General features: G+C 67.9%; 152 protein-coding genes, 2 tRNA genes and 1 pseudogene (2 of these 155 only partly in view). 81 read left to right on the plus strand and 74 right to left on the minus strand.

What is annotated here, in order from left to right; all coding sequences use genetic code 11:
- Positions 1–352: the 3' portion of a TetR/AcrR family transcriptional regulator gene (locus CMC5_RS17920; RefSeq protein ID WP_050431569.1), read on the plus strand. The gene continues 248 nt to the left of window position 1, outside the view; 352 of the gene's 600 nt are visible here — the last part of the coding sequence; its start codon lies beyond the left edge, outside the window; its stop codon occupies positions 350–352.
- 201 nt (positions 353–553) lie between these two features.
- Complete coding sequence (gene lon / locus CMC5_RS17925) at positions 554–2,983, plus strand: endopeptidase La (RefSeq protein WP_050431570.1); 2,430 nt, start codon at positions 554–556, stop codon at positions 2,981–2,983.
- Positions 2,984–3,041: 58 nt separating this feature from the next.
- On the opposite strand, the gene pulA is transcribed toward lon (CMC5_RS17925), so the two are convergent.
- From pulA to mfd, 3 genes are all read right to left on the minus strand, one after another.
- Positions 3,042–6,419 (minus strand): pullulanase-type alpha-1,6-glucosidase, encoded by a 3,378-nt coding sequence (pulA, locus tag CMC5_RS17930; protein ID WP_050431571.1) that lies wholly within the window; start codon positions 6,417–6,419, stop codon positions 3,042–3,044.
- Positions 6,420–6,678: 259 nt separating this feature from the next.
- The gene (locus tag CMC5_RS17935; protein WP_050431572.1) at positions 6,679–7,077 is read right to left on the minus strand and encodes a hypothetical protein; all 399 of its coding nucleotides are present in this window, start codon (positions 7,075–7,077) and stop codon (positions 6,679–6,681) included.
- A gap of 266 nt (positions 7,078–7,343) precedes the next feature.
- Positions 7,344–11,102, minus strand: a complete 3,759-nt coding sequence (gene mfd / locus CMC5_RS17940; RefSeq protein WP_050431573.1) for a transcription-repair coupling factor — start codon at positions 11,100–11,102, stop codon at positions 7,344–7,346.
- Positions 11,103–11,344: 242 nt separating this feature from the next.
- Between mfd and CMC5_RS44665 the strand changes: the two genes are divergently transcribed.
- Positions 11,345–11,599, plus strand: a complete 255-nt coding sequence (locus CMC5_RS44665) for a hypothetical protein (RefSeq protein ID WP_156338686.1) — start codon at positions 11,345–11,347, stop codon at positions 11,597–11,599.
- Between the two features lie 40 nt (positions 11,600–11,639).
- Here the strand turns inward: CMC5_RS44665 and CMC5_RS17945 are convergent, their stop codons facing one another.
- The 5 genes from CMC5_RS17945 to CMC5_RS17965 form a co-directional block, all read right to left on the minus strand.
- A complete protein-coding gene (locus tag CMC5_RS17945) occupies positions 11,640–12,266 on the minus strand; it encodes a GDSL-type esterase/lipase family protein (RefSeq protein ID WP_050431574.1) in 627 nt (208 codons plus the stop codon).
- A gap of 327 nt (positions 12,267–12,593) precedes the next feature.
- A complete protein-coding gene (locus tag CMC5_RS17950) occupies positions 12,594–14,204 on the minus strand; it encodes a nuclear transport factor 2 family protein (RefSeq protein WP_169796576.1) in 1,611 nt (536 codons plus the stop codon).
- An 84-nt stretch (positions 14,205–14,288) separates the two neighbouring features.
- Complete coding sequence (locus tag CMC5_RS44670; protein WP_218920283.1) at positions 14,289–15,140, minus strand: hypothetical protein; 852 nt, start codon at positions 15,138–15,140, stop codon at positions 14,289–14,291.
- 678 nt (positions 15,141–15,818) lie between these two features.
- Positions 15,819–16,694, minus strand: coding sequence for a hypothetical protein (locus CMC5_RS17960; RefSeq protein ID WP_156338688.1), 876 nt, complete (start codon positions 16,692–16,694; stop codon positions 15,819–15,821).
- Positions 16,695–16,967: 273 nt separating this feature from the next.
- Positions 16,968–17,450, minus strand: a complete 483-nt coding sequence (locus CMC5_RS17965; RefSeq protein WP_050431578.1) for a hypothetical protein — start codon at positions 17,448–17,450, stop codon at positions 16,968–16,970.
- A 1,102-nt stretch (positions 17,451–18,552) separates the two neighbouring features.
- Here CMC5_RS17965 and CMC5_RS17970 point away from each other — a divergent pair.
- The gene (locus CMC5_RS17970; RefSeq protein ID WP_050431579.1) at positions 18,553–18,834 is read left to right on the plus strand and encodes a hypothetical protein; all 282 of its coding nucleotides are present in this window, start codon (positions 18,553–18,555) and stop codon (positions 18,832–18,834) included.
- Between the two features lie 201 nt (positions 18,835–19,035).
- Here CMC5_RS17970 and CMC5_RS17975 read toward each other — a convergent pair whose 3' ends face one another.
- The 4 genes from CMC5_RS17975 to CMC5_RS17990 all read right to left on the minus strand — a co-directional run bounded on the left by CMC5_RS17975 (position 19,036) and on the right by CMC5_RS17990 (position 22,689).
- Positions 19,036–20,109 (minus strand): alpha/beta hydrolase, encoded by a 1,074-nt coding sequence (locus CMC5_RS17975; protein WP_050431580.1) that lies wholly within the window; start codon positions 20,107–20,109, stop codon positions 19,036–19,038.
- Positions 20,110–20,335: 226 nt separating this feature from the next.
- Positions 20,336–21,421, minus strand: a complete 1,086-nt coding sequence (locus tag CMC5_RS17980; RefSeq protein WP_050435966.1) for a phosphotransferase family protein — start codon at positions 21,419–21,421, stop codon at positions 20,336–20,338.
- A 7-nt stretch (positions 21,422–21,428) separates the two neighbouring features.
- Complete coding sequence (locus CMC5_RS17985; protein ID WP_050431581.1) at positions 21,429–22,118, minus strand: hypothetical protein; 690 nt, start codon at positions 22,116–22,118, stop codon at positions 21,429–21,431.
- 142 nt (positions 22,119–22,260) lie between these two features.
- On the minus strand, positions 22,261–22,689 hold the full coding sequence (locus CMC5_RS17990; protein ID WP_050431582.1) for a hypothetical protein: 429 nt from the start codon (positions 22,687–22,689) through the stop codon (positions 22,261–22,263).
- 178 nt (positions 22,690–22,867) lie between these two features.
- Between CMC5_RS17990 and CMC5_RS17995 the strand changes: the two genes are divergently transcribed.
- The 3 genes from CMC5_RS17995 to CMC5_RS18005 all read left to right on the plus strand — a co-directional run bounded on the left by CMC5_RS17995 (position 22,868) and on the right by CMC5_RS18005 (position 27,045).
- Positions 22,868–24,016, plus strand: coding sequence for an aminotransferase-like domain-containing protein (locus CMC5_RS17995; protein ID WP_156338689.1), 1,149 nt, complete (start codon positions 22,868–22,870; stop codon positions 24,014–24,016).
- 119 nt (positions 24,017–24,135) lie between these two features.
- Positions 24,136–26,391, plus strand: coding sequence for a bifunctional salicylyl-CoA 5-hydroxylase/oxidoreductase (locus tag CMC5_RS18000; protein WP_245678498.1), 2,256 nt, complete (start codon positions 24,136–24,138; stop codon positions 26,389–26,391).
- 192 nt (positions 26,392–26,583) lie between these two features.
- Positions 26,584–27,045: a hypothetical protein gene (locus CMC5_RS18005; protein ID WP_050431584.1), complete on the plus strand. Its 462-nt coding sequence runs from the start codon at positions 26,584–26,586 to the stop codon at positions 27,043–27,045.
- Positions 27,046–27,141: 96 nt separating this feature from the next.
- Here CMC5_RS18005 and CMC5_RS18010 read toward each other — a convergent pair whose 3' ends face one another.
- The 13 genes from CMC5_RS18010 to CMC5_RS18070 all read right to left on the minus strand — a co-directional run bounded on the left by CMC5_RS18010 (position 27,142) and on the right by CMC5_RS18070 (position 44,085).
- Entirely contained in the window at positions 27,142–29,829 is a 2,688-nt protein-coding gene (locus tag CMC5_RS18010) for a serine/threonine-protein kinase (RefSeq protein ID WP_050431585.1), read from the minus strand.
- A gap of 462 nt (positions 29,830–30,291) precedes the next feature.
- The gene (locus CMC5_RS18015) at positions 30,292–31,311 is read right to left on the minus strand and encodes a LamG-like jellyroll fold domain-containing protein (protein WP_156338690.1); all 1,020 of its coding nucleotides are present in this window, start codon (positions 31,309–31,311) and stop codon (positions 30,292–30,294) included.
- Positions 31,308–33,014 (minus strand): hypothetical protein, encoded by a 1,707-nt coding sequence (locus CMC5_RS18020; protein WP_156338691.1) that lies wholly within the window; start codon positions 33,012–33,014, stop codon positions 31,308–31,310. Before CMC5_RS18020 ends, CMC5_RS18015 begins: the two co-directional genes overlap by 4 nt.
- A 263-nt stretch (positions 33,015–33,277) precedes the next feature.
- Positions 33,278–34,411 carry a cyanophycinase gene (locus tag CMC5_RS18025; protein ID WP_050431588.1) on the minus strand — a complete coding sequence of 378 codons (1,134 nt, stop codon included), beginning with the start codon at positions 34,409–34,411 and terminating at the stop codon, positions 33,278–33,280.
- Between the two features lie 87 nt (positions 34,412–34,498).
- Positions 34,499–35,599 carry a hypothetical protein gene (locus CMC5_RS18030; protein ID WP_245678499.1) on the minus strand — a complete coding sequence of 367 codons (1,101 nt, stop codon included), beginning with the start codon at positions 35,597–35,599 and terminating at the stop codon, positions 34,499–34,501.
- 242 nt (positions 35,600–35,841) lie between these two features.
- Positions 35,842–37,221, minus strand: a complete 1,380-nt coding sequence (locus CMC5_RS18035) for a hypothetical protein (protein ID WP_050431589.1) — start codon at positions 37,219–37,221, stop codon at positions 35,842–35,844.
- Between the two features lie 59 nt (positions 37,222–37,280).
- Positions 37,281–38,264 carry a hypothetical protein gene (locus CMC5_RS18040; protein WP_050431590.1) on the minus strand — a complete coding sequence of 328 codons (984 nt, stop codon included), beginning with the start codon at positions 38,262–38,264 and terminating at the stop codon, positions 37,281–37,283.
- Between the two features lie 198 nt (positions 38,265–38,462).
- Entirely contained in the window at positions 38,463–39,590 is a 1,128-nt protein-coding gene (locus CMC5_RS18045) for a hypothetical protein (RefSeq protein WP_050431591.1), read from the minus strand.
- Between the two features lie 2 nt (positions 39,591–39,592).
- Positions 39,593–41,041: a FecR family protein gene (locus tag CMC5_RS48530; RefSeq protein ID WP_281180874.1), complete on the minus strand. Its 1,449-nt coding sequence runs from the start codon at positions 41,039–41,041 to the stop codon at positions 39,593–39,595.
- Positions 41,042–41,052: 11 nt separating this feature from the next.
- Positions 41,053–41,808 (minus strand): RNA polymerase sigma factor, encoded by a 756-nt coding sequence (locus tag CMC5_RS18055; protein ID WP_245678500.1) that lies wholly within the window; start codon positions 41,806–41,808, stop codon positions 41,053–41,055.
- Positions 41,809–41,864: 56 nt separating this feature from the next.
- Positions 41,865–42,506: a DUF5675 family protein gene (locus CMC5_RS18060; protein WP_050431592.1), complete on the minus strand. Its 642-nt coding sequence runs from the start codon at positions 42,504–42,506 to the stop codon at positions 41,865–41,867.
- Between the two features lie 131 nt (positions 42,507–42,637).
- Positions 42,638–43,279, minus strand: coding sequence for a hypothetical protein (locus CMC5_RS18065; RefSeq protein ID WP_156338692.1), 642 nt, complete (start codon positions 43,277–43,279; stop codon positions 42,638–42,640).
- Positions 43,276–44,085, minus strand: coding sequence for a hypothetical protein (locus CMC5_RS18070; protein ID WP_156338693.1), 810 nt, complete (start codon positions 44,083–44,085; stop codon positions 43,276–43,278). Before CMC5_RS18070 ends, CMC5_RS18065 begins: the two co-directional genes overlap by 4 nt.
- A gap of 309 nt (positions 44,086–44,394) precedes the next feature.
- Between CMC5_RS18070 and CMC5_RS18075 the strand changes: the two genes are divergently transcribed.
- Together CMC5_RS18075 and CMC5_RS18080 are read left to right on the plus strand one after the other, a co-directional pair.
- Complete coding sequence (locus CMC5_RS18075) at positions 44,395–45,558, plus strand: AAA family ATPase (RefSeq protein ID WP_050435971.1); 1,164 nt, start codon at positions 44,395–44,397, stop codon at positions 45,556–45,558.
- Positions 45,555–46,199 (plus strand): hypothetical protein, encoded by a 645-nt coding sequence (locus CMC5_RS18080; RefSeq protein WP_156338694.1) that lies wholly within the window; start codon positions 45,555–45,557, stop codon positions 46,197–46,199. Before CMC5_RS18075 ends, CMC5_RS18080 begins: the two co-directional genes overlap by 4 nt.
- Before the next feature lie 348 nt (positions 46,200–46,547).
- Here CMC5_RS18080 and CMC5_RS18085 read toward each other — a convergent pair whose 3' ends face one another.
- Positions 46,548–47,147, minus strand: a complete 600-nt coding sequence (locus tag CMC5_RS18085; protein WP_156338695.1) for a hypothetical protein — start codon at positions 47,145–47,147, stop codon at positions 46,548–46,550.
- A 1,655-nt stretch (positions 47,148–48,802) separates the two neighbouring features.
- Here CMC5_RS18085 and CMC5_RS18095 point away from each other — a divergent pair.
- Both CMC5_RS18095 and CMC5_RS18100 read left to right on the plus strand, forming a co-directional pair.
- A complete protein-coding gene (locus CMC5_RS18095; RefSeq protein WP_050431598.1) occupies positions 48,803–54,541 on the plus strand; it encodes an NHL domain-containing protein in 5,739 nt (1,912 codons plus the stop codon).
- A gap of 8 nt (positions 54,542–54,549) precedes the next feature.
- Positions 54,550–55,365 carry a DUF6968 family protein gene (locus tag CMC5_RS18100; RefSeq protein ID WP_156338696.1) on the plus strand — a complete coding sequence of 272 codons (816 nt, stop codon included), beginning with the start codon at positions 54,550–54,552 and terminating at the stop codon, positions 55,363–55,365.
- Positions 55,366–55,425: 60 nt separating this feature from the next.
- Here CMC5_RS18100 and CMC5_RS18105 read toward each other — a convergent pair whose 3' ends face one another.
- Complete coding sequence (locus CMC5_RS18105) at positions 55,426–55,749, minus strand: hypothetical protein (RefSeq protein ID WP_050431600.1); 324 nt, start codon at positions 55,747–55,749, stop codon at positions 55,426–55,428.
- Between the two features lie 316 nt (positions 55,750–56,065).
- Between CMC5_RS18105 and CMC5_RS44675 the strand changes: the two genes are divergently transcribed.
- The 5 genes from CMC5_RS44675 (at position 56,066) to CMC5_RS18130 (ending at position 65,564) form a co-directional block, all read left to right on the plus strand.
- Positions 56,066–56,344, plus strand: coding sequence for a hypothetical protein (locus tag CMC5_RS44675; protein WP_050431601.1), 279 nt, complete (start codon positions 56,066–56,068; stop codon positions 56,342–56,344).
- A 236-nt stretch (positions 56,345–56,580) separates the two neighbouring features.
- Complete coding sequence (locus tag CMC5_RS18115; protein ID WP_050431602.1) at positions 56,581–62,295, plus strand: NHL domain-containing protein; 5,715 nt, start codon at positions 56,581–56,583, stop codon at positions 62,293–62,295.
- 36 nt (positions 62,296–62,331) lie between these two features.
- Positions 62,332–62,769 (plus strand): hypothetical protein, encoded by a 438-nt coding sequence (locus tag CMC5_RS18120; protein WP_050431603.1) that lies wholly within the window; start codon positions 62,332–62,334, stop codon positions 62,767–62,769.
- Between the two features lie 248 nt (positions 62,770–63,017).
- Positions 63,018–63,614, plus strand: coding sequence for a hypothetical protein (locus tag CMC5_RS18125; RefSeq protein WP_050431604.1), 597 nt, complete (start codon positions 63,018–63,020; stop codon positions 63,612–63,614).
- A gap of 24 nt (positions 63,615–63,638) precedes the next feature.
- A complete protein-coding gene (locus CMC5_RS18130) occupies positions 63,639–65,564 on the plus strand; it encodes an outer membrane protein assembly factor BamB family protein (protein ID WP_050431605.1) in 1,926 nt (641 codons plus the stop codon).
- A gap of 51 nt (positions 65,565–65,615) precedes the next feature.
- On the opposite strand, the gene CMC5_RS18135 is transcribed toward CMC5_RS18130, so the two are convergent.
- Positions 65,616–66,023 carry a hypothetical protein gene (locus tag CMC5_RS18135; protein WP_050431606.1) on the minus strand — a complete coding sequence of 136 codons (408 nt, stop codon included), beginning with the start codon at positions 66,021–66,023 and terminating at the stop codon, positions 65,616–65,618.
- A 186-nt stretch (positions 66,024–66,209) separates the two neighbouring features.
- Here CMC5_RS18135 and CMC5_RS18140 point away from each other — a divergent pair, with 186 nt between their 5' ends.
- From CMC5_RS18140 to CMC5_RS18155, 4 genes are all read left to right on the plus strand, one after another.
- Positions 66,210–67,976: a hypothetical protein gene (locus CMC5_RS18140; RefSeq protein ID WP_050431607.1), complete on the plus strand. Its 1,767-nt coding sequence runs from the start codon at positions 66,210–66,212 to the stop codon at positions 67,974–67,976.
- 141 nt (positions 67,977–68,117) lie between these two features.
- Positions 68,118–72,980: an alpha-2-macroglobulin family protein gene (locus tag CMC5_RS18145; RefSeq protein ID WP_050431608.1), complete on the plus strand. Its 4,863-nt coding sequence runs from the start codon at positions 68,118–68,120 to the stop codon at positions 72,978–72,980.
- Between the two features lie 158 nt (positions 72,981–73,138).
- On the plus strand, positions 73,139–73,798 hold the full coding sequence (locus tag CMC5_RS18150; RefSeq protein ID WP_050431609.1) for a hydrolase: 660 nt from the start codon (positions 73,139–73,141) through the stop codon (positions 73,796–73,798).
- Positions 73,799–73,970: 172 nt separating this feature from the next.
- A complete protein-coding gene (locus CMC5_RS18155) occupies positions 73,971–74,417 on the plus strand; it encodes a hypothetical protein (protein ID WP_050431610.1) in 447 nt (148 codons plus the stop codon).
- Between the two features lie 37 nt (positions 74,418–74,454).
- On the opposite strand, the gene CMC5_RS18160 is transcribed toward CMC5_RS18155, so the two are convergent.
- Positions 74,455–75,348: a helix-turn-helix domain-containing protein gene (locus CMC5_RS18160; protein WP_050431611.1), complete on the minus strand. Its 894-nt coding sequence runs from the start codon at positions 75,346–75,348 to the stop codon at positions 74,455–74,457.
- 259 nt (positions 75,349–75,607) lie between these two features.
- Here CMC5_RS18160 and CMC5_RS18165 point away from each other — a divergent pair, with 259 nt between their 5' ends.
- A complete protein-coding gene (locus tag CMC5_RS18165; protein WP_050431612.1) occupies positions 75,608–77,662 on the plus strand; it encodes a serine/threonine-protein kinase in 2,055 nt (684 codons plus the stop codon).
- A 183-nt stretch (positions 77,663–77,845) separates the two neighbouring features.
- Complete coding sequence (locus CMC5_RS18170) at positions 77,846–78,958, plus strand: S-(hydroxymethyl)glutathione dehydrogenase/class III alcohol dehydrogenase (RefSeq protein WP_050431613.1); 1,113 nt, start codon at positions 77,846–77,848, stop codon at positions 78,956–78,958.
- Positions 78,959–79,094: 136 nt separating this feature from the next.
- On the opposite strand, the gene CMC5_RS18175 is transcribed toward CMC5_RS18170, so the two are convergent.
- Positions 79,095–80,141 carry a YihY/virulence factor BrkB family protein gene (locus tag CMC5_RS18175; RefSeq protein WP_050431614.1) on the minus strand — a complete coding sequence of 349 codons (1,047 nt, stop codon included), beginning with the start codon at positions 80,139–80,141 and terminating at the stop codon, positions 79,095–79,097.
- A gap of 103 nt (positions 80,142–80,244) precedes the next feature.
- On the opposite strand from CMC5_RS18175, the gene CMC5_RS18180 reads away from it, so the two are divergent.
- Positions 80,245–81,783 carry a M17 family metallopeptidase gene (locus CMC5_RS18180; protein ID WP_156338698.1) on the plus strand — a complete coding sequence of 513 codons (1,539 nt, stop codon included), beginning with the start codon at positions 80,245–80,247 and terminating at the stop codon, positions 81,781–81,783.
- Between the two features lie 105 nt (positions 81,784–81,888).
- On the opposite strand, the gene CMC5_RS18185 is transcribed toward CMC5_RS18180, so the two are convergent.
- Positions 81,889–83,121, minus strand: coding sequence for an ATP-grasp domain-containing protein (locus CMC5_RS18185; protein WP_050431616.1), 1,233 nt, complete (start codon positions 83,119–83,121; stop codon positions 81,889–81,891).
- Positions 83,122–83,392: 271 nt separating this feature from the next.
- On the opposite strand from CMC5_RS18185, the gene CMC5_RS18190 reads away from it, so the two are divergent.
- Positions 83,393–83,665 (plus strand): hypothetical protein, encoded by a 273-nt coding sequence (locus tag CMC5_RS18190; RefSeq protein ID WP_050431617.1) that lies wholly within the window; start codon positions 83,393–83,395, stop codon positions 83,663–83,665.
- Between the two features lie 63 nt (positions 83,666–83,728).
- Entirely contained in the window at positions 83,729–84,751 is a 1,023-nt protein-coding gene (locus CMC5_RS18195) for a GNAT family N-acetyltransferase (RefSeq protein ID WP_050431618.1), read from the plus strand.
- On the opposite strand, the gene CMC5_RS18200 is transcribed toward CMC5_RS18195, so the two are convergent.
- Positions 84,657–85,607, minus strand: coding sequence for a polysaccharide deacetylase family protein (locus CMC5_RS18200; RefSeq protein ID WP_050431619.1), 951 nt, complete (start codon positions 85,605–85,607; stop codon positions 84,657–84,659). The genes CMC5_RS18195 and CMC5_RS18200 overlap by 95 nt on opposite strands.
- Positions 85,608–85,831: 224 nt before the next feature.
- On the opposite strand from CMC5_RS18200, the gene CMC5_RS18205 reads away from it, so the two are divergent.
- Genes CMC5_RS18205 through CMC5_RS18215 form a run of 3 tightly spaced genes read left to right on the plus strand, consistent with a single transcriptional unit; the run spans position 85,832 to position 87,089 of the window.
- Positions 85,832–86,167 carry a hypothetical protein gene (locus tag CMC5_RS18205; RefSeq protein ID WP_050431620.1) on the plus strand — a complete coding sequence of 112 codons (336 nt, stop codon included), beginning with the start codon at positions 85,832–85,834 and terminating at the stop codon, positions 86,165–86,167.
- Positions 86,164–86,508 (plus strand): hypothetical protein, encoded by a 345-nt coding sequence (locus tag CMC5_RS18210; RefSeq protein WP_050431621.1) that lies wholly within the window; start codon positions 86,164–86,166, stop codon positions 86,506–86,508. Before CMC5_RS18205 ends, CMC5_RS18210 begins: the two co-directional genes overlap by 4 nt.
- Positions 86,505–87,089 carry an RNA polymerase sigma factor gene (locus tag CMC5_RS18215; RefSeq protein WP_050431622.1) on the plus strand — a complete coding sequence of 195 codons (585 nt, stop codon included), beginning with the start codon at positions 86,505–86,507 and terminating at the stop codon, positions 87,087–87,089. Before CMC5_RS18210 ends, CMC5_RS18215 begins: the two co-directional genes overlap by 4 nt.
- Before the next feature lie 100 nt (positions 87,090–87,189).
- On the opposite strand, the gene CMC5_RS18220 is transcribed toward CMC5_RS18215, so the two are convergent.
- Positions 87,190–87,972, minus strand: a complete 783-nt coding sequence (locus CMC5_RS18220) for a hypothetical protein (protein WP_156338699.1) — start codon at positions 87,970–87,972, stop codon at positions 87,190–87,192.
- A gap of 369 nt (positions 87,973–88,341) precedes the next feature.
- Between CMC5_RS18220 and CMC5_RS18225 the strand changes: the two genes are divergently transcribed.
- Complete coding sequence (locus CMC5_RS18225) at positions 88,342–88,680, plus strand: hypothetical protein (RefSeq protein ID WP_156338700.1); 339 nt, start codon at positions 88,342–88,344, stop codon at positions 88,678–88,680.
- Here the strand turns inward: CMC5_RS18225 and CMC5_RS18230 are convergent.
- Positions 88,657–89,652 carry an IS1 family transposase gene (locus CMC5_RS18230; protein WP_342673965.1) on the minus strand — a complete coding sequence of 332 codons (996 nt, stop codon included), beginning with the start codon at positions 89,650–89,652 and terminating at the stop codon, positions 88,657–88,659. The two genes, CMC5_RS18225 and CMC5_RS18230, sit on opposite strands and share 24 nt — an antisense overlap.
- 1,306 nt (positions 89,653–90,958) lie before the next feature.
- On the opposite strand from CMC5_RS18230, the gene CMC5_RS18235 reads away from it, so the two are divergent.
- The 3 genes from CMC5_RS18235 (at position 90,959) to CMC5_RS18245 (ending at position 94,028) form a co-directional block, all read left to right on the plus strand.
- Positions 90,959–92,179: a hypothetical protein gene (locus CMC5_RS18235; RefSeq protein WP_156338701.1), complete on the plus strand. Its 1,221-nt coding sequence runs from the start codon at positions 90,959–90,961 to the stop codon at positions 92,177–92,179.
- Between the two features lie 106 nt (positions 92,180–92,285).
- Entirely contained in the window at positions 92,286–92,549 is a 264-nt protein-coding gene (locus CMC5_RS18240; protein WP_050431627.1) for a hypothetical protein, read from the plus strand.
- 612 nt (positions 92,550–93,161) lie between these two features.
- Positions 93,162–94,028, plus strand: coding sequence for a GNAT family N-acetyltransferase (locus CMC5_RS18245; protein ID WP_156338702.1), 867 nt, complete (start codon positions 93,162–93,164; stop codon positions 94,026–94,028).
- A gap of 59 nt (positions 94,029–94,087) precedes the next feature.
- Here CMC5_RS18245 and CMC5_RS18250 read toward each other — a convergent pair whose 3' ends face one another.
- From CMC5_RS18250 to CMC5_RS18265, 4 genes are all read right to left on the minus strand, one after another.
- Positions 94,088–94,402 (minus strand): hypothetical protein, encoded by a 315-nt coding sequence (locus CMC5_RS18250; protein WP_050431629.1) that lies wholly within the window; start codon positions 94,400–94,402, stop codon positions 94,088–94,090.
- Positions 94,403–94,513: 111 nt separating this feature from the next.
- On the minus strand, positions 94,514–95,356 hold the full coding sequence (locus tag CMC5_RS18255) for a hypothetical protein (RefSeq protein WP_050431630.1): 843 nt from the start codon (positions 95,354–95,356) through the stop codon (positions 94,514–94,516).
- A 201-nt stretch (positions 95,357–95,557) separates the two neighbouring features.
- Positions 95,558–95,632 (minus strand) — tRNA-Glu (locus CMC5_RS18260).
- A gap of 36 nt (positions 95,633–95,668) precedes the next feature.
- Positions 95,669–95,739, minus strand: a tRNA-Gln gene (locus tag CMC5_RS18265).
- 456 nt (positions 95,740–96,195) lie between these two features.
- Between CMC5_RS18265 and groES the strand changes: the two genes are divergently transcribed.
- The 4 genes from groES (at position 96,196) to CMC5_RS18285 (ending at position 99,933) form a co-directional block, all read left to right on the plus strand.
- Positions 96,196–96,486 (plus strand): co-chaperone GroES, encoded by a 291-nt coding sequence (gene groES, locus CMC5_RS18270; protein ID WP_050431631.1) that lies wholly within the window; start codon positions 96,196–96,198, stop codon positions 96,484–96,486.
- Positions 96,487–96,572: 86 nt separating this feature from the next.
- Positions 96,573–98,261 carry a chaperonin GroEL gene (groL, locus tag CMC5_RS18275; RefSeq protein WP_050431632.1) on the plus strand — a complete coding sequence of 563 codons (1,689 nt, stop codon included), beginning with the start codon at positions 96,573–96,575 and terminating at the stop codon, positions 98,259–98,261.
- Positions 98,262–98,509: 248 nt separating this feature from the next.
- Positions 98,510–99,157, plus strand: coding sequence for a Crp/Fnr family transcriptional regulator (locus CMC5_RS18280; protein WP_050431633.1), 648 nt, complete (start codon positions 98,510–98,512; stop codon positions 99,155–99,157).
- Between the two features lie 5 nt (positions 99,158–99,162).
- On the plus strand, positions 99,163–99,933 hold the full coding sequence (locus CMC5_RS18285) for an MBL fold metallo-hydrolase (protein WP_050431634.1): 771 nt from the start codon (positions 99,163–99,165) through the stop codon (positions 99,931–99,933).
- 104 nt (positions 99,934–100,037) lie between these two features.
- On the opposite strand, the gene CMC5_RS18290 is transcribed toward CMC5_RS18285, so the two are convergent.
- The 3 genes from CMC5_RS18290 to CMC5_RS18300 all read right to left on the minus strand — a co-directional run bounded on the left by CMC5_RS18290 (position 100,038) and on the right by CMC5_RS18300 (position 105,092).
- The gene (locus CMC5_RS18290; protein ID WP_342673955.1) at positions 100,038–100,901 is read right to left on the minus strand and encodes a PP2C family protein-serine/threonine phosphatase; all 864 of its coding nucleotides are present in this window, start codon (positions 100,899–100,901) and stop codon (positions 100,038–100,040) included.
- 941 nt (positions 100,902–101,842) lie between these two features.
- Entirely contained in the window at positions 101,843–103,480 is a 1,638-nt protein-coding gene (locus CMC5_RS18295) for a flavin monoamine oxidase family protein (RefSeq protein ID WP_050431636.1), read from the minus strand.
- A gap of 4 nt (positions 103,481–103,484) precedes the next feature.
- On the minus strand, positions 103,485–105,092 hold the full coding sequence (locus tag CMC5_RS18300) for a polyamine aminopropyltransferase (RefSeq protein ID WP_245678502.1): 1,608 nt from the start codon (positions 105,090–105,092) through the stop codon (positions 103,485–103,487).
- Positions 105,093–105,267: 175 nt separating this feature from the next.
- On the opposite strand from CMC5_RS18300, the gene CMC5_RS18305 reads away from it, so the two are divergent.
- The 6 genes from CMC5_RS18305 to CMC5_RS18330 all read left to right on the plus strand — a co-directional run bounded on the left by CMC5_RS18305 (position 105,268) and on the right by CMC5_RS18330 (position 114,320).
- Entirely contained in the window at positions 105,268–106,725 is a 1,458-nt protein-coding gene (locus tag CMC5_RS18305; protein ID WP_050431637.1) for a DUF4178 domain-containing protein, read from the plus strand.
- A gap of 328 nt (positions 106,726–107,053) precedes the next feature.
- Positions 107,054–107,362 (plus strand): hypothetical protein, encoded by a 309-nt coding sequence (locus CMC5_RS18310; RefSeq protein WP_050431638.1) that lies wholly within the window; start codon positions 107,054–107,056, stop codon positions 107,360–107,362.
- Between the two features lie 77 nt (positions 107,363–107,439).
- Positions 107,440–108,438 carry a hypothetical protein gene (locus CMC5_RS18315; protein ID WP_050431639.1) on the plus strand — a complete coding sequence of 333 codons (999 nt, stop codon included), beginning with the start codon at positions 107,440–107,442 and terminating at the stop codon, positions 108,436–108,438.
- Positions 108,435–110,291, plus strand: a complete 1,857-nt coding sequence (locus tag CMC5_RS18320) for a S8 family serine peptidase (RefSeq protein ID WP_050431640.1) — start codon at positions 108,435–108,437, stop codon at positions 110,289–110,291. The genes CMC5_RS18315 and CMC5_RS18320 overlap by 4 nt, the downstream gene beginning before the upstream one ends.
- 214 nt (positions 110,292–110,505) lie before the next feature.
- Positions 110,506–112,800 carry a sensor histidine kinase gene (locus CMC5_RS18325; protein WP_245678503.1) on the plus strand — a complete coding sequence of 765 codons (2,295 nt, stop codon included), beginning with the start codon at positions 110,506–110,508 and terminating at the stop codon, positions 112,798–112,800.
- Positions 112,797–114,320 (plus strand): sigma-54-dependent transcriptional regulator, encoded by a 1,524-nt coding sequence (locus CMC5_RS18330; RefSeq protein ID WP_050431641.1) that lies wholly within the window; start codon positions 112,797–112,799, stop codon positions 114,318–114,320. The genes CMC5_RS18325 and CMC5_RS18330 overlap by 4 nt, the downstream gene beginning before the upstream one ends.
- 22 nt (positions 114,321–114,342) lie before the next feature.
- Here CMC5_RS18330 and CMC5_RS18335 read toward each other — a convergent pair whose 3' ends face one another.
- The gene (locus CMC5_RS18335; RefSeq protein ID WP_050431642.1) at positions 114,343–115,698 is read right to left on the minus strand and encodes a UDP-glucose dehydrogenase family protein; all 1,356 of its coding nucleotides are present in this window, start codon (positions 115,696–115,698) and stop codon (positions 114,343–114,345) included.
- Positions 115,699–115,757: 59 nt separating this feature from the next.
- On the opposite strand from CMC5_RS18335, the gene CMC5_RS18340 reads away from it, so the two are divergent.
- The gene (locus tag CMC5_RS18340; RefSeq protein ID WP_156338704.1) at positions 115,758–116,450 is read left to right on the plus strand and encodes a GNAT family N-acetyltransferase; all 693 of its coding nucleotides are present in this window, start codon (positions 115,758–115,760) and stop codon (positions 116,448–116,450) included.
- Here CMC5_RS18340 and CMC5_RS18345 read toward each other — a convergent pair.
- The 4 genes from CMC5_RS18345 to CMC5_RS18360 form a co-directional block, all read right to left on the minus strand.
- Positions 116,437–118,149, minus strand: coding sequence for a L,D-transpeptidase (locus CMC5_RS18345; RefSeq protein ID WP_050435974.1), 1,713 nt, complete (start codon positions 118,147–118,149; stop codon positions 116,437–116,439). The genes CMC5_RS18340 and CMC5_RS18345 overlap by 14 nt on opposite strands.
- A 122-nt stretch (positions 118,150–118,271) precedes the next feature.
- Complete coding sequence (locus CMC5_RS18350) at positions 118,272–119,120, minus strand: alpha/beta hydrolase (protein WP_218920284.1); 849 nt, start codon at positions 119,118–119,120, stop codon at positions 118,272–118,274.
- Between the two features lie 47 nt (positions 119,121–119,167).
- The gene (locus CMC5_RS18355; protein WP_050431644.1) at positions 119,168–120,376 is read right to left on the minus strand and encodes a hypothetical protein; all 1,209 of its coding nucleotides are present in this window, start codon (positions 120,374–120,376) and stop codon (positions 119,168–119,170) included.
- Between the two features lie 77 nt (positions 120,377–120,453).
- Positions 120,454–121,233: a CDP-alcohol phosphatidyltransferase family protein gene (locus tag CMC5_RS18360; RefSeq protein WP_050431645.1), complete on the minus strand. Its 780-nt coding sequence runs from the start codon at positions 121,231–121,233 to the stop codon at positions 120,454–120,456.
- Positions 121,234–121,352: 119 nt separating this feature from the next.
- Here CMC5_RS18360 and CMC5_RS46525 point away from each other — a divergent pair, with 119 nt between their 5' ends.
- On the plus strand, positions 121,353–125,156 hold the full coding sequence (locus CMC5_RS46525) for a M36 family metallopeptidase (RefSeq protein WP_050431646.1): 3,804 nt from the start codon (positions 121,353–121,355) through the stop codon (positions 125,154–125,156).
- Positions 125,157–125,367: 211 nt separating this feature from the next.
- Positions 125,368–126,258 carry a helix-turn-helix domain-containing protein gene (locus CMC5_RS18370; RefSeq protein WP_156338705.1) on the plus strand — a complete coding sequence of 297 codons (891 nt, stop codon included), beginning with the start codon at positions 125,368–125,370 and terminating at the stop codon, positions 126,256–126,258.
- A gap of 72 nt (positions 126,259–126,330) precedes the next feature.
- Here the strand turns inward: CMC5_RS18370 and CMC5_RS18375 are convergent, their stop codons facing one another.
- Entirely contained in the window at positions 126,331–127,098 is a 768-nt protein-coding gene (locus CMC5_RS18375) for an SDR family oxidoreductase (protein ID WP_050431648.1), read from the minus strand.
- 225 nt (positions 127,099–127,323) lie between these two features.
- On the opposite strand from CMC5_RS18375, the gene CMC5_RS18380 reads away from it, so the two are divergent.
- A complete protein-coding gene (locus tag CMC5_RS18380; protein WP_050431649.1) occupies positions 127,324–129,162 on the plus strand; it encodes a DNRLRE domain-containing protein in 1,839 nt (612 codons plus the stop codon).
- A gap of 413 nt (positions 129,163–129,575) precedes the next feature.
- Positions 129,576–130,931: an RCC1 domain-containing protein gene (locus CMC5_RS18385; RefSeq protein WP_169796577.1), complete on the plus strand. Its 1,356-nt coding sequence runs from the start codon at positions 129,576–129,578 to the stop codon at positions 130,929–130,931.
- A 286-nt stretch (positions 130,932–131,217) separates the two neighbouring features.
- Here the strand turns inward: CMC5_RS18385 and CMC5_RS18390 are convergent, their stop codons facing one another.
- From CMC5_RS18390 to CMC5_RS18400, 3 genes are all read right to left on the minus strand, one after another.
- A complete protein-coding gene (locus CMC5_RS18390; protein WP_050431651.1) occupies positions 131,218–131,961 on the minus strand; it encodes an AAA family ATPase in 744 nt (247 codons plus the stop codon).
- Positions 131,962–132,129: 168 nt separating this feature from the next.
- A complete protein-coding gene (locus CMC5_RS18395) occupies positions 132,130–132,804 on the minus strand; it encodes a hypothetical protein (protein WP_156338706.1) in 675 nt (224 codons plus the stop codon).
- A gap of 113 nt (positions 132,805–132,917) precedes the next feature.
- The gene (locus tag CMC5_RS18400) at positions 132,918–138,659 is read right to left on the minus strand and encodes an NHL domain-containing protein (protein ID WP_050431653.1); all 5,742 of its coding nucleotides are present in this window, start codon (positions 138,657–138,659) and stop codon (positions 132,918–132,920) included.
- 1,082 nt (positions 138,660–139,741) lie between these two features.
- On the opposite strand from CMC5_RS18400, the gene CMC5_RS18410 reads away from it, so the two are divergent.
- The 5 genes from CMC5_RS18410 (at position 139,742) to CMC5_RS18435 (ending at position 145,499) form a co-directional block, all read left to right on the plus strand.
- Positions 139,742–140,755, plus strand: coding sequence for a hypothetical protein (locus CMC5_RS18410; RefSeq protein WP_156338707.1), 1,014 nt, complete (start codon positions 139,742–139,744; stop codon positions 140,753–140,755).
- 377 nt (positions 140,756–141,132) lie between these two features.
- A complete protein-coding gene (locus CMC5_RS18415) occupies positions 141,133–141,813 on the plus strand; it encodes a hypothetical protein (RefSeq protein ID WP_156338708.1) in 681 nt (226 codons plus the stop codon).
- A gap of 1,244 nt (positions 141,814–143,057) precedes the next feature.
- Positions 143,058–143,849, plus strand: coding sequence for a hypothetical protein (locus CMC5_RS18425; RefSeq protein ID WP_050431658.1), 792 nt, complete (start codon positions 143,058–143,060; stop codon positions 143,847–143,849).
- Between the two features lie 161 nt (positions 143,850–144,010).
- Positions 144,011–144,718: a glycoside hydrolase family 19 protein gene (locus tag CMC5_RS18430; protein ID WP_156338709.1), complete on the plus strand. Its 708-nt coding sequence runs from the start codon at positions 144,011–144,013 to the stop codon at positions 144,716–144,718.
- A gap of 73 nt (positions 144,719–144,791) precedes the next feature.
- Positions 144,792–145,499 carry a hypothetical protein gene (locus CMC5_RS18435; protein ID WP_050431660.1) on the plus strand — a complete coding sequence of 236 codons (708 nt, stop codon included), beginning with the start codon at positions 144,792–144,794 and terminating at the stop codon, positions 145,497–145,499.
- Positions 145,500–145,595: 96 nt separating this feature from the next.
- Here CMC5_RS18435 and CMC5_RS18440 read toward each other — a convergent pair whose 3' ends face one another.
- The 7 genes from CMC5_RS18440 to CMC5_RS18470 form a co-directional block, all read right to left on the minus strand.
- Entirely contained in the window at positions 145,596–147,491 is a 1,896-nt protein-coding gene (locus CMC5_RS18440; RefSeq protein ID WP_050431661.1) for a hypothetical protein, read from the minus strand.
- A gap of 26 nt (positions 147,492–147,517) precedes the next feature.
- Positions 147,518–149,833, minus strand: coding sequence for a DUF6603 domain-containing protein (locus CMC5_RS18445; RefSeq protein WP_050431662.1), 2,316 nt, complete (start codon positions 149,831–149,833; stop codon positions 147,518–147,520).
- Between the two features lie 203 nt (positions 149,834–150,036).
- On the minus strand, positions 150,037–152,148 hold the full coding sequence (locus CMC5_RS18450; RefSeq protein ID WP_050431663.1) for a hypothetical protein: 2,112 nt from the start codon (positions 152,146–152,148) through the stop codon (positions 150,037–150,039).
- Between the two features lie 9 nt (positions 152,149–152,157).
- On the minus strand, positions 152,158–156,252 hold the full coding sequence (locus CMC5_RS18455; RefSeq protein WP_050431664.1) for a hypothetical protein: 4,095 nt from the start codon (positions 156,250–156,252) through the stop codon (positions 152,158–152,160).
- A gap of 488 nt (positions 156,253–156,740) precedes the next feature.
- Complete coding sequence (locus CMC5_RS18460; protein WP_342673966.1) at positions 156,741–157,358, minus strand: outer membrane protein assembly factor BamB family protein; 618 nt, start codon at positions 157,356–157,358, stop codon at positions 156,741–156,743.
- Positions 157,359–157,374: 16 nt separating this feature from the next.
- Positions 157,375–157,743, minus strand: a complete 369-nt coding sequence (locus CMC5_RS18465; RefSeq protein ID WP_050431666.1) for a hypothetical protein — start codon at positions 157,741–157,743, stop codon at positions 157,375–157,377.
- Between the two features lie 403 nt (positions 157,744–158,146).
- Positions 158,147–159,478: an AAA family ATPase gene (locus CMC5_RS18470; protein ID WP_050431667.1), complete on the minus strand. Its 1,332-nt coding sequence runs from the start codon at positions 159,476–159,478 to the stop codon at positions 158,147–158,149.
- A 268-nt stretch (positions 159,479–159,746) separates the two neighbouring features.
- Between CMC5_RS18470 and CMC5_RS18475 the strand changes: the two genes are divergently transcribed.
- A complete protein-coding gene (locus CMC5_RS18475; protein WP_063796304.1) occupies positions 159,747–164,279 on the plus strand; it encodes a DEAD/DEAH box helicase in 4,533 nt (1,510 codons plus the stop codon).
- A gap of 259 nt (positions 164,280–164,538) precedes the next feature.
- Here CMC5_RS18475 and CMC5_RS41640 read toward each other — a convergent pair whose 3' ends face one another.
- Positions 164,539–165,909 carry a S1 family peptidase gene (locus CMC5_RS41640; RefSeq protein WP_063796305.1) on the minus strand — a complete coding sequence of 457 codons (1,371 nt, stop codon included), beginning with the start codon at positions 165,907–165,909 and terminating at the stop codon, positions 164,539–164,541.
- A gap of 331 nt (positions 165,910–166,240) precedes the next feature.
- Here CMC5_RS41640 and CMC5_RS46970 point away from each other — a divergent pair, with 331 nt between their 5' ends.
- Positions 166,241–166,411 carry a hypothetical protein gene (locus CMC5_RS46970; RefSeq protein WP_156338710.1) on the plus strand — a complete coding sequence of 57 codons (171 nt, stop codon included), beginning with the start codon at positions 166,241–166,243 and terminating at the stop codon, positions 166,409–166,411.
- A 15-nt stretch (positions 166,412–166,426) separates the two neighbouring features.
- Here the strand turns inward: CMC5_RS46970 and CMC5_RS48535 are convergent, their stop codons facing one another.
- Positions 166,427–167,443 (minus strand): hypothetical protein, encoded by a 1,017-nt coding sequence (locus CMC5_RS48535; RefSeq protein WP_050431668.1) that lies wholly within the window; start codon positions 167,441–167,443, stop codon positions 166,427–166,429.
- 275 nt (positions 167,444–167,718) lie between these two features.
- On the opposite strand from CMC5_RS48535, the gene CMC5_RS18490 reads away from it, so the two are divergent.
- The 5 genes from CMC5_RS18490 to CMC5_RS48540 all read left to right on the plus strand — a co-directional run bounded on the left by CMC5_RS18490 (position 167,719) and on the right by CMC5_RS48540 (position 176,699).
- A complete protein-coding gene (locus CMC5_RS18490) occupies positions 167,719–168,240 on the plus strand; it encodes a hypothetical protein (protein WP_156338711.1) in 522 nt (173 codons plus the stop codon).
- 1,510 nt (positions 168,241–169,750) lie between these two features.
- The gene (locus CMC5_RS18500; protein ID WP_156338712.1) at positions 169,751–170,200 is read left to right on the plus strand and encodes a phosphohydrolase; all 450 of its coding nucleotides are present in this window, start codon (positions 169,751–169,753) and stop codon (positions 170,198–170,200) included.
- Between the two features lie 105 nt (positions 170,201–170,305).
- Entirely contained in the window at positions 170,306–172,543 is a 2,238-nt protein-coding gene (locus tag CMC5_RS18505; protein ID WP_050431672.1) for an AAA family ATPase, read from the plus strand.
- Positions 172,540–174,006 (plus strand): hypothetical protein, encoded by a 1,467-nt coding sequence (locus CMC5_RS18510; protein WP_050431673.1) that lies wholly within the window; start codon positions 172,540–172,542, stop codon positions 174,004–174,006. Before CMC5_RS18505 ends, CMC5_RS18510 begins: the two co-directional genes overlap by 4 nt.
- Before the next feature lie 56 nt (positions 174,007–174,062).
- Positions 174,063–176,699 carry a Rossmann-fold NAD(P)-binding domain-containing protein gene (locus CMC5_RS48540; RefSeq protein WP_050431674.1) on the plus strand — a complete coding sequence of 879 codons (2,637 nt, stop codon included), beginning with the start codon at positions 174,063–174,065 and terminating at the stop codon, positions 176,697–176,699.
- Positions 176,700–176,796: 97 nt separating this feature from the next.
- Here CMC5_RS48540 and CMC5_RS18520 read toward each other — a convergent pair whose 3' ends face one another.
- Both CMC5_RS18520 and CMC5_RS18525 read right to left on the minus strand, forming a co-directional pair.
- A complete protein-coding gene (locus tag CMC5_RS18520) occupies positions 176,797–178,233 on the minus strand; it encodes an amidase (protein WP_050431675.1) in 1,437 nt (478 codons plus the stop codon).
- Positions 178,234–178,247: 14 nt separating this feature from the next.
- Positions 178,248–178,763 carry a hypothetical protein gene (locus tag CMC5_RS18525; RefSeq protein ID WP_050431676.1) on the minus strand — a complete coding sequence of 172 codons (516 nt, stop codon included), beginning with the start codon at positions 178,761–178,763 and terminating at the stop codon, positions 178,248–178,250.
- Between the two features lie 170 nt (positions 178,764–178,933).
- Here CMC5_RS18525 and CMC5_RS18530 point away from each other — a divergent pair, with 170 nt between their 5' ends.
- Together CMC5_RS18530 and CMC5_RS18535 are read left to right on the plus strand one after the other, a co-directional pair.
- Positions 178,934–181,219, plus strand: a complete 2,286-nt coding sequence (locus CMC5_RS18530) for a hypothetical protein (protein WP_050431677.1) — start codon at positions 178,934–178,936, stop codon at positions 181,217–181,219.
- Between the two features lie 117 nt (positions 181,220–181,336).
- On the plus strand, positions 181,337–182,563 hold the full coding sequence (locus CMC5_RS18535) for an oxygenase MpaB family protein (protein WP_050431678.1): 1,227 nt from the start codon (positions 181,337–181,339) through the stop codon (positions 182,561–182,563).
- A gap of 129 nt (positions 182,564–182,692) precedes the next feature.
- On the opposite strand, the gene CMC5_RS18540 is transcribed toward CMC5_RS18535, so the two are convergent.
- The 4 genes from CMC5_RS18540 to CMC5_RS18555 all read right to left on the minus strand — a co-directional run bounded on the left by CMC5_RS18540 (position 182,693) and on the right by CMC5_RS18555 (position 189,272).
- Entirely contained in the window at positions 182,693–185,878 is a 3,186-nt protein-coding gene (locus CMC5_RS18540) for a DUF4215 domain-containing protein (protein ID WP_050431679.1), read from the minus strand.
- Positions 185,879–186,212: 334 nt separating this feature from the next.
- Positions 186,213–186,521: a hypothetical protein gene (locus CMC5_RS18545; RefSeq protein ID WP_050431680.1), complete on the minus strand. Its 309-nt coding sequence runs from the start codon at positions 186,519–186,521 to the stop codon at positions 186,213–186,215.
- 92 nt (positions 186,522–186,613) lie between these two features.
- Positions 186,614–187,294 carry a CDP-diacylglycerol--glycerol-3-phosphate 3-phosphatidyltransferase gene (gene pgsA / locus CMC5_RS18550; RefSeq protein ID WP_063796306.1) on the minus strand — a complete coding sequence of 227 codons (681 nt, stop codon included), beginning with the start codon at positions 187,292–187,294 and terminating at the stop codon, positions 186,614–186,616.
- Positions 187,284–189,272, minus strand: coding sequence for a tetratricopeptide repeat protein (locus CMC5_RS18555; protein WP_245678504.1), 1,989 nt, complete (start codon positions 189,270–189,272; stop codon positions 187,284–187,286). Before CMC5_RS18555 ends, pgsA begins: the two co-directional genes overlap by 11 nt.
- Positions 189,273–189,412: 140 nt before the next feature.
- Here CMC5_RS18555 and CMC5_RS18560 point away from each other — a divergent pair, with 140 nt between their 5' ends.
- The 4 genes from CMC5_RS18560 to CMC5_RS18575 all read left to right on the plus strand — a co-directional run bounded on the left by CMC5_RS18560 (position 189,413) and on the right by CMC5_RS18575 (position 195,226).
- The gene (locus tag CMC5_RS18560) at positions 189,413–190,717 is read left to right on the plus strand and encodes a PAS domain S-box protein (RefSeq protein ID WP_082362585.1); all 1,305 of its coding nucleotides are present in this window, start codon (positions 189,413–189,415) and stop codon (positions 190,715–190,717) included.
- Positions 190,718–190,833: 116 nt separating this feature from the next.
- Positions 190,834–191,568 (plus strand): nuclear transport factor 2 family protein, encoded by a 735-nt coding sequence (locus tag CMC5_RS18565; RefSeq protein ID WP_050431683.1) that lies wholly within the window; start codon positions 190,834–190,836, stop codon positions 191,566–191,568.
- Positions 191,569–191,614: 46 nt separating this feature from the next.
- Positions 191,615–194,032, plus strand: coding sequence for an endopeptidase La (lon, locus tag CMC5_RS18570; RefSeq protein WP_050431684.1), 2,418 nt, complete (start codon positions 191,615–191,617; stop codon positions 194,030–194,032).
- Between the two features lie 411 nt (positions 194,033–194,443).
- Complete coding sequence (locus CMC5_RS18575) at positions 194,444–195,226, plus strand: sensor histidine kinase (RefSeq protein ID WP_050431685.1); 783 nt, start codon at positions 194,444–194,446, stop codon at positions 195,224–195,226.
- Between the two features lie 69 nt (positions 195,227–195,295).
- Here CMC5_RS18575 and CMC5_RS18580 read toward each other — a convergent pair whose 3' ends face one another.
- The gene (locus tag CMC5_RS18580) at positions 195,296–197,254 is read right to left on the minus strand and encodes a serine/threonine-protein kinase (protein ID WP_050431686.1); all 1,959 of its coding nucleotides are present in this window, start codon (positions 197,252–197,254) and stop codon (positions 195,296–195,298) included.
- 282 nt (positions 197,255–197,536) lie between these two features.
- Here CMC5_RS18580 and CMC5_RS18585 point away from each other — a divergent pair, with 282 nt between their 5' ends.
- Both CMC5_RS18585 and CMC5_RS18590 read left to right on the plus strand, forming a co-directional pair.
- Positions 197,537–198,847, plus strand: a complete 1,311-nt coding sequence (locus tag CMC5_RS18585; protein ID WP_082363469.1) for an aminotransferase class III-fold pyridoxal phosphate-dependent enzyme — start codon at positions 197,537–197,539, stop codon at positions 198,845–198,847.
- Positions 198,844–199,764, plus strand: a complete 921-nt coding sequence (locus CMC5_RS18590; RefSeq protein ID WP_050431688.1) for a hypothetical protein — start codon at positions 198,844–198,846, stop codon at positions 199,762–199,764. Before CMC5_RS18585 ends, CMC5_RS18590 begins: the two co-directional genes overlap by 4 nt.
- Before the next feature lie 87 nt (positions 199,765–199,851).
- On the opposite strand, the gene CMC5_RS18595 is transcribed toward CMC5_RS18590, so the two are convergent.
- Both CMC5_RS18595 and CMC5_RS18600 read right to left on the minus strand, forming a co-directional pair.
- Positions 199,852–200,634 carry a class I SAM-dependent methyltransferase gene (locus tag CMC5_RS18595; protein WP_050431689.1) on the minus strand — a complete coding sequence of 261 codons (783 nt, stop codon included), beginning with the start codon at positions 200,632–200,634 and terminating at the stop codon, positions 199,852–199,854.
- A 445-nt stretch (positions 200,635–201,079) separates the two neighbouring features.
- Positions 201,080–202,336, minus strand: a complete 1,257-nt coding sequence (locus CMC5_RS18600; RefSeq protein WP_082362586.1) for a Bcr/CflA family multidrug efflux MFS transporter — start codon at positions 202,334–202,336, stop codon at positions 201,080–201,082.
- A 142-nt stretch (positions 202,337–202,478) separates the two neighbouring features.
- Between CMC5_RS18600 and CMC5_RS18605 the strand changes: the two genes are divergently transcribed.
- From CMC5_RS18605 to CMC5_RS41645, 4 genes are all read left to right on the plus strand, one after another.
- On the plus strand, positions 202,479–203,417 hold the full coding sequence (locus tag CMC5_RS18605) for a LysR family transcriptional regulator (RefSeq protein WP_050431690.1): 939 nt from the start codon (positions 202,479–202,481) through the stop codon (positions 203,415–203,417).
- A 240-nt stretch (positions 203,418–203,657) separates the two neighbouring features.
- Complete coding sequence (locus tag CMC5_RS18610; protein ID WP_169796581.1) at positions 203,658–204,698, plus strand: glycoside hydrolase family 18 protein; 1,041 nt, start codon at positions 203,658–203,660, stop codon at positions 204,696–204,698.
- 149 nt (positions 204,699–204,847) lie between these two features.
- The gene (locus tag CMC5_RS18615; protein ID WP_156338713.1) at positions 204,848–207,130 is read left to right on the plus strand and encodes a tetratricopeptide repeat protein; all 2,283 of its coding nucleotides are present in this window, start codon (positions 204,848–204,850) and stop codon (positions 207,128–207,130) included.
- Between the two features lie 503 nt (positions 207,131–207,633).
- Positions 207,634–209,358, plus strand: a complete 1,725-nt coding sequence (locus tag CMC5_RS41645) for a response regulator (protein WP_218920286.1) — start codon at positions 207,634–207,636, stop codon at positions 209,356–209,358.
- Here the strand turns inward: CMC5_RS41645 and CMC5_RS18625 are convergent.
- From CMC5_RS18625 to hisS, 3 genes are all read right to left on the minus strand, one after another.
- Entirely contained in the window at positions 209,317–210,207 is an 891-nt protein-coding gene (locus CMC5_RS18625) for an exodeoxyribonuclease III (RefSeq protein ID WP_082362589.1), read from the minus strand. The genes CMC5_RS41645 and CMC5_RS18625 overlap by 42 nt on opposite strands.
- Positions 210,204–211,736, minus strand: coding sequence for a hypothetical protein (locus CMC5_RS18630; RefSeq protein WP_218920287.1), 1,533 nt, complete (start codon positions 211,734–211,736; stop codon positions 210,204–210,206). The genes CMC5_RS18625 and CMC5_RS18630 overlap by 4 nt, the downstream gene beginning before the upstream one ends.
- 266 nt (positions 211,737–212,002) lie before the next feature.
- Positions 212,003–213,295 carry a histidine--tRNA ligase gene (gene hisS, locus CMC5_RS18635; protein ID WP_050431694.1) on the minus strand — a complete coding sequence of 431 codons (1,293 nt, stop codon included), beginning with the start codon at positions 213,293–213,295 and terminating at the stop codon, positions 212,003–212,005.
- Between the two features lie 188 nt (positions 213,296–213,483).
- Here hisS and ruvX point away from each other — a divergent pair, with 188 nt between their 5' ends.
- The gene (gene ruvX, locus CMC5_RS18640; RefSeq protein WP_050431695.1) at positions 213,484–213,930 is read left to right on the plus strand and encodes a Holliday junction resolvase RuvX; all 447 of its coding nucleotides are present in this window, start codon (positions 213,484–213,486) and stop codon (positions 213,928–213,930) included.
- Positions 213,931–213,952: 22 nt separating this feature from the next.
- Here ruvX and CMC5_RS18645 read toward each other — a convergent pair whose 3' ends face one another.
- Positions 213,953–215,569 carry a serine/threonine-protein kinase gene (locus tag CMC5_RS18645; RefSeq protein WP_169796582.1) on the minus strand — a complete coding sequence of 539 codons (1,617 nt, stop codon included), beginning with the start codon at positions 215,567–215,569 and terminating at the stop codon, positions 213,953–213,955.
- 323 nt (positions 215,570–215,892) lie between these two features.
- Here CMC5_RS18645 and rpsO point away from each other — a divergent pair, with 323 nt between their 5' ends.
- Positions 215,893–216,159, plus strand: a complete 267-nt coding sequence (rpsO, locus tag CMC5_RS18650; RefSeq protein WP_050431697.1) for a 30S ribosomal protein S15 — start codon at positions 215,893–215,895, stop codon at positions 216,157–216,159.
- Positions 216,160–216,602: 443 nt separating this feature from the next.
- Positions 216,603–218,696 (plus strand): annotated as a pseudogene (gene pnp / locus CMC5_RS18655) (polyribonucleotide nucleotidyltransferase); the annotation flags it as partial.
- Between the two features lie 537 nt (positions 218,697–219,233).
- Here the strand turns inward: pnp and lysA are convergent.
- Positions 219,234–220,535 (minus strand): diaminopimelate decarboxylase, encoded by a 1,302-nt coding sequence (gene lysA, locus CMC5_RS18660; protein WP_169796584.1) that lies wholly within the window; start codon positions 220,533–220,535, stop codon positions 219,234–219,236.
- A 309-nt stretch (positions 220,536–220,844) separates the two neighbouring features.
- Between lysA and pyk the strand changes: the two genes are divergently transcribed.
- The 4 genes from pyk (at position 220,845) to CMC5_RS18680 (ending at position 226,482) form a co-directional block, all read left to right on the plus strand.
- Positions 220,845–222,272, plus strand: coding sequence for a pyruvate kinase (pyk, locus tag CMC5_RS18665; RefSeq protein ID WP_050431699.1), 1,428 nt, complete (start codon positions 220,845–220,847; stop codon positions 222,270–222,272).
- Between the two features lie 182 nt (positions 222,273–222,454).
- Positions 222,455–224,338, plus strand: a complete 1,884-nt coding sequence (locus tag CMC5_RS18670) for a serine/threonine-protein kinase (RefSeq protein WP_050431700.1) — start codon at positions 222,455–222,457, stop codon at positions 224,336–224,338.
- Positions 224,339–224,500: 162 nt separating this feature from the next.
- Positions 224,501–225,451 (plus strand): hypothetical protein, encoded by a 951-nt coding sequence (locus tag CMC5_RS18675; RefSeq protein ID WP_156338715.1) that lies wholly within the window; start codon positions 224,501–224,503, stop codon positions 225,449–225,451.
- A gap of 185 nt (positions 225,452–225,636) precedes the next feature.
- Complete coding sequence (locus CMC5_RS18680) at positions 225,637–226,482, plus strand: SIMPL domain-containing protein (RefSeq protein ID WP_169796585.1); 846 nt, start codon at positions 225,637–225,639, stop codon at positions 226,480–226,482.
- 9 nt (positions 226,483–226,491) lie between these two features.
- Here the strand turns inward: CMC5_RS18680 and CMC5_RS18685 are convergent, their stop codons facing one another.
- On the minus strand, positions 226,492–227,577 hold the full coding sequence (locus tag CMC5_RS18685; RefSeq protein ID WP_050431702.1) for a hypothetical protein: 1,086 nt from the start codon (positions 227,575–227,577) through the stop codon (positions 226,492–226,494).
- Between CMC5_RS18685 and CMC5_RS18690 the strand changes: the two genes are divergently transcribed.
- The 3 genes from CMC5_RS18690 to CMC5_RS18700 form a co-directional block, all read left to right on the plus strand.
- A complete protein-coding gene (locus CMC5_RS18690; RefSeq protein ID WP_050431703.1) occupies positions 227,576–228,472 on the plus strand; it encodes an SMP-30/gluconolactonase/LRE family protein in 897 nt (298 codons plus the stop codon). The two genes, CMC5_RS18685 and CMC5_RS18690, sit on opposite strands and share 2 nt — an antisense overlap.
- A gap of 56 nt (positions 228,473–228,528) precedes the next feature.
- On the plus strand, positions 228,529–229,734 hold the full coding sequence (locus tag CMC5_RS18695) for a porin family protein (RefSeq protein ID WP_050435980.1): 1,206 nt from the start codon (positions 228,529–228,531) through the stop codon (positions 229,732–229,734).
- A gap of 462 nt (positions 229,735–230,196) precedes the next feature.
- A protein-coding gene (locus tag CMC5_RS18700) for a two-component system sensor histidine kinase NtrB (RefSeq protein WP_218920288.1) crosses the window boundary here: on the plus strand, positions 230,197–230,686 show its start. It continues 647 nt past the right edge of the window; only the first 490 of its 1,137 coding nucleotides appear in the window; it begins with the start codon at positions 230,197–230,199; the stop codon falls past the right edge of the window.

Here is a 230,686-nt window from a genome sequence, read left to right on the forward strand (position 1 = left end):
ATCGGCCGATCGCCTGCGTGCTGCGCTCGACGCCCGTGTCGGCGCCTTTCTCAAGACTGCCGCAGACGGCGGCCATGCCACCGAGCTGCTCCACTGCCCGAGCCGCGCCGTCCAGGCGGCGCACGAGCGCTTTTGTCGAGCCGAGCGTGCCCTGCTGGGGGGACTGCTCCATGAGGGGGTGAGTGCAGGCGAGTTCGACGCAGCGGACGTGGATCTAGTCGCTCGCACTCTCCTGCGGGCCTACGCTTGTTTCTCACCTCCGGGACTCTTCGCCACGCCTCTGGAGGCGGTCCCTGCTCAGCTGGAGGCCATGCATCGGCTCGTCCTCCGCGGTCTCCTCCGTCGCCCCTGAGCTCGTCGACGGCCCACTACGGGTCGCTCGACGGCCAAGGGAAGTGAGACCTCTGCCTTGACGGAGCGGTGAGCGAATTTAGTTTCTGTTCACGGATTCACGGAAGGCGCTACTCGCATACGGCGACGATCTCCTTCCAAGAGCCTCTTCACAGGTGGTCACGGCCCATCTGCCGTCCGCCCAGAACCAGAAGGTGTGCCCATGAGCCAGCTCCGCGGAGGCGGCGTCGTGCCGCGCTCTCCTTTCCCGCTTCTCCCTCTGCGCACCGGGGCTCTCTTCCCCGGCACGTCCATCACTCTCCCCGTCGGGCGCAGCCGCTCGGTGGCGCTGCTTGCTGACATCAAGGCGGGGGCGATCATCGGGATCGTGGCCCAGCGGGATCCGCGGGTCGAGGATCCTGGCCGAGAGGACCTGCACGACCTCGGCGTCTTCGCTCGCGTCGTCGACGTCGCCCGCGTCGCAAACGGGGGATACCGGCTGACGATCGAAGGCCTGGATCGGATGGTTCTCACGGCCCTCGTGCAGCATGATCCTTACTGGCTGGCCGAAGGCAGCATCGCGCCGGAGTACGCAGGCGATGCTGAAGAGGCGCGTGTGCTGGCGGCTTCTCTCCGAGAACGGGCCCGAGAGCTGGGGCCCCAGCTCGGGTCGAACCTGGCCGACGTCGCGGCAGCCAAGGCGGAGCCCGGGGTCTACGCCGATCTGATCGCTGCAGCCCTCGGGATGAGCACGGAAAAAGAGCTGCAGGTCCTGTCGGAGCTCCGGATCGGGCCCCGTCTGGCGCTGGTGGCGGAGCTTCTCAACGAGGCCGTCCATCTCGCCGAGCTGAAGCGAAAGGCGGATGCGGATGTGCGCAAGGAGCTGGGCAAGAACCAGCGAGATGCCATCTTGCGCGAGCAGATCCGGGCCCTGCAGCGGCAGCTCGGCGATGGTGACGAAGAGGACGAACTCTCCAATTTGCGACGGCGCCTCGACGAGGCGGGCCTCCCCGAAGAGGCGCGCGCGACAGCCGATCGCGAGCTACGACGCCTGGAGAGCATCGCGCCCCAGCAGGCGGAGCATCACGTGATCCGGACGTACCTGGAATGGATCGCCGACCTCCCGTGGACGCAGAGGGCTCCTGCCCGTGGAGGCGAGCAACGAACGCAGGCGGCGTCAGGGCCTGACCTCGACGCCGTCGCCGCGAAGCTGGACGAGGACCACCGCGGCCTGGAGGACGTCAAACGCCGCATCCTCGAGCATATGGCCGTGCTCAAGCTAGCCGGTAAGACGCGAGCCACCATCCTGTGCCTGGCAGGACCGCCTGGGGTAGGGAAGACCTCTCTCGGGCAGTCCATCGCTGACGCTACTGGCCGCCCGCTGGTGCGCATCTCGCTGGGAGGCGTCCATGACGAGTCGGAGCTGCGAGGTCACCGGCGCACTTACGTCGGCGCACTTCCGGGCCGCGTGATCCATGCCATGAAGAAGGCGAAGGTGAAGAACCCCGTGGTGCTGCTCGACGAGATCGACAAGCTCGGGACGAGTTACCGGGGATCACCCGAGGCTGCCCTGCTGGAGATCCTCGATCCGGAGCAGAACAAGACCTTCCAGGACCACTACCTGGAGCTCCCCTTCGATCTCTCCGAGGTGCTGTTCGTCTGCACGGCCAATGATCTCTCCACCCTCTCGGCGCCTCTACGAGACCGCCTGGAGATCATCGAAATCAGCGGTTACACGGCCGACGAAAAGGTGGCCATCGCCCGATCACATCTGATTCCGAAGCACCTCAAGGAGCACGCCATCGACCCTGGGGCGCTCACGATCACCGACGCTGCCCTCGGGGTGATCCTCCGAGACTACACCCGGGAAGCTGGCGTCAGGCAGCTCGGCCGCGAACTCACCAAGCTCTGCAGGGCGCTGGCTCTGGAGGTCGCCCGAGCGTCCGATGGGAAGCTGCCGCGCATGCACGTGGACGTCGACGATCTCCCCAAGTACCTGGGCAAAGCGCGATTCTTCAGCGAAGTTGCAGAACGCACGCAGGTCCCCGGCGTGGCCACAGGTCTGGCGTGGACGCCGGTCGGCGGAGACATCCTGTTCATCGAGACGTCACGGATGCCAGGGAAGGGGCGACTGGAGATCACGGGGCAGCTCGGTGACGTCATGAAGGAGTCGGCCAAGGCTGCGCTCACCTATGTGCGCAGCCATGCCGAGCAGATCGGTGTCGACGTGGCGCAGCTGGAGCAGGAGGACTTGCACATTCACGTGCCCGCGGGTGGTGTCCCCAAGGATGGTCCCTCGGCAGGGGTCACCATGTTCACGGCGCTCACCTCACTGCTCTCGGGGCGGAAGGTGCGATCCGACACGGCGATGACCGGCGAATGCACCTTGCGCGGGCGCGTCCTCCCCGTGGGAGGGATCAAATCCAAGGTGCTTGCCGCCCACCGCGCTGGCATCTCCCGGGTGATCCTCCCTCAGAAGAACGCGCGTGATCTGGAGGACGTGCCGAAGGAGGTCCGCGATCAGCTCACAGTGATTCTGGTGGATGACATGAGCCAGGTGATCGCGGCGGCACTGGATGCGACCCCCATGACGCCGACCGTAGGGGGTAGCATGATCGATCGAGACGGCCTGGACCCCACCGGCGCGACCTGATCCGGTCCTCGCTCGACGAGGCGCCAGGGGCCCTCTTCCCGCCCCTGGCGTCGGGTCTTTAGGGCATCCCCGATCCCACGAAGACCGCCGCCGTCCTCTCCGGCACCGTGAAGCTCCCTGCGTTGAAGGTCGCGGACTTGACGATCTCGTCGGCGGACGACATCTGGACGGGGTGCAGTGCCAGCGTGGCCGTCTCGAAACCAGCGAGCGGAAGGGAGAGTTCCGCCGGCCGTGCGTTGAAGATGACCACCACGCCGCCGAGTGCCGGATCGAGATCCTCTGCCCCGCTGATCTCATCGGAAATGGACATCACGACCACGCCTGGGACCTGCGACGGACCCGTATTGTGGAACCGTACCCGAGCAGAGACGTCGGCCGCCGTCGCCAGGCGGAACAGCGGCGAACCACGACGGATCTGCAACACCTCTTCCAGGTGACGCACCGTGCCGACGATGTGGTGCTGCTCCACCTGAAGGGTCGGATCGGCGAGGAGCCCTTCCATCTGCGCCCAGCTATCTCCGTTCTTCTCCTGAGGAGGTAGACCCTTGCCCCAGTTGTTCGTCGCATAGGTGAAATCCAGCCGATTGAACCAGTCTCCCGAGTCGTAGCTGTCGCGATCCATCGACTTCGAGCGAAGCATCTCCGAGCCAGCGTGGAAGAACGGGACTCCGAGCCCGAGCCCATTGATGCTCAGCGCGAGGCGATGCAATCGCACCCGTGCCTCGATGCCCATGCTCTGAGGTGCCTTGAGCTGAAGGATATCCCAGAGCGTCTGGTTGTCGTGCGCCTCGACATAAGTGACGGACTCACCCGGAGCGAGCGTGTACCCGACGGGTTCACCTTTGTACGCGAGATCCGCGCCCGTCACGATGTCGCCATTGCGGTCTTCGAAAGCATAATCCCGCAGGTTCCCGGTGAGCCCCACCCGGATGTGGTCCGATGCGTCCAGGAGCCTGTCGAGCTGCTCTTCTTGGGTCCCTTGATCGTGATCATTCGGCTCCAGGTACAGCCCACTGGCGAAGCCCTGTCGTCGCAGCGCGCCTCCGCTATCGAAGGGATCCCCCCCTCGAACGGCATCCCTCAACCGATCATTGAACGTCCCGATGCCCGTCCCGGCCATGTTGCGCTGCGTCGCATTGTCTCCCCGCGCATTTCCGGCCACCTCCCCGAAGTCCCAGCCCTCCCCGTAGATCACGAGCTTCGTGCCATCGATACCGTCCGCTTGAGGGGTCAGTGCTGCGAGCCTATCGCGCACCTCGACGAGGTTTTCCTTCATGTGGTGACCCATCAGATCGAAGCGAAACCCATCGATCTTGTACGCTCTCGCCCAGGTGAGCATCGAGTCGACCATGAGCTTCTGCATCATGGCGTGCTCGGTTGCCGTGTTCTGGCAACAGGTGCTGGTGGTGACGGCGCCGTTGTCGTCCAGGCGGTGGTAGTAGCCCGGCACGATCCGATCGAGCACCGAGCGAGCATCTTGCCCTGCTGCGCTGGTGTGGTTGTACACCACGTCCATGACCACCCGGAGCCCCGCCTGGTTCAGGGCCTGGACCATCGATCGAAACTCGAGCGTCCGCGAAGGCCCGTCCGGCGTCGTGGCATAGCTGCCCTCGGGGACCGTGAAATGCCACGGATCGTAGCCCCAGTTGAAGCCATCCTGAGAGCGCAGCGCCCACACCTGCTTCTGCTGCTCGTCCGAGCTGGGCCCGTAGTTCTCCAGGCCGGTCGCAGATCGTTGCTCCGCCTGGTTCTCGTTCACCGTGGCGAAATCGAAGGCTGGGAGGAGGTGTACGTGCGTGAGTCCCGCCTGCGCCAGCCCCGACAGGTGCGTCATCCCGTTCGAGCCAGGGTGGGTGAAGCCCAGGAACGTACCGCGGTGCGCGAGGGGAACGGATGGGTCGCTGATGCTGAAATCGCGAATGTGCAGTTCGTACAGGGTGGTATCGCGAAGTGAGCCGAGCTGCGGCTTGACCAGTGTGTCCCAGCCTGCCGGCTTGAGTCCCGGCGCATCGAGATCGATGATCTGACTGCGCTGGCTGTTCATCGACAAGCTCAGTGAGTAGGGGTCGGTGACGAGGTTCGTCTCCACACGACCCGTGCCAGGGACGAAGACCTCGACCTCGTAGAGGTAATAGCGCCCCATCCAGCTGGGATTCCCCTCCGCGCGCCAGACGCCCTGGTCGACGCTCATGGGCACCACCTGGGCCTGACCACCGCCTGGCGAGTCGAACAGGTGAAGCCGGACCGAACGGGCCGTCGGCGCCCACAGCCGCAGCGTCGGCGCCCCTCCAGACACATCCACCCCCAGCGTGCTGCTCGTCGCGTAAAGGGCATCGAGCACGCCAGGGAGCTGCACGCCAGTGGCCAGCCTCTTCCCATTCGGGAGCCGGGCGACGACCACCAGCTGCCCCTTCACGAGTTCCGGTTGCCGCTCCAGGGAGGCCGCAGGGAAACGTAGCGCCGTATGGCCTGCGAGGTGAGGGAACTTCTGTCGCGTCGCCGCCCCGAGCCCATTCGCCTCGAACGACAGTGGTATCACCTGGCTGGCCCCGACGAGCTGCCCCTTCTCGTCTCGGATTCCCCCCTCCGGTGCGTAGTGCAGTTCAAAGGTCGCGTCGGGCAGCAGCTCCGCGCCGACTGGAGGCCTCCACGCGAAGGTCTCTCGGTCGACCCAGTGCGCCTGGCGGGCGTTGAGCAGCGGAGGTTCCCCGGGATAGGTGTAGAGGGTCGGGTCGCCCGAGAGCACCCAGATCCTGCGTCCGAGCTCTCCGGGACGAAGTGACTGGTCTGGCCCGGGATCCTTCATGTCCCCCTGATGAATGATGAAATTGACCTGCTCGGCACCCGAGGCGAGCGGGACCTCGTACCAGGCGCCGTAAACATCTTGCCCGCTGGCCAGAAGGGGCTCGTTCCAGTCGGTCGGTGTCGTCGTATCCCCCCACAAGTGCAAGCCCCAGTCGGCGTAGACGTCGTCCGTGCGTCGATAATAGATGATGGCCGTTCCCTCCTCGGGAATGGCTGGAGGCACGCTGAACGCCCGATCGTAATCGGAGAAGACCCAGACCTCCTTTCCGAGCTCGGGAATGCTCACCTCCAGATCGCCGGCGACCAAGGCATCTCCCTCTCTGGCGAACTTCAAGCGAACACGCTCCGGCTGACCCCGCGTGGGGATGACGAAGGTCGCACCGAAGTCATCTGCCTCGTTCTGGAGAACTCGTAGCTCTCCTGCCGCGCGCTCTGGCACGTCTCCGGTCGCGATGACCTCCCACCCCGAGTAATCCTCGAGCGGTCGGTAGTAATGGACGAGGAGCTGCTCCTCGGGGGGTTGTTCACCGACGGGGGGATCGACGGGGGTTTCCCCATCACAGTTCAGCAGAGGGGAGAGTAGCAGCGGGAGCGTGAGCGCTCGTCGCAGGCGGGGAATGAAACGATCCATCGAGGCCTCCGGTCGCGCCGTCTGGCATGGGCGTCGACCTGTCCGCAGTGTAGGCGGGAAAGCCATGACCACTGGCGCAGGAGCTGCCAGCGTAGAGAAGGAATCGCGAGCGCGCGATGATGCGAACGTGCAGGAAAGGGAAGGGGAGGAGGTCCCGTAGAGGGACCCGAGATGGGGCTGGGCAGGTGCTGTGGCTGCTCCGCGAATTTGCTGTCAGCGGAGCGATTTCGGCGGTACGGCGAGCCCGTCCGCCAGCGTGTCAGACCTCGAGATGGGCGCCGCGGCCGAGGTTCAGGACGCGGCCCGTGGGCGTGAGGAGTTGATCGACGTCCTTGATCATGTACTGGAAGCCGCCACCGCCGCCGTAGTCGCCGTTGTTGCGACAGCGCCCAGCCGGAACGCTCACGGGATAGAGCACCATGTACTCTTCGAGCTCCATCCGGTAGCCGTGCTGTGCATGCGACGGGACCTGCAGTGCCTCCCAGAGATCCTGGGGCGAGGTCGCGAAGTTGCGGATCGTCTCGGCGTTGGTGAAGTAGATCCCACGACCGGGCCGGCCGCAGTACACCTTGTCGCCCGGCCAGAGCGACACGGCGCCCCACATGTCGGAGTTCCAGTCACCCTCGGACTGCGTGTTCGAAGCAACCAATTGGATCATCGTCTTCCTCCAACTCCTGCGGACTCGTGCTCGTAGGTACGTCCACGCCTATCACGCTTCGTGCCAGGTCTGAACGCCCCTTCAACATCGCGGTATCCCCTCTCATTCCGCGGCTCTATCGACGAGGGACGGGGGCAAGTTGGGTCATTGAGAGGGGACTACCGCGCACCAGGGGTGGATCTCGTTTGTCCCACCCTGGATCAGTGCCTTCCCCTGTCCATCTCACCACAGCGCCCGAACGGTGACCCGGCCTCCCCACGACCCGCTCAGACGCCGTCCTTCAAGCACCCCGCCAGATCGCTCAACAGCTTGTCGGCCGCCTCCAGCCCGCTCGCGAACATCTCGCTCTCGCGCGTGCGCCGGCTCAGCCTCATGTCGGGCGTCACCTTGTAGGGAGAGCCTTTCTGCTGCATCAGCTGCATGATCTTGGTCGTATCGAGCGGCGTGTCCTCGCGCAGGTGCAGCGTCACGCCCTTCGATGTCGCCTCGCACCCCAGTGCCCGCAGCTTGCGCAGCTCCGTCTTGAGGCGCATCAGGTGGACGAAGCGGCGCCCCTCCACCGGCGGTGGCCCGAACCGATCCTCCATCTCGGTGGCCAGCTCCTGCACCTCGTCGATGCTCGAGGCACCGGCGAAGCGCTTGTAGAGCGTGAGGCGCACCCCAACATCAGAGATGTAGTCCTCGGGCAGCAGCGCGTCGGCGTCGAAGCTGAGCTCCGGATCCACCTCGTGGACCACCGGGTGCCCCTGGAGTTCGTGGACCGCCTCATCGAGCATCTGGCAGAACAGCTCGAACCCGACCGACGCCACCGTGCCGCTCTGCTCCGCGCCGAGCAGGTCCCCCCCCCCACGCAGTTCCAGGTCGAGCGAGGCGATCTGGAATCCGGAGCCCAGCTCCGTGTGACGCTCCAGTGCTTCGATCCTGGCCCGCGACTCGTCCGTCATGGCGTTCGGCGGGGGGACGACCAGGTAGCAATAGGCGCGCTCTCTCGAGCGACCGACCCGACCACGGAGCTGGTAGAGCTGCGACAGCCCGAACATGTCGGCGCGATCGATGATCATCGTGTTCGCCCTGGGGATGTCCAGCCCGCTCTCGATGATCGCCGTGGCACACAGCACGTCGTACCGACCCTCCACGAAATCGAGCATCGCCTGCTCGAGCGCGTGCTCGCCCATCTGCCCGTGCGCCACGACCACCCGCGCGGAGGGCATGAGTTCCGCGAGTCGCGCTGCCCGTTCGTACAGGCCCTCGACCCGGTTGTAGACGTAGAAGACCTGCCCCCCGCGCTCGATCTCGCGCGTCACGGCCTCCCGGAGCACGGCCTCGTCGAAGCGGGTCACGATCGTCCGGATGGCTCGCCGGTCCACTGGCGGCGTCGTGATGATCGACATGTCCCGGAGACCAGACACGGCCATCTGGAGTGTGCGCGGGATGGGGGTGGCCGTCAGCGTGAGCACATGGACGTTGGTCTTGAGCGCCTTGATCCGCTCCTTGTGTGTCACCCCGAAGCGCTGCTCTTCGTCCACGATCAGCAGACCGAGCCGCTTGAAGTGGATGTCCTTCGAGAGGAGGCGGTGAGTTCCGATCACGATGTCGACTGTGCCGTCGCGAAGCCGTCGCATGGTGTCGTCCTGCTCCGACTTCGTCTGGAACCGGCTCATGGCGCGCAGCTCGATGGGGTAAGAGCCCATCCGGGACTTGAAGGTGAGGTAGTGCTGCTGTGCGAGGACCGTGGTCGGGCAGAGTACCGCCACCTGTTTCCCCGCGAGCGCCGCGCGGAACGCCGCCCGGATCGCCACCTCGGTCTTGCCGAAGCCCACGTCGCCGCAGACCAGCCGATCCATCGGGCGCGGCGCCTCCAGATCGGCGCTCACCTCGGCGATGGCCCGCGCCTGATCCGCCGTCTCGTCGAACGGGAACGTAGCCTCGAACGCCTGGTACTCGTCGTCCGCCGGCGGGAGCCCCTCCGCGTGCGCCGCGCGGCGCTCGGCGTAGAGCCGCAGCAGCTCGTCGGCCATCTTCCGGAGCTGCTTCTCCACGCGCGCCTTCGTCTTGGCGAACGTCTGCCCACCGAGCCGATCGACCTTCGGCGTGCCCTCACCACCCGAGAATTTCTGGATCTGGTTCAGCCGGTAGACGGGCAGGTACAGCTTGTCACCCCCCGCATACTCGACCGCGATCAGGTCGATGGTCAGCGCCCCGACATGCTTGTGAACCAGCCCGAGATAGCGCCCGATCCCATGCTCGACGTGCACGACGAAGTCGCCCACGTCGAGCCCGCGCAGGTCCTCCAGGAACGCCCGCGCCGGCTTCGTCGACGAGCTGGCCGCACGGGCCGCGCGCCGGTGGGCTCGCGCGCCGAAGATTTCCTCCTCCGTGACCAGCGCGAGCCCCTCTGCCGGCGCGACCACCCCGCGCGCCAGCGTACCCGTCACCACCAGCGCCGTATCGCGCGCCTCGGTCGAGCCCCCGTCGAGCAGGCCCGGATCGAACGCCCCCAGCCGTGCGCGCACCGGCAGATCCCGGTGCCGGAGCAGCGTCACCAGCCGTTCCACCTGTGTCTGCGCGCGGGCCGCGATGATCACCTTGAGCCCCGCCTCCTGCCAGGCCGACACCCGTCGCACCAGCGGATCCAGTGCTCCGTGCTTGCCGCGCGACGCTCTCGCCGCCTTGATCGCACGCTCCATATCGGACTGGTCCTGCGTGGCGAGCGAGGGAGTCTCCTCGGGCGCGATTTCGAAGCGCTCCAGCGAGTCTTCCCCCGGAACTCCCCCTGCCACGCCGGTCCGATGCAGCGCCACGCCCACGCGCGATCCCAGCCACCTGGCCACACCGCGCTCCGCCTCATAGAACGCGCTGAGCGGGAAGTGAGGCGAGCGCGACTTCTCGCTGGCATCCGCGGCGGCGCGGCCCAGCTCGTCGCGCAACGCCGAGGTGAGGGCCGGCGGATCTTCCAGCACCACCGTCACATCCTCGGGCAGGTAATCCGCGAAGGGCGCCAGATCCACATAGGCCGGCAGGTACCCCTCGGAACCGAAGAAGGTCCGCCCACTCGTCACGTCTTCCACGAGGACCCGGGCCTTGGACGACGGCATGTCGACCGCATCGCACAGTGCACGCACCCGCTCCCGTGCGCGCTCCACATTGGCCGACGTCAGGATCGCCTCGCGTGCGGGGGGCAACCAGGCCTCCTTCACCTCGCCGAGCGTGCGCTGATCCTCCGGCTCGAACGTCTTGATCGACATGATCAGGTCGCCATAGAACTCCACCCGCACCGGCCGCTCCGCGCCAGGCGGCCACACATCGAGCAGCGCGCCCCTCACCGCGAACGTCCCCGGGTCTTCGACCAGCGGGCTCCTCACGTACCCGGACGCCCCCAGCCGCGCGAGCAGCGCACCTCGATCCAGCTCCTGCTCGGCGATGATCAGCTCGGCGTGATCGACCACCTCATCCCGCGGCAGCACCTTGCGAGCGAGTGCCGCGATGGGGCAGACCAGCACGGACCACGGCAGATCCATTGCCAGGTGAAACAGGGTGGAGAGGCGGGCCTCCGCGCCTCGCCGGTCGGGATTCACGTCCGCGTAAGGGCTCGCTTCGTTCGGTACGAACAGCAGCACCTTCCCGGCGTCCTCCCCACGCGCCTCGGCTTCGCTCGCGTCCCGCTCCCCCAGCAGGAAGGAGACGTCGGCGGCGAGTGCGCGTGCCGCGTCGACATCATGGGTGATCGCCACCACCCGCCGCCGGCTGGACATCGCCAGCCGTCGTACCAGCAGACCCGCCGCGGCCCCGGCCGCCCCGGCCGCGTGGAAGAGCGACGTCGAACGCGCTGCCGCGACGAGACCGGCCAGATCGCGGGTCGTCACCACCGCCCTGTCCGCTGGCAGGTCGAGCGAAGGGAGTGGTTCCCGGGTGGAAGCAGGCGTGCTGTCCGGAGGCAGCTCCAGCTCCCCTGCCAGCTCCCCCAGTGAAACGGTGAGCGTCCCCTGATCCGTGCGGTCCGTGCGGGGATCCTGGTCGACAGGCATGGGCGCGGGGTCTAGCACAGGAGCCCTGCATCTGTGCTCCCTGCGCGTGAACGTCCACGGCTGCTGCGCGGCGCGAAGGACGACGCCGTGCCCCCGGTCGCAGCAGCTCATCCACGCGGAAGCCGCTCGCGGACCCCCATCCCCTACGTGCGCGTCGTCACGATCGGGAACACCCTTCCTGGGTCGACAAACCTCCCTGCGAGGACCGAGGGAGCCTCTGTCGAGAACAAAGGAGCGCGATCATGAATGGCTCTCTGAATCTTCTCCTGGCTTCGGCCGTCGTTGCAGGCTGCGCAGCCCTTGCGGGCTGTGGCGGTGGGCAGACACCGGCGGACGCCCTCCCACCTCCACCCGAAGTCCCACCCGTCGAGTCGCCCGAAGTCCCTGGCGGTGTGAACCCGGCCGCCCCGGCAACCCCCGAGAGCCCTGGGGGCGCGCCCATGCCGGGCAGCACCATGCCCGAGGGCGGAGCCACCACCCCTCCAAGCGGCTCCTGAGCGTCCGGATCCCGCCGGCCGCAGCTCAGAAAGACTCAGCTCAGCGACACTCGGAGAAGGCGGCCTCGTACAGCGCCTGCCCCAGCACCTCGTGCCCCTTGGTCCCGAAATGCAGCCCATCCATGAACGGCGGCGTGTACTCGGGGCAGAGCCGCTCCGCCTTACCGCATGACAGCAGCGCGAACGCATCGACCACCTGATCGACCTCGCCTGCCTCCTTGCGCCCCCGGATCCACTCATTGAGCTGCCGCGTCGTCTCTCCACGCGCCTCGGTGTAGTACCGCGTGAAGCCTCCCCAGGGCGCCACCGTCATCGCCACGACCCGCGCGCCGCGTTGCCGCGCCTCCGCGTACATCGTCGAAAGATCGGCCTGGATCTTCGGCACGGTGCGGAATGCCGTCTTGTCACTGTAGAGATCGTTGACCCCTCCGAAGACGATCACGTGCGTCAGCGCTGGCTTGTCACCAACACCGTGGCTTCCCAGCACATCGCGCAAGAAGCGGCGGCGCATCTGGTTCACCATGTCGCCACCTTTCCCGTAGTTGTCGAAGCGGCTCTCGGGACAGCGTTGCCGCAGCGTCTCGAGGAATTTTCCGCCACCCGACCGGGCGTCCGTGAGGGAGTCACCGATGGCCGCCACCGCGCAGACACGTCGCTGGGGCGTCACGGCGTCTTCGCTCGACCCGGGGGCGCTTCGAGACGGTGCTCCTCCCTCCGCCGGGCCCTCTGCGCCACCATCGCCGGAGACATGAGGCGACGAAGACCCGCTGTTGCCCGTGAGGACCGAGCTCGCCCCTCGGGCCGACGGCGCATTTGGACCCGACATCGATGAGGGCGTCGCCGCGTCAGGGGCTCCTCCCGTATCGGCGCGGTTGGCTGTGCAGCCCAAGGCGAGGGCGGCGGGCGCGAGCGGCCAGAGGAAGGACCAACCCCCCCCTGGCTCCTGGCACGCCCTCTTCTGACCGGCGTGACGCCTGCTGTCGCGCATCGTTCCTCAGCAGCCGCTGTCCAGTGCCGGGACGACCAGCCTCTCCCACTGCTCGTAGTGCGCGCCGCTGCTCCGCAGCATGCCGTTCTCGAACACGATCTCGAAGCGACCATCCCCGTCGACATCTGCCGCTGAGACGGCCGGCAATGCCTCCCCGAAGGCCTCGCTCACCCGCGTCAGCTTGCCGCCCTTGCTCTCCCAGACGGCGCTCAGCGCACCGCCGAACGTCCCGCATCCAGTCCCCGCGGACAGCGTCGCCGTGATCAGCGTGACCCCTGAAGGCAGCTCCATCACGAGCACCTCCTGCTTGCTGCCCTGAGCTTCCTCCCAGCGCGCTGGATCGCCAGCAGCCTTGAGGCCCTCGTATTCCTTTTGAAGCTCCGCGTACGCGGGCAGCTTCCGGAGGTCTTGCAGGACCTTGTCGCGCGTCGTGTTGTCGGCCGGCTTCGCCTCCACCACCACCGTTTCGGCCTTCGGCGCCTCCTCGCCAGCCTTCGCCTTGTCCCCGGCGCTCTTTGCCTTGTCTCCGGCAGCCTTTGCCTTGTCTCCGGCAGCCTTTGCATCCGTGGCTGCTGCCTCCTTGCCGGCCTCTGCCTCACCGCCCTTGGGTGCCTCGGGCAAGGGCCGCCCCCAGAGCGCCTCGTCGCACTTGCCCTGACTCGCGAAGAGCAGCCCCGTGAGCACGCGCCCTCCCGCCTCGCCGCGGGTCGCCGACAGATCCCAGGCATCCTTGGCGACATCCACATCGCCCAGCGCCTCCCCGGAAGCCTCGTCCTTGCCGTCCCAGCGGGTCACGAAGCTCGCGTTGGGCTTCACCTGCCCCAGGAGACCGAAGCTCGTCACGGTCGCCTCGCACACCTTGCCCGCCTTTCCGAACAGCTCGAACCGCTTCCCCCGCACCGACGCGAGCTCCGGCGGCAGCTTGGAGGCGTCGACCGTGCGGCCCGCCTGCACCACATCGCCTCGCGTCGCGAGCCAGGGCGTCTCGTCGCCCCACTCGTCCTTCGGGTTCGTGTCGAGGACCAGCATCGGCTTCGGCGTGCGAATGGCGAGCGTGACCTGGCCAGCGGCTCCTGGCGTGCCAGCCTCTTTCCCCTTGTCGGCGCGGAGCAGCTCCTCGCGTGCGATGAGCAACTTCCCCTCGGAGCGCACCAGCACCAGCCGCTTCTGCCCCTCGTCACTGGTGGGCCCTTGCGCCCCTTGCTGGGTGAACGTCACGACCGCCCCTGCGAGCGACGGGATCACGCTCACGTCGCTGACCTTCACCTCGGCCTTCTTCTGGATCGCCTCCTCGCGCAGCTTCAGCCAGCGCGCGCGATCGAGGTGCCAGACGCGGCTTCCGGAGCGACGCACCCCCTCGAACTTCGGCGCATACAGCGCGGCGTATGCCTCGGGCTTGCCCTCGTTCTGAGCAGCAGCCCACTGATCGACCAGCGCACGTGCCTCGTCACCCGTCTTGGCAGCTGGTGCCGGATGCGGGTTCACGACCTCCGTGGGCGCCGCCTGGGCAGACGTGGTGGGCGCTGGGCTCGCCGTCGGCCGTGACGAATCCGAGCAGGCCGGGAGTGCGAGGGCGAGCGAGCAAACGAGCCAACCGGCAGTTCTGGGCGTCTTCATGGCGGGGCGCGAGCTTACAGCGAGCTGCCGAGCGGAGGGCCAAGCTTCTGACCTGCCCCCAGCCGAAGACCGCATCCCGGGGGCTCAGTAGCAGCAGGCCACGCGCCGCGGTGTCCCGCAGGTCGTGGTCGTGGAGAGCGCGCCGTTCACCAGCACCCGCGTTCCGTAGATGTTCGGGTTGGTTGCGCCGAATGTGTAGTTCTCGCAGGAATCGTAAGTGTTCCGGCCGTAGCTCGGCCCACCTTGCAGCGTGCCCCCGTTGCTCTGCGTGACGCTCGCGTCGAGCCAGGCCTCCTCGGGCGGCACCGGGGTCGACGACTGGGTCCGCAGGTACTCTGCCGCATGGCACAGGTGCGAGCCTGGGAACGCCGCGCTGCAGATCCCGTGTACCGCCGGCCTACCGCCCATGTCGCCGGGATATGCCTGCGCCGTGAAGCCCGCGAACACCGGCTTCGAGGGCCCGTTACAGCACGCCAGCGCCCGCGGCGTGCCGCATGTCGTCGTCGTCGTGAGCGACCCGTTCTGCGCCACGAGCGTCCCGTAGATGTTAGGATTGGTCGCGCCGAATGTGTAATTCTCGCAGGAATCGTAAGTGTTCCGGCCGAAGCCGATCGCGCCTTGCAGCGTGGCGCTACCGGTCACGGTGACGCTTCCGTCGAGCCAGGCGCCAGCCGCTGGCACCAGCGTGGACGAGTGGGTCCGCAGGTATTCGGCCGCGTGGCACAGGTGAGCCCCGGAGAACTCGGCGCCGCACGCCGCGTGTGCTGCGGGGCGACCACCGAGGTTGCCGGTGAACGTCGCCACCGTGAACCCGGCGAACGACGCCACGTCCTCTGCCAGCGCCCCGCTCCCCATCGGCCCCGCGGGCCCCGCAGGCCCCGCAGGCCCTTGCGCTCCTGCCGGTCCCATCGCGCCCTGCGGGCCTGCAGGTCCCATCGCGCCCTGCGGGCCTGCCGGTCCCATCGCACCCGTGACGCCAGCGGTACCAGATGCTCCTGTTGCCCCAGCCGGTCCAGCCGGCCCTTGCGTGCCCGTGGGTCCAGCCGGCCCCTGCGCGCCCGCGGGACCCGCCGGCCCTTGCGGACCCATGGGCCCTGTCGGTCCCATCGGCCCTTGGGCCCCGGCTCCTCCCGCGCCGCTGCCACCTTCACCTTGTCCACCTTGTCCCGTCGGCCCCTCGGGCCCCTGTGGACCTTCGGGCCCCTGTGGACCTTCGGGCCCCTGTGGACCTTCAGGCCCTGTCGGCCCAGGAGGACCCTGCACGTTGCCGGAGCCTTCCTCGCCGGTACATCCCGAGAGAACCGACGGGGCACCGAGCCCCAGGGCGAGGATGACAATCGACAGAGATGATGATGCAGACTTCGAGACCATGGACGCTCCACCGGCAGGGAATCAGGCTTCCTGGTCGGCGCTTTAAGCTCCTGTCCGGATGGCCGCAAGCATCGATTCCACCGTCATGGTGGCAGTGTCAGCGAGTCCACGCAGCGTTTCGGCGATCAATGCGCGACGAGCGAATGCATGCCTCGTCGCAATGCCTCTTCCTCCGACAGCCGATGGCCCCGTGTTTCTTTCGTGGGCTGGCTGCAATGGCGGCCCTGGGTCTGACGTCCTCGTCTACGGCGTGATCTCGATCGTCACACCGCTCGTCCCGGCCCGATCGCCATCGCCAGCGGTCAGCGTGATCTGGTGCATGCCTGCCGACAGCAGCGTCTCGATCCGATCGCCATCTCCGAGTGGCCCATCGATCGACGATTGCCACGAGAGCTGTGCCAGCTCGGGGCGCCCCTCTTCCAGCCATAGCCCCTGCCCGCGCAGCGCGATCGGGGTCCCTGCCGGGGCGGTGATGGGCGCGCTCGGCTCGAGGATCATCGTCCTGCAGGGCTTGACGGCGACGGCGAATGGACTGCTGCGCGCCAGCCGGGTGTTCACCCCATCTGTGGCCATCACCGCCAGCCGGCAGCGCTCGCCTCCCGGGAGTTGATCGAAGTCGATCTCCTGGTGGTCTGCCGACGTGCGCAGGCTGATCGGACTCCAGGTGACCCCATTGGTGTGGCTGTACCGCAGAAAGTAATCGAGCTTCAGTCCCAGCGGGTGCTCGCCTCGCCACGTGACGTGTGCCTTGCCCCGCACCCGCTCTGTGGGATGCCACGTGAGCTCCACCTCTGGGCCTGCGGCGGGCACGGCGACTTCCTCGATCGTCCTGCCCCCGTACTCGAACCTGATCACCCGTGTGGCTGACGGAAAGGGGATCGCTCCGCGCACCATCCGCGTACGCCCGCCGCCGCAGGTGCGCACCGACAGGGGATGGGTCAGGAGCAGCTCGCCGCTCATTCCGTAGAGTTTTGCGGCGAGCTTGCTCTCTGGCTCCTCCTGCGCTCCATCGCTCTCCTCGCTGAGGTACCCCAGCCGCAGCTCGAGCTGATCATGAGCGGACAGGATCCCGGTAACGCGCCAGAACCGCGTCGCCACAGCGATCGCCGACTCATTCATCGTGGCCCCCATGCATCCGCCTTCCCCAAACGGCCAATCGGTCGCAGGGGGTATATCCCACGGCACGACCCCAGGCCACGAATCCTCATGCTTGCGAGGGGAGCGCGAATGCCATAGCCCGTCACGTCGCAGCCATTCGCGGCAATCGTCATTTCGTGCTGGCACGTCCAGGCCGTTGGTCAGCACGACGGAATCATGCGATCCACACGCGATGATACGTAGCCTCGGAGCCAGGCGTTCGCGCAGCGACGAGCCCGTAGGCTCCTCTCGCAGTCAGCGTCCTTGCTTCAAGCGCTCCACGGCCGCCTTCAGCTCTGCGAGCTGCTGGTGCAGCGCGGCTGCGGCGTCGCCGACCCGTGAGAGCTGCTCTCCTGCAGCTTCTGCCGTCGCGCCGAGCTCTTCGATCTGCTGGCGCAGCGCGGCTGCTGCTGCTTTACGGGCTTCCTGGGCGGACGCTGCCTGCGCTCTGGCCGCAGGTTTCTCGACTTCCGGTGCGGATCTGGGCGCGGAGCGTGGTGACTCCGGCACGCTCGATGTCGCCGTTGCCGCCTGGGGCGCCATGACGATCACCGTATTGATCACGGTCTGATGAATCACGGTATTCACGGGACCCGCTGCTGCGAAAGGGTCCTCGACGATCTCGGCCACGGCCGTGGTCTCGATGGCCTCGGCGACGCTCGGTGCCCTCACGATGTCGACCGTCTCTTCTCTGGCCTCCGTGGCGGGCTCGCTGTCGGTCTTTGCGCGCGGATCCATTCCTCTTCCTTTGGCCCTGACCGGCGCGACCGCCGCGGCCTCGCGCAGCATGGCCTGCCCGCAGCGCGATGGGAAACAATCTCCGTTCCCGTCGCCCGCACGGAGCACCTGGGACCTGGCCCGCTGGCCATGTGCCTGGGTTCTCATCATTTCCTCTCGAGAACGTGCTGCACGGTAAGCACGGTAAGGCGGCTCTCGTCCCATGAGCCTCCTCCCGCGTCGTGCTTGCGACGCTTGCGGTGACGGTACCGGACCCTGTCGTACTCTGTCGGCTCCCCTCCTCCATCCAGGGCGAGATCGTCACACCGATCGCGCGGTGGTGTTCTCGACGCCCCCTCGACGGGGGCAGGTCGGAGCGCCGTGAGACTCACGACGAAACCTCATTCCATGGAGCGACGATGAATCGGTCGGAGGATTGCTTGCGTCGGGACTGAGCTGAAGACGCGCGATCCCGTGGGGCCCCTCTGCGCCGCGGAGGGTGAAGTCGAATCCGGGCCTGTCGACAGCTCTCCTCTTCCATCTCCGGAGTTCTGCAGGACGGAGGAGCTTTGGTGCTGGTGATCCTGTGTCGTTGTGGCGCGCCTTCCTCCAGCGCTGCGTCGCGTGCGACGTGTGTTGACGCCTCCGCCATCGCGACCGGCTGACGAAGGGCAACCCGGCATGACTCGAACCCATGGGTGTCCACCGGGCCAAGCGTCGAATCCATCACCGCCCCGTCTGGTGTGACGGCCTGCCGATCGTGGTTGGTCTTCTCTTCGGTACATACCGGCGCGACTTGCGCGAGCTTGGCGCAAGCCGGGCAAGAAGGGTGAGGCGCCCCTCGAGTGCAGCTCGCAAAGCTGCTCGATTCGGCGCAAGTGGAAGACGCTGCACTGGCACGCCGTGTGTAACGAGGCATTGGACGGAGAGACACTTCTCCGGCAGTGCAGATCGCGATGGCGCGAGAGGTGCTCGCAGAGCGCCTCGTTCGTCGACGCGACGTGCACACGAACGATCCGACCTTGCGCTGGGCCGACCTCGCGCGTGCGAGGGAGTCCAAGTGTGTCCTCCATCCTGCGTGAATGCTCGTTTGCCGACGAGACCTGAAGAAAGGTAGCCAGTCATGAAGAAGATGATCTCGATGCTTGCCCTCATGCTCACCGCGTCGTTCGCCGTGGGGTGCGCTGTCGAGGCGGGGGAAGAAACGGACCTGCAGGACGTCGATGCGGAAGAGACGGCGGTGGCCGAGGACGCCGTCGCCACGGAGGCGCGTGGCGGTGAGGCCGAGCGCGCTGTGTGCCCTCCCGTGGGCACGTGCCAGAGAGCGAGTCAGCTGTGCATCCAGCCCCCGTCGTCCTGGTGCACCATTCTCAACACCTGCATCGACCTGAACTGCGACATGTGATGTATCGCTGACCTGCATGCCAGTCGCCTCGTCGGGAGCAATTCCCGGCGAGGCATTGCTCGTCCACGGTCGCCAGCGTCCTGGTGTTCCCGTATCGGTCGCGGGAAGGCAGGTGCTCGTGAAGCGTGGGTTCCGCGAAGGCATCGTGGAGCACCGTCGGCTCCACGATGCGCTGCATCCTTTGCGGGGAACCCTGGTCCTTTACTTCCCGCTCTGCACGGCGAGCCCGCGCCGCAACCCGCCCACCGCGAACTCGAAGGCGTCCCGTGCGACGTCGACGACCCCCGACATGCTGAAGAACCCGTGCACCAGGGTCTCGTAGCAGCGGTGCTCTACGGCCACACCAGCCGCCTTCAGCGCCGCCGCGTACGCATCCCCCTCGTCCCGCAGCGAGTCGAAGCCGGCGGTCAGGATCATCGCCGGAGGCAGCCCCTCATGGTCGCTCGCGAGCAAGGGGGAGGCGCGCGGTTCCCGCTGGTCTTCGTCACTGCGGAGGTAGTGCGCAAGGAAGAAGTTGATGCTCTCCTCGGTGAGCAGCAGACCCTCGCGGAAATACCGATGGGAGGGATGCGACCGGGTCATGTCGGTGGCCGGGTACACGAGGAGCTGGAACACCGGCTTGTGCGCGTCACCGCGCGTCTCGCGGGAGATGACGGCGGCCAGGTTGCCCCCGGCGCTGTCACCCGCCACCGCGATGCGCGCGGGGTCCCCACCGAGCGCCGTCGCGTTCTCGGCCACCCACCGGAATGCAGCGAGCGCGTCATCCACGGCGCTGGGGAAGTGGTGCTCCGGTGCGAGACGGTACTCGATGGAGACGACGATGGCCTGGACCTTGGCCGCGAGGGCCTGGCACTCGCCGTCGTGGGAATCGAGCGAGCCGAGCACGAAGCCGCCCCCGTGGAAGAACGCGATCATCGGCGAGAGGCCCTTGCCCAGCGGCTCCGGGATATAGATGCGCGCGGCGATCGTTCCTCCGGCCACGGGGATCCGGCGCTCGTACTGCAGCGGCGCCGGAACGATCCGAGGCGCCAGGATCTTGGTCGAGTGATCCATGCGGGCGCGAGCGCGGGGCAGGTTGCTGTCCTCCAGCGTGACGCCGAGCCGTTCGTTGAGGCGCAGGAGCGCCTGCGTCTGCAGATCGAGGAGATACCCTTCCGGAGAGCGGCGCTCTGGTCCTGCGAAGGCGCGGAGCACGCGAGGCGGAGCGTGGAGAATGGCGTGCGCGGTACGCCGCATCAGCTCGAGGCGAAGATCCTTCAAGAGTCCAGGTGCCATGTGCGTCTCGCTTGGATGCGTGCCGATCCGCGGCTCGCTCGTACCGATCCGCGCGCTTGGGGGAGCTACCTCCCACACGAGCGGGTCTGCGCGCGAGGAGACGCGGAGCCGACCAAAGGGGGTGACTCTACAGCGTTCGGGGCGCGAGGGCGGATCGGAAAACGGCGCGAGGGGATCCAGGTCGCGGCGCCAGGGAGGGAGGTGCGCTGGCGCCTGGACCCACGCTTCAGGCTCGGACGCCGGCGATGCGGCAGCCGAGCTCGGACAGGATCCCGACGGCGGCGCCGTACATCCCTGCGTCCTCGGAGCTGGCGTTGCCCTGGAGGCTCCGCTTGTAGACCCCCTGGGCGATGGCCGCGAGGCGGAAGATGCCGAACGCCATGAAGTAAGGCCAGTCGTCGATGCCGTCACGGCCGGTGAGGCGACAGTACGTCTGCACGAACTCGTCCTCGGAAGGGATCCCGGCGGCGGCGAGGTCGACGCCCACCAGGCTGCCACGCCCGGGCAGGTTCAGGTGGTAACCCATACAGACGTAGGCGAGATCGCTGATCGGGTGACCGAGCGTGGACAGCTCCCAGTCGATGAGGGCCAGCGCCTGCGGCGCGTCGGGCGCGAAGATGACGTTGTCGATCCGGCAGTCCCCATGGATGATCGTGGTCTCGTCGCGGGCCGGCACGTTCGCGCCGAGCCAGGCCATCAGCGCGTCCATCGAGCGCACCTCGCCGGTCCGTGACGCCTCGTACTGCTTCGACCAGCGCTGGACTTGCCGGGCGATGAAGCCGCCGACCTTGCCGTAGTCGCCGAGGCCCACCGCGGCGGGATCCACCTGGTGGAGGGCCGCGAGCGCGCGGATGAAGTCCCCGTAGATGGCGCGCCGCTCCTCGGGACCGGAGGCCTCGGGCAGGCCCGGATCCCAGAAGATCCGGCCGGGCACATAGCGCATGACGAAGAACGGGGTGCCGACGACGGCCCCATCCTCACAGAGCGCGAGGGCAGGGGGGACGGGCACGTCGGTGTCCGCGAGGGCCCGCAGGATGCGGTACTCGCGCTCCACCGCGTGGGCCGAAGGGAGCAGGTCCCCCGGTGGCTTCTTGCGGAGGACCAGCTCCAGCGCATGCGGGGCGCTCCCCTCGCGGGACGCGACGCCGAGCCAGTACGTCGGGTTGGACTGGCCACCCTTGAACTGGCGCACGGTGACGGTGGCGTCCTCGCACCCTTCCACGTGGGTGGCGAGCCATCGCGTCAGGGCGGCCTCGTCGAGGCGGTGGGCATCGCGGGGGGGACGGGTGCTGCTCGGCGGGACGAGAGACATGGACACCTCAGCGCGGCGCGATCGGCTCGAAGATCGAGGCGTCCAGCTTGCGCTGGAGAAGCTGGCTCAGCAGCATGAGCAGCGCCCGATCGGCGTCGGGGTCGATCTGCCCGAGCTGCTCCTGCAGCGCTTGCTGCGCGATCTCGCCGATGCTCATGACGTCGAGCTTCCAGCCCCCTTCCTCCCGGTACGCCTTGAACCCCATCGCCGACGGCAGCTCCTCGCCGCCTGCCCGAGCACCGATGCGCGCCTCATTGCCCTGGATCTCGATGGTCGATGGCTGGATGGACTGCACGTTGTCGCCCACCCAGCCGTTGTCGACGGCGACGGCGAAGAGCTCCTTGCCCGTCCAGCCCTGCAGCTCCTCCTTGGGGATGCGCGCCCGCAGGAGCAGGATCATCAACCGGTCCATCACGGGCTGAGCGCGCAGCTCGGACGCCGACATGTGCAGGGCCCCCGTGCGCATCGCGTCGAAGTACCCCAGCGTCTTCGTGCTGACGACGCCCACGGCCTCCTTCCCCTTCCGCGTCACGATGGCGTCGCGGTAGCGCAGGAAGATGTCGCGCACGGCGGCCTGGTCCGCGTCCCCGATGGCCTCGGTGGTCGACGTCGTGGTGGTGGTGTCGCCTGACTTGCCGCAGGCGGTGACGAGCGAAGAGGCCACGAGGAGGGCCAGGAGCAGCGGGCTACGACGCATGCGTCCAGATACCAGCGCCCTCTTGGGAGGTCGAGAAACCTGGGCAACCCGACACCTGCGCCCCTGATTCGGGGTACGCAGGACTAGCGCGGCACCAGAGGCTCGAAGATGGACTCGTCGACCTCGCGCTCGACCAGCTGCGTCAGGAGGAACAGAATCGCGCGGGTGCGCCCGTCGAACGCAGGAGTTCCTCTTTGGGGGAACGCGCGCGGAGGGACAGGATGAACATCAGATCCATCAATGGACGGGCGCGTACCTCGGCGGCCGGCATGCGCAGCGCGGCGAGGCGCATCGCGTCGTAATGAGCGATCGTCTTCGTGGTGACGAGCGCGACGGCCTCATCACCCTTCCTGGCGATGAGCGCTTCACGGTAACGAAGAAAGGCTTCGCGTACGGCTGTCTCTTCGGCCGTGGTGCTGCCCTTCGCGACTGGACTGGCAGCACTCCCCGAAGGGGAGCTGGCGGCGCTCCCCGAAGGCGCACCGGAGGAGGGGGCATCGTTCGGTGTGTTGCAGCCGAGAACGAATAAGGCCGAGACCAGGACCGGGAGCACAAGGCCAGGAACGCTCATGGTTTCTGATACCAAGGCGGTTCTGGCCCGTCGAGCGCTCCGGACATAGCGGCCGTCGACGCCTCGGGTTGCCGTCCGTCACGCTGCCGCCTGTCGCGCTGCAAGCCCTCGCGCCGCGGGCCCTCGCGCCGCGCCGCCCTTTCAGCCAGCGGGCGCGTCTCTTGCCAGGCTCGTGGCCGTGGACGTCCGGATCGATCAGCTCATGCGCACGGGTGCCGCTGCCCCCGGCATCATCACCCTGGGCGGAGGCCTGCCTGCCCCCGAGCTGTTCCCGCGGCGCGCGCTCATGGCGTCGTTCCAGCGCGTCATGATGGACCCCAGCGGGGCCGCGCTGCAGTACGGCTGGCCGGAAGGCAGTGAAGGCCTGCGCGGCTGGATCGCCGAGCGCCTCCGACGGCGGGGCGCTGACGTGAGCGCCAGCGACGTGATCATCACCAGCGGCGCGCAACAAGCCCTCGCCGTGGCCTCTCAGGTGCTCTTCCAGCGCGGCGATCGCGTCGGCTGCGAGCCCGAGAGCTACCCTGGCGCCCTCGATCTCTTCGGCACCCGAGGCGTCCTTCCCGTGGTGGGCCATGACGACGTGCGCGCTCTCTACGTGATGCCCGCCGTCTCGAACCCTCACGGCCGCGCCATGACCACCACCGATCGCCGACGCTGGCTCGACCACGCGCACGCCGCGCAGCTCCCTCTCCTCGAGGACGACGCCTACGCGGAACTGCGCTTCGACGGCCCGCCCCACAGGCCCCTCCTGGCCGACGCCCGTCACCTCGTCTGGCACATCGGCACCCTCTCCAAGACCCTCTGCCCTGGCCTCCGCGTGGGCTGGCTCGTCGCGCCCCCGGTGATGTACCGCCGCGCCCTGGAGGCCAAGCAAGCGCTCGACCTTCAAGCCAACAGCTTGGCCCTCGCCCTCCTGGAGGATTTCCTCGGCCGCCACGACTACGACGCGCTCGTCGCGCGTGCACGCCGCTTTTACCACCGACGTGCGCTCCATCTCGCAGCCACCCTGTCGCGGCGCTTGCCCTCGTTCCGCTTCACGGCTCCCGAAGGCGGCTTCACCCTCTGGGCCGAGACGGACTGCGACGGCGACGATCGGGATCTCCTGGAGTTCGCGCTCCAGCACGGTGTCAGCTTCGACCCGGGCCGCTCCTTCCGCGTCGATCTCCGCTCCTCCCGGATCGCGCTGCGCCTCTCGTTCGCGACGGAGAGCTCCGCGCGTCAGGACGAAGGCGTGGCCCGCCTGGCCAGGGCCTGGGACATGTGGCGCGGCAGAACGCCGCGTGTCCAGAACGACGACGCCGCGGCCCGAACTCCCGTCGTTGCGTAGGCACGCCCCGTCCTCGCGATGCCGCGGGCGGAGCTTCCGCGATGCGTCCCTCACGGGCGCGGACGGGACAGCACGAGCGCGCGCTTGCTCCTCCCCGTCCGATGCGCAATACGCCGCTCATGCGCATCGTCTGCATCGGGGGCGGTCCGGCCGGCTTGTACTTCGCGCTGCTCATGAAGAAGGCCCGACCCGACAGCTCCGTCACGGTCCTGGAGCGCAACCGCGCCGACGACACCTTCGGCTTCGGCGTCGTCTTCTCCGACGCCACCCTCGAGAACCTCGCCCAGGCCGACCTCCCGACCTACCAGGCGATCACCCGCCGCTTCTCTCACTGGAACGACATCGACATCCAGTACCGCGGCCAGCTCCTCCGCTCGACGGGCCACGGCTTCTCCGGCCTCTCGCGGCAAGCGCTGCTCGACATCCTCCAGGAGCGCGCCCGGAACCTCGGCGTCGAGCTGAACTTCGAGCAAGAGATCCGGCCCGACGCCACCTTGCCCGGCGTCGACCTCCTCGTCATCGCCGACGGCGTGAACAGCGCCCTCAGGACCCGCTTCGCCGCGTGGTTCCAGCCCGAGATCGACGAGCGCCCCAACCGCTTCGTCTGGCTCGGCACCACCTTCCCCTTCGACGCCTTCACCTTCTGGTTCAAAGAGACCCGCGACGGCCTCTTCATGGTGCACGCCTACCGCTACGAAGAGGAGCGCTCCACCTTCATCGTCGAGTGCTCGGCCGACACCTTCGCCCGTGCCGGCCTCGACCCTGCCGACGAAGACGCGACCCTCGTCTACTGCGAGCGCCTCTTTGCCGAAGAGCTCAAGGGCCACCGCCTCCTCAAGAACCGCTCCGTCTGGCGCCAGTTTCCCACCGTGAAGAATGCCCGCTGGCACCACGAACGCATGGTGCTCCTCGGCGACGCCGCCCACACCGCCCACTTCTCCATCGGCTCCGGCACCAAGCTCGCCATGGAAGACGCCATCGCCCTGGTCGACGCCCTCGGCGAGAAGAAGACCGTCCCCGAGGCCCTCGAAGCGTACGAGACCGAGCGGCGCAAGGTCGTCCAGAGCACCCAGCGCGCCGCCCAGGTGAGCCTCTCCTGGTTCGAGAGCGCCGAGCGCTACCTGGGCATGGAGCCGCTCCCCTTCGCCTTCGGCCTCCTCTCCCGCAGCCTCCGCGTCACCCACGAGAACCTCCAGCTGCGCGACCCTGCCTTCGTCGCTCAGGTCGACGCCCGCTTCGCCGGCATGGCCGAGAAGCAGAGCGGCCAGCCCCTTGCCCGCGGCCTCCGCGGCGACGCCCCCCCGCCCATGTTCACCCCCTTCCGCCTGCGCGACGTCGTCTTCCCGAACCGCGTGGTCGTCTCCCCGATGTGCATGTACTCCGCCACCGAAGGCACCATCGACGACTGGCACCTCGTCCACCTCGGCAGCCGCGCCATGGGCGGTGCCGGCCTCGTCATGACCGAGATGACCGACGTCAGCGCCGAGGCCCGCATCACCCCCGGGTGTGCCGGCATGTACACCGAGGAGCACGCCCGCGCCTTCGCCCGCGTCGTCGACTTCGTCCACCACCACACCCCGGCGAAGATCGGCATCCAGCTCGGCCACGCCGGCCGCAAGGGCGCCACGCGCCTCATGTGGGAAGGCATGGACCAGCCCCTCGCGGACGGCGGATGGTCCCTGCTCTCGGCCTCACCGCTCCCGTACTTCCCGCACAGCCAGGTACCGCGCGAGATGGATCGGGGGGCGATGGACCGCGTGATCGCCGACTTCGAACGCGCTGCTTCCCTCTCCGTGCAGGCCGGATTCGACCTCCTGGAGGTCCACCTCGCGCATGGCTACCTCCTCGCCAGCTTCATCTCCCCCCTCACCAACCACCGCACCGACGACTATGGCGGCACCATCGAGCAGCGCATGCGCTTCCCTCTGGAGGTCTTCGACGCCGTGCGCGCCATCTGGCCTGCAAGCCGCCCCATGTCGGCCCGCATCTCCGCGGCCGACTGGGCCCCAGGCGGCCTCCCTCCCGAGGACGCCGTGGCCGTCGCGCGCCTGCTCAAACAGCATGGCTGCGACATCATCGACGTCTCCACCGGCCAGACCGTCGCCGAAGCCCGCCCCGAGTTCGGGCGCCTGTTCCAGGTCCCCTTCAGCGATCGCGTCCGGCACGAGGTCGGCCTGCCGACCATGGCCGTGGGCGCGATCAGCTCCTGGGCCGACGTGAACAGCGTCCTCGCCGCCGAGCGCGCGGACCTCTGTTGCCTCGGCCGCGCCCACCTCTACGACCCCTACTGGACCCGCCACGCCGCCCGCGACCAGGGCTTCGACCTCCCGTGGCCCAGCCAGTACGCCGTCGCGAGGGACTTCTCCCCGCGCTGAGGCACGGCGCCGCCTCGCTCGACCCACCCCGCTCGACCCACCCCGCGGGAGAGGTGACCCACCGCGTCCCGTCATGGGCGAGCATCACTCAGGGTGGCAACTTCGCATGTTCCAGGAATCGCAGGGATTGCAGGGGAGGGGACTTGCGACGCCCGGCCCCTGGTTCAATGTCTCTTCCAGGAGGCAACGAGCATGAAGGGAGCGAGCTCCGCGATCCTGGCCATCGTCCTGTCGTCGCCGATGGCGTTGGCGCAGCAGGCCGCGAGCCCGCCCGACACCAAGGTGACCCCGGCGATCTCCGCTCCTGACAAGACCCCCGCCCCGGTCGACCCTGCCGCCGAGCGGTCGCGGGTCGCGAACGAGCGCTGGTGGGCCGAGCTCGTGGTCACGACGGCGCGGGCAGCCTCCTCCGAGACCCGAACGAGCGCGGGGGTCAGCAAGGGCGTCGGCTCGAGCCCCTTCGCTCCATCGCGCAGCACCCCCTCGCCCATCCAGGATTCACCCATCCAGGAAGGCAACGACAGCTGGAAGAGCGTGGCCCCCCCGAGCAACCTCCAGGGCTCCGTCCCGTCTCCCGTCGCGCCGCGCAGCCCTGCCTCCGAGCCCCCTCGCTTCGGCGTCCCCAGCTTCTCGTTTCCCTTCGGCCCTCGCTGACGTTCACGGGCCAGCACGTCCCCCTCGCTCACCGCGGCCGACGATGGACCTCACCAGCGTGACGCGCGTGACCCCCGTCCCGCTCTCCTGCCGTTCTCAGTTCGGGCACCCGAGCGCCTTCACCCGCGCCGCCGTCGCCTTGCTGGTGACTGCCCCTGACGCCACCGGCCAGCGGCTCAGCACCACCCGGTACGCCGCGCAGGCGCCCGTCGTGTCCCCCTGGGCCTCGAGCGAAAGCCCCAGGTGATGGTGCGCCACCGTGTGCGTCACCGGGAACCTGAGCGCCACGCAGGCGCGCGTGAACTCGACCAGCGACGCTCGCGCCTCGGCCGAGCGCCCCGCGAGCTGGTTCACCCGGCCGAGCGCCTCTTCTTGGTCCGGCTCCCGGTAGAGCGGCAGCGGCTGGAACCGCGGCAGCGCGGCCAGCGCCTCCTCGGCCTCGGCCTGCGTGCTCGCCGGGAATGCATACCCCCTGAGCCACGCTTGCCCCCGCTGCTGCGGTGGCAGCTTCAGCTCCCAGGCGCGCAGCCACGCCTCGCGCCGCGCCACGTACTGGCTGCGCGTCAAGAGCTCCCCCTCCAGCTCCGCGTGCAGCAACGTCATCGTCGGATCCCGCGTGACCTGAGAGGACGAACCCAGCCGGGCCTCGAGCACGCCCCGGTGCTCCGCGGCATCCCGCGCCGCCTGGTGCGCGTCTCCGAGCTGCAAGGACAGCGCGATCTCCAGCAACCGCGTCCCGCTCAGGAGCGTCGCCTCCTGCGCCCCCTGGTGGTGCTTCTGGTGCAGCTCCCGGACCAGGCTCCGCGCCCCCCGCAGATCGCCACCGAGCACCATCAGGTTCGCCTCGTAGAGCGTGTGCTGAACCTCGGTGGCCTGGCCGGTCGCGTGCGCACGGAGCTGCTCCAGCACTGCATGCACCGCGGCCGGCGGCCTCCCGATCGCGTAGGTCGCCTCGGCCAGCGAGAGGTAACGCGACTCGATGCCTGCGTGCTGCGCGAGGCTCGTCCGCAGATCCTGCTCGTAGTCGCTGCAGCGCCCCGCGCGCGCGTGCATGCGGGCCCGATCGCGCAGACAGTCGGTCGCTGCCGGCGACACCCTCACGCACTCCTCGATCGCGTCGTATGCCTCGCCGGCCCGCCCCAGCGCCTCCAGCGCCTTCCCCTTCGCCTGCCAGCAGTCGGCGTACGCGGGATCCCGCTCCACGCAGCGGCTCGCCAGCGCGAGACTCGCCGCGGGATCATTGCGCCGCACGTGCAGCGCCTGGAGGCTCAGGAACTCCATGTCGTCCGGATACCGCCGTGACGCCTGTTGCAGCCGCCGCACCCCCTCGTCCACATCGGCCGGATCCCGCAAGAGGAGCGGCTCGTACACTTCCATGAGCGCCTGATCCCGCGGCCCGAGCGCAGCCCGCAGCGAGATCGCCCGCTGGAAATGAGCGCGCCCTGGATCCTGCGTCCTCAGGTTCTGGTGCGTCTGGGCCAGCCGCAGGTGCGCCGCCGCGAAGAACGGATCCAGCTCCACCGCGCGGAGGAACGCCTGCTGCGCCACGTACCACTGTGCGTCACGGAACGCCTGCAGCCCCTCCCGGTATGCCGTCAGCGCTTGCGGGCTCGTCGTCTGCGGAGCGGGCAGGGACGTGATCGGCGTGACCACGTCGCTCGACGACGACGACGTCGAGGGCGCCATCTCTGGAGGCTCCAGGTTCGTCGACACCGCCCACCCCAGCCCCAGCGCCGTCGCCACCCCCAGCGCGACCCCGGCGAACCCCGCGAGCTGCCACCGAGGCCGCCGCCGTGACTGCGTCGGCGTCGTCGTAGGCGCGTTGATCGTCGCCAGATCGCGCCGCAGGTTCAGCTCCAGGAGCGGTGGTTCCGGCCGGATCATCACCGCGCTCAGCCGCCGGCTGGACGGCGCGTTCATCTCGCCCGTGATGAACGGCTCCAGCAGCTCCACCACGTCATCCATCGACGCGAAGCGGTCCTCTCGCCGCTTCGACATCGCCCGCGCGACCACGGCTGCGATCGACTCCGGCACCCCTTCGAGTGGCGCCGGCTGATCTCCGAGCACCGCCGCGATCACTGCCAGCACATCCCGCCCGTGCCCGAACGGCAGCCGCCCCGAGAGCAGCTCGTACGCCATCACCCCCCACGAGAACTGATCCGCGCGGCCATCGGCCTCCTCTGCGCGTATCTGCTCTGGCGCCATGTACGCCGGCGTCCCGATCAGCTTCCCGGGGCTGGTGATCGTCGCCGCCGTCGCGTCCGACCCATCCCCCATCGGCGCCTCCAGGCTCGTGCGCACCCTGCGCGCGATCCCGAAGTCGAGCACCTTGATCACCCCATCGCTCCGGAGCATCACGTTCTCCGGCTTCACATCGCGGTGCACCACCCCCACCCGGTGCGCTGCGGCCAGTGCGCACGCCACGTCGAGCAGCCACCGGATCCGCGTGCTCTGCGGCACCTGCGTCCCCACGTAGCGCCGCAACGGCGGCCCATCTACCAGCTCCATCGCCAGGAACGGCGTCCCCTCGTGCTCCCCCACGTCGTACAGCGAGACCGCGTTCGGGTGATTGAGCGCCGCCGCGGCCTGCGCCTCGCGCATCATGCGGGCCGCGGCCTCGTCCCAGGTCGTCGGATCCGCGTCGGGTGCACGGCGCAGCACCTTGAGCGCCACGCGACGGTGAAGCCGCGTGTCGAGCGCGCGGTACACCTCACCCATACCTCCCTCACCGAGGCTCTCCTCGATGGAATACCGGTCGAAAGTGTCGCCCGGTTTGAGTCGCATCGAGATCCATCATTGCACAGGTCGACCACGCCATGGCAACGCCGCCGCATCGTCTGACGACACGACGACGACGCGGAGCGCCACCCCACCCGCCGTCATGCCGCTTCGCACCACCCTGGACGCGCCCGGCCTGTCGCGTGTCACTGGATCGGCGGATGCTGCTGCGCGCCAACTGCTCCTTTGCGCCGCGCGCGCCATCTTTTCCTGCATCCGGGCAAGTCACGCATCCCGTGTGCCCTCCCCACGCGCTCGGCCGACGCATTCAGCGTGCCCGCCCACGCGCTCGGCCGACGCGTCCAGACGAGTCTCGCATCCCGCGTCGTCCAGGCGACGCATCCCGTGTGCCTGCCCCACGCGCTCGGCCGACACGTCCAGACGAGTCTCGCACCCCGGGTGCCCAGGCGAGTCATGCACCCGAAGCGTCCGGCACCGGCGCTCGGCCGACGCGCCCGAAGGCGACGCTCAGGGAGCCGCGCTGGGCGTGTCGTCGCTCACGAGGAGCAGCGCCGTGTTGTGGAGCACGTCCTCCGAACTCAGCGCCTCCGTGTACATCGCCGCGTAATGCAGACGACCCTCGAACGACCGCACGCCGACCTCCCGGTTCCCCAGCACGTAGTGCGGGTCCGTCCCGAGCTGGATCGCCTGGGCCTGCGACGGCAGCACCCCACCGACCCGCGCTTGCGGGGCGCCATTGACGTAGAGCTTCACCCTCGCCTCCGGATCGGGCGGCTCCGTGTCGAGCACGAGGTGCACCACCGCCCGACCGAGCGACGACAAGGGCACCTCCCACTCGCCTCCGAGGACGTTGCTCTGCCAGCGGAACTGGAGACGCGACGTCGTGTTGGCGCCGAGCGAGAACCGACCTGACTCCTGATCGAACCCGATGTGGCTGATCCGCGAGTTCAGCGGCGCCACCGCGTGAATGTCGAGCACCACCTCGATGGTCCCCGTCGTGCTCCCCTCGAGCCGCGTGAGCTTCGTCCCGCTCACCGCGGCGGACGCGCGGCCGTCCAGCTCGATGCTGTCCCACTGCAGGCCCCGGTTCGCTCCGCTCTCCGTCACGAACTGCAGCCCGGGGGAGGGCGTGATCCTGAGCGGAAGCGGCGTCGGCGCCGAATCGTTCAGCTCCCCCACGATGCCGCTCGTCGCCTCGTCGATGAAGTAGCGGACCAGCAGTCCCCGGTCCACGAGCCCCCCTTGCCCGAGGGACCCTCCGCCTTCTCCACCACTCCCTGGCCCAGCGCCCGTCCCTCCTGCGCCCCCAGCGCCCCCGCCCCCCATGCCGCCCGTCCCTGGAGCGCCTCCCGTCCCACCGGGACTGCCTCCACCTCCACCCGATCCAGCTGCGCCATTGCCCCCGCACGCCCCGACCGCTCCAGCGAGCGTCAGCGCCAGCGTCATCCAGCCCAGCGTCGACACCCCGACCCGAGGAGAAGAGCCCCGGCGCGCCCATCGGTTCGAAGAGAGCAAGGTGGTTTTCACTGGGCAATCTTCACGAGGCAAATGTCTTCCTGCTGTCCAGTCGCGTTGCTCTGGAGCGGCCCCCGCCCGAAATCCACGACCCCCATGCAGTCCCCCGTCATCAGCACGTTCCCGCTCCCATCGATCGCCACGCTGCGCGGATCCTGATCCAGCTCATCGCCGAAGCGACGGGTGTACCGGTGCTCGCCATCCGGCGTGAGCTGCACCAGCACCATGTCCTCCATCCCCGCGCTGAGCACCGGACCGCTCCCGTAATCCACCGTCCCCCGCTGCCCCACCGCGAGCACCACGTTCCGCGCCTGGTCGGTCGTCACCGCGTTCCCGACCTGATCGTCCGGCCCCACGAACGCTTGCCCCCACAGCGGCTGCCCCCCGCTGCCGAGCTTCGCCACGAACGCATCCCACGCCCCTGCGCCCATCCTCGTCTGCCCGGCGAGCGCGATCTCCGACGTGAACCGCCCCGTGACCAGCACGGCCCCTGCTGCGTCCAGCGCGAGCCCCAGCGCCTCTTGCTGTCCGTTCCCCCCGATCGGCGTGCTCCAGACGTGGTTGCCCATCGCGTCGTACCGCGTCACGAACACATCGCTCTCCCCCTCGGTCTCCAGCACCGTCCCGGCGAAGTCGATGGTGTCCCCGAAGCTCCCGGCCAGCACCACGTCTCCATTCGCCGCGAACGCCACTCCCGTCGCCTCGTCGCGCGCGCTCCCGCCGACCGCGTGCCCCCACTGCGGCGCCCCGTGCTCGTCCACCCGCAGCAAGAACGCATCCTCTTGCCCGTTGCTCGTGCGCACCTGGCCTGCGAGCGTCACCGTTCCGGCGAACCGCCCCACCATCGCCGCCCCGTCATCGGTCGCGGCGATTGCGATCCCGGCCTGGTCCGCCGCGTTTCCGTGCCGCGTCCCCCATTCCACGTTCCCTGACGGGTCGAGCTTCAAGATGAACGCGTCCGTCCCCCCGTTGCTGATCAGCGTCGAGCTTCCCAGGTTCATCGTCCCCTCGAACCACCCGGTGACGTACACCTCGCCCGAGGGCGACAGCGCCACCGCGCTCGCCGACTGATCCTGATCGTTCCCGAACCGCCGCGCCCACTGGTAGTTCCCCGACGCATCGAACTTCGCCACGAACACGTCCCGCAGCCCCGAGCTCGTCAGCGGCCCGCCCCCGAAGTCCGTCGGGCTGATGATGTCGCCCACCACCACCACCGACCCATCCGAGTCCACTGCCACGCCCCACGAATGCTCGTGCTCGCCCCCCCCGAACCGCCGGTTCCACAGCGCGCAGTGATCGTTCGCCACCCCGTCGCAGTCATCGTCGACCGCCGTCGCGCACTCCTCCACGTGGGGTCGCACCTCCCCCAGACAGACCCCATCCGGCGCCACGTCGCAGTACAGCACCCCCGCGCGACACGCCCCGACCCCCTCGGTCCCTTCCGGCCCCCCGTAGCACGCCCCCTGCTCGTTCACCTGCCCATCGCAGTCCTCGTCGGCCGGCGCGCACGTCTCCTGCGCGGGCAGCACCTCCCCCGCGCACGGCCCGAAGCGCCCGTCGTCCTGACAGACCTGCGTCCCACCCTGGCAGATCCCCACCTCCTGCGTCCCCGGAGGCCCCCCGTAGCAAGCCCGCTCCTCCCCGGGCGCGCAGGCTTCCACCGGCCCCTCACCACCCGCTCCCCCGGCCGCGCCAGCGCCCGTCCCGCTCGTCACGCGCGGATCGTACGCCTCCCAGTCGTGGCTACACGCCCCCAGGACCCACGCAACCGCGAACCCAAGCACCCCGAAAGGCAGCAGCGCGCGACGAGCCGAACGATCACGAAAAGCCATGAAGAACCGCCCGCAGCCTACCATGGGCCGCGCACCCCCCGAGACCCTCGATCACGCGCGACCCGCGCGAGATCCTCGTCGGCCCGCCCCCCCGAGACCGCCGGCCTGCGCTCGCTTCCGTCTCGCTTCCGTGAGGATCCGCCGGGTCAGTAAGGATCCGCCGGGATCAGCGCCTCGTTCTCTGCCTCCAGCGGTTGCCCTGCCACCGACGTGGTCCCGGCCGGCAGCTCCACCGTGTCCCCGGCCACCAGCTTGTGCACCGTGAGCCCGCTCATGGCGAACGGCTGCCCCGCCTCGCACGACGTCGGCGGCGCGCTCGTCTTCACCACGTACGTCGCCCCCTCACCGAACACCGTTCCCACCCCGGAAGGATCGACCCCCAGCGCCGTGTACTCATCGATCCCCACCCCCAGCGGCGCGCTCGACCACCCATCCTGGATCAACCGCCCCAGGAACGTCACCAGCCGCCCCATCCGGTCCCGCGCCTGCAAGTGCGAGTCCGTGATCACCCCCGCGAGCGGGGCGAGCGACACGAAGTCCCGCTCCAGCGTCATGAACTCGTTGTACGGATCCCGCAGCGCCTCGTCCGAGTAGACCGTGTCGTTGTACGCCGCGAAGCTGAACTGCCCGAGCACCGCGCACCCCGCGCTCGTCCCCCCGAGCGCCGCGCCCCGCTCCCAGGCGTACATCAGCGCCTCCTGCACCCCCGTGCCCATCCAGTTCTTCAGGTACGTCGACTGATCCCCACCGGCCAGGAACACCGCCTCCGCGTGCCGGATCCGGTGCACCACATACGGATCGTCCGCGAGCTGCCGGCTGTCGACCAGCATCGTCTCCACCGAGTCACAGCCCCCGATGTCCGAGTACAGAAAGTCGTTGTAACCATCCGCGCCGGTCGTCCGCAGCACCACCACGTCACCGCGATTGGCGAAGGGCATCCACCACTGGAGCGAGTCGATCGCCTCCGCCCCTCCACCCATCAGGAGCAGCGCACGCCCTATCGGCTCGACCTTCGCGTCCTCAGGATTGCCCGTGATGTAGTTGACCAGCCCTGCCGGCTTCGGCGGCGTCTCTTCCACATCGTCACCACCCGCGCCGCCAGTGCCTCCAGCACCGCCCGTCGCGCCGCTCCCCCCCTCACCGACCGACGCACCACTCCCGCCAGTCCCTCCTCCCCCGTCGGAAGAGCACCCCACCGCAACGACGGAGAAAGCCAGCGAGAGCAGGGCGCCCAGCGAAAGCAGCGAGCGCGGCGAACGAGGCGAGACGGTGGAGCGCATCCCGCGAGACTCCGACGCAGCGCGGAGGGCGTCAAGGTGAGGACCACCGCGCGTCGGCCTGAAAGCGCTGGGAACCAGGCTCCGCGTTCAAGGCCGACCGGGCGGCGTCGCGAACTGCCCCGGGAAGGGGTTCGCCTGTTGCCGTCGCCGGATCTCTTCTGGCGTCCACGGCGTCGTCCCCCGCTCGTGGAAGAGCGCCACGCCGATCACGCCCACGTTCCGCGAGTCCCCGTGCTTCTGGCTCGCGTACGAGTTCCGCACCGACCCGAAGCGGAAGGCCGCCACCGCGTCCATGCTCTGACGGAACCCCTCGATCTCCAGCTCACCCTGCGGCGGCAGGATGTATCCCCGCTTGGTGAACGACGCCGCCTGACCATCGAGCACATCGAGCCCGTCGACCGACAGCACGCACTCGAAGCGCAGGTCCGTCTGGTTGCGCAGCACGATCGTGTACCGGATCCCGTGTTCCCCGACGACGAAGCGATCCTGCTCCGTCACGAACCCGTTCAGGAACCGACCGTTCTCCGCGCGCAGCCCCATCTCCACCGCGCCCCCGGCGATGGTGAACGGCCGCGACGTCGTCCGCTTGAACCCGGCGAGCCCCGCCATCGCCTGCGCACCTTGCTCGTCGTTGTAGTGCAGGCTGTCCATCGCGAACGGGTTCGACGCATCCGCCCGGATGAACGGCGCCGTCGTGATCTGAGACGTCCGCGTCTCGCCCCACTCCGTCCCCAGCCCGGGCCGCGACTTCTGCGCCTCCGCCTCTCTCCTGCGCTCCGCGACCTTCGCGTCCGCAGGATCCTGCGTCGGCGATCGCGGCGTCGTCGCCCCCTTCGGCGAAGCATCCAGCTTCTTCGGCGCGCGGCTGCCTCCGGTCGCCGACGCGACCCGCCCCTCGGCGCTCGCTCCGGCGGCCGCGGGCGGCGGCGGGGGCGTGGCCTGCACGGGGCTCGCCTGGCCTTGACCCCCATCGCTCGACGACCCGACCCCCCCCAGCGCCTGGGGCGCCGGTGCCTCCGGCGCGCTCTCGGGCCCGGGCGCCGGCCGCTCCGCCAGCACCGGCCCCGGTTGCGCGGCGGCCGGAGCATCCGCCGGCGTGGACGACGGCGCCCGCGACCCCGCGCACCCCAGCGCCGCCGTAGAAATCGCCGCCATCACCAGAAGACCGATCCGCCGCATCCTGCTCATCACACCCTCCACATCCCCGTCTGACGACCGAAGAACGACGGAGGTCTCCGCACCTTACAGAGGGACCTCACATGCCGGTCCACGGTGCGGGACGGAGGGAAGAGCCGACCCCTCGCTGGAGCCGGGGCTCGACCACCCTTTCCGCCCTCCCCTGGAGGTGACCACACCCGCCGCGCCTCGTCCACGAGCGCAGCGTCACGCCCCGCGTCCGGTCGGTGGCATCGCCCCCATCGGTGGTGGTGTCATCGGTAGAGGAACACCCCGCGCAGATCCTCCGTCTGCGAGAGCGGCGTCGCGTTCTGCCCCTTGGACATCGACGTCGCCCGGAACTGGTAGATCATCCCCGGTTCGAGGGGAGGCCCCCCGTAGGTCACCTTCACCTCGGCGTTTCCGCTCACCGAAGGGAGGTTCGGATCCTCCCAGACCAGGTTCCCGTACGCATCGAAGACCTGGATCTCGTAACGCCCCTCGCTGGAGTCGTCGGCCCACACGAACTCGGGCGTCCCTTGCACCTCGTCCATCCGCTCGGCGCCGGGCCGGATCACCGCGAGCGCCTCCGTCACCTTGAACGACTCGGAGAGGGAGACATCGGCGTCCGCCACGGTGATCTCCACGATCGCCGTGCCCCCGATCGACGTGTCCGGATCGCGCACCAGACCATCGTTCTCGAACGCCGCGAGCACCTTGTAGGTCCCGTCGGGCACCCCCTCGATCACGAACCCACCGCGCACCCCACCGACCCGCAGCCCTCGCGGCGCCTCACCCCGCTTCGCCGACGCGTCGAAGGTCTCCACCGGGACCAGGATCACACTCGTCTCGCTTCCGCCTGGCGCATCGACGATCGACACCTTCCCGCTCACCGCGGCCCGCGCCTCACCCAGGCTGCTCAGCACCACACCGCTGGTCACCCGCCCGGCATCGACCGCGACCCGCGCGCTCGCGAGCCGCAAGCCTTCCGCGTAACCGCGCACCTCGTGGCTCCCCGCTGGAACGTTGAACACCGTGAACGCCCCGTCGAAGTCCGCCACCCCCGTCGCGCCGCCCGCCGTCACCAGCGTCCCACCTGGCGCCCTCGCCGCGACCGTGCCCGACACCGTGCCGAGGCCAGCCACGTCCTCCAGCTCCAGCAGCAGGATCTCCGTCGCCACGCTCTCGATGGCCAGCGGTTTCCCTGTCGCCGTCGCCAGATCCAGAGGCAGCGCCACCCGAGGGGCCCTGGGGAAGCTCTGGTAGCCCGCCGCGTCCGCGCGCAGCGTCACGCTGGCTACCACCGGCCGCCCCTCCCGGTCCCGCTTCGCCGCCACTTGCAACGCATAGCCCCCATCGGGCCCGCTCACCGCCACCCGTGACACCGCGGCGCTGTTCGCATCCCGCGCGATCACGTGCGCTCCCGCAACCCCCGCCGCGGTCCCCGCGTCGAGCACCCGCCCCCGCACCACGAGGGGCGTGAAGCACGCGGGCTCCCCATCTTCGACCTCCTCGCAGGCGAGCCCTGACGCGCAGCCGGTCTGCTCGAGCACCGAGCATCCCTCGTCGCCGCGCCGCACCTCCTCGTCGCCGCACCCGGCGAGCGCCACGAGGGGACCGACGACCAGCGCAAAACCAAGACGTGAACGTGACATGCGTGAACTCCTTCTCGAACCGAACGGACCAGCGTGCGTGGAAAGCCGTGGCGCGTGGCCTACTGCGGCACGGGACGGCAGCAGCCCGTGATGCAGTAATGGAAGGGCGGGCAATGATCCTGACCGGCGAGCCCGCAAGGCTGGACGCCGCTCTCGCACTGCTGCGTCCCGTTTCCCCCGCCGCCCCCGCTGCCGCTCGACGGCGGACACCCCGGATCCGGCGCGGGCTTCCCCACGCACACCTCGCACGGCCCGCACGAATTCAGGCACGAAGGCACCGGCTTGCACGGATGACATCGCGTCGGATCATCGATCGCGTCGGCCGTACACACCGTGTTCCCGTCGACCCCCTCGGACCCCAGCCAGATGAACTTCCCGCTCCCCGCGGGCAGCTCGCAGCACCCGAAGCAGTCGCACCCGTTCGGCGTCAGCGGCCCGCACACCTCGTGGCACTGCTGCGACTGCGACTGCTCCAGCGCCGCGCAGTTCATCCCCGAGCCCGGGTAGATCGTCGTCGGGTCGTACGCGCACGTCGCCCCGTTCTCCGGCTCCGGGTAGTAGCTGGGGGCCACCTCGTTCGGATCGCAGCGGTGCGACCAGTAGCAAGCATCGTTGCCCGCCCCCGAGTTCGAGTCCCAGTAACAGTCGACGATGCATGGCGGCCCCGCCTGACCCGGGATCCCGCCGTAGTAGCTGCCCTCGGTGTTGTCGCAAGGCCCGAGGCAGTCGGGATCCTGGGAGTCGATCAGCCCGTCACCATCGTTGTCGATGAGATCACCACACTCGTAGATCTGGTTCTGACAGGGCGAGATCTCGGTCGGCGCCCCACCGACCCCGCTCGTCGAGGCCCCTGCGCCACCTGCGCCCGACGGCAGCAGCCCGCCAGCTCCCCCCGCGCCGTTCAGCCCTGCCCCCCCGTCACCGCTCGTCCCGCTGCTGGCGCCTGCGCCGGCCGTGTTCGCCCCGTCCACGGTCTTCTCGCTGCAACCCACGCCGCAGGTCACGGCGACGAAGGCGATCGATGCGATGGCTCTGACGTTCATGGCTTCTCCCGAGCGTGCCGCCCGTTCGTTGCGCTGCTTCTCTACGGCCCGCAGCCTGTTCGCTGCGCTGCTTCTCTCCGGCCCGCAGCCCGTTCGCCGCGTTGCACGCGACCGTGACCGCACGCTGCGCGGGCCCGTCGCCGTGTCGCGGGGGCTGTGGCTGCACCCTCCGACCACGGCTCAACAAAATGCACCCCGCTACAGCACCACCAGGAGACCGAGGAATCCCCCCACGCTCGGCCGCCCTGGCGCCCCGAGCCGCTCCCCGGCGAGAGCCACCACCGGCCTCGGTTGCGCGAACAGCACCTGCGCATCCACCACCACCGAGAGCCGCTCCCCGAGCGACCATCCCACCCCCGCGCCGGCGCCCACCAGCGCCGCCCACACCTCGCCCGACGTCGCCTCGTACGGCGACCGCGGATCCCCGACCGCCCGCAGATGGTACGCCCCCGCGCCGACCGACACCCGAGGCACCAGCGGACCCAGCGCACCCAGGCTGTAGACCACCTCGACCAGCGCGAGCTCCTGCCGCACCGAGACCGACCCGACCGCCCCTGCGAGGTCCGGCGCGAACGCAGGCCCTGCCAGCGTCACGCGCGCTGCCAGCACCTCCCCGGGCCGCCCCGAAAGCTCAGCCCCCAGCGACACCCGCAAGAACGGCCCCACCGCCGGACCGACCCCCCCTCCGAGCAGCAACCCCACACCCCCCTCGACCGCCGCCGTTCCCAGCCGAGGCTTCGCCGCGCCCTCTGCGCCTACCTCTCCACGCCGCGCCGCTTCCTCCTCGGGCGCGCTCCCTGCCTCGACCTCCGTCGCGCGCGCCCCACCCTCCACGCCGAGCTGACTCGCTTGCAGCTCCTCGACCGCCCGCACCGCGACCACCGACGGCGCCGATCTCCCCTGAGCCGACACCGCGCGCGTCCTCCCGCGCCCTTCTCTCTCACGGAGCCAGAGCGTCACCGACGCCCCACCCCGCGAGCGCGCCACCTTCACCGCCGCCACCCCCTCGAACACCCGCGCCGCGCGCGCCAGATCGCTCTCCTCCGCCGATCCTGCGCGCGCTCCCTCCTGCGCCGTGCGCGCTCCCTCCTGCGCCCCCTGCGCCTCGACCACCTCGAACCCTGCCGCCCGCAGCTCCGCGCGCAGCCGCGTCGTCGCCTCCCGCTGCACCGCGTCCGCCCCGTCCGCGTTCAGGATCACCACACGCGGCCGCGGCTCTGCTTGCACCGCGCGGCCTGCGCCGACCCCGGCAAACACCACCGCCCACCCGACGAGCCAGCCCCCGACCTTGCCCCTTGCTCCCTTGCGGAGACCGCCTCCACGCACGCCTAAGGGTGTACCAGAGCCCTCGCCGCGCTGGCATGGGCACCGCCCGGATAGCGCGCCAGATACCGCTCCGCGATCGCCCTCGCCGCTGCTTTCCCGCTCGTGCGCTGCGTCGCCATCATCTTCCGACCGAGCGCCTCCGAAGCGAACGCCCCGCCCGGCGACTCCGCCAGGTACGTGTCGTACCAGCCGATTGCCTCCGACGGAGCCCCTCCATCCGCCATCCGACCCAGCAAGAACGCCGCCGCCTTGCCCTGACTGCTCGCCGCGAAGCGACGCCGCATCGAGACCAGCGCCCGACGCGCCACGTCCGCGCGTCCCGCGTACCGCGCCGCATCCGCGACCGCCGAGACCTGATCCAGCGAGCCTCCTGCCAGCACCGCATCGAGCCCTCGCGCCTCCGCCTCCGCCAGCACCGCCGCGAACTCCCCATCCGCGACCCGCTTCGACCAGCTCCGCGCCTCGCTCGCCGCCCCGCCAGGCTCCCGCCCTCCCGTTTGCGCCGACCCCGCGCGTCCAGCCGCTCCCCCGTCGCTCTCCTTCCCCTGAGCGCCATCGCGCCCCGCCGTCCCATCAGCCGCCGTCTCTTCACCCTCCTCACGCTCCCCCCTCGAAGCCCCCTCCGGCCCCCCGACCTCTCCCCCCTCTCCGCGCCTGCCCAGCGCCACCGCCCCCGCCGCCCCGCGCGTCTCCTCCTGATCCCCTGCCGCTTCCAGCGCAGCCTCCTCCGCGCTCGAGATCTGCAGCGCCCCCTCGTGCGCCTGCACCACCAGCCGCTGCCCTGCTTGCAACGACACCCCCTCGGGTGACGCCGGCCCCCGCACCACCACCGACCCCTCGCGCAGGTGCACCACCAGCTCTCCCTTTGCCTGTGCCCACGCCACATCGAACGCCGTCCCCGTCACCTCGATCGCGAACGGCCCGGCCTCCACCGACCACCGCGCCCCACCGCGCGGCCGGATCTGCACCGACGCCAGCCCCCCTTCCAGCACCACCCGCGCCCCGCGTGACGTCACCTCACCGACCCGCAGCGACGCCCCTTGCGCGAGCACCACCTCGCTCCCATCGCTGAACCGCAGCCGCGCCTCGCCGTCGACCGGAGCGGCCACATACCCCTCCTGCGTCGCCACCGCGTGCTCCACCACATAGTCGAGCTTCCGATCCACCAGCACCATCGCCACGCCCGCCGCGACCACCGCAGCCGCCAGCAGCGTCACTCCACGCCGGAGCGCTCCCCGCCGCTTCACGGAACGACCGTCCCCCCGCGCCACCGCCGCCACCAGGCGCTCTTGCCCCCGCGCATCCAGCGCCGCGTCGTCCCCCTCGGGCAACCCGACCCGCGCCACCTCGGCCAGCCGCTCCATCCGCAGCCGCGACAGCGCGCCTTCCACGCCCTCGTCCATCGCCGCCTCATCGCCGCCCAGCGCGCGCTTCGACCCCGGATCACCCATGGCGCACCTCCTCACCCACGGCGCACCCCCTCGTCCCGACCATCCCCCTCGTCCCGACCCTCACCAGCGACCCGCTCCGCCAGCCCCCCGGGCGCATCGACGTACCCTGCCAGCACCGGATCCCGGCTCGCCCCTGCCAGGATCCGCTGCGTCGCCCGCGCCAGATGCCGCTTCACCGTCGCCAGCGAACACCCGAGCGCACGGCCGATCTCCGTCAGCTCCAGCCCCTCGATGTACCGCAGCACGAACAGCACCCGCGACCTGTCGTCCACCTGATCGAGCAGCGCATACAGCCGCAGCACCGCCGCCCGCGCCGCAGGATCCGCCGACACCCCGGCCGCCTCCGGCAGCACCCCCGAAGGCGTCAGCGTCAACCACCGCCTGAGCCGCCGCCGCCTGAGCGCCTCGCGCGCCACCCGCAGCGTGATGCCCACCACGTAGCTCTGGAGCAGCGCGGGATCGCGCAGTTCTCCCACCAGCCGGAAGAACCGGAGGAACGTCTCCTGCACGTGATCCTCCACCTCGTCCCCTGGCCCCAGCGTCCGCCGCAACAGCCGCCGCACCAGCGGCGCGAACCGCGTCCAGATCACCGTGGCGGCCCCTGGATGCCCTGCGGCGGCCGCCTTCGCCAGAGCCACATCATCCGTCGCCACCAGCGGCAGCGCCTGCACCGCCCCGCGCACCGGACGCGCCGCCTCACCCCCTCGCCGCTCCGCACCTGGCTCGGCGCGAGGACGGACCGGCGGAGGCGTCGGACGGCTGCTCACGGGGATGCTGTGACCCTACCTCACCCGCACGGCTCAACAATCGACCCGCGTCGCCCCTACGTGGCGATCTCCCGAACGATCACCGTCACGTTGGTGAAGTACTTCCTGGAGTGCTCGTCACGGCCGTCATAGGTCTTCACCACCTCGGTCGTCCCCTCGCCCTCGATGTGCGTCTCCAGCTCCTTGACCTGCGGCCTGCTCGTCGAGACCGACGGAAACGCGCCCTCGTTGTCCGACCAGCTCTGGCCCGGGCAAAAGCAGCCTTCCAGCTCCGTGGGGAAGTTGCCCACGTGGATGTTCACCTCGAAGCGCTCGCCGAAGGTGGCGGTCGCCAGGGACTTCGACGTCTGCACGAACCGGTACGGCCCCTTGGTGCCCGGGTTGTCGATGATCCCGTACGTGCCCGCAGGGATCCGCTGATCGGTCCCCGCCGTCTTCGTCGAAGGCCCCGCCGCTTCGAGCATGAAGCCCTCCGTGAGGGCCTTCCTCGTGCCGACGCGCTCGAGCTTGTACGTCGAGATCGTCCCCCCCTGCTTCGCGTTGGCGCTCGTCCCCTCGTCGTTCTTCGGCCACTCCCGGATGCGCTGGATGGTCAAGACGAGCTGCACCGGACAGGGCTTCACGACCCCACGCACCCGCTCGTTCCCATCCTGCTGCTGGTTCGCCTCCGCCACCGCCCCCGCCACGCACGTACTCATGATCCCCTCCCGCCCTGAGCCCCACCGCGCTCCCCCGCCGCCTCCCGAGACCCACGCACCCGGGTGGAAGCACCCCTCCAGCTCCACCGGGTCGTTCCCCGCGTGGAGGTGTACCGGCCCGTGCTCCCGCCCTACGCGATCTCGCGAACGATGACCGTCACGTTCGAATAGTAGGACGTGTTGTAGTCATCGTAGCCGTCGTACGTCGTCTGCGACTCCTTCACCGCGTCGGCCTCGATCGCGGCCTGGAGCGCGCGGAGCTTGGGCCCGCTGCTCGACACCGAGGGGTGGGTCTTGTGGTCCGTCCAGCTCTCGCCAGGGCAGAAGCACCCCTCCAGGTCCACCGGGAAGTTGCCGATGTGGATGTTCACCAGCCCGCGCGTCCCGAAGACCGCCTGCGCCAGAGAGCGGCTCGTCTGGATCAGACGGTACGGACCTTTCGCCCCCGGGTTCTTGATCATCCCGAAGGTGCCCGGTGCCACCCGCTCGTCTCCCCCCCGCTTCTTGCTGGAAGGCCCTGCTGCCTCGAGCATGAACCCCGTCACCGGCACCGTCACCTTCCCGGCGGCGATCCTCTCCAGCTTGAACTCCGCGATCGTCCCTCCTTGCTGCGCATTCGCCGTCTCGGCCTCCGCATCCTTGGCCCACTCCTTGATGCGCTGAATCGTCAGCACCAACCGCACCGGGCACGCCGCCACCGTCCCACCCACCGACGCATTGCCGTCGCACTGCTGGTTGGACTCCTGCACGGCCCCCGCCACGCCTCCACTCATGGTCTCTCCCCACGGTTCACGCCGAGGCCACTGCCCGGACCGAGATCACCACCCGACGCGCGATCGCCGCCTGGACCGAGACTGCGCGGACCGAGGCCGCTGACCGGTCCGAGGTCCTCGTCCCCTCCTTTCGCGTGCAGGAAGGCGACCGCGGGCTTGCACAGCGGATCCTCGACGAACCGGACCCCGAAGAGCCATGCGAGCAGCACGTACCGCGTGCGCTTCTCCCCCTCCAGCCCGAGCCGCTCCGCCTGCGCTCGCGCCACGTGCAGAAACGCATCGACGTCCGGCGCCCCCACGAACCGCGCCCGCGCCGGGTTCATCGTCAGCAGCGCCCGCTTCATCCCTGCACTCGACCGCGGACCCGCCTCGTCGCGCGCCGGGTACACCTCACGCTCCGCCGCGCTCACCGCCTCCTCGAAGCCCGCCAGCGCATCGTCGACGAAGAACCCCGTCACCTCACCGACGTTGCGCGCGAGCGTCTGGATCGCGAAGTTCGTCGGCGCCTCGGCGGCCCCCAGCGTCGGCTGCTCGTGGAACATCCACGCGCACCGCGGATCCTCGAACAGGAACAGCCCGCACACGCACGCGCACGCGAGGTAGATCCGCACCTCCCCCCGGAGCGTCAGGCCCTGCGCCTCCCCGAGCTCGATCCCGAGCTGCACCGCCGCGCGCACCTCGTCCGAGCTGCACGGCCGCAAGCGCGCTTCGAAATGGCGGCGAAGAAACGCCTCCACCTCTTCTGCGAACTCCTCGCACTGCGCTCGACGGAGCGACTCCACCTGCTCCCGGGGTAATGCGACCACATCGACCTCACGCGCTCAGGCGTTGCAGACGCCACCACCCCTCGTGAACCGCGTCATCCCGGTCCATCGAGGCGCAGCGCGCTCCAGGCTACCATGCCTTCGAAGCCCGTCTGCCTCGTGCGGCGAGACGAGAACGTGACAGTCCGAGCGGGCGAGATGGCGACGGCCAGAGCGTGGCGCGTGGGATGGCTGAAAGGGGACGATGACGATGGCGTGCGTCCGGGGTCTCTTGACCCGATGACGGATCACGGAGCAACGTGCCCCGACCGTGGACGCCCGAACCGAGCCAGCGCGCCCTGTGGACACGAGATGAACTGCATCCAGTTGAGCAACATCGGACCCATCCAGGAAGCGGACGTCACCCTGGGCGACCTGACGATCCTCGTGGGCCCGCAGGCCACCGGCAAGAGCGTGTTCTTGCAGATCCTGAAGCTGCTCGTCGACCACCCTGGCATCCGCGACGAGCTCCAGCGCTTCAACATCGACTGGAAGAAGAACCCGCAGAGCTTCTTCGATCTGTACTTCGGCGACGGCATGGGAACGCTCTGGTCCGAGGACGACAGCGCGCTCGTCGTCGACGGCCAGAGCAGGCCCCTCCCGGGCTTCGCGAAGCTCTCGAAGCATCGCTCCTGGGACGACCGGCTGTTCTACATCCCGGCCCAGCGCGTCATGAGCCTCCGCGACGGCACGACCCGCCCCTTCAGCGACTACCGCGCTGGCGACCCGTTCGCCCTCCGCGCCTTCAGCCAGAAGCTCCACGAGCTCGTGCAGAACGAGTTCGCCAGCACGCCGGCCCTCTTCCCGAAATCGAACCGCCTGAAAGCCTCCCTGCGCGAGCCCCTCATCGAGCACGTCTTCGGCGGCTTCGGGCTGAACATCGACGCCGAGCAGCTCCAGAAGCGCATCGTCCTCACCCCACCCGAGGGCGGAAAGAGCTTGCCCTACCTCGTCTGGTCGGCCGGCCAGCGAGAGTTCGTCCCGCTACTCCTCGGCCTCTACTGGCTGCTCCCATCGAGCAAGGTGACCCGTCGCGGCAAGCTCGAATGGGTGATCATCGAGGAGCCCGAGATGGGCCTTCACCCCCGCGCCATCTCCGCCACCCTGGCCCTCGTCCTGGAGCTGCTGTCACGCGACTACCGCGTCTGCCTCTCCACCCACTCCCCCCATGTCCTCGACGTCGTGTGGGGCCTCCAGTTCCTGCAAGCCCACGGCGGGAAGCCCGACGACGTCCTGGAAATCTTCGGCATGAAGCCGAACGCGACCACCCGCGAGTTCGCCCGCGCGGCCCTCGCGAAGACCTACAAGGTCCACTCGTTCCGCCGCGGCGCTCCCGTGGAAGACATCTCCAGCCTCGACCCTTCCTCCGATTCGCGCGAAGAGGCCGGCTGGGGCGGGTTGACCGAGTTCTCCGGCCGCGTCGGCGACGTGGTCGCCAAGGTCGCACGCCGCGCAGAGAGCGAGCGTGGCGCGTGACGAAGGGGAAGCAGCACAAGACCAGGAGGAGAGCGTCGACGCCGGGGGCTCCGCTGGACAGCGCGATGAAGGGCGGGACGTCGAAGGGTGGGTCGGCGAAGGATGAGCCGGCGAAGGGTGGGTCGGCGGCGAGCGGAGCATCGAAGGGAGGTCGACCGAAGCTGACATTCGGAGACGCCGTGACCACCGTCCCCGCGCTCGCCGGTGTGCTGGAGGCCGGGAAACAAGCCCTGAAGAAGGACCACAGAAAGCAGGTCACGTGCGATGACGAGACCCGCTGGACCGGCAGCATCGACCTCGACGCAGCATTGATGCAACACCCGCAGCATGCGAGTCAGAACCGCTGGGACTACGGCATGGGCTATCTGGATCCCGCCGGCAAGGAGAGCGCCATCTGGATCGAGGTTCACTCGGCAGAGACGGGCGAAGTCTCCACCGTGATCAGGAAGCTCGCGTGGCTCAAGGCTTACCTTCCGGAGCACTGTCCAGATCTCTGGACCCTCACGCACGCCAGCCGGGAGGAGCTGCGCTTCGTGTGGATCGCGTCGGGCCGCTACGCCATTCCCAAGCACATGCCGCAGATGCGCATGCTTCGTGCGGCGGGCCTCGATCCGCCGGTGCAACGGCTGCACCTTCCGTAGCGAAGCGCACGCCAGGTCGACCCGCGCTTCACCGTGCGCCTCCGCGTCACCCGGGTCGAGCCTGCCACCGCGCTGCTCGAACCAGGCCTCCACGACGTCGCGCTCCACAGCCTTGCGCGCACCTTCCCGGTTCCTCCGGCCTGCGGGCGGAGTGACGCCGACGGCACCGGGACGGTGGCCACGCAGCGCGAATGCGGCGCAAAAGCAAAAGGCCGACGAGGCTCTCCCTCGCCGGCCTTTGCATTGGCCCACGGGCCATTCATCCGGCATTCCACCGGTTCATGACAGCCAATGAAGCGTGAATTCAGCTACCGATGACCGGCGCGATGGCCGGATTCACCTTCGCCATCAGTTCACCTCCGCACACGCAGCGGCCTCGGACGACTCGTCCACCACCCCCGGGTCCCGCGTCGCGACGGTCGCCCCCGCACGCGCTCCCTCGACGAGCGCTCTGACATCCGACTCCGCGGCGAGCGCCACGACCTCCGCCTGCTCCTCCGCGTTCTTCTTCCGCGTCCTGGCGGCCTTCTTGGCGATGGCCGAGCGGTAGGTCCGGGTCTTCTGATACCTTGCCAGAAGCTCCGGCATCTCCTTTCCGCGCCGCTCGACGGAGGCTCCGATGTTCAGCAGGATGTGCTGACGCTGGTCCTCGAGGACGTAGCGCGTCTCGGAGAGCATCTCCGCGAACTTCAGCACAGGCGCCAGAAATTCGTCGATGCGCGCGATTCGCTCATTCAAGAGGAAGAGCTGGGTCATGTCGGCCGCGGTGACGCCCGCCTTCTCCGCCCACTCGACCTCGTTCCCGATGATCTCGGCGAGCACCCTGTCGAGGCCGCTCTGCGCCGTTTTCATTCCCTTCAACGCGCTCGGTTCGACATCGACCAGGTAATCGAACTCCGTGCCATTGAACTCACGCTCCCCCACGAGGGGGTTTAACGGTCCAGCCATGGTTTCCTCCTGGCTCTCACCTCGACAGGGATCGTGGCGAGCGAATCTCGCTCGGCCCCTGTCAGGCAGTGCCGGTTCGATTGCGCAATGCATCGCAATCGTGGCAACGATGTTAATGGCGGAAGGTCGACCGTCAAGGGCGGGTCGGACGATTTTGATTTCTTCCAGTTTCACGGAAACCAGCCCAGGCGCGCCAGTCACCATCACTCGAGGGTGAGAGCACGGCGCACAAACACATCATTCAATGATTCCCGCCGGATACACGACCACGAGGGCCTCACGGTTCTCTTTGAACGGCACGGCAGGGGCAAGCCGTGGCGGTTCACGCACCTCCTGCACGTGCTTCCCCAAGCACGTGCTCGTGCTTCCCCAACCACCAACTCGTGCTTCCTCCACCTCCAGCTCGTGCTTCCTCCACCTCTAGCTCGTGCTTCCCCAACCTCTAGCTCGTGCTTCCCCAACCTCCAGCTCGTGCTTCCCCAACCTCCAGCTCGTGCTTCCCCAACCTCCAGCTCGTGCTTCCCCAACCTCCAGCTCGTGCTTCCTCCACCTCCAGCTCGTGCTTCCTCCACCTCCAGTTCGTGCTTCCTCCACCTCCAGCTCGTGCTTCCCCCACCTCCAGCTCGTGCTTCCCCCACCTCCAGCTCGTGCTTCCTCCACCTCCAGTTCGTGCTTCCTCCACCTCCAGCTCGTGCTTCCCCCACCTCCAGCTCGTGCTTCCCCCACCTCCAGCTCGTGCTTCCTCCACCTCCAGTTCGTGCTTCCCCCACCTCCAGCTCGTGCTTCCTCCACCTCCAGCTCGTGCTTCCCCCACCTCCAGCTCGTGCTTCCTCCACCTCCAGCTCGTGCTTCCTCCACCTCCAGCTCGCGCTTCCCCAAGCACGTGCTCGCGCTTCCCCAAGCACGTGCTCGCGCTTCCCCAAGCACGTGCCCGTGCTTCCTCCACCTCCTTTCATGTGCGTCTTCAACCTTGCTCCTGGATCATTTGTACCCCTGGATCACCATCGATCCAGATTCGTGCCTCCTTCTGAAGCTCGCCCCCCTGCCCGACCCAGATGCTCGCGCGTTGGACGCAAGGACCAACTCGGTCGTGAGGCACAGCGTGTGCAAGCGAACAGGTGACACTGCTGATAGCGCGGTGTCGACAGGAGGACTTCCCTTCGATGTTATCGACGAGGCTCGGCTTCCCTTTGAGGACGGCGCTCGTGGCACTCTGCGCCTGCAACCCGGCTGCACCTCTCCCTGCGTGTGGAGGTGGATCTGCAGCCGATGACCCACACAGCAGAGAGAGCGGTGCTCCTGCGCAGAACGGCGCAGCTGGCGCTGCCGGCCACGCTGGGAGCGGCCATGACCCCGCCGGCGCTGGAGGTCTCGGTGGTGCCCACGGCGCCATCAACGCAGGTGGACCGGGCGGCGCCGGGAGCCAGGGTGCGGGCGGAAGTCAGGGGGCTGGCGGAGGCCAAGGTGGCAGCGCTTCGGCCACGATCTGCCTGCCTCATGGCGAACATGGCCAGCCCGCGCCACCTGGGACGCCCTGCCCCGATACCGACCCGTGCAACGGGAGTGAGGCTTGCGACGGGGGCGGTCATTGTGTCGCAGGTCCGCCTCCTGCGATTGATGATGGGAATCCCTGTACATTCGATGCTTGTGATTCCGTGAATGGCGTGACGCACACGGCTTGTGCGCCGCTGGATCGCACGGTGGCCACATTGCCAGCGGACGGGCTGGCATTTCTCCTCGAAGGCGCTGAGCCCATCCAGACCGGCGCGGACCCGGGGATCCTTTCCCCACGGCGCGCGGCTGGGCTTCGAGGCACGGTCCGCACCGTCGACGGCAGCCCGCTGTCTGACGTCACCATTGCGCTCCTCGATCACCCCGAGCACGGCACGACGCGCACCTTTGCGGATGGTGGTTTCACGATGGTGGCTCGAGGGGGCGGTTCGCTCGTGGTCACCTACCAGGCCGACGGGTTCTTACCGGCAGCCCGTCGGATCGACGTTCCGTGGCAAGGCTACGCGCACGCCCCGGAGGTCGTGCTCGTCCCGCTCGATTCTCATGTCACGCTGCTCGATCTCGACACCGCTCCTCCGTATGCCGAAGCCCGCGGCAGCGTCGTCACCGATGCCGACGGCACGCGCCAGGCCACGGTGCTGTTTCCGCCAGGTACGACAGCGGATCTCCTGCTCCCGGATGGCACGCTCCAGCCCATCAGCACGCTGAGCTTACGCGCGACCGAGTTCACGGTCGGGGAGCGCGGCCCGGCGGCGATGCCCGGGGAGCTGCCGCCGACGAGCGGGTACACGTACGCCGTCGAGCTGAGCGCGGACGAAGCGCTCGCAGCAGGTGCGGTGAGCATCGAGTTCAACCAGGCGATCCCGTTTTACGTCGACAATTTCCTCGGCTTTCCTGCCGGCACGGTGGTGCCGATGGGCTACTACAACCGCGCCCGGGCGGCGTGGATCCCGTCGGACAATGGGCGGGTGATCGAGATCGTCGACATTTCGGGTGGCCTGGCGAGGCTAGACACGGAGGGTGACGGTGCGCCGGACGACAGCGCCACACTCGATGCGCTCGGCATCACGCCGGAGGAGCAAGCGAAGCTCGCGCAGCTCTACGCACCCGGGCATTCGCTGTGGCGGGTGCCGATCCAGCATTTCACGCCGTGGGATTGCAACTGGCCGTATGGCTTCCCGGCGGATGCCTGCGTCCCGCTGAGCCTGACCTGCTCGATGGAGGACGGCGAGGAAGGCGAGGGCGGCGAGGGCGGCGACGAGAACCGCGATCCGGACCGGAGTGAGCCGGAGCCCGCGGCCTGTGAAGAGAAGGGCTCGATCATCGACTGCGAGAACCAGGTGCTCGGGGAGACGCTGCCGATCGTGGGGACGCCGTTCTCGCTGCACTACCGGAGTGATCGCGCGGCGGGTCATGCGGCGCGGAGCACGCTGACGATCCCGCTCGCGCGGGGAGGGGTTCCTGCCTCGGTGAAGCGCATCGAGCTGCACATCGAGATCGCGGGGCGTCACCTCGAGCAGTCGTTCGCCTGTCCATGCGAGGCGAGCAGCGAGACGACCTTCGTGTGGGACGGCAAGGATGCCTTGGGCCGCGAGACGCAGGGTGAGCAGAAGGTCACGGTGCGGATCGGGTATGTCTACGAGGGGGTGTACCTCGCTCCGGATGACTTCGGGCCTGCGTTCGGTGCGTTCGCAGGGGCGGAGCTCTCGAACAGCCGCACGCGCAGTGAGGTGACGACCTGGAAGCGATGGGAAGGGCGGCTCGGAGGGCTCATGGCGTCGGCGCTGGGGCTCGGCGGGTGGACGGTGGACGCGCACCACGTCTACAGCCCGGGGGCGGAGGTGCTCTACCTGGGTGATGGGCGGCGGCGCACGGGGGCGGCGCTGGGCACGGAGCTGCGGACGGTCGCGGGCAAGGGGGGAACCACGGGGGCGCTCGGCGATGGGGGGCCTGCCATCAGCGCGCCGCTGGATACGGTCTCCGGGGTGGCGGTCGGTCCGGATGGGAGCGTGTACCTCAGCTCGACGGGGCAGGCGCGCATCCGGCGGGTGGATCCGGAGGGGGTGATCTGGGCGGTCGCTGGGACGGGGGTGAGCGGTGGTGCGGGAGATGGGGGGCCGGCCTTGCAGGCGCAGGTACAGGCGCCGAGGGGGCTGGCGCTGGGCGCGGATGGGAGCCTGTACGTCGCGGAACAAGGTGGTCATCGGGTGCGCAAGATCGCGGTGGATGGGACGATCACCACGGTCGCTGGAGACGGGACGGCGGGGTTCTCGGGGGACGGGGGGCCGGCGACGCAGGCGCAGCTCCGGAATCCGTTCAGCGTCGCGGTGACCGACGACGGCACGCTGTTCATCGCCGACACGCAGAACCACCGGATCCGGCGGGTGGGGCTGGATGGGACGATCACGACGGTTGCGGGGACCGGAACCGCGGGGTTCTGGGGGGATGGAGGGCCAGCGACGGCGGCACGGCTGGGGAGTCCTCGAGGGGTCGTGGTCGCGCGGGATGGTGGGTTGTTCGTCGTCGACCACGACAACCACCGGATCCGGCAGGTCGATCGGCGGGGGAGGATCACCACGTTTGCGGGGACGGGTGTCGCGGGGACGACGGGGGATGGAGGGCCGGCGCGTGCGGCTCGGCTGCGGAACCCGACGGCTGCGGTGCTGGATGGGGAAGGGACGCTCCATGTAGGGGATAGCACGGGCTATCTGATCCGGAGGATCACGCCGGATGGGGTGATCCATGCGGTCGCGGGGACGGGGAGCTGCTGTGAGGTTCCGCTGCCTGAAGGAGAGCGCGCCCTGAATGCGCGCGTCGGGACCATCGGGCAGCTCGCGCTGGGACCGGATGGAGGGCTCTACACGGCAGAGATGGTGCTGCATCGGGTGCGGCGCATCGCTCGGTCGCCGCTGCCCGGAGTGGCGCTCACCGAGCTGGCCATCCCGAGCGAGGATGCGCGGAGGGCGTACGTGTTCAGTGGGACGGGGCGGCACCTGCGCACGATCGATGTGCGGACGGGGGCGACGTTGCTGGGGTTTCAGTACGATCCGGCGGGGCTGCTCATGGCGATCCTGGATGGGGATGGGGCGCTGCTGACGATCTCGCGGGGGGCCAGCGGGACGGCCACGGGGCTCACTGGAGCGTTCGGGCAGACGACTGCGTTGAGTCTCGATGGGGAGGGGTTGCTTGCCACCGTCACCAACCCGGCCAGCGAGAGCACCACCCTCGGCTACGACACCCGCGGGCTGCTCACGCGACGCACCGATGCGCTCGGTCGTGAACATGCCTTCGCGTACGACAACCTGGGGCGGCTCACCGAGGACAGCGATCCTGCGGGCGGGAGCAAGACGCTGACGCGCAGTGGGGCCGGGAGCGGGCGTGCCGTGAGCGTGACGACGGCGCTCGGTCGGAGCACCACGTATGCGGTCCAGCGTCCGGGGGCGGCCGAGGTGCAGCGGAGCGTCACCAACAGCGCCGGGCTGACGGGGACGAGTGGTCCAGGTGCTGCTGGACAGACGGCGATGCAGCTTCCGGACGGGCGCGCGGTGCGCTGGTCGCTGGCGCCGGATCCGGTGTTCGGGATGCTCGCGCCTTACCGGAAGCAGGAGAGTGTCACCACGCCAGGGGGCAGGACGCTCACGGTGACGCGCTCGCGCAGCGCCACGCTGTCGAACCCTGCCGATCCGTCGAGCTTCGTCTCGCTTCAAGACATCACAAACATCAATGGAAAGTCATTCGTCGACGTATATGCACGAGGCACACGGACGACGACACGCACGACACCGGCAGGCCGGAGCTTCGTCACGACGACGGATCTGCAAGGCCGGGTCGAGCAGATCGTGGTAGCAGGAATGCATCCCGTGCAGCTCACCTACGGGCCCCACGGACGCCTCGCCGCCATGACACAGGGGATGCGCACGATCTCGCATGCCTACGGTCCGCACGGGTTCCGGGTCAGCACGACCGATCCGCTGAGGCAGGTGGAGGGGTTCGTCGTCGATCCGGTGGGGCGCGTGCAGGAGGCGCTGCGGCCGGATGGTGACGTGGTGCTCTACGGTCATGACCTCGTCGGGAACCTCGTCTCGGTGACGCCGCCGGGACGACCTGCACACAGCTTCGGGTACACGGCGCTCGATCTGCGTGCGACGTACACGCCGCCATCTCCAGCCGCTGGACCGACAACACCGACGCAATGGGGCTATGACCTCGACGGTCAGCTCGCCACGACGACCCTGCCTGGTGGTGCGACGCAAACCCATGCGCGTGATGCGGCGGGGCGCCTTGCCGAGCTGACGTTTGCCGGGGGAGCCGTCGCGCGTACGTACCACCCGACCACAGGCAAGCTCACGTCCATCACGGGGCCTGCTGGCGTTGATTTGAGCTTCAGCCATGACGGCGAGCTGCTCACCGACGTCACGTGGACAGGTGCCATCGCTGGAGCACTCCACCGGGTCTTTGACAACAATCACCAGCTCGCAGAGGAGCAGGTGAATGGTGGGCACGCGGTGGTGTTCGGGCGGGATCCTGATGGGCTGCTCACGAGTGCTGGGCCGCTCACGCTCACGCGCGATCCCCAGAACGGCTTGCTCACGAGCGTCACTGTCGGGCAGGTGGTCGAGACGCTGAGCCATGACGCCTACGGCGAGATCATTGGGCGAAGCGTGATGGTCGATGGCGCTGCCTCGATGACGGTTGCCTACAGCCGCGATCTGCTCGGTCGCATCGTCGAGAAGACCGAGATGCTGAACGGCATCACCCTCGTCACCGGCTACGACTACGATCTCGCCGGCCGCCTGCGCGACGTCTACCTCGACAGCAGCCTGGCGCTTCACATCGATCACGACGAGAACGGGAATCACCTCGCTCGTGTCACACCCGATGCCATGATCGAGGGGCACTTCGATGCACAGGATCGTTTGCTCTCTCAAGGGGACCTCGTCTTCACCTATGACGACGCGGGGACCCTGGAAAGCCGAACCGACACCGCAACCGGTGACACAACGCACTACAGCTACGACGATCTCGGCAACTTGCGGCAGGTGTCGCTGCCCAGCGGTTCGGTGGTCGATTACGTGGTGGATGGCCTCGGACGTCGTGTCGGCAAGAAGGTCGACGGTACGCTGGTGCGGGGCTGGGTTTACCGTGACAGGCTCCAGCCGGCTGCCGAGATGGGCGCGAGCGGCGCGGTCGTTGCCCGCTTCATCTATGGCGACAGGATCAATGTCCCGGAGGTGATGCTCAAGCAAGGCGCGGTGTATCGGCTCATCACCGACCACGTCGGCAGTGTACGGCTCGTCATCGACACTGCCACAGGCGCGATTGCCCAGCGGATCGATTACGATGCCTTTGGCCGCGTCCTGCTCGACACCAATCCGGGCTTCCAGCCCTTCGGCTTTGCGGGTGGGTTGTACGATACAGACACGCGTCTCGTGCGGTTTGGTGCGCGCGACTACCAGCCAGAGACGGCTCGGTGGACGGCCAAGGATCCACTGCTGTTCGATGGCGGCGATACGAACCTCTATGCCTACGCGCTGGGGGATCCGGTGAACCGCATCGATCCCACTGGCAAATACGCTGAGGCGCTCCCGTGGTTCGGGGCTGGAGTTTTCACCCTGAGTTTCCCCATGCTGCTCCCCGTGGTGACGACGGGAGCCATCGGCGTCTGCATCATTGCCGCGATGCTCCTTCTCGACAACGACATTCCTGATTTCGAAGAAGAGGAGAGTCTTCGACGAGAGTGTGAAGCCATCAGAGATGCAGATGTGGCCCATTGTAATCGTCTGCCAAAGCATCGCAGGCGTGCATGTTTTTCTAGCTCGAACGAGCGATACGCGGCGTGCGTGACGCGCAAGCCGCTGCCTCCTCTTTTTACCGGCGGATAGGTCGCGCGATGTCAGAAAGAAAGAAGCCTTCGGAGCGATGGATAGCGCGGGCTGAACTCGTTCATGAACGTGCTGATGGGCCGCTCAAAAAGGTCGTCATCGAGATCGCCGCCCCCACCAGAGCAAGCAAGCACGATTCCCACGAGTGCAGATTTCGCATCACGGGCCTGTATGCGCAACCTGTCGACCAGGTGATGTATGGCGACGGGAGCTTCCAGGCACTCGTCCTATGCATACAAAAAATCGGCATCGAGATCGCGATTGCAAAAAAACGGCGTAATCTGGCGTGGCCAGACGAAGAGGGAGGCGAGCTGGGATTTCCGTTCGATCTCTATGAGGACAAGCGGTCGTCTGACGAGTCGTCATTTCTGTGTGAACCGGACATGTCCCTCAGAGACGCAATTCTGGCGGAGCTGGATCGAGTGAAAACGGAGCCCCAGAAGGCCGCCAAGGCCCTCAGGCGTCTCCGGTTGCATTGTATTGCGCTGGATTATGCTGATGCCGCAATCAAGTGTATACAAGGGGAACTCGCGGCGACTCGTCTGTTGCAAGATGACGACAAGGTGGACCGGCTGATACGGATCCTGGCACATGCACAGCCGACCGCCGAGAACTTGCTTGCTGCGGCATTCACGTTGGCGAAGCAAGGGCGGGCCCAGGAGGCACGGAAGCAACTTCTGAGAGCATCTGCTGTGGCCGAGAGGGGATCAGGGACGTACATGCGAATATCGAAGGCTCTTCTCTCACTGCGAGCACATCAATCTACGTCGGAGACGAATAGTTCAGACGACGACGAGGTGGCGGAGGGAATGAAACCGCGCTGACCTTTCTGATGTATTCATTGGACTGCAGCACCCCTGGCAGCCGGCGTGGAACCGCGGGACTTACGGCAACCGAAAGGACTGTGGTGGCTGTTTCAGAGAATGAAAACGTTCGGGCGTCTGGCCATTTGATCGATGCCCACTGCCTGGAGACTGCGGTTGATGCAGGATTTGCATCTTTGCGATGAGTGCCATCAGAATCCTGGTATCCAGCGAGATGTTGGTGGCCGGAGCGTGCGTCTGTGCGACCAGTGCGCCGATCTGCTTCGTGTACGCATGCCCTTCGACGAGACGGTGATGGATGTCATCCGATTGACGGATTCTTCGCCAGAGGAGGCACTTCGACTTCTGGAACGCTTGAATGCAGAGAATGAGCTTCAGGATCACGATGGATGGCTCGCTGAGCCTCTCCGTCGACCGACCGTAGTGTCCCGGCTTCGGTCCGTCGCGTTGCCTGCTCGATGGGCTCCAGCATCAGGCTCGGGGTCGGCGGGAAATTCGTGGATCGCGAGGACCCCAGAAGCCGGGGATCGGGTGGATCCGAGGCGCCTCACGGTAGGTGCTGGCACGGCAAAATTGCCCTCGACAGGTGGCAATACCAGGGCTCCTGGGGAATCGTCTTCCGACAGCATGAGGCACGGTACGTGCTGACGGAGGGGTGGCGCCGCGTACATCGCAGTGTCGACAGGAGGGCTTTCCTTCGATGCGATCGAAGATTCACCGCCTCCCTCTGGGGACGGCGCTGGTGGTGCTCTGCGCCTGCACGTCGTCTGCTCCTCGCCCGGGGGGGAGGGGGGCGCTGGTGATGGTGCGCCTCACGGAGATGGCGGTGGTCATGCCGCGAGCGGCGGGGCTGGCGCGTCAGGGGTCGGCGGCCATGGGGGGCGTGGGCCGGAGCTGGCCGGAGCGGGTGGCTCAGGGGGCGGGCATGGCGGCACCGGAGCGGGTGGGCAAGGCACGACAGCAGGGCAGGGCGGGGTAGCAGGGCAAGGTGGGGCAGCAGGGCCAGGAGCGGGCGGAGGACAGGGTGGCGGTGCGTCGGTCACGGTCTGCTTGCCCCTTGGAAACCAGGGGCCTCCCGCGCCTCTCGGTACACCCTGTCTCGATGCGGATCCTTGCAATGGGGACGAGGTATGCGACGGGGCCGGTCATTGTGTCGCGGGTCCGCCTCCCGCCATTGAGGATGGGAATCCCTGCACATTCGATGCTTGTGATTCCGTGCATGGGGTCACGCACGCGGCCTGCGCGCCCCTCGATCGCACGGTTGCGACCTTGCCCGCGGACGGGCTGGCGTTTCTCCTCGAAGGCGCTGAGCCCATCCAGGCTGGCGCGGACCCGGGGATCCTTTCTCCGCAACGCGCTGCTGGGGTTCGTGGGACGGTGCACACCGTCGACGGCGACCCGTTGCCCGAGGTGACCATCGCGCTGCTCGATCACCCCGAGCACGGCACGACGCGCACGTTTGCGGATGGCGGGTTCACGATGGTGGCTCGAGGGGGCGGCTCACTCGTGGTCACCTATGAGGCCGACGGGTTCTTACCAGCAGCGCGTCGGATCGATGTTCCGTGGCAAGGCTACGCTCAGGCCCCGGATGTGGTGCTCGTGCCGCTCGATCCGCAGGTCACGCCGATCGATCTCGATACCGCCCCTCCCTATGCCGAAGCCCGCGGCAGCGTCGTCACCGATGCGGACGGCACGCGCCAGGCGACGGTGCTCTTTCCGCCAGGTACGACAGCCGATCTCCTCTTTCCGGATGGAACGCTCCAGCCGATCAGCACGCTGAGCTTACGCGCCACGGAGTACACGGTCGGTGCGCGGGGCCCAGCGGCGATGCCCGGGGAGCTGCCGCCGACGAGCGGGTACACGTACGCCGTCGAGCTGAGCGCGGATGAGGCGCTCGCAGCAGGGGCAGTGAGCGTGGTGTTCAACCAGGCGATCCCGTTCTATGTCGACAATTTCCTCGGGTTCCCTGCCGGTACGGTGGTGCCCATGGGCTACTACGACCGCGCACGGGCGGCGTGGATCCCGTCGGAGAATGGGCGTGTCGTCGAGATCGTCGAGGTCTCGGGCAGTCTCGCCGTGCTCGACACGAACGGCGATGGCGAGCCAGACGACAGCGCGACGCTCGATGCGCTGGGGATCACGCCAGAGGAGCAAGCGAAGCTCGCAGCGCTCTACGCGCCCGGCCATTCGCTGTGGCGGGTGCCGATCCAGCATTTCACACCGTGGGATGCGAACTGGCCGTACGGATTTCCGGCGGATGCCTGTGTGCCGCTGAGCCTGACCTGCTCGATGGAGGGGGGCGAGGGCGAGGGCGATGGCGGAGGGGATGAAAGCCGTGATCCCGACCGGAGTGAGCCCGAGCCGAGCGCTTGCGAGGAGCGAGGCTCGATCATCGATTGCGAGAACCAGGTGCTCGGGGAGGCGCTGCCCATCGCTGGGACCCCGTTCTCGTTGCACTACCGGAGTGATCGCGCTGCGGGTCACGGTGCGCGGAGTACGCTGACGATTCCTCTCGCCCGGGGAGGTGTTCCGGCTTCGGTGAAGCGTATCGAGCTGCACATCGACATCGCGGGGCGGCACATGGAGCAGTCGTTCGCTTGTCCTTGCGCGCCGAGCAGCGAGACGACCTTCTCCTGGGACGGCAAGGATGCTTTCGGGCGGGAGACGCAGGGGGAGCAGCCGATCACGGTGCGGATCGGGTACGCCTACGAGGGCGTGTACCAGGCGCCGCGGGATTCAGCGCCAGCCTTCGGGGCGTTCGCGAGCGAGGACATCGCCTACAGCCGCACGCGCAGTGACGTGATCGCGTGGAAGCGATGGCAAGGTCGGCTCGGAGGGCTCACGGCGTCGGCGCTGGGGCTCGGCGGGTGGACGGTGGATGTGCACCACGTCTACAGCCCGAGCGCGGAGGTGCTCTACCTGGGGGATGGGCGGCGGCGCACGGGGGCTGCGCTGGGCACGGAGCTGCGGACGGTCGCGGGCAAGGGGGGGACCACGGGGGCGCTCGGAGATGGGGGGCCTGCGGTCAGCGCGCCGCTGGATACGGTCTCCGGGGTGGCGGTGGGACCGGATGGGAGCGTGTACCTGAGCTCCACGGGGCAGGCGCGCGTTCGGCGGGTGGATCCGGAGGGGTTGATCTGGCCGGTCGCGGGCACGGGGGTGAGCGGCGGTGGGGGAGACGGCGGGCCGGCCTTGCAGGCGCAGGTGCAGGCGCCGAGGGGGCTGGCCCTGGGCTCGGACGGGAGCCTGTACGTCGCGGAGCAAGGTGGCCATCGGGTGCGCAAGATCGCGGTGGATGGGACCATCACCACGGTCGCTGGAAACGGGACGGCGGGCTTCTCGGGGGATGGGGGGCCGGCGACGCAAGCGCAGCTCCGGAATCCGTTCAGCGTTGCGGTGACCGAGGACGGGACGCTGTTCATCGCCGACACGCAGAACCACCGGATCCGGCGGGTGGGGCTGGATGGGACGATCACGACGGTGGCGGGGACCGGAACTGCAGGGTTCTCGGGAGATGGCGGGCTGGCGACGGAGGCACGCCTCGGGAGTCCTCGCGGGGTCGTCGTCGCGCGGGATGGTGGTTTGTTCGTTGTCGACCACGACAACCACCGGATCCGGCAGGTGGATCGGCGCGGGAGGATCACGAGCTTCGCGGGGACAGGTGTCGCGGGAACGACCGGGGATGGAGGGCCGGCGCGCGCGGCGCGGTTGCGGAATCCGACGGCCGCGGTGCTGGATGGGGAAGGGACGCTCTACGTGGCGGATAGCACGGGCTACCTGATCCGGAGGATCACGCCCGCAGGGGTGATCCACCCGGTCGCCGGCACGGGGAGCTGCTGTGATGTGCCCTTGCCCGAAGGGGAGCGGGCCCTGGTCGCTCGTGTCGGCACGATCGCTCAGCTTGCGCTGGGGCCCGATGGGGGTCTGTACACGGCCGAGATGGTGCTGCACCGGGTGCGGCGCATCGCGCGCTCGCCACTGCCCGGGGTGGCGCTCACCGAGGTGGCCATCCCGACGGAGGATGCGCGGAAGGCGTACGTGTTCAGCGGGACGGGGCGGCACCTGCGCACGATCGAGGTGCGGACGGGGGCGACGCTGCTGGGGTTTCAGTACGATCCGGCGGGGCTGCTCACAGCGATTCAAGACGGGGACGGGGCGCTGCTGACGATCTCGCGCGGCGTCGGCGGGATGGCCACGGCACTCACTGGAGCGTTCGGGCAGACCACCACGCTGAGTGTCGATGGGGAGGGGTTGCTGGCCGTCGTGAGGAACCCGGCCGGCGAGAGCGACGCCCTCGGCTACGACGCCCGCGGGCTGCTGACGCGAAGGACCGATGCGCTCGGTCGTGAGCACAGCTTTGCGTACGACAACCTGGGACGGCTCACGCAAGACAGCGATCCTGCTGGCGGGAGCAAGTCGCTGACGCGGAGTGGGGCCGGGAGCGGGCGTGCCGTGAGCGTGACGACGGCGCTCGGTCGCAGCACCACGTATGCGGTGCAGCGCCCGGGGGCGGCTGATGTGCAACGTAGCGTCACCAACAGCGCCGGGCTGATGGGGACGAAAGGTCCTGGTGCCGATGGACAGACGGCGATGCTGCTTCCGGACGGGCGCACGGTGCGCTGGTCGCTGGCGCCGGATCCGGTGTTCGGGATGCTCGCGCCTTACCGGAAGCAGGAGAGTGTCACCACACCGGGAGGACGCACGCTCACCGTGACGCGGGCTCGCAGCGCCATGCTGTCGAACCCTGCCGACCCATCCAGTTTCACGTCACTCCAGGACATGACGAACATCAACGGAAAGTTGTTCGTCGACATCTACCAACGCAATACGCGCACGACGACACGCACGACACCGGCAGGCCGGAGCTTCGTCACGACGATGGATCTGCAAGGTCGGGTCGAGCAGATCGTGGTAGCAGGAATGCATCCCGTGCAGCTCACCTACGGGCCTCACGGGCGCCTCGACGCCATGACGCAGGGAATGCGCACCATCACGCATGCCTACGGTCCGCACGGGTTTCGGGTCAGCACGACCGATCCGCTGGGGCAGGTGGAGGGGTTCGTCGTCGATCCGGTGGGGCGCGTGCAGGAGGCGCTGCGGCCGGATGGTGACGTGGTGCTCTACGGTCATGACCTCGTCGGGAACCTCGTCTCGGTGACACCGCCGGGCCGACCTGCACACAGCTTCGGGTACAACGCGGTCGATCTGCGGGCATCGTACACCCCACCGCCGCCGGCCGCTGGGGGGACGACATCGACGCAATGGGGCCATGATCTCGACGGTCAGCTCGCCACGACGACCCTGCCTGGCGGCGCGACGCTGACCCATGCGCGGGATGCGGCGGGACGCCTTGCCGAGCTGACGTTTGCCGGGGGAGCCGTCGCGCGGACGTACCACCCGACCACAGGCAAGCTCGCGACGATCACGGGTCCTGCTGGCGTCGATTTGACCTTTTCCCACGACGGGGAATTGCTCACCTCGGTCACCTGGACAGGGGTCATCAGCGGCACCATCCATCAGGGTTACGACAACAATCTAAAGCTCGCGCAGGAGCAGGTGAACGGCGGGCACACCGTGGTGTTTGGGCGAGATCTCGACGGGCTGCTCACGAGTGCTGGACCGCTTACCTTCACGCGCGATCCTCAGAAAGGCTTGCTCACACGGATCACCATCGGGCACGTGGTCGAGACGCTGAGCCACGATGCGTATGGCGAGATCGTCGGGCGAAGCGTGATGGTCGATGGCTTTGCCCTGATGACGGTCGCCTACAGCCGCGATCTGCTCGGTCGCATCGTCGAGAAGACCGAGACGCTGAGTGGCATTACCCACGTCACCGGCTACGACTACGATCTCGCGGGCCGTCTTCGCGAGGTCTACCTCGACAGCAGTCTGGCACTTCACATCGACCACGACGAGAATGGGAATCACCTCGCTCGTGTCACGCCCGATGCCGTGGTCGAAGGGCACTTCGATGCGCAGGATCGTTTGCTCTCCCAGGGAGATCTCACCTTCACCTTCGACGACGCGGGCACCCTACAGAACCGCATCGATACTGCGACCGGCGACACCACGAACTACAGCTACGACGACCTCGGCAACCTGCGCCAGGTGATGTTGCCTGGCGGAACGTTGATCGACTACGTGGTCGATGGTCTCGGACGCCGTGTCGGCAAGCGGATCGGTGGGGCGTTGAGTCAGGGTTGGCTTTACCGCGACAAGCTTCAGCCGGCTGCGGAGCTCGGTCCGACCGGCGCGGTCGTAGCCCACTTCATCTACGGCGACAGGATCAATGTCCCGGAGGTGATGGTCAGAGAAGGCGCCGTGTATCGACTCATCACCGACCATGTCGGTAGCGTGCGTCTTGTCGTCCATGTCGCGTCGGGATTTATTGCTCAGCGCATCGAATACGATGAATTCGGTCGGGTCTTGCTCGACACCAACCCTGGTTTTCAGCCCTTTGGTTTCGCGGGTGGGCTTTACGATCACGACACTTCCCTCGTGCGGTTTGGCGCTCGCGATTATGATGCCGAGACGGGTCGGTGGACGTCCAAGGACCCCCTCCTCTTCGAGGGAGGCGATACGAATCTATATGCGTACGCCGCAGGGGACCCGAACAATTTCGCAGACCCGACAGGGCATGTTGCCATTGCCGTCATTGCTCCGATGCTGGCACCTGCGATGGAGTATCTGCTCTATGTGATTGGTGCGGGGATCCTGGTGTCCAGTCCTACTACACCGATCGAGGACGTGTGCGCATGGGTGAAGCCATATGTCGATCCTTCATGGAGGGACAAGTGTGCGAAGATCAAGGACATCTGCATCGATGATTGCTGTGAGGCAATGTCGCCGTATCAGTGTGACGGTAGCCCGTATCATCGATGCATGAAGGAGTGTCTCGATCAGTATGGTTGCTGGGGGATTCAATATTGAACTCATGCCCTGGCATGAAGACCACCGTGAGGAAACGTGCAACGAGATGCCGCCGAAAAAATCGCTTCCATCGCCCTGGAATGCTCTCAGAGGATAGACGAATCGGTCCATTACGTGGCGGAGCAGAATGAGGGCGTCGCGAAAGCGTACAAGCCGGTTGCGGGGCGAATATCCGGGTATCTGTTCACGGAGGTGCTCGCGCCAATCTGGAACGAACACGACGAGCTGGCGCCAGACTGGTACCGCAACCAGAAGCATGCAACCAAGCCAGGAAAGCCGAGGATCCGGATAGAGGTGAGAGACAGGCTACTGAGTGTTCTGGGTGAGGTGGACGCCGCCATCCGGACCACGATCTCGATCGCCGAGAGTGGCTGTGATGAGGAAGGGGCTGCGCGATACCGTGCGTCGATCGGGAACATCGCTGATTACGTGTCCATAGCAAGGACGTATATAGAGTCTCTCAAGCTGGAGTAGTGTGCTCCTCTGGTTGCTGCCATGGATCGAGGAGGAACTCATCCTGCTGATTCGATGAGGAACGCTGTGAACGTCGAAGGGAAATGCAGAGGGGTCTTCGTTCGCATGCGGCGGCCGGGTAATGTCTCGAAGCTGTCGGCGTACTTCGGGTTCAGGATCGCGGTGCCGGCATGAGGTGTCGAGGAATGGGCCGAGCAGCCCTGGAGAGAATCCGAGAGGAAGGAACGACACTGCCGAGAAGCCTGGCAATGCGAGTTGCTGAGACGATGGCCTGGTGGACGCTGGAAAACCCTCTTGTGTTCCAGCCCGGTGACGTCGTCCGGCGTCGCAGCAGGCTGACAGCGAAGGAGGGCGATGCTTCCGACCATCCCGAGCGCGTCGTCCGAGAAATCGTGGAGGCTCGCGCCAAGCTGCTGGAGCAATCTGGATGGCCTGGGCGCTTGCCAGCAAGGCTGTTGCCGGGGCGGCTCATGCTGCTCGTCCCGTCGTTCAATCTGAGGGATGGCGCCGCGTGGCTTGCGTCCTTCGAGTTCTACGGTGAGTTCGACCTTCCACCCTGTGACCTCTGGGTCGACCTTCTGCCGCAGGTACGAATCAGAATCGGAGACGGTGACGAGTCAGCATTCCTGTCCTGGATTCCCGATGAATTCATCCATCTGGCTCAAGAGGGGATCGACGTGAATGGCGACGGGAGCATTGACTGGGTCGAGGCGCTTTCACCGCAGATCCATGAAGAATTGAGGGGATATACCCAGAGCCGAGACATTGACTCGGTGCAGCCGAATCTCTTCTCGACTGGCTGGGCTGCTCGGGTGTCACGTCGCCTTCCCGATGACAGGCGGTAGTCGCAGCGCTACGGGGGCCCTCTCGTGAGCCATGATGCCCTTCTGAGCCCTCCGCTCGTCCTTCCCGAGGGCCTCCGGCTGGAGGGGGTGTCCGGTGCGCCGCGCGGGCGGCTTCCGGAGGCGGTCGAGGCGGTGCTGCTGGGCGGGGACGTGCAGCATGCCTGGGTGATCGCGGGGGAGTACGCGGTGCGCGTCGAGGCGCGTGAGGGGGCGGTCGTGGACCCTGTGGTCAGCGAGCGGCACAGATGGCTCCGCCACGCGAGCAGGGCGGGAGGGGTCGTGCTGCGCGCGTGGGAGGGGGAGGGCCGGGAGCGGCGGCTGCGCGTGCTGGAGGGGGATGGCAGCGTGCGGGAGGTGATGCTCCCCGAGATGTCGAAGCCGCGCGCGAGGATCCAGGAGGCGTTCGACGAGATCGTGGTGGGGCGTGACGTGGTGGTCGCGCGGCGCGGGAACCAGGTGTTCCTGGTGGAGCCTGTGGATGGCACCGTGCGCGCGCAGGTGCGCTTTCGAGGGAGGCCTCTCCGGGTCGCGCTGGCGCCGGACGAGGGGTCGTTCGCGCTGTGGTGCGAGGCGCGTGTGGAGCTGCGGGATGCGGTGGACGGGAGGCTGCGGTGGCGCGCGGACGAGGTGCGGCCGTTTCACGAGGCGTGGCTGCATCTGGTGTTCGAGCCGGCAGGGGGGCATGTGCTGGTAGAGGCACAGGCGCCGGGGAGCGTGGCGGGACAGGGGCGGGTGATGCTCGCGCTCGATGCGGCGACGGGGGTGAAGGCGTGGTCGCTTGCGCTGGAGCCGGGCTGGGAACGGGTGCGTCTGCTCTGCGTGGACGCGGGCGAGGGACGCGCGGCCTGCGTGATGGAGCGGCGGGTGGTGTTCTACGAGGTTGCGCGCGGGGCGCTCGCGGAGACCTGCGTGTTCGTCGAGGAGGGGGGGCAGATCCCGGAGGCGACGCTGGCGGGAGGGCTGCTGGTCGTGGCGGGGGACCAGACGTGGGGGCGGATCTCGCTGGAGGGGCGGTCGCTGGAGCCACCGGCGTGTCACCGGGGGGCGGTGGGCGCGGTGGTGCTGAGCCCCGAGGGGGGGAAGCTGGCGACGGTCGATGGGGAGCACGCGGTGCGGGTGTGGCGCGAGGACGGGACGTGGCTTGCGGGAATCGAGGGGCCCGTGGCGTTCGTGGTCTGGCTCGATGCCGAGACGCTGATGGCGGTGGCGGGCGATGGGAGGGCGCGCGCTTTTGCGACAGACGGGTCGCTCCTGGCGGAGGAGGTGCTCGCGGGCTGGGCGATCGAGGCGGCTTGTGTGGCGGCGGGTGGGGAGGCCGTGGTGGTGGTCGGGAGGCCGCACGGGGGTGAGGGGCGGAGCGTGGTGCGCTGTCTCCGCAAGGGCCAGACGCTGGAGGCGATGGCGCACTGGACGATCCCGGAGCGGCATGGGGCGGGGGCGGTGGTCGCGGCGAGCGGGGAGGTGGTGGTGCTGCTCGCCTCGGGGACGAAGCGGTGGATCGTGCGCCTGGATCCCGAGACGCTGGCGGAGCGGCGTCGCACGGAGCTGCCCGTGCAGGTGGAGGTGAAGCGGGACGAGAGCTGGTCGATCGCGAGCTCGCTCGGGGGCTGGTCGGTGGACCGGGCAGGGACGACACTGCTGACGCGGCTGTCCAACCGAGGGGGGCTGGTGCGATGGGACCTCGCACTGGACGCGGCGGGGCCCGAGCTGCCGGCGTCGCGCACCGACGATCCCGATGTGCGGTCGGCGCTGGGCAAGCGCTGGGCGATCTGGCGGCTCTGGACGCGGGTGCAAGTGCGGGATGCGGTGACGGGTGAGGTGCGGGCGACGGTGGCGTTCGCTCCAGGAGGGGATGTGGCGTCGAGCGTGGAGCTGTCGCACGACGAGCGCACGATGTTCATCGGGACCCGGAGTGGGGGCGTGCTGCGGGTGCGCATCGAGATGGAGTGAGTGGGGCGCGCCGTGGTGGTGGGCGCGTCGATGGCGCTGGGGCCTCGGCGATCACGAGAGGTCGAGGTCCAGCGGTTCGATTCCGATTCGCCAGCTCGCGCGGCCCTTGCCGTCGAGGTTCAACGCCATGAGGTAGTCCTCCTGGCCATCGTCGGAGACGAGGCGCACCCGGTCGCTGGGGATGCCGCGCGTGCGCAGGGCCTCGAAATCGAGGGTCTGCCAGGCTTCGTCGGCGGCGCTGGTCTTTTCGGGCTCGTCTCCTGCGTCGACCTCGTCGGCATCGTCAGATTCGTCGAACCACTCCTCGTCCAGGGGTTTCCAGTCGGTGCTGTGCGCCGCGAACTGGGGCGAGGGTTCGAAGTCGCCGTGGGCCCAGGGGAAGTCGGACATCGGGTCCCAGGTCACGTGCCCGATGCAGTCGTCGCCGAGGAAGACAGCCTGTCGTCGCGAGGATGCCATGGTGGTCGAAGGCTATCGCGTAGGTGGCGTCCGAGGGGAGCAGCTCGATGGGCGGAGGATGCGTACGGCGAGCGGCAGGATGCCATCGAGCTGCTCGATGGCGTCGTCGTCGGGGCGTCGAGAGAGGGCGGGGGGACGCCCGAGGGATGGACGCCGAGGGCGCTCCCAGGCGAAGCTCCCGCGCCGATGAGCCAGAGCTTCCAGTTGGTTTCCACGTCGCGGTCGACGCCATCGGCGATGAGGACGGGCGGGGATGTGGAGGTCGCGTATGCGTCCGTCGTTCCGCTCGCGTTCCTCGCGCTGTTCGATCCGGGGGACATCGTGGCCTTGCCGTGGAGCAAGGAGCGGCGGCAGTTGACGTTGTTCGCGCGGAAGGAGCGGGCGCTTGCGCGTCTCCAGGGGCGAGCGTCGAGGCTCTCGGAGCAGTTTGCGCGGGAGCTGTCCGCGATCGCGCAGCGGCGGGGGGTGCCCGAGCATGCGGAGGGGGTTCGACCGGGGAGCGAGGTGCTTCGGGCGCGGATCGATGCGTTTGTGGCGCTCGTGCGCGCGGTGCCGGGAGATCACGTCCAGGTGTTCCTGAATGATTCCTACTTCGGCTGGGATGACGGAAGGCGCTTCGAGCTGACCGAGTACCTCGGGGCTGGCGAGGCGCGCGGGGACGGCTGGGCGGACGCGCTCGCGCTCTGGGATTTCACCAACGCGACGGCGCCGGTGTGGACTCAGGAGCTGGTGATGACGGCGCTGACGGGGGAGCATGTCGCGCGGTCGGCGGAGCACGACACGCTCCGGAATGCGCTGGAGGACGACGACTTCGCCGCCGGGGCGGTCGTCGGGATGCTCGCGCTGGTGCTCGAAGCGTACGCGCCGTACGTGATGGCGGCGCACCGGCTTCCCTGGCTGGCCGAGGTGCTGGGTGGGGTGTCGCTGGGGATCGCTCGTGATCTGCGGCTGCGCGTGGTGACGTCGGACGGCGAGGTGGCTGCGGCGCTGCCTCCGACGGAGGCGCTGGCCGGGCTGTCGGTCGGGTGCTTCGGGCCGCTCGCAGCGCGCTCCGACGACGAGCTGTTCGCCTGGCTCGATGCGCTGTGGCGGATGGCGGAAGAGGGGGCGTTCGCGGAGGGGCCGATCACGTGCACGGGGCTGTCGCGGGATGCCGGGCCGCTCGAGGCGTTCCCGCGGGTAGCGGATGCGTATTCCGCGGAGGCCATCGCGCTGCCGCCGCTCGAACGGCGAGGGGACGTGGAGCTGTGGCGGCAGTTCGGTGCGACGCCAGAGGAGGAGCGCCCCGTGTGGCTGGGCCGGCTCTCCGCGGCGCAGCGGATCGGGCTGTACGATTCGATGCAGACGAGGGACCCCGCGGACGAGACGCTCGCGGAGCTGCCGACGAGGATCTCGGGGTACGTCGAGCACGATCCCGAGGCGCAGATCCACGGGTTTGCCGTCTGCGAGGACTGGGATGACGCGCTTGCGGAGCTGGCGTTCGAGAATCCCGATCCCCGGGCGCGCGTCGCGCTGATCCGTGAGATGTGGGACTTCTTCGACGACGGGATCTGGAGCCGTCTCCTCGACGATCCGGTGGCTGCCGTTCGCGCCGAGGCCGTGAGCAAGTCGGACTGTCCGGAGCCTTCACGCGCGAGTGAGCGTCACGCTGGCGTGCGGGCCGCGTCGTACGAGGCGAACGAGTTGGAGCTGGTCCTGCTGGCCGGGCACGCCGATCCAGCGGTTCGGGCGGTGGTGGCGGACAACCCTCGGGCCTCGACGCGCACGGTGGTCGCCCTGGCGCGCGATCCGGTGACGGCGGTGCAGCGAGCGGCGATCGGGCGGCTGGCGTTTCATGCGTATGGCTACGATGGGGGGGACACGTCGGCGCGGGATGCGTTCGAACGACTGAGGCGAGGCGCGGACGATGCGCTGCGCGGGCTGCTCGACGAGGGCTCGAAGCTCTACGCGTGACGTCGGCGCGCGCACACGAGTGAGCCCTCACACGAACGGACGGCCGCACGCCATCGACCCCGGTTGCTCCCCAGGACCCCGGCATCTCTTCGCGCATCGCTTCTTCTGGAACCTCCGGCGCTCGGGTATGTCCAGAGGCCCATGCGTCGATCCCGCTTCCTCCTGAGCGCCCTTGCGCTGTCGGCGGCCCTCGGTTCAGCTCCCTCTGGCGCGGCCCCTTCCGGTCCCGAGGCCGTGGCCCGCGGGCTCGACCTCTTCCTGCATGCGCCAGACCGGGGGGCGCCGGGGTCGCGCTTGCCGGTGCAGGTCGTGGCGCTCGGCTACCCGACGGCGCTCGCGCAGCGGCCGCTGGAAGCGGTGACGGTCGAGGCGGTGTGGGATCCGGAGCATCTCGGCGAGGTGAGCGCGGTGCCGCCGCCGGTGCAGGCGACGACGGACGCGGGAGGGCGGGCGCACCTGGAGGTGCCCATCCCCGAGGGGGTGCCGCAGGAGCTGAAGCTGCTCGTCGGGGTGCGGGTGGGGGATCGGCAGCGCACGCAGGTGCTGCAGGTGAGGCGAACGGCCACGCATGACGTGGCGCTCCGGGTGCCGGATCAGCGGGTGGTACCCGGGGGGGCGCTGTCGGCGTGGGTGACGGTGGAAGGGGCGGCGACGGGGCTGCCGGTGGCGAACGCGCCGGTGGAGGTGAGCCTCCTGGAGGGCGGGGTGGCGCGGCAGTCGGCGGTGGTGAAGACCGACGCGGCGGGGGTGGCGATGGCGCGGGTGCAGATCCCCTGGACCGAGGAGCCGGCGTGGTCGTGGACGCTGCGGGCGCGGTCGCTGGTGGCCGGGGAGTCGGCTGGGTCGGCGTCGATGTCGCTCACGCCACGCGAGGAGACGCCAGGGGAGCCGCGGCTCACGGCGACGTGGGACACGCCGGAGGTGGGGGCAGGGGAGCAGGCCGCGTACGTGCTGCGGGTGCGGGACGGGGCGGAGCTGCCCGTGGTGGGGCTGCCGGTGCGGGTCTGGGTGGGGCAGAAGGGGACGAAGCCGCCGACGGAAGAGAAGGCGTGGGAGAAGGCGTCGACGCTGGTGCACACCGACGTGGCCGGGGAGATCAAGGGGACGGCGATGGCGCCGACGACGGTGGTGCAAGGGGTGGGGTCCGAGCTGCGGGTGGTGGCGCGGGCGGTGTTCGAGGGGCGGCCGCTGTCGCGCGAGGCGACGGTGGCGGTGGAGAGCCGGACGTCGGAGGTGACGCTGCATCCGGAGGGCGGGGTGATCGTGCCCGGGGTGACGCAGCGGATGCTCGTGCGGGTGCTCGATGGGCGCTACGAGCCGGTGTCGGGTGCGTTCCACGTGGAGGCGGACGGGCTGCGGGCGTCGGTGACGACGGATGCGTTCGGAGAGGCGGAGGTGACGTGGCAGGCGCCGGTGGATCTGGGGGGCTTCCGCGCCGTGGGGCCGTGCGCGGGTGGGGTGGCAGCGGCGGTGACGGTGCGGCCGGCCGAGGCGATCGCGGCGCTGCGGGGGAGGAGCGCGCCGTTCGTGCTGTGCGCGTCGGTGAACCGGGGCGCCGGGGCGCTGATGGTGCCGGAGAAGGCGGTGGTGCGGGCAGGAGAGGCGGCCGCGGTGCAGCTCCGGATGCCAGGGCCAGGGGCGGGACTCGGTGGACGGGGCGGGGCCGGCGGTGGGCGCGGGAAGGACGAGGGGGCGTGGTGGAGCACGCTGCTCTCGTCGGAGGATCAGTCGCGGGCCGGAGGCGCGTGGTTCGAGGGGCGGGCGGGGTCGCTGACGGTGCCGCAAGGGGCGGCTGGGGTGTGGTCGCTGTGGGCGCTGTCGCCTCGGTCGGGGGCGGAGGCGCTGCGCGCTGGCGGGGCGCTGCTGGTGACACCGCGGGTGCTGCCGCGGCTGGAAGCGAAGCTCGTGGGCGGGCGCGCGGTGCCAGGGGGGATGGTGGAGGTGGAGCTCGCGCTGTCCGGCGATCCGGGTGGGGGGCTCCCCGGGACGATCGCGGCGGTGGTCGTGGATCTGTACGGGGGCGGTTCGGTGCACGGGATCGCGGGGCTCGACACGCGGACGCGGCTCTGCGGGAAGGTGTCGGTGGAGCGGGAGCGGTGTGATGCGTTCCTGAGCGGGGATACGGCGCTGGATCCGCTGCGTCGGGCGGCGCTCGGGGCCGAGGTGCGCTCGCCGCGAGAGGCGAACCATGATCCGGCCGGGACCGCGACGACGACGATGCGCGAGGCGTTCGGGCAGGTGCTGCGGTCGCTGGAGGGGGCCGTGTACGAGGCGTCGGCATCGCCGGAGCGGATGCGGGATGTGGCGCGCAAAGGGCCGGGGGGCTTCCAGTTCAACCCGGAGCTGATGACGCTGGTGACGGCGGCGATGGACGCGCCGCCGAACACGCCCGGGGGAGAGCCGGTGGGGCTCGCGGACCTGGTGGCGGTGGACGGGCAGGTGACGTTCGACAACGTGGCGCGGCGGGTGACGCGGCTGAAGCTGTTCAAGGTGCTGTCGGCGTTGCGGGAGCTGCGGCGGGATCGGCAGCTCGACATGGACGAGCCGGCGCTGAAGGATCCCGGAGCGCTGCTGCGGCGCGCGGTGCGGGACGAGAAGATCTCGGAGGATCTGCTGCTGGATCCGTGGGGCGGGACGATCCAGTTCGTGAAGACGGGGGCGGCGTCGGCGCCCTTCTTGACGGTGACGCGGGGCTTCGCGCTGCAATCGCCTGGGCCGGATGGGCGGATCGGGACGGGCGACGATGTGAAGGATCCGTTCGAGCGGGTGGTGCGGTCGGGGTCGCCCTACGCGGAGGCGCTGGGCGAGGACGAGATCGTGGACGCGCGGTTCGACATGGAGGTGGGGGACGCGACGGTGGCGTCATGGGAGCGGCTCTTGACGGCGATGACGGGGATGACGCTGGGGATGGGGACGATCACCACCGTGGGGTACGGGAGCGGGACGGGCTCGGGGCAGGGGTTCGGGTCCGGGCACGGGCGGCTCGCGGGGGCGCACGTGCGGCGGTCGGCGTCGCTGTCGACGGGGGTGTTTTACTGGTCGCCGCCGGTGCGCACGGGGTCGGACGGGAAGTTGCGGATGAAGATCCCGCTGGGCGACGTGGAGACGACGTGGCGGATCGCGTTCGTGGGGGCGCCGGATCAGGGGTCGACGGCGACGACGACGCTGGACGTGGCGGCGTCGTTGCCGCTGTCGGTGCGGGTGAACGCGGGGGCGTCGTGGGTGACGGGCGACGAGGTGGACGTGGCGCTGTCGGTGCGCAACCGGTCGGCGAAGGCGCTCCGGGCGTCGCTGGCGATCGCGGCGGAAGGGGTGGCGGGGCTGGTGCGCGAGAGCGACAAGGCGCAGGTGGTGGAGGTGCCGGCTGGAGGCGCGACGCCGGTGCGGGTGCGGGTGCGGGCGTCGAAGGCCGGGAAGGCAGCGCTGTCGGCGCGGGTGAGCGCGGCCGGGCTGGAGGGGGACACGGCGCGTCACTCGTGGGAGGTGCGCGCGCCGGGGGAGGCGACGGATCTGACGGCGGCGCAGTGGGTGGAGGCGGGTTCAGGGGAGGCCAAGGCCGAGACGATGCTGCAAGCGCCGCTGGATGCGCGGGTGCACGTACTGGCAGGGGCGCCGCGGCTGGTGCTGGAGCGAGGGATTGCGGGGGCGCTTTCGGCAGCGCTGGAGTCGGTGGAACCCGATCGGCTGGGATCGCCGCGGGCGATGGCGGATGCGCTGGAGGTGGCAGCGCGGATCAAGCGGTGGGCGACGGCGCGGGGAGAGGCCGGGGCGAAGCTGGCAGGGCGCGCTGGCGAGGTGGAGCGGCGCGCGGTGGGGCGGCTGCTGGCCTTCAAGGAGGGGAAGCGGGAGGTGCTGTTCTGGGGGCCGGAGCGGCGGGCGCGGGCGTTCGCACCCGAGGCGCTGGTGTCGATGCTGCCGAAGGACGCCGGCTGCCCCGCAGAGGAGCTGGGGAAGCGCGGGCTGGACGAGGCGCTGGAGGCGCTCGAGGTGGAGCCGATGCCCGAGGGCGGGGCGGCGCTGGCCTGCTGGGATGCGTTCGTGACCGAGACGGTGGCGGCCGCGCAGGAGGGCGGGGACGCCGTGGCGCTCGCGCGGGCGGTGCTGGCCCTGGCGGAGCGGCCGCACCGGGTGGCGCTGGCGTCTGGGCTCGCCGATGAGCTGCGGTCGAAGGTGGCGCTGCGCGTGAGCGGGGGGGTGTCGCTGTCGTCGGCGCAGGCGAGCGATCGGGGGGCGCGGGCCGTGGTGTACGCGGCGCTGCTGCGGAGCGCTGGGCTCGGAAAGAGCGCGGCGCCGGCAGGGGCGTTGTTCGGGTGGGTGGGCGTGCAAGGGGACGTTCGCGGGGGGTACGGGTCGACGCTGGGGACGCGGTCGGTGGTGCGGGCGCTGCTGGCACACGAGGGGTCGGAGAAGGCGGCCGCAGGGGTGTCGCGGGTGAAGGTGATGCCCTGGGAGCGGCGCGCGGGGTCCGGGGGGGAGGGCACGGGCGCTGTGGAAGGGCCGGTGCAGGAGGTGGAGGTCGGGCCGGCGGGGCAGGTGGTGGTGCCGCTCGGGGCATCGACGGTCGATGTGGTGCTGTCGGTGGTGGGGCCCGGGGTGATGGCGCGGCTGGAGCGGCCGGCGCTGCGGCGGTGGTCGAGCCCTCCGGACGTGCGCGAGAGCCCGGTGCAGATCGAGGTGGACTGGCCGAAGCAGGCGCGCGCGGGGGGCGTGGGGACGCTGCGGGTGGCGCTGCAGAGCCGGCTGGGGCGGGCCCACGAGGTGGATGCGCGGATCCCGCTGCCGCCGGGGGTGTCGCTGGCAGCGGCCGTGAAGGGGGTGCGGCAGGTGCAAGGCGCGCTGCTGGTGCGGGCAGCGATCGCGGCGGACGGGAAGGCGGCGCGGCTGGAGATCCCGCTGCGGTTCAGCCTGGGAGGGAAGATGACGGTGCCCGAGGCGCGGGCGAAGGTGGCGCTGGAGGAGCTGCCGCGGGCGGTGGCGCCAGCGAGGGCGCTGCGGGCGGAGTGAGGTGGCGGCGGGGGGGGCTCGATGCGCTGCTGGTGCGCGTCGCCGGGTGCTCTCGAGCCGGTTTCGTTCAAGGGATGCGAGGAACGTTCAATCTTCCGGAGCGCGAGGTCGATAGCTTGCGTCCAGAAACGCGCTCCGTCGCGATCAGGAGATTGAACATGGCTACTGCGAAGAACGACAAGATCGGGCTCGATGCATTGTTGACGCCGGACAACTGCGCGCTGGTGCTGATTGATCACCAGCCCTTCCAGGTCAGCGGTGTGCAGAACGTCGATCCCAACACGATGATCAACAACGTGGTCATGCTGGCGAAGGGCGCGAAGGCGTTCGGCGTGCCGACGTTGCTGACGACGGTGATCGAGGAACGTGGTGGCTACCTGATCAAGCCATTGCAGGATGTATTCCCCGAGCAGAAGCCGATCGATCGGACGACCATCAATACGTGGGAAGATCCGCGCTGCGTCGAGTGGGTCAAGAAGACCGGGCGCAAGAAGATCATCATGGCGGCGCTATGGACCGAGATCTGCCTGGCATTCCCGGTGATCCACGCGCTGGGGGACGGCTACGAGGTGTACTTCGTCACGGATGCGTCCGGCGGTGTCAGCAAGGAGGCCCACGAGATGGCCATCCACCGGATGATCCAGGCGGGCGCGGTGCCGCTCACGTCGACGGTGGTGCTCTCGGAGCTGCAGCGGGACTGGGCGCGGCTGGAGACGGCGGAGAAGCTCGCCGAGATCATCCTTGCCCACGGCGGCCATGTCGGCACGAACCTCGCCTGGGAGTACCAGCTCCTCGGGCTCGTGCCGCGAGGGAAGTGAGGGCGAGGTCCGCGACGCTGGCGCTCTGCTCGGCGTCGCGGACGTTCGCCATGCGGTCGCTCTCGAACGAGCATTCACTCGGTAGACGCGCGTCTTGCTTTCCCGTCTCCTCGACACTCCATGGGGGAGCGCTCGGCCCGGACGTTCATCGCCCGTTGATCGAGACGGCCGCGTGGTTGACGCCGACCATTCACGCCTCATCCTTGAGATGGGGGTCATCATGATATACGGGGCCATTGAACCAGCGACCGGGGTGATTGCTGAACGGCGATACTGCATTGGTCGCACGATCCATACGTCGGAAGTGACGTCGTGCATCGTCGTGGTATGTCCGGTCGGCACGAAGCTGATCGGCATCCATCTCTCGATCTTCGGTACGGGGGACGATGACGGGAATGACGCGGCCCCGTTCAGGGAGGAAGAAGCCGACAGGGTGGGCGAGATCCTGCGTCAGAATGATGCAGATATTTCCAGGGCCAATATCTTCGGTGTGATCGATTGCTGGGACTCGCAGATCCCCGGATACGACCGGCTGATGGCGGTCCTGCAAAATCCGCCGGAGCATCGCAAGCACTGGAGGTCCGGTACGCTGACCATTACGGCGGCAGATCTCACCTGAATCGACCTGGAAGTCGACCGGCGCTCGTCCGGCATCTTCAGCCGCGTCGTGCGCGCCGATAGGCGCCCGGCGAGGCGCCGACCATGCGGCTGAAGACGCGCGTGAAATGGCTCTGCTCGGTGAAGCCCGTGGCGAGCGCGATCTCGGCGAGGCTCGAGGAGCCCTGGACGAGGTGCTGCTGGGCCTGCAGGATCCGCTCGTTCATTTGCCAGCGATGAGGTGGTGAGCCGGTCGAGGCCTTGAAGGCGCGGCTGAACTGGGACTGGGACAGGCCGGTCATCGTAGCGAGCTCTTCGAGGCGCACATTGTCCGAGAGGTGGGCACGCAGGTAGTCGGTGACCCGCCGGAGCTGCCATGGCGCCAGGCCGCCGCGCGAGCGCTCCTCGGGTTGCGGGGTGCCCAGGCGAAGCAGATCGATGAGCAGGGCGAGCGTGAGGCTGTCGCCGTAGAGCGCGCTGTGCTCGTCCGGAGCCTCGCACGCGGCGGTGAGGAGGGCGCCCAGGTGGACGATGCGGTCGTCGTGGAAGTGGATGCGCGGCGTCTGGATCTTCAAGCGATCCAGATCCTCGCCGAGCACGGCGGGGAGGGCGGTGAAGTCGAAGTCGAGGCGGACCTCCTTCACATGGCGCAGCCCGTCGGTGTAGCCCCAGAGGGGCATCCCGCCGGGAGAGAAGTTGATGTGCCCAGGCGCTGCTCGGCGCGACACGAGGGGCTGCTCGCGCTTCAGCCGTGGCTCGACGCGGCCGCCAATCTCATCGAGGACGATGGAGAGGCTGGTCTGCTCCCCGGTCAGGAGGCTCCACGCCTCGCCGGGCGCGACATGGATCGTCAGCGCGTGGACCGTGACGCCATTCCAGGTCCGGCTGCGGTGTTCGACGGCGGTGACCCCGTGGGGAGCGCCGATGATGGGTTCACCTGGGAATGTGTTCACGCGCGTTCCTCGACCCTGGCCAGCTCATCCGGTGCTGTCCAGCTCACCTGAGCTTGCGCAGCTTACCCCCATGTCGACCGGCAGCACGGGGGCGTCGGCCGCGCCCGGGGATGCGTGACCGTCGGGAGCGCCAGGGAAGGCGACGGAGCGGGAGAAGGTGGATTCTTCGGGCTCTCTCCCCTGCCGCGGGCGAGGTGAATGCGGGATGCCTGGGTTTGGCCATCGACGGCCCGGCATCGCGATCTAGGATGCGCCATCTATGGTGCAGGTCGTGGGTGGACAGGGGAGGGGACCCCTTCCGTCGTATCTCGATGAAATCGAGGAGCTGCCGCCGCTCGGTGTGGGCTCGGAGATCCCTTCCCAGGTGGTGCCCGGGGTGGTCTACCGGGTGGAGCAGGTGGCAGGAGAGGGGGCGATGTCGGTCGCCTACTACGCTCTGCGGGCGGCGCCGGAGGGAGAGATCCCGGTCGTGCTCAAGGTGCTGCGGCCCTGGTTCGTGCGACGGGGGGGAGGGACAGCGGAGCTGATCGTTTCCAAGGAGGCGGTGGCGCTCGGGAGACTGAACGCCCACGTGCCGCCGACGCCATTCGTGGTGCGCTTGCTGGATGCGGGGAGCGCCGTGATGACGATGGCTTCGGGGGAGGGGGTCGCATTGCCCTGGTTGGTGCTGGAGTACGTCCACGGGGGGGCAGAAGGGACGACGCTGACGCAGCGGGTGGAGCACAGCCTGCGGACGACGGGGGCGGCGTTCGATCCCGGGCGAGCGGCGCACGCGGTGCAATGTCTGACGGCGGGGCTGTCGGCGGTGCACGCGGTGGGGGTCATTCACCGGGATCTGAAGCCGGACAACGTGCTGTGCTGCGGGTTCGGGGAGGACGAGATCTTCAAGATCGCCGATTTCGGGGTGGCGCGGCCAGCTGGGTTCAGCGGGACGTTCGGGGGAACGATGCTGGGGACGCTGGGGTACGCGGCGCCCGAGCTGACGGCGTACGAGCAGCAGGCGCTGGGGCCGGCGTCGGACATCTTCAGTCTGGCGGCGCTCATCTATTACCTGCTGACCGGGGAGGAGTACTTCGATGTGCTGAACCCGGGGCAGGCGCTGGCGGCGATGTGCAGCAAGGAGCGGCGTAGCGTGCGGGATGCGCTGGGGCTCTCGCCTGCGCTGCGGGCGTCGGATGCGGCATGCCGGTCCATCGATTTCGCGCTGGCGGCAGCGACGAGCCACGTGATCGGGAAGCGGCCGCAGCGGGCGGACGCGCTCTCTGCGATGGTGGTGCCGTGGCTGCGGGACGCGCGTCCGGAAGCGCTGGGCTCGGGGACCGGGGCGGCGCTGCGGCTGGATCGGCTGCGCGCGCGGGAGGAGATGGCGCAGGTGGCGCCATGGACGTGGACGATGGTGCGGGGGTTCGGGGCGTCAGGGCGAGGGGGCGCGGGGGAGGAGACGCGGGTGGTGCGCAGCGCGGCATGGGACGGCGATGGGCGCTGCATGGCGGCGACGACGGCAGGGCTGTCGTTCTGGGATGGGTCGGCCTGGGCCGATGTGGACACGAGCGGGTTGCCCGATCCTGCTGGGGTGCGGTTGACGCGGCGGGTGGGAGCCGGGCGGTGGTTGGTGGTGGCGGACGACGCGATCTTCGCGACGTACACGCCAGAGGGGCTGGGAGAGCTGCGGCACCTCGGGGGGATGCGGACGCGGTTCGAGCTGATGAGCGGTGACTTCGAGGATCTGGCGGTGCTGGTGGGGCAGGCGCCAGGAGAAGAGCCGATGCTGTGCGCGCTGAGCGGGAAGCGCTGGCTCAAGCCGTTGCCGCTGAAGGGGGTGGCGGTGGTGATGGCCATGGCGCGGGTGGACGACACGCACTGGCTGGTGGCAGGTCGCGGGGTGGACGGACGGGGGGTCGTGGTGCTGTACGCGCCGCTGGACTGGGAGGTGCGTCCGCTGGCAGCGCCCGGGGTGAGGGCGTTTCTCGCGTGCGCAGGGAGGCACGAGCTGGGGCTGGGCCTCTCGACGGGCGCGGAGGGCGCGGCGCTGTGGTTCCGGGACGGGGCGACGGTGACGGAGCTGGTGGAGGTGGGGCGGGACATCTCGGCGGTGGCGCTCGACGCGATGGGGCGCGGGTGGGCAGCGAGCGCAGGGCGGATCTGGGTGCATCGCGACCAGGGGGAGGGGGGCGGGAGTCAGCCTGGGCGCTGGGGCTGCATCTGGCGGGACGAGGCGTGGACCGCGCCGATCGTCTCGCTGTTCACTGACCTGGGGACGGTGATCGCGATGACGGCGGACGGAGGGATCATCGAGGGGCGGGCGCAGCGTTGAGCGTCGGCTGGCGGGGTGTCATGTGATCCCGTCGGTGGCGAGGTGAGGGGGCTCATGCACACCTGCCAGAGCGTCGCGCTGCACAGTTCAGCGCCCTTGCAACCGAGTTCGTGGCGCGGTTAAGGGTAGCGGGCTGGCCGCTTGGCGCGGCTGGTGAGCGGTGGAACCAAGGAGGAGCGACGCATGGATAGCCGCGCAGCCGTTGCCTACAAGGCGGGCGAGAAGTTGACCATCGAGACCGTGCAGGTCGAGGGGCCTCGCGCAGGGGAGGTGATGGTCGAGATCAAGGCCACCGGCGTGTGCCACACCGACGAGTTCACGCGGTCTGGCGCGGATCCCGAGGGGCTGTTCCCCTGCATCCTCGGGCACGAGGGTGCTGGCGTGGTCGTCGACGTGGGGCCCGGCGTGACGAGCGTCAAGAAGGGCGACCACGTGGTGCCGCTCTACACGCCGGAGTGCAGGCAGTGCAAGTCGTGCCTGAGCCGGAAGACGAACCTCTGCACGGCGATCCGCGCGACGCAGGGGCAAGGGCTGATGCCCGACAAGAGCAGCCGGTTCAAGCTCGGGAACGAGTCGGTGAAGCACTACATGGGGTGCTCGACCTTCTCGAACTTCACGGTGCTGCCGGAGATCGCGGTGGCGAAGATCCGGGAGGACGCGCCGTTCGACAAGGTCTGCTACATCGGCTGCGGGGTGACGACGGGCATCGGGGCGGTGATCAACACCGCGAAGGTGCAGCCCGGCGACAACGTGGTGGTGTTCGGGCTCGGCGGGATCGGGCTGAACGTGATCCAGGGTGCGCGGATGGCGGGCGCCGACAAGATCGTGGGCGTGGACCTGAACCCGAAGCGGAAGGCGCTCGCCGAGAAGTTCGGGCTGACGCACTTCGTGAACCCCTCGGACATGCCCGAGAACGAGCTGGTGCCCTACCTGGTGAACCTGACCGATGGAGGCGCGGACTACAGCTTCGAGTGCGTGGGCAGCGTGAAGGTGATGCGCCAGGCGCTGGAATGCTGCCACCGGGGCTGGGGGACGAGCGTGATCATCGGGGTGGCCGGCGCGGGGCAGGAGATCTCGACGCGGCCGTTCCAGCTCGTGACGGGCCGGGTATGGAAGGGGTCGGCGTTCGGTGGGGCGCGGGGCCGCACGGATGTGCCGAAGATCGTCGACTGGTACATGGAGAAGAAGATCATCATCGATGATCTGATCACCCACACGATGCCGCTCGATCAGATCAACCACGCGCTGGATCTGATGCACGCGGGGGAGTCGATCCGGAGCGTGGTGGTCTTCTAGTCTCGAGCCGGTTGCCCATGCTCCCCGCTGCGAGGCGGCGTGCTGGCAGGGGTGCTGCGAGAAGGACGAGGGAGCGAAGGCTCCCTCGTTCGGTTTTGTGCAACGGCGGCGTGCTTGCCGGGTTGGTCGAGGTGCGTCAGCGGGAGCCGGTGCGGCGGCGTCCGAGGAAGAAGCCGAGGAGCAGCGCCGAGAAGGCGCCATACGAGAGCGAGGCGGAGCGTGACGCCGGCGGAGTGGCTTTGCGGGGAGACCCGGAGAGATCCGACGTGGAACCGGTCTCGCCTTCGGCCTTCGACAGGGCGGCGTCGATGGGGCCGTCGGGGGACGTCTTCGCGGGTTTGCCGTCTTTCTTCTCGCCCTTGCGCTCGGCGAGGGCGTTGATCTCGGCGCCGAGGAGGATGGCGAGGCACGAGATCCACATCCACATGAGCATCACGATGACGCCGCCGAGCGCGCCGTAGGTGACCTCGTAGCTACCGAAGTTGGTGACGTAGGTGGAGAAGCCGACCGAGGCGATGAGCCAGAGGAGGACGGCGACCACCGAGCCCGGGGTGAACAGGTGGAAGCGGTGTTTCCGGTTCGGGAGGACCTGGTAGAGCATCGCCAGCACGAACATCATCAGCAGCGCGGCGACGGGGAGGCGGAGGAGGAGAAACAAGGGGTTGAGGCCACCCAGGCCGAAGAAGTTGACGATGGCGGGGGTGACGATGGCAATGAGCGCCGCGACGAGCGCGAGCAGGGCAGCGCCGAAAGTGACGCCGATGCCGAGGAGCCTCACCTTCCACCAGGGGCGCGTCTCGGTGACGTCGTAAGCCGCGTTGAGGGCACGCGAGAGGGCGGCGATCCCGCTGGAGGCAGCCCAGAGAGCGGCGACACCGCCGAGGGTGAGGAGGCCAGGGCTGCCACCATGTCCCAGGGCGTCGAGGCGTTCGCTGAGGATGTCGGCGACCGCGACGGGGGCGACGGAATAGAGCTGGGCGATGAGCTCCGCGGTCTCGTTGGGGTCGAGGAGGAGGCTCGTGAGCGCGACGAGGAACAGAAGGAAGGGGAAGATGGCAAGGACCCCCGAGAACGTGAGCGCGGCGGCGACGTCCTCGACGTTGTCCGCGTCCCACTCGTGGTAGAGCGCGGCCAGGTATTTCTTGGTGGAAGCCCAGGTAACGTTCCTTCCCAGCAAGCGCACGTGACGACCTCCCAGACGGGTCCATGGTGCCCGGGGGTGGGACTGTCCAGATGGCGCCATCTTTCTTTTCAAGCGTGCCGTCTTCGGGCAAAACTCCGCGGTCATGGTGCACGTAACGTCCGTGGTGGGATTGCCGGAGCGCGCGCTGCTCGATGGCGCGCCGGCGGCGATGGCATGTGATGCGGTCCTGGTGGTGGTGCCTTCGCCGGTGACCGAGCACCTGGAGGGGCTGAGTGAGGCCGTCGCGGGGGCCATCACGGCTGCGGCGAAGGTCGATGCGGCGCTGTCCGGTCGGTGCGCGCCCGTCGTGCTGGCCGCTCAGGGCGTGCCCGGTGGCCGTGTGGTGGTCGCCCCGATGACGGCGCTCCAGGAAGACACCGACGATGTGCGGTCGGTCGCCGAGGCGGCCGCGGCCGCGATGGCGCGCGCGGTGGCGGCGGGGGCGCGGCGTCCGTTGCTGTTCGTGCGGGCGCCTTCGGACAGGCGGTTCGTGCGCGCGCTGGAAGTGGCGACGCTGGCGGCGCTGGGGACGCAGTGGGCGCCGATCGAGGCGCGGGAGTGGGAGATGGCGCCCCCTTCGGCGGAGGCGCTGGTGGTGCTGGGGCTCTCGGAGCCGCGGGCGCGAGAACTCGCGGCGATCGAGGTGGGTCGGGCGCTGTGCCGCGACATCACGGCGGGAGATCCGGAGCGGATGGCGCCCGTGCGGGTGGCGGAGCTGTGCGAGGTGGCCTTCGCGCGCACGGGGGTGCTGGTGAAGGTGGAGCGCAACGTGGAAGACTATCCGCTGCTCAGCGCGGTGGCGCGTGCCTCGCGGGTGGTGGAGCGGCACCGGCCTTGCGTGGTGCGGCTCGACTACCGTCCGCGAGGGGAGATCAAGCGGACGGTGCTGCTCGCCGGCAAGGGGGTGACGTACGACACGGGCGGGGCCGATCTGAAGACCGATGGGCACATGGCCGGCATGTCGCGCGACAAGGGCGGCGCTGGCGCGGTGGCCGGGGTGGTGCGCGCGGCGGCGGCGCTCGGGCTGGAAGGTGTGCGGGTGGTGGGGCTGCTCGGGCTGGTGCGCAACAGCGTGGGCGAGGAGGCCTTCGTCAGCGACGAGGTGATCCGCAGCCGTGCGGGGGTGCGGGTCCGCATCGGCAACACGGACGCCGAGGGGCGGCTGGTGCTGGCGGATCTGCTGGCGGTGGCGCGCGAGCTGGCCTCGGGCACGGTGAACCCGGTGCTGTTCTCGGTGGCGACGCTGACAGGGCACGTCTACCGCGCGCACGGGCCGTATACGGGTGCGCTGAGCAACGCGTCGGCGAGCGCGGAGATCGCGCGGCTGAGCGCGATGGCGGAGCAGTGGGCCGAGCCGATGGAGCACCTGAGGCCGCGCCGCGAAGACTACGCTTTCATCGCGGGGAGGACGCCGGCGGAGGACGTGGTGTCCTCGAACCGGCTGGCCACGGTGAACACGGCGCGCGGGCACCAGTTCCCGTTCGCGTTCCTGGACGTGGCGTCGGGGCTCAAGGGGACGGCGCTGCCGTTCATGCACCTCGACATCGGCGGGGTGGTCTGCGAGGGCGCCGACTGGCAGTTCGGGCGGCCGACCGGCGTGCCGGTGAGCAGCTTGCTCGCGTACCTGGGCAGCGAGGCGTGACGTGTGGCTGCCGCCCCGGGGCGGCAGCGCTCGACTCGTGATGTGAGGGGGACTGAGGGGGGGCGATGCGACGTCGAGCGACGCTCGCCGGTCGGGCTGGAGCCGTCAGGCGGTCGGTGTGAGGGGGGCGGGGAGCACGGCCATGTAGTCGCGCAGGATGCGGTGCTCGTACTGGTCGAGGAGCTCCTCGACGCGCTCCGGCGTGGAGGCGCTGACCACGAAGCCGACGTGGTGCGGGTAGTCCTTGAGGCGCCAGACGATCTCGGGATCCTCGAACGAGGTCGTATCGGGGACCTCCTGGCGGGCCAGCGAGACGATGAGGCCAGCATAGTCGTGCCGGCGCTCGGGGAGCTTGTAGGGTTGCTCTCCCTGGAGCAGCTCCAGGCGTGCCCACTCGTGCCAGAGGTTCACGCCGGTCGACGCGCTCACCAGATCGCTGATGTGGGCGCCGCCGACGCGCGCCGCGGTCTCGAGGAAGTACACCTTCCCGTCATCGCGACCGAGGATGTACTCGGTGTGGATGACTCCTCGGACGAGGTTCATGTGCTCGACGATCTTCCGGTTCGCGTCGAGCAGCTTGCGCTCGACCTCACTGCCGCGCTCGACGGTGAGGGTGGAGAAGATGCCGCCGGAGTGGGTCACCTCGAGGAGGGGCTTCCTGTAGCGATGGACCTCGCAGAAGAGCGTCTCACGCTCCGAGATGATGGCGTCGACGTGGTAGACGTCGCCGGGGATCATCCGCTCGATCAGGTACGTGGACTGCTTGTCGCCGAGCTCCTCGACGATGGGCCAGATCTCCTCCTCGCTGTTCAGCTTGCGGATGCCGACCGCGGAGGCCTCCGCGCGCGGCTTGAGGAGCCAGGGACCAGGCACCTCGCGGCAGAAGCGGCGGATCCGATCGTGGTTGAGCACGTGAACGAACTCGGGGACGTCGATGCCTCGGTCCCGTGCGCGGGCGCGCATGGCGAGCTTGTCGCGGAAGTAGCGCGCGGTGGTCTCTCCCATGCCGGGGATGCGGAGGTACTCGCGCAGGTGGGCGGCCAGCTCGACGTCGAAGTCATCGAGCGGGGCGATGCGGCTGAAGTCGCGGGTGCGCGCGAGGTAGCAGACTGCGTTCTCCACCGCGCGCCAGTCGGTGAAGTTCGGCAATGCCCACACCTCGTCGATGGATTCGCGAACCCAGGGCTTGGTGAGGAGTGACTCGTGCGTGAGAAGCACGACCTTCCAGCCCTCGCGCTTGCACTGATCCAGGAAGTCATTTCCCTTGAAGTAGCTCGCCACGCAGAGGATGATCTTGCTCGAAATAGGCTCGATAGCAGGGACGTCTAGCTGTTCCATGTCCGTCGGGGTCGGCAGGGTAGGCGGGCCGACCGTCAAAAATCCAGCGGGTCACGCAGGGGTCGAGGTCTATCCCGACAGAAGGGCCTGAGGTAAGGTGCGGCCTCATGATGATTGCGGGCTTGTCCGGCTCGAAGGCCGAGGGGTGTCTGCTAGGTTCCTGTCGTCCCCGGTTGGCGGCGTTGCTCGGGGGGGGAGCGCCGCTGATCGGGGACATTTGTTTTGTGCGCTCGGAGCGGTCCGCGCAGCGCGCAGGTCGAGAGGAGGGGCGATGAGCAAGCTGCGACATCCGACCCTGTCGGCGTGGCAGCGGAACCACGAGGATGGGAGTTACGCTGCGGAGATCCGCGGGTGGAACCTCTCGGTCCGCTGGGTTCCCGAGAAGTCCGGCGAGCGGCGTGGTTTCCTGTGGGAGGCCACGGGGCCCAACGGTGAGAAGATGGCTTCTCCGAGCGTCACCGAAGAGATGGAAGTGGCGATGGCGACGGCCGAAGAATGCGTCGCGCCCGACCCGGAGAAGCACGAGACCAAGATCATCGATTGATGGGTCGCGCCGCGGTGCCCTCCCAGGGCACCGTGGGACCCCGGTAGATCCGGAGCTCGCTGCATGGACAGAACCCCCCGGCGCTGGCAGCCCAGGCGCATCGACGTGGGCGTCGATCTGGCGCTCCTCCGTCGTGCGCGTTCTCAGTTCTACGGGCGGCCCAGCGACGACTACCTGGACTGGCTCTACGTGAGGAACCCGGCGGGGATGCCCTTCTGCCATCTCGCAATGGACGGAGACGTCATTGCCGGCCAGTACGTGGTGATTCCGATCGATATGGTCGCTCGTGGCCAATCGTTCAAAGCGTGCCTCTCACTCGATACGTTCACGCACGAAGGGTATCGCCGCCAGGGTATCTTCAAGGGGCTGGCCGAAGCGGTGTTCCGGGACGTTCGTGCGGCCGGCTGTCGCTTCACGTTGGGTTTCCCGAATGCGCGCTCGCACCATGGCCTGGTGAAGAGTCTTCACTTCGAGGAGCCGTTCGGGGTCTACCTGCTCGTGAAGCCGCTCGCGCGAGCCGCGCTCGGGGCGGGCGTCGGGCGGGTCGTTCCGAGCTTGCTGGGGGCGGTTGCGCGGTACTCCCGGCTGAAGATCGAGACGCCGGAGGTGGTGGAGAGCGACTGGATCGACCGACTGTGGGGGCTGCGTCGCGCCGTGACGTCGATCGGATTCGCGAAGACGGGTACGTGGTTCCGGTGGCGTTTCGACGGGAACCCGCGCGTCTCGTACAGAATCATCACGGCGACTCGGGCAGATGGGGAGCCGGCAGGGGTTCTGGTGTGGAGCAAGGACGAGCGCGCTGGCAGGCGTCCCGCGGTGAACCTCGTGGACCTGGAGGCGACGGGGCATGGGGTCCGCGCCGCGCTGGTCGGTGCGTTGCTGGAGAAGATCGCCGGGGAGGCGGATTTCGTGAAGGCGTTCGTCGCGCCCGTGAGTGAACTCGGTCGATCCCTGTTGATGTCGGGGTTTGTGCCCGTGAGGCGTTTCCCGTTCAACTATCGGGCGCACTCGGCGGATGAGGATCTGCGGCCCGCGTTGCGTGCGACCGCTTGGTCCGTCTCCGGAGCATATGCCGATATGCTCTGAAGGTGGTCGAGCCCAGGAGGCTGTAGAAGGTAGCGAGGCGCAGGGCCAGCATGTCGACGCTGTCGTCGTCGCCAACGCCGATGGCAGGAAGCTGGAACGGGTCGGACCCCTCTCGGACTCGCCCTACACGGGTCGTGCGGGCGGAGCGATAACCAGCTCTGCGGACGAACTCGAGATCGCGGGCCGAGAGGTCTCCGTTGGGGAAACAGAAGTGGTCACAGCGCTGGGTCGTCAAAGCGCTCAGCTCGGCGCGGCTCGCCTCGATTTCGTGCCATGCGGTGGCGTCGTCGCAGTGCGGTAGGATGGGATGCGTGCGGGTATGGGAGCCGAACTGGATCCAGGGACGAAGGCGGGTGAGTTCCTCGAGGCTGAGGGCCTGGGGCGTCTCGTATTCCTGGTCGGGTTCGAAGCCGAGGGCGCGGAGCGCTGCGAGCCGCTGGTCGTGAGGCAGCTCGATGAGCGCGTGGGCGCGCCGCGCCGCATGGGTCCACCAGAAGTGGCGATGCGTCCCCACGAGCCCGCTGCAGGCATAGATGGTGGCTCGCACGTCGTGAGCGCGAAGCACCTCGGCGAGCTTCGCGTTGCCTCGGTGACCGTCGTCGAGCGTGAGCACCAGCGGGGGCAGAGGCAGGGTGGGCCAATCGCCGCTGTGGAGCGCGTCGACGACGGTATCCAGGGGGACGATGGTGTAGCGCTCCCGGAGGAACTCGAGGTGGGTGTCGAAGACCTCGGCGCTGGGGTCGTGGTAGACGAGGATGGTCGCGACCCGACCCCGCTCCTGGATCTTGCGGAGCCACGTCGAGACGCCGCTCCTGGAGAAGCCCTGGGCGATTGCGTCGCGGAGGGGGCGGATCATGCGCGCTGAACCACGTTCTTCGTTCGCGATAGCAATCCGACCGGGGACCGTCAAGCGAGGCGCTCCGTGGGTACTGGTCAACTTTGACCCTAGCTGGTCAACTTTGAGGTTCTGGCGTAGCGGACGCTGATCTCGGCACGTAGGTTCGGACCCGCAAGCAAGTGCAGCCCGCGATGGCGCCAACCATCCGGGCTGCGTGGCCGAACCTGTTGCGAGGTCCGACGATGAACGTTGTACGCCTACGCCCTCATCAGGGCAAAGGGACTGGTCTGCCTGGTCCCCGCCGATCCTCTATCCAGCTCACCGACACCGAGCAGATGCGGCTCCGCGCCGCTCTGCGTAACCTGCGCGCCCTGTACGGGTCGTGGGACTGCCTCGCCGAGGTGATGGGCGTCCGGCCCGGCACCCTCGCCACCATCGTCAGCGGCAAGCCGACGTCGCCAGGGATGGCGGTGCGTGCCGCGCGCGCCGCAGGCACCACCGTGGAAGCGATCCTGGGTGACCTGAAGGTCGCTGCCTCCTGCCCGCACTGCGGAGCGGCGTGGGAGGTGCGGTCATGATCACCCGCGGTCCCTTCCTGGAGTCCCCGATGGAGCTGTCGCTCGACGCGCAGGAGAGCAAGGGCGTGCGCGAGTGCCTCTACACCATGCGGGAGATCACCGGCTCGTGGGCAGCCGTGGACAACCTGCTGTTCCTCGGCAAAGGCGACGCCGAGAAGATCTGGAACGGCACCTACGATGCCACCTGCGAGATGGCCTACCGCATCTCGAAGCGCACCAACTACACGGTCGATGACGTGATCATCGGCGACCGCAACGGCCGGTGCACGCACTGCAGGCGCCCGCAGCCCGACCCGCACAAGACGCCTAAGCCCGGCGCTCCGCCGGAGGCGAAAGCGTGACCCGCGGGCGGCGTCGCGCTGACGTCGCCCACGCCTCTCCCACCGTCTACTTCGACGAGATGCCCATCGTCCGGATGGCGCCCTACGTGCGCGCGCTTCTGCGCGCCATGAAGGTGCCTCCGCAAGACTGGGAGGATCTCGTCCAAGAGATCACGGCTGCGGCGTGGGTTGCGATGACACAGGGCCGCTTCCGGCCCTTGCCCGGGCAGCCGCTCGGAGACGCCCTCAAGCTCTGGCTGACGGGCATCACGTGGCGGCAGGTCTCGCACTACCGCGAGAAGGCGCATCGGCGGCGCGAGGTCCCCGACGCTGCGCCCTGGGGCGTACCCGGCGCGGATGACTGGCTCCCGCACCTGCCAGCCACCGAGGGCCGGGTCGAGGCCCGGGACATCCTGCGGGCGCTTGACCGGATCACCGAGTCGCAGGCCGAGATCCTGCTCATGCGCTACGGCGAGGGTTTCGACATCGTGGAGATCGCCGAGATCCTCGACGTCCCCTACGAGACCGCCCGCGCACGCCTCCGCATCGCGAAGGAACGCTTCCTCGCTGCGGCCGAGAACTGGCAGCGCGTCAGGTCGTAGACGACTCCCCCAATCCCCACCGCCTCAATACCGCCTGCGCCGCTTCACGGCCGTCAAGCGCGGGCCGGTCGCGTACCTGTTGAAGCTAAGAGCGTATCGCTCAATCCCAGAACTCAGTTTGCAGTGGATGACCGAGATAACGAACGCCCATCTTGTGCCAAAATTGCTTCACGGAGTTACTTGTTTCGGCAAGTCCTGCAATAACAGCCAGTTCCTTCTCGAACTGTGCTTGTACGGCCTCGCGGAAGTATTGGTGATGGTTTGTGCCCTTCTGGGGCGTTGGATTGCGCTGGCGTAGGATCGCCATGACGTGCGGACCGATGACGATGTCGTAAATCCGGCCCGCAACAGGTTGCATAAACTTGGGGTTGGGGGAGACGCGCTTACGGTACAGCCGACAGAAGGCGGTGACCGAACCCTGATCCCAGCGCGGCTTCCATTCATCTCTGTACTCGCGCAGGAACTGTTCCACGCGTCGTTGTATGTAGTCACCGGGGCGCATCGACTGGTAGCCGGTCGCTTCGTCGATGAAGGCCTCAATGCCTACCTTCGCGCAGGATCCCACCAAGGACATCGCCTTACGTGCGATGCGTTCTTGGGAGTGGTGAAGCGAACCGGCCAGGAACGCGCTCTGGTAGGCCAAGCAGATGTCGATCACGCTGCGACCTTCATAACCGTAAGCAGTGGAACCTTTTCCCAGGACAAATAGGATCCTTGGCGGCACCGACATGTGGCCGTATTCATTAGGAATTCTGGCCAGCGAGCGACTCAAATCGCGCTTCTTGGCGGCACCCAAGAGGTGCTCGACTTGAGACGTCGCGAGCACCCGACGACCGTCACTCAAGACATGACATTCCACGTCGTGGTCGCCCAGCGTGAGCACCCCTGACGCCTCAGCCCTCGGCAGGCTCGTTCCAGGACGAGCACTTGCCGTACCGATGATGCCCATATCGCAAATTACCTCGCGAGGGCGGCTCCTGGCCGCCCCTGCCGACAAAAGGCGCACGATCCGATGCGACGCCACTGCACGGCGTAGAACATCTATCCGCGATCTAACCACTGGCGAGGTGCTGTCCACTCGGAGGTCGGGCGATTTCAGCCGACGTCGTGATGCAACTTGATTGGAACGTCGTTGCGCCGAGACGGAATTCCGTACCAAAGGATTTGCGGATGCTCAACGCGCCGCGTCGATTGAGACATAGACCCTCGATGTGGCTGTCCTGCGTGCCGCGTTGCGCGTACAACTCAACCCATGGGATGGGCCATTGCATACGATCACACCACGGAACTCATGGGCACCGACGGGATGACCGAGTCTGAGATCGTGCTGTTCTACAACTCGGTGCGTGATGTTCTGTACGACAAAGGGTTCGTGCGGAGCCAACTCAGTGTTTACGTCAACCCCAACACCGATGCCCGCGAGCGTGCAGATGATGTTTTCGCCGCACTGAAAACGATGCCAAAGGCCGTGAAGTACATCAACCGGTTGCACCTCTTCCGCGTAGAAGATGTCAGCGATGTGCTTCCGCTCGTCGCAGGGCGCCCCTCAGCTCCCGCACGTAACACGTCACTCGGCGTCAAAAAGCCGTAGCTGCTCCGGCTTCCTCGCCTTCCCCTTCGGTGGCGCCTTCTCCTCCCCCACCACCCGCAACCATCCGCGCCCGTTCGGTAGGGGCCTCGCCGCGGACGCCTGTGCCCCTTCCGGGGGCTCCGGCAGCTTGAGAGGCACCGGAGCCGGGGGCGGCGCTGCGGGCTCGCTGAGCGCTGCCTGGACCAGCTCCTGGATGCTCCACACGTGGCGGGTGATGCCGGCCTCCATCGCAGGCGTGACCCGGAGCGCTTCGTGCACCCGGCACAGGTTGTAGTACGCCATGTGCAGCGCGATGGCGGCGCGGTGGTTGTCGAGCTTCTTCGAGAAGCCGTTGCACAGCCGCGTCAGCCGCCGGATCTGCATCCGCATCGTGAGGTTCTGCCGCTCGATGTGCGACGTCGAGATGCGCGACATTTCGGGCGAGCCCATCCGTGTGATGCGCGTGATGAAGGGGTTCCGCGGCGGCTCGTACCGATGGTCGCTGGGCTGCCCGTCGTGGCGCCTGCCCTTGCGGTAGTCCTTGTGGACCACGCCGTAGTCCACGGCGCCCTGGAAGTGCTCGCCCACGGCCTCCTGGTAGGGCTGGAAGCCATCGGTGCAGAGCAGAGGCACCGTGACAAGCCGCGCGCGCAGGTCCGCGATGAAGGCTTGCGTGTTCGCCTCGTCACGCTTGCCGACGCGGTACGCGATGACGAGCTTGCAGGTGCGCGCCATCGCCACGAAGGCGTAGGCGTCGCCCCACTCCGCGGGGTCCTCCGGCGTCACCCGCGCCTGCTTCTTCTGCACGTAGGACCAGATCTCGTCGGCCTGCACGTCGCGCACGTCGATGTCGCGGACCATGCGGTCGTGGAGGCGTGTGCAGCCCTCGCCGACGCGCAGGAGCAGCGACAGGATGGCCGGCTTGCTGACGCCGGTCAGCCTCGATGTCGCGCGGATGCTCGCGCCCTCGACCAGATGGGCGACCACCTCCATGCGCTTCTCCAGCGGGAGCACGTGAGCCACAGGGACCCTTGCCTTCCTCCGGCGGCGGGCCCACACTGCGCGTTGCGAGGTGCGTTGTGACGGGCCACCGTCCAGCGTTCCGCAGCCCCGCTCGTAGCGACCAACTACAGGCGGGGCGCTTTGCTTTGTGGCTCAACCATAGCGCGAACGCGCGGAAGCTGCTTCAGCAGAGACGCGGCAGGTAGGACGCGGAATGTCCGGTCACCGCGGCGGAGGCGGAGAGGCAGCAGCGGGGGCCGTAGGGGCAGCAGCGGGGGCCGTAGGGGCAGCAGCGGGGGCCGTAGGGGCAGCAGCGGGGGCCGTAGGGGCAGCAGCGGGGGCCGTAGGGGCAGCAGCGGGGGCCGTAGGGGCAGCAGCGGGGGCCGTAGGGGCAGCAGCGGGGGCGGGCTTGTCGCCCGAACCCTTCTGCGCGCTCTTGATAGCCTCCACAATCACTGCATTCGCATCCGATCGAGAGCTGTTCCATGCCGCCAATGCAGCATTACAATTGGCGTTGGCCTCCTTGTCTTTAAGCTCCATCCCAGCGAGCGCAGCGGCAGCTAGGGCCGACGAGTCTTTCGCTCTGTCGAACGACCCTATTGCAATGTAACCAAGAGCCGCGCCAGATATTGGGAGAATGGCGTTCAATATCTTCCTTGGTTCGGTTGCGTCATCGGGGGCAGCCGCCGTCAGAACCGTCCCAGTTCCAACGCTGAGAAGAGACGCGACTCCAAGAATCCAACCTGCCGCGGACTGCTGTATGGCCCGCTTTCTGGATCGATTCTCAAGGTCACGGCAGAAGTCGCGCCCTTCATACTCCGGCTCCCCGGGGACCGCCGAGCCGTCATCAGGAACCGTCACCCGCTCAGGCGTGTAGCCATCGTTTTCGTAGGCGTACTTACCCGTAAAGATGTGACCTGGCGGGAGCGGGGTGCATCCCAAGTTGACGAGCAACACGCATGAGAGCAGGAGACGCATTCGGGCCTCTCAGGATTTAGATGACAAGTGGACGTCAGCTTACCAAGGTACACGAGCCGTCATCTCTGCGTCCATCCGGTTTCGCTCTCGGACTTTTTGGACGGCTCTTGGTCGGTCAGAAGCCTGAGACCTTCGTCACACAAGCGGCTCGAACCCATCCACCGAGACGATGGGAGGCGCTCTCCTCTCGTGGAACAGATGGCTCCAGTTGGTCAAAATTGACCACTACCGCTCCGTGCGCCAAACCCGCGTCATTCGTGCGCTCGTGCTCGGTGACGAGGACACCGCTCGGTCTGGGGAACGCGACGAGGAGAGAGCCATGAGGTCATGGGTCGACCGGGCCCTTCAGGCCGTGGCCGCCGTGTCGCGTGGCGGGGTCGGCGCGGCGGTCGCGTCTCTTGCACCGCGCGGTGCTTCCGTGGCGGCGCAGTGGCTGCTGGCGCTGTCTGCTGGCCCGGCAGCGGCGGCGCTCTTCGTCACCTGCACGTCTCGCGGGGCAGCGGTGGTCGCCATGATCGGCGCAGGCATGGCTCCGGTGATCGCCGGCCGGCCCCGCTTGCTGTCGACCCGGCGTGGCCGAGCCCTGCTCGCGAGCGCCATTGCCTGGCTGGCCGGCGCTGCGTTCCTGGTATCGCTGGCGGTGGAAGCGGTGACCGGCGCCTCGGGCGGGTCAGGGCTCGCAGCGGCGCTGTTTGCGGGATCGGTGGTCTTTTACAACTGCGCTCCGGCTGCCTGGCCGATCTGGCAGTCCCGTGGGCGCTTTCCGGCCGTGCTGGGGGGATCGCTGCTGGTGACGCCCGTCGCGAGCTCGCTCGTGGCGCTGGCTGGTGCACCTCGCTTGACGGCCGTTCTGGTGGGATTCGGAGGGGCCTTTCCCGTCGTCACGATGCTGTCGGGCGCTCGGGCGACGCGCTCTTTCCGGCTCGCCCTGTGGCTCGCGCGTCGCGCGTTGCCTCTCTCTCTCCTGAGCATGGCGACCGCGGTCGTCTATCCCGTTGCATTGACGCAGGGGATCGCATGGATGGGCGCGTCGGTGGTCGGGGTGCAGACGCTGTACTGGTCGCTGGCTCTGGTGGCGAACATCGCGTCGCAGAGCCTCGCCGCGCGCGCGGTGATCACGGCAGGGGGCGGTACCTCGGAGGCCCTGCGGAGGTGGCTGGCCGCGGTGGGGATGTTGCTCCTCTTGCTGGCGGTGGCGTTCGTCGTGTTTCGAGCTCGGGCGGGTGAGGGGGTGCTCCCACGGTTCGTGCTTCTGGGAGCGGCCATCTTCCTGGTGACCGACGGGCTGGCATTCTACTTTGCGCCCCCGACCGCACGGCCCGTGCTGGTTGGCGTGACCTCTGTCGGCGCGGTCCTGGTCGGGCTCGGCGTGTGGTGGCGGCCGACAGTGCTCCAGAGCATCTCCGTGGTCGGACCCAGCGCGATCATCGCTCTGTTGCGTCTCGTTCCGATGCTGGCGTTTTCCCGGGTGCGGGTGGTGGCCGCCTTGTCACTGATCGTGCTGCTGGCTGGCGCGGTCCTCGCGCTGGGTTTTCCGTGATTCCGGGCATGTGAGCCCTGCTGTGTCCGCAGTCCGGAAGCCGCGGGAGGCGGGTCGCGCTCGCAGGCACTGCTTCGGCACCACGGCTTGCGTGGTAGGGAGGGGCATGAAGTACGCCGAGGAGCGAGAGTTCGATCTGCACGTGGTCCTCCGGTGCGAGTTTGCCGAGGATTACGAGGGAGATCTCGATGGCTACGCCTGGGCCGAGGAGGTCCCCAGGATCACGGCAGAGCTGGTGAGCGCTGCCGTGGCAGCCCTGAAGCGACATCCTCAGTGGCGGGTCCGAGGGGGGAACCGCGGCCGCCCTGCCGAAGATGAGGTGATGCTGATCGTGGAGCGCGTGCTTCATGAGCGCGAGACGGCGTCGTAATCGTCCGACTTTCCCGATCGGGGGCGACTGCCCCCACCACCTTCATGACCAGCCACAGATCGCTCGCGGTGCCGTGACGTCGCGGCGCTGCATCTCTCGGCGATTCCAGGAGTGGGCCGGTCTCCCCGGCACCTCTCGGCTCGCGCTCTCACGCCTGCGTGCTGGCACGATGGCGTGACGGCTCGAGCACTGCGGGCTCGTCTCTATCCGTCGCTTTCACCCTCTGCGCACCCACGCATGCTCGGTGAAGGTCATCTCCACCTCGCTAGGACGTAGTGTGTCCATCATGCTGTGTCGGAGAATGTCCTTGGTGCGCCATTCTTTGACACGGCTCGAAGGATGTGCGGCAAGGCGATGAATGGGTGAAATATGAATGAAAATCGATAATTAGATGATTGGTTGACACGTGCGTGTGCTTCCGCGTGAGCGATCCGTGCGCGAAATGGTCCATCTTGCGTTGGCGACGTGGGCGCCTATGGTTGAGATCTCAGCTACGGAACGCGCAAAACTGCGCGAGAAACAGCATCTCCGGATCCAGGGGCCGTGACCGTCAATGGCAGGTTGCATTGATGGCACCCCGATCGGCTGGTGAATGCGATGTGGAGGAGCGCCGTGACGATGGATCCTGATGGCAGCATCGTGGGGTGTTTCGGACCGCCCTCGGCCGTCCGCGTGCAGCGGGTGCTCTTCGCTGCGAGAGGGTGGATCGCCGAGCAGGAGCGGATGGTCTCTCTCGGGCGTGCATTGCTCCTGTTGCATGCGCACCAGTGGCCCCCCGAGCGGATCGAGGTGTGGGTGCGCTGCTTCGAGCAGGTGCTGGTACATGCACCGCTGTCGGAGATGGCAGCGCTGAGAGCGAAGCTGCGGCGTGGTGGGGCCCGGGTGGAGGAGCAACTCACGCTGTGGGTGGCAGCGGCCTCGGACGTCCGCGCCGAAGCAGCGACCGTTCGGGGGGGCCATCCGCTGCCCGAGGGATGGACGCTGAGTGAGCTCCCGACGGAGGGCGCAGAGGCGATCGTGCAAGAGGTTCAAGCGATGCAGGAGGTCGCTGGACTGGCTCCGCTGCCAGGCTGGTATCTGCGGGGGGCCGATGGGCAGGCGCTGACCTTGATCCTGCGGGACCGGGCGGGGCGCCTGGCGGGGTCGGCCACGGTCGGTGCGGCGACGAGCACGGAAGAGCGTGGGGCGAGTGTCGTGCGAGAACCCCAGCTTGCGCTGATGAGCGTCGAGGTTTCTCCGGCGAGGCCGCCCGAGGGAATGGGCGTGCTGGTCAATCACTGCCTGCGCCAGGACGCGCGGGGTCGTGGTCTCGGCGTCCTGCTTTCCAGCGAAGCGCTGCGTGCGGCGTGCGAGCGCTTCTCGCTCCAGAGCTTGGTGGCCATCACCGCCGAGCACGACGACAGGGCACGACGGATCGCCCGTCGCTGCGGGTTCTCTCCGCACCCCAGCGAGGGCGTGGTCTTCGTGGAGGGGACGTAGAGCCCCTCTCGACCTCCCCTTTCCGATCGCCAGGGACAGGCCTTGGGTGCGCTGTGCTCTCAGCTGGAGGCGAGAATGCGGAGGAGGCCGGCTTCGATGTCGCGGTGCCGTCGCACGCGGGCACCCAGGGAGATCAGGTAGTACACATCCCGACCCAGACCGAGGGGGGACGCGTAGAGGTCCTCGCCGCAGGTGAAGGCCTCGAGGAGCTCATCACTGGGGGCGGGGTCCGGACCGAGGCGAGCGCGGTGGGTGCCCAGCGCCGCGAGCTGCTCGAGGTCGCAGGCGTGGCCGGCGCCACCGACCAGCAGGCCATGGTGGTCGGCGAGCGCGGTCGCCTGCGCCCCGCTCCGGGTCGCGGCTGCTTCCAGCAACAGAGAAACGGCTTCCCGGGGAAGGGAACTTCGACGGGTACGGCGCTCGAGCATGCTGACCTCCGAGCGGACTTTGCCGCGGAGGTCAGCGCTCCTCCAAAAGAATGGAGATCACGGACGGGGGAGCCGGGCGATGGGGATGCGCTGTCGACCCGCCGGGAGCAGCTCCGGCAAGCCCGTCACCCACAGGTGCTCTCCCGCCTCGATGCGCGCCTGAAGGGCCTCGAGCGCCCCGTTGTCTTCCCCGTCGACCCAGCGCTCCGGGGGAGGGGAGGGGAGCGCGTTGCCCGGCTCCCCCGCGAGGTGTCGGAGGGCTCGGTCATCGACCGTGACCTCGTACGTGAGGCTCGCGGGGTAGGTGTGCGCTGGGGTCCACGCCGTCAGCAGCCGGAGCGGACCCATGCGGGCGTGGAGACGCAGAGCCCGACTGTTCCACTGGGTGACCCCGATCTGGCGTCTGGCGTTGAAGACCTTGAGGGCGACCGCCTTGGTCAGGCGCCCGATCCCACGGAGGGCGTCGTCCGCGGACAGGTCGCGCAAGCTGCAGAGGTTGTGACCGACCCAGGTCCCTGGTGTGAGCGTCGGTATCGCGACGTACATCGACAAGGGGACGAGTCCAGCGTACCCGGTCGGGATCTGAAGGTGCTCGGCCACCTTCCTCGGCAAAGCATCGGCGCGCTTGCCCAACCCCACGATGCCTCCCGGCAGCTCGGCGGCGTCGTAGAAGACCCAGCGGGGCATGGGCATCCCCTCCGGGCCGAACGTCGCCGCATCGAGCGCGGAGAGCAGATCCAGGAAGGATGATGCTTCGCGACGAAGCGGATCGATGATGCCATCGCGCGCTGGCTGGAGCCCGAAGGGCTGCAGGTCGAAGTGAGCGCGGTTCTCTGGCGTCGCGACCAGGAACAGCTCCAGCTCCTCGAGAAGCCGCGCATTGTCTACGTGCAGCGTCATCAAGCCTCCTCGCGTGAGATGCCTGCCCGGCACCCCGCAGAAAAGCCAGCAACGACGCTGACACGGACGACGAAACCTCCGCTCGCCACCTGGACGAGGAGAGAGCCGTGTCGTTGCTTTACTGGGCCACGGCAGTGCTCAGGTGTTGAAGCCACCTGAGCAGGTCTACTGCATGCAGCCCGGAAGCGTTTCAGGAAAAAGTGGCGATCCCAGCGGGAATTGAACCCGCGTTACCGACGTGAGAGGCCGGCGTCCTAACCGCTAGACGATGGGACCACTGAGCTAGCCAGTGCAGAGCACTGGATTGCTTCGCTGGGGGACAAGGATTCGAACCTTGATAGCCAGAGCCAGAATCTGGCGTCCTGCCATTAGACGATCCCCCAAGGGGCGTCGGAACTTGTTTCAATCAGCGCCGACGGGCCGCGATATCTACTCGTTCTGGCGTCCCTGTCAACGGGAAAAATGGATCGGACGTTGAAGCCTGGGCGGTTCTGCGGGAATTCGCGGGTGATGACCGCCTGCTGCCCGACGGGGTGGAGCCCCCTTCCCGACGGCCCGGACGATGCCCCTGACGCACGGGCGAGGAGGTTTTTCTGAGCCCGGCTCGTTCTGTCTCTTGACCTAGCGCGTGATCGATTTACCTTCCGCGCGACTTTTGGCCACCAGCCAGGGAGAGTGCCAATCGCCCAGAGTTTCAGCGGCTTGGCGCTGCTGAACGGTCGGTCCCAGCTCCGAACGCAGTTGAAGAGCAAGGTTCCGGTCGCCCGATTCGGGTCTCGTTGGGTTGTCGGGTGTGGGGCACACCTGTGGTTCTGGTGGGGAAGATGTAGGAGGGCACCATGAAGATCAGGCCGCTGCAGGACAGGATCGTGGTCAAGCGTCTGGAGGGAGAGACGAAGACCAAGGGGGGGATCATCATCCCCGACTCGGCCAAGGAGAAGCCCATCGAGGGCCAGGTCGTGGCCGTGGGGAACGGGAAGGTTCTCAAGAACGGCAAGAACCGCCCGCTCGAGGTGAGCGTCGGTGATGTGGTCCTGTTCGGGAAGTACAGCGGGACCGAGGTGAAGATCGATGGCGAGGAGCATGTGCTGCTCCGTGAGGATGACATCCTCGCCGTGACGCAAAAGTAAGCCGCGGCGCTGTCTGTCGTCGCCATTGGAAGAGTTGGAACCGCAATCGCGCGGCCGGATGGGCTGCGACGAAGGGAAGTGAGATCATGTCTGCCAAGGAGATTGTCTACAGCCGCAGCGCTCGGGCCTCGATCCTGAGGGGCGTCAACACGCTCGCCGACGCCGTCAAGGTGACCCTCGGTCCCAAGGGCCGGAACGTCGTGATCGAGAAGAGCTGGGGCTCTCCCGTGGTGACCAAGGACGGGGTCACCGTGGCCAAGGAGATCGAGCTTCACGGCAAGCTCGAGAACATGGGGGCGCAGATGGTGCGCGAGGTCGCCTCCAAGACCAGCGATCGGGCTGGCGACGGCACCACGACGGCCACCGTACTGGCTCAGGCGATCTACGCTGACGGCCTTCGCCTCGTCGAGGCGGGTCACAACCCGATGGGTCTGAAGCGCGGCATCGACGCCGCCGTCGAGAAGGTGCTCCAGTCGATCCATGACAGCGCCACGCCGACGCGCGACAAGGCGCAGATCGCCCAGGTTGCCACCATCAGCGCCAACGGCGATCGCGAGATCGGCGAGATCCTCGCCGAGGCGATGGAGAAGGTGGGCAAGGAAGGCGTCATCACCGTCGAAGAGAACAAGCGGATGACGACGGAGCTCGACACCGTCGACGGGATGCAGTTCGACCGTGGGTACCTGTCGCCCTACTTCGTGACCGACGCCGACAAGATGCGGACCGTGATGAACGACCCGCTCATCCTCGTCCACGAGAAGAAGATCGCCGCGATGGCCGATCTCCTCCCCCTCCTCGAGCAGGTCGTGAAGCAGGGCCGTGAGCTCCTGATCATCGCCGAGGACATCGAGGGTGAGGCCCTCGCGACCCTCGTGGTGAACCGGCTGCGTGGCACCATCAAGGTGGCTGCCGTGAAGGCGCCCGGGTTCGGCGATCGCCGCAAGGAGATGCTCAAGGACATCGCGATCCTGACGGGCGCCACGGCGTTCATGGAGGATCTCGGCCAGAAGCTCGAGAGCGCCACCGTGCACGATCTCGGGACGGCCAAGCGCGTCGAGATCGACAAGGACAACACGGTCATCGTCGACGGCGCCGGCGACAAGACGGCCATCAAGGGCCGCATCGAGTCGATCCGGAAGCAGATCGGCGACACGTCGAGCGACTACGACCGCGAGAAGCTCCAGGAGCGCCTGGCCAAGCTCGCTGGCGGCGTCGCCGTGGTGCGCGTCGGTGCCGCGACCGAGACGGAGATGAAGGAGAAGAAGGCGCGCGTCGAGGATGCCCTCCACGCCACCCGCGCTGCCGTCGAAGAAGGCATCGTCGTCGGTGGTGGTGTGGCGCTGCTCCGTGCCGCAGCGTCGCTCGACGCGCTGTCCTTCGACGACGAGCGCAAGGTGGGTGTCGGCATCGTCCGGCGCTCGCTCGAAGCCCCCATCCGTCAGATCTCGAAGAACGCCGGGCTCGAGGGCTCCGTCGTGGTCGAGAAGGTCCGCGCGGGGCAAGGCCACTTCGGCTTCAATGCCGCGACGGACACCTACGAAGATCTGATGGCCGCTGGCGTGATCGATCCCGCCAAGGTCGTCCGCCACGCGCTCGCCAATGCGGCGAGCGTCTCGGGCCTGATGCTGACCACCGAAGCCTTGATCGCCGAGAAGCCGAAGAAGGAGAAGGCGGCCGCCGGTCCCGGCGGTGGTGGCGGCATGGGCGGCATGGGCGGCATGGGCGGCATGGGCGGCATGGGCGGCATGGGCGGCATGGGCGACTTCGATATGTGATGAGCGGTCGCCGCTCGTGAGGTTCAGGCAGGCGCCTCGGCGCTGCGCCTGATGCCAGGAAGGGCCTGCGATGCAGGCCCTTCGTCATTTTGTGAGGCATCGGGGGCACCGCCGTGGCGAGGCCGCCGAGCTTCTCGATCCTGGGCCTCTGCGAACACTGTTCGGGAGAACAGTGTGCCATGGCATGGAGTGACGATCGCGCGTCGGTGTTTTGACCCAGCACCGTCGTGGGCTGTAGACTGCCGTTTGTGTCGGATCCGCTCTTCGACCGATTCGGCCGCGAGTTTGAAGCGGGCGACGTCCTCTTCAATGAAGGCGAGTCCGGCGCCGTCATGTTCGTGATTCAGACGGGCTCCGTTCGGATCACGAAAGACGTCGCAGGGGAGCAGAAGTCGCTCGCGGTTCTGGGGCCTGGTGAGTTCGTCGGTGAGATGGCCATTTTGAACTCCAAGCCTCGCGCTGCGACAGCCACGGTCGTCGAGCCCACCCGATGTCTGGTGGTCGAAGCGAGGATGCTCGAGACGATGGTGGCGCGTAATGGTGAGGTCGCGCTTCGTCTCATCAAGAAGCTCGCGAAGCGACTCGACTCGGCCAATGCGCTCATCGAGATTCTGATGCACCGCGATCCCAAGGCGCGGGTGATGCTCGCGCTTGCCCGACATGCCGAGGCATTCGGTGAGGAAGTGGATGGCGGGATCAAGATTCGCGCTTCGCTCGAGGACATCGCCCTGGAGGTCAACGTGGACGACTGGACGGTCCGCGAAGTGATCGCGCGCCTCAAGAGGCTCCGGTTGGTGACGGAGGAGCAGAACGCGATGATCGTGTCCGACGTGGGGAGGCTGCAGGACTTTCTGGAGTTCCTCGAGATGCCTCAGAAGTTTGGTGGGGAGAGCTGACCCCAGTGGAGCTGCGCGTCATCGGCTGTCACGGAGGCGAGACCCCCAAACATCGAACCTGCGCGTTCGTCGTCGACGACGTGCTCTCCATCGACGCGGGCTCGCTGACCAGCGGCCTCGATGTCGGAGATCAGGCCCGACTGCAAGCTTGCTTGGTCAGCCACGCTCACCTGGATCACATTCGTGATCTGGCCACGATCGCGGACAACCGTTGCCAGATGGGGTGTCCTCCGCTGGTGGTGGCAGGGACCAAAGGGACGCTGCGGACGCTTCAGCAGCACTTTTTCAACAACCTTGTCTGGCCCGATTTCGCTGCCATTCCCAATCGTGAACACCCCACCATTCGCTATCTGGAGCTCGAGCCAGAACAGCCGACATTGATTGCCGGTCACAAGGTCCGTGCAGTCGGGGTGACCCACACCATCGAGGCGGCTGCATTCGTCATTGAAGGGGAGGACGGGGGAAGCATCGCCTACAGCGGCGATACGGGCCCCACCGATCGGTTGTGGGAAGTGCTCAACGCAGAGCGGGATCTGCGCGCTCTTCTCATGGAAGTCAGCTTTCCCAACCGAGAACAGGGGCTGGCAACCATCAGCGGGCATCACACCCCCCGCACGCTGGGCATGGACCTACGAAAGTACCGCGCCCCTCAGGACCTGCCGACCTTCCTGTACCACATCAAGCCGGTCTTTCAGTCCGAGGTGGAGCGTGAGTGCGCGGCGCTGCGTGGACTGAACATGCAGGTGCTGCAGCTCCTGGACCATTTCGTGCTGTGAAGCACCAACGGTGTCTCCCTCACGCAGGGGGACGCCGCGCGTCGAGCGAGCGCTTCCTGCGTGGCTCGTGCGGCGCCTGCCAGCGCGTCGCCGTGGGGGAATGCCTAGCCGGAGAGCCCAGGTGGACGCTTGAGATCCTCGATGATCTCCTCGGCGCGCGCCAGCACCACCGTGGTGTTGTCGGTCCCACCGAAGTAGTTCGCGCGGTCGATGAGGGACTTGCAGGCGTCCTCCAGAGACTCGCTCGACATGACCAGCTCCAGGATCTGGTCATCGGCGACCATCCCCGAGAGTCCATCGGAGCAGAGCAGGTACACGTCGCCATGGCGGGTCTCGTCCGTCACGAGATCGACGAGCACGTCCTCTCGGATGCCAAGAGCACGGGTGATGACGTTGGTGGGGAGCTGACGGACCTCTTCTTCCGTCATCCAGGGCGCCATGTGCACTGCGTCACTCACGAGGGAATGGTCTCGGGTGAGCTGCGTGATGGCGCCGTCACGAAGCCGGTAGCAGCGGCTGTCGCCGACATGCCCGATGGTGACGTGGGTGTTGTCCTTCGAGAACATGGCCGTGACGATCGTCGTCCCCATCCCGAAGTCCGCCAGCGTCCGCAGCGAGCGATCGAAGATGCGGCGGTTCGCCAGGCGGAGACCCGTCACGACGTAGTTCTCTTCCTCCGTCAGATTCGGGTCGGCTGGGAACGGCCACGTGGCATCGCGGCCCACCGTCACCGAGAGGAAGTCCTCCAGGGTGGACACGGCCAGCTGGCTCGCGACGTCACCCGAACGGTGGCCACCCATCCCGTCCGCCACGGCGACAATGCGATACTCGGGACTCACGAGGAGGTTGTCCTCATTGTGGTCCCGGAGGAGTCCTGTATCGGTCATCCCGGCAAACCGGGTCCGTAGCATGGGCAGAGAGTAGACAGAGACGAGGGGTGTAGTGCAAGCGCCTGGCGAGGGGGTCATGGCGATCCTGCGCGAAAGGGGTGTCCACGAGCCGTCGCGGTCGGCAGGCTGTGGTGGGGATCGGCCCGAGATGAGGCTTCGATCTCTCGTCCTGGCGGGCTTTCGCTCTCTCGGGCGACCCCGGAGGCATGTCGAGGTCCTGCCCGGGTCGCAAATTGGCCCAGGGTTGGATCTGGTCTCCCGCCAGCGGTTCGCGAGTCCGCTTGCCGCACGCTGGGGACGGTGTGCGCCATCGAGAGCCTCCATGCCCCCACCTCCCAGATGCCTCGGACGGTTCATTCCAGGCCTGATGGCTGGCTGATGGGTGGGGTCTGGGCCTTTTCGGAGGAGGGTCGAGAGGTCTCTGCCAGAGGGTGTGGAGCCTCTCGGAAGAAGGTCTGGAGGTTCCTGCAGGAGGGTCTGGAGGTTCCTGCAGGAGGGTCTGGAGGTTCCTGCAGGAGGGTGTCGAGGTTCCTGCAGGAGGGTGTGGAGCCTCTCGGAAGAAGGTCTGGAGGTTCCTGCAGGAGGGTCTGGAGGTTCCTGCAGGAGGGTGTCGAGGTTCCTGCAGGAGGGTGTCGAGGTTCCTGCAGGAGGGTGTCGAGGTTCCTGCAGGAGGGTGTGGAGCCTCTCGAAAGAAGGTCTGGAGGTTCCTGCAGGAGGGTGTCGAGGTTCCTGCAGGAGGGTGTCGAGGTTCCTGCAGGAGGGTGTGGACCCTCTCGGAGGAGGGTCTGGAGGTTCCTGCAGGAGGGTATCGAGGTTCCTGCAGGAGGGTGTGGACCCTCTCGAAAGAAGGTCTGGAGGTTCCTGCAAGAGGGTCTCGAAGTGCCTCGGCATGGCGGTTGGAACCTCCACATCGGCCCAGAAGGATGCCTGCGTCGACCGCGCCGAGAGCGACGTCCATTGAGTGGTAGCTCACCTCCGGCTTGCTGGAGGGGAAATGCTCCTGGTAGGAGCCCGTCGGGCTAGAGCCAGCTCTCTCCGAGGTGCAACCCGAGATGGCCAGCGAGACTCTCTGCTGCCCGGACCCCTCTCGCCTGGGCTTCTTCGAACAGGGCCAGACCCGTCTGGTCCACGTGAGCCCAGGCGATCCCTGGAGCGAGCACGCAGGGCGCTTCGAACGGACGTTCCCCCAGAAAGCCTGGCCGAGGGCGCGGCATGGCGTGCCCCCAGATCATGAGGTCCAACCGGCTCAGGACATCCCGGAGGTGAGGATGCGCCGGCGCGAGATCCTGCAACACGCCTTCGGCGAGCGTCTCCCAGGGAGCAGCGAGCAGGGCGGCCCGCGCCTCAATCGTGTCGCGGCTGCCGTAGGCTCGGTAGTACGTGAGGACCGTTCGTCGAGTCGGGGCGCGGAGGGCGGATGAGGGGGCTGTGTTCGCTGTGAGATCCGTGAGCTGGTGGGATGCGTCGACATAGCCGAGGCCCTCGGCGTCGTAGAGGACCGAGTCCCACGGGAGGTTGGGCTCGAAGACGTCCTCCACATGGAGGTTGGCCACCAGCCACGGCGATGCCGTGCGCACGGGCAGCATCGGGGCTGTGGCAGGGAAGATGCGGCGGGTCACGAAGGCCGGAGACGCGAGCACCACGGCGCGCGCCGTGAGTCGTCGCACCTCGTGGCGCTCCAGATCGAGGTAGTCGACGGTGGCTCCACCTTCAGGGAGGGGATGCACGGCGGTGGCGAGTGCGCCGAGCTTGAGGCGTGGCTTTGCTCGTTCGATGAGCGCCTTGACCAACCGACCATTCCCCTCCGGCCAGACGAGGAAATGGCTCCCTTCGAGCTCAGGGGTGCGCAGCTTGCGCGCGGCGAAGTAGTGGAGGCCCGCCCAGGCAGAGATGTCCTCGGAGTTTCCGCCGAAATCATCGAGCATCGCGTAGCGCACGTACCAGCGCAGAAATGGCGTGCGGAACCCGTGCTGATCGAGCCACTCGGCCATGCTGAGGCGATCCAGCGCGAGGAACTCGGAATCGCGTGAAGAGAGGTCGAGCGGGATCTGGAAGGCGAACTTCCCGTCACTGCCACGGCGCTCGGTGAGCTCTTCTTCGAGAGCCAAAAACCTCGCGAACTCGTCGCGTTCCGCACTGGAAAGAGCGTCGGCAGGGACCAGACCAGGATGCCACTCGCCATCGTAGAAGAGGCGCTCCTGGGGGGCGTGGCAGAGCCGTCGCGGATCGAAGGTGGGGCGCCCGGCGGCATCCCAGCCGGTGACCGCGCCCATCTCTTCGAGCAGCCGGAGGGCTGCGCGAGCCTCCACGTTGGGAGCGGCGAGATAATGAGCGCCCCACGGATAGTGGACCGGACCGTCTTCTCCCCAGGTGCTGGTTCCACCCGGGCGGGGCTCGACCTCCAGCACGACCACATCGAGTCCCGCGGGGGCAAACCGCCATGCCGCCGACAGGCCACTCACCCCCCCGCCAATGATCACCACATCGGCGTGGTGTCGCGCGGACGCTTCGGATGCGACGGGCGGTGCGCCCCGCAGGAGGTGCCCTGCCGCATGAGACGCGCCGACCACCCGGCCGGCAACCTTCGGCGGGAACTGCGCCGCCGTCTGTGCAACCCATCCAGCGCCGAGCGCACGGAGAAAGGCCCGTCGGTCCACGAAATCACCTCGACCACGAGGCCCACTCGCGGGTGTAGATCGCGACGAGCTTCTGGTCGTTCAAACGGTTGATCGGGGCATCCACACGGCCGAGATCGCGCGGGAACCGGAACAGCTCGGGCAAGCCAGCGCTGTCGAGGTAGCGGAGCGAACCCGCGTCGATCCCCAGCATTCCCGGCGCTGCGAGCCCCTCGCCTCCAGCGAGCACGAAGCCCCATTCGCCGAAGCTGGGGACGTAGACGTGAAGCGGGGCGGTCGTGAAACCCGCCGCCTCCATGGTGGTGACCACGGTCCAGAACGACTGACGCGCGTACTGAGGTGAGGTCGCCTGGACCACGGCGAGGCCACGGACGCCGATGCGCTCCCGGAGCAGCAGGTAGAAAGCGTCCGTGTAGAGTTTCCCGACGGCGTAGTTCCCTGGATCGGGGAAGTCGACGACGGCGAGATCGAAGACGTCGGTGCTCCCTTCGAGGTACTTGTAGGCGTCCTCGTTGCGGATGGTGATGCGACGATCGGTGAGCGCGCCGCTGTTGAGGCGGGTGGCGATGGGGAGTGTGCGGAACGCGTCGGTCACGGTCGCGTCGAGGTCGACCAGCACGATGTGTTCCACCGAGGGATAACGAAGCAGCTCCCGTGCAGCCAGGCCATCGCCACCGCCCAGGATGAGCACGCGGCGGGGGGATCGCCCGAGCGCCGCGACGGCCGGGTGGACCAGCACCTCGTGGTAGCGGTACTCGTCGTCCGACGAGAACTGCAGGTTCCCGTTCAGGAACAGCCGCGTCGTGCGCGGGCTCTGGGTGAGGACCACGCGCTGGTAGGGAGACTGCGCGGCATACACCACCGGCGCGCCGAAGTAGGTCGCCTCGGCGCGCTCGATGAAGCGGCTGACGAACACGAACGCCCCGCTGAGCGTGACGAGGGTCAGCAGACACAGCGCGCGAAGACGGATGCGGCTGGGCCGCGCGATCGGAAAGAGGAACGTGCTCCCGAACGCGATGGCGGCGTTGAGCACGCCGAAGAACAGGCTGGTCTGGTGGATGCCGAGGCGTGGCAGAAGGAGCGAGGGAAAGAGCAAGCTCGCCACCAGCGCGCCGATGTAGTCGAGCGTGAGCACCCTGGCGACGAGCTGCTTGAGATCGAGGGAAAACTTGAGGAGCCGGATGAGCAGCGGGATCTCGAGACCGACGAGGGTCCCGATCAAGAGCACGAGCCCGTAGAGCAGGACTTTGAACGCCCCGGCCGCCGTGTACACCTTGAAGAGCAGCGGCGCCGAGAGCCCGCCCGCGATGGCGATGCCCAGCTCGATCTCGACGAAGCGCTCCAGCAAATGGCTCTCGAGGTACTGGGAGAGGTAGGAGCCGATCCCCATCGCGAAGAGGTACAGGCCGATGACGAAGCTGAACTGGGCGACGGAATCCCCGAGCACGTAGCTGGCGAGGGTGCCCGTGATGAGCTCGTAGACGAGTCCGGACGTCGCGATGACGAAGACGCTCACGAGGAGCGCTGCGCGGGCGGCGCGTCGAGGCGGACCGGCTGCAGCGCCCTGAGGAGCGTCGTCCGAGGTGTCCATCGGTCCGGGGGCGGGGGTCAGGCTGGCCTCGTTGGCCGTCATCGGGGCCGTTCGTAGCACTGCTCGGGCTGCGGCACAGCCCGACGTGTCCACATGGCCGCTCTGTCGATGAACTCGGAGCGTGGTCCCGCCCCCCGGAAGGGCCTGTGGCGCCGAGGAGCGGCCTGGGCGACGGAAACCATGGCGCCTCGGCCGGCCCGGCTTCTAGTATGCCGCTGTGAGCACGCCGTTCGACCGCACCGCCGCGTGCCCTTCCTGCGGGGCGCCGATGACGTTCCGCTTCGCGGGAGCGGCCGCGCAGGTGTGCAAGCACTGCAAGTTCGTCGTCGCGCGCACCGACCGTAACTTGCAGGCCGTGGGGAGGATGTCCGACCTCGTGGACATCCCGACGCCCTTGCAGCTCGGGGTCATGGGGCGCTGGGGGAACGAACCCTTCGTCGTCGATGGCCGGGTGCAGCTCGATCGCGAGGGGGCCCCCGGGGCGCCCTGGCAAGAGCACTTCGTCACCTTCCCGAACAGCGGCCGCTGGTGCTGGGTCGCCTCGGCGCAAGGGCGCTGGTACTCGACCTCGGAGGTCGCGCTCCCACCTGGTGGCTTGCCTCCGCTCGGCTCACTCCGACCGGGCGCGCAGATCCAGCTCCAGGGGTACGGTGTCTTCACCGTCGCCGAGGTGGGTCGCCGACGCGTGATCTCGGGCGAAGGGGAGCTGCCATCGGTTGCCGCCCCCGGGATCCCCACCGGCTACGCGGACATCGCGGGCCCGAACGGCGCCTTCGGAACCCTGGACTACGGCGATGGCCAGCGGATCCCGCCGAAGCTCTACCTGGGCGGGCAGATCGATCCTGCCGTGCTGCAGCTCGCGTCGGGGGCGCCCGTGCAGCAGGCCGAAGCCCAGGTCACCGCGCTGTCCTGTCCCACGTGCGGAGGGAACCTGCCGCTCGTCGCACCGAGCACGGCGGAGCGCATCGTCTGCCGGTATTGCGGCACCGCGAGCGACCTGAGGCAAGGCGCGCTGGTGGCGCTCGGTCAAGCGCCCAGGCCGCCGATGGAGCCGTACGTTCCGATCGGCGCAGAGGGACAGCTCCGCGGGATGCGGGTCATCTGCATCGGCTTCGTGATCCGCGGGTGTACCGTGGAGGGGGAGCGCTATCGCTGGCGCGAGTACCTGCTCTATGCCGGCCCGCGCACGGGCTACCTGTGGCTGATGGAGGAAGACGGCGCGTGGCAGCTCGTCACCCCCATCCCGCCGGGCGAGGTGGCTGTCGCGGGAGGCTCGGCCATGTTCCGCGGGGCGTCCTACACCTTCAAGCAAAGGGTCGACGCCGAGGTCGAGTACGTCATCGGCGAGTTCTACTGGAAGGTGGAAATCGGCGAGCGTGTCCGTGCGACCGAGTTTCAAGGACCCGGCGGCAAGGTCAGCGTGGAAGAGGCGCCTTCCGAGGTGACCTACTCGTTCTGCGAGCCTCTCCCGGGCAAGGAGCTGGCTTCCGCCTTCAACCTGCAGCCCCCTCCCGTAGCCCTGGACGCATCCGCCCAGGGAGGTGGGCTCTGCACGATCATTTTGATCGTGGGGGTGATCTTGCTGATCATCTTTTTCATCGCAATAAGCGATTGCAGTGGTGGTGGAGGGGGCGGCGGCGTCTTCATCGGGCCGAGCTTCGGCGGCGGAAAGTAACGGCCGCCGGGCGTCTCGTCGCGTTGACGGACGAGCGTGTCGTCGTGGGGTGGACAACGAGGTCCGGCGGACATGCTCCTGGCATCGACCGAGCCCAGGAAGGCGGCATGGTCGTCTGGGGAACCGAACGCGAAACGGAGGCCGCCTGTACCGGAGAAGTGGAATGGTCGCTTTCGGGCACGCGGTGGTCGGATCCGGGTAGTCGCTGGCGGTGAGCGGCGAAGTGAATTGAGTGAATTCAACAAGTTAGATGGTGTGTCAGGCCCGGCCCGCCCTGTGCAATGCGGCGGCCTGGCGTCGGCATCTCGGCCGGCGCGGTTGGAGTCTCATGCACACCGCCGGCTCGTTCGATCCCCACGCGCAGCTCCGCGCGCTCTACCTCTCCCTGCTCCATCACCAGGAGCATTTCGACGAGTTCAGGCAGCTCCTCGCGATGTATGGCGCTTCACCGGAACACAGCGACGAGGAGCCCGAGGACGCGGCTCAGGTCCGGGCGCAACTCAACGAGCGCATCCGGGACTGGGTGGGAACGTTCAGCGGGCTGAGCGCGGTGCAGATGCTGCACTGGCGCGCGATCCTGGTGGAAGAGCGTTTCAACGTCGCGCTTTCCCCCTGGAAGGATTCGAACATGTACTGAGATGATCGCGGGGGGCACTCTGGCGGTGCAGAGCGATCCCGCAGGCATCTCACCCAGCGGGAGGGAGGTCTCCCGGCATGCATGAGCTTCAGTGGGTCGACGAGCTGTACCAGGCATTCTGTCAGACCCTCCCGGGCATGCTTCACGCCGAAGCGCAGGGTCTAGCGTGTACGCTCGGGCTTGCTCCGAGCCGGGACATCCCGTGGAGTGCCGTGTTCAGCCACGGCATCACCCTCGCGGCACCCGCCATGTTGACCGAGCTGATGCCGCATGTGCGTGGCACCACGGTTCAGGACGCCCTGCTTGCGCACATGCTGGCCATCATCGATGCGTTCGGCTCTGATCGCGTCGCCGACGGACAGGTCCGGCAGACCTGGCAGCTGGAGACCCTCCTGGCGCATGTCCGACGCAGCCGGGACGCCGCGATGCAGCGCCTCGCCGCGCTGGCCGATGGGGCCGCCGTCCCCGACTTCACGACCGTGGACGAGAGTGTGGCCCAGATCATCGCGCAGGAGCGCGAGGTGCTGGCTCACCGGCACCCTGTGAGCCAGGCGAGATACCTCGCCGTCTCCCGCGTCAAACAGCGCTCCGGGATCCCCGCCTCGGTGGCGCTCGCCGCCGCGGCTGGCTGGAACACCCGCTGGAGGGAGACGCTCTCGCACATGCTGGAGTCGATCTGGCTGGCGTTGCAGTTCTACGACGACGTCATGGACTGGGAGGACGACTGGGCCCGTGGCGGTGCGTGGGCGGTGGCGTTGACCCATGGCGCCTTGCAGGAGCAGCGCCATCCTGCTGGAGATGGGCCTCGAGCTCCGGTGGCGAGCGCGCTCTCCCTGGAGGAGACGAAGGCGCTCGTGCTCTCTACGGGGACGCTCGTCCGCATGCTGGAGCTGTCTCGCCACGAGTTCACCCGCGCCCGGCGTCGCGCCGAGGTGCTCGGAGCGCGCCGGATCGCTGCGTGGGCTCGGGCACGCGAGGGGCAGATGAGGGAGCTCGTGCGTTGCGAGGCGGAGAGCCCAGGGTATGCGCATCGTGCGCGTGCCCTCTCGGCCTGGGCGAGAACCGTGCTGGCGTGAGCGACGAGCGCGCGCGTACGGCTCGGCCGCCCTGGGACTTCGGGTATGCGCCGCTGCCTCCGTCGACGGGCGATGAGGAGCCCCTCCCGCTCGATGCGGTGCTGGCACTCTCCCGTGCGGTCGATCCCGACTTGCTCGCCGCGCGACTGCGACCCCTCGCCTCGGACCTCTCCGTGGAGCCGCTCGTGGAGCGCATGCCGCTGTTCTGGTATCGCGCGCGGGCGTCGACGACGGTGCCTCTGATCGCGGTGGAGAGAGCGCTGCTCTCCTCGGAAATCTCCCTGCGCTACGTGGCCTCCGCGGTCCGGTCTTCGTTCGCGGTGGCCCCTGCCTTCGGCCCGGGGACCGTCGCGCCCGTCCTCGGGCTCCTGGAGAGGCGTGGCCGGCGCTGGGCAGCCCGACGTCCCTCCCGTGGAGAGGATCCGGAGACGCCAGGCCGATGGTTCCTTCGCCATGAAGAGGGAGGCCTCGGCGTGGATCGAGGACGCTTCGGAGGGGGGGCTGGCACGCGGCTGGCGGTCATCGACGACGACGGCGCGGGCGTCGACCGGATCTCGCTCGACGGTGAAGTCCTCGTCCTCGTCGAGCGCGCTTCTCAGGGCACGATGCACGGTGCGCTGATGGTGGCGTGGGCCATCGGGAGCGGTCAGCGGGCCGACGATTTCAGGGGCGTCGCTCCCGACGCTTCGCCGCGCCTGTACTTCATCCCGAAGCCAGGGACCTCCGTGCTCGCGCTGCCGCTGGCCATCGCCCGCGCGGTCCTCGATGGGGCAGATGTCATTCTCTGCGCCACCTACCTGGAAGGCTGTTCCAGCCCTCTGCTGGACGACGCGCTCGATTTCGCCTGGCGCTGGGGTCGGAAGGGCAGGGGAACGCCGGTGGTCATCCCCACAGGACGAGAGGCATCGAGCCCGGCTGGATCGCTTCACGCCAGCTTCTCCCTCGGTCTCGGAGAGCCTGCGAGCGATCCGAGGGTGTTTTGCATCGGCCCGAGCGCACGCGGTGGTGGCTGGTTCCTCTGGAGAGATCGACGAGGGCGGAGCCGACCCTTCGCCAACCGGGGCCCCGCTGTTCGCTGGCTCGCGCCTGGCGACGACATGGCGTTCCCGCTCGAGCGTCGCCTCGCCGGCTCGCGCGCACGGCCAGCGGAGCGCCTCTATCACGCCGAGTCGAGCGGAGCGTCGGCCCTGGCCGCGGGCGCCCTTCTCCTCGTGCTTGCCCAGAATCCAGCGCTGAGGGTGGAAGAACTGGACGCGATCATGACCTGGACGCTCGAGCCTGTCTCGACGGACCTCCCTCCGCATGTGCTGCCACTCGCCGATCCGGACGATGTGCTCCCTGCTGGAAGAGATGGGGATGGGCACAATGCGAAGCACGGCTACGGTCAGATCCACGCAGGCAGAGCATGCTTGGTGGCGGGCGATCCGGTCGCCCTCGCCTTGCAGCGCATGGGGGAGGTCGCTGCCGCGGTGATGTGGTCCGATCTCCGTCGCACCGCGCCCGTCATCCAGTCGCTCTACTCACGTCGTCTGGCTCGCTGGTCGGTTCGCGCCCTGATCGCCGACGCAAGCCTGCTCCACGACGTCTGCGTCCTGCTCCGACACGCACGGCTCACCGCGGGCAATCCGGAGCGTCGGCGGGCTCACGGTGCCGGGGCGCTGCTCCGCGCCCTCGCCCTGTTGCTCCGGAAGCTTTCATCGTGCCGGTGTGTGCCGCGGCCGGGGCCGCGTGTCTCGGCCGAGCTGAACGCGCTGCTTTCCCGTGCGGAGCGAGCCACACGAGGCCCGGTCGAGCAGATGGACACCATCGAATCGGCGGTGGCCGATCTGGCCGGCCAGATCGGCCACCGCTGATTCGTCGGTGACGCGCGTCGCGACCTCACCTCGGTCGACCTGACGCTTGCGTGTTCTGGCTAGCCGAGCGAGCCCACCATTGGATCTGCTTTTCTCGCAAGCACCATTGGTCCGTCGCGAGTTCCAGCGTATCGTGTTCAATCAAGGTGCAGCCTGTACAGCGCCTTCGTGTCTGATGTCTGCTCCTTCGTTCCGACGTTGGATCCTGGCGCTCGTGGCGGCCTCTGCGTTCTTCGTCGCGGGGCTGAGCTTGCGAGGCGCGGTTGCCTGGTACGAGCGACCCTTCGCCGGGCTCCTCGTCGATCCAGAGGGAGTCGTGTCCAGCCTTGCGCTCCCCTCCTGGGAAGGCATGCAGAAGGGGCTGCGCTACCCGGACCGGTTGCTCGAAGTGGATGGCGTGCCCTTGCAGGCCGCGCCCGGGCATTATCCCTCCAGCGCCTGGGACGATGCGGTGGAGAAGGCCGCGCGCGATCAGCGCAGCTCGGTGCGCGCCCGCTTTGCCACCAGCAGTGGCGTGCGCGAGGTGACGCTCGAGGTGCGTCCCCTCGAGCCGCTCGCGTGGTGGCTCTACGCTGGCGGGCCGATGTTGATCGCGTCGCTCTACACGATGGCGGCGCTCATCGCCGTCAGCGCCAGCCCACGGGGCAAGCTCGCCCGTACCTTCGCGAAGGTCGCGCTCGTCGCCGCCCTCTTCCTGCTCACGCTGTTCGACTACCACACGACCCGCGCCCTCGTTCCGCTCTTCCTGATGGCCTACGCCCTCGTGCCGATGGGCTTCTTCGTCCTGCCCATGAGGCTCCCGGACGACGTCCCACAGCTCAGGCGGTGGCCATGGATCCCCCACCTCGTGGACGGCGTCGGGTGGGCGCTCGCCGGTGGCATGCTCGTGCTGCTCGCGCTCGGTGAGACCACCGTGGGCTTGCGTGACGTCTGCGCGGTGCTGTTCGGCATCTCGCTCCTCTTCTTCACGACCTCCTTCCTGGTCCGCTTCGTCAGGACCAAGGGGGCCCGCCGTCAGACCTTGCGGGCGCTCTTGATCGCCATGGTCCCTCCCCACGGCGTCCTGGGCCTGGCCTGCATGTCGGTGATGCTCGGCTTGCCCCAGGCCATCCTGTGGTTCGCCATTCCAGCGCTGGCCCTCACGCCGCTCGCGTCGCTCTTCGCGTTCGTCAAGTACGACCTCTGGGGGAGCCGTGCGCTGCTCAGCCGTCCGCTCACGCGCCTGATCATCGTCACGGCGATGCTGACGTTCACGGTGACCCTGTGTGTGGCCTGCGCACCCCTCGCGGGGGCCTCGGCCTCCGTCGCCCTCCGCGTCGCAGCGCCAGCGGCCATGCTGGGCGCCGGCCTGGTGATGTTCGCCCTCGGCGCGGGTGATCGGAAACTGTTCCCGGCGCGGGCCGAGTACAAACCGACCATCGAGCAGCTCAGCGAGGAGCTGACCCTGGTCTCGGACCCTGGCGAGGTGGCCCGAGCGGTGGAGCGGACGGTGCGGCGGTGGCTTCCCTGCGAGAACGTCTCGTTTCGCCAGGTGGAGGCCGAGCACGACGACGACAGCGCCGAGGGCGCGGAGGCGAGCGGGCCCAGGGCCATCATCGCGCGTCCTTCCCTGCACGCAGGAGGCGAGCTGGTGCTTCCTGTCTCCTTCCACGGCCGCGCGCTCGGCATGCTGGAGGTGGGGCCGAAGGCGGGAGGCGCGCTGTTCACCAGCGAGGACCTCGTCCTGCTGCGCACCATCGGGAACCTCGCGGCGCTCGCCATGGCTCATGCGCTGAGCTACGCCGAGCTCGAGCAGCGACGGAGGGAGCAGGCGGCGGCGTGGCGTGACGAGCGCGTCGCGCTGATCGAGACGCTCGCCGCCGAGATCACCCACGAGGTCCGCTACCCGATCAACTTCTTCCGATCCATCTTCCAGCGGGGCCCCCACGCCCAGACCCTGGACGCCGAGGAGGTCGAGATCGGTTGCGAGGAGGTCGAGCGCCTCGAGCGGCTGGTCATGGGCTTGCGCCGCGTCACCCTCCGACGCATCGAGCGGCGCACACGCGCGCTCCACGATCTGGTGAGCAAGGCGGAAATGCTCCTCCGCGATCAGCTCGGCAAGAGACGCGTGGACGTCCGCATCGACGGCCCCGTATATCTCCAGTGTGATGCCGATCAGATCATGCAGGTGCTGGTGAACCTCCTCTCGAACGGGCTCGACGCCGCCGGCGAGTGTGGGGACGTGGGGGTGAGCTGGTCCGCGGGCGCGGCGGGAGCAGAGCTCGTCGTGTGGGATACGGGGCCAGGTGTGAGCGGTGATCCGGCGCGGATTTTCGCGCCCTGGTACACGACGAAGCCACGCGGAACGGGGCTCGGCCTGGCCATCACGCATCGCCTGGTGCGCGCCCACGGGTGGTCGATCGGCGTGGAGCGCGGCGACGCGCGGACACGGTTCGTGATATCCATCCCCGCCACCGACATCGCCGACGCGGCGTTGCCGGCCGAGATCCCGGAGGAAGAGGTCGCGTGAGGATTCTGATCGTCGACGATCAGCGAAGCGCCCGGCGGGTTTTGCGGCAGATGCTGGCGTCCCTGGATGGGATCGAGATCCTCGAGGCCACGGGCATGGACGACGCCCTGTCCATGATCGAGCGCAGCCCGCCGGATCTCTTGCTGCTCGACGTGCGCCTTTCCGACGACCCGAGGGATCGCGGCGGCCTCGACATCCTCCGGCGGGTGCGCGCCGCTGGGCGGACCACGCCGGCCGTGATGGTCACCTCCGTGAGCGAACTCAACGAGATCCGCGAGGCGATGCGGCTCGGGGCGCAAGACTACGTGCTCAAGGACGAGCTCTGCCCCGAGATGCTGCTCCCCATCGTCGAGGGACAGCGAGAGCGCCTCACCCTGAAGGGCGAGGTCGCGCGCCTGCGCGAGCGGGTGGATCGCACCTGGGGAACACGGGCGATCCTCGGCTCCTCGGCCGCCATCGAGCGGGTCCGCCGCCTCGTCGAGCGCGTCGCCGAGTCGAACTCCACCGTGCTGATCCGCGGAGAGACGGGCAGCGGCAAGGAGATGGTCGCCCGCGCGCTCCACGAGATGAGCTCACGCCGCGGCGAACCCTTCGTGGCCGTGAACTGCTCGGCGCTGCCGGGGACCTTGATCGAGTCGCTGATCTTCGGCCACGAGCGAGGCGCCTTCACGGGCGCAGAGCGGCGCACACGCGGCCAGCTCGAGCTGGCCGGGGCTGGCACGATCCTCCTCGACGAGATCGCCGAGATGCCGGGCGAAATGCAGGCCAAGCTGCTCCGCGTGCTGGAGGACCGGCGCTTCCGGCCGCTCGGCTCCGAGACCGAGATCCCCCTCCGGGCGCGCGTGCTGGCGGCGACGCACGTGGACCTCGAGAAGCGCATCGGCGAGGGCCGCTTCCGGGAGGACCTGTTCTATCGCCTCAACGTCGTGACCATCTACCTGCCCTCGCTGGCCGAGCGCGAGAACGACCTCATGGACCTCCTGCTCGCCTTCACGGCCGAGCTCCCGCGCAAGCTGCGCTACACCGAGGAGGCCGTCCAGTGGCTGCTCAGGCGCCCGTGGCCTGGCAATGTGCGCGAGCTCCGCAACCTGGTCGAGCGCCTCGCTCTGCTCGCGGACGAAGACCTCATCGACGTCCCCACCCTGGAAGAGCTGGCGAAGGAGCGCCCGGTCCTCGATGCCACGGCGGAGGTGGATCGCATCGCCAGGGCCTTGCTCGCGCTTCCCGAGCGGCTCGGCTCCAAGCTGAGGGTGATGGAGCGCGCCGTGCTCCATCACGCCATCGAGAGCTGCGGGGGCAACAAAGCAGCCGCCGCCCGGCTCATCGGCGTCGATCGCAAGATGCTGGAGCGCCGGTGGGATCGGCACTCCTCGGGCCCTGCCACCGAAGAGGGCCCACCAAGCAGCCGACGGGTGGAGAGCCCTCCGAGCAGCCGACGGGTGGAGAGCCCCCCGAGCAGCCGGAGGTTCACGCCGCGCTCGTCCTCGGTGCCGCCGGGACCTTCTTCGGACGACGACTGACGACGCGCGCTGCGCGCCCCGGTCAGGGGCGCCCGATGCTCTGGTAGGAGAAGCCGAGCCCGCGCAGCTCGTCGGGCTCCCACATGTTCCGCCCATCGAACAGGGCCGGTGTGTTCATGATGCGGTGCAGCCGCTTGAAGTCGGGGCGTCGGTACTCGTGCCACTCCGTCACCAGCACCAGCGCATCGGCGCCCTCGACTGCCCCGTACATCCCGTCGCTCATCATCACGCGGCCGCCGTAGATCGCCCGGACACCCGGCATCGCCTGCGGATCGTGGGCCTGCACCGTGGCGCCAGCGGCGAGGAGATCATCGATCAGCGTCAGGGCCGGCGACTCTCGGATGTCATCGGTCCGCGGCTTGAACGACAGCCCCCAGATCGCGATCGTGCGACCGGCGAGAGGCCCTCGGGTGCCCCCCTCGGCCTGCGCCTCGACCGGAGGCGCTGCGGACCCAGCGCCTGCGAAGTGCGCCAGGATCTTCTCTCCGAGCAAGTGCTTCTGGCGGGCGTTGATGCGTTGCGCTGCCTCGACGATCGACAGCTCGTGGCCTCTCTCCCGTGCCGTGTACAGCAGTGCCGATAGATCCTTCGGGAAGCAGGAGCCACCGAAGCCAGGCCCCGGGAAGAGGAACTTCGGCCCGATGCGCGGATCGGCGCCGGTAGCCTTTCGCACCAGCTCGATGTCGGCCCCCAGCTTCTCCGCCAGCACCGCCAGATCGTTCATGAACGAGATGCGCGTGGCGAGCATGCAGTTGGCCGCATACTTGGACAGCTCGGCGCTCCGAGGATCCATCAGGTGGATACGATCGCTCGTGCGCACGAACGGATTGTAGAGATGCCGCAGCACCTCCTTGGCGCGCGCATCGTCCGACCCGATGATCACCCGGTCGGGCTTCATGAAGTCGTTCACCGCGTCGCCTTCCTTCAGGAACTCGGGGTTCGAAGCGACGCCGAAGGGGTGCTCGGTCTGCGACGAGATGATCGCTCGGATCCTGTCGGCCGTACCCACGGGCACCGTGCTCTTCGTCGCGACGACCTTGTACCCTTCCAGCGTCTTGCCGATGGTCTCTGCGACCGCGTACACCGCGGAGAGATCTGCGGAGCCATCCTCGGCCGAGGGCGTCCCTACGGCGATGAAGACCACCTCGGCGCCGCGGATGGCGCTTCCGACATCGGTCGAGAACTGGAGCCGACCATCGCGCACGTTCTTGGCGATCAGCTCTTCGAGGCCCGGCTCATAGATGGGCACCTGCCCTCGCTTGAGCATCTCGATCTTCGCCTCGGACACGTCCACGCACGCGATATCGTTGCCGAACTCGGCGAAGCCCGCGCCGGCGACCAGGCCGACATAACCCGTTCCAATGACCGCAAGCTGCATGGCGCGGACGCTACCACGAAGTCATTCTCCGTCCACGCGCCCCTTGACGCGGCCGCAAGGTGCGCATCGGATGGCTCTGTGTCCTGGATCTGCGAGGGATGGTGAACCTGAGCGCCGACTTTTCTCGGCAGGCGAGCCTCGCGGATGGAACGCAGGTGACGCTGCGGATGGTCCAGCCAGCGGACAGAGAGGAACTACGCCGCCAGTTCCGGCGACTCTCCCCGCAAGCACGGTACCGTCGCTTCCTCTCGCTGGCGGGCGACCTCTCCGACACGGTGCTGAGCTACCTGACCGACGTGGACGGCGTGAACCACGTGGCGATCGTCGCCACCATCGACTCCCTCGATCTCAAGCGGGAAGAAGGCCTCGGCGTCGGCCGCTTCATCCGCCTCCCGGATGAACCCCACGTGGCCGAGGCCACGGTGACCGTCATGGATCACGCCCAGCGCAAGGGCCTGGGCCGCCTGTTGCTCGGCACGCTGGTCGAGGCCGCGCGGGAGCGTGGCATCCACCAGTTCAGGGCCACGGTGCTGGAAGAGAACGCGCCGATCCGGCACCTCCTCGAAGCGGCCGGCGCCACGTTGCGCGAGCAGGACGGGGACACCCTGGTGTTCGACGTGCGCCTCGACGACGCCGTGGTGGAAGAGGGCGTGCTCTCGACCCGGGGAGGGGAGGATCATCCCCTCCGACGGCTGCTCCGCATCGCCGCCCAGTCCCTGCTCGCCATTCGCTCCACCCTCATGGGTGAATGAACACCACCGTCCCTGTGAGCGAACGCGCTGCCCCGTGCCAGCCCGGCGGCACCTGAGGCTCCGTCCACCAGAACAGACGGCGCGCGTCCTCGGGCGCGAGGTTGATGCAGCCGTGGCTCTTCGGTCTCCCGAAGCTGTCGTGCCAGTACGCCCCGTGGAGCGCGTACCCATCCTGGAAGTACTGCACGTAGGGCACGTCCCGCAGCTCGAACTCCTCGCCCACCGTGTCCGAGTCCATCGTGCTCGACACGTGCTTCGTGTGGATGCGGAAGATCCCCTTGCGCGTCGCCGTCGTCTTCTCGTGATCGGCCAGGCCGGCCTCCCCCGTGGACACCAGCGTCGCGAACACCGCCGTGGTCCCCTCGTAGGCCACGAGCACCTGCTTGGTCAGGTTGATGTCGATCCAGCGCTCCCCGTTCTTCCCCCAGGCCGGCATCTTCTTCGCCGCGTCCACCCGCCCTGCGTAACGGTCATCGATCCACTGACCGTCCTTCGTCTCGTAGTGCAGCCTGCCACCGAAGAACTGCTGCTTCCCGGTGAGCGCCACCGCGCTCCGCCACTCCAGATCCCCCGCCTCCACGAGCTTCTTCGACCCATCGAGCCGCCACGTCTTGCCACCAGGGCGCCGGATGAGCGCGAACGGGAACTCGATCTCCTTGCCGATCTCCCACCCGTGGAAATCCGAGCCGCGGATCGGCCGGTAACGATCGGCGGGCAAGACGCGCAGGTCGGGGCTCACGTTGTAGCGCCGCCCCTCGTGCAGGAACGACTCCACGAACGCCATCCCGTTTCGTCGGGAGACCTCGCCGAGCTTCACATCCTCCGCGCTCTTGATCGCCCCGGAGACGTTGGGCACCTGCCGGCCCCCTTGCAGGTACCAGGGCACCCCGTCGGTGATCTTTTGCTCCCACGCCTCCAGCGCAGGCGGCGCTGGCTTGTCGGCCCATTTCATCCAGACATCGAGCCCGTAGGTGGCCCCGCTGACCGAGTCCTTCTTCCACTTATCGATGTGCTTCTTGAGGCTCGGCTCCAGGCGCTTCAGATCCGCCTCCGTGGGCAGCCGGGCGTACGCCGGGCCCCCGCGGGTGACGACGCCGTACATGTACGGGAGCTTCTGCGTCACATCGGGCCGACGGGTCGCGGCGCGGATCACCTCGTGCTCCAGATCGAGGGTCGCCTCGCGGCCGAGGCACACGTAGCCGTGCGGCTTGAGCTTGCGCCAGCCCCCGGGACAGCCCTCGGTGCCCGCCGTGTCCCCCTCGGTCTCGACGACTGCGCCGGCGCGCAGGAAGCCCACCACCTTGGAACTCGCGGTCGGCCGCGCGTACGCCCGGACGATGAGCCCCGTGATGCCCAGCCGAGGAGCACCCTCGGCGATGGGAGGCGGCAGCGTGGTGACCCCCGCCAGGCTCACCACGTCCGGCGTCCCCGGCGGTTCGGGCGGCGGCTCGTCTTCCGCGGCCCCGGACGGGGCTCCGGTCGCTGCCGGCGTGACCTCGGCCGACCCACTTCCGGTGGGATCGGCGCTGGCGCTCAGGGCAGGAGCCCCAGCACCCGTCGATGCAGGGCTTGCGTCGGATCGGCCGCACCCCCCGGCGGCGAGCAGCAACGCTGCGAACGTCGACAACCGCAGGCGCGGGGCCGCCTGGCCTCCGCGCCCACGCGCCCGGGGGGGTGCTGTGGAGCGCGTCCGATGCATGACGCTCGGCGATTCCACGGACAGGCCAATCCGTCCAGTTTTTGATGCCTCGACCTGGGGCGAACGTGCCGCAGGACACCATCTTGGAGCGCCTGCGCCGCGCTGGGTCGTCACGCCGACATCTACCGAACGACGGCCGCGAGCGCTTGGCGACCCCATTCCGGCGAGGCCGCCGCCGTCTCGGAGCGCTCCACGTGCTCGTCGAGCAGCGCCACGAAGCCGCGCAGCGCACGATCGTAAGCCTCCCCGGCGACGAACACGAAGTCGTTGTGCCCTGCCTCGTCGATCCAGAGCGCCCGCTTGGGCTCGGGCGCTCTGGCGAACAGCGCCTCTCCATGGTGGAACGGCACGATGCCGTCGCGACGCCCATGGAGGATCAGCACCGGGCAGCGAGCGTCCCCGATCTTGTCGATGTTCACGTGCCGGTCACCGGGAAACAGCGGGATCCGGGTCGCGACCCGGTATACGGACGTGAACGCGCTCTCCAGCACCAGCCCCCCCAGGGGCGCGCGGCGGGCGAGATCCACCGACGGACTCCCCCCCAGCGACCGCCCGTAGGCGATGATCCGCTCCGGCGGGTATCCCAGCGGCCCCGTGAGGTGCGCGTACGCCGCGTCGATGTCGGCGTAGAGGCCCTTCTCCGACGGGGAGCCCTCGCTGAGCCCGTAGCCCTCGTAGTCGTATGCGAACACCGAGAGTCCGAGGGCGCGCAGGCGCTCCACGAACGGTTCGATGTCGTCGAGATCCTCCGCGTTGCCGTGGCTGAAGAGCACGACGTAACGCGCCCCCCGCGTCGGCCAGTGGCGCGCGGCGATCTTCGCCCCGCCCTCGGTCGAGAGCAGCGTGATCTCCGACCCCGCGACGTAGCGCGCCGCGTGCGGCATGTAGAGGATGCGATCGGCGCCGAACAGCGCGAACAGCAGGAGCGCGCCATAGAGCGCGAGCAGGGACAGGAGGGCGCGGCGGAGCACCCGCAAGCTCCTGGACTCTCTCGTGGAGGAGCGTCGCTCGGGTTCCTTCATGGGGGAGGTGGCCCGCCCTCCTTGTCGTGATTCCACGGGAACGCGAGGGTCCCGCACGCACCCGTGAAGCGCTGGACGTGCTCGTCGGTGCCGTCCGGCGTCGCCGTGGACACGGTCGACTCGAAGGCCGCCGCCGCATCCGCGAAGCCCAGGATCTCGCACATCTCCTGGTCACCCAGGCCCCAGCCCACGCGCTCGCTCCGGGGGTTCTCGAACTCGCAGCCGAAGGTGAAACCCTCCGCGTTCTCCACACGCTGGGGCGGATCGTACGACCGCCCCTTGGCCTCGCCTTCTTGCCCGCGGCCATCGAAGAACGCGCGCCCCGCGTCCGGACCCCCGAGCTGCTCCAGGAAGAAGCGCTGCCCGAGCGTGTGGTAGTGCGGCAGCAAGTAATAGATGTCCATCTCGAGCGGCTTCCCGGTGGCACCCTGGAAGGCGTCGCTCACCTTGCACGCTCCGCTGAAGCGTGACGTGGCGCGCGGCGGAAGATCGAGGCCATGGTACGTCAGGTGGAAGGGCACGAGCTTCACCTCCACCTCGCTTTCCGGGAGCGTGTAGAGGGTGAGCCGCACACTGCCGCTGATCGGCGTCGGGCTGGTGTTGAGCAGGTGGACATCCCCGATGATCCGCGCGTAGGGAGGGATCCTCACCGCGGCGCCGTTGGGGAAGCGCTGCACCTCCTGAGCGGCCTGGGTCGACTGCGCGTAGAGGACGCCCCCCGAGACGGCCGCCGAGAGCTGGTGGTAGTTGCGCTCGCTGCAAGGCCACACGCCGTCGGGGCCGTCGTACAGGTTGGCAGGGACGTAGGTCCAGTTGGAGTGGTGCGACGCCGCGTCCTGGGACAGCTCCACCGCGTTGACCCACAGCGCCTCGGCGTTCTGCAGCGTCCAGCTCTGACAGAGCCCGCTCACCTCTTCCCCTGGCTGGACGGTGAACTTCTCGAACTCGTGCGCCGTCGAAGCTCCCTCGATGCGCGCGCAGTGCCCCGAGGCGGCGGCGTAGTGCCCGCTCGGACACGCCACGCAGCTCGCCGCTCCGTCGGCCACCTCGCAGGCCTGCTGACGCGCGAGGCATGTCTCGAGCAGCTCGGCGCATGCATCCTGCGGTGTGGGCCCTCCAGGGGCACCTCCCGAGGAGTCGGAGCCACAGGCGGTGAGAGCGACCAGCGACAGCGAGGTGATCAGGGCGTGTCGACGGAGCAGCATGGGTGTCCCCCTTCGGCGGCCTCGGAGGGTATCTGCGGCCCAGGCGGCTGAGAAGACCATGGGGAACCGCGGACGACTCAACCCGCCGAGGGGGGCGCCGTCGGGCGTCCAAAGCGGAGCACCAGGCCGAGCCAGCCGCGCGCCAGGTAGAGCAGGTTGAGACCCATGTACATCCAGAACAGGAGATCGAGCCTTCCTACGAGCGCAAAGATCCAGATGTGGCTGGGATAGTGGTTGAGGAACCGAAGGAAGGTCATCACGAGGCCACCCAGCCGGGCGACGGGCGAGCGCTTGGCTGGCTGCTCCACGCTCTCGTAGTAGGCCTCGACCGTGACGGCGCGCCCGCTGAGCTCCGGGCGGCGCACGAAGTTCGTCAGCGAGATGGCCGACGCCACGATGGTGACCGCGACGATCCCGGCGATCAGGAAACGCGGATCACCAGGCGCCCAGGAAGAGACGTCGATCCCCAGGCCTCCGGTCCGGTACAGCCGACCCGCGAGCGCACCGGCGAGGAGCGTCGCCTTCAGCTCGTCGGTGAAGAAATCGAAGAGGTGGCCTTCCTTGGAGGCCAGACCTTTGTGGCGGGCCAGCATTCCATCCGCGCAGTCGAGGCAGTAGCTGATCTCGAGGACACCGATGGCGATGAGCGCCCCGCTGGGCTCGTCGAGGAGGACCAGCAGCGCGGACGCGACCAGGAACACCAGGAGGTTCAGCAGGGTGAGCTGATTCGGTGTGACCGGGGTGCGCGCGGCCAGGGCCACTACCGCGCTGGCGAGCGGCCGCATCACGTACGTGTTGAAGAGCTGGTCGTGTCGCTTTCGGGTGCTGGTGTAGATTCGTCGCGCCTCACCGATCATCGCGGCGAATCCTAGCCCGATCGCGACGGACCGAGCGGCTTCCAAGCAAGCCCCGGACAGGATATCTGGGGGGTGGGTGTGGGCGCTCCTTCGCGTCCGCATGGCCTTGGAGGAGTAGAATGAAGCGTTCTGTTCGGTTCTTGGCGCTCTGCGCAGGCCTTGTCGCCAGCTCTGCCGTGCAAGCGAGGGAGATCCAGGGGTACGACGTCAATGCAGGGATGCCTGCGCGCAGCCTGCAGCCTGCGCTGGCGCAGGCGGCGATGAAGGCGGGGGGCGTGATCTCCGCGACGGACGAACGTCAGGGCGTTCCCTCCTTCCTGTGGGCCGTCAAGGACGGTGTCAAAGCCAGCAAGACCCACAAAGTCCCCCGGAACATCCAGAAGCCGGCGGAGGCAGCCCGATACCACCTCGAGCGATTCGCCAGGGCCTACAACCTGGGCGACGCCGCCGTGGCCTCGGCGAAGGTGGTGCACGTTCACGACCTCGGGCGAGGCGCCGTGGTGGTCACCCTGCGCCAGCACATCGATGGCACCGAGGTGTACCGCCAGGAAATGAAGATGATCCTGAAGCAGGATCTGGAGCTGGTGGCCATCTCCGGCAACCTGCACCCGGATGCCAAGGCGACGAGCAAGCCTGGCGCACACGTCTTCAACCTGCCGCACGCCCACGCGCTCGCTGCCGCGTTCCAGGACCTCTACGGGGTCCCCACGCCGCCCAGCACCATGCTCGAGGCTGGTCGCAGTGATGGCGGCTACATCCGCTTCAACCTTGCCCCCACCCCGAAGATGAAGGGGTTGACGCTCGGCTTCACCGAGCCGGCGCGGGTCAAGCAGGTCTTCTACCCCGAGGGCAAGAAGCTCGTCCCGGCGTACTTCGTCGAGATCTACGCGGGCCATCAGGACGTGAACGACTCCGACTACGTGCGCTACGTGATGGCCGCCGACAACGGCCGCATCCTGTACCGCGAGCACCTCGAGGCGAACGACGCGTTCGACTACCGCGTCTGGGCCGAGGCCGTGGGCAACGGGCGGCCGCTCGACGGCCCCATCGGTGACTTCACCCCGCATCCCACGGGCGTGCCGGACAACTCGGAGCCCCCCTTCATCGCGCCCTCGCTGGTGTCGATGGAAGGGTTCAACATGCCGGGCAGCAACCCGGATCCCTGGCTCCCCGCCAACGCCACGGAGACCGTAGGCAACAACGTCGACGCCTACGTCGATCACGTCGCGCCCGATGGCTACACCCCGGGCGGCGACTCGCGCGCGAGCCTCACGGCCCCGAACACCTTCGACCGTGTGTATGACCCGACGCTCTCGCCGACGGTCAGCACCAACCAGTTCATGGCTGCCACGACGCAGCTCTTCTACGTCAACAACTGGCTGCACGATTACTTCTACATCTCCGGCTTCGACGAAGCGGCGGGCAACGCGCAGGCCAGCAACTTCGGCCGAGGCGGCGTCGAAGGCGACGTGCTCCGCGCCGAGGCCCAGGACGGCGTGTTCGCGGGCAACCGCAACAACGCCAACATGAACACGCCTGCCGACGGCACCTCGCCGCGCATGCAGATGTTCGTGTGGTCCGCGCCGGATGTCTCCCGCAGCCTGACCCTCCAGCCCTCGAACACCACCCCCACCACCGGCTCGGCGGCGTTCGGCCTCCAGAACTACAACCTGACCGGCCAGGTCATCGTGGCGAACGACGGCAACACGGCCGGCGGCACGGGCACGGTCACCGACGGCTGCGAGACCAACTGGGCGACCTCCCCGTCGGGTCGGATCGTGCTCATCGATCGCGGCGTCTGCTCCTTCAAGCTGAAGGCGGTCAACGCCGAGGCCGAAGGCGCGATCGGCGTCATCATCGCCAACAACGCGCCGGGCGCGGGCCCCATCACGCTGGCCAACGGCGCCCCCGAGGGGACGATCGTCGGCATCCCCGTGATGTCGATCTCGTACGAGGACGGCGTGGATCTGAAGGCCGCCATCACGGCTGGCCAGGTCAACGCCACCCTGCACCGCGTCTCCCAGGCCGAGCGCGACGGCACCATCGACAACGCCATCGTCGCCCACGAGTGGGGCCACTACCTGCACCACCGCCTGTCGCGCTGCGGCAGCCACGCTTGCCGCGGCATGAGCGAAGGCTGGGCCGACTTCACCGCCCTCCAGATGATGCTCCGCGAGCAGGACGATCTCGAAGGGACCTTCGCCGTCGCCATCTACTCGACGCGCGTCCTCGGGGACAACGGCTACTACGGCATCCGTCGCTCCCCCTACACCCACGACATGGCGAAGAACGGCTTCACGTTCCAGCACATCCAGAACGGCGTGCAGCTCCCGTCGCAGCCCATCCAGCCTGCCGCGGTGGACAACGCCCAGCAGCACAACGCGGGCGAGATCTGGGCGTCGATGCTCTTCGAGGCCTACCGCAACGTGCTCCTCGAGGCCAAGCAGCCCGGTTCGGCGGTCTCGTTCGACGAGGCCCAGCGCCACTTCGCCGACTACGTCGTCGGCGGCCTGCTGGGAGCGCCGGTGGACACGACCCACACCGAGATCCGGGACAGCATCCTCGCCGTCGCCTTCGCCTCGAACCCGGACGACGCCATGCTGATCGCCCAGGGCTTCGCGCGCCGCGGCGCCGGCACCTGCGCCGTGTCGCCGCCCCGCTACTCGATGGACCTCATCGGCGTCGTCGAGAGCTTCGACGTGCGACCCACGGTGAGCATCGTCGGGACGAGCCTCGATGACAGCGTCGTCTCCTGCGACAACGACGGCGTGCTCGACGCCGAGGAGACCGGCAAGCTCAAGGTCGAGATCTTCAACTCCTCGCTGGTCACCCTGACCGGCGCGCAGGTCGAGATCGCGACGACCACGGCCGGTGCCACCTTCCTCGGTGGCAACACCGTCGCCGTCCCCGACATCGCACCGTTCTCCTCGACCACGGTCGAGTTCGACGTGGCGCTCGATGCCTCCTTCACGCAGCCGGCGCACCTCGAGTACGAGGTCCGGCTGACCAGCGACGAGGCCTGCATCACCGAGCAGAGCCTCACCTCGGCGCCCTGGATCAACATCGACGACACCACGGCGACCACCGCGGTCGACACGGTCGAGAGCGAGAACACCGCCTGGACGCTGGGGAGCGCGGACGCGCTGGATCCCGCCACCATCTGGACCCGGGTGCAGGTCACCCCGGGCAACCACGTGTGGCACGGCGTCGACTTCTCGAGCCTCTCCGACACCTGGCTCGAGTCGCCGGATCTCCTCGTGAGCGACACCGATCCGCTCGTGATCTCCTTCGAGCATGCCCACGACTTCGAGGCCGACGACACCTACTGGGACGGCGGCGTCATCGAGCTCAGCCCCGATGGCGGCACCACCTGGGAAGACATCACCACCTTCGGCGTCGACCCCGGCTACGGCGGCGTGATCACCGACCTGGCGGGCAACCCCCTCTCGGATCGCGAAGCGATCGTGGGACAGAACGCCTCGTACCCGCAGCGCGATGCTGTCTCCCTGGACCTGGGCACGGCGCTCGCTGGCCAGACGGTTCGCCTCCGGTTCCGCATCGGCACCGACCAGGCGGCGGGCGCGATCGGCTGGACGCTCGACAACATCGGCTTCCAGGGCATCACCAACACCCCGTTCGGTGAGCTCATCGCCGACCAGACCGTGTGCTCCACCGGCGTGGGTGGCGCAGGCGGCGGCGGCGTCGGCGGCGGTGGCGTCGGCGGCAACGAGCCTGGCGTGGGCGGCAACACGCCCGGCGTCGGCGGCTCTGGCGCGAACGAGCCGGGCGACGGCTCGAACCCCGAAGGCGGCTGCGGCTGCGTCGTGGCTGGCGGCGACTCCACCTCGGGAGCGGCCTCCCTCGGCGCCCTCGCGGCGCTGGGCCTGCTCGTCTCGCGGCGCCGGCGCCGCGCGGCGAACTGAGCCGACGACCCTGATAGCGGCCCTCGCCTGAGGCGCCGAGCGGCAGCCGCTTCCTGAGACGCGGCTGCCCCGCTCGGCGCCCGACCCGACCCCTTCCGCCCTGGCGGAGGGGGTTTTTCGTGGCTCCCTCCCTCCGCCCGCGACCCTCGCCAAGATCGCCCAAGTGCGCCCCCCGGGGGGCCCGGCTACGCTCCGAGACCACGGGGTGACCATGGAGACCACGACGAGCTCTTCCGCGCTGCGCGACCCTCCGCCACCCGAAGCGCGGATCGACCACTTCCGCCCGGAGGGCCTCGACGGCGTGCGCGTGATCCGGGTCGTGGGTGAGACCCAGATCCAGACCACCTTCACCGAGGGGTACTCCCTCGTGGCCATCCACGGCGGCTGCTTCGAGGACCTCTACCGCCGTCGGAAGCGCCTCCGTCGCGCCGGGGACCTGAAGCTCAAGGAGCCCGGCGAGGTCCACCGCGACCTGCGCATCCTCGCCCCCTTCTCCCTCCAGGTCGCCGTCGTCGCCCCCCGCCTCGTCGAGGAAGCCGCCCTCGCCCTCGGCCTGCGAACCCCCGTGCAGTTCCTGTCCGAGCCCAGACACGACCACGAGCTGGCACGCCGCTGCGTCTTCGCGCTCCACGAAGCCCTCGCCGACGAAACGACCGACCCCTTCACCCGGGAGACACGCCTCACCGAAGCGATCACCGAGGTCGTCGCCGCCTACGCCGAGGGAACGAAGGCACCCACGCAAGACCCCGTGCCCCGCGCCGTGCGACGCGCCCGCGAGTACCTGCACGAGACGTTCGCCGACAAGATCACCCTCGACACCCTCGCGGAGCACGGCGGCATGGACAAGTTCCACCTCGTGCGCGCCTTCCGGGAAGCCCTCGGCGTCCCCCCCTACGAGTACCTGACCCACCTGCGGGTCGCGCGCGCAGCGTCCCTCCTCGTCGCTGGCGTCGCCCCCCGCGAGGTCGCGCAGACCGTCGGCCTCTATGACGAGAGCCAGCTCCACCGCCACTTCCGGCGCATCATGCGCACCACGCCAGGCCGCTACGCCGCGGCCCATCGCGTCCCACGCCGTTCAGGAGCGAACGCGCTCCGCCCCTGACCGGGCCGACCCCGGCCGACCGGGCCCGCCGCACGAGGCCTGCACCTCGACGCGCGCCCGACCCCCTGCACCTCACAGAAAGATCCCGCCCGACGCCTCGATGCGCTGCCCGTTGATCCAGCGCGCCTCCTCGGAGCACAGGAACGCGACCACCCCTCCGATGTCGTCCGGCTCGCCGATGCGCCCGAGGGCCGTCTGGCTGGCGATCGCCTCCCGCACCCCCGGGTGCGCGTCGAAGCCCGGCCGCGTGAAGTCCGTATCGATGGCGCCAGGCGCGAGCACGTTGCAGTTGATGCGGCGCGGCCCCAGCTCCTTCGCCAGGTAGCGCGTGAACGCCTCGACGGCCGCCTTGAGCGACCCGTACGCCGCGTAGCCCGGCAACGAGAACCGAGCCAGCCCGCTCGAGAAATTCACGATGCGGCCTCCATCCGAGAGGTGAGGCAAGAGCTTCTGCGTCAAGAGGTAGACCCCCTTGAAGTGGACCGCGTACAGCGCGTCGATCTCCTCCTCGGCCGTCGCGGCGATGGGGGCATTCCGCTCGATCCCGGCATTGTTGATCAGGAAATCGAAGCTTCCGCGATCCCACTCCGTCCGGAGCCTCCCCGAAAGCTCCGTGGCGAACCCGTCGAACGACCCCGCCTTGCCGGTATCGAGCGCCAGGGCGACCGCCTTGCGACCCTTCCCGCGGATCTCGGCGACCACCGCCTCGGCGTCCGCCTGCCGACTTTGATACGTCAGGACCACATCATGGCCGCGCTCCGCGAGCCGCAGCGCCGTGTTCTTCCCGAGCCCGCGGCTCCCACCCGTCACGAGGGCAATCTTGTCCGTGCTCATGCGCATCTCCTTCGTGGGAGAAGATGCCGCGTCCCCCCGCACCTCACTTGGGCGGTCTTGGCAGAATGTGCATCGCCCCCGCCCCGACGTGATGACCGCAGGCCTCAGCGCCGCCCCTCAGCTGAGACCGCGCAGCAGCACCACGACGGGGCCCCGACAGCGCCGACGGCGCGACCGTGCGGAGGCCGCCATGCCCCCCAATGCCCTCGATTCCCCGGGATTTCCCGCGACATGGCGACCGACCGCCTCGCGCTCCCGCCCCTGGCACGCCCCCTGCTCACTGCGACCGCCGAGGAGATGATGATCATGCTCACTGGCTCTTGGCGTCGCGTTCGGTTCGCTCTCATCAGCACGGGGACCCTCTCTTGTGCAGCCCTGAACCTCGGCTGCCTCGACCCCGGCGGCCTCGATCGCGACCTCGACGTGGACGCCACCGAGAGCCACCTGACCGTCAACGCGGCCAAGCCTGCGGCCGGCACCGTCAAGCTCGCCGGGAGCCACCAGGCTGCCATCGACGCGGCGAAGGCCGCGGGCGGCATCGCCAACCTGGGGCCAGACACCGACGGCGACGGCCTCAGCGACGCCGACGAGATCGCCCTCGGCCTCGACCCCTTCAACGCCGACGCCGACGGCGATGGCATCCCCGATCCCATCGACCTCGACCTCGACAACGACGGCATCCCCAACGCCATCGAGTGTCACTCCGCCGCCCTCTCCCTCGCCAACGGCAGCTTCGAGCAGCCCTCGGTCCCGTCCGGCACCTACCAGCTCATCCCCAAGGCCAACATGCCCGGCTGGCAGACCACCGCCCCCGACCAGGTCTTCGAGGTCTGGGGGACGGGCTTCCTCGGCGTCCCCGCCGCGGAAGGCCGCCAGTTCGCCGAGCTCAACGCGAACCACGTCTCCACCCTCTACCAGGACATCAACACCACCCCTGGCCAGGTCTACCTCTACCGCTTCTACCACCGCGGCCGTCAGGGCGCGGACACCCTCGCCTTCTCCATCGGCGCCCCTGGTGCTTCCGTCGAGATCCGCCAGGTCACCACCGGCAACAGCGCCTGGCAGCTCGTCACCGGCGTCTACACCATCCCCGCCGGACAGACCGTCTCGCGCTTCTCCTTCGAGTCCGTCAGCGCTGCCGGCGGCAACCCTGGCGTCGGCAACTTCCTCGACGGCATCTCCTTCACCCCTGGCTGCACCCTCGACACCGACGGCGACGGCATCCCCGACGCCCGTGACAGCGACTCCGACAACGACGGCATCCCCGACGGCGTCGAGGCGGGCCATGGCCTCGCGGACGAAGACGGCTGGGTCTCTGGCCCCTACGGCGCCAACGGCCTCGCCGACAGCGTCGAGACCGCCATCGACTCCGGCATCATCAACTACACGGTCGCCGACACCGACGGCAACGGCACCTACGACTTCCAGCAGGTGAACGACGACGTCGACGGCGACGGCGTCCCTGACGAAGAAGACAACTGCCCCGACGTCTACAACCCCTCCCAGATCGACAACGACGGCGACGGCGTGGGCAACGCGTGCGACCTCGAGTGCGTCACCGTGCAGCGCGGCACCTTCGGCGACGTACAGGACTCCTTCATCAAGTCCGACAGCCTCGACTTCCCCTACGGCGCGTACCCCTACCTCCTCATCGGCCCGAAGGCGGGCACCCTCGCCACCGCCTACGTGCGCCATGACGTCTCCTTCCTTCCCCTCGGCGCCGAGATCGCCTCCGCCACCTTGACCGTGTCCTACTCGTGGCGCGCCACGAGCGGCGCCGTCGACGTCCACCGCACCCTCGCCTCCTGGAGCGAGGCGACGCTCACCTGGAACAACGCCGCGAGCTTCGACCCCGCCGTCACCAGCCAGCTCCTCGTCCCCACTGGCGCTGGCACCTCGTCCACCGACCTGACCGCGCTGGTCCAGACCTGGGTCGACGGCGTGAGCCCCAACCATGGCGTGACCTTGACCGGCGTCGACCGCACCGAGCTGCGCTCCAGCGAGCACCTCGACCTCGCCAGCCGCCCGAAGCTCGCGGTCTGCTACTACGCCCCCGACACGGAGATGTGAAGCCCAGGTCCAGCGCTCTCCGCACCGACGCCTGAATCGAGCCTCACCGACGCCTGGATCGAGCCAATCCCTCCGAACAGCAAAGGCCCTCTCTGCCCTGGCGGAGAGGGCCGCCTGCATTCATCGGCGGCACCCTCACGCCACCACCTCGCGCGACGTGCATCACCCCTCTGTGGCTCCCGGACGCGCCGTCGGAATCGTGCATTCCACACAGCGCGGTTGACCCTCCCGCGTGCTGCGGGTGACCTTCATCATGCGGCGGAGCGCACCTGCTCCGCCGTCTGCTGCGGCGCTTGATACCCATGGGGGGTCGATCGTGCCGCCAGCTGGAGTCGCTCCCGTGGCGCCGTGGGCTGCGGGAGCCGTCGCGTCTGCGCCTCCAGGGCGTGGTCACGAGAAAGGAGAAGGCGGAGATGCGCGTCTGGAGTCTCTTCTTCGCAGTGGGTTCCCTCGCCCTCGCCAGCGGCTGCGCCGACGACACCGAGCCGGCCGTGGATGCCGCAGGCACGGCGACCGATCTGTCCCTCGGAGCCCATCACGCCTGCGTGATCCGGAGCGATGGTCAGGTCAAATGCTGGGGTCATGCGCTCCACAACCAGCTCGGCCTCAGTGACGGCAAGAACCGCGGCGATCTGCCGGGTGGGATGGGGGACGCACTCCCGAGCGTCCAGCTGGGAAGCGGCCGGCACGCCACCGCGATCTCCGCGAGCAGCTCCCACACGTGCGCCGTGCTGGACGACGGCCAGCTCAAGTGCTGGGGCACAGGCTTCGAAGGGCAGCTCGGGCTCGGGAGCATGCACCATACGGGCATCACCCCGGAAGAGATGGGGGATGCGCTCCCTGCCGTCGACCTCGGGAGAGGAGCGCTGACCGTCGCCGTCTCGGCGGCCAGAGAGCACACCTGCGCCCTCCTGGACAGCGGGAGCGTCAAGTGCTGGGGAGAGCTCTTGTTCGGCCGGCTCGGTCTGGGGATGACCTACGGAGGCCCGCACGGCCTCTCCATCGGGGATGGTCCTGGCGAGATGGGCGATGCCTTGCCGACCGTCGACCTTGGCACGGGAAAGACGGCCGTGGCCATCGCCACGGGCGACGAGCACACCTGCGCGCTCTTGAATGATGCCCGCGTCAAATGCTGGGGAAACGCTTCCCTGACGGGGACCGGCAGCCTCCATGACATCGGTCATGATCCCGACGGCATGGGCGACGCGCTCCCCCCCATCGATCTCGGACGGGGAAGGACGGTCACGGCCATCGCCGCAGGAGGCATGCACACGTGCGCGCTCCTCGATGACGGCACCGTGAAATGCTGGGGCGTGAACAACGACGGCCAGCTCGGCCTCGGGGATACCGAGCAGCGCACCCGGACGCGTGACATGGGCGACGCGCTCCCGAGAGTCGACCTCGGGACGGGCAAAGCGGCCATTGCCATCACCGCTGGCTCCTCGCACACCTGTGCCCTCCTCCACGACCGTTCCGTCAAGTGCTGGGGGTACGACAACGGCACCGGCTGCCTCGGCGTGGGCGCCAGCGGACAGATTGGCGACGAACCTGGCGAGATGGGCGACGCGCTGCTCGCCGTCGACCTCGGGAAGGGAAAGAAGGCCGTCCAGATCCAGGCCGGCGTGGCCCACACCTGCGCACGCCTCGACGACGACACCGTGAAATGCTGGGGCCGCAACGACAGCGGCCAGCTCGGCCTCGGCGACACCAACGCCCGTGGAACCACGACATCCCAGATGGGCGACAACCTCCCGGCTGTCTCCTTCTGAGCTGAAGCGCACCTCGAGCCCGACCACCATCGTCCCCTCGACGGCCATCTTCGACGTCTCCGGCCAGCACATCTTCCGGTTTCCCAGGAGCGACGCCTACGGTGACCACGACGACCTTCTCGTGGACCGAGCGCGCTGGTTCGCGACCTGCCGAGCCCTCGGCGACATCGCCTTCGGTGTGACCCTGGCGCGAGAGGAATACTTCACTGCAGGCCACCGGGCATTGCAATGGCGCTGATCGAACCGCGCTTGCGAACTTCGCGTCGCCCCCTTCCGCGCCTCGGACTCAATCGCAGAGCCGTTCGAGATATCGCTCCCGGTGGAGCAGAAAATCCCGCGTGAGCTGGTAGTGCTCCGTTTCCTCGTAGCGAACTGGCGCGATCCCCTCCGAGGAGAGGAGATAGATCTGCGCGTCTGGATACGCCATGACGATCGGCGAGTGGGTGGCGACCACGAACTGCGATCCTCCGCGCGAGACGAGGTCATGCATCCTGGCGAGGAGGACGAGCTGCTTGGATGGCGAGAGCGCCGCCTCGGGCTCATCGAGCACATACAAACCGTTCGGACCGAACCGGTGCTTCAACAGCGCGACGAAGGCTTCCCCGTGCGACTGTTCATGGAGGTCCCGGCCACCATAAGCATCCACGACATCGAGACGCTGGATCTCCGTCGCAACGTTGAAGAAGCTCTCCGCGCGCAAGAAGAACCCCGTCCGCTCCCGTCGTGCTCCTCGCACCAATCGTGCGCACCGGTGAAGCTCCGACTCGGAGCGGCGCGTGGAAAACGAAAAATTGCGGGTTCCGCCTTCCGGGTTGAGGCCAGCAAGAACCGCGATGGCTTCGATGAGCGTCGACTTTCCCGAGCCGTTGTCCCCGACGAGGAACGTGACCTTCGGATGGAGCGGCAGCGGTTCCAGCTGTTCCAGCGAGCGTATCGCCGCGATCGAGAAGGGATAGGCGTTCCAGTCGGTGACGCGCGTGCGGACCAGCGAGAGCGCACGCAAGAAAGGCTCAGGTACGTGTCGTTTCATGGACGGCTCGAAGGTGAATCGTCGGGGGGCGTGCTTGCAACGGACTCCTCTCGCCACGTCGATGTTTTTGCCTGCCGGCGACCATCAGTCCACGGCGCGCTGCGTGAGCAACCCGCTCCGGGGACCACGTGTGAAGGGGGGCGAGCAGTCCATCGACATGGCGCAGGGTTATTTCCTGGCAAATCGCGAGGCGAGCTGCCGGTAGAATCCCACAGGCTCGATCTGGGCGAATCTCTGCATGCTTGCAGTGCGCTCATCGGGCGTCTTCTGCACCAGACGAGCCATGAGACTCGCGTACCGATGTCCGGCTTCGCGAAAGAGCCGATCCGCTGACCGGATGGCGTCGACAGGAGCCTTCGTTTGCAGCTCTTTCCGAACCGGAATCCCAAGCTCCTGGATGACCTCAGCGGAAAGCGTGCTGAGCGACTCGGGGAGAGCGTCATCCTTGGGATCCATGAACTCGACGAGCTTCGTCAACAGGCGGAGACGAGAGTTCGGCGATAGACCGTGGTTCTGTACCAATGCCTCCTCAATCTCCTGCCGCGCTTCACCGTGTTCCCCGCATAGACTCAGTACCCATGCCTTTTCCAGTGTGTGCTCTGTGCGCTCCTCTGCTGTCCGCAGAAGTGTGGTTGGAATGGAGAGAATTTCGTTGCGCGCCTCGTGATAACGCTTGCGGGTCGCGAAGATGAGGGCTCGCTGGGACTTGATGCTCTTCTGTAGCCATCCATCGTAATCCTGGAGCGCATTCTCCTCATTCAAGTGATCCAGCAGTCGGAGTGCTTCATCTGGAGAGGAGTCCGTCAATCTGATGACATCCATCACAGCTTCGTCGAAGGCCATACGTACACGAAGCAGATCGGCGCATCGGTCACACAGTCGTAGGCTCCGTCCCTCCACATCTTGCTGGAGACCAGGATTCTGATGGCACTCATCGCAGAGAGGCAAGTCCTGCATCAGTTGTAATCTCCAGGGAGTGGACATCGATCAAATGGCCAGGCGCCTGCGCGTTTGCATTCTCTGAAACAGCCACCGCAGTCCTTTCGATTGCCGTAAGTTCCACGGTTCCACTCCGGCTGCCACGGGTCCTGGAGGCAGAACTCCTGCAGCTTGAGACAGCGCTCAAGCTCAGGGTCGTCCGATGCCGCATCGCTGGACAGAGCGACACTCATGATGAGGCAGAGACCAAGAATGCCAGTGGTGGCGGTCACAGCAGGAAGCAGGAGCGGAGCCTGGAAGATACCGACGCCGACGCCGAACCACTTGACCGCCTCAGCGTAGTTGCCGGTGGGATCGATGCGGTTCATCGGATCCCCCAGCGCGTAGGCGTAGAGGTTGGCATCACCGCCGTCGAAGAGGAGTGGATCCTTGGCGGTCCATCGGCTCGTCTCAGGGTCGTAGTCGCGCGCGCCAAACCGCACGAGATGCGTGTCTGGATCGTACAGTCCCCCCGCAAAGCCGAAGGGCTGGAAGCCCGGGTTGGTGTCGAGCAGGACGCGGCCAAAGGCGTCGTAGTCGATCCGCTGGGCAATCGCTCCTGTGGCAGCGTCGATGACGAGCCGCACGCTGCCGACGTGGTCGGTGATGAGCCGATACACCGCGCCTTGCTTGAGCATCACCTCCGGGACATTGATCCTGTCGACATAGATGAAGCGGGCAACGACCGCGCCGCTCGGGCCTATCTCGGCAGCCGGCTGGAGCCTGTCACGGTAAAACCAGCCCTGCACCAGCGTGCCGTCGACCTTCTTGCCGACACGACGTCCGAGGCCATCCACCACGTAGTCGACCACCGAGCCGCTGGGCAGCGTCACCTGCCGCAGGTTGCCGAGATCGTCGTAGCTGTAGTGCGTGGTGTCACCGGTGGCGGTATCCATGCGGTTTTGAAGGGGGCCCGCATCGTCGTAGGTGAAGACGAGGTCCCCTTGAGAGAGCAAACGATCCTGCGCATCGAAGTGCCCCTCGACCGTGGCATCGGGCGTGACACGAGCGAGGTGATTCCCGTTCTCGTCGTGATCGATGTGAAGCGCCAAGCTGCTGTCGAGGTAGACGTCGCGCAGACGCCCTGTGAGATCGTAGTCGTAGCCGATGACGTGGGTGATTCCGTTCAGCGTTTCGGTCTTCTCGACGATGCGACCCAGCAGATCACGGCTGTAGGCGACCGTCATCAAGGGAGAGCCATCGACAACGACGTTCCGCCCGATGATCTCGCCGTAAGCATCATGGCTCAGCGTCTCGACCACCTGCCCGACGGTGATGCCTTTGAGCAAACCGTTCTGGGAATCGCGTGTGAGCGTGAGTGGTCCAGCGCTGGTGAGCAGGCCATCGGGATCTCGCCCGAACGCCACCGCGTACCCACCGTTCACCTGCTCCTCTGCGAGCTTCAGATCGTTGTCGTAGATCCGATGCACGGTGCCGCTGATGGCGCCTGTCCAGGAGATGTCGGTGAGCAGCTCCCCATCGTGGATGAAGCTCAAACCAGCCCCGGCCGGCCCGGTGAGGGTCGCCAGCTTGCCAGTGGTCGGGTGGTACGTGCGCGAGACGGTTCCCGCGCCGGATGTGAGCGCGGACAGGCGCCCCGCCGCATCCCGCGCATGGGTCAGCGCCGCGCCGCCAGGCAAGGTCGTCGTGGCGAGCTGGCCGTCGAGGTCGTAGCTCCATTGCGTTGGTGTCGTCGGTCCAGCGGCCGGAGATGGCGGTGTGTACGACGCACGCAGATCGAGCGCCGTGTAACCGAAGCTGTGCGCAGGTCGGCCGGGCGGCGTCACCGAGACCAGGTTCCCGACGAGGTCATGCTCGTAGAGCACCACGTCACCATCCGGCCGCAGTGCTTCCTGCACGCGCCCCACCGGATCGACGACGAACCCCTCCACCTGCCCGAGCGGATCGGTCGTGCTGACCCGAAACCCGTGCGGACCGTAGGCATGCGTGATGGTGCGCATCCCCTGCGTCATGGCGTCGAGGCGCCCGTGCGGCCCATAGGTGAGCTGCACGGGATGAATTCCTGCTACCACGATCTGCACGACACGACCTTGCAGATCCGCCGTCGTGACGAAGCTCTGGCCCGCCGGTGTCGTGCGTGTCGTCGTCCGTGTCCCTCGCGCAAATACGTCGACGAATGACTTTCCGTTGATGTTCGTGATGTCCTGAAGGGCGACGAAGCTCGACGGATCGGCAGGGTTCGACAATGTGGCGCTGCGTGAGCGCGTCACCGTGAGCGCCCGGCCACCTGGTGTGGTGAGGATCTCCTGCTTCCGGTAAGGCGACAGCATCCCGAACACCGGATCGGGCGCCAGCGACCAGCGCACCGTGCGCCCGTCCGGAAGCTGCATCGTGGTCTGTCCAGCGGCACCTGGACCCCGCGTCCCCATCAGCCCGGCGCTGCTCGTGACGCTACGCTGCACGTCAGCCGCCCCCGGACGCTGGACCGCATACGTGGTGCTCCGTCCGAGTGCCGTCGTCACACTCACCCTACGCCCATTGCCGACCGCACTGCGCGTGAGTGTCTTGCTGCCGCCGGCAGGATCGCTGTCTTGCGTGAGCTGCCCGAGGGCGTCGTACGCAAACGTGTGCTCACGGCCGAGCGCATCGGTGCGTCGGGTGAGCAGCCCGCGGGCGTCGTAGCCGAGGGTGGTGTTCTCGCTGGCGGGGTTACTGACAGCAGCCAGCAACCCTACGGCATCGATGCTCAACGTGGTGGTCTGCCCGAACGCTCCAGTGAGCGCCGTGGCCGTCCCGCTGGACCCCCGCGAAATCGTCAGCAGCGCGCCATCTCCATCCTGAATCGCTGTGAGAAGTCCCGCCTGATCGTACTGAAACCCTAGCAGCGTCGCCCCCGTCCGCACATCGATCGTGCGCAGGTGCCGCCCCGTCCCACTGAACACGTATGCCTTCCGGGCATCCTCGGTCGGGATGGCCACCTCCGTGAGCGCCACCCCGGGCAGTGGCGATCGCGCGATCCGCCGTACCCGGTGCAGCACCATCTCGGCCGTGTACAGACCGCCATCCGGTCCCAGCGCGAGCTGCGCGATGGTCCCGACGCGCGCATTCAGGGCGCGCTCCCCTTCAGGCAGCGGAACATCGCAGCAGCTCCCGGTCCCCGCGACCGGCTGGATCACCCCATCCGGCGTGATGCTCCGGATCAGGTAGCCCGTGCTATCTGCAACGTGGAGCGTCCCCTCCGCGTCCAGCACCGCAGCCGTCGGATTCCGCAGCCGAGCCGCCCGCGCTGGCCCGCCATCCCCCGTCGTTCCTGCGATGCCTGTTCCCGCAAACGTCGTGATCCTTCCGCGCCGATCGACCTGACGGATCCGGTGGTTGTCGTGGTCGACGACGAACAACCCCCCATCACGCGCGACCACGACCCCTCGCGGACTCCCGAGGCGTGCCGCCGTCGCCAGCCCCCCATCCCCCGAGAACCCCGCCGTCCCGGTACCCGCAACCGTGGTGATCGTCCCATCCGGCCCCACCCGCCGGATGCGGTGGTTCTGCGTGTCGGCGATGAACAGCGTTCCATCCTCGGTCACCGCGACGCTGAGCGGATTCCGGAGCTGCGCTTGCGTCGCCGGCCCCCCGTCCCCCGAGAAACCCGCCGTGCCGCTCCCAGCGACCGTGGTGATCGTCCCATCCGCCGCGATCTTGCGCACCCGATGGCCACCTTGCTCTGCGATGTAGACGCTCCCATCCGCCCCCAGCGCGAGCCCTCTCGGCGCCTGGACCTGCGCCTGCAAGGCCGGCCCCCCATCTCCCGCACCACCGCTCACCCCTGTGCCCGCGACCGGCCAGATGAGCCCCTCCGGATCGACTCGCCGGATGCGCGCCTGCCCCGTGGAGCTCAGGTACACGCTCCCATCCGGCCCCACCGCCACCCCGGAGACCGTATCCAGCGGCGCCTGGATCGCGAGCCCTCCATCCCCGAGCGCCCCTGTGGTCCCCCCCTTGCCCGCCACCGTGCGCAGCTCGGTCCCCAGCGCGGCCCCCGTCTGCCGCCGTCCATCCCCCAGGTAGAGCACCTCCGCGCTCGGGCTGTAGACGTGGTGTACATCGACCGTCCAACCGCCGAGCCCCAGCGCCGACGCCGTGAGCCCCCCGAGTCGACCTCGCCATCGCTTCCACGCGATGACATCGCTGCGCGTGCGGCTGTACGCGATGTCCTCGCTCGCGAACGCCCCGAAGGCTGGCGCCGAGTCCCGCGGTGCCAGGTACACCCCCTCGTAGGCGTACCCGATCCGCACCGTGATCGGCTGCTCCCCCTGCATCTCACGACCGAAGGCATCCTTGCCGTCCCACGAGAACGTCGTCTCGCTGCTCGGCGCGCAAGGACAAGCGAACGACTGCTCGATGTGCCGCCCCGCGATCTCGACGTGCAGCTCGATGCGCTTCACCGACGCGGGGACGCCTCCACGCGCGAGCGGGATCGTCAGCGTGCTCCGCGCCGCATGACCCGCCGCGCGATCACTCCGGTAGTGCAGCGAGAACGGCGTCCCAGCGATGGGCAGCGCCTCCCCGAGCACCTGGTTCTCGCAGTCGATGATCGAGCCTTGCTCCTCGCAGGCCGCGGGCTCCGGCTCACTCCGGTCGGGATTCCGGTTCTCCTCGCCGCCGTCCCCACCCTCGCCCCCCTCCATCGAGCAGGTCAGGCTCAAGGGCACGCACGCATCGGCCGGAAACCCGTACGGCCAGTTCGCGTCCCATGGCGTGAAATGCTGGATCGGCACCCGCCACAGCGAATGCCCGGGTGCGTAGAGTGCTGCGAGCTTCGCTTGCTCCTCCGGCGTGATGCCCAGGAGGTCCAGCGTGGCGCTGTCGTCGGCCGCCCCGTCGCCATCCGTGTCGAGCGTCGCAAGGCCAGAGAGGACATCGACGATCGCGATCACACGCCCATTGTCCGAAGGGACCCACGCTGCCCGCGCGCGGTCGTAGTAGCCCATCGGCACCACCGTACCGGCGGGAAACCCGAGGAAATTGTCGACGTAGAACGGGATGGCTTGGTTGAACACCACGCTCACCGCCCCCACGGCGAGCGCCTCGTCCGCGCTCAGCTCGACAGCGTACGTGTACCCGCTCGTCGGCGGCAGCTCACCCGGCATCGCGGCTGGACCGTGCTCTCCCACCGTGTACTCGGTGGCGCGTAAGCTGAGCGTGGAGAGCGGCTGGAGCGTGCCATCCGGCAGCAGAAGCTCGGCCGTCGTGCCTGGTGGAAACAGGACCGTCGCCTGGCGGGTGCCATCCGCGTCGGTGACGACGCTGCCGCGGGCTTCGGCATAGGGAGGGGCGGTGTCGAGATCGAGCCGCGTGACCTGCGGATCGAGCGGAACGAGCACGACGTCCGGAGCCAGCGCATGGCCTTGCCACGGAACGTCGACCCGACGCGCCGCTGGTAAGAAGCCGGCAGCTTCGTAGGTCACCACGAGCGACCCGCCCCCTCGAGCCACCATGGTGAAGCCGCCATCGGCGAACGTGCGCGTCGTCCCGTACTCCGGGTGATCGAGCACGGAGATGGTCACCTCGGGCAACGGGTCGCCGTCGACGCGGCGCACCGTGCCTCGAAGCCCGGCGGCGCGTCGCGGAGAAAGGATGCTCGGATCGGCGCCAGGCTGGATCGGATCGACGCCTTCGAGCAGGAACGCGAGGCCGTCCGCAGGTAAAGACGCCACCGTGCGATCGAGCGGCGCGCAAGCCGTGTGCGTGATGCCATTCACGGCATCGCACGCGTCGAATGTGCAGGGATTCCCATCGTCAATCGCGGGCGGCGCTCCTGGAGCGCAATGGCCCGCCCCGTCGCACGCCTCGTCCCCATTGCACGGGTCGGCATCGGGGCAGGGCGTCCCCGAAGGGGCGGGAGGACCGTTTGCGCCCTGAGGAAGGCAGACGGTGACCGTGGATGCACCCCCTTGGCCCCCTCCTGCGCCTTGCGCATCTGCGCTGCCATGGCCACCAGCCCCGCCGCTGCCACCGGCACCGCCGCTGCCACCGGCACCTGCGCTGCCATGGCCACCAGCCCCACCCCCGTGGATGCCGCCGCTACCACCGCCGGTCCCGGCCTGCGCATCGTCGCGACCGCCATGTCCACCACCGGAAGGCGCGCCAGCCGTGCTGCTCGTCGTCGAGGCTCCATCCGCTCCTGCATGTGCGTCATGGCCTCCCATTCCCTGAGAGGAATCCCGGGAAGGAGCAGGCGGATTGCAGGCGCAAAGCAGGGCGAGCGCCATCCCTGAAGAGAGGCGAGGACTCATCCAGCGCATCGACGGAAAGCCCTCCTGGCCGACGATCAGAAGCACGCGGCGTCTCCAGGCCAATTGCACATACCGTACCCTCACGCCCGGACTGACCGGTTACCAGGAGCTTGTGTATTCCGTTCGGTCAGGGGTCGTTGCCATGCACAACGGCACGCATCTGGGTCGACGATGATCCAGCGAAACAGGCCTCTCTGGGAGGGTCATGATCCATCCCTGAGCTCCTCTGGAAAGCCTCTGGCGTGCTCGCGGGGGGAGCTGGGGTCCCGAACGTTGGGCCCACCGAGCAGCGGTATGGAACGGGCTGCCTCGTGGGTTTGATCCATTGTGTGACTCGTCGTGTTTTTCCCACGCGAACCTTCCAAGTCGATCCATGGGGAGCGTGGACGGCAGAGCACCCCATTGCTTGTCGGCATTGTTCTCTGCCTCGAAAACGCCCGTGAACCATCCATCCCCACACTCGGGTGAGAAATTCGTTCCAGTCCCTCGCCATACACCAGCTCAATGCCTTGACCGACGCCGGGACGTCACACGAATACTCCCACTCCGTGAAATCACTTCAGCTCCTGGTGGTGGCTTGCAGCCTCGTCGCTCTGGTGACCTGCGGACGTGCGGACGAACAGCGAGCCCCTTGCGAAGGCGCCTGCTGCACGGCCCCCTGCGATCCCTGCCGTGACGGCGCCTGCGAGGACACCGACGCGCTCGGCTGGGAGCCCCCTGTGCTCCTCTGGTGGGGCGACGCCGACGACCCCGCACCAGGCTGCCCTGCCTGGGCTCCCCACGTCGTCTTCGAGGGCATCGACGGCCTGTCCGCAAAGCAGAGCTGCCCCTCCTGCGCCTGCGGCCCTGCCGAGTGCAAGCTCCCTGCGGGAATCGTCGTGTGGGACGAGTTCATGTGCAACGCGCACGACGTCCCCGACCCGAAGTTCACGCCCTTTCTCGCTCCGGATCCCTGGGACGGCTCCTGCGTCACACACCCCACGATCCCCGCGGGGACCTACAGCTCGGTCCAGTACCTGAGCACGACGCTGGCCCCGTGTACGCCCCGCACCGGCCCGGAGCCGATCGTGGCAGAGCCGGTCTGGGCGACGCACGCGCGCGCTTGCAGCGCTGGCAGCACGCCGCCTGAAGACCCGGTGCCACCAGCAGAGCAAGTCCCACCCGCTGGCTTCAAGGAGTGCCTGTGGCGCCGAGGCGAACCTGGCCCTTGCCCAGCGCACCATCCCGAACGACGGGTGTTTCACCACGACATCGAGAACTCGCTGGGCTGCACGGCGTGCGCTTGCGGTGAACCGATGGACGGCGACTGCCACGCCTTGCTCCGACGGTTCGATCTCCCGGCGTGCGACATGACCCCAGGCAAGTGGAGAGGCAACTCCACGGATCTCGACCGCTCTCCCTGCAGCGGCTCGCTGGGCGGGACCAGCCCCATCAGCCTGGGGAGCATCAACGCCAGGTGGTACGAGCAGCACCCCGGCCGCTGTGACCCTTCGGGAGGTAGCCCAAGCGGCGAGGTGTGGACGAACGAGCAGACGACCTTCTGCTGCGAGGCAACGCGATGATCTCCAGACGCTTTCAGGGACCACGACGTCATCAGCGGTTCCGCAGCAGGACCCAGGCAGGAATTGCCCTCGGCATGCTGGCCCTGCTCTTTGCCTTGATCCCTGCTTCCTGCAGGTTTGGACGGGTCCTGATCTACACCTGCCCCGATCCCTGCAAGACCTGCAACGACCCCTGCCATCCTTGCATCGAGGCCGAGGGAGAGTGCGTTCCGGATGCGCCGTTTGGCTGGGCCGGACCTGTGCTCGTGTGGGCCGCGCCAAGAAACGTCGAGCCCCCGCCCTGCCCAGGGAACGCCCCGTCGCGCGTGTATCAAGGCTACGACGGCCTCAACGTGGAGCGCGGCTGCCCACGTTGTTCCTGCGGACCCATCACGTGCATGGCGCCCACGACCATCGCCGCCAGCGATCAGCCTGTGTGTACGGGTGATGAGCCGCGCGACGACGACCTCCACTTGCCCATCCCGGCGGTCTGGGACGGCGCGTGCCTCGACGTGCCCGCCATCGCTGAAGCGGATGTTGCTTCGCTCAGCGCATCCACGACGCGTGTGGCCGCCTGCGAGCCCAACTTCGGTCCGGTCCCCTCGACAGGAGACTTCAGCTGGGACTTCCACGCCATGGCCTGCGCCAACGAAGACGGCCCGCGGGTCTGCCAGGACGAAGTGCAGTGGTGTGCTCCCCGCGCCGAAGGCGATTTCCATCAGTGTGTGTACACCCGCGGTGACGAGCCCACCTGCCCCGCCGGGTATCCGAAGCGGCGCGTGTTCTTCGAAGGGATCGACGGATCGCTCGCGTGCTCTTCCTGCACGTGTGAAGGCCCCTCGGTCAGCGCGTGCAGGGCCGATCTCTTCGGGTTCAGTGATCCGGGATGCAACGATGTCGTCGTCGAGCTGACTTCGGAGCTCGGGCCAACAAGGTGCAACGACCAGGTCAGCCCCGGTGGCCTGCGCAGCCTCTCCCTGAGCTGGACCGTCAACGAACCCGGCGCCTGCACCCCACGCGGCGGCAGCCCGACTGGCCGCGTCACCGCCGACACCCCGACCACCTTCTGCTGCCTCTGACGAGCTGCTGCCTCTGACGAGCTGCTGCCTCTGACGAGGAGCCCCTCCTTGGACGAGGGTGGCCTCTGAGAGTCCCTCCTCGGCTCGGTCCCTCCTCGGCTCGGTCCCTCCTCGGCTCGTCCCTCCTCGGACAGGTGCTGCCTCTGACCGGGCCTGCCTCTGACGGGGCCTGCCTCTGACGAGGGTCCCTCCTGCCGTCCCGGAGCTTCCGCCGTCCATCGTGAACGTGAGCGGCTGGCCCCCACGCGCGGACGGCGACCCCTCCCTGGCTCACCCTCCTGACCGACTCCCCGGCCTCTGCAGGACGCCATCCGGGGGCAAACACCGGGTGTGTCGGCGTCACCCCACCAGCAGTTCTGGCGCGAAACTGGGGACGTCGGCGCCTCCCGCCAGGAGTTCGAGGCCGTGAACTGGGTGCGTCGGCGCGGCCGCCTCGGGTTGGACCGTGAAACTGGGTACGTCGGCAGCGCGCGGGGAGGGGTCACCGCGAAACTGGGGACGTCGGCGGCCGACACGGCCCGTATCGCCGCGAAACTGGGTGCGTCGGCGACCCCCGACAGAGGCAGTTTCGCTGCGAAACTGGGTGCGTCGGCGGCTGACCGGGCGGCTTTCGGAGGGAGAGCCGGTGCGTCGGCCGCGGACGACGGGCTACACCACGACATCCTGCGCGTGGCCGTGAGCGCTCGCGAGGCTGGAGCGAGAGCGCCACCGTCGCCGGCCGACGCCCCCGAGGCTTCCGCGCTGAAAGCGGGTGCGTCGGCGTCCGACCACCGCAGTTCCGCGGGCCATCATGCCCTGGTGTGCATCGGGCGTGCAGCGCAGGGGAGGCCGATGTCCCGCCAGCACCGGGCAGCGCCGCCCCTCGACGTCCGACTTCCACATCACGCACCTTGGCCCGAGCGGCGGCCAGCAGGACCTCATCGTTCGGATCGAGCGGCGCCGTGAGCGTGCGTTCGAGCATGGCCTCCAGGTCCCAGAGGACACGCTGCTCGGCCTGGTCGGCGAACTCCTGGTCCTCCGACGCATTGAAACGACTCAGCCAGTCGAAGAGAACCAGCGCCTCGTCCGAGGACAGCTCCAGCATCACCGGGCGTTTGACCCTACGATTCCAGTGCGTCCACCGTGGACGACACGCTCCGTCGCCGTGTCGTGCCAGGGCTCCGACGTCGTTGACATGGAGGATGCACAGGGGTGAAGCTCGAGCGTCCCTCCCGACGGACGGATGGCCAGCCCCTGGAGGCTCGATGCTCCGGATTCACGCAGACCAGCTCGCGATCTTCGAGCACGCGGCCTTGCACGATTTCGAGGAGGAAATGGTCGAGCACTGCGCGGTATTATCGCCTTGGATCGAAGCCGCCATCGATCGAGGGGGGCAGGTGGCGATCGTCCGCGCAGCCATCGCCCGGGCTGCGGACTACGGCTTCACGCTGAAAGGGCCGGTGCGCCTGTTCATCGAACTGGGCTTCCTTCTCGGCCACGGTTTCGACGCGGATGTGCAGTACCCGTGGGCGCGCATGTTGCTCACCCGCGCGGGGGAGACCCGACCACGGGGCGCTGACATCGAGCAGATGGATTGCGCGGCAGGGCTCCACGGCGCAGCCAGGGACGCGCTGAGGGTGATCCGAGGCCCCGGTGACCAAGCCCTCTGTTCCGCGCTGCGCCGCTTCTCGGATCTCATGTCGAGGCCATTATCGAGCCAGCGGGACGATGTGACGCGCATGGCGCTCACGCGCTTCAAGCACGTCCACCCGGAGAAGTTCGCTTTCGTGGGTGAGCTGGCGCTTCGCACGTTGGTCGCGGAGGCAACCGAAGAGGCGGCGCGACATGGTCTCGACACGCCATGGGACATCCTGCTTCTCGTCTCGTGCATGTTCCTTTACGGCCAGGGCTGCACCCGCGATCCGAGCCTCCCCTGGATCGCGCATGCGTTCGCCGACGAGACCAGCGCGTCGCCTGCCCTCCGGTCGCTTCGGTTCGAGGAGCAAATGAGGAGAACGATCCGCGACACCCTCGCGGCCATGGAGCGAAATCGATGAGCTGTTCCCCCACCGACCCGAGAGAAGGCCAGTCCGCTTCGCAGACGGTCCGCGCGCTGGTCGCCGGATGCAATGCGTCGTGCCCACGCTGCCATGCCAGGATCACCTCGGCGCAACTCCAGGAGATGTTTCCCAGGGCTCCTGCGGATCGCGTCGACACCGTGCGCGACGCCTTCAATGGCTGCTACGAGAATTTCGAGCTCATTCGCTGTCTACGCAAGGCTCACTTCTTTGCACAGGTCCTTGGTGAGTCGGGGAACGCTCTGAATCCAAGGACGGAGGACACGAGGTTTTCGAGACGAAACATCCAGAATCTCTGGCCCAGTCGCAACCTGCTCGGTCAATACCCCGATCTTGGCGCGCTCGTGGATGCGCCCCAGGAGACACGCGATGCCGAGGCGATTGCAAATCGGGTCTACGCAGGGCGTAACGGTAATGGTGACGTCGCGAGTGGTGATGGCTGGCGATTCCGCGGCCACGGCTACATCCAGATCACCGGGCGGGGAACGTTTCAAGGCGTCCAGAATACGATGAACTCACGGTATCCAGGCCACGGGCTGGACATCATGAACAACAGCGATCAGGTCAGTCAGCCGCGGGGGGGCATGATCTCGGCGATGGCCTACTGGTACTGGAAGGCGACGCTCAATCCCGAAGCGGACAAGGGCGACGCCAATTCCACGGTCGACGAGGTCACGCGTCTCGTACGTGGCGGCAGGGACAACGACATCAACGCCGAGCGTCGCGCGGCGTACCGGACGACCATGCGCACGTTCCGCACGCCAGACTGCCTCGATCGGGACAAGCCTTCGAGCGCGGCGCAGCGATGGTACCAGAGTGACGAGATCCCGCGCGCCAGCATCGGGTGATGTTGCGTCGCGCCGGGACCTGGCGCATCTCCGTGGCGTCGTCCTTTGACCCACCCCGCCCGAGCCAGCCACCATGGCGATCCCCCGCAACACCGACCGCACCCTGAGGAGCTTCGCCTTCCTCCTTCTCATCGTCGGTCTCTCGCTCGCCCTGGCTTGCGTGGTCTCCAACAGCGGACCGCATCCGTCGTTTCGTGAGCTCCACCTCGCCTCCTCCCGGGTCTTTAACGAGCTGCTCGCCAGCGGGCTCACCGTGGGGGTCAGCTTGCTGATGGTCTCGCCGATCGCGTTCCTCGTGCATCGGTACATCGATGTGCCCCAGCGTCGCGCCGAGGACAGTCGTGACGACACGGTGCCGACACGTCGTGCGGGGCGGGGCGATGAGCACCTGGCCATCGACTTCGGGGTCGCCGCTGCCGGCGGCATCGTCGGCGCCGGGGTGCTCGCGGGCTGGTTCCCCGACTGGTTCGGCGAGGAGGGCACCCTCGCGCAGGCCCTCTGCTTCGTCCTTCCCCTCGCGCTCCTGGCGGGGCTGCGCCAAGGGCACACCTGGGGGGCGCGCGCGCTCTTCGCGGTGGCCTTCGCGGTCGTCGGCCTCGGGTGCTTGCCTGCCACCGAGGTCTACCTCGGCGTGCGCCCCGATCCGGTGCTCACTGCGGAGTTCCTGCTCCCCGTGGCGATCGGTGGGCTCCCTGGTGGGCTGCTGGTGCTTCTCGTCCGGTGGTGGCTGGAGCGGGGAGGGGGCGCGGCGCGTTCGGCGGGGCCGTCGGCGGGGCCGTGAGGCGCGGGGCGAGCGTCCTCGCGCCACCATTCGAGAGCGCCGCGCTGCCTCGCCGAGGCGGTCATGTCCTGCGCGCACAGCCGCCCCCCGAGGCCGTCACGCCTTGCGCGCGAAGCGGACCTTCTGCACGCCTTCCATCATCTCCATCCCGAACTGGGCCGAGGTGAAGGTCGTCGGGGTCTCCTGGTTCGCGTTCGCCACCTTCGCCAGCGCGGCGTTGAACTGCGTGACGGAGACGACGCCGAGATCCTCGTCCTGCCAGGGGATGTCGATCGTGTCGAGCACGTCGCCCGTCGTCAGGTCACGCACCTGCTTGTGGAAGGCGAGCGGGGTGCCCGTGGGCTCCTCCAGCCCGTAGTGCAGCGTCTCCGGCTTCTGGTGGATGTCGACGGTCCCGAGCTCGCCCGCGAAGAGGCAGAGGAGCGTGTTCTCGGAGAGGCGCTCCATGCGCAGCAGCGGGAGCGCTTTGTCGGCTGCGGGCACGGCGTCCTCATCGTCGATCACCTCGCTGTAGCCCTCCACGAGCAGCCCGGGCCACCCCGAGACCACCTGCGAGCGCATGAAGAAGCCGCTCATCTTGCGGAAGGGGTGCTTCTGCGGCGTCTTCGCGTCGACCTTCCAGTCGCCGTCGGTGACCCGGCCGATGCTGAAGGCTCCGTCGAGCAGGCAATCCATCCACAGCGCGTCCACCGTGAAGAAGCGGATGGACTCGATGGGCAGGAGCCGCGCGTCGGGCACGAGGTAGCTGAAGGGGATGTACCTGAGCAGGCTCAGGTCGCGGAACCAGGCGGCGACGGGGCGCGGCGTGTCGGTGTTGATCGCCTGCGGCTTCAGCGGCAGGTGGGGGACGCGCTGCTTCCCTTGCTTGATCGCCTGGGCCTGGTTGCGCTTCCAGTCGTAGAGCGACAGCGAGACGCCCTGGTTCTTCAAGGTGAGCATGCGCCCGAGCTGCCAGGCCGCGGCGTACGAGACGTCGAACAGGCTGGTCGTCGTGTCGTAGCGCACGAGCTGATCGCCGCTCTGCACGGGCAGCCGGATCTCGTCCGGATCGGCGCCCGTGCCGCAGGGGCCGTGGTACCAGGAGACCGTCCTGTCGCCCCCCCGCATGCGGTGGCGGAGCGGGACGAACCCCGACTGGAGAAGGGACTGGGCGGGGTTCTGGGGGTCGTTCGCGAGGTCCTTCAGCGTGAGGGGACCGGAGTCGAGCTCCTCCAGGAACTCGCTGAAGTTCCCCGAGATGCACGAGAACGAGAAGCTCTGCAGGCAGACGAGGCGGATGTAGTCGTCGTCGCCCGCGCCCTGGAAGTCGAAGTTCTCGTCCGGATAGCGCTGCTCCACGGAGACGCAGTAGACCGTGCTCATGCCGCCCGACTGGGGCAGGCGATTGCAGAAGATCGTCGTCGCCACAGGGCCGCCTTCGATGCCGTCGCCTTGTTGCTGGAGCCGGACATGCGCGAGCAGGCTCACCTCGCTCTTCGTGGGGATGAGCTTCTTCAAGGCGCTCGCCTTCACGTCGATGACGCAGACCTTGTCCGTCGCGCGTTGCGTCGGCTCCAGGGTGATGCTCGGGAATTTGACGTTCTCTGGCCGCTTCGAGACGTCGAGGAGATCTCCGACCGTCATGGTTTGCAGCGCGGGGACCTCGTCGTCGGTGTCGCGGAAGAGCAGCAGCGTGAGCCACGCCAGGCCGGAGGCGGTGTCGTCGGGTGACCGCTCCCAGGGCAAGGTGCTGCGGGTGAACGTCATGTGGGGCAGCACGTTCGCGTGGTCGCCCTGGCTCCCGTCGGCGGGGAAGACCGCGACGAGGCTCTGTGGATCGAGCCAGTCGAAGCGCTCGCCGGTCACCGAGAAGACCATGCTCTGGGCATAGGTGCGCGTCGGGATCCTCGTGTCGGTGCTCTTCGCGGGCGCGATCCGCTGCTCCAGGTGGAGTCTGTAGACCCCGCTCTCCACCGGCGGCTCGTGGGATTGGATGAACTCGACCTTGCTCATGGGGGTATCTCTCTTCGAGGGGAGGGTCAGTGGGCGTGGACGGCCGGGGCGATGACGAAGCTGGTCGCGATGGCCTGGGGATCGACCTGCACGTCGGCCGCGGGGTCGAAGCCCATGGCGCCGAGGATTTGATCCCGGGTGGTGCTTGGGCCGAGTGAGGCCGCGATGTCGTCTCGGCGTTGCGTGTCGCCTTCGCCGCTGTCGACCCATGCGGCGAGGGGCTGCCACTGGTAGACATCGCGGCGTAGCAGCGTGTCGTACTGGAGCACGCTCGCGTCGAGCAGCGCCGTCATGCCGGGCTTCGGGGCCTTGGCCGGGACGATGCTGAAGCCGCCGAGCGTGTCGTGGCCGTTCTCGGTGACGAACTCTGGATCGTTCACGTCGGGGGTCATGATCCGGTCGTCGTGGCCGGGCACCGTGTGCGGCTGGCCCCAGAGCGAGGTGGGCGACTTTCTCTCGACGGGGGTGAAGGCGAAGCGGTCCTCGGCGGGGGTCGCGTCGTCGCCGTAGGTGATGGTGAGCTTCTGCGAGACGAGCAGGTCGCCGCTCGCGACGGCCATCGCGGGGATCCCGAAGTTCGTGCAGGCGCCCTGCAGGTCGATGGGCGTGTCGTCCGGGCCGCAGGTCGCCGTCTTCGTGGGGATGGCGGAGGAGGCGCTGATGGCGAACGCTTTCGGGTCGATGACGTAGACCGGCGTCTCGCCGTCGGTGTCGGTGACCTGCTGGCGGAGGCCCGTCGAGACCGCGAGGCTGCACATGCCGTCGTCGTCGGGCAGGTTGTCCTGGAACGCGTCCCAGTCGACGGCGAGGGGGTAAATCGAGGACTGGTCGCCGAACGAGACGGTGATGGTGATGAACAGGACGCGCACGGACGCATAGCCGCCGAAGTCCGGCCCCCAGAGGTGGATGCTCGCGCCGACGTCGATCGGCCCGACGAAGTCCACGCCGCCGCGCAGGTCGATGCCGACGTCGATGTCGTAGTAGTAAGGCTGCCAGGAGATGAGGAAGTCGGCGCCCACCTTGAAGTCGGCGTAGACGCCCGCACAGTCGAAATGGATCTCGGCGTAGCCGCCGGCCATCATCGCGTGGGCGCAGAGGGCGTAATAGAGGTCGCCCTTGAGGTGGGTGAACTTGTCGATCTGCCAGTCGACGCCCAGGCGCGGGACGGTGGGGTAATGGGACGGCACGACGTACCGCGGGTGATAGCCACCCAGGGTGATCACGAAGTCGCCGGCGTGCTCCTGGGCGAACCACACGTAGCTCGCAAAGCCGCCGGTGATGTGGCAGCTCTTCATGAAGACGTACGAGGACGGGTCGAGCTCGGCGATGATCCCGAAGTAGCCGTCGAAGGGGGCGAAGCTCGCCTCGAGGAGCATGCGCATCTCGATGAGGGGGCTGACCTTGCGCTTGCCTTCGACGTACGGGACGACGAGGTCGGCGACGCCGAGGACATCGATCTCGAAGGTGTGGGCGCCGAGGTCGGCGCTGAGGAGGACGAAGCCATCGATGACCCTGAACGCGGAGAACTTGAGGCCGACCGCGAGAAAACCAGCGCCGGGGACGGGCTTGATGTAGCTCGCGAGGCTGTCGAGTTCGCTGCTCAGGATCGAGGCCATGTTCGATCCCTTCGCGTCGACCTGCTGCATCGTGCCGTCGATGGCCTCGGCGACGAGGGGGAACTCGGTGACCTTGTCGATCGGGGGAACGGACAGGGAGTTGTTGAAGCCGAAGCCGAGAGAGACGGCCTTGATGTCGAAGAACGGCGGGAACGCGATGGGGACCGCGACGACGCCGTAGAGGAAGAGCGCGGGGGTTCCCTCGTAGGACGCCCAGGAGCCGATGATGCTCAGGCCCACCGCGCTCTTGCCCACGGTGAACTGAATGGCGCCCGTGCCGTCGTATTCGGTGGTTGCGTTCCCATCGGCGTCGGTGCGCTGGGCGCGCTGGAGGGCGAGGCCCAGGGTCAGGGCGTCGTTCTTGTAGGCGACACCGAATCCATCGAGGTGGACCGCGGGCGAGAGGTCGTGGATCGGTGAGCTGACGGCGAGCCCCTTGGGCGTGACCGAGAAGCCGTAAGCGGCAAAGGAGCCGTCGACGTAGACCCAGAGGGTCTCGTCATCGTGGAGCTGGAGGCCCACCTGCTCGAAATCGAAGGGGCCGAGCGATTTCTGGAGCGGGATCCACGATATCGGCTGATCGGGTGGGCCCTCGATGACCTGCTTGATGGTCTTCAACCACGTGACGGGGACGGGGGCCTGGGCGTCCAGCGCGAGGCTCTGGTGGATGGGAGCGGGCAATAGATCTGCATTCGTCAGATCCTTCAAAGACTTCGACGATGTCATCGCTGTGCTCGTGCCTTTCGCGTGAGGCTCGGAGCGCCGAACAGGAGCTGCCGTCGCCGTCCGAGAGCGCTGCGTCGTCCGCCTGAGTTGCTCGGGTTCCAGCGCGCAGCGGCACGCTCTCGACCCTGCGACTCGATGGACCGGCGTCACTCTGGCCGGCTCGGCCCTGTCCTGTTCGGTGCTCTTACGCCGTTGTCGGCTGTCTACTGGGGCGTGATTGAGGCCGCCGCGCCCTCCAGCACAGCGAGGACGCAGAACGAGAAATAGACATTCTCCATGCTATGGCCGGTCTTGTCGAAGAAATTGGCGTGGTACTGCACGGTCACCGTGTTCCCGCTGATGGTCCAGCTCACGTTGTAGCTGGAGTTCTGGACATCATGATCCGCCCCGCCGTTGTAATTGGCATGAACCTCCGTGGTCACCACGAGCGCGGTGGCGACGGGCTGGCTGAACGTGACGTCGACATTGCTGCTCCAGTTGTTGCTACTGCCGGCCTGGAAGGTGTTCGTCCTCTGTACCTTCGAGATCTGAAAGGGGAACAGCCCTGTCGCAGGCTGACCAGGCGCCAGCCTGAAGGCGCCGTTCACGTCCAGCGTCGCCGCTGGGGTCGTGGTGCCAATGCCGACTTTGCCATCGGGCGTCAGCGTCATCTGTGCGGCGCCACCGCCCGCAAAGAAGGCGAGATTGTGGTTCGACTTCGTCCCGATCCAGCCCATGTTTTCCCCGACCCAGGTCGCCAGCTCGATGGCTCCGGCCTTGTGCGCGATGCCATACTGCCCGTCGGACGTCTGGACCGTGAGCGGGTAGGCCGGGTTCGTCGTGCCGATACCGACATTTCCCCCGTTGACGAGGGCATTCCCGCGGAGGTCGAGCGGTGCCTGGGGGCTCGTCGTGCCGATACCGACATTTCCCCCGTTGAAGAGGGCACCTCCATGCACGTCCAGCGACGCCGCAGGAGAGGTCGTGCCAATGCCGAGCTTCATGCTGATGAGGGCATTGCCGGAGACGTCCAGGGGGGCTTGAGGCGTCACTTTGCCGATACCGACATTCCCCCCGGTGACGATGGCATTCCCATGGACGTCCAGGCTCGCTTGAGGGGTCGTCGTGCCGATACCGACATACCCCTCGTTGACGAGGGTATGGCCACGGACGTCCAGCGCTGTCTGCGAACTTTTTGTACCGATCCCGACCTTGTCGAGCAAGTCGCCCGTGTAATGCATGGGCAGCTTCTGGATCTGTACCGGGATCAGCCCGTCCGGGAAGCCCGGGATGCTGAGATACCGGAGCTGCAAGGGCGTCCCTCCCGTCGCGTGCCCGGTCACGAGGTTCGACAGGGTGATCTCCAGGACGCCTCGGGCCTTCAAGACCGTATTGGTGGTGGTGATCGTCCAGCTCGCGCCCGTTCCATCGGCCCGCGCATTCCCCGCGGTGAAGCCAGACGTCACGCTGGCCTTGATGGCTTCGAGCTGTGCTTGCGTCGCCAGTGCCCAGCGATCTCCGGTCGACTGACTCCCGTCCAGGTAAACGACGAACTGGGTGGTCTTCGGATCGAGCGGGATGTCCGCAAGCCCCAGGTTGACGATCCGCAGAATCAACGAGTTCTGCGTCGTACCGTCATTGATGACGATGTTCGGCGTCTCGAAGGAGACGTAGAGCGTCGGCGTCTGCGCGCCCTGACCGGTACCGGAAGTCACGATGTTCACGTTCAAGGTCTCGCTGGGTAGGTAGTTCATGGTCTGAATGATGGGTGCATTGCCAGGATCCGCCGCGCTGTCGGGATGGGACACGACGCGCACGTAATTCGAGGGGTCACTGGCATCATCGACCCACCCTTGGTCATTCCAGGAGAACTGCACCACGTCCGGCCGTGCCCCATTTGTGGACGTCGCGCCGAAGTTCTGCAGCGCCACCACCTGCACGTGGGCGGCGCTGTCGACGACGATGGGAGATTGCCCGGTATAGAGGACGTAAACGCAGATGCCGCCGTTGGCGCTCTCTTTCGATTGCGGATCCACGTAGAGAGACCAGCTGGCCGTGTCGCCCGCCGTGATGCCCTCGGGCGCGGCGAGTGAGCCGGACGAGAAGAGCAGATAGAAATGATAGTTCGTGCTGCTCGCCTTCTGGCCCTGCGTGGCGGCGCTGGTCTGGAGCTGCACCGTGTTCTTGTCGTCCAGGGTCGCCAGCCTGACCTCGATGGTGTCCGTCGCTTGCGGCTGGTCGTCGATGTAGACCAGGTTCGTCAGAAACTGGCCTTGCACCTGTGCAGGGATCGTCAGCGTGACGTTGTTGATGTCGATGGGATCGTCGGCTGCCATGATCTTTCCTCACGCCTCGCTGGTGTCACTGGTGTCACTGGCGTCGCTGGTCGGGGCGAGCTCGAGCCAGCCCTCGCAGAGGAGCTGCTCCCCCGCGAAGCGCGCCGTGGTGTCCACAGGGGCAAACCCCGTGGAGGTCGTCCACTGTCCCCCGCTCTGTTCGAGCCACGACCACGCGTACCCTCCCTCCGTCGGCACTTGCAGTTCGAGCTGCCGTGTCTCCGGCGGCTGCTCGTACATCGCTCGCGTCGTGAGCAGAGGCGCCGACAGGAAGGTCACCGTGAGCACCTGGAGGGCCGCGGCGTACTGGTCCGAGGGGATGGAGAGGGCCTTCGTCGGGAGGATGCCGCTCGTCGCGTGGACCTTGCCGCGTGGATCCAGGAGCATGGCCACGGTCAGCGCGTCCGCCGAGGCGGACAGCGGGATGTTCACCGGGGCGTCCTTCACGGTGACGATGCTCCGGGGGTCGCCAGTCGTCGCCGGGAGGCCCGGTGCGTCGCTCTGCGTCGAATAGAAGACGTCGCCCGCGTAGGAGCCGTCGTCATTCTCCTTCCAGTAGCCCGCGAGGCCATCGTTGTACTGGCCGCACTCGCCGATGCGGATCGGGAAGAGCACCTTGTCGAAGTCGTGCGTCCACGGCGTGGGGCTCGTCTGGAGGGTCGTCGGGTCGTGGGCGTCGTAGCCGGCGACGCTGGCCTTGTAGGCCGTCAGGCTCTCGTCGCGCGCGGGCAACCCCTTCAGTTCCAGCTTCAGCTTGGCGCGCACCAGGGCGAGCGGACGCCCGACGAGCAGGGCCATGGCCTTGTGCTGCGCGAAGTCCTCCGGGTCGCTGTTCTCGAGCGCATTGCCCAGCGTGAGGAGGAGCGCGCGAAGGAAGGAGGTGTCCGCCGACGCGCTCTTCGTCAGGTAGGTGACCATGCTGCGGAGGTGCGGGTTCGCGATGTCCGCGACGCTGACCGGCGTCGCCCGCCCCGGCGCCGACGACCAGTGCCCCTCCTGGTCCACGACCCCGAGCGTGGCACCGTCGGCGTCGTAGATCATCAAGCTGCTGTCGAGGTGGTTGGGGAGCACCCAGCCACAGACGGGGGTCGTGGCCGGATGGGCGTTCATCTCCACGTCGTCGTCGGGGCCCACCGGCTCACCCGAGAGCCACCGGAACGAGAGGCGCGCGGGTTGCGTGAGCCGCGGTGGCAGCCGGAACATGCAGTCGGTTCCTGCCAGGCTGGTGGGCATGAGCTGCGTCGAGGTGGCGTTCGTCGGCGCGAGCCCGGTGTCGAAGATCGGGTTCACCTGGCCGAAGGCGTCCACGACCCACAGCCGGGCGAGCTTCGCCTGGCCGCTCCGGATGGGCGTGAAGTCACTCATGGGCAGCGGCCCGGTGAGCAGGGGGGCGCGCACCGTCCCGTTCACCTGCGTCGTTACCTGGAGGAGGTCTTCGTTCGTGGTCGTGGGGTCGGCGATCTCGAGCTGCATGGTCCCCCGGTTGGCCGTGCAGAGCGTGTCGTTGAACCCACCGAAGGCCTGCGACAGACAAGGCATGCGCGCGACCATCGAATGGGCGCGGAGCGCGGTCACGATGGGGTCGGTCGCGCTGGTCGGCTGGTAGGCCGCGAGGATCGCATCCGCCGACTGATCCAGGAGGCTCATGGCTTCCTCGGTGTTCAGCCCGTTGAACTCGTCGTCATAGGGCGCGGGCAGCGAGGCGTGCTCACGGGTGATGAGGTTCGCGATCCAGCGCTGGAGCTGCCCCGGGGCGTGGGGGCTCAGGATGCCGAAGCCCGCGTAGGGCCGCTCGTCCGAGGCGGCGCGCTGGGGGGTCGTGGGCGCGAGATCCGACTGGTCTCTGGGGAGGGTGTACTGGCTCGTGATGTAGTCGGCCGGGTAGTTCGCGTCCGGCATGGTGTCGGGGAAGAACTCCATGTTCCACACGGCCAGCACGGGGTTCCAGGGCTGCGCGGTCCAGGTGGTGAAGCCGGGCGCATCCCCGCCCGCCGAGGGGGACGCGGCGTCCATCACCCCCCGGATCTGCTGGAGGAGCGCCGCGTTCGTGGGCAGGCTCGACAGGCTGTCGTCTGCGACGTCCGGCAGGTGCTGGCAATGCAAGTACCCGTCGTCGCTCGAATCACCGTCGCAGCCATGGCGCAGGGTGGTTCGAATGGCATCGCCGACCAGGAGCAGCGTGGGCTCGTTGGGCTGCCAGTAGCGCGGCTGCGGGACCGCGATGAGCACGTAGCCGGACGCTTCCCTGGCGAGCGTCTCCCGCAAGCTGGCGATGGCCGTGATGAGCTGCGAGGCGAGCTGGGAAGGGTCCGGAGGGATGACCAGGTTCATGACCCCACGCGCGACGGTGACCTGGTAGGTCAGGTCGCCGTCCGGGATCGTCCAGACCTTGCCCTCCTGGGTCGCTCCGGTCTGCTCGTTGATGGCCTTTGCGTTCGCGCCCCACGTGCGGCCGCAGTTCTCGATCTCGCTGCGCCACGCGGCGTTGCTGTGCAGCAGCGAGCCATCGTTCAGGGGCGGTACGTAGTACTGGCCGTAGTATTTGCTCCGGGCCGAGACGATGCTGAAGACGATCGCTTCGGGCGTGGCGACCATCTTCTGGTTCGCGCCATCCCAGCTCCACTGGATGAACCCGGTGCTGGTGATGAGCGTCCGCAGCGGGGAAAGCCCGGTGCCGATGAGGCTCTCCAGCGCATTGCTGTGGTTCACGCTCGGCTCTGTCTGCGTGGATTCGAGCTGGACCCAGTCGCGGAAGAGGCGCCCGCTCATGGAGGCGATCTCGTCCTGGGTCCGGTTGTACCTCTCCTGGAGTGCGTTCAACTGATTGAGCTGATGGGCGAGGTCGTCGGGGAGGGTGACCTGGGTCTGGATCTTCCTGCTCTCCCCCTGTCTCTGATTGGCGGGGCGAATCGACCAGGCGAAGCCCCCCGCTTGCGAGGTGAACCCCTTCTGGTGGCGCGCTTCGAGAAACTTTGCCACCTGATCGAGCCGCTGGGTGGAGAGGGCGTCGACGTATTCGAGCGCTTCGAGCTGCTGCTCGAAGAGGGGCGTCCTGGTGGTGTCGGTGGTGCCGTCGGTGGTGGCGAGCTGCTTGGCCAGGTACGCCGAGAGCGCCTCGGTCCCCGAGTTCGCGAGCGAGACGTCGAGCTTCTTGCCCGTCGCGGCCGGGTTCACCGCGGTCGCGTCCGTGGTGCCGAACGTCATGCGTGAATAAAGGACCGTGCGGTCCGGGAAGGCGTCGTCGCCGACGTCCACCGACCAGGCGTAATCGTTCTGCAGATCCTCCAGGAGCATCGAGGGATCGGACTCCCTGGCACGCCAGATCCCCATGAAATCCTGGGTGAGATCGCCGTAGAACCCGATGACCTCGTACGACAGGCCAGCCAGGTTCGTGGTGTCCACGGTGGTGTCGTGGAAGCCGAAGACGCTGTGGGAGTTCGGATAGAACGCTGCGAAGGACGCCTTCACGTGGTCGAGTTTGTCGACCCACGGGGTGGTGCCCACGGCCGTGAGGGCCATCGGATCGGCGCCCACCTCGAACTGGCCGAGGTACTCGCCGCTGCCGTTCGGCGACCACGCGGAGGCCTCCACGGCCCGCCCCATGTGTCGGAAGGGCTGATACGGCCCCTGGTCCGGGTCGATGCACGGGAACTGCACCGCGATGGTGTCGGGGGGCGGGTTCTGGAAGGAGAGATCCGGGTAGAGGTAGTCGCTCTCGACGACCCACTGGGCCTCGATCGTCGCGTCGTTGCGCACGCGGTTGACGAGCCAGCGGTTGGGAACGATCGGGAACAGGCGTCGTCCCGCGTCGTCACCCACCTTGCTGTTCGTCAGCGCGTCGGGCAGGGCCCAGTGCAGGTGGATGCCCGCGGTGATGGTGAGCTTCGCGTTGTCGAAAGGCGCCGTCAGGACGAGGTCGGCGATGCTGGGGGTCGTGCTGTTCGGCTGGTCGTGCGTCGAGACCTTCTGGGTCTGTGGGTCGGTCGTGTTGTACGTGAACGGCAGCTTCGTGAAGTCGACCAGCGGCGCGTGGAGGTCTCTGGTTTCGCCTCGGGGTACGACGAGGGCATCCAGATGCATGGGGACGAGCAGGACGGAGGGCATGGACCTCTACCTCGGGGGGCACGGGCGCGCGCACGGAAGGCACGTCGTCCTTCCGCCCGGCGCGAATCACTTTCCCGCCCTACCGCAACTCGTGTGCCTGCTCGAAGATGGCTTCACGCGGGCGGTGCACTGTTGCGTGCCCCTCTCTCCACGTCGCCCGAGAGCGCGTTTCCGCGGCGTTCTGCGCTCGAACGCCAGCGTAACGAGGCGATCCCGGGGTGTTACGGTGAAACACCGGGGCTGTTACAGTTACATCTGTCTGTGACAGTGGCTTGTCCCACGCTCAGCCGTTCCCGCATCCGGGCGACGACGACCCCATTGACGGCCGTGAGTACGAGGGGGGGGCTGCCGGGAGGGGATCGCGGTGCATGCGCGTGACCGTGGTTGCCCGGGGGAGGGGAGCGCCAGGCGCGAGGAGGGGCGTGGGGCGCTTCTGGAGGGGTTGCGGCTCTGTGGGATGGCCTTCCGCGTCGTCGCCGTCGGGGGGCTCAGCGATGAGCCACCAGCGCGGTATGGCCGGGCAGGGCGAGGGACACAGGCCTCACGACGTCGCTCCCATCGAGTCCGCGGAGAGGCTGTTGCCACTGGAGGGTGCCATTCAGGAGCGAGAAGGCGAAGAGCTGCGTTCCCTGCGTGACCAGCACCTGGCCCCCACTCACGAGGAGCGTGGCGGTGTAGAGGCCGATGCCTTTCTCGCCGACGGCATCACAGGTCCAGAGACGACCGCCCGTCAGGTAGTCGAGGCAGTTGACCTCGGCTGCGGCCGTCCAGCTCAACATCGCTGTGCGGACCTCCTTGGCGCTGACGCTGACCACGCGCTGACCTTCCACGACGCAGAGGGTAGGCGCATGCTCGACGCCCTGGAGCGTGGCCTGGAAGCGCCACACCTGCCGACCGGACAGGCGGTCGTAGGCGACGACCACGCCATTGATGGCCGTGAGCACGAGGGGGGCGTCAGAAGGAGGGTCGCGGTACATGCGCGCGACCGTAGTTGCCAGGGAAGGGGAGCGCCAGGCGCGAAGGAGGCGCCGGGCGCCGGGTCCGTCGCGCTGGCGCGCAGCTGGCTCCCACGGCCTGGGCTGGATGGATGGGGGAGTCCCGTGCAGGGCGGGTCGAGCGTCTTCAGCCCCAGAACACGTAGCAACTCACGCCATGGCGGGCCACGACGCCGGGCAGAACCCCGGCTGTCCCTCCCCAGGCAACGTCATTGGGGAGCCGTGGATTCTTCCTGTAGAAGATGCCATCGCCCCCATTCTCGCTGCTGTCGAGCACGACGATATAGGTGTCCGGCCCGAGCCTCTCGTCGAGCAACCGCACCACCTCCTCGCGGAATGCGGTCAGCGTGTTCGTCTCCGACGCTGCTCGATACAGTATCCAGTAGAGATCATTGCCCGTCAGCGAGCCGTAATTCTTCGGCGTGAAGAATTGCTCGCGCGTGATGGCCTTGATCTCTTCCGGAATGGAACCTTTGGTGTGCTTGGTGGCGCTCATGTGGACCTCTATCCTTGCGTGCTCATTCGAGCCAATGAAGCAATCACCACCAACCACAGAGCTTCCTGGGGCACGTGGGCATTGCGAGTTGAATCCCCTGCGAACCAGCGTCGGCAGGGAACGCGTCTCGTCAATGCAAGACAGACGCCACATCAGAAGACTTTCCGAGGATTCCCTCTTCTCGGCGTCCGGTCCGGCGAAGGGCTGGTTTTCAGGGCTGTTTCAGCTCTGGCGAGATCCCGGCGGACGGCGCGCGGACCCTGCGCAGATGCGCGGGTGATGCTCCGAGGTCGCGGCCTGTTGTCCTCATGTGCTGCTGGAATGCCTCACCATAACCTTCAGGAATGCCTCACGCGGTCATGCCGATCTCCGGTGCGGCCACATGAGGCAACAGAGCAAAAGCTCATGAGGGCCGAACCCCTTTGCTCCGTTCCGCGCTGATCTTCCCACAGGATGGTGACGATCCTCTCGCGGTCCCTTTCCCTTCGGCGTCCACGTCTCCGAAGACATGGGCTGCGTAGCCGTCGGCCCGCAGGCTTCCCAGACCTTTGTCGTCTTCGGTCCACTCGGCGAGACGTGCGGCATCGGGACGGCGCAGGCGTGTCCGACGCTTCTCGTCCAGCTCGCAAAGGACCACGGAGCGGGCAGGATCTTCGAGCGCATCGAGGAGACTGTCCGAGTGCGTCGCCACGATCACAGGAGCGGATGCCGACACCTCTTCGAGCATCCACAAGACGCGTACGAGGAGCCCTGGGTGCAGGTGAATCTCTGGATCGTCGAAAGCGAGGAGCGAGCGGCTTCCGTGAAGCCCGCAGAGCGCGATGAAGGCGAGGTAGCTGAGCTGCCCTTCGGATAGAACCTCGGCCGGAAGAGGAGCATCGGGGAACGTCCCGAAGACGAGTTCCAGCTCGATGTTGCCGCGTCCAGATGGGCTGAGCCGGAAGTCGCGAAGGTCAGCGCCGAGGCCGAGCTGGGCGCGCTCCAGAACACGGCTCCACGTCTCGTTGCCCAGATTGCGAAGCTGCTGGAACGCATTCGGGAGGTTCACGCCATGGCGCGTCAGCCGATCCGTCTTCTCGACGACCGAAGGCCAGCGCGGCCCTTGGCGGATGTCGAGCGCCCGCTGTTGCCAGATGGGACGTGCTTCGAAGGGGACGTGGACGTCAATCTGATCCAGCGCCTTGACCACGCGCTGGAGGGCGGGTTGTGTCTTGGCTCTCAACCACGGAAGTGCCAAGCGCAGCTCGTCCACGCCCGTCGATTCCTCGTCGTCGAACCGTTCGTCGAGGTTGACCCGTCGCAGCTTTGCAGTCCGCGCGTCGAAGAGCGTGAGGCTTGCATGTTTGCGTTTCAGTACACGAAGCGGTTCAAGCGCCTCGGGATCGGCGTACACGTCGAGTTGCTCGCGGAGCACCGCGGGGGACACACCGATGTGACCCATGGAAAGGTCGTAGACGATCTGCGGACCGTCTCCCTCGATCGTGACACCGAGGCGAAGCTCGTCCGATCCGCGGCGGAGCAGCGAATCCAGTCCGCCATGCCCCTTGACGATGATGTCGGACACATGCGCGATGGGCTTCGCCACCTGGTGCAGGATCTCGAACGCTTCGAGGATCGAACTCTTGCCCGTGCCGTTGTCGCCGATCAGCACTGTGAGACCGTGCAGGTCGAGCGTCAGTTCGTCGATCGCACGCAGTCCGGAGATCCTGACCTGTGTGATCCGATCATGGCTCATGGGGTTGACATGTCCTCCTGGGAGACGGCTTTGGGGGCTACAGGAATCAGCGTCAACGGCTTCGCTTCGAGCCCCTCCGGGCGCTTCGAGCGCAGTCCCCGCGAGACGTGGTCGAGCCGTCGAAGAGCGCCTTCGTCCACCGTGGGCCTCGGTGGGGCAGGGTCTCCACGGTTCCAGCAGACGGGTCTTCGCGGGCCTCCTGTGCGCCGGCTCGCGCACTCGGGCGCCGTGCGTGGCTGCCGCGCGCGCGATGCCCTAGTCTCCCGGGGTGTTCCATCCCATCGTCGAGGCCTGGTTCGCGGGGAAGTTCGGGGCTCCGTCGTCGGTGCAGGCGGAGGCCTGGCCGCGCATCGCCGCGGGCAAGGACACGCTGCTGGTCGCCCCGACGGGCGCCGGGAAGACACTCGCGGCGTTCCTCGCGTGCCTGGACCGGCTGATCCAGCAGTCGGTGGCACGCGGCGGCGAACCCACGGCGGACGTCGCAGGCCCTCCCGCCAAGGCACCGCGTTCCGCTCGCTCCGGCTCTTCCCCAGGCGCATCCCCCGGGTCTCCCTCCTCCTCGACACCCATCCCCCGCACCGACGTCCTCTACATCTCCCCCCTCAAGGCCCTCTCGAGCGACGTCCAGCGCAACCTGCAGCAGCCGATCGCGGAGATCGACGAAGCCCTCGCCGCTGCCGGCTTGCCCCCTTCCGGCGTGCGCGTCGCCGTCCGCACGGGGGACTCCTCGGCGAAGGACCGTCGCGCCCTGGCGCAGCACCCGCCGCATGTCCTCGTGACCACGCCAGAGTCAGCGTTCATCCTGGTGACGAGCGTCTCGGGCCGGCGCGCGCTTGCGGGCGTGCGGACGGTGATCGTGGACGAGATCCACGCGGTCGCAGGGGACAAGCGCGGCGCGCACCTCGCGCTGACCCTCGAACGGCTCGACGATCTGGTGACCTCGGCGGGCGGCGTGGCGCCGCAGCGCATCGGGCTGAGCGCGACGGTGCGGCCGGTCGAGGTCGCCGCGCGCTTGCTCGTGGGGGCGAGGCCCCTGCCGGACATCGTGGACACGACCACGCTGCGGACCCTGGACCTCGGGGTGGAGGTGCCCCGGGACGAGCTGGGCGCGGTGTGTACGCACGAGCAGTGGGACGAGATCTACGATCGCATCGCGGCGCTCTCCGGCGAGGCGCGCTCGACGCTGGTGTTCGTGAACACGCGGCGGCTCTCGGAGCGCGTGGCACACCACCTGGCGCTGCGGCTGGGCGAGGAGGCCGTGGCGCCCCACCACGGAAGCCTGTCGCGGGCGCGGCGCCAGGAGGCCGAGCAGCGGCTCAAGGCGGGGGCGCTGCGGGTCGTGGTCGCGACGGCGTCGCTGGAGCTGGGGATCGACGTGGGAGCGGTGGACCTGGTGTGCCTGGTGGGGTCGCCGCGGTCGATCGGAGCGGCGATGCAGCGCGTGGGACGATCGGGGCACGCCCTGGGGAGGACACCGCGCGGGCGGTTCTTCCCGCTGACGCGCGACCAGCTCGTGGAGTGCGCAGCGATCGTGCGGGCATCCCGCGCGGGGGCGATGGACACAGTGGCGCTGCGGGAAGCGCCGCTGGACGTGCTGGCGCAGCAGATCGTGGCGGCATGCGCGTGTGACGAGCGCGGAGAAGACGAGCTGTTCGCGCTGTGCCAGCGGGCCGCGCCCTATGCGGGGCTCACGCGGCACGACTTCGACGCGGTGGTGGCGATGGTGTCGGAGGGGCTGGGGCGCGATCGCGGGCGGCGTGGCGCCGGGGCGATGGTGCATCGGGACGCGATCGGGAGGCGGCTGCGGGCGCGCCGAGGGGCGAGGCTGGCGGCGCTGACCTCGGGCGGGGCGATCCCGGACAACGGCAACTACGACGTGCTGCTGCTGCCGGAGGGGTCGAAGCTCGGGACGCTCGACGAGGACTTCGCGATCGACTCGTCGGCGGGGGACGTGTTCCTGCTGGGGAGCAGCTCGTGGCGGATCCGGCGGGTCGAGCAGGGGAAGGTGTGGGTCGAGGACGCGCACGGAGCGGCGCCGACGGTGCCGTTCTGGCGTGGCGAGGGGCCAGCGCGGACGCGAGAGCTGAGCGATGCGGTCTCGGCGCTGCGGGTCGAACTGGACGCGCTGGTGTCGGGTCCGGGTGGCGAAGCGGGGGGCGGAGACCTCCCGGCAGCGGCGCGGTGGGCCGTGGAGGCGTGCGCACTGGACGCGCGGGGAGCAGAGCTCCTGTGCACGTACCTGGCGGCAGGGAAGGCGGCGCTGGGGGCGATGCCGAGCCAGGACACGCTGGTCGTGGAGCAGTTCTTCGACGAGGCAGGCGGGACGCAGGTGGTGGTGCATGCGCCATTCGGTGGGCGCGTGAACCGGGCGCTCGGGCTGGCGCTCCGGAAGAAATTCTGCCGGTCGTTCGACTTCGAGCTGCAAGCGGCGGCGACGGACGATGGGGTGCTCCTGTCGCTGTCGCCGGAGCACGGGATCGGGGCGGACGAGCTGCTGAACCTGGTGCGGCCGGAGGGGCTGTCGGAGGTGCTGCTGCAAGCGGCGCTGCAATCACCGATGTTCCAGGTGCGCTGGCGGTGGGATCTGGCGCGGTCGCTGATGATGCTGCGGCAGCGCGGTGGGCGGCGGGTGCCGCCGGCGCTCTTGCGGATGCGGGCGGATGATCTGCTGCTGGCGGTGTTCCCGGAGCAGGCGGGGTGCCAGGACAACCACGGGATCGGGGCGCACCTGGAGCCGCCCGATCATCCGCTGGTGCAAGAGGCGCTGCGGGACTGTCTGACGGAGCTGATGGATGTGCCGGGGCTGGAGGCGCTGCTCCAGGGGCTGCGCGACGGGCGGGTGCAGGTGGTGCCTCGGCTGACGCCGGAGCCGAGCGTGCTCTCGCACGAGATCTTGAACTCGAATCCGTACACGTTCCTCGACGATGCGCCCCTGGAGGAGCGGCGCGCGCGGGCAGTGTCGGTGCGGCGGGGGCTGCCGCCGGTGATCCAGGAGCGGATCGGGGGGCTGGATCCCGAGGCGATCGCGGCGGTGGTGGCCAGCGCGCAGCCGCCGGTGCGGAGCCATGACGAGCTGCTGGAGGTGCTGCTGGATCGGGTGGCGCTGCGGGCCAGCGAAGGGGCAAGGGCGGGGTGGTCGGCGTTCTTCGCGCGGCTGGTGGGCGAGGGACGGGCGCTGGAGATGGTGGCGCCCGAGGCGAGCGAGGGGGAGCCCTTCTGGGTGGCGACGGAGCGGCGGCCGTGGGCAGAGGTGATCTGGCCCGGGGCGGCGTTCGCGCCCGTGGTGGTGCTGCCCGCGGTGGTACTGGCAGCGGCGCCAGAGAGCCGGGAGGCGGCGCTGTACGCGCTGGCGTCGGGCTGGATGGGGGTGCTGGGGCCGGTGACGGAGGCGGCGCTGGCGCGTCGGATCGCGCTGGACCTGGGGGACGCGCGGATCGCGCTGGCGAAGCTGGAGGCGCAAGGGGCGGCGCTGCGCGGGCGGTTCTCTGGGCGAGGGGACGAGGAGGCCGGGAGCGAGGAAGCCGGGAGCGAGGAGGCAGGGGGCGAGCGCGCAGGGGGCGAGCGCGCGATGGAGTGGTGCGATCGGCTGTTGCTGTCGCGGATCCATCGGCGAACGGTGGATGGGCTGCGGCGGGCCATCGAGCCGGCGACGCCTGCGGAGCTGATGCGCTTCCTGCTGGGCTGGCAAGGGGTGCAGGCCGGGACGCAGCGGCGGGGACCCGGGGGGCTGGCGCGGGTGATCGAGCAGCTCCAGGGGTTCGAGCTGGCGGCAGGAGCGTGGGAGAAGCACGTGCTGCCAGCGCGGGTGGCAGGCTACGCGCCGGCGCTGCTGGATGCGCTGTGCCTGTCGGGGGATGTGGCGTGGGGGCGGGTGGTGCCGCGGTCGACGACGGCTGCGCCGACGCGGGCGGCGCCGATCACGCTGGCGCTGCGGCGGGATCTGGGGTGGCTCCTGTCGCCGCGCGGGGGGCGAGGGAACGAGGGGGATGGCGAGGGGCAGGGGGGGTCGCTGTCGGAGCGGGCGCAGGCAGTGCTGGGGGTGCTGGAGCGGTCGGGGGCGCTGTTCTTCGCGGAGCTCCAGGCGGCGAAGGCCTGTCCGGCCGTGGAGCTGGAAGAGGCACTGTGGGAGCTGGTGGCGGCGGGGGCGATCACCGCGGATGGGTTCGGGGCGCTGCGGGCGCTGCTGGAGCCGTCGCTGCGGGGTGGGCTGGTGGGGCGACTCGGGCGAGGGGGGCCGGTGGCGTCGGGGCGCTGGGCGATCCTGCGGCCGGCGGTGGTGGCCGAAGGGGACGTGGTGGAGGCGCTGGCGAGGCAGTACCTGTGCCGCTACGGGGTAGTGATGCGGGAGCTGCTGGCGCGGGAAGCCGGGGCACCGCCGTGGGGGGCGCTGCTGCGGGTGTACCGGCGGATGGAGATGGCGGGAGAGATCCGGGGTGGGCGGCTGGTGGCGAGCCTGGTGGGGGAGCAGTTCGCGCTGCCGGAGGCGCTGGATGCGCTGCGCACGGCGCGGCGTGAGCCGCCGCGGGGGGAGCTCCTGGAGCTGAGCGCGTGCGATCCGCTGAACCTGTCGGGGATCATCACGCCCGGGCCGCGGGTGCCGGCGGTGGTGGGGAACGTGGTGATCTTCCGGGACGGGGTGCCCCTCGTTCCGGTGGGGTCCGACGTGATGTCCGAGGGGATGGCGCTGGAGGCCGCGGCGTCGGCGTCGGCGTCGGCGTCGGCGTCGGCGTCGGCGTCGGCGTCGGCGTCGGCGTTGACGACGCCGGGGATGCCGACGCTGGAGGTGAGGGCGCCGGGATGACGGCGGGGAGGACAGCGGTGGGATGACCGTCTCGAGGGCACCGGCGCCGAGATGATGAGCTGGTGGTGATGGGCGACGTCCGTGCGAGGTCCGAGGGCGAGGGCCGCGTGCAGCGGTCCTCTGCCTCGGATTCACGAGCGCGCGGGCTTGGATTCACGAGCGCGCGGGCGATGGGGGAAAGAACGAGACCCTCAGCAAGCTGCCGAGGCGCAGGCTCTCCGGGTGAGCCGTCGTCCCCTCTCCAGGTCGGCTCGACAGGTCAGTTGCACGTCTGGCCGCAGACACGCTGGACCTGGTCGACGCAGACGTCATCCCAGGCGGTGTTGCAGCAGTAGGGGTCGGCGCCGCAGATCTGGGTGACGCAGGGATCGCACGAGGCATCGAGCTTGCCGCCTGCGTTGCACTTGTCGTGCGCGCAGGCCTGGGCGCCACAGGACTGGCCGCAGATGCTCTGAACCTGGCCGACGCAGACGTCGTCCCACGCCGTGCTGCAGCAGTAGGGGTCGACGGTGCAGATCGTCGCGACGCAAGGATCGCAGGTGGAGGTGAGCACGGAACCTTCGTCGCACTTGTCGTGCGCGCAGGTGTCTCCCCCGCCGCCCGAGCCACCCCCACCGCCCGAGCCACCGGCTCCGCCGCTGCCCCCGTTGCCGCCCGAGCCACCGGCTCCGCCGCTGCCATTGCTGCCGTCGCAGTCCGGATCGACGGGCGCTGCGCATGCGAGGGAGCAGATCCCGTCGGCGCCGCAGTGGTTCCGAGCGCAGTCGGGGTCGACGATCTGGCCGCCGACGTTACAGGATTCCTCGCAGACGCCGTTGGAGCGGCACGGGTCGTCCGCGCCTTCGAACTCGTCGATGCGATCCTGGAGCCAGCTCGTGATCATCGGGAGATCGGTGCGGGCCTGGACGCCGTCGAGCGTGCAAGGGCCGTCCCCGAACGAGGTGACGCCCGCGTGTTGCTCGACGCCGTCGCGGATGACGAAGGCCGGGCCGCCGGAGTCCCCATTGCACGTGTTCTTCTGGGGGACCTTGTAATAGAACTGCGTCTCATTGATGAATCCGGGCGTGCCGCCCACGGTGGCCGGGCCGACGGCCTGGATCGGGAAGTTCGCGACGCGGCGGGTGCCAAAGCCGGTATCGGTGATGCCGTTGTCGTAGCCATAGCCCACGAAGATGAAGTCGGGGCCGACATAGGCGCCATTGTTCTCCAGCGTCTCGCGCAGCAGGGGCGCAGGCTGGACCGGCGCGTCGGTGGCGAGCTTCAGAACCGCCACGTCGTTGGCGAGGGTCGAGCCGCTGTAGCCCGGGTGCCGGATCTCCTGCACGACGTCGACCGTCTGGGCACCGCTCAGGATGTTGGTTCCCAGGAAAATCTTGCGGATTCCGCCGTAACAGTGACCTGCGGTGAGCACGGTGCGTCTGGAGATGACCGTGCCGGTGCAGAACGCTCCACCGTTGTCTCCGACGCCGACGACGAATGTATGCCAGGTATCGGTGGTGCCTCCCACGATCTCCTGGCCGTCCGATAGCAAGGCCTCTCTGTCCGGGCCTCCGGTGGTGTCATGGGTGCAGCCCATGCCAGCGCCCGCAAGACACACCACTGCGAACAGAAGATTCTTGCTCTTCGTCATTTTCACTTCCTAATCAGTAGGTTGTACTGCCGAGAGGCGGGCAGTGTGCTCGCTGCATGCGGGGTGGGGCAAGGTGAAAAGAGCAAGAATGACCTCGGTGTTTCGAGGACTCAAAATTACACTTCATTGCTGCTTCGATTCATTGTGCCACCTGCGATGATTGTCGCGGGAGCAGACGAATGAAGCTCGAGGCAGGGAAAAATGCCCTGAATGAAGAAGCGCGATGCCGAAAGCAGGGAAAAATGCCCTGGTGGTCGTGCGTGATGGCGTCGTGAGTGCGCGAAGAATGCACGGGGATTGACTCTTGGTATGGGCGAGGCCGTGCGCCGGAATGAGTCAATCGTTGTCGGCAGGGGACGGTGAGAAGGGCGACGCTCCCGAGCCGGACGCGGCTGCCGTGGGGTGCCCAGGGGGGGATCGCTGGAGGAAGGAGCGCGCCCTGGGAAGCCGCGGGGGCCTCGATGGCGCGGTGGAGGAGCTGCGTTCGTGGCGGGGGATCTGACTCGTGGTGGAAGGCTCAGATCTGCAGGGCGATGAGCCCGGGCTGGCCCGGCATGATGGGCCTCTCGTAGTCGGTGGTGCCATCACCACCGCGGGCGGCGTCGCCCCGGTACAGGCTCGAGCTCATGCCCCCTGGCTGCTGCAGGCTGCCCCCTTCGGTTTCGAGGAGCGTTGCGCCTGGATGGATCCACGAGGCACCGCCGCCACCGCCGCCGCCGGTGTAGGTGATCTTGGCGGCGCCGCTGCCACCGCCGAAGAAGCCCGAGCCGCCGCCACCGCTCGATCCGTTGCCGATGCCCTGTCCCCCGAGGTGTCCCTTGGCGGGGGCGTCTCCGGCACTGGTGCAGGCGCGGACGACGCCGCCATGGTGTTCCCCCCCGGGCTCGCCGTCAGAGGTGCACGTGTCGTAGCCGTAGGGATTGCGGTCGTTGCTGATGCCGCCGGCGCCGCCGGCCGTCTGGGTGGCACCGCGGCCGCCGCCGGAGCCAGTCTGGACTTCGTCGTTGGCGATGCCGTCCTGCCCGTTGCCTCCAGCGGGTCCTGCGGCGCCGCCGCTGCCCGCGGGCGGATTGACCGGCGGATTGCAGCCGTGGCAGCCGTCGACGCCCGCGCCGCCTCCTCCTCCGGACACGAGGATGATCTCGCCGTTGCGCAGGACGTAGGAGGCTCCGCCACCCCCACCGTGAGGCCCGCCGCCGCTCGCGACGCGGACCTCGAGCACGTCACCGGGAGTCACGGGGACGAGGGCGCTCAGGAAGGCGCCACCCCCGCCCGGGCCCGGGGCGCCACCCCCGCCGCCCCCACCCCACACGAACAGGCGGGCGACCGTCTTGCCGGGCCCGACCGTGACGCTGTCGACCTGCCCGCCCTCGGTCCAGACCCGGTCGGTGGCATCGGGGGGAGGGAGGTCCGGCGGATCATCTGGCGTCTCCGGGAGATCGTCGGGAAGGGGGTCGACGACGACGTTGCCTCCGCAGCCGGTGGCCGTCAGGAGTGCCAGCAGGAAGGCAGAGGCGAGGGGGGGCGGTCGCATGGGTGTCCCTTTCGAGAGCGCTGCCAGGGAGGTGAGGCGTCAGGCATGCCGCGCGGCGTCGGCGAGGCGATCTCATCGCGGTCTGGCGAGGTCGTCAACCAGCCAGGGGAGGTGAGTGCGGGAGGGAGAGCGGCAGGAGGAACAGATGGGAGCGGCGGTGATGGGAGCGGCGGTGACCGGAGCGAAGGAAGTGAGCGCAGGGGGGTCGCTTGTCGTCCTGAAGCGTGTCCGGTAGGGTCCGGCCACGGGGATGATTGAATGAGTGTTGGAGCATCATGAGCATTCGAATTCGCGCGGTCTGTACGAAGAGCGTCCTTGGTGTCACGGCAGAATCGCTTCGAGAGGGGATTGCTGCCCGGTTGCCGACGCTGGCGACCTACTACGGGGAGTCAGAGCCATCGAAGACGATCGCGGGTCTCTCGGTGAGCGAGGGCGGTGGTGTGCGGGGGGAGTCTGGATGGATGCGGATTCAGGCGGGGGATGCTGCGGGGATGGCGCTGGTCGTGGACTGGATCGGTGAAGGCCAGGCATTGAAGGATGAAATCCAGGCGCTCCTCGCCGGGCTGGACGACTGCGAGGAGGAAGACGCAGAGGAGGTCCGTGATTGCCTGAGCGATGCGGTCGGGGTGGCGCGGGTGACGCTGGATGTGGGGGCCGTGGAGGGCATCGGATGGCCACTGGCGATCGCGATCGCTGCGACCCTGGCCGATGAGGGGGAAGGGTTGATCCAGGCGGATGGCGAGGGGTGGATGACGGTGGACGGCTCGGGCGTGGAGCAGCTCATCGACGCCGACTGAGCGAGGAAGCCACGTGGTGGCGTCGACCGGACTGGAGAGGGCGAGCTCCGATGGAGCACCCCGGCCCATCGGAGAGCATGCGGCTGGAGGGCTCGATGCGCGAAGTTGCGGCCCGCCCTGCGTGAAGGTGTCCGACCAGCCCTTCGTGCTGTCGTGTTCACGAGCATCCCGTGAGCACGCTTTCGGCCTCTGCGGCTCGCGACGCCCGCCCACCCTTCACAGGCACGACGGCTCGTCATCCGGGCATGACAGCAGGGCGCCCACCTTCGCGGGCATCACGACGCGGCAGCAGCTGGACCTCGACGAGCCTGGCGCCTGCACCCCCCGCGGTGGGAGCCCGATTGGCAGGGTCGACGCCGAAGGCCCGACCACCTTCTGCTGCCTCTGAAAGGGGCTCGCCTGGTCGTGCCGCGGTCTGACGTCAGCGCTGGGCACGTCATCCGGCACAAGGCCCGCGTGCCTCGTGATGCGGCGCTGGCTCACGCCCACGGCAAGGAGCCGCCTTGCAGGAGGTATTCCAAGCGATGCCCGACGGCCGCGATTCTCGGCTCAGCGGAATGGCTTCCACGCTCCGTGGTCCACCACCTCGTGCTGGCGGGAGGTGGTCACGCGAAGGCAAGGCATGACGACACGGGCGCTATTGTCGCGTGCTGACCCGTGCTGGTCTTGTAAAGGTCGAGAATCGCAGCGCTTCGAGGCGTGAAAGGCGCCTTCGTGGGGCGGAAACGGGTTCTCGTGCCAGTGAATTTGCTGTTCTGGTCAGCAGGTGCGCTTCTCGAGCCAGCAGTTTTGCTTCTCTGGTCCGTGATCGCGCTTCTCGTGACAGCGGTTTTGCTTCGCTGGCCGGTGGTCGCGCTTCACGTGACAGTGAATCCGCTTCACGTGACGTCGAACGAACTTCGCTTGGCAGCGAACCGCGTTCACGTGACAGGGAACGTCCCTTATCCGACCCTGTGCGCAACCTCGCCTCAGCGAATGCTCGTTCACGTGCCGTCGAACGAGTTTCGCGTGCCGTCGAACGAACTTCGCTTGGCAGGCAACGCCGTTCACGTGACGTCGAACGCGCTTCATGTGCCGTCGAAGGCGCTTCGCTTGGCAGGCAACGCCGTTCACGTGACGTCGAACGAATTTCCCTCGGCAGCGAACCGCATTCACGTGACGGTAGGTTCGCCCCATCCTCCCGCATGCGCGAGTCTGCCTTCCTGGTGTCGATTCACGAACCAGCGAATGAATTTCGCTGACCATCGATCCTCCTTCACGTGCCGTCGAACGCGCTTCACGTGCCGTCGAACGAACTTCGCCGAACGGCGAATGCATTTCACGCGCCAGCGAACGCGCTTCACGTGCCGTCGAACATCCACCCCTCGTCAGCCGTCCAGACGCGACGCCACGCACCTGGTGACCCCCCGCCAGAAAGCGTTGGAGGCGAGGGGGGATACGCTGGAGCCTGGAGACGGTGTGCACCGATCTCCGTCGCTTCGATGACACCTGCAGGGCTCGACTCGAAGCCATGGTGGCTCGGCATGCCCTCGCCGAGTTGACGCCGCTTCGCGTGGTGCATCTGGACATCGACACCACGGCGATGCCGCTGTTCGGGGACCACGAAGGCGCATTGCTTGGACCGAATCCGCATTACCGTCGGGGGGACTCGATGTGCGAGATCGCAGGGGAGGCGATGCTTCTCGCCCGAGGGGTGAGCCCAGCGCTCGCACGGGTGTGCCTGCCCCACGCGCAGTGGGATCGGATGTCCGTCTCGTTCGAGGAGCTGCTCGTCGCGCTGGCGGACAAGCTCTGGAAGGGGGTCCGTAAGGTCGACCTGGAGGAGCGCGTCATCGACGCCGTCGCCGAGAAAGTCGGCACGTCGCGGTGGGAGGTGTTCGTGACGCTCGACAGCCTGTTCGAGGAGATCGCTGCGGAAGGCGATGCACGGCTGGAACGCAGGCGAAGGGGAGCGGCTTGAACGGGCTGGCGGCGTCTGATAAGGGGGGAATGCTGGGTTGAAGTACGCTGAATCGCTCATGAAACGCCGCATGGCCTTGTTAACTGAAGAAGGAGCCTCTCACTGATGAGCAGTGAATCCGTGACGGGAGACATCGGTGCGTCTGCAGCCGAGGGGGATGACCCCACGCTGGTGACGGCCAAGCAGATCGCCGAGAGGCTCGTGCCGACGCTGATCAACGGGATCAGGGCCTTCGAGCAGAAGCCGCTGGTGACGTTCGACTGGGAGGTTCAGGGGAGGGGGAAACAGAGCACGTCGGTCTACCTCAAAGAGGTGAAGAACCCACGGCGTGGCTCGGGAACCGTCAATTTCGTGCTGGCATGGCGGCCTTCGTCGGGCAAAGAGGTCGAGGTGCCCGTGAGCGTCGCGCTGAACAGCGTGGCGCAGAATCGGCCTGCGGTCTCGATAAGGATTGTTGCCTTCGAGACCAATCGCCACCTCACCCTGGCGAGGGGCGAAGCGATCCTGAAGCTCGATCGAGGGGAGAAGATCCCCACCACGTATCCTTATCCGACCTCGGCCACAGGCGTGGAGCGGGTCGGCCAGGTCTGGTTTCCTCGTCACCACGCGGACGAGAACACGGCGAGCCGTGAAACGGGCTTCGTCGGTGGGACGCGTTCGTCGGCACTGGAGCCGTACTGGCCGAGCTTTCACGAGGAAGATGGCTGGATCGTCGACATTCCGCCGCTCCCTCCTCCTGCCGGAGAGGCGGGGGGGGGCAGGGAGGTGGTCGAGGCCTGGGGCAAATTCGTGCTCGCCGCCGTGGTCTGGGCCGTCCTCGTTCAGCCCTTCCAGCAATCAGGGGCCGCTGGCGGGGCCGCCACGGCGGATCCGGTGGCTTACGGATTGCCAGCGGTCGCGAACTACTGGCCATTGCGTGCGGTCAATCTCGATCCCAACAAGGTGTACGCGGAGCTTTCGAAGAGCCTCCTGCTCCCGTGGCATCTCGTGGCAGCGGCTTGTGCATCGCTGAACGCGGGCAAGCACGTGATTTTCACGGGACCCCCGGGGTGCGGTAAATCGAAGCTGGCGATTGCGCTGGCGCGAATGGTCCGTAATGCGGAGCCGGTCATTGCGACGGCGTCGCCTGCGTGGACGGCGGGGGATCTGGTCGGCCGGTATCTGCCGCGTCGGGACGGCAATGGGCTGGAGTTCAAGCCTGGGTTCTTCCTGCGGGCGGTCGAGGCGAATCGGTGTCTCGTCATCGACGAGTTCAACCGGGCCAGCATCGACCAGTGCTTCGGGGAGCTGTTCGCCGTGTTCGCGGGTGACCCCGTGGAGCTTCCCTTCGAACAGGTGGTGGAAGTGACCGAGGTGCCGGAGCCGGTGGCAGCAGTTCCAGAGGCCGGCTCCGAGGCGCTTGGTGCCGATACGGCAAACGGGGCGGAGGCTCGGGTCGAGGCGAAGGTCGCCGTGCGACGCAAGGAGCGCTTCGCGAACGTGCGCATTCTTCCGGCAACCTACAGCAAGAAGCTCGGCTTCCGGCTGGAGGAAGAGGGGATCGGCTACCGCGACTACAAGGTCAGCCCCGAGTTCCGGCTGGTGGGCACGATGAACGACGCCGATCGGGCGCAGCTCCACCAGCTCTCGTTCGCGCTCCTGCGGCGCTTCGACATCATCCGTGTCGAGGCACCATCGCCGGATCGCGTGCGGGAGTTCATCACCGAGCAGAGCGGGAAGGTGGTCGAGGCCGTGGGCGACTCGGCATACCAGTTCGATGGACAGACGATGAAGGATCTGATCCAGCGGCTGCGGCCGGAGTACCTGGATCCCCTGTTCGCGAACGGAAACGTGAAGCCTGCGGCGAGCGGGCAGCCGTTCGGTGATCTGGTGGCGGAGCGCGCCGTGGGGCTGGCCACGGTGGAGGACATCCTGCGGTTCGTCGCCGAGGGGCTTCGCTGCCCGGGTGACGGCGAGAAGGTCGCCAGCGGTGGGATCAAGGAGGCAGGGATTGCCGCCGCCGCGTCCTACCTCGCCATGGGGCTCGTGCTGAGCGTCTTCCCGCAGCTGGATGCACTGGACGACGAGCGGCGGTGGGCTGCCATCGAGCACATCGTCGCGGTGTTTCATCGCGACGGGAAAGGCGCGCCCTTCGTCTACATCGAGAGCAAGAAGGACGAGAAGTCGGGGCGCGTCTCGTACCAGCTCGTCAAGCCGTCGGCGCGGACGTTCCGGCCCAAGGACATCGACGGGAACAACGAGATCTCCACCGCGGAGTACCTGATCGGCGAGCTGTCGCTGCAGTACAAGGACATCGCGGAGGAGACCTGGAACGGCCTGATCTTGCGGGCACGGCCGTCATGACGCTCGTCGCCGTCGCGCCTTCCGTGGTCTCGCTCGTGGACCGGCCGCTCGGGGCAGGGGGGCGTGCGAGGACGGCGGGGCCCGAGATCGACCTGTTCATTCATCATCTGAGCTGGCTCGGGACCTTCCTCGAAGGGCCGAGCCGGCTCGCGGTGATGAGCTGGGTGGGGAGGATGCTGCGCGCCGAGGTGCGGGAGCAGCTCCACGGCCTGTTTCAAGCGGACCATCCGCTGCAAGTCCAGGCCGAGATGGCGATCCTGCGGTTGCTGAACCGCGCCTGGCAGAAGCGGGCGCCACGCTACGCGCTGCTCGACGTGCCCGAGCGCGATGTCGACTGGCCGCGCACTTACCTGGAGGAGCTGACGCGACCTCCTGCGCGGTACTGGGCCCGGGAGACCTCGCCGCTCCTCGATGCGGACATGCTCGGCGCGCTCTGCTCTCTGGCCTCCAGCTTGCTCGAGCTGGGGGCCTTGTCCCTCGCGGTCGAAGGGAGCCGGCGGAGCGCACTCCGTGAGGAGCTTCGTGTCGCGATCGCGCGGGTGGCGCGTGACGTGGGAAATCGGCGGGTGCCGTTCACCCTGCGGCACGAGCAGCGGCTCTTGCGGGCAGATGATGATGCGCGGAGGGCGGCGCTCGCCATCCGGGCGGGGCTCGCCTTCTGGCGGGGGCGCTTCGGTGGCGAGGGGGACGCGCTGAAGCTCCGGGAGATCGGCGAGCAGATCCAGGAGGCCGATCTGAAGCACCAGCGGAGGACGCTCTACAGTCTGCTGGAGCTGACGTCGGCGCTCGGCATCGCGCGCGCGGCGCTGGAGACGCGAGAGGAGATCGACCTGCCCGAAGGGGTCCGCTGGACCCTGGAGGACGTGGACGATCGGGATCAGAAGAACGTGCCGCGGCTCCGGCTTCGCTCGGGAGCGCTCACCTGCCGCATCTCGAAGGAGCCGCCCGAGGGGGACATGCTCGTCTCGCTGCTCGCGGAGATGGGTCTCAAGTCCACAGGGAGCCAGCCCGACATCGTGATGACGTTCTCGCGGACGGACCCGAGTGGGCGGGAGAAGAGCCTCTTCGTGCTGGCGGATGCGAAGCGCAACGCCGCCAGCGATGGCCGCGCATACCTTTCAGCGTCGGTCGATGCGGCCGTCGGGTATGCGGTGTCGTTCGGCCACCGGATGGGGCTTCGCTTTCATCCTGGAGGGGAGGGGCGCATCGATGGCGATGTCCTGCCGGCGGTCACGCTCTTCTGTCAGCAGGGCGTGAAGAAGATCGGCGGTGCTGGGCCAGACGAGCCGGACATCCTGGGGCGTCTGCGGGGACATGCGGCCCTCCCAGCGGTGCTTGCGCTCGACATGGACCACTTCTTCAGCGGTGTCGAACCCTACCGCTGGCGCACCGGCATCCTCGGAGCCTGGTTTGGCCGCATCGCGCGGCAGGCCAGCGTGGCCCTCCAGCGAACGACCGCCTGAGCGAACCCGCGCGGGTTGCCGGTGTCGGCGCGCGCGAATGGCTTATTCTCGCGCGGATGACCCGTCGTCCTCGGCTTCTCGATCAGCTCGCGCGAGGGCTCGACTCGCGCCCTGCCAAGATCCTGCTGGCGGCGTCGATCGTGGTCTCGGTGCTGCCCATCCGGGGGCTGGAGGACCTGCTTCGACCGTTCTTCTTGATCGTCTTCGGCGCAGAGCTGGGGCTCCGGTTCGCGATCCTGCGGGGGAGGACGAGCGAGAGTCCGCGGCTCGAGCGGATGCTCCTCGTGCTCGACCTGCTCGCGTTCCTGAGCTTCCTGCCCCTGGAGCGGGTGCTGCACGCGCATGCGGTGGTCGCGCTGCCCGTGCTCAGGCTGTCGCGGCTCCTCTTGCTGGTGCGGTTCACGCGAGACCTGGCGCTCGATCTGTACTCGATCGTCACGCGGCGTGAGCAGCTCCACCAGTTCGGGCTGGTGACGGCAGCGGTGTGGGCGCTGGCGTTTGGTTCGGCGGTGGTGCTGGATCACCTGGGGGTGGCGCACGACTTCGACGGGCGTGAGGTGTTCGGCGAGGCGACGTTCCTCGACAAGCTCTGGTGGTCGTTCCGGCAGATCGAGAGCGCCGACAACCTGATCGAGCACCTGCACGTGCATCCGGTGGTGGCGCTCCTGTCGCTGGGGCTGACGATCATCGGCGTGTTCGTGATCTCGTTCATCATCGGGATCGGCGCGAACATCGTGGATCAGGTGGTGCGTGCGGAGCGGCGGCGGCCGGTGGGGTACGCGGGGCACGCGCTGGTGGTCGGGGCGGTGCACGAGGCCGAGCTGCTCGTGCGGGAGTTCGTGGGGCTGTACGAGCGGAACCGGGTGCTGCGGAAGCTGCGTCTGATGGAGATCTGGCAGTGGCTCGCGCTCGGGGGGCCGCCACCGCGACGCCACGCGCTGCCGCGGCTGGTGCTGCTGGGGCCCAGGGAGGAGCCGCCGGGGTTCCTGGTGGAGCCGGCGATGCGGTGGGTGGTCTACCGGCAAGGGGACGGGGCGGAGCCGGACGCGCTGGCCCGGGTGGGGGCGTCGGAGGCGAAGCGGGTGCTGTTGCTGGCGCGGTCGGACGCTGGGCCCGATGCGGATGCGGTGACGGCGATGGCGCTGGCGTCGCTGCGCGCGACGAACCGTGGGGCGCAGGTGTTCGTCGAGGTGCGCGAGAGCCAGAACCGCGAGCTGCTCCGCAGGACGGGGGGAGCCGGCACGTTCCCGCTCGACATGCCGCGGATCCTCGGGCTGTTCCTCTGCCAGCACCTGGTGACGCCCGGGGTCGAGGCGCTCTACGCGGACCTGATGACGAGCGATGGGTCGGAGTTCTACACGCACCTGTTCGTGGACGAGGGGGACGCCGCGGCGCTGGCGGCGCTGGCGGACGAGGACGGTGGGATCTCGTTCGTGCGGATGGCACGCGAGGCGTACCAGACGCGGGGGGTGGTGCTGACCGGCGTGTTCCTGGGCGAGACGGCGCCGCACAAGGAGCCGCTGGGGTTGCCGCAGGTGGATGGGCTGGTGCAGTGGCTGAACCCGCTGCGGGATCCTCCGGAGGGGTCGGTCGCGGCGAGGCTGGGCGCGCGGGCAGGGCGGGTGCCGGCGCGTCGGCTGCGTGGGTTGATCGGGGTGTCGGCGACCTATGCGCCGCTGCGGCGGTACGGGCGCGATCTGGTCATGGGGCGGGGGATCGCGAGGGCGGATCGCGAGGCGAGCAGCGATCATCCGCGCTCCCTGCCCGCGTGGGCGTCGGGCCTGGAGCTGGTCAAAGGGGCGCTGTCACGGGTGCTGGTGGTCGGGTACAGCACGACGCTGCCGGCGCTGCTGCACGAACTCGCGCGGTTCGTGCCGGGGGTGGAGGTGGTGCTCGTGCTCGGCGAGCGCGGCGACGAGCGGATGCCCCTCGGAGAGCGGCTGGGATCGCTGGGGCTGGGGCTGGATCCGACGAAGCCGCCGCCCGGGGCCGCGGGGGTGACGGCCGCGCTGGAGCACGGGGGGCGGGCGACGGTGTACACGCACCACGGGCACGATCTGACGTCGTTCGCGGTGAAGGCGATGGGCGCCGAGGGCGCGCCGGGCGCCGCGGTGTTCCTGAGGGAGCCGGATGCGGTGGACGGGGACGCGCGGATGGCGCTGCGGCTCTTGCGGTTCGTGCGGGCGCTGGAGAGCCGTGAGCTGCAAGCGGGGGAGCGCCTGCACCTGGTGGCGGAGTTCGATTCGGTGGCGAAGGGGGAGCACATCCGGCGGCTCGTCGACGCGGAGCGCTGCGGGTTCGACGCGGAAGATGGGCTGCGGTTGACGCTGATCAGCACGGAGCGGATCAAGAATTACTTCATGGTGCACAGCGCGTTCGTGCCGGGGGTGACGACGCTGTACGACGAGATCCTGGGCGAGGAGGGGCAGGAGATCGTGCGCGTCGAGCCGACCTGCTGCAGCGATCCGGAGGAGATGGTGCACTTCGACTCGCTGCGGGATGCGCTGGCGCTCCGGCGGTTGATCCCCGTTGCGGTCGAGCTGGAAGATCGCGAGGTGGTGCTGAACCCGGGGAAGCAGGAGGCGTTCGCGATGGGGCAGATCCGGGCGGTGTACGCGCTGGCGGAGATCCAGGAGCTGGAGGCGCCCGAGGTGACGGCGATGCGTCAGCGAGGGCGCCCGGTCGCGGCGTGAGCTGGGCGGCTGAGGGGTCGTATCCCTCGCGACCCAGCCCCCCTCCTGCAGGGCGCTGAGCTGGTTGCAGGAGGCTGAGCTGGATGCAGGAGGCTGATCAGCCGGCGCAGACGGGAGGGCGACGCTGGGCCCAAGGGGCCGCCTGTTCGAGCTGGCCTGCGAGGCGGAAGAGGGTCGCTTCGTTGCCCTGTCGGGCCTCGAACTGGACGCCGATGGGGAGGCCGTCGGCGCTGGTGTGCAGCGGGACGGACATGGCCGGGTTGCCGGTGATGTTCGCGAGCGGGGTGAAGGCGGCGAACTCGAAGCAGGCGTCGAGCCAGCTGCGGCCGTCGTAGCGGGGGTCGTTGGCGTCGAGCGTGCCCACGGGCAAGGGGGGCTGGGCCAGCGTGGGGCTGAGCAGGACGTCGAACTGCGTGAAGAACTGGCCGACGGCGCGGCTGATCTGGTCGCGCGCGGCCAGGGCGGCGAAGACATGGGCGCCCGTCATCCGTCGGCCAGCGTCGCGCAGGGCGAGGGTGGTCGCCTCGACGCTTTCCGGACCGGCGGTGAGGCCGAACATGGGGAGCATGATGTCGAACACGTAGGCGTGATTCGCGAAGATGAGGTTGAAGACGGAGGCGATCATGCTCCAGTCGGCCGGCGGCGGCGCGGGGATCAGCTCGTGTCCCAGCTCCTGACAGAGGGCGACGGTGCGCTGGAGGGCCTGCCTGGCGTCGTCGCTCACGGGAGCGCCGCTGAGGGGGGTGTCGTAGAAGGCGATGCGGAGGCGGGAGGGGGGCGCGTTCACCTCGTCGAGGAAGGGGCGTGCAGGCGGGGGAACGTCGTAGGGAGCGCCAGGATCGGCGCCTGCGGTGACGTCGAGGAGGGCGGCGCTGTCGCGCACGGAGCGCGTGAGCACATGTTCGATGGCGAGGCCGCCGAGGAGCTCGCCCTGCATGGGGCCGGTGGGGGTGCGCCCTCGGGTGGGCTTGAAGCCGAAGAGTCCGCAGCAGGACGCGGGGATGCGGATGGAGCCGCCGGCGTCGCTTCCGTGGGCGATGGGGACCATGCGGGCGGCGACGGCCGCGGCGGCACCGCCGCTCGATCCGCCGGGTGTGCGGTCGGTGTTCCAGGGATTGCGCGTCGGGCCGTGGGCGAGTGGCTCGGTGACGACGTTGATGCCGAGTTCGGGGGTGCTGGTCTTGCCGAGCGGGACGAGGCCAGCCCGGCGGTAACGGACCATCAGCTCGCTGTCGAGTGGTGCAATGAAGCCCTGGAAGAGGCGTGAGCCCATGCCCGTGGGGACGCCGGCGCTCATGAGGCCGAGGTCCTTGATGAGGAAGGGGACGCCGGTGAAGGGGCCGTCGGCGAGGCCGGCGGCGAGGGCCTGGTCTGCCTGGTCGCGCAGAGAGCGGATGACCGCGTTGAGCGACGGGTTGGTCTGGTCGATGGCAGAGGTGGCGACGTCGACGAGCTCGGCGGGCGTGACCTCGCGGCGGCGGACGAGGTCGGCGAGTCCGAGGCCGTCGTGGCTGGTGTACTCGGAGAGTTTCATGGTGGGCCCGGATGTTACTCCGACGACGGGGGGCGCGGAGCGCGGGGGAACAAGGTCTGTCGGAGCGTCGCGGCGGGGAGGTCGAAACGCGCCGCGAGCTGCGCCATGACCACCCGGTTCAGCCGTCCCTCGGGGGGGTGCTTGACTTGCCGCACGAAGCTGGCGTCGACCGTCACGCCGGCGTGGGCGCTGGCGCGCGCGGCGAGCTGGAGCGCTTCGGCATCGGCGAGCAGGGGGACGCGCGCGAGCCGGATCTTGAGGTAGAGGGCCGCGCGCATGAGGGCGTGGTAGCTGGCCATCTGGGTCATCCACAGGGAAGGCGGAGCGCCAGCAGCGGTGGCTTCGAGGGCGGCGCGGCGCTGATCGATCACCTCGAGCGGCAGGTGGTCGAGTTCGTGGAGCGCGCCAGGGAACTCGGCGGCGAGGGTGCGGAAGACCTGGCGCTCGGGGGGGGGTTCGCCCCGCGCGCGCGCGCGACGGAGCTCTCCGAGCTGTGCGTACTTGGCAGCGAGGCGAGCGACGTCGTGCATCAGGGGGGCCTGGGCGTCGGACGCCGTTTGAACTTCTGGAAGATCGGTGCGCCGGCGCTGCACGTCGGTGCTCCCTAGCACGGTCACGTCCCCGTCAGGGGGCACCTTGGGTCTTTTGAGGGAAGCCTCCGACCTTGTAGGCTGCCCGCGTTCGAGCCCCCAGGAGTTCCATGCACCGTCAGCTATCCATCGCTCCACTCACCGCACTCGCCCTCATTCTCTCCACCGGCATCGCCAGCGTGGCTTCCGCAGCGTCCCCGGGGACGCCGCTCGCGCGGGGCGCGGCCTCGGGTCGCGCGGTGGAATGGTATGACGTCCGGGATCACGCCGCTGCGCAGTCGGCCTCCGCTCTCCAGGCGGGCCCGCGGGTGACCGCGGAGCGCTTCCTGCAGGGGGCAGCGGCTGAGCTGCGCTTGGAGGGAGTCGACCTCGAGACGAAGGTGGAGCTGAAGTCGGGCTCGTCGCACACGGTGCGTTTCACCCAGACCTACCGTGGGCTGCCGGTGATCGGCTCCGCCGTGGCGGTGCGCGTGGGGGCAGGTGGTGCGCCGCGTGCGGCCATCGTCGATGTGGCGAGAGGGTTGTCCGTGTCGACGGAGCCGACCCTCGACGAGGGCGCCGCACGTCTGGTGGTGGAGGAGCAGCTCGGGATGTCGCTCGTGCAGTCCCCAGCGATCCAGCTCGCCGTGCTGCCGGTGGCGGAGCAGCCTGGAAAGCTGGTGTGGATGGTGGACATCCACCAGGGGACGCGGCATCAGACGCGCTACCTCGTGGATGCGCACGGCGGAGGGATCCAGGGGATCCGGCCGATGGCGATGGATGCGATGGGCCGGGTGTACCAGATCAGCGCGGCGAACACGCCCGAGCCGGTGGACGTCACCCTGACGGACCTGGTGACCAGCAACCCGCAGCGCCTCACGGGCTGGAACGGGAACCTGGTGGTGACCAACTACGTCTCGGGGTCCCAGCAGAACAGCTACACCGTCGAGCAGTCCCTCGGACCGAATTCGGGAGAGGACTTTCTCTACGATCCGCCGGCGGACCCGCGCGATCCCACCGACGGCTTCGCCCAGGTCAACGTGTACTACCACATGACCCGGATCCGGGATTACTTCGTCGATACCCACGGCGTGGATACGTCACCGGCGAGCTGGAAGGTGACGGCCGTGGCGAACCTGATGGAGAACGGGCAGCCGTTCGACAACGCCTTCTTCGCGCCGGAGGCGGGGAACGTCGTGGGGGGTCAGTTCAGCAGTCCGAACCTGCTGGGCATCTACCAGGGCACGATGAACGACTTCTCCATCGATTCCGACGTGTTCCTGCACGAGTTCGGGCACTACATCAGCCACAACGCGGTCGGCTACAACCAGGGCCAGTTCGGGATGAGCGCCTACGGGCTGTCGCCGTGGAGCGGCGCGATCGACGAGGGCATCGCCGATTACTTCGCGTGCTCGTTGAACGGCAACTCGCTGCTCGGCGAGGCGTCGCTGGTGCCGCTCGGCGCGGGGCGCGAGCTGCAGGACACGGCGAAGGTGTGCCCGGATCACGTGGTCGGTCAGGTACACGAGGACGGAGAGATCATCGGGAGCCTGGGCTGGACCCTCAGGACGGCGCTGGGCCAGGAGATCGCGGATCGCCTGGTCTGGGGCGCCGTGCAGTCGCTGACCCCCGGGGTGTCTCTGGGTGACTTCGCGCGGGGTCTGCTGCAGACGGCGGACGAGCTGCTGACGAGCGGTGAGATGAACGAGGAGGACGTGCGGACGGTGGAAGAAGCGATCGCCGCGCGCGGACTCGACGACTGCGATCATGTGCTCGAAGTGACGCCTGGCGAGGACCGTAACCTGGTGCTCATGGGGCTCGGGACCATGGCCCAGGGCTTCGGCATCAGCTGCGAGCAGGCGAAGGGATTCCTGTCGCTGCACAGCTTCTTCCATTTCTCGGCAAGGGCGAACGCAGGGGACACCGCGCTTCGGTTCAGCGTCCAGCTCACGCCGGTCGGCGGAGGACCGCTCGAGTGGTCCATCTACGCCCGCCGGAGCCAGTCCGTGAGCATGGCCCCCTCGGGTCCCCTCGGGTTCCCGGCGGCGCAGGGCTACGACTTCAAGGTCGAGGGGCTGAACGCCACGGACGGGACGCTGCTGATCGATGCGTCGGTGGATCCCGCCTTCGAGCCGGGGATCCCGTACTACTTCGTGATCGAGAACAAGAACTGTCCGACGGCCCAGCTCCGGGTGTCGGCAGAGAGCATCACGCCCCCTTCGGAAGGAGAAGGGGGTGCGGGGGGCACGGGTGGTCAGGGCGGCTCGGTCCCTCAGTCCAACGATACGCCGGACGACTCGGGTTGCGGCTGCACGGTGGCGGGCGACGAGGCTCCCTCGGGTGGGCGCTGGGCCGGGCTCCTGGGTCTGGGGCTGGCCGCCGCAGCGGTGACGCGGCGGCGGTTCGTGCGACGATGAGCAGAGGTCCGGCGCGCGGCGGAACCCGGCGCTGGACGAGCTGAATCCGGCGGGGCGCGATCGGTCGAGATCGCGCCGCCGCGTGCATCCCTGCTGGTGCGCTGCTACCGATGGGGGATGATCCCCGCGCGTTTCCAGCCAACTCCAGAGGCCCAGCGCGAGTTCGGTGATCGACTCGATCGCCTCGCGCCGTACTTGCTCCGCTCCGACCCGCTGGCAGATGAGGTGGCGGCGTTGCTTCGGTCTCCGTTCGGAGGCAGCGGCGCGGACGTCGGGGGGACACCGGAGCCGTCCTGGCCACCTGCCGGTCCCTCGGGGATCAAGCTGCTGGAGCAGGCCGTGCGCGAGGGGCTGGACGAGCTGCCCGGCGCACCACCGCCCGTTCAAGCGCTGCTCGACCACACGCGTCGCGTGCCCGTATGGGTGGACTGGGACGCCGTGGGGCGCGGGGGGGCTGCGTTCGTTCGAGCAGGGATGCTCGGTGGGATGGTGCTCGGCGCCGGGGCGCTGGTGCTGAGCTACACGTCACCGGGTGGGAACAAGCCGCTGGTGTTTTCGGGGCGGCTTCAGGAGCAAGCGCCGCGGCGGCTCGCCGAGACGGGGCACTTCGTGAGGACGGTGACGCAGCCTGGCTCGCTGCGGCCAGGTGGCGAGGGACAGCTCCTCTCCCTCAAGGTGCGCCTGATGCACGCAGGCGTGCGCCGCCTGATCCGGCAGAGCGGTCGGTTCCAGGTGGATCGGTGGGGGGAGCCGATCAACCAGCACGACATGCTGGGGACGCTGATCCTGTTCTCGGTGGTGGTGATCGAGGGGCTGGGGCGGTTGGGCTACCGGATGCCGCAGCAGGATGCGGAGGATCTGGTGCATCTCTGGCGCTACGTGGGCTACCTGATGGGCGTGGAGCCCGAGCTTCTGCCTGGCTCGTTCGCGGAGGCGCGGCGCTACGGGGAGATGATCCAGGCGACCCAAGGAGAGCCCGACGCCGACTCGCGGGCGCTGGTGCATGCGCTGCTGCACGGCTATGTGACGGCGGCGCGGACGGCGCAGCAGCGAGAGTTCGCGGAGAAGCGGTTGCGTGTGGGGGCGGCGCTGATGCGGTTCCTGCACGGTGAGGCGCTGGCGGACAAACTCGGGGTGCCGCGGTCGTCGGTGCGGTTGGTGTTGCCGGTGGTGAAGGCGTTGGTCGCGGCGACGGAGCGCGCGCGCGGCATCTCGCCGGTACGAGACTGGGCGTTCGCCGCGGGGAACAGGTACTGGGACGCAGCCGTGGCTGCGGGGTTGAAAGGGATTGCGGCGGACTACGCGGCACCGGAGCGGCTGGCGGCGACGCCGGCTGCTGGTTGAGCTGGCCTCGGAAACGTGAAGCGCAAGCGAAGCTCGGCAGCGAGCCCCCTCCGCCTCGTCATCCCGTTTCAGGGTCGGTGGAGGAGGCCAGCACCCGGGATGGATGTGAGGAGGGGGTGAGGGAAGGGGTCAGGCTGCGCGGCGCGTGCGTCGTCGCGCGGCGGCGGTGAGGGCGCTGGCGAGGAGGAGCAGCGCGGCCGGGGTGGAGGCGCTGCCTCCGGCGGTGCGGCAGCCGCAGCCGCCATCGTCACCGGTCATGCCGCCATCGCTGCCCCCCTGACCCGTGGGCTGCCCGTTGCCGCCCTGACCATTCCCGCCTTGGTTGGATCCACCTTCGCCGGTGCTCTCGAGGGTGCAGTCGGGGGCGCAGCCGTCGCCGGCGACACCGTTGCCGTCGTCGCACTCCTCGACGCCGACCTGGACATGGCCGTCGCCGCAAGAGGCGAGCCTGCAGCTGTTGAGGCACTCGTCGGTGTTGGACTCGTTGCCGTCGTCGCAGGCTTCGCCGATCTGCACGATGCCGTCGCCGCAGTGGGCGTCCAGGCACGAGGCCGAGCAACCGTCACCGTTGACCTGGTTGCCGTCGTCGCAGTCTTCGACGCCGACCTGAACATGGCCATCACCGCAGGTGGCGAGCTTGCAGGCATCGACGCAAGCGTCGGTGTTGTCCTGGTTGCCGTCGTCGCACTCCTCGACGCCGGTCCAGACGTGCCCGTCGCCGCAGCTCGCATTCAGGCAGGTGTTGAGGCACGAGTCGTTGTTCGAGGCGTTTCCGTCGTCGCACTCCTCGGGAGGCTGCACGACCCCGTCGCCGCATCCCGGCAGAGCGCAGTTGTTGCGGCAGCCGTCGTCGTCGTCATCGTTTCCGTCGTCGCAAGCCTCGACGCCGGTCCACACGATGCCGTCGCCGCACGTGGCATTGACGCAGGTGTTGAGGCAGGCGTCGGTGTTGATCTGGTTGCCGTCGTCGCACTCCTCGACGCCTGCACGGACGACGCCATCGCCGCAAACCGCGATGGTGCAGGTGTTGAGGCAGGCGTCGGTGTTGATCTGGTTGCCGTCGTCGCACTCTTCGACGCCGGTACGGACGACGCCATCGCCACAGACGGCGTTGACGCACGTGTTGCGACAGGCATCGGTGTCGATTTGGTTTCCGTCGTCGCACTGCTCGGGGCCATTGGTGATGCCGTCGCCGCAGTGGGGCCCCATGGCCGTGCAGTCCGCATTGCAGTAGCCGTACTGACCGTTGTTCGCGCCGCTGTCACACACCTCGCCGGGAACGACGACGCCATCGCCGCAGATCGAGCTGGCGACGTACTCGTAGGCGCCGATGTCGAACTCGGCGCCGTTGAGTCCGTCGCCGTTCAGGGGGCGCGCGACGCCGTCACGATCGGAGGAGGGGGCCCCGGTCGCGGTGCCGGCATCGATGCAGGTGCTGGTGGATTGCAGGCGGAGATCGGCAGGAGCGGCGACGTAGAGGGGGTTGGCAGAGAGGGTCCCAACGCCCTCGGAGACCCCGTTGTAATTGCCGGAGCTGTTCCCCCAGACATTGGAGTAGGTGACGGAGACGTCCGTCGTACCAGCGGCCGTATACCGCCGGATGCCGAAGCTCGAGTTGCTCGAGATGATGGTGTTCGTCACGGAGACGGACGCTCCCTGACCCGCCGTCGCTTCGACGTAGAGGCCCGAGCCCGTGTTGGCGTGCAGCGTCGAATTGACGATCGTGTGCACCTGGGCACCGCTGGTGCCGAGGATGGAGACGCCGTTCCCACCGTTGGAGCGGACGACACCGTTGATGAGCGTTCCCGCCGAGGAGCCGGTGAACTGGATGCCGATCGTGTTGCTGAGCGCCGTGATCGATCGAAGCGTCGGTGTGCCCGTGAGGGACTGGAAGCCGAAGGAGGAGCTGCTCAGGACCAGGTTGTCGAGGGTGATGTTGCCCGTCGTCTCGTAACGGATGGCCTGGTTCGCCGCGCTGATGTTCACATACGACAAGCGAGAGGTGGCTGCGGACGGAGCGAGGTGGACGCCGTACCAGCTGTTCGCCGACGCCGACGTGCTGATGAGCTGAATCGGGGAGGCGGTGGTGCCGACCGCGTGGATCGTTCCCTCGATGCGTAGCTCGGTCCGTGAGGTGTCGAGGCCGGAGCCCATGATGTCCGTCGTCGCGAAGCGGATGATCACACCCGCCGGGATGGTCAGGGTCACGCCGAGGGGAACCGTGAGGTCGCCCGCCGCGGTGTACGGCGAGCTCGACACGTCGAGTGTGGTGTTGGTCCAGAGGGTGCCGTGAAGACCATTCGTCGCGTCGCCCGTGTAGGGGAGGGCGCCGATGTCCTGGTTGGTGCTGCCGGCGAAGCGAGCGGGAGAGTTCGAAGTGAGCCGCAGGTTCGTCGGTATGTTCACGTAGAGGGGGTTGGACGAGAAGCTGCCGTTACCCGCCGTGACGCTGTTCAGATTTCCCGAGCTGTTCCCCCAGACGTTGGAGTTCGTCAGGGTGACGTTCACCGTACCCGAAGCGGTGTAGCGTCGGATGCCGAAGCTCGAGTTGTTCGAGACGATGGTGTTCGTGACGTCGATGTTGGCGGTGTTGCCGGATGTCGCCTCGCCGTAGATGCCGGTGCCGGTGTTGCCGTGGACCGTGCAGTTGGTGATGGCAATGGTGGACGATCCGCTCGACGTGAGGATGTTGATCCCGTTGCTACCGTTCGAACGCACCACCGAGCGGAGGAGGCTCGCGCTGCCACTGACGAGCACCGAGACGCCCGTCGTATTTCCGAAGATGGAGGATCCCTCGATGGTGGGCGCGCCCGCTTCGATGGCGATCCCGATGCCGTTGTTCTGGAACGTCGAATCCAGGACCCGGAGCACGTTGCCTGGCGCGAGGTTCCGGACACCTCGGGATGCGTGCTGAAGGATGGCACCCTGGATCATGGCGGAGGTGGCGTTCGCTCCGACCACGATGCCGTACCAGGAGTTTGCCGCAGAGCCGTTGTTTGCCTGGAAAATGACCGGGTTGGCCGCGGTGCCGTTGATGCTGAGCGTACCGTTCACGGTCAGCTCGACTCGGCTGGTGTCCACCCCTGACACTTGCCCATCGTTGTTCGCCATCCGGACGATGGTGCCTGCCTGAATGGTCAAGCTGGCGCCGGCCGGGACCGTGATGTCTCCCTGGACGAGGTAGGGGCTGCCAGAGGCCGTCCACGTCTGGTTGATGATGTTCCCACCAGCGATGGTGGTCTGAGCGCGCGCGGCGCGGGGGAGGAAGACCACGCACAGCACGGCGGTGATCAGAGCAAAAAGGAGACGGCGCAAGGGATCACCTCCAGGGCTTTGGCAAGCAACCCTGAGTTATCGCTCATGGGTTGCATCACGCCAAGGGGCGGCGGACGCCGACAGGAGGAAGGGTGCGAGCTGCTCCGCGGCTCGGCGCTACATTCCTACGTTCCCTCGACGAGGTCTCTGGTGCAGAGGCGTGATCCGCGTCCGACGCGCGATGAGCCCCTATCTATGCGGGATCGTTGCGCGATGGAGACGTGTGTCGTGTCGACGCTCCCTGCGGCGTGATCGCTCCGTCAGCAAAGGATCGTGCTGGCCACCACAGAGTCGTGCTTCGAGGTGTCGAGGTGATGTGCCTGCTTGCTCTGGCTCAACCGCCCCCGCCACCTGCACCGTCCGCGCCGCCTGCTCCTCCACTTCCGCCACCCGTCGTGGTCGTGGTCGTGGTCGTGGTCGTGGTCGTGGTCACGGCTCCCCCCTCGCGGCAGTACGGGTCGCTGCCTCCGCTGGGCGGACAGCAGACGTGGATGTCCGAGCCCTCGACAGCGGAACAGACGAGGCCTGTATCGCAGTCTTGCTCGGCGTCTGGACTGCAACGCTGTCCTTCCTGCTGCAGGCCGCAGCCGAGCAGAGTGGATGACGCGAGAGCCGTTGCGAGCGCGATCAGGAGCACCTTCACGGGGAGGCTCCTTAGCAGAAAGCCTCGGCCGTGCCCACCGCGCCGTGCTCCGTCGAGCTTCTCGATGCCGGAACGATGCTCGAGGTGGGGGCTCAGGCGGGGCCGCGGTTCTTGGCATCGATGGCGTCGATGAAGAGGCCCATGTATTTGGCAGCGCTCGTGATCGAGAAGACGAGCGAGAGATAGACGAGCAAACGCCCGACGTGGATCAGATCGACGCGGCCGAAGTCGAAGCCGAACTGGACCTCGTAGGGGTAGCCGAGGATGAGGCAGAGAATCCCGACCATCTGGAGGGCCGTTTTGACCTTGCCCCCGTCACCCGCGGCGATGACCAGGCCCTCGGTGGAGGCGATGGAGCGCAAGGCGGTGATGGTGATCTCGCGCGAGATGAGAAGCACCACGGCCCAGGCGGGGATGCGTCCCATCGGGACCAACCAGACCAGTGTGCCCGAGACGATGAGTTTGTCGGCGAGGGGGTCGAGGAACTTGCCGAGGACACTGACGAGGCCCTGTCGGCGTGCGAGGTAGCCGTCGAGCATGTCGGTGAGCGCGGCGAGCGAGTAGACGCACGCGGCCCAGAAGCAGTCGCGCGGCGCTCCACGGCTGAGCAGGAGGAGCACGATCGGGATCATCACGATGCGTGCGAACGTGAGGAGATTGGGGAGGTTCTTGGCGTCCTCCCACAGCGTGCGGCGGCGCTCCCGCTTGATCTCCCGGTTGATGCGGCGGATCTCGCCCTTGCCGAGCTCGGCGTCCGCAGCTTCAGTGCCCATCGACGATCACCATGCCTTCTCCGGAGAACGCGACCATGCCACGCAGGCTGGCTGGAGCCTCGCTGGTGGACAGGGCGCGCGGGAGGATACGGCCAATCCAGCCGCGCACCATGCTCGCGTGGACGATGGTGGTGCGACCGCCCTGGATCTCGATGGTGACCGCGTGGGAGGGGAGCGCGCAGACCACTCCTCCCTTTCCGCGGAGCTGGACGAGGGGGATGGCCTCGCCATCGCCTGACGGGAGACGGCCGTTCTCGTACGTGACCTGGAGTTCGAACCCGATGAGGGCATCTTCACGCAGGTAAAGCGGGTCGTCGGCGAGCATGAGGGGAGAGAGACGGAGGCCGTCTGGGGGGACGAGGACGAGTTCGCAGCGGCCGCCGATCTCGTAGATGGGGGCGACGGCGCCGCCGAGGGGTTCGTCTTGATCGCGACCCCGGCTGCGGCGGGTGAGGACCTGGGTGGGCACGCCGAGCGTGATGGCGAGGGAGCGGGCGGCGTTCAGGCGCGCTGCGAAGCCCTTCTTCGCCTGGACGAGGACGAGCCCGGAGGGGTGCTGCGAGAGGGTCAGATCACGTGGAAAAACAAGGAGGCGGTCGCGGGCGAAGGCGAGGGGAGCGCTCGGCGGGAGGGCTGGTGGTTCCGGTGTGGAAGGGGGAGGCTGCGTGACGGCGGTCGGAGGGAGCTGCTGGGCCCCATGGGGGAGCGGTTGGGCCCCCTGTGGCAGAGACGTGCGGCCCTGCGCTGGCTGGAGGCTCGGAGTCGCTGCCAGCGGCGGAGGCGAGCCCGCCGGCGAGCCAGCCGTGTGGAGGGTCGGGATGGTCGAAGTGTCTCCATTGTGAGCGAGCACGCTCCCACGCACGGCGACCGGGGGCTGGCTGACGATGGGGGGAGAGACTTCGCCAGCGGTGAGTGTCGTGCTTGGTTTGCGCGGGGCTGGCTGGCCGTTGTGCTGGTTTGGGCGGGTAGCAGGGAGCGATGCCGGCGGGCTCTTGGTGAGAGGGCCGAAACCGGGGGGAGCTGGAGGGGGAGGGGGGGCCGAGATGGTGCTTGGAACGTCCGGGAGTGGCGGCTGGCGGAGGCTGAGCTCGAGAGGCTCCCGCAGCGTAGGCATGGCGGCGAGTTCCTCGCGTCCGGGTTCGAGAGCAGACCATGTGCCGGTGGGGATGCGCGGGAGATCGGAGTCCCGCACGAAGCCGCGATGGTCGAGCACCCTGGATGCCTCCGCAGCGGCGCGTCGCATCTCATCCTCGAGGGGGTCGGGGGCCGCGCCTGATCCCCCGGCCGCTGCAACGGCTGTGTCCCGAGGGAGAGCGGGGCCGGGCGCACCTGGTGCTGGTGGGGGGACGGCTTCGAGACCGATCGGGATGATGGTCTGGAGGATGGGAAAGGAGGGTGGGGGGCTGGGGCTCGCCCCCGCCATCTCGGCGAGGCGCCGCGCCATGGCTTCGTGGCCGCCGACGGCGAAGGCATGGATGGCGCGGTTGTGGTCCCCGAGACGCTGGTGCGCCAGGCCCAGGTACCCCCACGCCCTCTGATGCCCGGGGTTCTGCTCGAGGACCTTCTCGAGTTCGCCACGGGCCTGAGCAGGCTGGCCCGTTTTCAGGTAGCAGAGCGCCAGGTTGATGCGCGGTTCGATGGCTTCGGGGTGACTGTGGATCAGGCGCTCGTAGATGGAGATCGCGCGCGGATAGAGGCCGAGACGGAAGTAAACGATGCCGAGGAGATCCTGTCCCTTGGGATCGCTGGGCTGAAGAGAGAGCGCTTGCTCCAGCTCCGCCTTGGCAGCATGGACTCGGTTGTCCTGGAGCAGCTCGGTGCCGCGGTGAAGGTGGAATAGGAAGTCCTCCGCGGCCTCTTCATCCGTGGGCGCGGGGCGGTTCTCGTCACGGTCGACCACGTTGTAGAGGGTACACGAAAATTCTCGTGCGAACCGTCGACCGCCGCGGAAAATGGCGTCGACACTGGGCGCTGTCACCGGAGTGAGCATGGAGCGTCTCGGGCGCCACTTTCACTGGCTCGTGCGCGGCGACGCTGGGTCCGCCATGGCCGTTCTGTTAGCTGTTTGTTCTGGTTGCCGTTCTTTGGAGAGGGGGGCGAGGGACGTGAGAGGTCTGGATGAGCGAGTCAGTGGGGATGGATGGGGACATCGAGGGGGTACGGCGCGAGAACGCTCGACTCTCGGCTGAGCTGGCGGAGGCGAAGGCAGCCGAGGCTTCGGCGCGACGAGACGAGGCGCGGTACAGGGCGATCCTGGAGGCACAGTCCGAGCTGATCTGCCGGTTCCTTCCCGATGGACGCCTGACGTACGTGAACGATGCGTACTGTCGCTACTTCGAGAGGAGCCGTGAGTCGCTCCTGGGGCACGTGTTCACGCCTCTGGTGCCAGATGAAGATCAGAAGGTCCTGGCTGCTCAGCTCGCGACGCTCTCGCGAAGCAATCCAGTGGTGGTGACCGAGCATCGGGTCATCCGGGCCGACGGGAGCGTGGCGTGGCAGAGATGGACTGATCAGGCGCTGTTCGACGAGGCGGGTCAGCTCGTCGAGCTGCAGGCGGTCGGGAGCGACATCACCCAGGCGCGCGAAGTGGAAGACAAGGTGCGCGAGCAGAACGACGAGCTGGAGCGTGCCGCCGTGGTGCGCGCCGGGCAGCTCCGGAACTTTCACGCGCTGGCCGAATGCGTGCCGGACGCGGTGGCGTTCGTCAATGCTCAGGGAGTGATCTTCTATGCGAACCCTGCCTATCTCCGGCTGACGGGCACCGCGACGTCTCCTGTGGGAAAGGCGCTGCTCGAGCTGCATCCAGAGGTGCAGGCTGTGATCGAGGAGGCGATGCGCGGCGCCCAAACCTCGGGCTGGTGGCAGAGCGAGCTGCTGATGACCCCGGAGGGGGCGGGGGAGCTGGCGGTGCTGATGACGCTGGTGAGCATCGGGAGTCCCCAGGAAGAGGCTGGGGCGATGGCGCTGATGCTGCGTGACGTGAGCGCCGAGCGACGGGCCGAGGCCGAGCGAACTGCACTCCAGGCACAGGTGATCGAGGCGCAGGAGTCGGTGATCCGGGAGCTATCGACGCCGCTTCTGCCGCTCGCCGATGAGGTACTGGCGCTGCCCCTCATCGGGGTGATCGACAGTGCGCGGGCCTCGGTGGTGCTCGAGACGCTGCTGGAAGGGGTCGTGGCCCATCAGGCGAGCACGGTGCTGATCGATGTGACAGGGGTCGGAGTGGTCGACTCGCATGTGGCCGACGCGCTGATCAGGACGGCCAAGGCGGTGCGGTTGCTGGGAGCCGAGGTGGTGCTGACGGGGATCCAGCCGCACGTGGCGCAGACCCTCGTGACGCTGGGCGTGGAGGTGGGCGCGATCGTGACGCTGAGGTCGCTGAAGGACGGGATCGCGTTCGCAATGCAAAGGAAGGGCCGCTGAGCGGACCAGGGGGAGTGGAGGTCGGGTCGAGGCAGCGTGCTGCTCCGGCTGGGGAAGTGTGGTGAGAGGAGAGGGGCGGGTATGCTATGTGGCGGACCGTGAGAGTTTGCGCTGCTGTGATCGCGTTGGGGCTGCTGTCCGCCTGTGGGTCGAGCACGTATGTGCAGCAGGGGCCGAGCGACACGCTGCGCAGCTATGCGCGAGCGCTTCAGGAAGGGCGGGTGGACGAGGCGTACCGGTTGCTGTCCGATGAGGCACGGCGATCGATGTCGCTCGAGGCCTTCAAGCGGGCTGTCCGGGAGAACCCGGAAGACGTGCACGAGATCGCGCGGGCGATTGCTCGGCCCTCGGCGGATCCGGTCGTGACGGCGACGGTGACGGTCCCGAACGGAGAGGAGCTGGAGCTGATCTTCGAGGGCGGGAAGTGGCGCCTCGACGCCGCGGCCGTGGATCTGTACGGCCAGTCCACCCCGAGGCAGGCGTTGCTGGGGTTTCTACGGGCATTCGAGCGGAAACGATACGATGTGATCCTTCGCTACATACCCGACGCAGAGAAGGAAGGGCTGGGCGGGCTGGGCGGCGGCGCCTGGGGAGAGGGGGCCGTTCGGGAGGGAGGTGTCCCGGAGGCCCCACCCGGAAGAAGTGAGGGGGAGCTGACCGCGGAGAAGATCAAGGACTCATGGGAGGGGCCGCAAAAAGAGCACATCAACCGGAACGTGCAGGCCATCAAGGCGGCGTTGCCGACGGCCACCATCGAGGAGACCGGGGACAGCGCCTCGATGGCGTATGGTGCGGGCGGGACGGTGGCGTTTCTTCGCGAGCATGGGGCCTGGAAGATCCGTGAGTTCTAGGCGGGGGGCGTGGCCTCTCTGACCGCGCTGTACTAGGGTTGTCGGCATGTCGACCGGCGAGCCGAGTTCGAAATCTCCCCCTCCGAGTGACCCGGACACTGTTCCGATCCTGCCGCTGCGCAACTCCGTGCTGTTTCCGATGTCGGTCGTTCCGATCAACGTCGGTCGCCCGCGGAGCGTCCGGCTGGTGGAAGATCTGCTCGGGCGCGAGCGGGCGATGGTGGGGGTTCTGAGCCAGCGTTCCCCTGACGTGGATGAGCCGACCTTCAAGGAGCTCTTCACTGTCGGGACGCTGGCGCGCGTGGTGAAGGTAATCCGGCTCGGGCCGAGCAATTACTCGGTCGTGCTGACGGGACTGGGGCGGTTTCAGCTGAAATCATCGCTGTCGCTCGAGCCTTACATGCGGGCGAAAATCGAGCGTGTCCCGGAGTCGCTCGTGCGTGACGTGGAGCTGGATGCGCTGGGGGCGGGGCTGCGCGAGGCAACTCGTGAGGTCCTGGGGCTGATGCCGAACCTCCCTCGGGACACGGCAGGGATCCTCGATAACGTGCGAGAGCCTGGCGCACTCGCGGATCTCATCGCCTCGAACTTCCCCCAGGCGCAGGCATCGGTGGGCGACAAGCAGGAGATCCTCGAAGCCTTCGACGTGAAGGCGCGGGTCCGGCTCGTGCTTGCGATGGTGGGGCGTCAGCTCGAGGTGCTGCGGGTGAAGAAGGAGATCTCCTCCATGGTGCAGGAGGAGATGGGGAAGTCTCAGCGTGAGTACATTCTCCGTCAGCAGATGAAGTCGATCCGAGAAGAGCTCGGTGAAGGCGGAGACGAGGACGAGATCGACGAGCTGCGGGAGCGGATCCGCCGACAGAAGGTGCCGCCGGAGGTGGACAAGGTCGTCCGTAAGCAGATCAGCCGTCTGCGGTCGATGGCGCAGCAATCGGCGGAGTTCAACGTCACCAAGACCTATCTGGAGTGGATCGCCGACCTGCCATGGTCCAAGACGACGGTGGACAGGATCAACGTCGAGGATGTGCGACGCTGCCTGGACGAGGATCACCTCGGGCTGGAGAAGGTGAAGAAGCGGATCGTGGAGTTCACCGCGATCCGGCAGCTCCGGGCGGACAAGAAGGGCCCCATCCTGCTGTTCATCGGGCCGCCCGGGGTGGGAAAGACCTCACTTGGCAAGTCGATCGCCCGCAGCATGGGCCGACGCTACGAGCGAATCGCGCTTGGCGGCGTGCGAGACGAGGCGGAGGTGCGTGGGCATCGGCGCACCTACGTGGGGGCGCTGCCTGGGCGCATTCTTCAGGCCTTGAAGAAGGCGGGAACGAAGAACCCCGTGCTGGTGCTCGACGAGGTCGACAAGATGGGCGTCGACATGCGCGGAGATCCGGCCGCTGCATTGCTCGAGGTGCTCGACCCGGAACAGAACTCGACGTTTCAGGATCACTACCTGGATCTGCCGTTCGATCTGTCGCAGGTGACGTTCCTCGCGACGGCGAACAACTACGAAGGGATCCCCGCACCACTTCTCGATCGCATGGAAGTGATCGATGTGCCGGGATACACGCGGAAAGACAAGCTGGGGATCGCGCGGGAGTTCTTGGTTCCGAAGCAGCTCAGCGCCCACGGGCTCACCGAAGAGCGGCTGGAGTTCACGGAGCAGGGGGTGGAGGCGATCATTGATCACTACACCCGCGAGGCGGGTGTGCGCGGTCTGGAGCGCACGATCGCTGCGGTCTGCCGTGCGACGGCGGTGAAGGTGGCCGAAGGAGAGGACGTCCACGAGGTGGCCGGGCCCGAACATGTGGAGCGCGTGCTCGGGGCGCACAAATACCGTCCAGAGCTGGCGGAGCGGACGCTGGATCCTGGTGTGGCGACAGGGCTCGCCTGGACCCCGGCGGGAGGCGACATCCTGTTCATCGAGGCATCGAAGATGCCCGGACGCGGGAACGTCGTGCTGACCGGCAACATGCGAAATGTGATGCAGGAGTCGGCGACGACAGCGGTGAGCTTCGTGAGGAGCAAGGCAGAGCGGTTGATGCTGGATCCGCTCTGGCTGAAGGAGATCGATCTGCACGTGCACGTGCCGAAGCACGGTACGCCCAAGGATGGTCCGAGCGCTGGAGTGACGATGTTCGCGGCAGTCGCGTCGCTGCTGCTCGGAGCACCGGTGCGGAGCGATGTGGCGATGACGGGCGAGATCTCTCTGCGGGGTAGAGTGCTCCCGGTAGGTGGGATCAAGGAGAAGCTGCTCGCGGCCCACCGGGCAGGCATCCGTGAGGTATTGATGCCGGCAAAGAACCGGCGGGATCTTGACGACGTGCCGCAAGACATCCGTGACCAGGTAAAGATCACGTTGATTTCCACCATGGAAGAAATCCTGCCGATCGTCCTGCAAGCCCCGACCCGTCCGCCGGAGACGAGCGTCGCGGGCGAGGACGAACGGGAGGAGCAGGCGGGGATCTGAGGCGTGCCGCGTGTCGAGCGGCCCGGGGCGAGCCGCTCGTCGATGCGTGCGCAGGGGCGTCAGGGGCGCCGAAGTGCGCGCGGGGCGCGCGGTGGTGGGTGAGCCCCAGCGAGACGTCGCCACGCTCGCCATGGGCGCCATGTGCCTGGTGGTGAGTCAGGTGACGTGTGCTGCGATGAGGTCCGGCGTGAGGCTGTGCGGGTCGTGAATAGGCCATCACCGCCCGGCCGCTTGGGGCGGTTCTGAGGGGCGGAGCGCTGTTGTGAGGGCGTGCGACGGCCGTCCGGCCATGGGCCTAGCTGTTCCTGTGTTTCTCGGCGTTACGCACCAGAGCGCCACAGTGGAAGCGGTGGCATGGGCGATGCTTGAAGGCGAGCAGAGGGTCGCCTCCCGGCGGCTGAGAGGGTCCTCATGGCTGCGCTCCACAAGAACAAATCGATGTCCCCCGATGAACGCAGGGTCCTGCCCTACGCCGAGGAGGCAAGTCTGCGAGATGAGTTTCTCTCGCTCGCTTCGCACGAGCTGCTGACGCCACTGACCTCGCTGACGCTGCAAGCTCAGCTCATCCGGCGAGCGATCGCTGACGAGCAGGTGGCGACGCCAGAACGGATGGCTGCGATGCTCGAGGTGTTCGATCGTCAGCTCGGGCGCCTGGGGGTGCTCTGTGATGAGCTGGTGCAGGCGTCGTGCATCCAGGCAGGGCAGCTCTCGGTGACGCGTGAGTACGTAGATCTCGGGGTGCTCATCCGAGGTGCGGCGGCGCGTGTGGCTGCGCAGCAGCCGGCCATGGCTGGCGCAATCGTGGTCGAGACCGACGAGGGGCTGCGTGGTTGCGTAGATCGCGCTCAGCTGGAGCGTCTGGTGCTGCACCTGGTGCGAAACGCGGCGACGTTTGGTGAGGGGCAGCCCGTGGTGGTGACCGCGCGAGCGACGCAAACTGGCGTGCGGATCTCGGTCCGAGATCACGGGATCGGCATCGCGAAAGAGGATCAGGCCCGCATCTTCGAGCGCTTCGAGCGGGCGGTGCCGGTGCGGCATTTCGGAGGGCTAGGACTGGGGCTGTACATCGCGCGAGCAGTGGCGCAGGCGCATGGTGGATCGATCCGCGTGGAGAGCGAGCCCGGCAAGGGGGCGATGTTCACCGTGGACTTGCCTTTGAAGGAGGCAGGAGGTGCGCTCGCCGCTGCGGCATGAGGTCGCTACCAGTGCATGGGGTGCGGTGGTGTCGACGCGATGTCGGCAGGGATGGGGGCAACGAGCTGCTCAGGGCTTGTGTCCGATGCGGGCTCGGATGGCCTTCTGAGTGCGCAGCAGCGCCGGATTTGCCCTGATGCAGCAACGATCGCCCTGGGTCTTGCATGACGCCGACGCGAGGGCCTCGAGGACGGAGTACGTGCGCTCGTCGCCTTCTCGCGCAGCCCGCTCGAAGAGCGATGGCTTTTTCTTGCACGGGGTGTCGCGCAGGGCGAGCGTGATCTGGAGCGGAGGGCTCAGGCGGGATGCGTTGTCCGGACGACGCAGGACTTCCAGCGCACGCTCGACACCGCGAGCGCTGAGCTGCTGGGCGACAATTTCGTAGAGCATGTCGAGCCCATCGGAGCCGAGCTGTTTGTCGAGCGCTTCGATGACCTGATCGGCTCGAGCATCGTCGCGCGCGAGGATCTTGGCAGCGAGAACGGGGACGGCCTGCTTCAGTTCCGGTAGGCGGAGCGAGCCGGGATCGGACTGAAGAATGCGCATGAGGGGCTCTTCACCGGATGCCCATTCCTGGTGTTTGTATGCGTTGACGAGGCGTTCCCGATCCTGGCCCGGGGTGGGGGCTGCGTTGGGGGCGGCCGTTGGTGAGAGCGTCGCGCTGGCACCCGTGCCGGGCTCGATTTCGGGTGCGCCTGGGTCTTCCGATGAACGGAGGATGACGACCGCCAAAATTGCGCCCACGGCGACGACGGCACCAGCGAGGATGGGCAGGGGGATGCGTGGCTTCCGGCCGGCGCCAGGCCATGTGGCCGACGTGGAGGGCTGTGCGGGGAGCGTGGGGAGCGTGGGGGTCGTGGGCGACGTGAGCGGCGGTGCTACTGGAAGCGGAGGCGGCGTGAGCACTGGAGACGAGCGGAATGGAGCTCGCTCGGAGGGAGGCGGAGCCAGTTTCTGAGCGAAATCGCGCGCGGCGCCTTCATCTGGGCGAGAACTCGTCGGAGCGACGAGGACGCTGGGGACCGAGGGAGGCGGCAGGTCCTTCCAATCGGTGAGGTCCGGAGAGGAGCTCGTGCGAGGGGCCGGTCGAAGCTGTGGGACGGCTTCCTCGAGGGCGTCGATGAGCTCGTGCGCAGAGGCGAAGCGCTGCGGGGGCTCCTTGCGGAGGAGCCGCATCACGATGGCTTCCAGCTCGGTCGGTATTTCGAGCTGGGGAGCGCGCTCGCTGAAAGGTGGAGGCGGCGTCGTGCACTGCGCTTGGAAGAGCTCGAAGCGTTCGGTGGCGTCGAAGGGGTGCCGACCGGTGAGCATCTCGTAGAGGATGATGCCGAGCGCGTAGAGGTCCGAGCGTTCGTCGACCTTATCCATGCCACCGCCGGCTTCGGGCGCCATGTAGGCGACGGTTCCGAAGACCATGTTCTTCTGCGTGATCGAGCGGTGAGGAGGTCGACCGTCTGTCGGCCGGTCGGTCATGTCGAGACGTTCGAGTGGAACCTTGGCGAGTCCGAAGTCGACGACCTTGACCAGGTCACCCTGCGCCGGATCGAGCATGACGTTGTTGGGCTTCAGATCGCGATGGATGACGCCTCGCTCGTGCGCGCCCGAGAGGGCTGACGCGATCTGTCGCATGATGCGAGCTGCTCGGACGGGCGGTAGCGGTCCGCTCCGCATCAGCTCGCGGAGAGGGAGCCCTCGGACGTATTCGAGAACGAGGAAGTAAGAGCCATCCGGGAGCTTCCCGAAGTCGGTCGCCGTTGCGATGTTGGGGTGCTGAAGATGCGCGCCTGCGATCGCCTCGCGCTCGAAGCGCTGGACGTGCTCAGGGAGGTTGCGCGTGTGGGGGTGCAGCAGCTTGACGGCGACCCACTTGCGCAGCAGCAGATGCTCGGCCTTGTAGACCGCGCCCATTCCACCTCGCGCCAGCAGCTCGACGAGGCGGTAGCGATCGGAGATGACCTGGCCCACGCTGTGCGCAGCCGCGGCGGGCGGGGGCTTGCTGGCAGGTCCAGGGGGCGGCGGATCGCTCACGGGTGACCCGAGGAACTTTCCAGCGTCGGGCGGCTCATGTCAAAGCCTGTGCGTCGCGTTGTTCACGCTTCGGTGAGGAAGACCTGCATCACGAGGCGCCTTTCGGGTGGGGGAGAAGGCGCTGTTCGGGTGGGGAAGGGGAGGAGTGCCTACACGCCGTGGAACGTGCACGAGGTCGCGTGTTAGAACTCGCACGTGAGCCCCATTGTCCCTCCGCGTCGTGTTGTTACCGAGGTTCCTGGTCCCCGAGCTCGGGAGTTGCTGGCGACCGGGACGCTCGACATGCAGTCGATTTACCGCTTGCTGGTCGTCGACGATGCGAAGAGCCAGGGCTCTTCGCTGGTCGATGTCGACGGCAACGTTTTCTTGGATCTCTTCTCTCATTTCGCGCTCGGGTGCCTGGGTTACAACCACCCGCGGCTGCTGGCGGTGGCTCGCTCTGATGATTTCGTGCGCGGATCCATCAACCCGACATCCTCACCGTTCTGCCCAGCCACGAGCTGGTTCCAGGTGCTCGACGGCTTGTCGGCGTATGCACCGAAGGGGATGACCAGGATTTTCTGTGTCGATGCGGGCACCGAGGGAATCGAAAACGCACTCAAGGCCGCCTTCATCGTACATGGAGAACGACGGCGCACAGCAGCAGGGCTTCCGAAAAACCCGCTCGAACTGCCGCTCGAGGAGCAAGATGCGATCCTTCGCAACGCAGGATCGGACGCTGTGATCGTGAGCTTCTCGGGAGCATTTCACGGTCGGACACTCGGATCGCTGTCATGCACACATTCGAAGACGATCCACAAGGCGGATATCCCGGCATTTCAGTGGCCGATCGCGCCTTTCCCCGCGAATCGTTTCCCTTTGGCCCATCACGTGGACGAGAACGCATCGCGGGAGGCAGACGCGCTGGCAGCGCTGGAAAAGATCTTTGATGAGTTCGGACCTCGCATCGCAGGGGTTCTCATCGAGCCCGTGCAGAGCGAGGGAGGAGACCGGCACGCGAGCGGCGCGTTCTTCCGTGGGGTGCAGGCGCTCTGCAACAAGGCTGGATGCGCGTTCATTCTGGACGAGGTACAGACGGGTGGTGGGATCTCGGGGACGATGTGGACCCACGAGCAGTTCGAGCTGGAGCAGTCGCCTGACCTGGTGGTTTTCGGCAAAAAGCTTCAGATGGGAGGCTTCTTTGCCAACGACGCCTACTCGATCGGGCAGTTCGGCCGGATGTACCAGACCCGCAACGGAGACAGAGCGCGGGCCATGCTGGCGCTCGAGACACTCAAAGTGATCGAGGAAGAGGGACTCCTCGCTCATGTTCGTGAAGTGGGAGCCTACTTCCTGGCAGGGCTAGAGGCTCTGGCCGCGCGGTATCCGTCTCTTCTGAGAGAGCCACGTGGGCGTGGCTTCATGCTGGCGCTCGATCTCCCGACCACGGCGGCGCGCGACAGCTTTCTGAAAAAGGCGCTCCAGCGAGGCGTCTTCGCCACATACACCGGCAACCGGTCGATCCGGATGCGGCCGCACCTGATCTTGAGCCGTGACGATGTGGACGAAGCTCTCCGTACGCTCGACGAGGTGGCACGCGAGGTGTCGGGGTGAAGCTGGATGTGGACTTCGTGGGCCTCGCGCCAGGAGAGCCAGCGGAGAAGGTGAGGGCGGCAGCGAGCCGCTTCTTGCTGGAAGAAGCCGAGGGGCCGACGGACCCCACGTTCGCTACAGGGTACGAATTACTGGAAGCGTATTTTGCGCCGCTCGGAGAAATCGAGCGGCGCTCGGTGCACGAGCGCTTCATTACGGAGCGACGTCATGTGCGTCCACCTTTCGAGCTGCGCTACCACATGGTTGTGGCGCGCGATGAGCAGGGAGCCATTGCGGGCGCGCGGAACTGCACGGTGGCACTGTGCGCTGAGTCGAAGATCTGCGTCGTCTTCCTTGCGCACGCGCTGGTGATGCGGCCCTACAGACGTAGCGGTCTCGCGGGGTTGCTCAGACTTCTCCCCGTGCAGTTCGGACGCGAGGCCATCCAGAGCGCAGGGCTCGACATCGATGCGGTGGATCTGCTGCTCTCGCTCGAGCAGGAGCCGGTCGACGCGGCGAACATCGACAGCGTGGTGCGGCTTTGCGCCTACGGTCGGAGCTGCTTCTCCGTCATCGACCCGGCGGTATTGCCCTACTGTCAGCCAGACTTCCGAGATCTCGATGCCTTGAGAGAGCCAGCGGTGGCCGTTCCCTTGCTCGCTGTCGTGCGGTGGGTGGGGCACGAGCATGAGAAGGCGCTCCCGGCGAGGCTGTGCGAGGCCTACGCGCGACACCTGTACGACGGAATCCACGCCAGGCACTGCCGGCCTCAGGATCTGGAGCCACTCCGTGAGTTCGCGCTCAACACGCTTGCGCACACGAGCCTGTCGAAAGCTCCTCTATTGCGGCTCCCGTCGCATCCAGATGACGAGGGGGCTCTCTCGCCGCTGCGCAAGGAACGAGTGCTGCCGCTGTTTGCACCCATCCTGCGCAGATGAGGGCTCGCTTTCCCGTCAAGAGGCTGAACGCCCCATCCTCCGTACCTCTTCTGAGACGAGGGGCTCAGGATGCCCTGAAGTATGCCGTCAGCCGACCCTGATGTGGCAGAGGACGGGTTGCGCGTCACTGCGCGCCAGTCGGGCTGAACGATTCGTGCTCTGGATGCGTGAGGCGAGCGGTTCGGGGTGCTCGCTCTCGGAAAGTACCTGGAGCCATGGATAAGTTTCTGTTGCTCCATCTTCGCGGTGCAACTCGAGCCGCTGGCCGCGGCCTCGTACGGATGCCTGGAGTCGCAACATCGGCGTCGCGTCGAGCAGGATCTCGACCCCGGCCCCGAGGCGCAACGTGACATGGGTCAGGAAGGTGGAGATCGGTTCGCTTCCGAGCATCGAGAACCGACCGACCCCGATGAGTAGCGTCGGGCAGTCGGGAGCTTCCGCCAGGCGATCGAGCCAGTGATGACAAGCACAGCACCCCGACGCGATGGTGTAACGAGGCGTCTGCGGTGCATGCCACGTCTTCCACTCGGCGACATAAGGAACATCGAGATCCACCCAGTGGAGGAGCCCATTGTCGACGCGTGAGAAGCGCGTGCAGGGGCCCGAAAACAGGCCGATGGCCAGGCCTTCCGGGTAGCGGCGGAAGAAATCTCGCACGACATCATCGACGAGCCGGGTGCGTGAGGCGAGCGAACGCAGCTCACCCTCTGGAAAGCCCGTACGATCGACGTGGAGGGCCCGCGCGAGCGCACGGGCGCCGGAGTCATGCAGCTCGAGGTCAGGAAAGACATCGTCAGCGAACGCACGGGCAGCGACATCTGCGAGTTCAGGGCGGCGAAACGGCGGAGGTTTGTTGAAGTTGAAACTCACTTTCAATATTGCTACCGAACTTGGTGGGCTCTGTCAAGAGAGGGTCAAAAGCTCCCGGATTTCCGGCAGTCGGGACCGGTATCTGTAATTCGAGTCACGACTTGTTCCATCGAGAGCGGAACAACTCGTGGTCGGGGACCTGGTGGAGGACGTCGCCCTGCGCCCAACGTTGCGGGGCGCGTCTCTGTGCTCTGGCGGCAGGGGGCAGCAAGTTTGCTCCTCTCCTTGCTGGGCGCCCGCTGCGTATCTGGACACGTTGCGGTTCCAACGGCCGAACCTACGAGTCCCGTGCAGCAACGTTGCCGGTCAGTTCTTCGGATCACCGTGACATGAGCAGCCGCGGTGCTTCACTCGCCGTTGGACTCACCCACCGAAGTGCGCAGATGCGATGTCGCACGCTTCTGGGGGGTGCAACCGTGAGCGTTTCAGCCTGGACGCCGGGGGGTCATGTGGGCCGAAGCGAACCTGCAGGTGGAGGGGCTGGCCGTTCGGGAGCGACCAGTATTGAGGCCAGCACGGCGCAGGTGAGCATGACGGTGACCATGGGAAGAGCCGTACCGTCCGCGAGTATGCTGACCGCCGTGGAAGCGAGCGCGCCGCAGGTCATCTGAAGGGTTCCGAGCAGCGCTGAGGCACTCCCTGCCGTGGCACTGAATGGAGCCATGGCTGCGGCTGTGACGTTGGGAAGGATGAGACCGCCTGACGCGATGCCGACAAAGAGCGCAGGGAGCATGAAGAGGAGGCCGGCGTCGAGTCGAACGGAGAGCCAGAGGGTCGCATGGGCCAACAGTGCGACGACCACTGCGCCGCGAAAGACGCGAATGACACCGAGGCGGACGACGAGCCAGCGGTTGAGTTGTGACGCAGCGATCAGCCCGAGGGCATTGGCGCCGAAGATGAACGGATACCGCTGTGGCGAGACGTGGAATAGCTCGATGAATACGAAGGGTGAGCCCGAGATGTAGGCGAACATTGCTGCCTGCGTGGTGCCGCCGGCGATAGATAGACGCAGGAAGCGCCGCTCGCGAACCAGGCCACCAAACGTGCGGAGGATGGCAGCCAAGCTGTGGCGCTGGCGATGCTGGACGGGAAGGCTCTCGGGAAGGGTCAGGGCGATCAGGAACAAGGCGGCCGTGCCAGCGAGCGCGAGCGCCAGGAAGATGGCGCGCCAGCTCGCGACGAGCAGGACCTGGCTTCCGAGCAAGGGCGCAAGGATGGGCGCAACTCCCATCACCAGCATGAGCGAGGAGTACAGCCGCGCTGAGCCCCGTTCGTCGAAGTGATCACGGACCACTGTTCGAGAAATGACCATCCCGGAGCAGCCTCCGAGGGCCTGAATGAAGCGGGCAGTAGCAAGGGCAGGAAGGTTCGTGGTGACGGCGCAGACGAGCGAAGCTGCGATGTACAGACCTAGTCCTGCGAGCAGGGGCAGGCGGCGACCGAAGCGGTCTGCCAGCGGACCATAGGCGAGCTGACCCACGGCGAGGCCGGCCAGATAAGTCGCCAGGGTGAGCTGTACCGCTGCAATGTTCACTCCGAGAGAGCGTGCGAGAGCAGGGAAGCTCGGCAGATACATGTCGATCGTGAGCGGCCCGAGCGCGCTGAGGGCGCCAAGGATCAGGGCGAGGCGAAGCTCGGACGGGATCTCGGGGCCCGTCTCGGTGCTGGCGGCTGGCGTGAATGTGCTGCTACGGCTCGTCATACGTGATGCCACCCGAGCGAGCAGGATCCGGACGTGACGTCACCGGGGGAGGCGAGTGGAAGCATCGACGGCTTATGCGGTGCGCGGCCGTGCCCGGGTAGGGGGTTTCCGTCGACCACACCGTTCTGTCATAAGAACAATCGTGATCGCGTCCCTCGATGAACTGCTCGCGATGGCGACCTTCGCTCGAGTGGTGGAACACAAGTCGTTCACGGGCGCCGCGACCACACTAGGGCTCTCGAAATCGGTCGTGAGCGCGAGGGTCTCTGCGCTCGAGGGGCGCCTTGGGGTGCGTCTGATCCACCGGACGACGCGGCGGTTGACCCTCACGGAGGAGGGAGCGCGTCTGTATGGGCGGTGCGTGCACTTTCTCGCTGCAGCTGACGAAGCCGCCTCTGCGTTGCACGGCGCCAGCCAGATTCCGGAAGGTACGCTGCGGGTCTCGGTCCCCGTCGGCTTCGGGATGATGCAGCTCGCGCCCCTGCTGGGGGAGTTCGCCGCCCGCTGTCCCAAAGTACGACTCGAGCTCTCGCTGTCGGATCGCCCTGTCGACATGGTTGCAGATGGCTTCGACGTGGGCGTGCGTTTCGCACAGAAGCTCGAGGAACCCTCCGTCGCGCGCAAGATTGGGGTGGACAGACGGGTCATCTGTGGCTCGCGAGCCTATCTGGAGCGGCACGGCGTGCCGGAGTCTCCGAATGACCTTCCCAAGCACAACTGTCTTCGACTCGCCCTGCGACGCGCAGAGTGGACCTTCGAGAAAGGGGCTGAGAGCTTGCCCGTCCCTGTGACGGGTAATCTCGTCGTCGACAACATCGTGGTGCTCCGTCAGGCCGTGCTCGATGGCCTCGGCTTGGCCATGATGCCGTGCTCCGTGGTTGGCCCAGACCTCGCAGCAGGAAGGCTCCAAGCTGTGCTGGCCTCTTACTCTCTGGAAGAGCTGTCCATCTTCGTCGTCTATCCGTACGTAGGACAGCAGCCCGCGAAGGTTCGAGCCTTCGTCGACTGGCTCACCCCCAAGGTAGGCGAGGTGCCCGGTGTGGTGCCGAAGCCTCGCTCCTCACGCAAGCGACGAGGGTGAGGCATGAGCGCAAAGCAGGAGTTGTGGACGTCGTCCGTGGGCGCGGATACCTTACCCTTTCGACTCATGCGCCATCGATGCCTGCTTTGGATGGGCCTGCTGGGAGCGCTTCTGAGGCTGCCTGCTTGCGGTGGGGATGACACAGGGGCTACCGGACGAACGCCTGGTTCCGGAGGAGGCGCAGGGATGGGGGGGGCAGGTGGCGACGGGGGGGGACAGGTCGGGCCAGCGGCCGGGTGGGTGAGCGGATACTACGTTGGATACCAGCAAGCGCTCTACCCTCCGAGCGAGATCGAGTGGGCAGGTCTGACGCATTTGATGATCGGGCGGGTGACGCCGAACCCTGATGGCACGCTGAATACGACGTTCGACATCAGCCCTACGGGCGGTCCTCCGCTGGCGCGCACGCTCGTTCAGCTGGCCCATGAGAACGGGAAGAAGGCCGTGGTGATGCTTGGTGGAGCCGGTGAGCACGCTGGCTGGGTGAGCGCCGCGTCTGCCTCGAACCGAGCCGTATTCGTGCAGAATCTGCTTCAGCTCAGGGCCGACTATGGCTTCGATGGCTTCGATCTGGACTGGGAGCCCATCGAGATCGCTGATCAGCCCAATTTTTCTGCGCTGGCGGAGGCACTGCGGACTGCCGCACCCGACGCGATACTGACACTACCCGTCGGATGGGTGAACGCGAACTCCCCGGAGGTAGGTTCTTTTTACGGCGAAATGGCCAAGCTGTTCGATCAGATCAACGTCATGAGCTACTCCATGGCGGGCGCATGGGATGGCTGGCAGAGCTGGCACTCATCCGCGCTCACGGGTCATTCGGTATCCATGCCGAGCTCCGTCGAGAGTTCTGTTCAGGCGTACCTCGACGCAGGGGTGCCTGCTGCGAAGCTGGGTGTCGGGATTGGTTTCTATGGTTCGTGCTGGTCTCCCCCGGTCAGGGGGCCTGGTGGGGCTGTGGCTGGATCAACGGTCATTGCTGATGACAACGTGATGAGCTTCACGAACATCATGAATGGCTACTACAGTGCCGAGTTCCGGACATGGGACACCGCAGCACAGGTTCCCTACCTGTCCTTTCCGGTCCCCTTTGGGACTTCCGGTTGCACCTTCGTCTCCTACGAGGATGAGCAGTCGATCCGCGCAAAGGGTAGGTTTGTACGCAACCATGGCCTGGGCGGGGCCATCGTGTGGACCATCAATGAGGGATACTTGCCCGACCGACCTGTCGGACAGCGGAGCCCGCTGTTGCGCGCGCTCCACGAAGCATTTCTCCAGTGATGAGAGGCCACAGAGCCACATCGTTCGACACATGAAAGAGACTCATTGAGCCCAGGCCTTGGCCGTCGCTGCGCTTCCAGCGCTGGACACGGGGTCACTTGCGAGGGAAACCTTCGCGCTGCTCCATTGGGTTTCCGAGGATGAAGAACATGCCGCCGCTCCTCCGCTCTCGTCAGGTACGGATCGGTGCTTCGGTGACGGCTGTCGCCATGGCCCTCGTGGGGTTCATCCCCCTCTTCGGCGGGCCAGGGTACGAGAGCGCCCTGGCTGCAGGGCTCTTGGTGCCGAGCATTGCAGCCATCGTCGCTGCGCTCGAGGTTGCACGCCATCGCCCATCACCTCTCGATGCTCTCGGACGCGGCGTCGCCATAGGTCTGGTGTTTGCGGTCACCATGTACCTGACGACGCTGGTGCATGGTCTTCGTATCGGATTCTGCGACCCGCTCGCGGATAGTCTGTTCATCCTCCTGGGACCAGGCTTCGGTGCGCCGCTCGGTGGCGCCTGGGGGTCGGTTGCGGCGGAGATCGCGGCGAGATTTCGTCGACAGCGTCTGGCGGCTATCCTGTTCGCACTTGCAGGCCCCATCGCTTCGATTGCGGTGTCGCTGGCGCGCTTCCTTACGAGCCCCATCATTTTTGCCTACGACCCTTTCGTGGGCTTCTTCAGCGGGACCCTTTACGACACCATCGTCTCCTACGACGGGCTCGCGACCTACCGCCTGGGGACGACGGCCACGCTGCTTGCCCTGTCGATCGTGGCGCTGCACCTGGATCGTGACGAGCGCCAGCGCCTTGTCTGCCGGTCGACGGGCCGGCCTGGGTTGCTCTGGCTCGGTGGTGCTGCGGCGCTGGCGAGCGTGACGATGACGGTGCGTGGCGACGCTCTTGGACACTGGCAAACCGCAGCTTCGATCGCGAGTGAGCTGGGGGCATCGACGATGGGAGAGCGGTGCGAGGTGATCCATCCGCGCGGAATGCGGGCTGACGACGCAAAGCGCTTCGCTCGGGACTGTGATGCCCATGTGCGTGCCGCCGAGCGCTGGCTGGGAGCATCGGCGGAGGATGATGGGACGCCGCTCCGGATCCGTGCGTACCTTTTCTCGAGCGCCGAACAGAAAGGTGCATTGATGGGGGCTGCGCGTACGTACATCGCCAAGCCCTGGCGTCACGAGATTTACTTGCAGGAGAGCAGTTACCCTCATCCAGCTCTTGGTCACGAGATCATGCATGTCATGGCCGGCGCTTTCGCGCGCGGGCCCTTCAGGATCGCGGGAGCGTGGGGGGGGCTCCTGCCGGATCCTGGTCTGATCGAAGGAATTGCCGTGGCCGGCTCTCCACGGGAGGGTGACCTGTCGCCTTCCGAGTGGGCCAAAGCGATGAAGGAACTCGGCCTGCTCCCCCGGCTCAAGCGCCTCTTCGCGCTCGGGTTCCTCGCGGTGAACTCGTCCACCGCCTATACGGTGAGTGGGGCGTTCGTGGAGTACGTACATCAGCAGTACGGGGCGGAGGTGGTGCGCTCGTGGTACGGAGGTCGCTCCTTGCCCGAGAGCACCGGGGCATCGTGGGAGGAGATGGAGCGCGCCTGGCATGCGCAACTCGACGCCTTGGTCCTTTCGGAGGCCGCTCGCGTGCAGGCGCAGGCTCGCTTCGACAAACCCGCGATCTTCGGGCGGCGCTGCCCGCGTGTCGTGGATGCTTGTCGGAGGCAGGCTGAGCGTCTCAAGGCACGTGGCGATTTCATCGGTGCGAAGGAGCAACTCCACAAGGTCATGATGCTCGATGAGAGCCCTGCAGCCCGGATCGACATGGCAAAGCTGGAGCTTTCGGCCGGCAAAACAGCGGATGGACTCGCATTGCTCGAGCAGGTGAGCGCGACCGATGCGGTTCCTCGCCACCTTCGCGATCGGGCCCTCGAGGAAATCGGTGATGTCGCGCTCCTGCTGGAGGATGGAGAGCGAGCCGCCACTCTATTTCGTGACGTGGCATCCAGGCTGGTGGATGAGGATCGTCTCCGGACGCTCGACGTGAAAGTCCACGCAACTACAGATGCGCGAGCGCGAGCGGCGATTGTGGAGTTGCTGGTGGGGACCCGCTCGATGGCACCCGATCCCGTCCGCGCCGCAGAACTGCTCGGTGCATGGGCTGCGACGCAACCTGACGAAGGGCTTCCTGACTACCTCCTCGGCCGCCGCTCTGTGGGGGACGGTCGCTTCGACGACGCCGTCCAGCAGCTCGATCATGCGCTCGCAGTCGAGCTCTCTCTTTCCCGGGTTCGCGCAGAAGCCGCCAGATTGCGCCTGGTGGTGGGATGCGCCCTCGGCGATCGGGCTGCTGCGCGCCGTGCCATGGCGCTCTACGAGCAGAGCGCGCCTCCGCCGGCGCGGCTCGATGCCGCACGGAGGCTGCTGGAGCGATGCAGCCTGGAAGACTGAAGCGAGCCGGCATGGTGGCGCGGCAAGGGCTTGCTGTTCTTTGGTGTCATGAACGATGATGCTTCTCGCGAGAGCGTTCGAGCGTGAGTACAACCGAAAGACCAGCCCATATCGCGCTGTTGAACGCGGCCCTCAGGGTTGCTGTCCGGCATTCTGACCTTCTGGGGCCGCACGCGTTTCAGGAACTGACCGAGGCGCTCGCTCCGTTCATCCCGTTCACCCTCCTGGGGCTAGTCGCTCCAGAGGGCGCTGGGTGGACGAGCGTTTGGGGTAAAGCACCTGGGAGCCAGGCCTCCACTCCGACACCTTCTGCGCATCCTCGGCTGTTTCAGCAGATTCAAGAGCATGTCTTCGCCGCTGGGGGCGTCTTGCCTCGAGAGTTGCAGGAGCCATGCGACATTGCGCCAGAGGATGCTGCGAGCGACGCCGGGCTCCGAGCTCATCTCGCCATTGCAGTGTGTGGCCCTCGCAAATCCGATCTCGTCCGGCCCATTCTAGCGGCCTTGGTACTCGTCCATGATGCGCGCGGAGCCATCCGCGAAGCTCACGCCGCTCCGCTGCACGACTTGGCCGAGATGCTCGGTGAGAGCATCCAGCACCATTTGCGCGTCGAGGACAGCACCTCACGGCAGTCTCAGAAGAGTGCTGAGCGACATCTCGGGGCGAGCCTGCTCGAGCCGATGTTGCAGAGCGGCGCACCTCTCCTCATGTTTCGCCTCGATACAGTGGCCGGACGGCTGATCGACATCAGCCCCTCCCTCGAAACCCTGCTGGGATATTCACGAGAGGAAGCGATTGCGACGCCTGATTTTTTGCGTGTAATTCAGTTCGACGCTGCCAATCTCGACGCATTCGATCCGTCGAGTGCCCAGGCTTCCCGAGGTCCCGGAACACCATGCCGTGACGTAGGGTTGAGGCATCGAGATGGTCACACCGTTACATTCCGGGGGGCCATTCGCCCCGTGTCCTCGGAAGAGGGGGCGTTCGTGGGGGTCGAGGGCGTCTTCGTTGACGTCAGCGCGGAGGGTTGGCTGCGCCAGCGCCTCGGCCAAGCGGACAAACTCTCTACCTTGGGGTTGCTGGCGGCTGGCGTAGCGCACGAGATCAACAACCCGGCAGCGTTCATCATGCTCGGGTTGGGGGTGCTGGAGCGCACGTTGAAGGGGAGAGATGTCCGGATGGAGGGGACCGCCGCTTCCACGGTCGCCGACCTTTTACAAGAACTGCGCGAGTCCATTCAGCGCATTGCAAGCATTGCGGACGATCTTCGATCCTTCACAAAGCAATCGTCGACCGAGCCGAACAAGCTGGTGCTCGTCGACGTCAATCGAAGTCTCGAGTCCGCCCTGAATCTGACCCGTGGTCGGATCGTGGATCGCGCACAGCTGGAGGTGCGGCTATCTGACGTCCCCCTCGTGCAAATGGCGGAAGGGCGTCTGGGGCAAATCGCCGTCAACCTGCTGGTCCAGGCGGCCCAGTCGATTCCCAGATCCGGATCAAAGCAGCGCACACGCGACCATGTGATTGCCGTGGCGTCTCGCAGCGACGACCAGACGGTCGACATCGAGATGAGCACCACAGGGAGCACAATCCCGGCAGCGAAGCTCCCGCATATCTGGGACGCACTCGCACCAGGCAATTGGCCTGACGCCGGCAACACCCTGAATCTATCGAGCTGCCGAGAGAGTGTGGAGCAGGCTGGAGGCACCCTCCGCGTGGAGAGCCCGATCTTTGCGGGAGGCCCCGAACGCGAGCCCTATGGCACACGATTCGTCCTTTCTATGCCCGCTGTAGGTGCCCAGATCAAGCCCAGCGAGGTGGCCGCGACAGTGATGCCTGCGGCGCGTTCCTCGCGTGCGCGACTGCTCATCGTGGAAGATGAGGCCCCTCTGGGGCGCGCCCTGTCCGATCATCTCGGACGCGTTCACGAGGTGACGCTTGCATCGAGTGCAGATGATGCGCTCAGGCTCCTGGCGGAGGGGAGACATTACGACGTCGTGATGTGCGACCTCCGCATGCCGGGCATGTCGGGCGAGGCCTTCTACGCACACATCGCCGAGTCGGACCCCGAGCTCGCCCGCGGCCTCATCTTCATGACCGGAGTGGGCTTTGGAGAAGACGTGGAGCGATTCCTTGCAACCTGCGGCCGCCCGCTCCTGGAGAAGCCGTTCACGGCTGACCAGGCCCTACAGGCGATCGCCGAGGTCAGCGCGCGGCGAGGACGTTGAGGTCGTGGACATCCCGGTCACTGAATCGTCGAGCTCGATGCCCACGGGGCAGTGATCGCTGCCCTCGACGTTCCGTTGGATGAAGGCGCTGCGCAGAAAGGGTCGTGCCGCGGGCGAGACCAGCACATAGTCGATGCGCCAGCCGATGTTCCTCGCGCGAACCCCGAAGCGCTGACTCCACCACGTGTAATGGTCCGGCCCTGGCTCGAAGACACGAAACGTGTCGATCCAGCCCTGACGAATCCAGCGATCGAACTCCTCGCGTTCGACTGTCGTGAAACCGCTGTTTTTCACGTTGTCTTTGGGTCGTGCGAGATCGATCTCCCGGTGGGCCGTATTGAAGTCGCCCATGACCACGATGGGCACTCCGCGGGCCTTCTCGTGCTCGAGGAGGTCGAAGACGCGCTGGTAGAAGGCCAGCTTGTAGGGAACACGGGAGAGGTCACGGTCCTTGCCGTTTCCGTTGGGGAAGTAGGCATTCACCACGAGGAGCCTGCCGAATCGGGCGAGCTGGAACCGACCCTCATCGTCGAAGCTCGCTTCCCCGAGAGAGGTGAGCACCTCCTCCGGCTTCGTGCGGGAGAACAACGCCACACCGCTGTAACCTGGCCGCGTCGCCGCGGAGAAGGCTCGATGCCAGCGTCCGAGCCCCTTCAAACACTCGTCGAGCTGATCCTCACGCGCGCGCACCTCTTGCAGCCCGACGACGCTTGCGCGTGAACGTGACAGCCATGTCTTGAAGCCCGTGACGCGCTCGGGCTCCTGACGCTTTGCTACGGGGTCGGCACGGGCCTCTCCCTTGCTCCAGCAGCTCCGGAGGCCATTGACGTTCCAGCTAAGGAGCTTCATTCACTCAGCGTGATCGGGACGTAGAGCGCGCGGACCTTGCTGAGCGCCCCGTCGCGTGTATAGCCAGCGAGGCCATACAGCAGGTTCCACCAGTGTCCTCCTGGCGTCTCGCCGTAGGAGAAGAGGGGGAAGAAATGGAACTGCCAGTCCTTCCCGCCACGCACCCGTTCTTCCTTGTAATAGGTATTCAGCGCGAGCTGGGTGACCGTCCCCTCGGCCTTGTTCGCGAACCTGTAATAGAACGGCAGAATGACCGTCTGGCGGGAGTGAGGCGAGGCGAAATCCCATACGATGGGGGCCAGCACGAGATGCGTGCGGCTGTATTCTCTTCCCACGTGGAAGAAGGGGTAAATGCTGGTCTGCCACCCCGTCAAATCGGTCCGGTGACGAATGAGCGGCGTGAGCCAGGTGGTGTCGCTGATGCCAGGTCGATGAAACCGACCGTAGAAGGGGAAGATGGCGATGTCGTCGCTACGCGGTGAGGTATTGCGATAGTAGAACGGCAATATCAGGCGGCGATCGAGCTTGATGTCTGGATCACGATAATGCCAGTAAAGAGGCGTGATCATGTCGAGCTCCGTCCGCCCGCGGTACCGCGCATAGCCCCAGGTGGCGAACGTTTGCTCGTTGTTTTCGCCGCGTGCGTTGACGAATAGCGGCGTAATCAGGAGGCTGGAGTTGCCTTTGTAGCCGTAATGAAAGAACGGGAACAGGGTCGTATGGTCCTCGTTCTTCCCCCAGCTGTGCCAGTAGAAGGGCATGATGTTGAAGACATCGCCCTCGCGATCGTGCTGGCGCAGGAACGGACCCCACAGGTTCGTCCAACGATCGCCGACGTCGTTGTAGCTATAGTAGTGGAGCAGCGGGGGGATCAGCTCGTATTCGGTGGTCTCGTCGCGACCATAGAAATAGAACGGGGCGACGCCCAGATCGATCTTGTCTGCCGTGCGCGCGTCGCATGCTGGCCCGCCCCGCCATTTGCAGAACAGAGGGCCCGCGAGGTTGAATCCCCGCGATGCGGTGTGCTGATTGAAGGTGAGCAGCAGAGGGACGTGGAAGTAGCCGCTCCCGTCATCGCTCTTTCCTTCGAAGAAGAAGGGAAACAGCCAGTTGTCGTGGCGGCCGGGGCGAGCGGGTTGCCCTGGGGCGGCGGGCCTCCCCTCGGACTCTCTGTGCATGAAGGGACCCACGATGGTGGTGTGGGTGTCCTCGTCGCGTAGGCGCCAGAAGAAAGGGAAGAGGACGTCAGCGTCGACGTCCGTGCTCCGGCGCTGATAGAACAGCGGCGAGATCAGCGTCGCGCGGTCATTCGGCATCTTCCGCTCGGCCCAGAGGGGGAACACCGTCTGGAACTGATAGGAGCCGCTTCGCTCGCGGTAATAGAGGCCGTACCAGTCGCGATCGATCTCGGCGCTCTGCCCGATCACGGGTTCGTTCTGATCGTTGCTGCCGATGTGTCGGCCCACCGAGGGAGGGACCGCGAGCGGGTTCTCCGGCAGTGAAGGCTCCTGCGTCTGCCCTTGGAGCATGCCTTCCTCGGTCGAGGCAGCATGCATCTCCGGCTCGCCAGCTTGACCCGGGGGGGGCGAAGGGCGTGAGGAGGGCGGGGGGCCAGGCGGGCCAGGGGCGGGAGGGAAGCCTTGCGCGATGGCCGTACTTGGCGCCAACGCTGCGAGGATCGTCAACGCAAGGGCGAACCCGTACCGCGCCGATCGCGAACCGCGGATCGGTGTGGAGACTCCCAGTTCCGGGCCCGTGGCTGGCTGGGGAGTGCTCGGGAGGACCGCTCCCCCGCTCAACGGTTGCCCCGTGGGTGGTTGCTCTCTGGGGCGGGCTCGCTGACCCGATCGGCGAGGATTCTCGCCGCGCCTTCGAGCGGGATCTCCTCCTGTGCGTGACCGATCAGGTCTTTGACCGTGATCACTCCGCGTTCGATCTCCGCGTCGCCCAGGATGATGCAGAACCGCGAGCCCAGTGAATCCGCGCGTCGAAGCATGGGCTTGAGGCGTGCGCCTCGCCCGTCGAGCTCTACGCGTACGCCGAAGGAGCGCAGCTCGCGCGACAGCACCAGCGCCTTGTCGCCTGCGGCAGCACCGATCGGTGCGAGATAGCACCCGGGCCCGCGGCGAGCAGGGGGCTCGGGCGTCACCGTCAGCAGCCGCTCCAGACCCATCGCGAATCCGATTGCGGGCACCTTCGGGCCACCGAGGCTCTCGACCATGTTGTCGTAGCGTCCGCCGCCGAGCAAGGTGCTCTGGGCGCCGAGATCGGAGCCGATGGCTTTCACCTCGAAGAGCGTCCGCGTGTAGTAGTCGAGCCCGCGCACCAGGCCTGGGTCCACCACGTAGGGGAGACCGAGGACGTCGAGTGCGTGCTGGAAGCCCTTCCAGTGAGCAGCATCTTCCGCGTCCAGCATCTCGAGGATCGAGGGGGCCCCCTGGGCGGCCTCCTGATCGCGAGGGTCCTTCGAGTCGAGGATGCGCAGAGGATTGCGCTCGAATCTGCGCTGCGAGTCTTCGCTGAGCCGATCTCGGATCGGTGTGAAGTACTTGAGCAGCTCGTCCCGGAAGCGCGCTCGGGTGCCCGCAGAGCCCAAGCTGTTCACGTGGATGGCAACGCCTGGGACGCCAATTCTCCGCAAGAAGCTCGACACGAGATCGATCATCTCCGCGTCGCACACAGGACCTGCGTCGCCCAGGACCTCACAGCCGGCCTGATAGAACTGACGGTAACGGCCCTTCGCCGGTCGCTCACCCCTGAACATGGGGCCGAGGTAGTACCAGCGGGTGATCGGCTCCTTGGCGTGGATGGCGTGCTCGACATACGCCCGAGCCGCGCTGGCCGTCCCTTCGGGGCGCACCGTGAGCTGCTCACCGTGCCGCTCGAAGGAGTACATCTCCTTCTCGACGACGTCGGTGGTCTCTCCCATCTGCCGGCTGAAGAGCGCCGTGTGCTCGAGGAGCGGCGTCCTGACCTCGGCGTAGCCGTACAGCTCCGCGTGGAGGCGGAAGTCGGCTTCAAGCTGGTGCCAGCGCTGCACCTGCTCGGGCAGGATGTCGTTCATCCCCCTGACCGCGCGGAGATCCATGTTGGCGGGCGCTTATGGTCGGTGCGGGCGAGCGGGTCAAGCTGGTCGGACGCCCCCGAGCCGAAAACCGGATGCGCCTCGGCTCTGGACGCCTACGAGCGGGGCCCCGTCACGAGGCAAGCTGAGGCGAGGCACACCACGTGAGGTGGGTGCACGAGCGGTCCGACCGGGCTATGTCTTGCGGTGGAATGGTGCGCAAGGACAGCGGTCTAGATGAGGGGCGGGTCGCAGCGATCGACCTAGGCGCAGCGCGGATTGGGGTCGCAGTGACCGACGAGCTCGGCCTGATGGCGCATCCGAGGCCGCCTCTCGACGGCTCGACGGGTAAGGCGGTGCTCGAGGCGCTCACCTCGCTGGCGAGGGAGGAGGGCGTGAAGCGGTTCTTGGTTGGATTGCCCCTCAACCTCGACGGACGGGAAGGCTCTGCGGCACGCAAGGCGACGACCTTTGCCCAGGAACTCGCGAACGCCACCGGGATCGCCGTGGAGCTCGTGGATGAGCGGCTCAGCACCGTGGAGGCATCGCGCCGCCTGCGGGAGGGAGGGGTGAACAGTCGTCGTGCGCGGAAACGGATTGATGGCGCTGCGGCAGCCGTGCTGCTGCAGGCCTGGCTGGATCGTCGTTCAGGGCAGTGAGGTGTCTCGTTGCTGGCCGCGGTCAGCGCCGGTCCCCTCTCGTGATCAGATAGGCCCCGACGGCGCCGCCGATGGCGATGACCAGCATGATGATATCCCAGACGGGCCAGGCCACACCGGCGGCACGACGCAACACCACGGACTCGATGGTCCGCACGAGCAGGGAGGCGAAGCCGTAGCCGCAGAGCGCGACCATCACGGGCGTTCGCAGCTTCTCTGCGAGCGTGACGGACTTCATGCTGTTGTTCCACACCGAGCGAAGCACGTGGCGCGCCGCAAGGATGGTCGGAGAGATCAGCGTGAAGCCGATGCCGAGTGTGAGGATCACGGCTTCGAAGCTGGTGAGGTTGTCCGTCGCCTTGCCCCCGCGCACGAGCCGCACGATGGCCGTGGCGAGGTTGATGAGGCCACCCGCGATGGCGAACAGGCCGAGCACCGAGAGGAGCACGATGAGCGGCCGCGCCATCGAGACTTCCTGCGCCTTGCGGCCTACCACCGTCATGTTGGTGCGTGGCGAAAGTGAAGGTCGTGAGCCGCCGGGAACCGACGGGGCTGCCACATCCAGCCCATCCGAGGGGCTCAGATCGTAGGGAGCGAGGTCGAGATCGAGATCCGCCATCGACTGATAGCGATCGAGCGGCGCCTTGGCCATCGCGCGCTGGATCACCAGCTCCAGCGCTTCGGGGATGGAGACCTCCAGCGATCGCGGTCTCGGCGGATCCTCGGTCAGGACGGCGGTCAGCGTGGCCGTGGGATCGCCGCGATCGAAGGGACGTTGACCCGTGAGCGCACAGTAGAGGATCGCGCCGACGGCGTAGACGTCGGCCCGGTGGTCGACGCGCTCGCCCCGCGCTTGCTCGGGGGCCATGTAAGAAGGCGTCCCCATGATCATCCCGGTCTTCGTCAGGGCGGTGCCGCCGCTGTCGTCGACTTTGGAGATCCCGAAGTCGATCACCTTGGCTGTGGGCACGCTCATGTCGCCGGTAAGGAAGACGTTTTCCGGCTTCATGTCACGGTGAACCACGCCCTTGGCGTGGGCCGCGGAGAGCGCATTGCAGATCTGCCGGACGACCCTCACGGCAGGCCCGACGCCCATCCGCCCCACTTCGTTCAGGTACTCGGCGAACTCTTTGCCTTCGAGGAACTCGCTGACCAGGAAGGGACGCCCGTCCGGCGTGCGATCGACGTCGAACACGTCGACGACGTAGGGGCTCTGCACCGTCGCCGCGGCCTCTGCCTCACGCTGGAACCTCGACAGGACCTGCGGCTGCCTGGCGAACTCCGGGTGAAGCATCTTGATCGCGAAGCGCTTGCTTCCGATGCGGGTATGGCGTGCCTCGTAGACGCGTCCCATGCCGCCCTCGCCCACGACGCGAACGATGGAGTACGTCTGGCTCAACGTCTTGCCGACGAACTCGTCGCGGAGGATGTCGTCCTCGGCATCCTCCAAGGCAGATGCATCACGAGGACAGACCTTGAACTCGCTCGGATAGTGGACGCCACAGGCGGGACAGACCTTGGCCAGCGATCCGCTCGATGTGAACCCGCTGAGGGACTCCGGCGAGGAAGAGTACGACGTTGAGGCGTGTGCGAGTTGCAGGTCCGCCTGCGAGCGCATCGCTCCCACGGGGGGCCGCATGGTGCCGGGCATCGTTCCCCAGCCTAGCCAAAGCGCTCGGGCAGAGGGTGAGATTTCTTGCCTGCGCTCAGCCCCGTGACACGCCGCCCGCGAGGAGGGGAGGGCCAGACCGTTGACCAGGGGATGGAGCTGCGTATACTCCCGCGCCTCCGTGCCTACAGGCCTGACTTCTGTGGGCTCTTGCCGCTCCGGGTGAGGGCTCGCCGTCAGGCGTCACTTGGCCGGTCTCCGCGCACCATCAACCATCCGCGCGGGCCGGGGACTCGGCAGTCCTCGGCGAGGCCAAGAGGGCGTTCGCGCCCTCGATTGAGAGAGCAGAGTCGATGCTTCATCCGGTTCAAAAAGCGACACTCATTCAGCAGTATCAGACCCACGAGGGCGACACCGGCTCACCCGAGGTGCAGATCTCGCTCCTCAGCGAGCGGATCAACCAGCTCCAGGATCACTTCAAGACCCACCCGAAGGATCACCACTCGCGCCGGGGATTGTTGAAGCTGGTCAGCCAGCGGCGTCGCCAGCTCGACTACTTGAAGAAGATCGATATCGAGCGTTACCGCAAGCTCATCGGTCGTCTCAACCTCCGCAAGTGAGCGTCCGTCGCCATCGGTCTCCCCAGCCGGGGAGATGATGGCAGGAACGGCGAGAGCCGTGAACTCACCACCCGGTGGGTTCGCGGCTGTACGCTTTCCATCGACCGGCCAGACCAGTGCGTAACCGGCTTTATTTGCTGGCCACATACCATCAGAACATCTAATGAATTCAGTTGTCCACAGGCGCTGACCGTGAGGTCATCAGCTCATGTGGATATTCGCAGTACGACTGAATGACCTACTTTCGAGGGTCTCGCACGATGGTAGTGCGGTGCCTTCGTGAGCCACGCTTCCGGGTGCGGGCACGCACGCCTTCATCTTCGCTTCGTGCGCGCGAACTGTCCCTCATCGCGCGCAGGAACCGAGGAAGAAGCGACGCCCTCGCGCCCGGCGTAGCGGCCGCACGCAGCGGCCCTCGCGTACGCGAGAGGAACTGAGAATCCATGTTCGTTCGGGAATCCATCATGGTGGGCGGCCGTCCGCTCACGTTCGAAACAGGCCGATTGGCCAAGCAAGCTCACGGGTCGGTGCTCGTCACCTACGGCGAGACGATGGTGCTCGTCACGGCCGTCTGTCAGGACGAGCGCCCCGGGCTCGACTTCTTTCCCCTCACCTGTGAATTCTTCGAAAAGTCGTACGCGGCTGGAAAGATTCCTGGTGGGTTCTTCAAGCGAGAGGCTCGCCAGCGGGACGAGGAAATCCTCACCTGCCGGCTGATGGATCGCCCCTTGCGACCACTCTTTCCCGATGGGTTCAAGAAGGACACACAGATCATCGCGACCGTCCTTTCGAGCGACAAACTCAACAAGGCGGACGTCCTTGCGCTGACGGGCGCGAGCGCTGCGCTCCATGTCTCCGACATTCCCTGGGGCGGCCCCTTGGCTGGTGTCCGCGTCGGTCGAATCGACGGCGAGTTCATCGCCTATCCGACCGTGGAGGAGCTGGAGCGCAGCGACATGGACATGGTGGTTGCCTGCTCGCGCGATGCCATCGTGATGGTCGAGGGTGGTGCTGCGGAGGCGACGGAAACCGAGATCATCGACGCCCTGATGTTCGCGCACGACACGGCTCAGCCGATCATCGACCTCATCGACAAGATCCGTGCTGCCGTCGGCAAGCCGAAGCGTGAGTTCGCCGCGCCGCAGCTCGACGAGGTGATCAAGAGCCGCGTCGCAGAGATCGTGGATCCCCCGCTCTCGTCGGCCACCCGCGTCACCAACAAGAAGGCGCGGTACGACGGCTACAGCGCGATCAAGAAGAGCCTCACCGAGACGCTGCTCGCGGAGCTGGGCCCGGAGAAGTACCTCGCCGCCGAGCGGCTGGTGAAGGCCGAGTTCGAGGAGCGCAAAGCCCACATCGTGCGAACCTATGTCCTCGACGAGGGCAAGCGCATCGACGGCCGTGATGGGAGGAGCATCCGTCCCATCGCCTGCGAAGCCGGCCTCCTGCCCCGCGTCCACGGCAGCGCGCTGTTCCAGCGTGGTGAGACCCAGGCCATCGTCACCACCACCCTCGGCACGTCGACGGACGAGCAGAAGGTCGACAACCTGATGGGGGAGTCCTGGAAGCGCTTCTACCTCCATTACAACTTCCCCCCCTTCTCGACGGGTGAGACAAAGCCGATGCGTGGCCCGGGGCGGCGCGAGATCGGCCATGGGGCGCTCGCCGAGCGTGCGCTGACGCGCATGATCCCGCCCGCGGACCAGTTCCCCTACACGATCCGCATCGTGTCGGAGACGCTGGAGTCGAACGGCTCGTCGTCGATGGCGGCGGTGTGCGGTGGCTGTCTCTCGCTGATGGACGCAGGCGTCCCGATCAAGGCGCCCGTCGCGGGCATCGCCATGGGCTTGATCATGGAAGGGGACAAATACGCCGTGCTCTCCGACATCCTCGGTGACGAGGACCATCTCGGCGACATGGATTTCAAGGTGTGTGGCACCGCGCGAGGCGTCACGGCCATCCAGATGGACATCAAGATCGCGGGGCTGAGCCGCCTGATCCTCATGCAGGCGCTCGAGCAGGCGCGCGAGGGGCGACTGCACATCCTCGGCAAGATGCTGGAGACCTTGCCCTCGTCGCGTCCGGAACTCAGCCAGCACGCGCCGCGGATCACCACGTTCAAGGTGAAGCCGGACCAGATCCGCCTCATCATCGGCCCCGGCGGCAAGACCATCAAGGGCATCGTCGATCAGACCGGTGTCGCCATCGACCTCGAAGACGATGGAACGGTCAATGTGGCCTCGGCTGACGCAGACGCCGTCCGCAAGGCCCTCGACATCATCAAGGGGCTCACCGCGGAGCCGGAAGTGGGCGCCACCTACAAGGGGACGGTCAAGCGTGTCGCGGACTTCGGCGCCTTCGTCGAGATCCTGCCGAACATCGACGGCCTGCTCCACATCTCCGAGATGGCGCACCACCGCGTCGAGCGCGTCGAGGACCTCTTCAAGGAAGGCGACAGCGTCGAGGTCAAGGTGGTCAGCGTCGAGCGCGACGGGAAGATCCGGCTGAGCCGCAAGGAGCTCCTTCCTGTTCCGGAGGGCATGCCGGAGCGTCCTTCACGGGAGCGCTTCGGTCGTGATCGAGAGAGGCCCGAGCGTGGCGACCGGTTCTCGCGACCGGGGCGTCCGGAGCGTGGGGAAGGGGGAGAGCGCCCCGTCCGAGCCGAGCGCAGCGAAGCTGGAGAGCGCGCTCCGCGGTTCGAGCGGGGTGAAGGCGGCGGAGAGCGCCCCGTCCGAGCCGAGCGCAGCGAAGGCCAGGAAGCGCCTCCTCGTCCCGAAAGAGGCGAGCGACCCGCGCGGCCGGAGCGGCCCGAGCGCGCGACGTTGCGTCGAGGTGACACGATGAGCCGGAGGGCTCCGGAGTCGCACCCCGCCGACGGGGGAGAGGCAGGCGTCTCTCGCAGCGCACCGGCTCCGGAGGAGCGACGGTCGTCACCCGGTGGGGATGACGAAGGTCATGCTCACGGATCGCGTGACCCCGAAGATCCGACGCACCGTTCCTGAGCTCCCCCGGAGCGCACCCTGTCGAGGTGCGCTCCGCCCTGGGCCCAGCGGTGCTGGGCTGACCTGATTCCGCTACATCCGGATCTGCTCGTCGACCCAGCCTTCCACCAGGCGCGGGCGGCGTGCAGCGCTCACAACGCCCTTGCTGAGGAAGATCTCGGTGGGGAGCGGGCGCCCGTTGTACTCGCTGGCCATCGTGAATCCGTAGGCTCCTGCATCGCGAAGGAGCACCCGGGAAGGCAGCGGCTCGGTGAAGCGGTGCTCCCCGAAATCATCGGAGCTCTCGCAGACTGGACCGACGACACGGAAGGGAAGGCCTTCTCCAGGCCCAGGCGGCGCGGCCCGCATCGGCTCCACCCGGTGGTGCGCACCGTACATCGCGGGGCGCACGAGATCGTTCATCCCGGTGTCGAGCACCAGCCACCGCCGCGGGACGACGGCTGCCCGGGTCCTCTTGGCCAGCACCACGCTCGCGCAGAGCACACCATGGGGAGCCACCAGGCAGCGCCCTGGCTCGACGACGACCAGCCGGTCTGCGAACGCCGAGTCAGCGACCCTGCGGGCGATGGCGGCCGCGAAGGCCGCTGGTGGAGGCGGAGGTTCCCGCATCCCGCCGTAGTCGATGCCGAACCCCCCGCCGAAATCCAGGTATTCGAGGCGCCCACCGCTCACCTCGCGCTCCCGGGCCATCCCGAGGAGCAGCTCGACGGAGCGCAGCATCTCGGTGGTCTGCGTGAGCTGTGACCCGATGTGACAGGACAATCCCACCAGGTCGAGTTCCGGCGCGGTGGAGATCTCCTCCCAGGCCAACGCGAGATCCTCCACGGGCACGCCGAATTTGGCCTCATCGTGGCCCGTCGCGACCTTCTGGTGGGTGTCCGCTTCGATGTCCGGATTCACCCGGATCCCCACACGCGCCCGCCGTCCGAGCGCTCTGGCGCGCGCCCGCACCCGCTCCACTTCCTCCACGCTCTCGACGTGCAGCCCCAGGATCCCCCGCGTTCCCGTACCGATGGCGAGATCGATCTCCCAGTCCTGCTTGGCCACCCCGTTGAACACGATCTTCTCCGCGGGGATCCCACTGGCGAGCGCGACGGAGAGTTCACCGCCGGATACCACCGTCGCACCGCAGCCCACGTCGCTCAGCGCCCGCACGATGGGCCCGGACGTGCTCGCCTTCAGCGCGTACGCGACGAGATGAGATACGGCGCCGAAGCCGGCGATGAACTCGGCCGCCGAGGCGCTGATCCCGTCGAGATCGTACACATACGCCGGCGTCTTGAAGCACGGTGTACCGTCGTCTCGTGCGTGGCTCTCGAACAGATCATCCAGCGTCGCGCCACCCATCACGGCTGCGCCTCGAGCATCACGCATCAGCGGCATGACGGGGAGCTAGCGCGGCTGGGCGTGCCGGTAAAGGAGAGCGCGCGCCCCGGCCCAGGGACCTGACCTGCTCGACCGCGAATGTTTCACGCGCGTCTCTCCAGCCCGAGCTGCTGCCCGCCAGCGGGAAAGCAGCCCTCTGGGATGGAGAAAGCGGAGTCCTTCCAGCGAACCCGGCCGTTGTTCCGTGCACGCAGGGACCACCCCAATCTACGTGGCGACCGCACGGATTCAGCTCTCGCGGCCCCAGGTGCCCCCTAACACTAGTGCCCTGGGCCCGGCTCGTGTCATGCTCGCCGCGTGCTCGTACGTAGGGCGAAAATTGTTTGTACGATAGGTCCTTCCTGTGACGACCAGCCCGCCCTGGAGCAGCTGATCCGGGCTGGTATGGACGTGGCCAGGCTGAATTTTTCCCACGGCAGCCATGAAGAGCATGGTCGTCGCCTCACGACGGTCCGCGCCGCCGCCGATGCCTGCGGCAAGCCCATCGCCATCCTCCAGGATCTCTGTGGTCCCAAGATTCGCGCCGGGAAGTTCACGGACGGTGGCTGGCAGGTCGAGACGGACTCGGTCGTCTGGTTGACGGAAGCCGACCGCAACACACCCGAGGCGTCCCAGGGGGAGATCCCCATCCTCTACGAGGGGCTCGCGTTCGACCTGCAGCAAGGGGACGTGGTGCTCATCGACGACGGACGGATCATCGTCACCGTGACGCGGATCGATGGCGAGCGTGTCCAGGCCGTCGTGACGCAGGGCGGGAAGCTGCGCGATCGGGTCGGCGTCAGCCTCCCTGCGCGGCGGGTCCGGCTGGCCACGCTCACGGAGAAGGACAAAGCCGACCTCGCGTTCGGCCTGTCTCACGGCGTCGATTACGTGGCGCTCTCCTTCGTTCGCAACGCAGACGACATTCGCCTGGTTCGGGACATCTGCGAAGCGTGGGGCCGCCCCACCCCCATCGTCGCCAAGATCGAGACCCCTGCGGCCATCGACAACCTCGAGTCGATCATCCTCGCCACCGACGGCGTGATGGTCGCTCGCGGCGATCTCGGCGTCGAATTCAACCCGGAGCGCGTGCCGGTCATCCAGCGAGAGATCCTCGGCCTCGCCCGCACGCATCAGAAGCCGGTCATCGTCGCCACCGAGATGCTCCAGTCCATGGTGACCGCCACAAGGCCGACCCGCGCCGAAGCCAGCGACGTGGCCACCGCCGTGTTCGATGGCACGGACGCGGTGATGCTCTCGCAGGAGACCGCGACCGGGCAGCATCCTTCCCTCGTCGCGAGGATGATGGCGCGCATCATCACCGAGGCAGAGCAGAGTCGCTTCTACCGCTACCGGTTCAGCGAAGGGCCTGGAGAGCGCGCCAGCGTCGCCGAGGCCATCGCGCGCAACGCCTGTGACATCGCCTCCGAGATCGGCGCCCGCCTCGTCGTCGCCTTCACAGAGAATGGCCAGACGGCGCGTTTCGCCTCCAAGGCGAGGCCCGTCGTCCCCATCGTCGCCTTCTCACCGAACGTCACCACCCGACGCCGCTTGGCGCTGCTCTGGGGCGTCGTGCCGTTCCCCATCGACCTCTATCGAGACGCCGATCAGATGATCGAGAACGCGAGCGCGGTCCTCGTCGCCAACGGCATGGTGTCGCCGGGCGACAAATTCGTGGCCGTCTTCGGCGCTCCCGTCGGGGTGGCTGGCAGCACGAACACGATTCGAGTCAAGGTCGTCGAGTGAGCGTGCAGGCGCGCGAGGAACCCCCGCGATCGGAGCCCCGGCCGACGCCGGTCCCGGTCGCAGGGGCCGCGCGCCAGCACAGCCACGGAGGAGACGGGCCCGTCTCCTCTTCCCGGAGCGCAAGCTCTCGCTCGGGGCTGCGCACCGCAGAACCCCAGCGCTCGAACCCCACACCGGCCCTGGTGAGCCTCTCGAGTGGTCCACCGAAGCTCGACAAGTACGAGCTGATCGAGGAGATCGGCCACGGGGGGATGGCGACCGTCTACCGCGCCCGCGACCCTCGGCTCGGGCGCGAGGTCGCCGTCAAGGTCATCCACAAGCACCTCCGAGACAACACGGAGGTGGCCGCGCGCTTCCTCGCCGAGGCACGCGCGGCCGCCAAGCTCCGGCACCAGGGGATCGTCGAGGTCTACGACGTCGCGACCGAAGACGACGGCGAGCGCTATCTCGTTGCCGAGTTGCTCCGAGGCTGCACCCTGCGCAAGCTTTTGCAGAAGCACCCGGAGCTGCCCGCCGAGGTGGGCGCGGCGATCGTCCTCGAGCTGTGCAGCGCACTGGAGCACGCGCACGCCTGCGGGATCATCCACCGAGACGTGAAGCCGGAGAACGTGCTCGTCGAGCTGCCCGAGGATCGTGCCTCTCCTCCAGAGCGCTCCAACGCTTCCGGTCCGCCCGTCGTGCTCATCAAGCTGACCGACTTCGGCATCGCCAAGATCCTCGACACCCAGGGCCTCACCTCGACGGGGCAGGTGCTCGGCTCACCGGCGCACATGGCACCGGAGCAGATCGAAGGTGGCGAGGTCGATGCCCGGACCGACGCCTTCGCGCTCGGTGTCCTGATGTACGAGTGCCTCGTCGGGCACCTCCCGTTCGAGGGCAAGAACCCCGCGCAAGTGCTGCGCAGGGTGCTGGAAGGCGCTTACCCGCCGGCCGATCAGGAACGACCCAGCGTCGGGGGACGCTGGAGCCGTGTCGTCGCCAGCGCGCTCGCGCGAGAGCCCGCGGACCGGATAGCAGGCCCTGGAGCGCTCGCCGAGAGCATCCGAGGGGAGTTCGAGAGCCTCGGCATCGTCGACCCCCGCGCGGAACTCGTCGATTACTTCACCGACCCCGAGGGGTACGTCGCCGCCCACGTCGAGCGGCTGGTGCCCCGCCTCGTGACCCGCGCCGAGAGCGCCCGCAGGAACGGCGATGTGCAAGGCGCCGCAGCGGATCTCAACCGAGCGCTCGCGCTTGCGCCCGATGACCTCACGATCCTCAAGAAGATCTCCAGCCTCACCTCCACGCAGAGCCGGCGCCAGCTCGCGCGCCGCATGGCCCTGCTCCTGATCGGCTCGGCGACACTCGGTGTCGCCTCCTACGGCGTGGCACGGCACTTCCGCACCCGCTCACCGCTGATCGCCCGGTCCGCGCCGTGGCCCGCGGCGAATGCATCAGGTGGGGCGCGGTCGGCCTCGTCGAACGAGCTCCGCCCGACCATCCCTGCTCCCTCTTCTCGCCCCGATGGGAGCGCGCACACACGTCGATTGCGCCCCCCCCTGATCCCGCTCCCCCTCCCTTCGGGCGTGCCTCCCGAGCCCTCGGCGGGCGCTGCCGCTCACCCCAACCAGCGCAAGGTCCACATCGCGGTCATCCCTGGCGGCGCCAGAATGAAGCTCGACGGCAAGGATTTTCGCTGGTTCGGCCGCGACCCGAAGTGGCTCGACGTCGGCGTGCACCACGCCCAGGTCAGCGTCCCCAACTCCAAGTGCTGCAAGCCGTTCGACGGACCCCTGACCGTGACGGCCGCCGACGAGTCGGCTGGAGCTCAGAGCATCGTCATCAAGCTGGAGTTCCTCCCCGCGACGGTGTCCCTCGCCGGCGCACCGGCGAACGCCCAGTACACCTGCCCATCGATCGGCCTCAGTGGCTTCGCTGGGGGCGCGCCGCAGTCGGTGGTCCTCCCCGACGTCACCTGGATAGGCTCCTGCTTGTTCACCCCGCCGACCCAGGACGCCGTCCCCAGCCAGGTCAAGGTGACGCTTCGCTCAGGAGAGGCGAACACCATCTCTTGGCCGTCCAACTGAAGCATTTCAACCCGCCCTGCTCGGAAATCTCCCCGGACCGAAGAAAAGTCCGGTACATGACGGCTCGACGTCCGCATGGCCGCTGAACCTGGAGGAGGGGCAGCCTCACCGTGGCGCTCACGGGCTGCCCGCAGGCTCGGACGGTGGATCTTCGCTTCCACCGTGGCGGCGCTCGCCCTCGCGTCGCCCCTGAGCGCCGCTGCGGACGAGCTGCAGCTCTTCGAGCTGGCGAAGACCCGCTTCGACGGCGGTCAGTACGAAGAGGCCGCCGCGCGCTTCTCGGTCCTGCTCACCCGAGCCGAGCCCCCATGCGGACCTGGGCCGAGCGACCCGGACCACCGCTGCCGCATCACGGACCCTGATCTCATCGAGCGAGCGAGTGCGCTGTACGCGGCGTCACTGATCGCGCTCGGTCGTGGCGCCGACGCGGACGCCATCATCGAGTCCCTGCTCCTCGCCAATCCCGCCTACACACCCAACCCCGCCGTGTTTCAGCCCGAGGTGATCGATCGCTTCACCGTCGTCCGCGCCCGCATCCGTGAGAAGCTCGAAACCTCGGCCCGGGCCAAGGCCGAGGCAGAGCGACAGAAGCGCCTCGCAGCTGGGCGCTTGAGGGAGGAAGAGCAGCGCTGGATCGCTGACCTCGAGCGCCTCGCCTCGGAGGAGCGCATCGTGGAGCGGCGCTCGCGCTGGGTCGCCGCCATGCCCTTCGGCGTGGGGCAGTTCTACAACGGAGACACGGGGCTGGGCTGGTTCTTCCTGGCGGGCCAGGCGCTGACGGGCGCGACCACCGTCGCGTCGGCGTTCGTGGTCGCCGGATACGAAGGCGTCGATGTGTCTCCGCCCCCGACCACCTCGGGGCAAGAGCAATCCATCGTCGACATCGACCAGCTCAACGATCGGATCCAGACGGCGACCCTGATCAACCGCGTCGCGTTCGGCGCCTGGGCCGTGCTGACCGTTGCAGGCATCGTCCATGCGCAGGCCACGTTCGTGCCTGAACGGAGCCGCGTTCAGAAACGAAAGATCCCGCTCCGGCCCCGCCCCACCATCACGCCGTCCATCTCGGCCGCCCCTGGCAACCTCGGGGTCGGCCTCTCCGGGCGGTTCTAGGTTCAGGCTCACGCCCGTCCCCGGCGTGGGCTCCGGCCTTCTGGTGCCAGCGGAAATCGGGGGGCTCCTGCGCGGCCGAGCGCGGAGACTGAAAGTGTGTAAGCTCCGCCCGACCCATGCGTTCTTCCATCATGACGAAGCTAGGTTTTCTTGGTCGCCGCCTGTCTCTGGCAGGCGCACTGCTCGTGTCCGCCCCTCTCCTCGTTGGCTGTGGATCGACGACGGTCCAGGTCGCGAGCCCGGATGTCGAGCAGCACCAGATCGTCGTCCTCGGTCAGGCGGAGGTCACGACGCCTCCCGACATCGCCCAGGCCAACCTGGGGATCGAGATCCTCTCTGCGACCGTCGGTGAGGCCACCCAGCAAGCCAACCAGCGGATGGCAGCCATCATGTCCGCTCTGAAGCAGCTCGGCATCGCCGAGAAGGACATCCGCACCAGCAACTTCACAGTCAACTTCGAGCGTCAGCCCGAGCCTCCCCACCCGTATCCGACCGAAGCCCCGGCCGCGCCCGTCATGGCGCCGGCTCCCACCCCCAAGCTGGGGAGTGCGACCAAGGGAGCAGCGGCTGGCGCGAGCGCCGCGGCGGCGGCCTCCGCTCCTGCAACGCCATCGATCGTGCCCGTTGCCCCGCGTGGTTTCTACCGGGTGAGCAACACGGTGGAGATCACCCTCCGTGACCTCAGCAAGGTGGGACCCGCCCTCGACGCCGCCATGGCTGCAGGTGCGAACAACATCTGGGGCGTCTCCTTCTCCATCGACAAGAAGGACGCCGTTGCGGCCCGGGCTCGTGACGAGGCCATGAAGGATGCCCGCTCCCGCGCCGAGGCGCTCGCCCGTCTCGGTGGAGTCACCCTGGGGGAGCTGGTCTCCATCCGCGAAGATCTCACGGGCGGCGTCGCCTCACCCATGCCGCGGATGCAGGCCATGAGCGCTGGCTACGGCTACGCTCACGACTCCGTCTCGATCTCGTCGGGAGAGGTCCGCTTCGGCATGCAGATCCGCGTGGTCTACACGCTCAAGCCGCGCTGACGCCGCGCATCACCTCGCGCAGGTGAGCGCATCCGCTCCGACGGCCGAGATCTGGAGGTTGGGAAGGTAGTCCTTCTCGAACGAGCCGTCGGAGGGGCGGAAGCGGCTGACCTGCGCGCCCACCGGATCAGCGGTGAACAGGTAGAAATCTCCCCCCCACGACGCGATCGCCCACGCGCTGGGCAGCATCAGCCCTGGCAACACGAACGAACCGAGCACCGCGCCGGAGTTCGGATCGATCTCCACGAGCTGCAGGGGGCTGGTGCGGTAGAAGCCGAAGAGGCGCCCACCTCCGGTCGAGCGGAGGTCCCCGTCCTCGAAGGTGAAGGGGGCGCCGACCTGGCCGACGACCGTCCGCACTCCGCCCGGAAATTCGAGCCGCGCGAGCCCGGTGGAGGACTGATCCCCGGTGGAGGTCCTCAGCCCGAGCGTGAAGAGCGGCTCGTCCTGCCGCCCTCGGAGAAAGGTCATCCCGATCTGCGTCGCGTCGTTCGTGAGCCGGAGCTCGTCTGCGCTGCAGCTCAGGTTGCTGAGCTCCACGCGGGTGACCCACCCCTCGGTGCCGTTGTTGAGGGCGTTGACGAGCATGTACCCGTCTCGGCTGATCGTCATCGTGTTCGGCAGCCGCGGACCACCGAAGGTCAGGCAGGGGATCTGGCCGACGAAATCGAGCCGCCGCTCCACAGGCCAGAAGTGATAGACGCGCCCGTTCGAGGCGAGCACGTAGATGGGCTCGGCGCTGTCGTCGCAGACCGGCGGTGGCTCGGGTTCGGGGAACGGACCAGTCGGGTTGGGCTGGGTGGCGCCAGGACCGCTGCTCGGACCCGGACCTCCTGCGCCCTCACCGCCCGGCGGCTCCTCGCCTTCGAGCACGCCGAGCAGATCGTTCCGCGCACCGCAGCCCACGAGAGCGCAGCACAGCAAGGGCAACGCGAGCATCCGGAGTCGCACGTCCGTTCCTTTCCGCAGCCGCTCCGCCCCCGAGAGGTCGGACCGTCGTTCCTGCTCACGGTACGCGCGGCTGGCTCGTGATGGAATCGGGAGTCCGGGGGACAGGCTGTTCGCCCCCTGACCCGTGTGATAGGGCGTCGCCATGTGGCGCCTCGCTTCCGTCGGCCTTTTCTCCCTGCTCTCTCTCGCCGCATGCGGCGGTAACACGCCGGGGGGACCGGCCAATCCGGATGACCCGACCCCCGAGGTGCCGAGGCGTTTCGCGCTCGACGGCGATCCCAACGGCCTCTTCTGGGATGCGGCGAACGAGACCTTGTACATCGCCGATGACAACAACAACCGAATCCTCGCCTGGACCGAGGAGGAGGGCGTCACGCTCGCCGCGGAGCTTCCTCCGGCCCCGCCGGATGGGCCGGGGCTCGGGCAGGTGGTCAAGCTCGCGGACGGGACCTTCGTCGTCCCGCGCTTCGGCTTCGGCACCTCGGGCGCGGTCGTCTTCGTGCGACCCGACGGCACCTCGGGCGAGGTCCCGAACCTCGATCCCAAGCGTCGTCGCCTCGGCCTCACCGTCGCAGCAGACGGGACGCTGTACGACTCGTTCTTCGTCTCCCTCAACGGCGTGAAGAACGGCAGCGTCGCCCGCCTCGATCTCTCCGGGACCGAGACCGAGGTGATCACGGGCCTGCAGAAGCCCGTCGGCGTCCTCGCCGTGGATGACCACTTCATCGTCAGCGATCAGGATCGCGATCTCATCGTGCGCGCCCCGATGAACGCACCCACCTCCCTGGAGGTGATGGCTCAGCTTCCGGGCCCGGACTTGCTCTGCGAGGGACCGGACGGCTCGATCTTCAGTGGTGGCAAGCAAGGGAGCGTCCGCCAGATCTGGGGCAGCGGCCGCTTCACGGAGATCGCCGGCGATTTCCAGGAGGTCCGAGGTGTCGCCTACGACGCCGCACGCCGCCGCCTGTTCATCGCCGATCACGATGGCACCGAGGCCGATGGCGTGAACCACGCGCTCCACATCCTCCCCATCGAGTGATGCAGCACCCCCTCCCACCACGCCGGGTGCAGCTCACATCGCGTGTCCACACGCGCATGCGGCGCCAGCTGTCGCGGCTCGCAAAGCGCTCGGCGCTCGCCCTGCTCGGTACATCGCTTCCTCTCACTTCGGCCGCGGCCTTCGAGCCGGAGATCCAGCCGCTCCTCGTCGGCGAAGCCGACGCACGGGTCCACTCCGCCGAGCGCGTCGAAGGAGAGGACGGCTTCGCCATCGCGCGCCTCCGCCTCGGAGCGCGCGCCCAGCTCGCACCTTGGTTCATCGCCGTCGGACAGGCCGAATGGGCTCTCGAAAAGCCGGTGTTGCTCGACGCTTACGCTGCGGTGCGGCCATCGGCGGAGTGGGAGATCAGCATGGGGGCCCGCAAGACACCGCTCTTCGCGTCCGCACGCGACGACGTGGTGTGGATGCTCCCCGTCCCCGAGCGCTCCATGGTCACCCGCGCCTTCTGGCCTTCGCGTGACGTGGGCATCGAGGTCCACCGATTCCCCACGCCCAGCCTCCCGATCGAGGTGTGGGTGCGCGGCGGCAACGGCTCCGGCAACGTCCTCGGGAACGACAACAGCGACTACTCCATCGACGCGCGGCTCGACGCCGCCTTCGGCCGCGCCTTGCCCACGGCCTCGGCCACCACCTTGCTCGGCCTCCGTCTCGGCGCCGGCGTCCACGCCGAAGCCGCGGAAGACCGGCCTGGCGTTCGAGCCACGACCGCCGACGGCTTTCTCTTCTACCGCTCCCCGACCGTCTTCGGACCGCGGCGCGTCATGGAGGCGCACCTCGTCGCCTTCGCCGGCCCCGTCAAGCTCACGGCAGAGGTCACGTACGCCCACGAGTCACGCGCCAGAGACACCGACGGGAACCCGGCGACCCCCCGCGTCTCACAGGACCCGATCAACTCGTCGGGCATGATGTTCGAGGTCGCGTGGATGGCCGTCGGCGCCTGGCGCACGCCGGGTGTCTGGCCGACCAGCACGGGCTCCGGCCCCTTGCCAGGTGCGCTCGAAGTCGCAGGGCGCTTCGAGCGCATCGACCTCGCGCGTGGGGCCTCCGACGTCACCCCTGGAGGCGCTACCGCTGGGGCCGCCGCCGTCCGCTGGTGGGCGACCCCCTTCGCTGCGCTCTCGGCAGCAGGCTACATGACGTATTACGACCTGCCTCCGATCGAGTCGCCGGAGACGACGTACTCCTTGATTGGCCTCGTCCGCGCGACCTTTCACATCCCCGTCCCACGACCCAGGAGCTGAGGTGTGTGCGCGTCGCACGACGGGCTCAGGACATCAGGAGACGACGTTCGTGAGACGACGTTCAGCGCCACGGCCCTCGCTGGAAAAGTCCTGGGGGAAATCCCGTGGACGGCTTGTGGGGTCCGGTACAGGCCCTGATGGAACCGCCTCGGACGACGACCTCAGCGGGACGTCCAGTGCGTGATCTCGCCCGGAAATCATCAGGTCGGTCCTGAAGGCGGAGCCGCAGCAGGCTTTCCGAGCGCGCCTGCATGGAAAGTTGGCCGGCACTTCCTGTAGGCTCGACCTTGCTAGATAGCTGACTCTGTTCACGGGCTGCCTCTCCAGGTAACTCGAACGGAGGCGGGGGAGGCAGGGGGGGAAATGAGCAGCATCGTCGGTGCGAGGGTTGTCTCGAGCGTGCGGCCATCCGCACCTCCAGGCCGCGATCTGGTCGAAGAACCTCGCCGAGCACTGCTCGCAGTGCGGCAAAACGAGAGTCGACTTCGCGAGAACGAGGAGCGGCTGACACGCGCGCTCGCCCACACGAACACGTTGATCCTCGACCAGGACGCGCTGCTTCGGTACACGCGGATCGATCCGGCGACCCCTCAGACGGAGCGCGCCATCGGCCACACCGACGAGGAAGTCTTCGGTCGTGTCGAGGCGGCGTCGCTCACCGCCATGAAGCGGAGCGTGCTCGCGACGCGGGTCCCGATGCGCGAGGACGTGGAGCTCGTCGTCGAGGGAGAGCGCCGGATCTTCGACGTCTCCGTCGAACCGATCTGCTCCGCGTCCGGGGAGGTCGTCGGGATCACCTCCATCGCCACCGACATCACCGAACGCAAGCACGCCGAGGAGGCGCGTCGAGCGCGTGAAGAGCGCATCCGTGAAGCGCAGCGCATCGAGAGCCTCGGGATGCTCGCTGGCGGCGTCGCCCACGACTTCAACAACCTGCTCATGAGCATCCTGA

The sequence above is a fragment of the Chondromyces crocatus genome, assembly GCF_001189295.1.
GTDB lineage: Bacteria > Myxococcota_A > Polyangia > Polyangiales > Polyangiaceae > Chondromyces > Chondromyces crocatus.

Coding starts and splice junctions, on each gene's coding strand:
- CMC5_RS18145 (WP_050431608.1), top strand. CDS start 68,118: ATGCGTCGATCCCGCTTCCTCCTGAGCGCCCTTGCGCTGTCGGCGGCC.
- CMC5_RS18695 (WP_050435980.1), top strand. CDS start 228,529: ATGCGGCGCCAGCTGTCGCGGCTCGCAAAGCGCTCGGCGCTCGCCCTG.
- CMC5_RS18385 (WP_169796577.1), top strand. CDS start 129,576: ATGCGCGTCTGGAGTCTCTTCTTCGCAGTGGGTTCCCTCGCCCTCGCC.
- CMC5_RS18615 (WP_156338713.1), top strand. CDS start 204,848: ATGCCGCCGCTCCTCCGCTCTCGTCAGGTACGGATCGGTGCTTCGGTG.
- CMC5_RS18030 (WP_245678499.1), bottom strand. CDS start 35,599: ATGAGCAGGATGCGGCGGATCGGTCTTCTGGTGATGGCGGCGATTTCT.
- CMC5_RS18375 (WP_050431648.1), bottom strand. CDS start 127,098: ATGCGCATGAGCACGGACAAGATTGCCCTCGTGACGGGTGGGAGCCGC.
- CMC5_RS18255 (WP_050431630.1), bottom strand. CDS start 95,356: ATGACGCTGCACGTAGACAATGCGCGGCTTCTCGAGGAGCTGGAGCTG.
- CMC5_RS18625 (WP_082362589.1), bottom strand. CDS start 210,207: ATGAAGCTCCTTAGCTGGAACGTCAATGGCCTCCGGAGCTGCTGGAGC.
- CMC5_RS18575 (WP_050431685.1), top strand. CDS start 194,444: ATGGCTGCGCTCCACAAGAACAAATCGATGTCCCCCGATGAACGCAGG.
- CMC5_RS17965 (WP_050431578.1), bottom strand. CDS start 17,450: ATGGATCCGCGCGCAAAGACCGACAGCGAGCCCGCCACGGAGGCCAGA.
- CMC5_RS18310 (WP_050431638.1), top strand. CDS start 107,054: ATGCACACCGCCGGCTCGTTCGATCCCCACGCGCAGCTCCGCGCGCTC.
- CMC5_RS41640 (WP_063796305.1), bottom strand. CDS start 165,909: ATGACGAAGAGCAAGAATCTTCTGTTCGCAGTGGTGTGTCTTGCGGGC.
- CMC5_RS18685 (WP_050431702.1), bottom strand. CDS start 227,577: ATGGCGACGCCCTATCACACGGGTCAGGGGGCGAACAGCCTGTCCCCC.
- CMC5_RS18225 (WP_156338700.1), top strand. CDS start 88,342: ATGGGATGGGCCATTGCATACGATCACACCACGGAACTCATGGGCACC.
- CMC5_RS18135 (WP_050431606.1), bottom strand. CDS start 66,023: ATGGCATCCTCGCGACGACAGGCTGTCTTCCTCGGCGACGACTGCATC.
- CMC5_RS18560 (WP_082362585.1), top strand. CDS start 189,413: ATGAGCGAGTCAGTGGGGATGGATGGGGACATCGAGGGGGTACGGCGC.
- CMC5_RS18335 (WP_050431642.1), bottom strand. CDS start 115,698: ATGCAGCTTGCGGTCATTGGAACGGGTTATGTCGGCCTGGTCGCCGGC.
- CMC5_RS18505 (WP_050431672.1), top strand. CDS start 170,306: ATGAGCAGTGAATCCGTGACGGGAGACATCGGTGCGTCTGCAGCCGAG.
- CMC5_RS18510 (WP_050431673.1), top strand. CDS start 172,540: ATGACGCTCGTCGCCGTCGCGCCTTCCGTGGTCTCGCTCGTGGACCGG.
- CMC5_RS18125 (WP_050431604.1), top strand. CDS start 63,018: ATGCGAGTTGCTGAGACGATGGCCTGGTGGACGCTGGAAAACCCTCTT.
- CMC5_RS18465 (WP_050431666.1), bottom strand. CDS start 157,743: ATGAGCGCCACCAAGCACACCAAAGGTTCCATTCCGGAAGAGATCAAG.
- CMC5_RS18170 (WP_050431613.1), top strand. CDS start 77,846: ATGGATAGCCGCGCAGCCGTTGCCTACAAGGCGGGCGAGAAGTTGACC.
- CMC5_RS18355 (WP_050431644.1), bottom strand. CDS start 120,376: ATGCTGCTCCGTCGACACGCCCTGATCACCTCGCTGTCGCTGGTCGCT.
- CMC5_RS46970 (WP_156338710.1), top strand. CDS start 166,241: ATGAGTCAATCGTTGTCGGCAGGGGACGGTGAGAAGGGCGACGCTCCC.
- CMC5_RS18645 (WP_169796582.1), bottom strand. CDS start 215,569: ATGCGGCCCCCCGTGGGAGCGATGCGCTCGCAGGCGGACCTGCAACTC.
- CMC5_RS18690 (WP_050431703.1), top strand. CDS start 227,576: ATGTGGCGCCTCGCTTCCGTCGGCCTTTTCTCCCTGCTCTCTCTCGCC.
- CMC5_RS18435 (WP_050431660.1), top strand. CDS start 144,792: ATGGCGATCCCCCGCAACACCGACCGCACCCTGAGGAGCTTCGCCTTC.
- CMC5_RS18450 (WP_050431663.1), bottom strand. CDS start 152,148: ATGGCAGCCGACGATCCCATCGACATCAACAACGTCACGCTGACGATC.
- CMC5_RS18085 (WP_156338695.1), bottom strand. CDS start 47,147: ATGGCTGGACCGTTAAACCCCCTCGTGGGGGAGCGTGAGTTCAATGGC.
- CMC5_RS18180 (WP_156338698.1), top strand. CDS start 80,245: ATGGTGCACGTAACGTCCGTGGTGGGATTGCCGGAGCGCGCGCTGCTC.
- CMC5_RS48540 (WP_050431674.1), top strand. CDS start 174,063: ATGACCCGTCGTCCTCGGCTTCTCGATCAGCTCGCGCGAGGGCTCGAC.
- CMC5_RS18065 (WP_156338692.1), bottom strand. CDS start 43,279: ATGAGTGGAGGCGTGGCGGGGGCCGTGCAGGAGTCCAACCAGCAGTGC.
- CMC5_RS17950 (WP_169796576.1), bottom strand. CDS start 14,204: ATGAAGACGCCCAGAACTGCCGGTTGGCTCGTTTGCTCGCTCGCCCTC.
- CMC5_RS17975 (WP_050431580.1), bottom strand. CDS start 20,109: ATGGCACCTGGACTCTTGAAGGATCTTCGCCTCGAGCTGATGCGGCGT.
- CMC5_RS18440 (WP_050431661.1), bottom strand. CDS start 147,491: ATGAGCAAGGTCGAGTTCATCCAATCCCACGAGCCGCCGGTGGAGAGC.
- CMC5_RS18530 (WP_050431677.1), top strand. CDS start 178,934: ATGCACCGTCAGCTATCCATCGCTCCACTCACCGCACTCGCCCTCATT.
- CMC5_RS17935 (WP_050431572.1), bottom strand. CDS start 7,077: ATGATCCAATTGGTTGCTTCGAACACGCAGTCCGAGGGTGACTGGAAC.
- CMC5_RS18010 (WP_050431585.1), bottom strand. CDS start 29,829: ATGCGACTCAAACCGGGCGACACTTTCGACCGGTATTCCATCGAGGAG.
- CMC5_RS18455 (WP_050431664.1), bottom strand. CDS start 156,252: ATGCCCTCCGTCCTGCTCGTCCCCATGCATCTGGATGCCCTCGTCGTA.
- CMC5_RS18190 (WP_050431617.1), top strand. CDS start 83,393: ATGAGCAAGCTGCGACATCCGACCCTGTCGGCGTGGCAGCGGAACCAC.
- CMC5_RS18490 (WP_156338711.1), top strand. CDS start 167,719: ATGAGCATTCGAATTCGCGCGGTCTGTACGAAGAGCGTCCTTGGTGTC.
- CMC5_RS18600 (WP_082362586.1), bottom strand. CDS start 202,336: ATGACGAGCCGTAGCAGCACATTCACGCCAGCCGCCAGCACCGAGACG.
- CMC5_RS18000 (WP_245678498.1), top strand. CDS start 24,136: ATGCGCATCGTCTGCATCGGGGGCGGTCCGGCCGGCTTGTACTTCGCG.
- CMC5_RS18395 (WP_156338706.1), bottom strand. CDS start 132,804: ATGGCCTTCGACGAAGCTGTGATGGATGTCATCAGATTGACGGACTCC.
- CMC5_RS18535 (WP_050431678.1), top strand. CDS start 181,337: ATGATCCCCGCGCGTTTCCAGCCAACTCCAGAGGCCCAGCGCGAGTTC.
- groL (WP_050431632.1), top strand. CDS start 96,573: ATGTCTGCCAAGGAGATTGTCTACAGCCGCAGCGCTCGGGCCTCGATC.
- ruvX (WP_050431695.1), top strand. CDS start 213,484: ATGGTGCGCAAGGACAGCGGTCTAGATGAGGGGCGGGTCGCAGCGATC.
- CMC5_RS18140 (WP_050431607.1), top strand. CDS start 66,210: ATGAGCCAGAGCTTCCAGTTGGTTTCCACGTCGCGGTCGACGCCATCG.
- CMC5_RS48530 (WP_281180874.1), bottom strand. CDS start 41,041: ATGGGTGATCCGGGGTCGAAGCGCGCGCTGGGCGGCGATGAGGCGGCG.
- CMC5_RS18240 (WP_050431627.1), top strand. CDS start 92,286: ATGAAGTACGCCGAGGAGCGAGAGTTCGATCTGCACGTGGTCCTCCGG.
- groES (WP_050431631.1), top strand. CDS start 96,196: ATGAAGATCAGGCCGCTGCAGGACAGGATCGTGGTCAAGCGTCTGGAG.
- CMC5_RS18200 (WP_050431619.1), bottom strand. CDS start 85,607: ATGATCCGCCCCCTCCGCGACGCAATCGCCCAGGGCTTCTCCAGGAGC.
- pulA (WP_050431571.1), bottom strand. CDS start 6,419: ATGGATCGTTTCATTCCCCGCCTGCGACGAGCGCTCACGCTCCCGCTG.
- CMC5_RS18060 (WP_050431592.1), bottom strand. CDS start 42,506: ATGAGTACGTGCGTGGCGGGGGCGGTGGCGGAGGCGAACCAGCAGCAG.
- CMC5_RS17990 (WP_050431582.1), bottom strand. CDS start 22,689: ATGAGCGTTCCTGGCCTTGTGCTCCCGGTCCTGGTCTCGGCCTTATTC.
- CMC5_RS18520 (WP_050431675.1), bottom strand. CDS start 178,233: ATGAAACTCTCCGAGTACACCAGCCACGACGGCCTCGGACTCGCCGAC.
- CMC5_RS18205 (WP_050431620.1), top strand. CDS start 85,832: ATGAACGTTGTACGCCTACGCCCTCATCAGGGCAAAGGGACTGGTCTG.
- CMC5_RS18500 (WP_156338712.1), top strand. CDS start 169,751: ATGGTGGCTCGGCATGCCCTCGCCGAGTTGACGCCGCTTCGCGTGGTG.
- mfd (WP_050431573.1), bottom strand. CDS start 11,102: ATGCCTGTCGACCAGGATCCCCGCACGGACCGCACGGATCAGGGGACG.
- CMC5_RS18235 (WP_156338701.1), top strand. CDS start 90,959: ATGAGGTCATGGGTCGACCGGGCCCTTCAGGCCGTGGCCGCCGTGTCG.
- CMC5_RS17960 (WP_156338688.1), bottom strand. CDS start 16,694: ATGAATGAGTCGGCGATCGCTGTGGCGACGCGGTTCTGGCGCGTTACC.
- lon (WP_050431570.1), top strand. CDS start 554: ATGAGCCAGCTCCGCGGAGGCGGCGTCGTGCCGCGCTCTCCTTTCCCG.
- CMC5_RS18035 (WP_050431589.1), bottom strand. CDS start 37,221: ATGTCACGTTCACGTCTTGGTTTTGCGCTGGTCGTCGGTCCCCTCGTG.
- CMC5_RS18075 (WP_050435971.1), top strand. CDS start 44,395: ATGAACTGCATCCAGTTGAGCAACATCGGACCCATCCAGGAAGCGGAC.
- CMC5_RS18525 (WP_050431676.1), bottom strand. CDS start 178,763: ATGCACGACGTCGCTCGCCTCGCTGCCAAGTACGCACAGCTCGGAGAG.
- CMC5_RS18390 (WP_050431651.1), bottom strand. CDS start 131,961: ATGAAACGACACGTACCTGAGCCTTTCTTGCGTGCGCTCTCGCTGGTC.
- hisS (WP_050431694.1), bottom strand. CDS start 213,295: ATGGATCTCCGCGCGGTCAGGGGGATGAACGACATCCTGCCCGAGCAG.
- CMC5_RS18150 (WP_050431609.1), top strand. CDS start 73,139: ATGGCTACTGCGAAGAACGACAAGATCGGGCTCGATGCATTGTTGACG.
- CMC5_RS18345 (WP_050435974.1), bottom strand. CDS start 118,149: ATGCATCGGACGCGCTCCACAGCACCCCCCCGGGCGCGTGGGCGCGGA.
- lon (WP_050431684.1), top strand. CDS start 191,615: ATGTCGACCGGCGAGCCGAGTTCGAAATCTCCCCCTCCGAGTGACCCG.
- CMC5_RS17980 (WP_050435966.1), bottom strand. CDS start 21,421: ATGTCTCTCGTCCCGCCGAGCAGCACCCGTCCCCCCCGCGATGCCCAC.
- CMC5_RS44670 (WP_218920283.1), bottom strand. CDS start 15,140: ATGGGACCTGCAGGCCCGCAGGGCGCGATGGGACCGGCAGGAGCGCAA.
- CMC5_RS48535 (WP_050431668.1), bottom strand. CDS start 167,443: ATGCGACCGCCCCCCCTCGCCTCTGCCTTCCTGCTGGCACTCCTGACG.
- CMC5_RS18300 (WP_245678502.1), bottom strand. CDS start 105,092: ATGACGGCCAACGAGGCCAGCCTGACCCCCGCCCCCGGACCGATGGAC.
- lysA (WP_169796584.1), bottom strand. CDS start 220,535: ATGCGTGATGCTCGAGGCGCAGCCGTGATGGGTGGCGCGACGCTGGAT.
- CMC5_RS17985 (WP_050431581.1), bottom strand. CDS start 22,118: ATGCGTCGTAGCCCGCTGCTCCTGGCCCTCCTCGTGGCCTCTTCGCTC.
- CMC5_RS18185 (WP_050431616.1), bottom strand. CDS start 83,121: ATGGAACAGCTAGACGTCCCTGCTATCGAGCCTATTTCGAGCAAGATC.
- CMC5_RS18470 (WP_050431667.1), bottom strand. CDS start 159,478: ATGAGCCATGATCGGATCACACAGGTCAGGATCTCCGGACTGCGTGCG.
- CMC5_RS46525 (WP_050431646.1), top strand. CDS start 121,353: ATGAAGCGTTCTGTTCGGTTCTTGGCGCTCTGCGCAGGCCTTGTCGCC.
- CMC5_RS18315 (WP_050431639.1), top strand. CDS start 107,440: ATGCATGAGCTTCAGTGGGTCGACGAGCTGTACCAGGCATTCTGTCAG.
- CMC5_RS18040 (WP_050431590.1), bottom strand. CDS start 38,264: ATGAACGTCAGAGCCATCGCATCGATCGCCTTCGTCGCCGTGACCTGC.
- CMC5_RS18630 (WP_218920287.1), bottom strand. CDS start 211,736: ATGCTCCAAGGGCAGACGCAGGAGCCTTCACTGCCGGAGAACCCGCTC.
- CMC5_RS18025 (WP_050431588.1), bottom strand. CDS start 34,411: ATGCGCTCCACCGTCTCGCCTCGTTCGCCGCGCTCGCTGCTTTCGCTG.
- CMC5_RS44675 (WP_050431601.1), top strand. CDS start 56,066: ATGCGATCGAAGATTCACCGCCTCCCTCTGGGGACGGCGCTGGTGGTG.
- CMC5_RS18005 (WP_050431584.1), top strand. CDS start 26,584: ATGAAGGGAGCGAGCTCCGCGATCCTGGCCATCGTCCTGTCGTCGCCG.
- CMC5_RS18230 (WP_342673965.1), bottom strand. CDS start 89,652: ATGGAGGTGGTCGCCCATCTGGTCGAGGGCGCGAGCATCCGCGCGACA.
- CMC5_RS18415 (WP_156338708.1), top strand. CDS start 141,133: ATGGCGCCCACGACCATCGCCGCCAGCGATCAGCCTGTGTGTACGGGT.
- pgsA (WP_063796306.1), bottom strand. CDS start 187,294: ATGGGCACTGAAGCTGCGGACGCCGAGCTCGGCAAGGGCGAGATCCGC.
- CMC5_RS18210 (WP_050431621.1), top strand. CDS start 86,164: ATGATCACCCGCGGTCCCTTCCTGGAGTCCCCGATGGAGCTGTCGCTC.
- CMC5_RS18585 (WP_082363469.1), top strand. CDS start 197,537: ATGCAGTCGATTTACCGCTTGCTGGTCGTCGACGATGCGAAGAGCCAG.
- CMC5_RS18445 (WP_050431662.1), bottom strand. CDS start 149,833: ATGACATCGTCGAAGTCTTTGAAGGATCTGACGAATGCAGATCTATTG.
- CMC5_RS18165 (WP_050431612.1), top strand. CDS start 75,608: ATGGTGCAGGTCGTGGGTGGACAGGGGAGGGGACCCCTTCCGTCGTAT.
- CMC5_RS18195 (WP_050431618.1), top strand. CDS start 83,729: ATGGACAGAACCCCCCGGCGCTGGCAGCCCAGGCGCATCGACGTGGGC.
- CMC5_RS18290 (WP_342673955.1), bottom strand. CDS start 100,901: ATGACCCCCTCGCCAGGCGCTTGCACTACACCCCTCGTCTCTGTCTAC.
- CMC5_RS17970 (WP_050431579.1), top strand. CDS start 18,553: ATGAAGAAGATGATCTCGATGCTTGCCCTCATGCTCACCGCGTCGTTC.
- CMC5_RS18370 (WP_156338705.1), top strand. CDS start 125,368: ATGGAGACCACGACGAGCTCTTCCGCGCTGCGCGACCCTCCGCCACCC.
- CMC5_RS18425 (WP_050431658.1), top strand. CDS start 143,058: ATGCTCCGGATTCACGCAGACCAGCTCGCGATCTTCGAGCACGCGGCC.
- CMC5_RS18380 (WP_050431649.1), top strand. CDS start 127,324: ATGGCGACCGACCGCCTCGCGCTCCCGCCCCTGGCACGCCCCCTGCTC.
- CMC5_RS18100 (WP_156338696.1), top strand. CDS start 54,550: ATGTCAGAAAGAAAGAAGCCTTCGGAGCGATGGATAGCGCGGGCTGAA.
- CMC5_RS44665 (WP_156338686.1), top strand. CDS start 11,345: ATGAATGGCTCTCTGAATCTTCTCCTGGCTTCGGCCGTCGTTGCAGGC.
- rpsO (WP_050431697.1), top strand. CDS start 215,893: ATGCTTCATCCGGTTCAAAAAGCGACACTCATTCAGCAGTATCAGACC.
- CMC5_RS18360 (WP_050431645.1), bottom strand. CDS start 121,233: ATGATCGGTGAGGCGCGACGAATCTACACCAGCACCCGAAAGCGACAC.